The organism is Mesorhizobium sp. M2E.F.Ca.ET.219.01.1.1 (genome assembly GCF_004016445.2).
Classification (GTDB): Bacteria; Pseudomonadota; Alphaproteobacteria; order Rhizobiales; family Rhizobiaceae; genus Mesorhizobium.
In genome coordinates this window covers 168,935-398,730 of the sequence record NZ_SADT02000006.1, presented here as the reverse complement: position 1 = coordinate 398,730, position 229,796 = coordinate 168,935, and the positions used below count along the sequence as shown (strand labels likewise).

The window sequence follows — 229,796 nt, the reverse complement described above, 5'->3', positions numbered from 1 at the left end:
AGCCCGAGGTCGCCGGTGATGAAGAAGCCGTCATCCCGGAACTCGGCCTTGGTCTTCTCGGGCATGCGCCAATAGCCGGCAAACACGTTCGGGCCTTTGACCTCGATCATGCCGATCTCGCCCTGGACGAGTGGCCTGCCATCCTCGGGATCGGTGATGCGCAGCGAGACGCCGGGCAGGGGGTACCCGACCGTGCCGGCGCGCCGCTCGCCGTCATAGGGGTTGGATGTGTTCATATTGGTCTCGGTCATGCCGTAGCGCTCGAGGATGGCGTGGCCGGTCCGCTCGCGCCAGGCCTTGTGCGTCTCGGCGAGCAGCGGCGCGGAGCCGGAGATGAACACCCGGATCGTCTTCGTCGCCTCGCGCGTCAGGCCCTCCTGGTGCAACAGCCGCACATAGAAGGTCGGCACGCCCATCAAGGCCGTCGCGCGCGGCATCAGCGACAGGATGCGCGCGGGATCGAATTTCTGCTCGAAGAACATCTTGGCCCCGGCCATCAGGATGACGTTGGTGGCGACGAACAGGCCGTGCGTGTGGAAGATCGGCAGCGCGTGGATCAGCACATCGTCGGCGCCGAAGCGCCACTGCTCGACCAGCACGCTGGCATTGGATGCAAGGTTCTCGTGGCTGAGCATCGCGCCCTTGGAACGACCGGTCGTGCCTGAGGTGTAGAGGATGGCGGCAAGATCGTCCGGTCCCCGCGCGACATCGCTGAACTCCGTCGCCTGCCGTAAAGCCTGGCTGGCCAGCGTTCCCTGTCTGTCGCGGCCGAGCGTGAGCACCGTGGCGCCGATCGACGCGGCAAGCGGCTCGACGCCGGCAAGCCGGTCCGGATCGCACACGATCAGCTTCGGCTCGGCGTCGCGGAAGAAATAGTCGAGCTCGGGCAGCGTGTAGGCCGTGTTGAGCGGCAGGAAGACCGCGCCGGCGCGCAACGAGGCGAGATAGAGCAGGGCCGCCTCCGGGCTCTTCTCGACCTGGACCGCGACGCGGTCGCCTGGCTCGACGCCCGCCTGCGCCAGCGCATGCGCCAGTTGCGCCGACTTCGCCAACATGTCGCCATAGGTGATCGAACGGCCGTCATCCGTCTCCATCAGCAACCGGCCGGGCGCCGGCATGCGGGAACGGAACGCGTCGAAAAGATGATTGGTCATGCAATGTTCCTCAGGCGCGGACGCCGCATGGCACATGCGTTGCGCTCGCCTGAGCGAATACCAGATTTGGCGGCCGGAGCAAAAATTGCGGGATGGCTTTCAGCCGCTATCTGCGGCCTGCCTTGCGGACGCCAGCCCTCGGGTCATAGCCCTGGGCGAAGCGTTCCATGCACATCGCGGCAGTGAGGCGGTAGTGGTTGAGAAGCGCCTCGACCGCGCCGTCAGCGTCGCCATCCAGCGTGCGCTCGGCGATGATGCGGTGCTCGCCAAGATCGTCGCGCCCCATCCCCGGCCCTTCCTGCGAGATCAGCCGGTAGCGTGAGGCCTGGTCGGAAAGCTGGTCGCAAAAGCCGATCAGCCAATGCGACCTGCATGCCGCGATCAGCGCGCGATGAAAGGCGCGATGCAGCTTCTCCCATTCCGGGTTGTTGGTTGCCGGGTCGTCGGGCAGGCGACGCTCGGCGCGGGCCAGGCGGTGAAGGGCCAGCACCAGCTGTTCTTCCCATTCGGCTGTTCGGTGAGCAATGGATTCGCGCAGCGCCCGTTCCTCCAGCCAGCACCGAGTGCGCGTCAGTTCCTCCAGTTCCGCGGCGCTGACGGGCATGAGGAAGAAGCCGCGCTGGTCATGCCGCCCGAGCAGGCCTTCGGCGGCAAGGCGGTTGAGGGCCTCGCGCACCGGTGACGCGCCCGCGCCGTAGCGCGAAACGACCCACTCGACACGCAGCTTGCTCTCGGCCTCCAGCGCGCCGCGCAAAAGATCATCGCGGAGTTGTTGGTACACTGAACTGGCCAGCGTGCTCTTGGCGCCCTTGCCTTCGCCCGGATCAGCAGTCCCGTGTGTCAAATGAACTCCTATTGCTTGCCCAGTTTTTGTCAGGGCCCCTCGGTCAAGCAATTTCCCGTACATGTATCATACAGCCGGGCAAGGGGGGCTCAAGCGGAAGATGATGATATTCGACTTTAAGACAAGGCGGTTGGTTTGTTGAATGTGTGAAGTAGAATCTCGATAAAGAAACCGCTATTGCTGCACTGCATCATATACTGAACAGTCGTTCAATGAGCGCTGCGGCTTTGCAATTCGCGAGAGGCGGGACGGTTGTGTGTACTTAGCTGGAGGCCTTGTCGGCGGCCGCGCGGATTGCTTCGATATTTGCCCTATAGGCTTCGACGCTGCCGCCCTTGAAGACGGCGGCGCCCGCCACCAGCACATTGGCGCCGGCCGCGGTCACCAGGGGCGCCGTCTCGGCCGAGACGCCGCCGTCGATCTCGATATGGATCGGACGGCTGCCGATCAACGCCTTCACCCGCTTCACCTTGTCGACGATCGACGGGATGAAGGCCTGCCCGCCGAAACCCGGATTGACGGTCATGATGAGGATCAGGTCCAGCCGGTCGAGCACATATTCGATCGCCGTCTCCGGCGTCGCCGGGTTCAGCGAAACGCCGGCTTTCTTGCCAAGGCTCTTGATGGTCTGCAGCGAGCGGTCGAGATGCGGCCCGGCTTCGGCATGCACCGTCATGCCGTCGCAGCCAGCCTCGGCGAAGGCCGCCAGGTAGGGATCGGCCGGCGCGATCATCAGATGGCAGTCGAAGAAGGCCTTGGTGCGGTTGCGGATCGCCTTGATCACCGGCGGGCCGAAGGTGATGTTGGGCACGAAATGGCCGTCCATAACGTCGAGATGGATCCAGTCGGCGCCGGCCGCCACGACAGCCTCGACCTCATCACCCAGCTTCGAAAAATCCGATGCCAGCACCGAAGGCGCGATCAAGGTTTTTTTGCTCATGGGTCGGGCTCGCTTTTGTTGCAGACGCGAATGTCAGGACTGCCTAATGCATGTCGCCCAAAAGTGACCTCGGTTTTGGGAAGACGACATGCATAAAAACAAAGACCTAAAGCGCGTCGCATGAATCCGGTTCAACGCGACGCGCTTTAGAGCATTTTGCGGCCAAGTGGACAAGAAAAACCCGCCGGGTCGCTCCGGCGGGTTTCGTCTTCAGCCGACTGGAATCACGGCTTGAAGTTCTGGATGTTGGCGCCGCTCGGGTCCTGAATGATCCGCCGCGGCTGGCGCTGCGGTACCAGTTGCTGCAGCACGTTCGGATTGAGCAGGATGCCGGGGTTGATCTCGATGCCCGGCCGCCTGCGGATCGGCGTGCAGTCCGGGTACCGTCCGGTCGTGCCGACCGGGCAGCGCCGACGGGTGAAGACTGGCTGGCACTGTCCGTCGATGAACTCCGCGCCCGGCGCGCATTCCACCTGCGGCTTGCGGCACGCGCCATTGCGGATCTCGGTTCCGCGCGGGCAGACGCAGTCGCCCCGCTTGTTGTGGACCTGGCCGCGGATGGTGCACTGCTCCTGGCTCGACTTCGGCCGCTGGCAGGCCTTGCCGCGCACTTCCAGGCCGTCCGGGCAGGCGCAGTTGCCATTGGCGTCGCGTACCTGGCCGCGGATCGGGCACTGCTTCGACACGATCGGCCGGCAGGCGCCGTCACGCACCTCGGTGCCGCTCGGGCAGACACAATCGCCATCGGCGTTGCGGGACTGGCCGCGGATACGGCACTGGGCAGGCGGCTGCCTGTCAGGCACGCAAGCCTTGGCAATGCGGTCGAGATGCGTGCCGTCGGGGCAGGTGCAGCCGTTCGATGTCGGCACCGCGCCAGGGATCGTGCATTTCGGCGGGGCGACCTGGCACACGCCGTTCACCAGCTCGCCGCGGCGGCACACGCAATTGCCGTCCTGGTCGCGGTACTGGCCGGGACGCAGCGTGCATTGCGGCTCCTGGGGCTCTTCGGCCTGAACGCACTTTCCGTTTTTCAGCTCCGTGCCGCGCGGGCAGACACAGCGTCCATCCTCGGTTCGGATCTGGCCCTGCAGCAGGACGCAACGCGGCGGTGGCGGCAGCGGCAGGAGCTTGGTGCCTCCGCCGGACGTGCCCCCACCAGCCGAACATTGCCCGTTGCGGAAGGTGGTGCCCTCCGGGCAGACGCAGCGGCCGGCCGAGTTCATCACCATTCCATACAAGCACTGGTTCTTCACCTCACGCCGGATGGTGAAGGGATGGCACGCGTAAGCCTTGCCGCGATCGCCCTGGACGTTGGTCAGGTCGCGAGACAGCACGTCGCCACCGCCCTGCACCGGCGTGTTCGGAGGAAGCACGCCGACGCAGTTCTGTCCACTGACCGTGCCTTGCAGAGCGGCAAGACGCCCATCCTCCGGAAGGATCACGGTGACGTGGTGGCTGTGGCTTTCGCCGGCGCCCAGCGTTAGATCGGCGATGCAGGACGCGGGCAGCGTCGTTGGCTCCGGCGAGCAGCCAAAGGGCGGGTCGATCGAGGTGATCTGAACGCCTTCCAGCCGGCCGAGACCTTCCACGCCGATCGCATCGCCGATGCGGACCGGACCGGAGAAGGGGTTCGGCCCGTCATTCGTGATGGTGATCTCGAACGCGCAGGGTTGTCCCGGCTGGCACTCGGCATCGCCGGTCTTCTCGACACGGATGGTGGAGGCGCCGCCACCCTTTGCGCAGGCCTGTCCGATCGGATAGACGATGTCGTCGCCCGGCGCCGGCCCGAAGCTGCCGCGCGCGCAGTTCTCGAACGCGCCATTGCCGCTCACCGTCACGTCGAAGTGCCGGCTGGTCCCGGGCGCCATGACGGCGCCGGGAATCTGGCACGACAGCGAGTTTGCAGGCACCAGACCGCAGCTCCACTCCGCACCGTCAGGGGTGACGGTCTGGATCTGGACGGGCGCTCCGCCCGACACCAGCACGGCGGCATCGCTGACCCGAACCGGGCCAGTCGGGGCGGCAGTGCCGGCATTGCTGACGGTGATGCGGCAGGAAACAGCTGCGGCACCGGCCAGCGAACCGCCGCAGGTCTTGGTGATGCGCAAGCCGGGCTGGCCGCCATTCGGATGGCGGATGCGCTCGGTCGCGCAGGCCTTGTTGTTGGCGAGGTCGACCTCGCCGGGAACGCCTTTCACCTCTGCGCAGTTCTCCACCGTGTCCGGCCGGTAGTTTGCTGGCATCACCGCCTTGACGACGATCGGCGTCGAGGCGCCCGGAGGCAGCGTGATGCCGGCATTGTCGCAGCGGAACTGTCCAGGCCCATTCGGTCCGCAAACCCATGGCGGGCTCGGCCCGAAGGTCGATGAGGTCGGCGCGCCGCCCGGATAGGTGTCAATCACCGTCAGCGGCCCGTTATAGGTGCCGGTGCCGTTGTTGATGATGTCGATGACGAAGTAGCAGACGCCGTCCGGCGTGCAGACCGGGGCGCGGGCGCGCTTCTTCAGGATAAGATCGACCTTCTTCTCGACCGGCGGATTGCACTGCGGATCGCGATCGCCACGGCGGCAGATCGGGATCGAGGCGCAGCCGCGGTCGTTCTGCTGGCTGCCGAACAGCGGCTTGCCGCTGGCCTGGTAGTCGTAGGCGGCGCAGTTGCGCAGGGCGCCGCCCTGCCAGCCGCCCGCCGGCTTGAAGCCGAGCTTGAGGTTGACCGAGGCGCCCGGGTTGAGCGTCGTTGCCGGATAGGTGCAGGTCATCGGCGTCGTGCCCGGCACGCAGACCCACGGCGCATTCGGCCCGGAGGTCAGCACCGAGCCTGCCGGCAACGTCACCTCGTCGAGCACGATCTTGCCGTTATAGGGCGCGTCGCCGACATTGGTGACGGTGATGGTGAAGTCGCAGCCGCCGGCCATCGTGCAACGCGGCACGTCGGCATGTTTCTCGACCTTGAGGTCCGGCTCCTTGTCCTTCGGCGGGCATCTCAGATCACGCGGGATGACGATGTCGATGATCTGCGTGCAGCAGAGCCCCCAGCCCTCCTTCGGCCCGGCATAGGTCTCGATACCGGTGACGATGAGGTGGATGGCCTCGCCGGGCGAGGCGCCGATGATCTTCCAGTTCAGCACGCCGCCGCCGACCGGCACCTTCTGCATGTCGGGAACGATGCTGATGCCGGCAGTGGTCGTCGACACCTGCACCCATTTGCCGCCCATCTCGGGTCCGACCGGCATATGGTAGATGAAGGCGCCGCCGCCGGGCACGCAATCGACAGTGCCGTGCTCGACCTTGAAGCATTCCTTGCTTGGAGGCGGAGGCGGCGGGTTGCATTTGGTCAGGTCGATCTTGATCGAGGTTTTCACCCCGGTGAGGAAATCACCGTCGTCGGGCTTGTTCGGATCCTGCGAGGGGATGGTCGTTGCCGGTCCGCCCCGCAACGAGACCTTGATCTCTCCCTGGTTGTCGACCGTCGCCGCTACGGGAAAAGTCGCATGGTCTATCTTGGCGGCGATGCGGAAGGTGATGACGCGCTCGTTGGCAGCACCCGCGCCATCGAGGTTGGCAGCGCTGATGCGGAAGTTGGAAACGCTCGCCGTGTCGTTCGGGCCGGCCGACGTGCTGATTGAAGCAGTCGGTAGCGGTCCGCCGGAGGCGCTGGTGCCGTCGCCGGCGACATTGACGCTGACGATCTGCAGGCCGTGCGGCAACTGGTCCCTGAAATCGAGCCTTGTCGCTTTGAGCAAGGCCGCCACGCTCGGCCGGTCGAAGTCCTGCGGGTCGCCATGGATGCCGAAGCTCAGGACATATTCGACCGTATCGCAGCTTCTCTGGCCGCCTTTCTTGATGAAGAAGGGCACGATCCGCGCGAGTTCCGCGTTGATGCCGCGTGACGCTGGATTGGCGGCCTGATTGGTCGCGGCCGGCGCCTGGTCCTGGGCGAGCGCCGACAGAGCCGGCATCATGGCGACCGCGATACCGGCCGCCATCAGCCAGCGCGCGCCGCGCTTGGCATATGACAGGGGTTTCATGATCGTCTCCATGACGGTTTTGCGTGGGGCGAAGCGGGAATGGACGAGATCGCTCATCTTTCCCTCCTCGGCGCTTCGCAGTCGACGGCTGGCGTTCTGAGCGGCAGCGTCATCTTGCAGCAAGGGTAGTAGCCACCCTTGTCCTGGTCGGACTTGCGGTAGAAGCAGAGCCCGACATTGACGGTGTCGCCCGGATCATGGCCGGTGATGTCGATTGTGTAGGGTTTGCCCGGGACGTGCGACATGGGGGTAGTCACCCCGACGCCGGGCGTCCTGGACTGCGCCTTGATCGAATCGCCGCCAAAGCCGGCATGGTCATGGAGAGTGAGTTCGGCCCGCAGCCCGCGCGGCGTGCAGTAATAATGCACGTCCTCGACATCGACGCAGGGCGGCAGGTTGCCGGGCGGCGGGAAGTCGGGCGGGTAGAACGGAGGCAGATAGCCGCCGGGGATTTCCTCGTAGTAACCGGCGCGGCCCTCGCAGGGGCGCCAGACCCTGACGTCGCCGACATGGCCTTGCACATCCGGGTCCTCGAAATAGCCGTCGAAGTCGACGAACCATGAGCCGAAGGGCGGCACGTTGGCCGGCTTGACCAGCGCGCTCGGCGTCAGCTGCACGCCATGCACCGCAAGCGGTCCGCCGGCGGCAAGCCGCTCGGCGAGCTCCGGATTGTCGCGCAATTTGTCGCCGGTGTTGACGACGGTATCGGTGCAGACGGACGTGTCGAGATTGCCTTCGGCATCGTAGCGATATTGCAGGTCGACGCCGCCCGCCGACTGGCGGTTACCTTCTGGGAAGCCGACCGCATATTCCTCTGGAACCTCGACCCAGGCCGATTCCGTCGCCGGATCGTCCGGGTCCTCGCGCCAGTAGCGGATCAGCTCGCCTTTGCCGGAATCGGCGAAGCGGCTGTAATCGTAGCGGTTCTCGACCGGGCCGCGCTGGGCGAGATACATGAAGCCCTTGTTGTCAAAGGCGATATCGGTGACGGCATAGTCCTGGTCCGCCTCGACCGTGAGCTCCCAGCGCGGATCGCCGGCGAAGCTTCCGTCGCTCGCAATGCCGACCGACCAGATTTCGGCCTTCTCGCCGACGGAATAGTAGAGCCGGCCGCCATGATAGGCGACTGCCCAGACGCGGCGCGCATCCTGCGTGTAGCCCCACGTTTCGGAGTCTTCGCTATCGAAAGCGGCAGCCTGGATGTCCATCACGGCGCCGTCGTCGGGGACGGGGCTGAGCCCATGCGCCGGGCGTCCGGCAACGCCATGGTCGAAGCTGTCGATCAGATTGCCCTCGATATCGACGCGGTGAATGAGCCCCGTGTCGAGATCCGAAGCGAAGAACTCGCGATGGGCCGGATCGAAGGCGAGGTTGCCGATGCCCGGCCCGCTGTTGGTGTCGATGTCGGCGAATTTCGAGACAGCACCCGTGATGCCATCGATCTTCCAGATCGTGCCCGGGCCGCCGCCATTCTCGGTGCCGAACTGGCCGTCCATGAAGACCGCGCCGGCGGCGCCGCGGCGCTGCCGTTCCGGCCTGCCGTCATTGTCGGCGTCTGGCGTGACGATCTCGATGCCATGCAGCGAGGTCGCGGCCGCATAGAGGTTGGGAATGCCCGACGGCACGCCGTCGCGCACGCCGTCGTCATAGGTGAGGCCGAACACCTCACCGATCTGCCCGGCGCTCACCTCGAAGGGGGGCGGCGTGAAGACAAGCTGGCCGGAGGCAGGCCCGCCGAGATGCGTTACGTCGAAAACGCGCAAGGATGCGCGGGACGTGTCGATGAAGGTCTCGTCGACCGGGTCGACGCCGGGCGGCAGACCCTGATCGAAATCGGGAATGATGGTTCCCGGAAAGCCGGTGACCGCCATCGAGCCGGGATAGATGATCTGGGTTTCCTGTGCCTGCGCCGCGCCGCCGATCCACAGGCCGGCGGACAGCGCCAAAGCGAGAATTCCGCTGCTTGTCGCGATTGCGCGGCGCAAACGGCCGCCGTGAGAACGCAGGAACGAGCTGCGAACGCCAGACATTGAACTCCCCCCGAAGCCGCTGGGAGAAACGTCCATTCTTGCCGCGCCAACCAGGGCAAGGCGCGGCATTGCAGCACGTTCTTCCCCGATCGAATTGTCTGCCTTCCTCCTTGCGACGATACGACGGCTCTTCCGCAGGGTCAACGGAATCAGCCGGAAGCCCAGCGCGTCAACCCCATCCCGAAGGCGGTGATCGCGCTGGACTCCCGTTGTTCCCGGAGACCGCGAAGTCCCTGGCTTTCTGGTCATGGCGGCTTTCCTTTCCGGGCCGCGCCATCGCGGCGCCTGGACCATCAGTCGCGGGCCGGCGGGGAAAGGTTCATCGGAGGATAGCGGAGCGGAAAACGCCCTGTGGTGTCACCAGATCCAGTCGCCGTGGCCGAGCGCCGAAACCGCCTCGACGATGCGGGTGAAGCTGGTTCGCGCCTTGCCCACCGTGTGCCTGGCTCGGAGATAACCGTGCACAAGGCCGGGCTCCTCGAACCAGAAGGCGCGTCCGCCGGCCGCGACGATGCGGTCGCGATAGGCTTCGCCATCGGACGACAGCGGGTCGCATTGGGCGGTGATCAGCACCGTCGGCGGCAGGTTCGCGAAATCGGCGTCGGCGAGCGGGTAGAGCGTGATGTCGCCGGTCATGTCGACGCCGCCGGTGCGGACATGCTTGTAGAAGTCGAGGTCGCGCACGGTCAGCATCGGCGCCTCCGCATGCGTGACGTAGGAGCCCTTCGAATGGTCGCCGCCGAGGCCGGGATAGATCAGCATCTGGCCGGCCGGCTTCTTGTCATGGCCGCGCGTGGCGTGGGCGACGGCCGCGCAAAGATTGGCGCCGGCGCTGTCGCCGCAGAGCACGACCGGGCAGTCATAGGTCTTGGCGGCCCATTCGAAGGCGTCCATGGCGTCGTCGAAGGCCGCCGGGTGCAGATGCTCCGGCGCCAGCCGGTAATCGAGCGACACCACCTCGAAGCCGGTGCGGGCGCAAAGCTCGGCGCAGACATCGTCATGGCTGTCCAGCCCGCCAAGGATGAAGCCGCCGCCATGGATATAGAGCACCATCGCGGCTCCGTCCGGAACGGCGTTGCGGTAGATGCGGATCGAAATACTGTTGGTTGGTGCGGCAACGACAGTCGTCTCCGCCGTCACGCCTTGCGGATAGCCGGCAAAGAACTCGCGGCACATCCGGTCGTAGATCGCGCGCTGCTGGGTGATCGTGTGGTCGATCGTATCCGGCGGATAATAGGAGTTGGTCTTCTCGATGAAGGCCCAGGTCTCGGCGTCGATCAGGGTTTTGTAGTCGGTCATATCGGATGACCAACTTCAGATGATGGCGCCCAGGCCCCCCTCTCTGTCCTGCCGGACATCTCCCCCTCAAGGGGGTAGATTAGCAGCTTCGGCCGCATCGCCTTTTCTGCAACGTCGAAGATTGGCGAAAGCCTTCGCGACATCCAATCTCCCTCCATGAGGGGGAAATGCCCGGCAGGACAGAGAGGGGGGCCCGGGCGCCATCATCTCCGACGTTATCGTCCCTTCCACACCGGGTCGCGTTTTTCCGCGAAGGCCCGGAAGCCTTCCATATTGTCTTCCGACCCGTAGAGGATATCGACCGTCGGCAGCTGCCTCCTTGTCACCTTGTTCATCGCATCCTGGAAGGTCAGCGCCTCGGCCACCCGCGCCGTCTCCTTGATCGAAGCGAAGACCAGCGGCGGGCCGCTGGCCAAAAGCCTTGCGATCTCCCAGACGCGCTCCTCGAGCTTCTCCTTGGGCAGCACCTCGTTGACCAGGCCCCAGCGATGCGCCTCGGCGACATCCATCCAGCGGCCGGTGAACAGGAGGTCCATGGCGATATGGTAGGGGATGCGCTTCGGCAGCTTGATGGTGGCTGCATCGGCAAGCGTGCCGGCGCGGATCTCCGGCAGCGCGAAGGAGGAATGGTCCGAGGCGTAGATGAGGTCGCAGGACAGCGCCAGTTCGAAGCCGCCGCCCACCGCCATTCCGTTGACGCAGGCGATCACCGGCTTGTTGAGGTCGCGCAGCTCCTGCAGGCCGGCAAATCCGCCGACGCCATAGTCGCCGTCGACCGCATCGCCGGCGGCGGCTGCCTTCAGGTCCCAGCCGGCGCTGAAGAACTTGTCTCCGGCCGTCTTGACGATGGCGACGCGCAGCTCCGGATCGTCGCGGAACGCCTTGAAGGTTTCGCCCATCAGCCGCGATGTCTTGAGGTCGATGGCGTTGGCCTTCGGCCGGTCGAGCGTGACTTCGAGGATCGCGCCTTCGCGGCGGGTGGTGATGACGTCAGCCATTCTTCTTTTCTCCAAGCACCAGCAGGGCGTCCGCGATCCACGCGCCCTTGCCTTCGGCGCAGACGATCAGCGGGTTGATGTCGAGTTCCTCGATCTCGCCTTCGTTCTTCTGGACGAAGTCGGCAATACCGGCGATGGCGTCGATGGCGGCGTTGACGTCGGCCTTCGGCCGGCCGCGATAGCCTTCCAGGAGAGGATAGAGCCTCAGCCCACGCAATGCCGCCTCGATGTCGTCGCGCGTTGCCGGCAGCATGAGCGTCACGCTGTCGCGCAGCAGTTCGACCAGCACGCCGCCGGTGCCGAGCGTCATCACCACGCCGAACATCGGGTCGCGCGTGAAGCCGACGATCAGCTCAGCGACGCCGTCACGCACCATGCGCTCGGCATAGAGCCCCGTGCCGAGCGGCAAAAGGTCATGCGCGGCGGCGCTGACGGATTCGGCATCCTTGAGGTTCAGCCTGACCGCGCCGACTTCCGACTTGTGCGTCACGCCAAGCGCCTTGAGAGCGACCGGGAAGCCCAACGTCATGGAGGAGATCACCGCCTCGACCGCATTCGAGGCGCGCTCGCCTTTCGGCACCGGCAGTCCGGCCTTGATCAGCCTTTCCTTGGCATCGGCCTCGTCCGGCGTCACGCGCTTGGCTTCGGATGCTCCTGCCGCCGTGGTGTCCACTGGCTGCGCCTGCGGCTCGTGCCAGGCCCAGCCGATGAAGGCGGCGGCCTGGGCGGCGTCCATGGCTTCCGAGATGCCGAACAAAGGCACCATGCCGCGCGCCATCAGGCCGGCGGTGTATTCCTCCGGCAGGTTTTCCGGCAGCGAGGAGACGATCGCGCCTTGCGCCTTGTTGGTCTTCAACGCGGCCTCGAAGGCGCGCAGCGTCGTCCACCAGTCGATGTCCGAGCAACGGTCCGGGCGCGGGAAGTCGAGCACCAGCATGTTGAGGTCGAAACCGCCCGACACCATGGCGGTGAAGGTGGCCGTCATCGCCGGCTCGTTGTTCCAGATGAAGGTGTGGTAGTCGAGCGGGTTGGCGACCGCGACCAGCGGTCCGAGTGTCGATTTCACATGGGCGCGGTGTTCGGCCGTCAGGGCCGGGAAATGCACCCAGCGGCCCTCGGCGCTGTCAGCCATCACGGAGGCTTCGCCGCCCGAGCAGCTCATCGAGGACAGCTTATAGCCCGGCAGCGGACCGGTGATGTGCAAGAGCTTCAGCGCCTCGATGAAGGCGGGGATGGAATCGACGCGTGCAATGCCGAGCCGCTTCAGGAAAGCGCCGGAGGCGGCGTCTGACCCGGCGAGCGAGGCGGTGTGCGACACCGTCGCCTGCCTTGCCTGTTCGGAGCGGCCGACCTTCATGGCGATGATCGGCTTCTTCAATTCGCGCGCCCGTGCCGCCAGCCTCTCGAAGCCGGCTACCGAGTCGAAGGCTTCGATATGCATGCCGAGCGAGGTGACGCGCTCGTCCTCGATCAGGCCGAGCGCCATTTCGGAGAGCCCCGTCTGCGCCTGGTTGCCCGCCGTCATCAGGAAGGCGATCGGCAGGCCGCGCTTCTGCATCGTCATGTTGATGGCGATGTTGGACGATTGGGTGATGATGGCGACACCCTTGCCGCCCTCCGGCAGCCGGATGCCGCCATGCTGGTCGGGCCACAACAGCGCGCCGTCGGCATAGTTGATCAGGCCGTAGCAGTTCGGCCCGATGATCGGCATTTGGCCCGCGGCGGCGACGAGCTCCGCTTGCAGCCGCTCGCCGTCCTCGTCATAGGCCTCGGTTTCCAGGAAGCCGGCCGCGAAGCAGACGGCGCCGCCGGCGCCGCGCTCGGCCAGCGCCTTGATCACCTCGATGGTGAGATGCCGGTTGACGCCGACAAAGGCGGCGTCCGGCGCTCCAGGCAGGTCGGCGACGGAGCGGTACGCCTTGCGGCCGGCGACCTCGTCCTTGGTCGGATGCACCGGCCAGATTTCGCCGGCAAAGCCCATCTTGATCGATTGCGCCACGACGGCGGCGGCCTGCGCCCCGCCGAACACGGCGATCGATTTCGGGCGCAGGAGACGTTCGAGTTTATGCATGGTCATCTTTTCGTTTGAGCATGATCCCGTCCAAAGCCGGATCCCGGCTTTGGCGCATCATGCTCTAAGCTCCGAACGGACGCAGCAGCGCCCGCGAAATAATATGTCGCTGAATCTCCGACGTGCCTTCCCAGATGCGCTCGACACGCGCGTCCCGCCATATGCGCTCCAGCGGCAGGTCGTCCATCAGCCCCATGCCGCCATGGATCTGGATGGCTTCGTCGGCGACGAAGGCGAGCATTTCGGTGGCCTTAAGCTTGGCCATCGCCATGTCCTGGTCGGTGACCGTGCCCTGATCGTACTTCCAGCCGGCTTCGAACACCATCAAATCGGCGGCCTTCAGCTCCGTCGCCATGTCGGCGAGCTTGAAGGAAACGCCCTGGAACTTGCCGATCTGTTGGCCGAACTGCTGGCGCTGCGCGGCATATTCTATGGCGTGGCCGAGGGCCCGCTCAGCACGGCCGAGACAGGTTGCTCCGACCTGCAGCCGTGTGGCGCCGAGCCAGGAGTTCGCGACGTCAAAACCCTTGTGCACTTCGCCGAGCACCTGGGAAGCCGGCAGCCGGCAGTCGTCGAATTCCAGGATCGAATTGGTGTAGCCGCGATGTGAGACATTGCGGTAGCCGTCGCGCACCGTGAAACCCTTGGTGCCCTTGTCGACGAAGAAGGCGGTGATCTTCTTGCGCTTGCCGCGCGGCGAATCCTCCTCGCCCGAGGCCATGAACACGATCGCGAAGTCGGCAAGATCGGCGTGGGAGATAAAATGCTTGGTGCCGTTGAGCACCCAGTCCGAGCCGTCCTGCACCGCGGTCGCCTTCATGCCGCGCAGGTCGGAGCCGGCGCCCGGCTCGGTCATAGCCAGGCAGTCCCACTTCTCGCCGCGGATGCAGGGGAAGAGGTATTTTTCGCGCTGCTCCGGCGTGCCGGCGAGCAGGATGTTGGACGGGCGCGCCACGCAGGTCCAGTGCAGCGCGTAGTTGGCGCGGCCGAGCTCCTTCTCGTAGAGCAGCCAGCTCACCGTATCGAGCCCGGCGCCGCCGACATCGGCCGGCATGTTGGCGGCGTAGAGGCCGGCTTCGATCGCCTTCGCCTTCAACTCGTCGATCAGCTCGCGACGCAACTCGCCGGTGCGCTCCACCTCGCGCTCATGCGGATAAAGTTCGTTCTCGACGAAGGCCCGCGTCGTCTCGACGATGAGCTTCTGCTCTTCCGAAAGACCGAAATGCATCGCCTCAGCCCTTCTTCTTGCCGGTCTTCTTCTTCGGCTTCTCGACCTTCACCGCCTTGGCCGGTTTCGCAGCCTTTGCCGGCTTCGCGGCCTTCTTCGCCGGCTTGGCCGCTTCTGCTTTAGCCGTAACCTTGGCGGAAGCCTTCTTCGCCGCCAGTTTGGCGAGCTGCCTGGTATAGTCCTTGTGCAGCGCGCCGGCGCCCCAGCCCTTGCCCTTGTTCTGCTTCGACAGCGCTTCCATGATCGCTACCAGATTGTCGTCGCGGATCTTTTCCAGCTCGCGGATCGACAAGCCGTGCGCCTGCTCGTCCGACTGGGTGGCGATCAGGTCGACCAGCTCGTCGTTGAATTCCGGCACGTCCATCAGCTTGGTCCACGGCCATTTCAGGCAGGGCCCGAACTGCGCCATGAAGTGACGCATGCCCGCCTCGCCGCCGGCGACGCGGTAGACCTGGAACATGCCCATCTGCGCCCAGCGCAGGCCGAAGGAATAGCGCATGATGTCGTCGAGTTCCTCGACGGTGCAGATGCCGTCCTTGACCAGCCACAGCGCCTCGCGCCATGCGGCTTCGAGCAGGCGGTCGCCGACAAAAGCCTCGATCTCCTTGCGCACCACCACAGGCTTCATGCCGATCGAAGCGTAGAGCTCCTTGGCGACCTCGATCGCCTCGGGGAAAGTCTGCTCGCCACCGACGATCTCGACCAGCGGCAGAAGATAGACAGGATTGAACGGATGGCCGACGACCAGCCGCTCCGGATGCTTCTTCATCGCCACTTGCATGTCGGTGGGCTTGATGCCGGACGTTGAGGAGCCGACGATGGCGTTGGCCGGCGCATGCGCGTCGATCTCGGCCAGCACCCTGTGCTTGAGGTCGAGCCGCTCCGGTACGCTCTCCTGGATGAAATCGGCGTCGGCGACCGCTTCGGCGATGGTCTTGGCATACGTCAGCTTGCCTTCCTTGGGCAGGCCGCCGGGCAGCATCTGCTTATAGGCGCGGCGCGCGCCCTTCATCACTTCGCCGACCTTGCGCGAGGCTTCCGGATCCGGATCGAAGATCGAGACGTCGATGCCGTTGAGCAGAAGCCGCGCCACCCAGCCGGCGCCGATGACACCGCCGCCGATGGCGGCTGCCTTGTTGATGATGCTCATGGTCAGGCTCCGGTTCTTGTCTTGGCTGTATCGGGATCGGTAAGGGCGACGCGCTCGCCGGCGCGGATCACCGCCGGGTCGTAGGCCTTGCGGGCAAACACTTCGAGCACGAAGGGCCGGAAGAACTCGATCGGCAGCGTTTTGTAGTCGGGGTCGAAGCTCGACTGGTCCCAGCGCTCGCAGAACTGGTCGCAATCGTCGAAATAGGCATGCCCGGCGAAGCGGTCGCGCGCGTGGCGATTGCCACCCAGATGATGCGCGTAATAGAGGCGCTGGAAATCGCCGTGCTTTTCCACCACCCAGGTGCATTGCTCGCGCACGAACGGCTTCAGGATCGCAGCCGCATATTCGTCGTGGTTGTAGGGCGCGTAGATGTCGCCGATGTCGTGCAGTAGCGCCGAGACGATCCAGTCCGTATCGGCGCCGTCCTGCCAGGCGCGCGTCGCCGCCTGCAGCGAATGGCCGAGCCGGGTGATCTTGTAGCCGGAAAGTCCCTCGTCGAGCTGCACCAGCGCATCGAGCAGCCGGTCGCCGGTCTTGGCGGCATAGTCGATCTCGTGGGCGGTCAGGAATTCGTAGTCTTCCCTGTCGCCGTCCTTCATCGCTGTGAATTTGACGGTGGCCATTTTCAGCTCCCGCTCAAGCTGCGGCAGCTAAGGGTGCCCGTTTGGTGAGATTGAGCTTCTTGCGCACTTCCTCAGGCCCGAGGATACGGGCGCCGAGATTGGTGACGATGCTGGCGGCGCGCTCGACCAGCTGCGCGTTTGTGGCCAGCACGCCCTTGTCGAGCCAGAGATTGTCTTCCAGGCCGACGCGGACATTGCCGCCGGCAAGCACCGCTGCCGCCGCATAGGCCATCTGGTTGCGGCCGATCGAGAAGGCCGACCAGTTCCAGGTCGAGGGCACGTTGTTGACCATCGCCATGAAGGTGTTGAGGTCGTCCGGCGCGCCCCACGGCACGCCCATGCAGAGCTGCACCAGCGCGTCGGCGTTGAGCACCTTCTCCTCGACCAACTGCTTGGCGAACCACAGATGTCCAGTGTCGAAGGCCTCGATCTCGGGCTTCACGCCCAGCGCCGTCATCATGCCGCCCATGGCGCGCAGCATGCCGGGCGTGTTGGTCATGACATAGTCGGCCTCGGCGAAGTTCATCGTGCCGCAATCCAGCGTGCAGATCTCCGGCAGGCACTGGCGGACATGCTCCATGCGGTTGGTGGCGCCGCCCATGTCGGTGCCCTTCTCGTTGAGCGGCAGCGGCGCTTCCGGCGAGCCGAACACCATGTCGCCGCCCATGCCGGCGGTGAGGTTGAGCACCACGTCGACATTGGCCTCGCGGATGCGCTCGGTCACTTCGCGGTAGAGATGCACGTCGCGCCTGGGTTTGCCGGTCTCGGGGTCGCGCACATGGCAGTGGACGATCGCGGCGCCCGCCTTGGCCGCGTCGATCGCCGAATCGGCGATCTGCTTGGGCGAGCGCGGCACATGCGGAGAGCGGTCCTGCGTGCCGCCGGAGCCGGTCACGGCACAGGTAATGAAAACCTCACGGTTCATCGCAAGCGGCATCGTCTATCCTCCCAGGGTCGATCGGCCGTGCGTGCCGCCAAAAGCGGAAGCCTGTTGGGCTATGCACGGGATGGATACAGAATGACCGACTTGCCGGAAACTGTTTTGCGTTTTACGAAGCACTCATGATCAAAAGCGAAAAGCCGACGATCTTTCGGTCCGAGCGCGAGACGCTCAAGGTGACGTTCCTTGTGTTCTCGGGCTCGTCGATCATGTGCGTCGCCTCCGCCGTCGATCCGCTGCGCGCCGCCAACCGCATTTCCGGCGAGACTCTGTTCGATTTCAAGCTGGTCTCGGTCACCGGAGAGGCGCCGGTCACCACTTGCGGCCTGCCGGTTGCGGTCAGCGGCCGCTTTGACGCCGCCGAGCCGACCGACATGCTGGTCGTCGTCGCCGGCTTTGGCACGCAGAATTATGCCACCTCGGCGCTGCTCGCCGGTCTGCGCCGCGCCGCGCGTGCGGCTCGCGCCTGCGGCGGCGTTGAGGCTGGCACCTGGCTGGTGGCGCGCGCCGGCCTGCTCGAAGGCCGCAGCGCCACCACCCATTGGGAAGACATGGAGGATTTCTCCGCCGCCTTCCCGGGCGTCGACGTGCGGCCGGATCGCTATGTCATAGATGGTCCGGTCTTCACCTCCGGCGGCGCCTCGCCGACCTTCGACCTGATGCTGCATCTGGTTCGCACCAGGCTCGGCATGGCCGCGGCGCTCGATGTGGCGAGCGTCTTCATCTACGACCAGGCCCGCGCCGCGACCGACGCGCAGCCGCTGGTCTCGCTCGGCCGGCTCGACGGCTACGACGCAAGGCTCGCCCAAGCGATCCGGTTGATGGAAGCGCATGTCGACCAGCCGCTCACCATCGATGCCGTGGCCAAACGCGCCGGCGTGACGGCGCGGACGCTGGAAAGCATTTTTCGCAAATCGATCGGCGAGACGCCGGGCGCCTATTATCTGAGGCTGCGCCTCAGCGCCGCCCGCCGCCTGGTGGTCGACACGCGCATTGCCATGGCCGACATTGCCGGGCGGACGGGCTTTTCCTCGGCGGCGGCATTTTCCAGAGCATTTTCAAGGGCTTTCGGCGAAGCGCCGGTCAGGTTGAGGCGCGGCTGAATATCCACTCGGTTGCTGCCGCGAGATCGTCGACCAGCGCCGTGGGAGCCGGATCGAAGCGTGTTTCGTCGCCGGGACGATATTTGCCGGTGCGCACCAGAAGCGCCGCGCCAAGCCCGGCGCGCAGCGCGCCGGCGACATCGCCCTCGGCGTCGTCGCCGATCATGACCGCATCGGCCGCCGGGCAGTCCAGGTCCGCAAGCGCCGAGAGAAAGAAATCCGGCGACGGCTTGCCGAGCACCACGGGGCTTCGACCGCTCGCGAATTCGAGCGCCGTGACGAAGGCGCCGGTATCGAGACTGAGCTGGCCGTCGGCATCCTTGAACGTACGATTGACGGCAAGCGCCACAAAATCGGCGCCGGCAAGCAGTTCGCGGAATGCCCGGTTCAGGTTCGCATAGTTGAAGCCCTCGCCGGCATCGCCGACGACGACAGCACGCCTGTTCCCGCCCTGCAGGCCGGAAAACTCGGCTTCGAGGTCGGGATGGACGAGCAGATGCGGCTGGCGGTCGTGATTGCGCAGCCATTCGACCGCGGCGCGCGCCGGCGTCAGCAACTCTTCGTCCGCAACGTTAATGCCCATGGCCGCAAGCTGCGCAATGATCTTGCCGCGGGGCGAGCGAGTCGTGTTGCTGACGAAGCGGAGCGGCAGGCCGGCGTCGCGCAGACGCTGAATGGTGTCGGCGGCACCGGTTGTCGGGGTGTCGCCATCGTAGACGACACCCAGAAGATCGAGCAGCACCGCGCGTATCATCGATGCAGGATGGAGAAACAGTCTCCGTTCGTCAAACTGCGGAAGAATTTACGAGAGAATCAGGCCGCGTCGCGGCCTTCGCCGTCAATGCGTGAGCGCATGCTCTTGGCCAGCGCCGTTTCCAACCGCGCTGCGACCGCGCGATCCCATTCATTTGCCTGGCGGCCGCCGTCCTTCGAATGCGGCAGCGCCATCAGCCGGTCGATGATCGATGCGGCTTCGCTGGGCGAGAGCAGGGCGTCGATTTCGTGCTCGTGCTGCATGTGTTTCGCCTCCTTCGTTCCTTCCCGCCACATGTCCACAGTATAGGAAGTCCGTGACGGCTGTTTGAAGGCAAGAGCGGGGCGATTGAGGGGCAGCGGGGGGCAGAACCTTGTCCTTGTTCCCACCTCGCGCGCAAAGACGTTCCGGGCGGCGGTTTGGTTGTCCCGCCACCCGGAAACAATACGAATCGGCGTTTGTCCGCGGTCAGACGTAGCGGTTGACGATGTTTTCGAGCAGTTCCTGCCGGCCGGAGCGCGGCTGCGGCTCGATCTTCTTCTTCACCACGCGTTCGGCGATTTCTTCCAGCGTGCGCTTGCCCGAAAGCATGGCCTTGCCTTCGGCGCTGTTCCAGCCGGCATAGCGTTCGGCCAGCGGCCCGGACAGCGCCTTGTCCTCGATCATCTTCGCCGCCGCCTTCAGGCCGCGCGCGCAGGCATCCATGCCGCCGATATGGCCGATCAGGAGGTCATCCGGGTCGAGCGACTGGCGCCGGAGCTTGGCGTCGAAATTGGTGCCGCCGGTCTTGAAGCCGCCGCCCTGCAGCACCTGGTAATAGGCCAGCGCCATTTCCGGCACATTGTTGGGGAACTGGTCGGTATCCCAGCCGGACTGGTAGTCGTTGCGGTTCATGTCGATCGATCCGAAGACGCCCAGCGCATTGGCCAGAGCCAGCTCGTGCTCGAAGGAATGGCCGGCAAGGATCGCGTGGCCCTGCTCGATGTTGAGCTTGACCTCCTTCTCCAGCCCGAAGCGCTTGAGGAAGCCGTACACCGTGGCGACATCGTAGTCGTACTGGTGTTTTGTGGGCTCCTGCGGCTTCGGCTCGATCAGGATCGTGCCCTTGAAGCCTATTTTGTGCTTGTAATCGACGACGAGATTGAGGAAGCGGCCGGCCTGTTCCTGCTCGCGGGCGAGGTCGGTGTTGAGCAAGGTCTCATAGCCCTCGCGCCCGCCCCACAGCACGTAGTTCTCGCCCTTCAGCTTCTTGGTGACGTCGATGCATTTCTTCACCGTCGCCGCCGCATAGGCAAACACATCCGGATCGGGATTGGTGGCCGCGCCCGACATGAAGCGGCGATGCGAGAACAGGTTCGCCGTGCCCCAGAGCAGCTTGACGCCGGTCTTCTTCATTTTCTCGGCGAAATCGTCGGTGATCTCGTCGAGGCGCGCAGCGCTCTCGGAGAAATCCTTGCCTTCCGGGCGCACGTCCGCATCGTGGAAGCAGAAATAGGGCGCGCCGAGCAGCGAGAACATCTCGAAGGCGACGTCGGCCTTGAGCTTGGCCAGCTCCATCGTGTCGATGCCGCCCGGCTTGGCGAACCAGGGCCGGTCGAAGGTCTGGCCGCCGAACGGGTCGCCACCCGGCCATGCGAAGGAATGCCAATAGGCGACGGCGAAGCGCAGATGGTCTTCCAGCCGCTTGCCGGCGACCACCTCGTCCGGATTGTAGAACCGATAGGCCAGCGGATTGGTCGAATCCGGTCCCTCATATTTGATTTTCTTGATGTCGCCGAAAAATCCGCTGCTCATGGTTTCCTTCCTCTCCGGGTACATTCGCTCGATTACCTCAGGCGTAATTGGTTTCGGTCCTTTGCGGGGCCAAAAAGGTCATGTCGAAACGATCCAACGAAGGAGCATGACAATGACCGACCTCAACACGATCGCCCGCAACTACATCAGTGCCTGGAACGAGAGAGATGCGACCCGCCGCAAGGCGCTGCTCGAAGCGGCCTTCACCAGCGATGTCAGCTATCGCGACCCGGTCATGCAGGGCGACGGCCATGACGGCGTCGCGGCATTGATCGACGGTGTGCAGCAGCGCTTCGCCGGCTTCCGCTTCTCGCTGAAGGGTGAGCCGGACGGCTTTGGCGACCGCATACGTTTCTCGTGGAATCTCGGGCCGGAAGGCGCGGAGTCCGTCATCGAGGGCACCGATATCGGCGTCATCGAGAACGGCCGCCTGAAGAGCGTTACGGGATTTCTGGATAAGGTGCCGGCGCAGTGAGATTCTGCTGTCAGGTTGGGCGTGAGGCCCCCCTCTCTGGCCTGCCGGCCATCTCCCCCTCAAGGGGGGAGATTGATCGTCACGCGGACCTTCGCTAACCACCACCGCCGAAAGAAAAGAGCCAGCGCCCGAACTGCCAATCTCCCCCCTTGAGGGGGAGATGCCCGGCAGGGCAGAGAGGGGGGCCTCGCGCCTGCTCACGCAGTTACAGCCCTTATCGCCGGATAAAGTTCGCGATAGCGCTGATAAGCGTCTGCGAAGGCGCCGCCCAAGCCGATATCCGGCTCGATCGTCGCATCTGTCGCCGGCGCCGTGCACACACCCAGCGGATCAGCGTCCGTCGCGGCGATCAACCCCAGCCTTGCCGCACCAAACGCCGCGCCGAAATCGCCGTCGGCGGGAATATCGACCGGCACCTGCAGCGCGGTGGCGATCGCCTTCAGCCAGTAGCGCGAGCGCGAGCCGCCGCCGATCGCGGTGACCCGGCTCAATGTCGTGCCGGCCGTCTTCAGCGCTTCCAGGCTGTCTCGGAACGCAAAGGCAACGCCTTCGAGCACAGCCTGCGTCAGTACGGCCCGGCTCGACTCGTGTCCGAGCCCGGTGAAGGAGCCGCGAATGGCGGAATCATTATGCGGCGTCCGCTCCCCCGACAGATAGGGCAGGAAGGAGACGCCCGTCGGCGCCTTGAGCGCATCGCCGAGCTCGCGGGTGAGGTCGCCGGCGCCCTTTCCAGTGATCTCCGAAAGCCAGTTGAGCGAATCGGTGGCCGACAGGATGACGCCCATCTGGTGCCAGGTGGCGGGCAGCGCGTGGCAGAAGGTGTGCACCGCGCTTTCCGGATTGGGCAGATAGGAGGCGTTGGCCGCAAACAGCACGCCCGAGGTGCCAAGCGACACGAAAGCATGCCCGGCGCCGACCGTGCCCATGCCGCAGGCCGAGGCCGCATTGTCGCCGGCGCCGCCGGCAATCGGGATGCCCGCCGCGATGCCCCATTTAGACGCAAGCTCGCCGCGCAAGGCGCCGGCCTTGGCCGTGCCTTCGACCAGCGACGGCATATGCTTCTCGTCGAGCGATGTCGCCGCCAGCAGTTCGGGCGCCCAGCGCCGCTTGCCGACATCGAGCCAGGAGGTACCGGCCGAATCCGACATTTCCGAAATATGCTCGCCGGTCAGCCAGAGCCGCAGATAATCCTTGGGCAACAGCACCTTGGCTACCCTGGCAAAGATTGCCGGCTCGTTGTTCTTCACCCAGGCCAGCTTCGGCGCGGTGAAGCCAGGGAAAACGATGTTGCCTGTGAGCTTGCGGAAGCGCGGATCGGCATCGAGCGCCGCCGCCTCGACATGGCTGCGGGTGTCGTTCCACAGAATGCAGGGACGCAGCACTTTGTCCGAAGCATCGAGCAGGGTGGCGCCATGCATCTGGCCGGAAAGTCCGATGCCTTTGACCGCGGCGAGCTCCTTCGGGTGCGAGGCGTTGAGCTCGGCGATCGCCGCCTCGCAAGCCTCGATCCAATGCGCTGGATCCTGTTCCGACCAGCCGGGATGCGGCCGCGAGACCTCGAGCGAGCCATGGCCGGCGCCGATGACCTTCTGGCCGTCGTCGATCAGCAGCGCCTTGACGCCCGAAGTGCCCAGGTCGAGGCCGAGATACATGATTTCCTCCCAATGCCATTAATTTTTTCGGATCTCGAAAAAATCTGGCTTGGCCAGTTCTTAGGACAAGATCCGCCGCGGGTCAATTCTCAGACAAATCGGAAGCGCGCCGCGAGAACAGCGCCGACAACGGGCTGTCCGGCCGCGCCAGCTGCCGTTCGGCGGTCAACGCCCGCGCCAGTGCCGTATTGGCGGCGCGCAAAGAGGCTTCGATCAGCGTCAGGTCGATCACGTCGCGTTGCGCATGGCTGCCGCCGAAGCGGTGCGCGATCGAGCGGATCGGCCGGATCAGCCGCACGGCCTCATCGTAGCGGGCCTCGCCGACGGCCTTGATCGCAAGCGTCAGCGGGTGCCCGACATCGCGCGTGAACGCGGCATTGTCGTCGCTGCCCTGCATCGCCTCGCGCTGCGCCTCTAGCAGGCCTTCCGCCCGCGCTTCCTGTCCGGCGCCGACGAATGCCATCATCGCATGGGCGTCGTTGAAGGCATAATTGCCGCCGCCGGCCTTGTGCCAGTTGTCGGCCAGAGCCGTCCAGCGGCCGCCGACATCGACGCCGCCGAGATGCAGACGCCACAGGATTGCCGAAGCATCGACCATGTTGAGCGCCATCGTCGATGCCTCGCCATAAATCGGGCCGTCATAGAGCGCCAGCACCTCGGCGACCTCGCCGAGGTCGTAGTGGAACAGCGCCAGATGCCACCAATTGTGCACCTTGAGGAAGCTTTCCTTGGTCCAGGCGTCGGGATTGGCGCGCATCCAGGCAATGCCGTCTTTTTGCCGGCTCTGCATCTCCATGACGTGGGCGACGGCGTGCTGCGCCCAGCCGTCGCGCGGCTCGATCTCGACAGCCGTGCGGCCAAGCCGTTCGGCGCGGGCATAATCGCCCATCTCCTCGAGCCCGAAAGCCTGCATGCCGAGGACCGCATGATAGCCGGGCATGTCGCTTCGCCAGGCCGGCAGGGCGCGGCCGATGCGGTCGCGCAGCATGCGGGCATTGCCGGTGAAGAAATCAATCTGATGCCCGGTCAACAGCGCCACGAGATCGAGCGGATGGTCGATGGCGACATCCTCGAGGATGCGGGAGGCTTCATGCCAGCGCCCCCAGGCAAGATGGCCGAGGGCCGCGACATGCGCCCGCTCGCGCGCCGTGGCGGCGAGCGGCAAGGCCGCCTCGTGGCATGCCCTGGCCACGAGCGTTGCCTCGCGCTCGGTGGCGAGGCCGAAGAGGTAGCCCTTGAACACATGCGCCATGACGAAGCCGGGATCCTCGGCGATCGCGCGATCGGCGGATCCGACCGGATCGCCGATGAAGCATTGCAGCTCATGCACGGCGCGGGCGTAGGATGAAAACCCGGCTTCGGTCGCGCCCGAGTAAGTCAGGCCGAATGCATCCTTCAGCGCCATTCTGTGTCCTTCGACGATCGCGAATTTGCTGTTTGGAGCTCGATCCTAAAGCATCGCCATCCAAGCCGCCAACCCGTGGTCGATAGTGCCTCCGGCCTGCCGGGCTGTACGCCGCCTCAATTCCCCGAGCGCATCGCCGCCGTGGCGATGCCGGCACCGACCAGCAGCGTGCCGCCGGTGCGGTTGAAGATGCGGATCGCCTTCGGGTTGCGCACGATGGCGCGCGCCCTCGATGCGACCAGCGCGTAGCCGAAGGCATTGGCGAAGGCCAAGGTCAGGAAGGTCGTTTCGAAGATCAGCATCTGCGTCCAGAAGTCGGTATGCCGGTCGAGGAACTGCGGCAAGAAGGCGACGAAGAAGGTGATGCTCTTCGGGTTCAGCGCCGTCACCAGCCAGGCATGCGCCATCATCCGTGCCGCCGAGACCGCGTCTGTGCGCGGCTCGGCCTTCAGCGCGCCGCCGGCGCGGAACAGCTTTATGCCGAGATAGATCAGATAGCCGGCGCCGATCACTTTCAAGATGGTGAACACGGTGGCCGAAGCCGCGAGCAGCGCGCCGATGCCGAGCATCGACAGCGTCATGGCGGTGAAGTCGCCCAGCGCGACGCCCACCGCCATCGGCAGCGCGGTGCGCCAGCCCTGGCCTAGCGCATAGGAGACGACCAGCAGGATCGTCGGGCCTGGAATGACGAGAAGGATGGAAGAGGCGGCGGCGAAGGCAGCCCAGTTTTCGAAGGACATTTCCCTGCTCCTTGAGCGCAAAGAACAGGATAAATCCTGGGGTCGGCGGGAATGTAAAGAGGCTGCCGGAAAAATCTTCGGCGCCTGATCGGCGGGCCGATGAACCGCTGCAACCAGCCGTTAGGGTTAAGCCGGACTCCCGCGCTTTCACCCTTTTTCAACCATGAATGGTGAAAATGCCGTCATCCGGCCGGACCGTGCTTCCCGCCGGCAGCGTAGGGTTTGGTGTATGCGCGAGTTGCCGCAAAGTCTGACGCCGCCTTCCAACGGCGCAATCGATACCGAAATTCAGCTTTCCCGCCGCGCCCTGCTTTCGGGCGCCGGCGCCATGGCGCTGCTCGGCCTTGCCGGCTGCAGCACCACCGACACGCTCGACCTGCCGCAAATGCAGCTCGACAACACCGTCACCGGCTCCGTGCCGCCCATGCGCCCGGCGATCAGCGTCGACAAGAACATCACCGGGCCAGATGTGATGTATGCCTCGCTCACCGATGGCGGTTTCGAGGTGCCGGCGGTGCCGTGGCAGAAGGTCAAGCCGCAGTTCCGCCGCCAGATCGTCGTCGACAAGACAGGGGAGGCGCCCGGCACCATCGTCGTCCACCTGCAGGAACGCATGCTCTATCTTGTCCAGCCGGGCGGCGATGCCATCCGCTACGGCGTCGGCATCGGCAAGGACGGCTTCCGCTGGTCGGGCCGCGCCAACATTCAGTACGGCCGCGAATGGCCGGTCTGGACACCGCCGCCGGAAATGATCCAGCGCAAGCCGGAACTGGTGAAATGGCAGGGCGGACAGCCCGGCGGCCTCACCAATCCGTTGGGCGCCCGGGCGCTCTACATCTACCAGAACGGCAAGGACACCGGCTATCGCATCCACGGCTCGCCCGAATGGTGGAGCATCGGCCAGGCGATGTCCTCGGGTTGCGTGCGCCTGATCAACCAGGACATCATCGACCTCTACAGCCGCGTTTCCAAGAGGAACCCGGTCGTCGTCGTCTAATGTTTTTGAGGCGGCTATCCGGCCGCCGTTCCAACATACCGTTTCTTCCGTTGCGCGATGCCGCAAGACAGGCGAAGGTGCCCTGAAAACCTTCGCTTCGGGAGAGAACGAGCATGGCTGGAACCTTCGTCATCGCGCAGGGCGGCGGGCCCACCGCCGTCATCAACCAGACGGTCGTCGGCGCCACGCTGGAAATCCGCAAGCGCCATCCCGGCGCCAAGGTGCTTGGCTCGATCCATGGCGTGCGCGGCATCCGCGACGGCAATTATGTCGATCTCTCCGCCATCCCCGAGGACCGGCTGCGGCTGATTGCCGGCACGCCGAGCGCCGCCCTCGGCTCGACCCGCGACAAGCCGGACGCCGCCTATTGCGAAGTCATCCTTAACGGCCTGAAAAAGGCCGGCGCCGACGCCTTCATCTATATCGGCGGCAACGACACGTCGGGCACGCAGCAGATCCTGACCGATGCCGCCGGCGGCTCGATCGCCTTCGTGCATGCGCCGAAAACCATCGACAACGATCTCGAGGAGAACGACCACACGCCAGGCTTCATCTCGGCGGCCGAGTTCGTCGCCGGCGCCTTCCTCTCGGTTGATCTCGATTTTCGCGCGCTACCCGGCATCTATGTCGGCATCGTGATGGGCCGCCATGCCGGCTTCCTCACCGCCGCCGCGGCCGCCTGGCAGCTCGATCCCGACAGCGGTCCGCATCTGGTCTATGTGCCGGAGCGCGCCTTTTCGGCGAAGCGCTTCATTGATGAGGTGCGCGAAAAGCTGGATCGCCACAAGCGCTGCATCGTTGCCGTCTCGGAAGGCGTCAGCACCGCCGACGGCAAGGCGCTGGTCGAAAGCCTGGTGCCGCCGGAGAAACTCGAGCGCGACCAGCACGGCAACGTCAAATTGTCTGGCAGCGACCTGCCGGCGGCGCTGGAACGGGCTCTGGCCGAGGGCCTGCCGGGCAAGCGGGCGCGGGTCGATGCGCTGGGCTACATGCCGCGCGGCTATGTCGGTGCCATCAGCGCCGTCGACGCCAAGGAGGCCTTCGATGCCGGCGCCTTCGCGGTCGCTGTCGCCGGCGAAGGCGGCGGCTCGGTGGCGATCCAGTATGACGGGTCGAAGACAGTGTTGAAGAAGGTGCCGCTGAAGGCGGTGGCCGGCAAGACCCGCCATATGCCAGACGATTTCATGCAGCCGGACGCCAACCAGCTTTCGGAAGCCGGCATGGCCTATCTGAAGCGGCTGGTCCCGGAAAAATACAAGGTCGGGAAGCCGTTTGTCTGATGGGCGGTACGATGCCCGAGCTTGAGGTCGGCGACTGGTTCGGCAAGGCGAAAGTCGATGCCGCTACGACGATGCTGACCGAGCCCTTCGTGCATGATTTCGTGCGCGCCAACATCTGGCATTTGAAGGGCCGCGACGCGGACCTTCTGGTCGACACCGGCATGGGCATCCGCCCGCTGGCGCCTGAGATCGACACGCCGGCCGGCAAGCCGCTCATCGTCGTCGCCACGCACATCCATCTCGACCATGTCGGCTCGCTGCACGAATTCCCGCTGCGCATGGGGCCTAAGATGAGCGCGGGTGAGTTTGACGGCATGGATGATGCCGTCACTTACGCCTACATGTTCCACAATCTCGACGGCGCCGTCTCGAAACTGCCGGCGCCGGATTGGAAGGCGGCTGACTATCGCATTCCTTCCGCGCCGCTGACCCGCGCGCTCGATGAGGGCGACGAAGTCGATCTCGGCGACCGGAAATTCCGCGTGCTGCATCTGCCCGGACATTCGCCGGACTCCATCGGGCTCTTCGACGAGGCCGATGGCCTCTTCTTTGCCGGCGACGCCATCTATGACGGCATGCTTATCGACGATCTGCCGGATTCCGACCGCACGGCCTATTGCCGCACCATGCAGCGCCTGCTCGACCTGCCGATCCGCATCGGCCTGGGCGGTCACGGCCCGATCTTCGATGCCGCCCGCATGCGCGCAATGGCCTCGTCCTACCTGCGCCGGCGCGAGCGGTTCGTAAGCGGCCTCTGAATTAAATCTTTGTAAGGTCATCCAAAGGCCCTGAATCAGGCCATTCCGCATCCTAAATCTTGATTGTCGATCCGGCCGGCTGCCATGTGCGGCGAGGCAGGCATTGCCGGTCGCCGACACGTTGACGGGCGCTCCTCCTGAGGCGCCTGCGGCGCTGGATCAACCTCTCGCCCGGACAGAACGACCATGTCACCATCGAGCATTCTTCGCAGACATCGCGTCGCCGCCCTGCTGGGCGCCGCGCTGATCATTTCTCCCGTCGTCGTCTCCTTTGCCCAAAGCAATGCCGGCCTGAGCACCGTGGCCGCGACGACGCAGACGCCCGTCGCCGGCGTCACGGCCCCGAATGGCTCTTTCGCGCCGGTCATCGCCGTCACCAAGCCGGCGGTCGTCACCGTCACCTCGATCATGAAGGCGCAGCCACAGGCGGGTGATGACGGTTCGCCCCTTGGCGGCAATGTGCCATTCGACCAGTTCTTCCAGCAGTTCTTTGGCGACCAGGGCGGCATGCCGATGCCGCGGACGCCGCCGCAGCAGCAGGGGCAGCGCGCCGAGGCGCTCGGCTCCGGCTTCATCGTCGGCGCCGATGGCACCATCGTCACCAACAATCACGTCATCGACGGCGCAAGCTCGATCAAGGTGACGCTCGACGACGGCACCGAGCTTCCCGCCAAGCTGGTCGGCCACGACGCCAAGAACGATCTCGCGGTGCTCAAGATCAAGGCCGACAAGCCGCTGCCGACCGTCAAATGGGGCGATTCCAGCAGACTGATGACAGGCGACCAGGTGCTGGCGATCGGCAATCCGTTCGGCATTGGCACCACCGTCACCGCCGGCATCGTCTCGGCGCGCGGCCGCGACCTGCATAGCGGGCCGTTCGACGATTTCATCCAGATCGACGCGCCGATCAACCACGGCAATTCCGGCGGCCCGCTGGTCGACGTCAACGGCAATGTCATCGGCATCAATACCGCAATCTATTCGCCCAATGGCGGCAGCGTCGGCGTCGGCTTCGCTATCCCGTCGGACCAGGCGCAGAAGGTCGTGGCCAAGCTGATGAAGGGCGGCGACATCGAATACGGCTATCTCGGCGTGCAGATCCAGCCGGTCACACCGGATGTCGCCAGCGCCATCGGCCTCGACCATCCCGGCGGCGCGCTGGTTTCCCAGGTCACCGACGGGTCGCCGGCGGCCAAGGCCGGCATCGAGACCGGCGACGTCATCACCGGCTTCGGTGGCCAGGAGATCAAGGATCCCAAGGATCTGTCGCGCGCCGTGGCCGACGTGTCGCCCGGCGCCAAGGAAACCGTCAACATCTGGCGCAAGGGCAAGGCGATTCAGATCTCCGCCGATGTCGGCCGCAACGCCGAAGATCAGAAGACGGCGTCGAACGGCAATGACGGTCGCAGCCCGTCGGCCGAACAGGGCTTGCGCGTTCCCTCGCTCGGCCTCGGCCTGACCGACCTCACGCCCGATATCCGCGACCAGCTCAACCTTGCCGGCAACCAGCACGGGGCGGTGGTCGAGCGGGTCAATCCGGACAAGGCGGCTTCGGCGGCCGGCATCCAGCCGGGCGATGTCATCGTCGGTGTCGACCAGACGCCGGTAAGGACGGCCAGGCAGGCCAATCAGGCGATCGCCGAGGCCGGCAAATCCGGCAAGAAGTCGGTTCTCCTGCTGATCGATCGCGGCGACGCGCAGATCTTCGTCGCCGTGCCCTTCGCCGCCGGCTGAGAAAATCTCCGACGGAGCCTGCCGGCCTTGCCGGTGGGCTCCACCTCAAGATTTCTATTGCCCCGGAAGGCGTCTTCGAGAACACTCCCCGCATCGTTCCACCGGTGCAGGAAGGCGTCTCCATGGTCACGCGCGGTTTCTTTTCGGGACGGCGTCCTCCTTCCGACACCGACGCGCGCATTCCGCCGGGCCAGTATCTGGAGCAGGGTTTTCCCGTGCTCTCGGCCGGGCCGACACCGCGCGTGCGCACGGAGGATTGGTCTTTCACCCTCAAGCAGGGATCCAAGCCAATCAAGAAATGGAACTGGGCCGAGTTCAACGCCCTGCCGCAAAGCAAGATGACGCGCGACATCCATTGCGTGACGGCCTGGACAAAATTCAACACGCCGTGGCAGGGCGTCATGATCGACGACATCCTCGCCGACGCCGGTATCGAGCCGCCGACCGCCTACACGCTGGCGCTGTCCTTCGACGGCTATTCCACCAATGTGCCGACCAAGGATCTCGTCACCGGCAAGGCGATGGTGGCGCTGCTCTATGAAGGCAAGCCGATCACGCCGGATCATGGCGGGCCGGCGCGGCTATTGGTACCGCATCTCTATTTCTGGAAATCGGCCAAATGGGTGAACGGGCTGCAGTTCACCGAGCGCGATGAGCCGGGCTTCTGGGAGCTGCGCGGCTATCACATGTATGGCGACCCCTGGCGCGAGCAGCGCTATTCGAGCGATCCATGAGCTCGACCCGTGAGGGGCAATCCATGAGTGCCGAGCCGTCGCCGCAGTCGCCCTGGCAGGCAGCCACCATCACCCGCATCGAAAAGCGCACGCCGCGCGTCACCAGCTTCTGGTTCCAGCCGTCGCGGCCCTTCGCCCATCTGGCGGGCCAGCACGTCGACATCAGGCTGACGGCGCCGGACGGCTATCAGGCGCGCCGCTCATATTCCATCGCCTCGGCGCCGGAAGCCGGTGCCGCCGTCGAGCTGGCGATCGAGCGGCTCGACGACGGCGAGGTCTCGCCCTTCTTCCACGACGTGGCCGCCGTCGGCGACGAGATCGAGCTGCGCGGGCCGCTGGGTGGCCATTTCATCTGGGAGGACAGCGGGCCGATCCTTCTGGTCGGCGGCGGCTCCGGTGTCGTGCCGCTGATGGCGATGGTGCGCCATCGCACGCTGCGCAATATGGCGGTGCCGGTCGCGCTGGTGTTTTCGGCGCGGATCTGGGACGAGGTCATCTTCCGCGACGAACTGATCGGCTTGGACGACCGGCTTGACGGATTCAACCTTGTGCTGACGCTGACCCGTGAGCCGGCGAGGCGCCCCTCCGACTATTCCCGGCGCGTCGACGCCCGCATGATGGCGCAGGCCGTCGAGCGCCTCCCCAAGGCGCCGAGGCTCGCCTATGTCTGCGGCTCGAACGCGTTCGTCTCGGCCGCCGCCGACGCCTTGATCGGCGCCGGCGTTCCGGCGGAAATCATCCGCACCGAGCGCTACGGGGTTTAGAAGCATGATCCCTGCGAGGATGATCCCGCAGCGGTCCTCGCCTCGACCGGTAAGCCTTCAGGCCTCGACGTCCAGTGCCGACAGCGGCCTCGAACAGCAGGCCAGGATATAGCCGTCATCGATCTCGTGATCGAGAATGCCGCCATTGTGGCTCATCGAGACCTCGCCCGAGACCTTTTTCACCTTGCAGGTTCCGCAGAGACCGAATTCGCAGGCCGCCGGGATCCTGACGCCTGAAGCGCGCGCCGTCTGCAGCACGGTCTGTCCGGCGACGCATTCCGCATCGACATTTGAAAGCGAAAAACGGACCGGTGTCACCGCCTCGGCGGGCGGCTGGGCGTCCTCGCCGGCCGGCATCGCGAACGGCGCTGGGACTTCTTCCACGGCCGGCGCCGCGAAGCTCTCCTGATGGTAGCGGCTCATGTCGAAGCCGGCGGCCTCCAGCATCTGTCGGACGGCACGCATGAAAGGGTCGGGCCCGCAGCAGAAGATTTCCCGTTCGCGGAAATCAGGTGCCAGAAGCGGCAGCCGGATTGCGTCGATGCGGCCCATATGACCGAACCAGCCCTCGCGGCTCGACCGCTCCTCGATCATGAAGCCGAGCGACAGGCCGGGCATGCGGCTGCCGAGCAGTTCGAGCTCCTTGCGGAAGATGATCTCTTCCGGCCGGCGCGCGCAGTTGACGAAGCCGACATCGGTCCAGGGCGCGCAGTCGTTCAGCCAGCGCAGCATCGACATCATCGGCGTGACGCCGGATCCGGCCGAAATGAACAGATATTTGGCCGCCGGATGGCTGTGCAGCGAGAAATCGCCGGCCGGCCCGTAGGCCTTCACATGGACGCCGGGCTTCAGATTGTCGAACATCCAGCGCGTGCCGACGCTTCCGGCTTGCGCTTTCACCGTCACTGCGATCGAGAACGGCCGCGACGGCGAGGACGACAACGTGTAGGTGCGCATTAGCGGTCCGTCGGCCGTCGGCAATTCCAGCGTCACGAACTGCCCCGGCTTGTAGCGGAACCAGGTCTGATTGTCGGAGCGGAAGGTGAACGTCTTCACCTGCGGCGCCTCGTCGCTGACGCCGATCACTTCCAGCACTTGCAGCCTGTCGTTCCAGGGCGCCATCTCGTCGAGATGGCGATAGAGGCCGAGATCTGTCATCGCGTTCATCTCCTCGGCCTTTAGGCGACGCTGCGCAGTGCCGGGCGGCCGCCTTCGGCAAGGCGCGGACCGATGAAGGAGGCGTACCACTCGACGAACTGGATGACGCCGCCCTCATGCAGCTCGGAATAGGGACCGGGCTCGTAAGCCGGCGACAGGATGCCGAGCGCGTTTTCCTCGACGATGCGGCGGTCCTGATCGTTGGTCTCGGTCCAGACATGGGTGAGTTCGGCCAGATCGTAGTCGACGCCTTCCACCGCGTCCTTGTGGACCAGCCATTTCGTCGTCACCGCGGTCTCCGTGGCGCTGATCGGCAGCACACGGAAGGTGACGGCGTGATCGATGAGGATGTGATTCCATGTGGTCGGATAATGGTAATGCATCAAAGTGCCGATGCGGTCGGCGGCGACGCCGGCGGACAGGTTTTTCGTCACGGCGCGCTTGCCGCTCATCGTGTAGCTGACGGCGTCGCGCAGCAGCGGCGCGCGCGTGGCGCGGTATTGCCCGGCCGGATCGATCCGGAACCGGCTCGGCAGACCCGCCGCCTCGCATTTCGCCCAGTGCGCAAGCATTTCCGGGTCGCTGTCGGCGCCCTGCACACCTGTCACCGTTGGCGCTTCCGGAAAAGTCTTGCACAGTTCCGGATGGTTGCCGGCGCAGTGATAGCACTCGCGGTTGTTTTCCCAGACGAGCTTCCAGTTGCCCTTTTCGACGATCGTCGATTCGTACGCGACCTTTGCCTCGCTCAGCCGGTGCGGCAGGAGATAGGGTTCGATCATGGCGCGCATGGGCGCGAAGTCGGCAGGCTCCTTTGCCAGGCAGATGAAGATGTAGCCGCCGACGCTTTCGCAGGCCGCGGGCTTCAGGCCGAACTGGCCTTTGTCGAACCCTTCCGCCATCTGGCGCGCAAACAGCAACCGCCCGTCGAGCTCGTAAGTCCACTGATGGTAGGGACAAACCAGCTTGGCGGCGGTGCCCTTGTCGGTGTTGCACACGCGGCTGCCGCGATGCCGGCAGGAGTTGTGGAAAGCGTTGATCCTTCCCTTCTGGTCGCGGACCAGCACCACCGGATAGTCGCCGACCTGGACGGTGATATAGCTGCCTGGTTTCGGCAGTTCGCAATCATGGCCGATAAACAACCAGTCACGATACCAGATCAGCTCCATGTCGAGCTTGAAATAGTCGGGATCGGTGTAGAAGGGCTGCTCGAGCGAGTAGCCCGGCTTGCGGCTCTGTAGGAGCCTCAGCATGTCGTTGCGCGCATCCATGTCCTGTCCTCGCATCAAGGACTGAACTGGTGGTGATGGAGAAGAACGACTGCCACCGGCAGGGCCGGGCGCGCGCCGTCCGCCTCTTGACCGCCCACCGCGATCAGTCGAGTTAAAATGTCTCTGGCTGGTTTCCGGGCTTTGGAGTTGCCCTTGCGGGCGGTCGCAGCACCTTCCCAGGCCCATGGCCCAGTGGTCTCCCGTTGCGACTTCACTCCACCACCGTTGCGGGGGCAGCGCCGGATTTCGACCGGCTTCCCAATTCTCCGCCTCGTCGCGACAAAGCGGCACCTGAGATGCCCTGATCTAATCACGACCGCCGGTTTCCCGTCGGCATGAAAACGACATCGCATCCATGCGGCGCGACAATTGCGCCGTGTTCACCGTGCTGATTCCGTCCTTTTCTCCTTGCCCTCGGCTTTCGGGACGATGTTCGGGAGGGCCCTGAATGGTTAACAGTATCAAAAAGTGACTATTAGCAGATTCTAAAATCGAACCGAACGGTTCGTTTCTGTTGACGGTGCGTGCAGAACGCTGTGAACGTTGGCCGCCTGACACACTTGGTGAGCCAACTGCACAACTTATATAAACCGTTGATTCAATTAGATAAACATATGGTGATAGGCATGCTTATGAAAACTTCAAGATGCGCATTCATGGTCCAGGCGGAAAAACTTCGTGATTGGAATCCGGCGATCGACTTACCCAAATCAGCGCTGTCCGAACGACGCGATTTCATTCCCAAGACACGCCGCTAGACGGACGGAATAAAAATACTGGAGTAGCAAAAATGAAAAAGATTGTTCTCACTGCCGCCGCCCTTCTGGCCATTTCCGGCAGCGCCTTTGCTGGTAGCGATAATTACAACTCGCAGGCTGCCAATCCGCCGGCGGCGACAGTCGACTCTTCTTACACGGCCTCGGTCCGCAAGGCGGAGCCGGCCGAGCAGATTCAGGTCAAGACGGGCGCCGACCGCAACCTCTTCGGCAACAACTAACAGCCGACGTCGAACCGGCGGCCGCTTGCTCGTCGTCTCGTTCCGATCAAGAAATTCAGGAGTACCTAAGATGAAAAAGATCGTTCTTGCCACCGCCGCTCTCATGGCCGTTTCCACGGCCGCTTTTGCGGGCAGCGACAACTACAACAACAGCGGCGTCAACCAGCCGGCTCCCGCCGTGGATACGACCCGCACCTCGTCGATCGGCACCGATTCGCCGGTCTACAAGCTGCTGAACTCGGGCGACGCGCAGAAGTCGGCGCCGCAGGGCAGCGACCGCGACCGCTTCGGCAATCGTTAACAGCCGACCGCGATTTAAACAGGAGCGGCGGGCCAAGGTCCGCCGCTTTTTCTTTGCCGTGGCGGCTCCGCTCAGGCTGCCTTCGCTTCTTCGCGATGCAGCGTGAAGGAATGCCCGTCGGCGTCGAAGATATGCAGATCGCCGGCGCTGGCGTTGAGCCGCAGCGTCTCGCCGCGCTTAACCTCGACATTGCCCGGCAGCTTGGCGACCAGCGGCAGGTCCGCGCGGCCGATGTCGATATAGACGAGCTGAACCTCGCCGAGCTGCTCGATATAGTCGACCTTGCCCTCGAAGAGGTAATCGGAACCAGTGGCGATCAAGAGATCCTCCGGCCGCACGCCGAAGCTCACCGCCGCGCCATTGGCCGAGGCCGGCGTGGCGATCGGCACCGTCGCCTTGCGGCCGCCGACATGGCTCACCACGGTCGGATTGCCGGCCTTCTCGATCTTTGCCGGCAATATGTTCATGGCAGGCGAGCCGATAAACTGGGCGACGAACAGATTGCCCGGCCGCTTGTAGAGCTCCATCGGCGTGCCGACCTGCTCGACCCGGCCGTCCTTCAGCACCACGATGCGGTCCGCCAGCGTCATCGCCTCGACCTGGTCGTGGGTGACGTAGATCATCGTGGTGTTCGGCATCGATTCCTTCAGCTTGGCGATCTCGATGCGGGTGGCGACGCGCAGCGCGGCGTCAAGGTTCGAAAGCGGCTCGTCGAACAGGAACACTTTCGGGTTGCGCACGATGGCGCGGCCGATGGCGACGCGCTGGCGCTGGCCGCCCGACATCGCCTTGGGCAGGCGGTCGAGATATTTGGTCAGCTGCAGGATTTCCGCCGCCTGCCGCACCCGCTTGTCGATCTCGGCCTTGCTTTCCTTGCCGATCTTCATCGAGAAGGCCATGTTGTCGTAGACCGTCATATGCGGATAAAGCGCATAGGACTGGAACACCATGGCGATGCCGCGCTTCGACGGCGGCACGTCGTTCACCACCTCGCCATCGATCTTCAACTCGCCCCCGGTGATCTCCTCGAGCCCCGCGATCGACCGCAGCAAGGTGGATTTGCCGCAGCCCGATGGCCCGACGAAGACGATGAACTCTCCCGATTTGATGTCGAGGTCGATGCCGTGCAGAATGTTGAGGTTGCCGTATGACTTCTTTACCTGGTTCAGCGTGACATCGGCCATGTTTGTCTCCTCCCGTTGATTGCTGTCTTAGAAGTTCAGTCGATGCGCCCGAACCAGGCGCCGTATCCGCCGAGGCGGACCGGCCCGCTGCCAGTCTGTCCCGAAAAGCCATGTCCGGGCAAGGGCTGCAGCGCGCCTTGGCCGAGATCGATCTCGGCGGATTTGCTGCCGAGGTTGAAGGCGCAGACGATCCGCTCACTGCCCTCGCGGCGCGTGAAGGCGACGGTATCGCCGTCGCTTGCGATAAAGTCGATCTCGCCCTTGGCCAGCGCCGGGTGCTGGCGACGGAAGGCGAGGAAGCGGCGGTAGTGCTCGAGCAGCGAGCTGGCGTCGCCCTGTTGCACGTTGACGGCCTGCGACAGGTGCCTTCCCGGCACCGGCAGCCAGGGTTTCGCCGCCGAGAAGCCGCCATTCTTGGCGGCCGCTTCCCACACCATCGGCGTGCGGCAGCCGTCACGGCCCTTGAACTCCGGCCAGAAGCGGATGCCGTAGGGATCCTGCAGGTCCTCGAATTTCAGCTCCGCCTCGCCAAGGCCGAGCTCTTCGCCCTGATAGATGCAGACCGACCCGCGCAACGACATCAGAAGGGCCGAGATCACCTTGAGATAGGCGGTCGGGTCCGCCTCGTTGGCGGCCCAGCGCGAGGCGACCCGCATCACGTCATGGTTGGAGAAGGCCCAGCACGACCAGCCGTCGCTGGCCACCGTGCCGAACGCCTCCAGCACCGCGCGCACTTTCGCCGCGCTGATCTTTTCCGGCGCGAGGAAGTCGAAGGAATAGCACATATGCACGCGCTTGCCGTCGGCGGTGTAGGCGGCGACCACCTCGAGGCCGCGCTGCGAGTCGCCGACCTCGCCGACGGCGGCCTGCGCCGGATATTCGTCGAGAAGCGCGCGAAAGCGCTCGAGGAAGCTGAGATTCTCCGGGCGGCTCTTGTCGTAGATATGGTCCTGGTAGTTGTACGGATTGACCGCGGGCGCGGTCTGGTCGTTGCGCTGTTCCGGCGGCAGCGGCGGATTGTCCTCCAGCCCCTGGCTGTGGAAATAGAAATTGATCGTATCCAGCCGGAAGCCGTCGACGCCGCGCTCCAGCCAGAAGCGGGTGATGTCGAGCAGCGCGTCCTGAACTTCAGCATTGTGGAAGTTGAGATCGGGCTGCTCGGCCAGGAAATTGTGCATGTAATATTGCTGGCGGCTGGTGTCCCACTGCCAGGCCGAACCGCCGAAGATCGACAGCCAGTTGTTCGGCGGCGTGCCGTCGGGCTTGGCGTCCGCCCACACATACCAGTCGGCCTTGGGATTGCTGCGGCTGGAACGGCTTTCCTTGAACCAGGGGTGGATGTCGGCGGTGTGCGAAAGCACCTCGTCGATCATCACCTTGAGCCCCAGCCGGTGCGCCTCCGCCACCAGCGCGTCGAAATCGGCGAGCGTGCCGAACATCGGGTCGACGTCACAGTAATCCGAGACGTCATAGCCGAAATCCTTCATCGGCGATTTGAAGAAGGGCGAGATCCAGATGGCGTCGACGCCGAGCGAGGCGATGTAGGGCAGGCGCTGCACGATGCCTTTCAGGTCGCCGATGCCGTCGTCGTTGGAGTCCTGGTAGGAGCGCGGATAGATCTGGTAGATCACCGCGCCCCGCCACCAGTCGCGGTCGATGGCAGGGTCTGGGGCGGGGTCTGGTCTCGAAGTCGCCTTCAAAGCCGATTGCATGTCTTCAACCTCCTTTCACCGAGCCGGCAAGCAGCCCGCGGACGAAATAGCGCTGCAGCGAGAAGAACACGATCAGCGGCACGATAATGGTGATGAATGCCGAAGTCGTAAGGATCTCCCAATTGCCGCCGCGTGAGCCGAGCAGCGCGTTGAGCTTGGCCGTCAGCACGATCTGATCGGGCGCCGTGCCGAGGAAAACCATCGCCACCAGAAGATCGTTCCATACCCACAGGAACTGGAAGATGGCGAAGGAGGCAAGCACCGGGAACGACAACGGCAACACGATCTTGACGAAGATCTCGAAATCGCTGGCGCCGTCGATGCGCGCCGATTCCATGATCTCGCGCGGCAGGCCGGCGATGTAGCTCCTGAGCAGGTAGATGGCGAAGGGCAGGCCGAAGCCGGTATGCGCCAGCCAGATGCCGAGATAGGTCTTCGACGGCACGCCGAAGAAGGTGCCGACGCCGTTATAGAGCTTGAGCAGCGGGATGAGCGACATCTGCAGCGGCACGACCAGCAGGCCGATGATGACGGCGATCAGCAGCGCCCGGCCGGGAAAGCGCATCCAGGCGAGCGCATAGGCCGCGAAGGCCGCGATCAGGATGGGGATGATCGTTGCCGGAATGGTCACCGTCAGCGAGTTCATGAACGAGCGGCCGATGCCTTCGGAAAACAGCACCGCATCGTAGTTCGCGGTGGTGAATTTCGGCGGCGCCGAGGAGGCGTAGTAGACGCGCTGGCCGCGGTCGCCTTCGAATGCCTTCGGCGAGGCGAGCACGAAGCTGCCATCCGCGTTCACCTGCAAGGTGACGCCGTCGCCGAGATCGGCCGCCGTGCCGGCCTTGTATTGCGTCGGCGCCGCCGCCTTGACACCAAAGGCGCTGATGTCACGCTTGGCGCCATCGCCGAAGACGTTGCCCTCGATGACATATTTGCCGTCCTTCTGCGTCTGCGCCGAGGCGGCCGGCAGCCGTCCGGCCTCGGTCTGGCTGGAACTGGCGAAGGAATTCCACCAGCCCGAGGCGATGATCTGATCCTTGTCCCGCAATGACGAGACGAGGATGCCGAGCGTGGGGATCGTCCAGATGACGACGAAGACCAGCACGGCGATATGAACGCCGAAGCGGCTGACGAAGGACTTTCCAGTGGACGCGGCCATCTCAATGCCCTCCCGTCTCTTTGTTGGCCTGGCGGATGTTCCAGACCATGATCGGAATGACCGCGATCATGATGATGATGGCGATGGTCGCGCCGCGGCCGAAATCGCCGCCGCCGCGGAACATCCAGTCGAACATCAGATTGGCCAGCACCTGGCTGTTCCATTGGCCGTTGGTCATGGTCAGCACGATGTCGAACACTTTCAGCACGAGGATGGTGATGGTGGTCCACACAACCGCGATCGTGCCCCAGATCTGCGGCACCATGATCTTCCAGAAAATCTGGAACGGGTTGGCGCCGTCGATCACTGCGGCCTCCAGCGTCTCTTCAGGAATGCCGCGCAGCGCAGACGACAGGATGACCATCGCAAAACCGGTCTGGATCCAGATCAGGATCACCATGAGGAAGAAATTGTTCCAGAACGGCAGCGATATCCACACCTGCGGCTGGCCGCCGAAATACTGGATGATGGCGTTGAGCAGCCCGATCTGCACCTGGCCCTCGCCGCGATACTCGTAGATGAACTTCCATATCACGCTGGCGCCGACGAATGAGATGGCCAGCGGCAGGAAGATCAGGCTCTTGGCGATCGTGCTCCACCAGATCTTGTCGGTGAGCACCGCGATGATCAGTCCCAGGAAGGTGCAGGCCGCCGGCACCACCGCCAGCCACAGGATGTTGTTGAGGATCGAGTTGCGGAAATCGTGGTCGCCGAACGCCCACTCGTAATTGGCGAGGCCGACGAAGTTCGCGCCGCCGCGATCGAGGAAGGATAGCCGCAGCGTCTCGATCACCGGGTAGATCAGATAGATGGTGAGAATGATCATCGCCGGACCGACGAACAGCCAGGGCCGCACCAGTCCCTGCCGGCGCAGATTGTCGACGGCTGCCGTGCCTGACACGCCGCGCGACGGGAAAACGAGATCGAGCAGTTTGTTGGCGCCCCAGAAATAGGCGACACAGCCGCCGACGCCGATGATGATGACGAATATGGCCGAGAAAATCTGAGCCGCCATGGGTCCCTCTCCCTGCGCATGACCAGCCAGCCGGGGCTGGCGGTCGGATGCACCGACTTATGAGTTTTCGGAACAATCGAAACGCGAAGGCTTCCGGCGTGGATCGCCGGTCGGACCCGGGCCGTAGCCCGGATCCAGGTGGAGGATGAGGAAAATATCAGGCCGCGCGCGGCGGCCCGTTTGCCGGATGGCTACTTGATGGCATCCCAGCTTTTCTGGATGTCGGCGGCGACGTCCTGCGCGGACTTGCCGCCGACCAGGTCGATCATGCCGGTCCAGAACGAGCCCGCGCCGACCTTGCCGGGCATCAGGTCGGAGCCGTCGAACCGCACCGTGGTGGCCCCGACCAGGATCTCACCCTGCTTCTTCAGCGCGTCGCTGCCATAGGCGTCCTTGTTGGCGGCCTTGAACGGGGTGACGAAGCTCTTCTGCGCCATCCACAATTCATGCGCGAGCGGCATCTGCAGGAACTTGATGAACTCGCGCGAGGCCTTGGAGTCCTTGGTGATCATCACCAGCGTTCCGGCCACTTCCAGCGGCGTGCCCAGCTCCGGCTTGGAGGCGTAGGGCGGATAGGGGAAGAAGTCCGCATCCTGACCGAGCTTCACGTTCTCCGGGAAGAAGGAGGGGATGAACGACGCCTGATGGTGCATGTAGCATTTGGGCGGCACGGTGAAGAGGCCCTTCGGGCTGTCTCGGAAGTCGGTCGCCGCGACCGCCTTGGCGCCGCCGTCCACCATCTTGTCGTCGGTGGCGATCTTGCCGAAGATGTCGATGGCGTTGACCACGGCCGGGTCGGTGAACGGAATCTCGTTCTTCGTCCACTTGTCGTAGACTTCCGGTGGCTGCGTGCGCAGCATGATGTCCTCGACCCAGTCGGTCGCCGGCCAGCCGGTGGCGCCGCCCGAACCCAGCCCGATGCACCAGGGCTTGCCGCCGTCGGCGACGATCTTCTTCTCGAGGTCGGCCAGCTCTTCCTGGGTCTTCGGCACCTTGTAGCCGGCCTCCTCGAAATTGTCCGGCGAGTACCAGACCAGACCCTTCACGTCGATCTTGTAGGGGAAGGCGTAGAAGCCGGGCTTGCCGTCCTTGCCCGTATAGGTGCCGAGCTTGGCCCAGGAATCGCCGGCGGCGTAGTTTTCCTTGATCCAGGCGGCGACGTCGTCGCCCAGCGGGGTCAGCACGCCCTTGGAAGCAAGGTCCTGGATCAGGCCGGGCTGCGGCAGGACGGCGATGTTGGGCGGGCTGCCGGCCTGGGTGTCGATGACGATCTGCTGCTCATAATTCTCGGACGAGGAATATTTCACCTCCGCGCCGGTCGCTTCCTGGAAATAGTCGAGCACCGAACGCACAAGCGTTTCGTCCTCGCCGCGCCACGGCCCGAAGATCGTCAGTGTTTCGCCCTTGAGGTCGACCTTCTTGAGGTCGTCGTAATTCGCCCAGTGAAATTTTGAATCTTCGCCCGGCTTGAACTTCAGTTCGGCATGTGCCGGCAGGCCAAGGGTGAGCGCAGCGAACGCCGCACCCAAGAGAAGCATTTTCTTCATCGCAGTCCTCCCAGTGTTGAGACAGTTCGGACGAAACCTCCATTTCGTCCGCCGACGCCCACGGAACTGTGACTCAGCGAGAAGGCAACCGCAACCTTTCGAAGAGTGCTCCAAAGCGCTTTGGCTAACTCGATCTCGCCATTGATTCACCTTGAAGTCAAGAGGCTCATGTTGCTAATCGATTTAAAAAGCGCCGAATGCCCTAAGAAAGTGCAGTGCAGCAAGCATTTTTGGCGCTGCAGCAGCAATTTTGGCTTCAAACACGGTCGATGCAGCTCTAAGGTCATGTCGTCTGGCGATTGCGCCAGTCATCATCGGATCGATTAAAATTGAAAGCGCTTTGAGGCTGGAGGCCTCCGATGAACCTCAAGCAACTGTCGCATATGCTGTCGCTTTCGCAGACCACGGTCAGCCGGGCGCTGAACGGCTACCCCGAGGTTAGTGAAGAAACCCGGCGGCGGGTGATGGACGCCGCCAAGCGCCACGGCTACCGGCCGAACCCATCCGCACGCCGCCTCGCCACCGGCAAGTCGGGCATGATCGGCTATGTGCTCCCGACGGGTGCATCCGTCGATATCGATCCGCATTTTGTCGAATTCCTCTCCGGCCTCGGCGATTACGCCCGCTCGCACGAGCTTGATCTCGTGCTGTCGCCCGCCGATGCCGACGATGAGGAGACCACCTACCGTCGCATCGTCGCCAACCGGCAGGTGGATGCCGTCTACCTCTCCGCGCCGAGGCCGGCGGACAAGCGGCTGGCGCTGGTCAATACGCTGGGCATACCCTTCATCGTGCATGGCCGCAGCGAAGGCTTCGATTTCGATTATCCCTATCTCGACATTGACAATGAGGGCGCCTTCCACGAGGCGGGGCGGCTGCTCGTCCAACTCGGCCACAAGCGCCTGGCGCTGATCAACGGCAATGACCGCGAGACCTTCGCCATCCACCGCGAGCGCGGCATGCGCCGGGCGCTTGCCGCGAGCGGGCTGATGCTTGGCGAGCGCCATGTCTGCTCACTGACTATGACCGAGGAAAACGGCTATCGAGCCGCGCGCCGCCTGCTCGAGGACAGCGACCCGCCGACGGCGATCGCCTGCTCCAGCCTGATCATGGCGCTGGGCGTGGTGCGCGCCGTGCGCGATCTTGGCCTCACCATCCCCGGCGACCTGTCGCTGGTCGCCCATGACGACGTCTTCCCCTGGCTGCGGCCGGAGAATTTCCCGGTGCCGCTGTCGACCACGCGCTCCTCGATCCGCCTTGCCGGCGCCCGCGTCGCCGAGCGCCTTGCGGCGCGGATTTCCGGGCTGGAGGAGGTAGCGCGCGGCGAGGTCTGGCCGGTCGATCTGGTGGTGCGGGGATCGGTGGCAGGGGCCCCGGTCTAGGGTCAGATTCACCAGCCGAACCGTGGCGCGCTCAGCTGAAAAGACGAGCGCGCGATGGATCGATCGCAGACTAAGCCAATTTCCACCTGCCAGGCCCCACCTTATTGCAAGACGTTCAAATTTGAGCTTCCGCTCTCATGCTTTGTCGAGAGTATCTCCTGTAGTCTCTAGCCCTTCTGCGCCAAAAGTTGGCCGTTCAAAGCGCCACCGGCAACGATGACGACGAATAGGAGAACCCAATGACCCGCACTCACGTTGAACGTCTTGAAGAGTTCAGGGAAATCCTGGTCGCGACTCGACGCGAAGGCGTCCGAAATGTGCACCACACTCGCGACGCGATGCGGGCAAGTGGCTTTCAGATCGGAGATAGCGATGGCTCCAGCTACGGCGCGCAACTGAAGGCGCTTCAAGAGCAAATTGAGGCGGTCGATCGCGCCATCGAAGACGAGAAGCGGTTGGCCTTGGTTCTCGAGGGTGCGGTTCAATCCCGCCGGCCGACCAAGCCGAGGATCGTGAAGGGTGCATAGAGCCAACTACGGCCGCTGGTGAAGCTGGGCTTCCAACGGTAGCAAGGGCGCCGATATAGGGGGCAGGATCCAACGGCTTCACCTGCCGCCTCCTTCATGGGCTGTACTCCCGTGGGACAACGGTTTGCCTGCGTCTGCTCCTGATTTTGGAAGGTGGCAACGGGTAAGTCAGAGTCGTCAGCCAATCCTTCAGGTGCGCCTTTTGCACGCATTCCCGTTTACCGAAGCGGATCCGATCCAACATCCAGGCCCGCCGCCGAAGACGTCGGAGGTGGTGATCGTCGGTGGCGGTGTCATCGGCGTAACGACGGCCCTGTTCCTCGCCTCCCGAAACATCCCGGTGACGCTGCTGGAAAAAGGCCGCGTCGCCGCCGAGCAGTCCTCGCGAAACTGGGGCTGGATCAGAAAGCAGGGACGGGACGCGGATGAACTGCCGATCGTCATCGAGGCCATCCGCCTGTGGCGGCAGCTGGCTGAGGAAAGCGGCGAAGACATCGGGCTGAAGCAAACGGGCGTGACCTATCTGGCCAACGCCGAAAAGGACATGGCCGGCTTCGAGGCGTTCATGAAGATCGCCGCGAGCCATGACTTGGACACGCGTCTCCTAAATGCGGACGAGACCGCGAAACTCATCACCGGCACGTCGCGCAGGTTCAAGGGCGCGATGACGACGCCCTCCGACATGCGCGCGGAACCCTGGTTGGCAGTGCCTGCGCTGGCCAGGCTCGCCGTGCGAAAAGGCGCCAGGATCGTGGAGAACTGCGCGGCGCGAACCCTCGACATCGCGGCCGGTAGGATCAAGGGCGTGTGGACCGAGGCGGGATATATCGACGCCTCCACCGTGCTGGTCGCGGGCGGCGCCTGGTCCTCCCTGTTCCTGGCGCGGCACGGCGTGTCCATCCCCCAGCTCAGCGTCCGCGTCACCGTGGCCGCGACGGAGCCTCTGCCTGAGATCTATGCGGGCGCGGCCGCCGACAATCACATCGCCTTCAGGCGCAGGCAGGATGGCGGATACACGCTCGCCGGAGGCGGCAGCCACTTGCTCTACCTGGGGCCCGACGCATTCCGGCACGCCACCAAATACATTCCCGCCCTCAGGAACGATCCGCTCGGAGCGCGTTATTTTCCGTACGCTCCGTCAGGCTACCCGGATGGCTGGTCGACGCCGCGCGATTGGGCGCCGGATTCAGAGACTCCTTTCGAGAGAATGCGGGTTCTCGACCCAGCCCCCGAACCGGCCCGGCTGCGTGCGATCGAACGCAATTTCAAACAGCTGTTTCCCCAGTTCGAGAAAGCCTGCTTGAAGGTCGGCTGGGGCGGCATGATCGACGCCATGCCCGACGTCGTCCCCGTCGTGGATCGGGTCCAGGCGATCGCCGGTCTTTTGGTCGCGACGGGAATGAGCGGCCACGGCTTCGGCATCGGGCCCGGCATGGGCCGCGTCGTCTCCGACATGATCCAGGGAAACGACACCGGCCACGATCTCAGCCGCTTCCGGCTGCCGCGCTTCTACGATGGAAGCCCGGTACGGTTGGGTCCAGCCCTTTGAATCGGTCGCGCGAAATCCAGCCTGGAGTTCTCTTTAACTCCCGCCGCATTGCGCCACGCGTGAACGATCCGACGCATCTTCCGAATCCATGTAGAACTTCATGAATCCATCGATGACGCCGAGCGCTTCGGCCTCATTCGAGCAACTGTAGGCTGCTTCAAGGGATTTGTTGGCCTTCCGCAAACACATTTCCAGCTGACTGCCTTGCGGTTGCTGTACCTCTGACGACGAGAGGCGTTCCCGAAGCCTCGCATCATTCTCAGGTAAGCCATGGCCATAGGCCTTAAATTGCAACATCAAAGAACTACGTCGGTTCTGGTCGGCGTTGTCCACCCTCGCGGGGGGCCGTAGAACCCCCTTGTCCATGTAGGCTCCAAGCAGTGCCGTTGCCTCAGGTTCGCCTACTCGTACACTCGGCCAAATGATATCCCAGGCCTTCCCGCATTGGTGCTGAGATAGAAAGCTTTCAATCGTCGCCCTATTAAACTCGTCCGCGCTATGCCGCCTGTTTATGCCCAGCACATGCGCATTGAAAAAAGCGCCGCAGCCCATCAATGGAAGCAAAAGAACAAGGATCAAAACGCCCGCGCGGCGAAAGCCGCACAATGACCTCCTGGGGCAACCAACAAGCCGTGTGCCGCCGTCACCCTTGAGCATTGAAGTCCAGTGCCAGTCGTCCCCACTCAACCCGGTGACGGCTTTTGATCAAGCGCCTCATTCCCTCGCCGCTCCCGCCGCCTTCGTGTCGATCAGCCCATAGCCGAAATCATTGTCCCGACCCTTGGGCCCGAGATCCTTGGCCGTTGCCGCCAGCGCTTTCTCGATGTCGTCGGCCGAGCGGTCGGGCGCGGCGTGGATCAGGTTGGCGATGGCGCCGCTGACGATCGCGGCGGCGAAGGATGTGCCGGTCACCACGTCCGAGCCGGCGTCGCTCGGCGCCACCATCTCGACGCCCGGCGCCGAGATGAAGACATAGGCGCCGCGATTGGCCTGCGGCATCAGTCCGTCTTTGGCGTCGGTGGCCGTCACCGCGATCACGCCGTCGAAGGCGGCCGGGTAGCCGTAGGGCGCCTTCGGGCCGTTGTTGCCGGCGGCTGCCACCAGCACCATGCCCAGCGCGCGGGCATTGCGGCAGGCGGTGCCGAGCAGGTCGTTCTTCGGACCGACGAAGCTCATATTGATGATGCGCACATTCTGGTCGGCCGCCCAGTCGAGCGCCGACAGGATGACGTCCATGGTCGACTTGCCGCCTTCGAAGGCCCGCGCGTGATAGATTTTCGCGCCCGGCGCCATGCCTTCCAGCGGCCCGACGCCGGCGATCAGCCCGTCGACAGAGGTGCCGTGGTCGCGCTTCTCGATCGGCACGTTGGGCATGGCGTCATATTGTTCGGCGATGACGCCCTTCAGCGCGGGATTGGTATCGTCGATGCCGGTGTCGATGACGGCGACGCGCACATTCTCGCCGCTCGCCTGTTTTGAATCGAGCGCGATCCGGTCGAAGGCATAGTTCACGATGCCGGCCGCCTGCTGCAGCGAATAGATATGGTTCGGCTCGCGCCGCTTCGTGCGGCCATCGGCGGCGAGTTGCGCCAGCACCACGCCGACAGGCCGCCCGTCGGTGATGCCGAAACGCACCAGCGTCGAGCCAAGCAGCCGCGACTGGCGCTGGGAGCGCACCTGGAGGCCGAAGGAATTGGCGATCTGCTGCACCACGCCGGCATCGCCGTCGACCGTCACCAGCACTTCGTCGGGCACGAATTCGCCGGTAATGGCGCGCGGCGGCTCGGCCAGGTTGAGCCCTTGCGGCACCGTGACCGGCCCGCTCGGCGTCGGTGCGGGCGGTGGCGTGTTGGCGGAACCGTTCGAGGACGATGTTCCACCGGATGGCGCGGGCACTTGCGGGGCTGCACTCGCCGGCGGATTCGGGAACAGATCGACGATCAGCGCCGGCAGGAACACCGCGCCGCCCGCAGTGCCTGGCGTTCCTTCGCCATTCTTGGCACCGCCGTCCTTATCGCAGTCGCTGCCTGCCGTTGTCGTGCGGTTCAAGCAGTCCACCTGCTTCTGCGTCAGATTGGGATCATTGGTCTGCGCAAGCGCAGGCGCGGCGACAAACGTCGCCACGAGAAGCGCCGCATGCAGAATGACCGCCTTAGCCGCCATCGACCGGTTTCCTTCCCTGGATCACAGTATCCGCGAAAGGCTGGGCGGCAACAAGGCCGACGAGCCTGTCGTAATCGGCCGCCGTGCTGACCGGGATCGCCAGATGGAACACGCCGTCGGCGGTCGGGCCGCCGGCGATCTTCAGTCCGTTCTGGCCGAGGAAGGCGGCGATATCGGCCATCTTGGCATCCGGCTTGAACTTGACCAGCGCGAAAGGCAGCTTCGCCAGATCGTCCTGAGCGCCGGCCACCTCGAAGTCGTTGCCCTTGCCGCCCGGCCGTTCGAAGGACTGCACGATGACCAGCGCCAACAGTGCCGCGGCAGCTGCCCAGGCGACGCCGGCGGGCATCGCCGTGACGCGGCCGAAGACCTTGGCGAGCCAGGATTGGCCGGCGGGTGCGCGCACCGGGCCCGCCTCGGCGTCGAGCGCCCTGGCGAAGCGGGAGAGCGCATCGGCTGGCGGGCGGATCGCCTCGTTGGCGGCGGCGGTGCCGGAGAACTCGGCCTCCGCTTCGCCAAGCGCTGCCATCGCCGCCGGATCGGTCGCCAGCCATTCCTCGACGGCCTCCAGCTCGGCGCCTTCCAGCGAGCCGTTCAGGTAGAAAGGCAGCAGCGTTTCCATCTCGTCGCGGCGCGACATCTTTTCAGCGGCGCTCATGGCCACCCCCTGTCGTAACCGGCGGCCTTGAGGGCTTCGCCGAGTTTCTTGCGGGCGTAGAACATCCTGGTTTTCACGGTCGCGACCGGGATGTTGAGCACTTCGCCGATCTCGGTCACCGACTGGCCATGGTAATAGGCAAGGTCGATCACCGTGCGATGTTCTTCCGGCAAGGCATCGACGAAGCGGCGCAAGGCTGCCGCCTTGTCTTCCTTCATGGTGACGACTTCCGGCGTGTCGGCACTGTCGGGAACCTGCGCCGCGTCATCGTCGTCGATCCAGTCTTCCTTCTTCTTGCGCAGCATGGACAACGCCTTGAAGCGGGCGATGCCGAGCAGCCAGGTGGAAACCTCAGAGCGGCCCTCGAACCCGGGCGCCTGCTTCCACAGCTCCAGAAAAACCTCGTTTGCGATATCGTCGGCCATCATTTCCGATCCCGTCTGGCGCGCCACGAAGCGGTAGATCCGCGCGTGGTGACGCATGAACAGGAGCCGAACGGCGGCCCGGTCGCCCTTCGCGACCCGGTCTACAAGCGCGCGATCGGTTTCCGTCGCCGCGTTCATGGCCGGTCGAGCCGCCTGGCTCCTCGAAGCTCTGTCGCTGATCGGTCCAAAAAGGTTCACCCTCCGCCAAGGATTTTCGGAGGCTAACTGAAGAACGGGAGCGTTGCCAGTAGGCAGGGCGCCCCCTTCTCCCCTTGTGGGAGAAGGTGACCGCGAAGCGGCCGGATGAGGGGTGTTCCAGGGAAAGCCAGCCTCTCACTCCGCTGGAACACCCTCATCCGTCTCGGCGCTGCGCGCCGATCCACCTTCTCCCACAAGGGGAGAGGGAGAGGCCGCGCTTACCCCAAAAACACCTTCGCCTTCATCGTCTCGGGTATTTCCACCCCAAGCCGGCTCAGCACTGTCGGCGCGAGCTGCAGCTGGTCGAGCAGCGTGTCGGCCTCGGGGCCTTTCGCGGGCCCGAAATAATAGAGCGCGACATCCTGCATCTCGTCGTCATGGCCGCCGTGGTGGCCGCGATCCGTCTGGCCGTGGTCGGCCGTCACGATCACTTCATAGCCGGCTTCGCGCCATTTCGGCAGGAACGCCGCCAACATGCCGTCCATCGCGTAGCAGGCATGGTCCATCTCGATGCAGTCATGACCGAAGCGATGCCCCATCGAATCCAGCGTGCAGGTGTGCAGGATGCCGTAGTCGATGCCGTGGCGCTTCACCAGCATGGTCAGCGTCGCGAACAGGTCGACGTCACTCGGCGTCATCTGGTTCTTGAGATTGTAGCCGGTCATGGTGTGGAAGCGGCCATGCGTGATCGGGCCGCTTGGATCGTTGAACTCCATGTCCTCGACAAGGTCGAATGGATACGAGCGAAAGAATTCCGACCAATAGGAATGGGTCACCGCGCCCGTCTTGCCGCCGGCCTTGCTGACCTCCGAGAAGATATCCGGCTGCGTGACGCGAAAGCGGTTCTCGTTGGAAAGAATGCCATGCACCTGCGGCGTCACCCCGGTGTGGATCGAGGCGTAGCAGCAGGCCGAGGTCGACGGCAGCACCGAACGCATCTTCCACACCTGCGCCTCGCCCGACTGCGCCCAGCCCTCCAGATTGCCCATCAGCCGGCGCCAGTTCCGGTAGGGCACGCCGTCGAGGATGATGAGCAGCAGTTTGGATTTGAGCGCCACGGGGCGGGCTCCATGCGATTTTGCGGTAGGGATCTTTATCGAGGCCTGGCCGGTCAGGCCAAGCCTCAGAAGCGCAGAATAGGACGCCAGCTCAACCCATGTCGTCCAGCGTGACGCGCTTTAATTCCCGGCGCTCTCCATGCGCCGGCCCTTGATCGCCTTCTCCAGCCAGCCGATTTCCATCTCCGGCACGGAGGAGAGCAGCAGGTCCGTATAGGCGTCGAAAGGCGGCGTCAGCACCTTGCTCTTGGGGCCGTAACGCACCACCTCGCCGCGATACATCACAGCGATCGAATCGGCGATCGACTTCACCGTCGCCAGGTCATGGGTGATGAAGAGATATGCGACCTTCTCCACCTGCTGCAGATTGAGCAGGAGCTTGAGAATGCCGTTGGCGACCAGCGGGTCGAGCGCTGAGGTCACCTCGTCGCAGATGATCAGCTTCGGCTTGGCGGCGAGCGAGCGGGCGATGCAGACGCGCTGCTTCTGGCCGCCGGACAGCTCGGCCGGATAGCGGTCGACGAAACCCTTGCCCATCTCGATCTCGTCGAGCAGTTCGGCGACGCGCTTGTCGCGCTCGCGCCCCTTCATGCCGAAATAGAATTCCAGCGGCCGGCCGATGATGGTGCCCACCGTCTGGCGCGGGTTCATCGCCACGTCGGCCATCTGGTAGATCATCTGCAGCTGGCGCAGATCCTCCTTCGGGCGGTCGGCCAGCCTGTTGGCGAGCGGCCTGCCGTCGAAGGTGACGGTGCCCTCCTCGGGCGGCAGAAGGCCGGTGATGGCGCGCGCCAGCGTCGACTTGCCGGAACCGCTCTCGCCGACGACGGCCAGCGTCTGGCCGGGAAAAATGTCGACCGAGACGTTCTTCAGAACCTTCACATGGCCGCCGGCATAGGCGGCGGTCACATTCTTCACCGACAGGAACGGTGTCGTGCCCGGCTGCTGTTCCTGGTGCTCGATCTCATGCACCGAAACCAGCGCGTTGGTGTATTCCTGGCGCGGCTCCTTGATGATCTGGCGCGTGCCGCCCCATTCGACCAGCCGGCCGTGGCGCAGCACCATGATCTCGTCCGACACCTGGGCGACGACGGCAAGGTCATGCGTGATGTAGAGGGCTGCCACATGCGTGTCGCGGATGGCGTCCTTGATCGCCGCAAGCACGTCGATCTGCGTCGTCACGTCGAGCGCCGTGGTCGGCTCGTCGAAGACGATGAGGTCCGGCTCCGAGCAGAGCGCCATCGCCGTCATCACGCGCTGCAGCTGGCCGCCGGAGACCTGGTGCGGGTAGCGCTCGCCGATCGTTTCGGGATTGGGCAGGCTGAGCTTCTTGAACAGCGCGACGGCTCGCTTCTCGGCCTCGGCGCGCGTCGCGGTGCCGTGCAGCATGGCCGCCTCGACCACCTGGTCGATCAGCTTGTGCGCCGGGTTGAAGGCGGCTGCCGCCGATTGCGCGACATAGCACACCTCGCGCCCGCGCAGCGCCCGCACGCCCTTGGCGCCGGCTTTCAGGATGTCGCGGCCGTTGAGGATCACCTTGCCGCCGGTGATGCGCACGCCGCCGCGGCCATAGGCCATGGACGACAGGCCGATGGTCGATTTGCCGGCGCCGGATTCGCCTATCAGGCCGAGTACCTTGCCCTTTTCGAGCGTCAGCGAAACGTCGTGGACCAGCGTGATCGTCTTCGGCGCTTCGCCCGGCGGATAGACGGTCGCCTCGATGCGCAGGTTGCGGATATCGAGGAGCTTGCCTGAATTTGCCTTGGTGTCGGCCATCAGCCGCGCCCTCCCTTCAGGCTCGTCGTGCGGTTGAGCACCCAGTCGGCGACGAGGTTGACCGAGATTGCCAGCACAGCGATCGCCGCCGCCGGGATCAGCGCCGCCGGAATGCCGAACACGATGCCGTCCTTGTTTTCCTTGACCATCCCGCCCCAGTCCGAATCCGGCGGCTGCACGCCGAGGCCGAGGAAGGACAGCGCCGACAGGAAGAGCACCGCGAAGATGAAGCGCACGCCGAGCTCCGCCACCAGCGGCGACAGCGCGTTGGGCAGGATCTCGCGGAAGATGATCCACGCCTTGCCTTCGCCGCGCAGCTTCGCCGCCTCGACGAAATCCATGACGTTGATGTCGACGGCGACCGCGCGCGACAGGCGGTAGACGCGGGTGGAATCGAGGATGCCCATGACCAGGATCAGCGTCAGCGCATTCGTCGGCAGCACCGAGAGCACGACGAGGCCGAAGATCAGCGTCGGGATCGACATCAGAAGGTCGACGAAGCGCGACATCAGCGTGTCGAACCAGCCGCCGAACACCGCGGCCGAGAAACCGAGGATCGAGCCCAGCGAGAAGGACAGCGCCGTCGCCGCCACCGCGATCTCCATGGTGATGCGCGCGCCGTAGATCATGCGCGAGATAAGATCGCGGCCGAGATTGTCGGTGCCTAGCCAATGCGCCGCCGACATCGGCTCCCACACGTCGCCGACGATCTCGCCATTGCCGTGCGGCGCGACCCAGGGCGCGAAGATGGCGCAGAAGGCGAAAGCGCCGGTCAGGATCAGCCCGACCCAGGCGGTGAACGGAATTTGTCGTAGCGTCATTCGCTTCAGTTCCCCCTCAGGTCGTCCCGCATCCGACTCGTCATTTCGGATGCCCCCGTCATTTCGGATGCCTAAGCCGTGGATTGGCCAGGATGGCGGCGATGTCCGCGACGATGTTGAGCGTGATGTAGACCGCGGCGAAGATCAGGCCGACCGCCTGCACCACCGGCACGTCGCGCTTGGCGACATGGTCGACCAGATATTGCCCCATGCCCGGATAGACGAAGATCACCTCGACCACCACGACACCGACGATCAGATAGGCGAGGTTGAGCATGACGACGTTGACGACCGGCGCGATCGCGTTCGGGAAAGCATGCTTGCGGATGATGTCAAAGGGTTTCAGCCCCTTGAGCTCGGCCGTCTCGATATAGGCCGACTGCATGACATTGAGGATCGCCGCGCGCGTCATGCGCATCATGTGGGCGAGCACGACCAGGGTGAGCGCCGTGGCCGGCAGGACAACGGCCTGCAGCCTTTCGAGGAATGGCGTGGAATCATCCACGGTCGAGATGCTCGGGAAGATCTGCCAGTGCACGGCAAACACGAAGATCAGCACATAGCCGATGAAGAATTCCGGGAACGATGTCGAGGCCAGCGCCAGGCCGGAGATCAGCTTGTCGACGAAGCCGTTGCGATAGCGCACGGCAATGAGACCGAGGATGATAGCCAGCGGCACCGCGACGATTGCCGCGCAGGCGGCCAGGAACAGCGTGTTCGTCAGCCGCGTGCTGATCGAGCTTGCAATGTCCAGCCCGCTCGACTGCGCCGTGCCGAAGTTGCCGTGCAGGATGCCCCACAGCCAGTGCACGTAGCGTAGCCAGGCCGGGTCATTGAGCCCGAGCTGTTCGCGCAGGTTCGCCAGCGCTTCCGGCGTCGCCGACTGGCCGAGGATCGCCTGGGCGACGTCGCCCGGCAGGATCTGCGTGCCGGCGAAGATCAGCACCGAAACGGCGAACAGAAGAACAATGCCCAGCAAGATACGCTGAGCGACCAGTCTCAGGATCGGAGACGACATCGGCTACCTGCAATGGTGAAGAAGGGACGGTGCCCGCCTTTCAGGCAGGCCATGAATGCCAGGAAGGGCCGGCTGGCGCCGGCCCCTCCTTATCCTTCGTCACGCCTGCAGCCAGCACTGGATCAGGGCGTGGCCGTTGCTCAGTTCCTGCGCCGGGTTGTCGACCCAGCCTTCGACGCCCTTGCCGGTCGCGTCGACGAACTGGTTGAAGAACGGCACGATCAGGCCGCCTTCGTCGCGCATGATCTCGCCCATGTCGCGGTAGATCTTCTTGCGCTTGGCTTCGTCGAGCTCGCCGCGCGCCGCGAGCACCATCTTGTCGAAATCGGGGCGCTTGAAGCGGGTGTCGTTCCAGTCGGCGGTCGAGAGATACGCCGTCGAGTACATCTGGTCCTGCGTCGGTCGCCCGCCCCAGTAGGAGAGCGAGAAGGGCTGCTTGTTCCAGACCTCGGTCCAATAGCCGTCGCCCGGTTCGCGTTTGATCTCGATCTTGATGCCGGCCTTGGCGCAGCTCTGCTGATAGAGCTGCGCGGCGTCCACCGCGCCGGGGAAGGCGACGTCGGAGGTGCGGAGCAGGATCGAGCCGCTATGGCCGGACTTCTTGTACGCCGCGGCCGCCTTTTCCGGATCGAACTTGCGCTGCTCGAAATCGTCCGAGAACAACGGGTAGGCCTTGTTGACCGGCATGTCGTTGCCGACCGAGCCGTAGCCGCGCAGGATCTTGCTCAGCATCTCCTCGCGGTCCATGGCGAGCTTCAACGCCATGCGGAGGTCGTTGTTATCGAAGGGCGCGGTGTCGCAGAACATGTTGAAGGGATAGAAGCCGCGGCCCGAGGCGGCGCGAATGGTGACGCCGGGCAGCCGCTTGACCAGATCGACGATCTTCGGCTCGACGCGGTTGATCATGTTGACCTGGCCGCCCTGGAGCGCGGCAGTGCGCGCCGTCGCATCGTTGATGATGATGATCTCGACCTGGTCGGCATGGCCATATTTGTCGGGCTGCCAGTAATTGGCGAAACGCTCGCCGCCATACTTCACGCCAGGCTTGTTGACTGCCACCTTGTACGGTCCGGTGCCGATGCCGGCATCGGGCTTGTCCACGCCGCCGTTCGGCTGGATGATCAGGTGGTAGTCGGCCATCAGATACGGCAGGTCCGCGTTCGGATCCTTCAGCGTGACCACCACATTGCCGCCATCGGCTTTGATGGTGTCGATGCCCTTAAGCACGCCGAGCGCGCCAGACTTCGACTTCTCGTCGCTGTGGCGCTTCAGCGTCGCCACCACGTCGTCCGGTGTCACTTCCTTGCCGTTGTGGAACTGGACGCCCTTGCGGATCTTCATTGTCCAGGTCTTGGCGTCGTCCGACGCGCCGATCTCCTCGGCGATGAGATATTCGACGCCGCCGCCCGGCGCGAGTTCGACCAAGGTCTCGCCCCAGACTTTGCCGAAGGCAAACGGAACCTGGCTGGCGTCGAGCGCCGGGTCGAGGCTGTCGGTGGATGCACCGCCAACCATGCCGGCCTTCAGCGTGCCGCCCTTGACAGGGCCGGCAGCGCGCACGGCGCTGGAGAGCAGCGAGTTGGCGAAAGTGGCGGTGACGCCGAGCGCGGCGGCGCGACCGAGAAAGTCGCGACGGCTGAGTTTTCCGGCAGCGACTCGCCGGCTGAGATAGTCAAGTTCGTTGGACATTATGGTTCCTCACTCTGGGTATGCGACCTTATGGTCGTTTCTTGCTATTGGAGGAGATAATGACCGTAAGGGAAAGCGGCAGGCAAGACCGAATGCGACATGCGGTGGCGTAAATCGCACGTCGCATTTGGACCAATCTTGCCTCGGCTCAAACCAGGGAGCGGGGAATCGTCTGCTCGAAATCGCGTTCGAAAACCAGCTTTTCGCCCTCATAGGCTTCGATTCTGGCGCTGACGATGAAGTTCTGGGCGTCCGATCGCATCGCGGCGAAGGTTTCGGTCCGCACCGACCATTCATTGCGCGACAATGTCTGCGTCCAATGCGTGGCTCCTGTGGCCGACAGCGGATCGTCGGGATGGATCGCCCATGTCTCGCGCACGATACTGCCATTGACCAGCCGGTGGTCGAGATCGCGCACCTCGCCGAAATCGTCGGTTATGGAAAGCGTGACCAGGCCGGTCTTCTCGTCGCGGTCGACATGGCGCTCTGACCTCGCCGGCCGGATGGTCTCGGCCGCCCAGGGCGTCGCGCCTTCCGGCTCGGGAAACGAAACCTCATCACCTTTCGCCAGCGGACGCAGCGGCAGCTTCAGCGTCGCCTGCGCCAGATCGAGCCGCACTGGCTCCGGCGAGGGCCAGATCATCGGCCAGTAGGCGGTCGAAACGGCAACGCGCAATTTGTGGCCGGCCGGCACCCGGTAGGAGCATTGGTCGAGCACGACGCGCGCCGAAACGGTCTCGCCGGGGACCAGCGCTTGCGGGAACTCATGCGAGTCGCGGTGGGTCAGATTGAGCACGCCATAGGAGATCAGCTCCGCGGCGCCGTCGGGATGCACGTCGCAGAGACGCACCGCGATGTTGGCCTGCGGCCGATCGGAGGCAACCTGGACCGCGAGTTCCGGCGCCCCGACAATGTCGATCGCCTCGGTGAGTTCCGGCTGGTCGAAAAAAACCGACAGCGCGTCGTCGGATCGCTGGTCGCCCGGCAATTCCGGCCCGAAGGTGAAGGGAAAATATTCGCCGCCGGCAAGTCCGCAGGTCTGCGGCGAGGCGACGATCGAGGGTTTGGCGCTTGCGGCAATGAGCTCGATCGCCTCGATTTTGATGTTCGAGGACGGCCATTCCTGCTCCGCCACCCAGCGCCCTGGCCGCTCCGGATGCCAGCGCGCCGGCCGCACGCTGTCCATGACATAGGCTCTGTAGGCCGGATCGGCCTCGACGCCGGTCTCGGCGCCCTTCAGCCAGTGGTCCCACCAGCGCAGCGCTTCCTGCAGGAAGCCGATGGCCGGCTGAGGCCCGGCGTAATGCGGGTATTTGTGGATCCAGGGGCCGACGATGCCCTTCACCGGCGCCTGGATGTTGGTGACGAGATGCGAGATCGTGTTGCGATAGCCGTCATGCCAGCCGCCGATCGACAGCACGGCGGCTTTGACCGCTGAAAAATCCTCGCAGATCGAGCCGCGCTTCCAATAGGCGTCGCGGTGCTGATGGCTGAGCCACAGCGGGGCGAGGAATGGCTGGTTCTCCAGCCGGCTGAGCCACAGGTCGCGCCAGCGGTTGCCGCCGGCAATCAGTGGGTCCGGCGGCCGCGACGAATAGGAGAGCATCGTCGAGGCCCAGCCGAAATTTTCGAGCAGCAGGCAGCCGCCCTTGTAATGGATGTCGTCGGCATAGCGGTCGACGGTCGAGCACAGGCTGATCACCGCCTTCAGCGCCGGCGGCTGTTTCGCCGCCACCTGCAGGCAGTTGAAGCCGCCCCAGGAAATGCCCATCATGCCGACATTGCCGTTGCACCAGGGCTGCGCCACTGCCCAGGCGATGACGTCGCAGGCGTCCTGCAATTCCTGTTCGGAATATTCGTCGTCCATCAGCCCTTCGGAATCGCCATTGCCGCGCATGTCGACGCGGATCGAGGCGTAGCCGTGCCCGGCGAAGTAGGGATGGGTCAGCTGATCGCGAAAAATGGTGCCGTCGCGCTTGCGGTAAGGCAGATGCTCGAGGATCGCCGGCACCGGATTGTGGGCGGCATCCTCCGGCATCCAGATGCGCGCAGACAGCCGGCAGCCATCCGGCATGACGATGCCCATATCGGGAAATTCGACGACTTTGCGGGGGAATTCGGTGACGGTTTTCATGGAGGGCACATGATGAAGCCCGCGCCGCTGCGTCGTGGGCCAGCCGGCGAAATCGGCTGGTCAATCCGCGTCAGTTCAACGGAATGTCGTTCTCCGCCTTGCTTGCCTGGTAAGCGTTCGAGAGCTCGTCATAGCGCACGGAGATTTGCCCGATCCTTGCTTCCAGCCGCTTGCGCTCGGCCTCGGGTAGCTCACGCACCAGTCGGCGGATCGAAAAACTCTTCCAGTAGGCGTTCTCGGCATTGTAGCCGCCGGGGTCGAGGGTGAATACCTCTTTCAGGATTTTCAGGTCGTGCGGGATGGCAAAACTGTCGCGCGAATCCTCGTGGCTGAAGAGATAGTAGAAATTGTCGAAGCCGGTCCAGGTGATCGCCGACAGGCAGAGCGAGCAGGGCTCGTGCGTGGCGATGAACAGCGCGTCCTTGGTGTCGACGCGCTCGGCTTTCGGCATTTCGTAAAAACGCTTCAGGCAGTGCACCTCGCCATGCCAAAGCGGGTTTTCCATCTCATTGTTGGTTTCCGCCAGCACCAGCGAGCGGTCGTCCTTCCTGAGGATCGCGGCGCCGAACAGCTTGTTGCCATGGGCAACGCCTTCAGCGGTCTTCGGCACGATGTCGTGCTCGATCACGTCGAGCAGGCGGTCGATCAGCGAAACGTCGGTCATGGGAAGGCTTTCAGGGAAGGTGGATCTCGTATGGATGCGAGAAATAAAATTCTTCGAGATTGGAGCCGTCGCCGCCCCGGTCGACGATCAGGAAATCCTGTTCCTCGCTGATCGGCGTCAGCACGCCGTGCCACAGGTTGCGGCGGTAGTTGATGCCTTGTCCGGGGCCGGCGACGAAGGCGTGCGGTACGCCGGGGCCGTGCTTTGTGTCATCGCACACGATGACCAGGAACGGACGCGGCGACAGCGGGATGAAAGCCTGGCTGCCGAGCGGATGGCGTTCGACCATGGTGAGCTTCAACGGCATCTCGTAGGGCGTGCCGCGCACCATCGAGATCAGCACGCGCGCGTTGGGTCCGGTGGCTTCCGCGGTGGCCAGGTCGTGATAGCGCATCGCCTTGCCGCCATTGATCGGGTAGCGGTTGTCGCCGCCCATGTCGATGACGTCGCCGAACGGCGCGAAGTCTTCACGCGTCAGCGGCCGGGCGACGATACGGGTCACCGCGCCAGACCCCCAAATGCGCCGCCAAGCCTCGCGTGACGATTGACGTCCTTGTAGAGCAAATAGCGGAAATTGCCCGGGCCGCCGGCATAGCAGGCCTGCGGGCAGAAGGCGCGCAGCCACATGAAATCGCCGGCCTCGACCTCGACCCAGTCCTGGTTCAGCCGGTAGACGGCCTTGCCTTCCAGCACATAGAGCCCGTGCTCCATGACATGGGTCTCGGCGAAGGGAATGACCGCGCCGGGCTTCAGCGTGACGATGGTGACATGCATGTCGTGGCGCATGTCGGCGGGGTCGACGAAGCGGGTCGTTGCCCAGCGCCCTTCCGTGCCCGGCATCGGGCTCGGCGCCACGTCCTGGTCGCTCGAGATGAAAGCTTCCGGCACGTCGAGGCCATCGACCGCCTCATAGGCCTTGCGGATCCAGTGGAAGCGGACGGCGGCGCTGCTTTCGTTGCGCACCGTCCAGCCGCTGGAAGGCGGCAGAAAGGCGAAGCCACCGGGGGCAAGCACATGCTTTTTGCCGGCAAGCGAAACGGTAAGCGTCCCCTCGACGACGAACAGCACGCCCTCGGCGCCGGCATCGAGTTCGGGCCGGTCGCTGCCGCCGCCCGGCAGGACCTCGACGATATATTGCGAGAACGTCTCGGCGAAGCCCGAAAGCGGCCTTGCGATGATCCAAGCCCTGGTCTTGTCCCAGAACGGCAGGGGGCTGGTGACAATGTCCTGCATCACGCCCTTGGGGATGACCGCATAGGCCTCGGTGAAGACGGCCCGTCCAGTCAAAAGCTCGTTCTGGCCGGGATGGCCGCCCTGCGGCGCATAATAGGTTCGCTCGGCAGTCTTGATCATATCCATGGGGTCCTGGCCTCAGAGCAATTCCAGGAAAAGTGTGAAGCGGTTAGGTTCGGCGACTTCGCCGTAAATTTCCGTCCGGAATTGCGTAAAACAAACATCAGAGTGGGAGCAGGTCTTTCAGCCGAAGCAGCGCGATGCGTTCGACCTGACGGCATGCGGTTTCGAACTCGGTGCCGCGGCTGTTGCCGATCCGCGCCTCGAACTCCGCCAGGATCTCCTCCTTGGTCTTGCCCTTGACCGCGATGATGAAGGGGAAGCCGAAGGTGGTGACATAGGCGGCGTTGAGTTTCGAGAACAGCTCGCGCTCCTCATCGGTCAGCGCGTCGAGCCCGGCGGAGGCCTGCTCCTTGGCCGACTCCGGCGTCAGCCGCTTGGCCGCCGCCAGCTTGCCGGCAAGGTCCGGATGGGCGTTGAGCACGGAAAGCCGCTCCGCCTCCGTCGCCGCGCGGAAGACCCGGCAGAGCGCGTTGTGCAGGCCGCCCGCGCTGTCATGCGCCGGTCCGAGCTCCAATTCGTAGGCGCGCTCGGCGATCCAGGGCGAATGCTCGAACACGCCCCCAAAAGCATGCACGAATTCCTCGAATTCCATCCGCGAGGGACGCAGCGCCGGCGCCTCGTAGGGATGCGTCTCGCGCCAGTGTTTTGCGATGTCGATGCGCCGCGTCAGCCACACCTTGTCGTGCGACTTTACGTAGTCGACGAAGCGCTTCAGCGCCGCCACGCGGCCCGGACGGCCGACCAGCCGGCAATGCAGGCCGATATTCATCATGCGCGGCCGGCCTGCCTTACCCTCGGCATAGAGCGTGTCGAAGCTGTCCTTCAGATAGGCGAAGAACTGGTCGCCCGAATTGAACCCTTGCGGCGTCGCGAAGCGCATGTCGTTGGCGTCGAGCGTATAGGGGATGACGAGCTGCGGCTTCTCCAGCCCGTCGCGGTCGAACCAGTAGGGCAATTCGTCGTCATAAGTGTCGGAGACATAGTCGAAACCGCCTTCCTCGGCGACCAGCCGTACCGTGTTGACCGAGGTGCGGCCGGTGTACCAGCCGGTCGGCCGCGCGCCGGTCACTTCGTAATGCAGCCGGATGGCCTCATCGAGGTCGCGCTTCTCATCCTCGGCCGCATGGTCGCGATAGTCGATCCATTTCAGCCCGTGCGATGCGATTTCCCAGCCGGCCTCCTGCATGGCGACGACCTGATCGGGCGAGCGTGCGAGCGCGGTGGCGACGCCGTAGCAGGTCACCGGCACCTCAGCTTCGGTGAACAGCCGGTAGAGCCGCCAGAAGCCGGCGCGGGCGCCGTACTCATAGATCGATTCCATATTCCAGTGGCGCTGGCCGACCCAGGGCGCCGCGCCGACGATTTCGGACAGGAAGGCTTCGGATGCCTTGTCGCCATGCAGCACGCAGTTCTCGCCGCCTTCCTCGTAGTTGACGACGAACTGCACCGCGACATGCGCGCCCCCAGGCCATTTCGGGTCCGGCGGATTGGCCCCGTAACCGCGCATGTCCCTATCGTAACGCATTGTCGCTCCTGCCCGATGGTTGAGATGAAGATATCGAAAGGAGTGCGCATGCATTCCCCCGAAAATTTTTGAAAGTGCTTTTTGCCCCGCTCCGCTCGACCGGGGCTTATGCATCGCCTTTAATTGGCGCACAATTGACCTGAAACTGTACCGGATGGGAGACCGCCAGTGGCAGAAACGTCGAAAGCCGATGGCGGGCGCCTGACCACCCACGTGCTGGACACCGCGACCGGCCGGCCGGCGAAGGGCCTGGCGATCGAGCTTTTCCGCATCGAGGGACAGAGCCGCACGCATCTCAAGACGGTCGCCACCAATGACGACGGCCGCTGCGACGCGCCGTTGCTGGCCGGCGCCGAGTTCCGCACCGGCGAATATGAGCTGGTTTTTGCCGCAGGCGACTATCTGCGCGGCCAGGGCATCAAGCTGCCTGAGCCCGCTTTCCTCGACATCGTGCCGATCCGCTTCGGCATGGCGGAAGAACGGCATTACCACGTACCGCTCTTGATTTCGCCTTATGGCTACTCGACCTATCGGGGAAGTTGAGACATGGCAGGAACCCGTAACGAGATACGCTTCATCCTGAACGGCGCCGACGTGGCCCTGAAAGACGTCGCGCCCGATGCGACCCTGCTCGACTGGCTGCGGCTCAACCGCTCGCTGCGCGGCACCAAGGAAGGCTGCGCCGAAGGCGATTGCGGCGCCTGCACGGTGCTGGTCGGCAAGCTTGGAGGCGACGGCCTGGTCTATGAAAGCGTCAACGCCTGCATCCGCTTCATGGGCTCGCTCGACGGCACCCATGTCGTGACGGTGGAACATCTGCGCGGCAATGGCGAAAAGCTGCATCCGGTGCAGCAGGCGATGGTCGATTTCCATGGCTCGCAATGCGGCTTCTGCACGCCGGGTTTCGTCATGTCGCTCTACGCGCTCTGGATGAAGACGCCCGATCCGTCCAACGCGGCGATCGAAAAGGCGCTGCAGGGCAATCTCTGCCGCTGCACCGGTTATGAGGCGATCATCCGCGCCGCGCACGCCGTTTCGAGCTACGGCAAGGCGGCCAAGGATCCGCTGGCCCTGGAGCGCAAGGACATCACCGCCAGGCTGAAAGCATTGCGCGATGGCGCCAGGGTCGAAGTAGGCTCCGGTAAGGCGCGCCTGGTCGTGCCGGCCGATGTCGACGATTTCGCGGCCGTGCTCGAGAAGGAGCCGGGCGCCACCATCGTTGCCGGCTCGACCGATGTCGGCCTTTGGGTCACCAAGCACATGCGCGACATCTCGCCGGCGGTCTTCATCGGCGGTCTCGAAGGCTTGCGCACGATGTTGGAGAAAGACGGCGTGATCACCATCGGCGCCGGCGTCACCTACACCGAAGCCTTCGAGACGCTGTCGAAACACATCCCGGCCCTGGGGCCGCTGGTCGACCGCATCGGTGGTGAGCAGGTGCGCAACATGGGAACGATCGGCGGCAACATCGCCAACGGCTCGCCGATCGGCGACACGCCGCCGCCGCTGATCGCGCTGGGCGCGCAGCTCACCTTGCGCAAGGGCAAGAAGCGCCGCACGATCCCGCTCGAAACCTTCTTCATCGCCTATGGCAAGCAGGATCGTCAGCCCGGCGAGTTTGTCGAGGCAGTCCACGTGCCCGTGCCGGCACGGGGCGCAAAGTTTGCCGTCTACAAAGTCACCAAGCGCCGCGACGAGGACATCACCGCGACGCTGGGGGCTTTCTATCTGACTCTGGCAAAAGACGGCACGGTTGCCGACATCCGCATCGCCTATGGCGGCATGGCGGCGACGCCGAAACGCGCTGTTGCCGTCGAGAAGGCACTGATCGGCAAGGCCTGGAACGAAGCGACGGTGGAGGCCGCGATGGCCGAATACGCCAAGGATTTCACGCCGCTCACCGACATGCGGGCAAGCGCCGAATACCGGGCGTTGGCGGCGAAGAACCTTCTGCTGCGCTTTTATGTCGAGACGACGGGAACGAAAGCGCCGCTCCAGGTTTCGCGCAGCGAGGCGGCCTGATGACCAAGCACGTCCCCAACCTCAAGGCCCAGAAGATCTCGGGCGGTGTCGCCAGCGACCAGCGCCATGATTCAGCGCACAAGCATGTCAGCGGCACGGCGGTCTATATCGACGACATGCCTGAGCCGGCCGGCACGCTGCATGGCTGTCTTGGCCTGTCGACCGCAACGCATGCGACGATCACGAAGTTGGACCTCTCGGCGGTGCGCGCCGCGCCCGGCGTCGTCGACGTGCTGACGGCCAAGGACGTGCCGGGCGAAAACGACATTTCACCCACCGGCCGCCATGACGAGCCGGTGCTCGCCGACGGCAAGGTCGAGTTCTACGGCCAGCCGATCTTCTGCGTCATCGCCGAGACACGCGAGCAGGCCCGCCGCGCCACCGGGCTGGCCAAAATCGAATACGAGCAACTGCCCTTCGTCACCGATATCGGGCTGCTCGACCCGCGCAAGGACAAGCTTGTCACGCCGCCCTTGACGCTGAGGCGCGGCGATGCGGCAGCGGCGATCAAGGCGGCGCCCCACAGGCTCAAGGGCAAGATGCGCCTCGGCGGCCAGGAACACTTCTATCTGGAAGGCCATATCGCCATGGCCGTGCCCGGCGAGGACCACGACGTCACCATCTATTCCTCGACCCAGCATCCGAGCGAAGTCCAGCATATGGTGAGCCATGCGCTGGGTATCCCGAGCAACGCCGTCACGGTGGAGATCCGCCGCATGGGCGGCGGCTTCGGCGGCAAGGAAACGCAGGGCAACCAGTTCGCGGCACTTGCCGCGATCGCGGCCAAGCGGCACCATCGTGCGGTCAAGATCCGGCCCGACCGCGACGACGACATGACCGCCACCGGCAAGCGGCACGATTTCCTGATCGACTACGAGGTCGGCTTCGACGACGACGGCAACATCCTCGGTGTCGACTTCATGTTCGCTGCCCGCTGCGGCTTTTCGTCGGACCTTTCCGGCCCGGTCACCGACCGCGCGCTGTTCCACTGCGACAACACCTATTTCTGGCCGGCGGTGCACGCCCAGTCGGCGCCGCTCTACACCAATACGGTCTCGAACACCGCCTTTCGCGGCTTCGGCGGTCCGCAAGGCATGGTCGGCGCCGAGCGCGTCATCGACGAGGTGGCCTTTGCCCTCGGCAAGGACCCGCTCGAGATCCGCAAGAAGAATTTCTACGGCACCAGCGACCGCAACATCACGCCCTATCACCAGACGGTCGAGGACAATGTCATCCAGCGCATCATCGCCGAACTGGAGGCGAGCTCGAACTATGCACGACGCCGGCGTGAGATCAGCGCCTTCAACAACAACAGCCGCTTCATCAAGCGCGGGCTGGCGCTGACGCCGGTCAAATTCGGCATCTCCTTCACCGCCACGCATTACAATCAGGCTGGCGCGCTGGTGCATGTCTACACCGACGGTTCGGTTCATCTGAACCACGGCGGCACCGAGATGGGGCAGGGCCTCTATCTCAAGGTGGCCCAGGTCGTGGCCGAGGAATTCCAGTTCGACCTCGATCAGGTCAAGATCACCGCGACCACCACCGGCAAGGTGCCGAACACCTCGGCCACCGCTGCGTCCTCGGGTTCCGATCTCAACGGCATGGCCGCGCAGAACGCCGCCCGCCAGATCAAGGACCGGCTGGCCAACTTCGCCTCGGAAAAATACCAGGTCCCGCGCGACCAGGTGCTGTTCCTGCCCAACCGCGTCCGCATCGGCAACCAGGAAATACCCTTCGGCGATCTGGTCAAGCAGGCCTATATGGCCCGCATCCAGCTTTCGGCGGCCGGCTTCTACAAGACGCCGAAGATCCACTGGAACCGTGACAAGGGCGAGGGCCGCCCCTTCTACTATTTCGCCTATGGTGCGTCCTGCTCCGAAGTTTCGGTCGACACGCTGACCGGCGAATATGTGGTCGAGCGCACCGATATCCTGCACGAAACCGGCCGCTCGCTGAACCGCGCCATCGATCTCGGCCAGGTCGAGGGCGGCTTCATCCAGGGCATGGGCTGGCTGACCACCGAGGAATTGTGGTGGGACGACAAGGGCCGCCTGCGCACCCATGCGCCGTCGACCTACAAGATCCCGCTCGCCTCCGACAGGCCGAAGATCTTCAACGTAACGCTGGCCGACTGGTCCGAGGCGAACGAGCCGACCGTGCATCGCTCCAAGGCCGTCGGCGAGCCGCCTTTCCCGCTCGGCATGTCGGTTCTGCATGCATTGTCGGACGCGGTCGCGAGCGTCGTGGATCACAGGATCTGTCCGCGCCTCGATGCGCCGGCGACACCAGAGCGGGTGCTGATGGCGATCGAGCGATTGAAGCGGGAAGCCGCAAAGCCGGCTTAAACGTGCAATTCGGGCCGAAAAACCCTATATTTCGGCGACAGGAATGCAGACGATGAACTCGAAAGTGCAAAGTCTGAAGGCGTTTCTCGGCCAGGCCGGCCGCGTCGCGCTCGTCGAGGTCGCGGCCACGAAGGGCTCGACGCCGCGCGAGGCCGGCGCCTTCATGCTTGTCTCGGCATCGGCCATTTTCGGCACGATCGGCGGCGGCCAGCTCGAATATATGGCGATCGACAAGGCGCGGCAGATGCTCCGCTCCTTACCCTCCCCCTTGTGGGGAGGGTCGGACGACGAAGTCGGCCGGGGAGGGGGGCGCGGCGTCTCCATGCCCCCACCCCGCAGAGCAAACACCAGTTCGCGCCGTCTGCTTTCCGATCCTCCCCACGAGGGGGAGGGTAACGAAACGCGCATTGCGGTCGATGAAGTCTGCGCCACGCTCGACGTTCCGCTCGGGCCGGAGATCGGCCAATGCTGCGGCGGGCGTGTCGAGGTGTCGATCCGGATCGTTGATGGCTCGCTGGAGCAGCAGCTGATCGCCAGGGCTCAATCGGAAGAGGCGCATCTTCCGCATGTCTATCTCTTCGGCGGCGGCCATGTCGGCCAGGCGCTTGCCGCGTCGCTGGCGCTGCTGCCGATCCACGTCGTCGTCGTCGAGACCCGATCCGAGGCATTGGAAGGCATGCCGGAAACGGTGGAGGCTCGGTTGACGCCGATGCCCGAAGCCGTGGTGCGCGAGGCGCCGGCGGGATCTGCCTTCGCCATCCTGACCCACGATCATGCGCTGGATTTCCTGATCGTCGCCGAGGCCCTGAAGCGCGACGACGCCGCCTATGTCGGCATGATCGGCTCGAAGACGAAGAAGGCGACCTTCAGGAACTGGTTCCTGAAGTCTGCCGAGGGCAGCGAAGCGCAGTTCGACCGGCTCGTCTCGCCGATCGGCGGCAATGCGGTGAAGGATAAGCGCCCTCCGGTTATCGCAGCACTTGCCGCCGCCGAGATCATGACGGCGCTGGCCTCGCATGCAACGGATGCGCTAAGCGCGGCCGGCGCTGAAAAGGCGATGGCCGGTTAGTCCAGCCGGCCATATAGGCAGGAAACCCAGCTACTGGCCGTCGCGATCTTGGAAAGCTTGGGTTCCTCGCCCCACAAAGTGGGCTACGGCGCAGCTTGGCGCATGTATTGTCCAATGCAGCGCTGGTCGACCCCCACTCCGTCTCGGCTTCGCCGAGCCACCTCTCCCCCGATCGACGGGGTAGAGGAAAGGCTCCAGCTTTTTGCCATCAACGCTCGTCCAGCAAGGCTCCCTTCCTTTCCCTCCGGAGGGGGGAAAGGTGGCGCTGCGAAGCAGCGACGGATTGGGGGAACCAAGTCGCAATCAAGCCTTGGCCCCGATCAGTCACGCCAGTCACAGCGCGCGACTCCGACTGCAGGTGTGACTGAAGCTCACCGCTGCTCGCCGGTTTCGTCATTTCCCAAAGCAGCTCGAAACGTGTTTGTTGCGCCTCATGCAAACGAGGCCAGGACCATGGACGTATTGAAGATCGCAGCCTTTTCGGACGGCAACACCGGCGGCAATCCGGCCGGCGTGGTGATCGGCGAGGCCTTGCCGGACGCGGCCGAGATGCAGCGCGTCGCAGCCGAGGTGGGCTTCTCGGAAACCGCCTTCGCGGCACCCGAAGGCGGCGGCTGGCGCGTGCGCTACTTTTCGCCGGAGTCGGAAGTGCCCTTCTGCGGCCACGCCACCATCGCGCTGGGCGCCGCGCTGGTCAGGAAGTTCGGCAATGGCGTCTTCTCGCTGATCCTCAACCAGGCGAACATCACCGTCGAAGGTTTTTGCGACGGCGCCAACGTCGCTGCTGCCCTCCAGTCGCCGCCGACGCGCAGCCGGCCGGCTTCGTCGGAACTGGCCGGCGAGGCATCGGCGCTGTTCGGTTATCAGCCGGGCGATCTCGATCCGGCCATTCCGCCAGCCCTGATCCATGGCGGCGCCGATCATCTTGTGCTGGCGCTGAAGTCGCGCGCGGCGCTGGCCGGCATGGCCTATGACCTGAAGCAGGGCCAGTCTTTCATGCGGCGCGAAGGCCTGGTCACCATCCTGCTCGCTTACGCCGAGACGCCGCGCTTGTTCCACACCCGTAATCCATTCGCCTCCGGCGGCGTCTATGAGGATCCGGCGACAGGCGCGGCGACCGCTGCCTTTGCCGGCTATCTGCGCGATCTCGGCTGGCCGCATGGCGGCGCGATCGACGTCGTCCAGGGCGAGGACATGGGCATGCGCTCGCGGCTCCATGCCGATATTCCGCCGACGCTGGGCAGTTCGATCCGGGTTTCGGGAACGGCGCGGCTTATGGATTGAATGCCTGGATCGGCCGCTTGAGGCCGAGATGGTCCCGCAGCGTGCGGCCTTCATAGTCCTTGCGGAACAGGCCGCGCCGCTGCAGTTCCGGCACCACCAGCGTCGCGAAAGCGTCGAGCTCGCCCGGGAACCAGGATGGCATGACGTTGAATCCATCGGCGGCGCCGCCTTCGAAGCGCGCCTGCAACTCGCCGGCGATCTCTCCGGCCGTGCCGACGACCCGCCAATGACCGCGCGCGCCGGCAAAGTAACGCGCCAGCTCGCGGATCGAGAGGCCGTCGCGCCGCGCCTGCTCGATGACCAGCGCCTGCCGGCTCTTCATGCCTTCGCTCTCCGGCAGCTCGGGCAGCGGCCCGTCGATCGGGTAGCGACCAAGATCGGAGATGCTGAGGTAGCTGGAGAGCAGCGCCACGCCCACATCGTCGGGGATCAATTCCTGCAGCGAGTCGTATTTCGCCTGCGCTTCAGCTTTCGTGGCGGCGACGATCGGCGCCACACCGGGCATGATCTTCACATCGTCCGGCTGGCGGCCATGGGCGGCGAGCCGCCCCTTGAGATCGTCGTAAAAGGCCTTGGCCTCCTCGAAAGTCTGCGCCGCCGAGAACACGACATCGGCGGTGCGCGCGGCCAGATCCTTGCCGTCGTCCGAGGCTCCGGCTTGCACCATCACCGGCGCGCCCTGCGGCGAGGGCGGGATGTCGAGCGGATCGCGCACCGAGAAGCTCTCGCCGTCATAGCCGGCAGGCTTGCGATGCCAGAGCCCGGTGATCACCGTGGCGAACTCGCGTGCCCGCGCATAGCGGTCGGCATGCGGGCGCAGCCCCGTCGCGCCGAAATTCGCGGCCTCGATCGGGCTCGCCGACGTGACGAGATTCCAGCCGGCGCGCCCGCCGCTCAGATTGTCGAGCGAGGCGAACATGCGCGCCAGTCCGTAGGGCTCGTTGTAGCTGGTCGATGCCGTCGAAACCAAGCCGATGCGTTCGGTCTGCGCGGCAAGGGCTGAAAGCAGGCTGATCGGCTCGAAGCCGATCGAGCGTGAGGTCTGGCTGGCAATGTTGACGTTGGCTTCACGCAGGCCGGCGGCATCCTCGCAGAACACCATGTCGAACTTCGCCGCCTCGGCCATGCGCGCCAGCGCGATGTAATGGTCGATATCGATGCCGGCCGTGACATGCGCGTCCGGATGCCGCCAGGCGGCGATATGATGGCCGGTCGCCCACAGGAACAGGCCGAGCTTCATCTGGCGCGCGCTCATTTTGCGCCTCCTGTACCGAGGCCAAGATGTGCGCGCAGCGTCGTGCCTTGCTGGCCCTGGCCGGCGAGGCCGTGGCGCTGGAGCTCCGGCAAAACGCGGTCGGTAAAATTCTGAAGTGCCGCGACATCAGCCGGCAAAACAAAATTGAAGCCGTCACAGCCGCTCGAGCCCAGCAAGCTTCGAAGCCCGTCGATAGGCGGCTCGGATTCAATGGCGACCGTCAGCAGCACCTTCTGGGCTTCCGGTTTGCGGTCGGCGGCAAGCGCCCGGCGTCTCAAATCGGCGCTAGCAACCTTGGCAGCCTCGGCCGACTGTTCCGCGATCAGGATGACGTCGGCGACACGGCTCGCGAAGTCGCGATCGGTCTCGTTTAAGCCGGACATGACCAGCACAGGCGTGTCCTGCGGCGAGCGCGCGACATTGAGCGGCCCGCGCACCGCGAAGAACTCGCCCCTATGGTCGAGGAAATGCATCCCGTCGGGATCGTGAAACCGGCCGCCCGCCTTGTCCAACAGCAAGGCGTCCCGGTCCCAGCCCTGCCACAGCCCCTGGACTATGCCGATATATTCTTCCGCGCGGCGGCGAAAGTCGTCGTCCGAAAACCCTTCTGGGCGGCTGAAATTCGCCGCCTCGCGCGGGTTCTGCCTCAGCGTTGCGTTCCAGCCGATGCGGCCGTGGCTGATGACCTCGAGCGAGGCAAACCGGCGCGCCAGATTGTAGGGCTGGTGCGCCAGCGTCGAGGCGCTGGCCACGAGGCCGATCCTCTCCGTCACTGTGGCCAGCGCGGCCAGCAGCGTGGTTGCTTCGAACGGGCTGGTCGAAGGCTCGTCGGCGACGTCGGAAATGATGACCATATCCACACCGGCCGCTTCCGCCTGCCGTATGAACGCGCTGATCTGGCCGAATTCCAGGACGTCTTGCCCTGTGGCTGCGATGTTGAGCGAAACGGCGAAATGCATGTGGCGGCCCTTCGCCTGCCCTGAAATCGGGCAGACGTCTGGCCACCAACCTAGGCCCCTCTTCGCGCATGGCAACGGGACGGAGTAGGCCACCAGCCTGTCACTTGCCGGCCAGCATTCTTCTGCGTCGAGGCAGAGGCCTTGGCCCGAATGTCATGTTGGCGGCCACATGTTTCGGCGATTAGCCGTGAACGCCTCTCGCGGCCGTCATTCTATGGCGGAGCAAGGAGCGAAGCGACGCGGCGCAAATCATAGAATCCATTCCGTGACGTCGAGGCGCCGCCCAACGAAGCAGAATTCTGCTCCGCTGCACCATACGATTAAGGTCACGGAATGGATCCTCGGGTCTGCGCGCCGCTACGCGTCGCTCCGCCCGTGGATGACGACGTCACGGAGGCTTCGGCCAATCCCGAGGCAAAGCCACCGCTACTTCCCCGCAAGAATATCCTTGATCAGCCGCTGGCAGCGCTCGGCCATGAAGTCGAGCAGCAGCCGCACCTTCGGGTCCTGCAGCTTCTTGTGCGGATAGACGGCGGCGAACTGCACCGGCGTCGGCGGCGTCTGGGGCAGGATCACCTTCAGCCGGCGGTCGCGGATGAAGGGTTCCACCTCGAAACGCGGCTTGTTGATGATGCCGCGGCCCGACAGCGCCCAGCCGGTCAACACGTCGCCGTCGTCTGTGTCGTAAGGGCCGTGCACCTCGAACTTCTGCTGGCCGCTCGGCGTCTGCAGCGTCCAGACATATTCGCGCGCGCCGGCATAGCGCAGCATCAGGCAGTCGTGCTTCCTGCCGACCAGTTCCTGCGGCTCGGCCGGTTCGCCGCGCGCCTCCAGATATTTCGGCGAGGCCACCAGCACGCGCTCGCATTCCATGATACCGCGCATCCTGAGGCTGGAATCCTCGATGATGCCGAGGCGGAAGGCGACGTCGATGCCTTCCTTCATGATGTCGACATTGTGGTCGGAGAGCCTGAGACGCACCTCGATGTCTGGATATTTGTCGTGGAAATCCGGGATGCCCGAGGCGATCAGCCGCCGTCCAAGGCCGAGCGGCGCCGTCACCCGGATCGTGCCGCGCGGCTGGCCGGAAAGTGCTGCGACCGCGGCTTCCGCCTCGGTGATGGCGTCCAGCACCTGCTTGGCGCCGGTGTAGAACACCGTGCCGTGCTCGGTCGGCATCAACTGCCTTGTCGTGCGGTTGAACAGCCGGACGCCGAGATGTTTCTCCAACTCCTTGATGCGGTTTGACGCGACGGCCGGCGAAATGCGCATGTCACGCCCCGCCGCCGACAGATTGCCAAGCTCGACGACGCGGACGAAGACGGCGATGTTGTCGAGATAGGCCATGCGTGGCTTTCAGACGGCTGCGAGGGACAGCCTAGTATTTTCCATTTTTTTTTGAAAGTCATCGCGCGCCTCGCCTCTTTTCGTTTGCGCTGCACACCGTAAAGTCGCTCTCATCGGCAGGGACGATTTCCCAGGGGCGACACAATGATGGATTTTGCGATTTTCTGGGATTGGCTGAGCTTCGCCGTCCGCTGGCTGCATGTCATCACCGGCATCGCCTGGATCGGCTCTTCCTTCTATTTCGTCGCCCTCGACCTCGGGCTGCGCCAGCGTCCCGGCCTGCCTGCCGGCGCCTTCGGCGAGGAATGGCAGGTGCATGGCGGCGGCTTCTACCACATCCAGAAATACCTGGTGGCGCCGGCCGAGATGCCGGAACACCTCACCTGGTTCAAATGGGAGTCCTATGCCACCTGGCTGTCGGGCTTCGCCATGCTCTGCGTGGTCTACTATGCCGGCGCCGATCTCTTCCTGATCGATCCCAACGTGCTCAACATCTCGGCGCCGGTCGGCATTCTTCTGTCGCTGGCCACCATCGGCGTCGGCTGGATCGTCTACGATCTCCTCTGCCGCTCGCCGCTCGGCAAAAGCGATACCGGGCTGATGCTGGTGCTTTACGGCGTGCTAGTCTTCATCGCCTGGGGGCTCACCCATCTCTTCTCCGGCCGCGCCGCCTTCCTGCATCTCGGCGCCATCACCGCCACGATCATGTCGGCCAATGTCTTCATGGTCATCATCCCCAACCAGAAGATCGTCGTCGCCGACCTGATCGCCGGCCGCAAGCCTGATCCGAAATACGGCAAGATCGCCAAGCAGCGCTCGCTGCACAACAACTATCTGACCTTGCCGGTCCTGTTCCTGATGCTGTCGAACCACTACCCGCTGGCCTTCGGCACGCAGTTCAACTGGGTTATCGCCTCGCTGGTCTTCATCATCGGCGTGCTGATCCGGCACTATTTCAACACGGTGCACGCGCGCAAAGGCAACCCGACCTGGACCTGGCTGGGCGCCGCCGTGCTGTTCATGATCATCATCTGGCTGTCGACCGTGCCGAAGGTGCTGACCGGCGAGCCGAAGACCTCCGCCGCCTCCGCCGCCGCTCAGGTCTACATCGCCTCGGCCCATTTCCCGGCGGTGCGCGACACCGTGCTCGGCCGCTGCTCCATGTGCCATACGGAAGAGCCGGTCTATGAAGGCATTTACCATGCGCCGAAGGGCGTGCTGCTCGACACCGACGAGCGCATCGCCGAGCATGCACGCGAGATCTACATCCAGGCCGGCCGGGCGCATGCCATGCCGCCCGCCAACGTCACCCAGATCACCGACCAGGAACGGGCCCTTCTGGTCGCCTGGTTCGAAGGCGCCGGAAAGTGAGCATGACAGCGAAAATTCTGCGCGGCCGCACGCTGTCCTTCCTGCGTTGGCCTGAAACGGTCGACGACCATTCCGCCTGGCGCTACGAGGAGGATGGCGCCCTGCTGATCGACAATGGCAGGATCGTCGCCGCCGGCTCCTATACCGATGTCCTGAAGGAAGCCGCGACGGACGTCGAGACGATCGACCATCGCCCGCATCTCATCCTGCCGGGCTTCATCGACGCGCATGTCCATGTGCCGCAGATGCAGATCATCGCCTCCTACGGCGCCGAGCTGCTCGACTGGCTGAACAAGTACACCTTTCCGGAAGAGTCGAAATTCCAGAACGCGCAGCACGGCCGCCGCATCGCGCGGCTCTTCCTCGAAGAGATGCTGCGCCACGGCACGACGACGGTCGCCGCCTATTGCTCGGTTCACAAATCGTCCGCCGAAGCCTTCTTCGCCGAGTCGCATGAGCGCAACATGCTCAACATCGCCGGCAAGGTGATGATGGACCGCAACGCGCCGGACGGCGTGCTCGACACGCCCCAGACCGGCTACGACGACAGCAAGGCGCTGATCGCTGAATGGCACGGGAGGGGCCGCCAGCTCTATGCCGTCACGCCGCGCTTCGCCATCACCTCGACGCCCGAGCAGATGGAGATGGCCGGCGCACTCTGCCGCGAATATCCCGACCTCCACATGCAGACGCATCTGTCGGAGAACCACGCCGAGGTCGCCTTCACCCAGGAACTCTATCCCTGGTCGCGCGACTACACCGACGTCTATGAGCATTACGGCCTGCTCGGCAAAAAGAGCCTGTTCGGCCACTGCATCCATTTGTCGGAGCGCGAGGCGGATGCGCTGTCGCACTCTGGCTCGGTCGCGGTGTTCTGCCCGACCTCCAATCTTTTCCTCGGATCCGGCCTGTTCGACTACCAGCGCTATCGTCGGCGCGAGAAGCCTCTTCGGATCGCGGCCGCGACCGATGTCGGTGGCGGCACCAACTATTCGATGCTGCGCACCATGGACGAGGGCTACAAGGTGATCGCGCTGAACGGCGAGAAGCTGAACCCGTTCCAGTCCTTCTGGCAATTGACGCGCGGCAACGCCGAGGCGCTGTCGGTGGCCGACAAGGTCGGCACGCTGGAGGAGGGCACCGATGCCGACATCGTCGTGCTCGATGCCCACGCCACGCCGGGCATGCGGCTCAGGATGGAGACCGTGGAGACGCTGGCCGAGGAACTGTTCCTGCTGCAGACGCTGGGCGACGATCGGGTCGTGCGCGAGGTCTATGTGGCGGGCCGGCCCGCGAAGAGCGCGATTGCGGCTGGCTGACCCCCTCACCCGGATTGCCAACCGAATTGTGAAGGACAATTCGGGGCAATCCGACCTCTCCCCGAGGGAGAGGAGGTCGTGGAGGTCGGCGCCAGCCTCTTCTCCGCGCCGGGGAGAAGGTGGCCGCGAAGCGGCCGGATGAGGGGGCCTCCGCGACGAATGCTTGACCAGACAGAGCTTGTCGTACAAACGACGGTGGAATTTCGGAGAAAGAGACATGGCCACCGCCGACGACATCGCTCTGATCAAGAAACAGGAAGCCACGCTGGTCTTCCCGGCCTTTGACGAGGCCGTCGCCTTCAAGATCGGCTCCGCCATCCGGGACCGGGCGCTGAAGGAAGATCTGCCGATCATCGTCGACATCAGGACCTTCGACCGGCCGCTCTTCTATGCCGCCATGCCGGGCTCCAACGCCTCCAATCCCGATTGGGCGCGGCGCAAGATCAATGTCGTGAAGCGCTATTTGGGAAGCACCTACCGTCTTGTGCTGGAGCAGCAGCGGCCCGACCGCACCTTCAAGGTCGGCGAGGGACTGGATATCGCCGACTATGTGCTGGCGGGCGGCGGTTTCCCGGTCACCGTCAAGGGGGCCGGCGTCATCGGCGTCATCGCCGTTTCCGGTTTGCCGGAGCGCGAGGATCATGGCGTCGTGGTCGATGCGCTGTGCGCGCATCTGGGCATCGATGCGAGCGGGCTCGCGCTGCCGCCGGAAGAAAAATGACCGACCCGAAAAGCTTCCTCACTTCAATCTTCAACGCCGCCGTCGCCGCCGCTGATCCGGAAAAGACGATCCGCAATCATTTGCCGGCGAAGCCCAGGGGCCGCACCATCGTCATCGGCGCCGGCAAGGGCTCGGCCCAGATGGCGGCGGCCTTCGAGAAGGTCTGGGATGGTCCGATCGACGGCCTTGTCGTCACGCGTTACGGCTATGGCGCCAGATGCGAGCGCATCGAGATCATCGAGGCGGCGCACCCGGTGCCGGATGCCGCAGGCCTGGAGGCCTCGCGCCGGCTGCTCGAGAAGGTGCGAGGCCTGACTTCGGACGACCTGGTCGTGGCGCTGATTTCCGGCGGCGGCTCGGCCCTGCTGCCGTCTCCCGCTCCGGGCCTCACCTTGGCCGACGAGATCGCCGTCAACGAGGCGCTGCTTGCCTCCGGCGCGCCGATCGCGGCGATGAACACCATCCGCAAGCATGTCTCGACCATCAAGGGCGGGCGCCTGGCTGCAGCCGCGCATCCGGCGCGGGTCGTATCGCTGGTCGTCTCCGACATCCCCGGCGACAACCCGGCGTTGGTCGCCTCGGGGCCGACCGTTCCCGACACCGGCAGCCGCGCGGACGCGCTGGCCTCGATCGCCGCTTATGGCATGAAGCTGCCGGCCTCGGTCATGGCGCATATCCAGTCGCCCGCCGCCGATGCGCCGCGTCCCGATGATCCGCGCTTTGCCGGCAACGAAGTGCATCTGACCGCCTCCGCGGGCGTGTCGCTGGAAGCCGCCGCCACCGAGGCCAAGCGGCAAGGCATCGAGGCCGTCATCCTGTCGGATGCCATCGAGGGCGAGGCCCGCGAGGTCGGCGGCGTCCACGCGGCGATCGCGCGCGAAGTGGCGACCCGCAACCGTCCCTTCAAGAAGCCCGTGCTGATCCTGTCCGGAGGCGAGACGACGGTGACGCTGCGGGCCAAGGGCAAGGGCGGCCGCAATTCCGAATTCCTGCTTGCCTTTGCCATCGGCATCGATGGCATCGACGGCATTCACGCACTTGCTGCCGATACCGACGGCATCGATGGTTCCGAGAACAATGCCGGCGCCTTCGCCGATGGCTCGACCGTGGCCCGCATGCGGGCGGCAGGTGTCGATGCCAAGGCGATGCTGGCCGGCAACAATGCCTGGACGGCTTTCAATGCGGTCGGGGACTTGTTCGTCCCGGGACCAACGGGCACGAATGTGAATGATCTAAGGGCGATTCTGGTCCGCTAGAGGCGAGGCCTCCAACTTCGTCATTCCAGGGCGAAGCAGGAGCGAAGCTCCGTCGCGAAGACCCTGGAATCCATTCCGTGACGTCGGGCGTGGAATGCAGCGGAGCAGAATTCTGCACCCGTTGCGGCGCGTTTAAGTCACGGCATGGGTCCTCGGGTCTGCGCGCGTCGCTTCGCTCCTTGCTCCGCCCGTGGATGACGAAGTGATGGAGGTTTCGGCTAATGTCAAAGGTCGCACGACCGTGCGACAGCATCCGCGTGTGCGAGTTCCCATAAGCGGCCTAAATCGATCACGCCTTGATTAACTCTTATGGTCCGTGAGCACCGGAAGCGCAGGAAACCGCCATTTGCAGGCCAGCTTCACCTGAACATCAATACTGCCTAAGCAGCCATCAGCTGTTTGACCTTCCGCATATCCTGCAAGAACCGCTCCCGCTCGGCTTCCTTGTCCTCCTGCTCCCGGATGCGCAGGATGAAGGACGGATGGATGGTCAGGAACACGCGCAAGCCATCCTCGCGCTCGACCACGTCGCCGCGCATCTTGGTGATCGGCACCGCCTTGCCGAGCAGCGACTGCGCCGCCGTCGCGCCGAGTGCCACCACGAGGTTGGGCTTGATCAGGTCAAGCTCCTTGTCCAGCCACCAGCGGCAGGCCTGGATCTCGCCGGCATTGGGCTTGGAATGGATGCGCCTTTTGCCGCGCGGCTCGAATTTGAAGTGCTTCACCGCATTGGTCACATAGACCTTGCGGCGATCGATTGCGGCGTCGTCCAGGATGCTGTCGAACACCTTGCCCGCCGGCCCGACGAACGGCTTGCCGGCCAGATCCTCCTGGTCGCCGGGCTGCTCGCCGACGAAGATCACATCGGCGTTCTCCGGTCCCTCGCCGAAGACGGTCTGCGTCGCGTCGCGCCAGAGCGGGCAGCGGCGGCAGCCTTTCGCCTCCGCGCGCAGCTCCGGAATATCGTCGGCCTCGGGCGCCACAACATCGGACGGCTCCGGCGTAGGCCAGTGCTTGGCCTTCACCTTGGCATGGTGCGGTGCTGGGCTGGTTGGCATCCGGGCGATCATGTCTGACGCGGCTTTATCCGCTCCTGCTATCAAATCTGGAATGAGCGAGGCCTCGGGAAGGTTCCGCCAATATTTCTTCGGCATCTCCTTCTGCATCGCCTTCACCTTGAGGCGGGCCGGGTTGAAGATGTTTTCGAAATAGGTCCGCCACAGCGTCTCGGCATCGTCTTCCGCCGGCGCGTCGCGTTTGGCCGCACCCGGCCCGATCGCCAGTCGCTCGCCGTCCCAGTCGGCCGAGGCATGCGGGGTCAGGATCGTCCAGCGCATGGCGGTGAAGCGCCGCACGAAGAAATCGGCGTTGCGCTCGACGATGTAATGGTCGGGCTCGAACCACGCGACATAGCGCTCCTCCGCGCCCTCGCCGATCTTCCGGAAACGCACGAAAGCGCGCATCTTATGGATGTCGCGGTGCACCGCCTTCTCCATAGTCTCCAGCCGCCGGATGTCGGGATCGGTCGCGATCGAAAGCAGCCTCGGCTCGGAACGCAACCGCCAGAGCAGCCGGTAGAGAAAGCCGAAGCGCTCGCGGTCGCAATGGCAGATCACGGTCTCGGCGCGCTCGATGAAGTCGCGCGGCACCACCAGCCGCGCATCGGCTTGCGCAGCCGGCAAATCGCTGGCGCGATCTTCGCGATCCGGCTCGACCTGCCACGCGACATCTTCCGGCGGAATATCGTTCGTCGCCAGCCGGCGCGCCGCATCGCGCCAGCCGGCAAAATCGGTCTGGCTTTCGAGCCGGACGACATGAGCGGTGAGGTTGAGCTGGGTTCTTGCCATGGTCAGAACAAGGAAAGCTGCTCGCAGGAGCGGGTGATCGCCTGGCGCAAGCCGGCCTTGTCGGTCAGCGCGCCCGGCGACCAGCCTTCCGCGACGATGAAGGGCCGCACCTTGGCGACCGAATGGCAGAGCCGGCCGATATCCTCGAGCCGCAGCCGGCGATAGCGCCGTGTCTCGATGATCCGGTCGATGACCTTGGTGCCGAGCCCGGGAACGCGCAGCAGCGCCTCTCGCTCGGCGCGGTTGACGTCGACCGGGAATCGGCCCCGGTTGTGCAGCGCCCAGGCGAGCTTGGGATCGATGGCAAGGTCGAGCATCCCGTCATTGCTGCCGGCCAGGATTTCCGGCTGCGAGAAACCGTAGAAACGCATCAGCCAGTCCGCTTGGTAGAGCCGGTGCTCGCGCATCAGCGGCGGCTTCTGCAAGGGCAGCGAAGATGATGAATCGGGGATCGGGCTGAAGGCAGAGTAATAAACGCGGCGCAGGTGGTAGCTGCCATAGAGCCGGGCGCTGGCGCGCAATATGCCATCGTCGGAGGTCTTGTCGGCGCCGACGATCATCTGCGTCGTCTGGCCGCCTGGCGCGAAGCGCTCGCGCCTGCGGCTCTGCATTGTCGGCTCGGCCTTCTCCTCGATCTTGCGGCGCAGCTTGGCCATCGAAAGCCGGATCGTTTCCGGTTTCTTCTCCGGCGCCAGTTTCTTGACCCCTTCGTCCGTCGGCAGCTCGACATTGATCGACAAGCGGTCGGCATAAAGCCCTGCCTTCTCGATCAGTTCGGCAGATGCTTCGGGGATGGTCTTGAGGTGTATGTAGCCGCCGAACTTTTCCTCGATCCTGAGTCTGCGCGCCACCTCGACCATCTCGCCCATCGTCTCGTCGGGCGAGCGAATGACGCCAGAGGACAGGAACAGCCCCTCGATATAGTTGCGGCGATAGAAATCCATGGTGAGCTTCACCACCTCATCGACGCTGAAGCGGGCACGCCGCACATTCGAGGACGAGCGGTTGATGCAATAGCTGCAGTCGTAGATGCAGAAATTGGTGAGCAGGATTTTCAGGAGCGAGATGCAGCGCCCGTCCGGCGCGTAGGAATGGCAGATGCCGGAGCCCTCGGTCGAGCCGATGCCGCCCGATCTTAGTGAGTGGCGTTTCGCCGACCCGGAAGACGCGCAGGAAGCATCGTATTTGGCGGCGTCGGACAGGATCGCCAGTTTCTCGCGGACGGAAAGCACAGCCATTTGTTCATGATATGTTCCAGAAATGCAATTGGCTATAACTTTTGATTGCCGTCGGCAAAACGTGATCGCCGCGCGCGTGTCGGTCCGCCTTACACCTCGTGCAGATAAAGGTGATAGTCCAATTCGCTGACCGTGCGCGCGACGCGCAGATATTCAGCCTGCTTGATCGCCACGAAGGTCCGGTGCAGGTCTGGGCCGAGCGCCGATTTCAGGAAATCGGATCCCCTGGCCGCCTCGATCGCGGCGCGCCAGTCGGCCGGCATGGTAGATCTTTCGCTCGCCTGCTCGTAACCGTTCCCGGTGGTCTCTGGCCCCGGATCCAGCCCTTCGTCGAGCCCTTTGACGATGCCGGCCAGCACCGTCGCCGCCACCAGATAGGGATTGGCGTCGACGCCCGACGGCCGGTGCTCGATGCGGCGGTTCTTGGCATCGCCCGCCGGCACGCGCAGCGCTACCGAGCGGTTGTTGACGCCCCATGTCGGCGCCACCGGCGCGTAGGATTGCGAGACGAAGCGCCGCCATGAATTGGCGTGCGGCGCGAACACCAGCATCGATTCCGCCATGGTGTGGATCAGGCCGCCAAGCGCGTTGAGCAGCTTCGGTGACCATTTCTCGCCGGTGGCCTCGGTGAACACGTTGCGGCCGGCATCGTCCTGCAGCGAGACGTGGAAATGCATGCCGGAGCCGGCATAGGCCTCGATGGGCTTGGCCATGAAGCAGGCGGTGACGCCGTGCCGCCGCGCCTGCGCCCTGACCAGCCGCTTCAGCATGACGAGGTCGTCAGCCGCGCGCATCACGTCCTTGCGGTAGTTCAGCGTCAGCTCGTACTGGCCGGGCGCGTATTCGGAAATGACGGTCTCGGCCGGAATGCCTTGCGCCTTGGCAGCGGCGTAGATGTCGGAAAACAGCGGTTCCATGCCGTGCAGATGGTCGACCGAATAGACTTCGGTCTTCGCGGAACGGCGGCCGTCGAGCACCGCGCGGGCGGGCTGCACCTTGCCATCCGCGTCGCGGTCATTGGACAGCAGGAAAAATTCCAGCTCGAAGGCGCCGGCCGGATGCAGGCCGCGCGCCGCCAGCAATTCCACATGCCTTGCCAGCACCAGCCGTGGGTCGGAGGTCATCGGTTGGCCGTCGAGATGGTACATCGACATCAGCACCTGGCCGCGCGCCGGATTGGTGCCGTAGAGCGGCGCCAGCGTGCCCGGGATCGGCCACGCCCTGAGGTCGCCGTCGCCTGTATCCCACACCAGCCCGGTCTCGTGCACATCCTCGCCGGTGATGTCGAGGCCGAGGATCGAGATCGGCAGATGCCTTCCGTTCTCGAAAATGCCCATCAGCTCATGCCGGCGCACGATCTTGCCGCGGCCGATGCCGTTGGCGTCGGTAAGCACGATGTCGAATGCCTCGATCTCGGGATTCGCGTCGAGAAAGGCCTTCGCCTCGGCGGGCGTTGAGGCGGAAGGGGACGTGGCAACGGCGTTCGGATTGTCCATGGCCGCTTTTCTCACGCCGTAAGCCTGGCCGCAACCGCGGCAAAGGCCGCGATCAGCCGGCTCACTTGCGCTGAAGTCGTCACCGGCGAGATCAGCATCATGTTGTGGAACGGCGCGATCAGCACGCCGCGATTGACCAGCGCGACATGGATGGCGGCTTCGAGCTCAGGCGCGTGCGCCTTCTCGGCCTCGCCGCCATTGTGAAGCGGCCCGGGCGCGCAGATGAACTCCACGCGCGCGCCGACTCGCGCGACATGCCAGGGCAGCTTGTTGCGCTGGATGACGGCGGTCAGCCCCGCATCGAGCCGGCGCGCCAGCCGGTCCATATGGGCATAGGCCTCCTCGGTCATCACCTCTTCCAGCGTCGCGCGCATTGCCGCGAACTGCAGCGGATTGGCCGACAGCGTCGTGCCCATGCCGGAATATCCGGGTTCCTTGGTGCGGTTGTAGGCGGCGTAACGCGTGGCCACCTCCTCGCTCATCCCCCAGATGCTCGCTGGCACGCCGCCGGCCACCGGCTTGCCGAGCACGAACAGGTCTGGCTCCAGCCCGTGCTTCTTCGTATAGCCGCCCGGGCCGGTGGAGATCGTGTGGGTCTCGTCGATCAGGAGCAGCGTGTCGGCCGCGCGGGTCAGCCGCCGCAGCGCGTCATGGAAGCCGGCATCCGGCAGCACCATGCAGGAATTGGTCAGCACCGGCTCGGTGATGACGCAGGCGACGTCGCGGTGCGCAAGCGCTGCTTCCAAGGCTGGGATGTCGTTGAACTCGACGACCTTGGTCGCCCGCGTGAGATCCCGGAATTCGCCTGCCAATCCAGGCCGATTCACCGGCTTGCCATCGATCAGCCGCACCATCGTCTCGTCTACCGAGCCGTGATAGCAACCGTTGAAGACCAGAATCTTCTCGCGTCCGGTCACGGCGCGGGCGACGCGCAGCGCGAAGCGGTTGGCGTCGGTGGCGGTGGTGGCGATCTGCCAGTAGGGGAGGCCGAAGCGCTGCTGCAGAAGCTGGCCGATCGCCAGCGCATCCTCGCTGGGCAGCATGTAGGTCAGGCCGCGCGCCGCCTGCCGGCGGATGGCGCGTGCGACCGCCGGCGGCGAATGGCCGAGCATCGAGCCGGTGTCGCCCAGGCAGAAATCGTCGAGCCTGTTGCCGTCGATGTCGGTGATGGTGGCGCCCTTGGCGCCGTCGACGAGGATCGGGAACGGTGTCGGCCAGTCGATCATCCAGTGCATCGGCACGCCGCCGAGGAAACCGGCGATGCCGTTGCCGAGCTTCGCCTCGGACTTCGGCCGCGCCTTGCGGAAGGCCGCCGCCTCCGCCTCTCGCAACTCGGCAATGCGGGCGATGTCGATGCCGCCGATGGAAGTCCGTGAATCCGATGCCTGCATGAAAACCCCTGTGTTTCGCGCGGCACTCTGCCCATGGCTTGGCAAAACTGCAATTGGCCGCGCCGGGGGCTCGCATTGGATCAGCGCTCTTGACCCGGCGCGGTCGTCGGGGCCTCATTGTGGGCAGGCATGGAGGACGGGGAAATGCGGACAGTTCTTTGCGCGGCAGTGCTTCTTGCATCGATGAATGGCGGTTTCGCCTCCGGCGCGCTCTGGTGCTCGGTGGATGACCCCAAGGTTGCTTTCCAGCTCGACGCTGGCGTCACCCGTGGCCTGGGTGGGCCGACCTTCAATTTCCGCGGTGATTTAGAGATCAAGGACCGTCCCGCCGCCGACAGTCTGCGCAAGACGGTGTTCGAGGACCAGAACCTTGCGCAGTACTGGCTCGACGGCGAGGATTTGCGGCTGCTCGTTTATCGCGAGCACGAAGCCAAGGACACCTACCGCTCTGTGGAGCTGACGATCGTGACCAAGGCCAAGGACGAAGGCACTTATGACGGGAGCTACACCCTCGCGATCTATGACGGCACGGCCGGCGCGAGCAGCGATCCCGTCGAGTTTAAGGGCGATGTGTCCTGCGGCGCGGAATGATCAAACCGCGATGGCATAGGCAGGAGGTAGGTGTCGTCGCCCTACTGCCTACGCAGTGATGTCAATCACGCCGCAGTCGCCGGCCGCGCTGCCGAACACGATGCGGCCCTCTTCCTTGTCCCACATCATCGCGGTGATGGCACCCTTGCCGGGGCGGCGCAGCAGCACTTCCTTGGCATCGGCAAAGCGCGCCGCGATCACCATGCCATCCTCATAGCCGATGGCCACCACGTCCTGGCTCGGATGGCAGGCGACGCAGGTCACCATCGTGTTGCCGCGCGTGCCGAGCTCCAGCGGCGCCTTGCCCATGGGTCCGTCTTTGCTGGCGAACGGCCACACAATCGCAGCCGGCGCGCCGGAACTCGCCAGCCATTTGCCCTTCACGCTCCACGACAGGCTCTTCACCTTGCCGGGATAGCCGCTCATGCGCATGTGCTTGCCGTCGGCCAGCTTCCAGCCATGCAGCGCGTTTTCCTGCATGGTGGTGACCAGGAACGCCCCATCCGGCGAGAAAGTGAGACCCGTATGGGCGCCGGCCCATTCAAGCTCCACCGGCTTGCCCTCGGCTGCCGGAAAATGCAGCGTCGCGCCATTGTAACGGGCGACGCCGAAACGCATGCCCTTGGGCGAGAAGGCGAGCCCTTCCACCGAGCGCGGATGGGCGAATTCCTTGATCTTGCCGTCGCCGAACCGCACGAAGGCGGTCTTGCCGGAGGCATAGGCGACCGCACCCTGCGGCCCCCCGGCGACGCTGGTGATCCATTTTTTTCCAGCGCTTGCGAGTTCGCTCACCTCGCCGCCGGCCTTCACGGCAAACACCTTGCCGTCCTCGCCACCGGTGATCAGCCGGTCGTTGGCCGCGTCGTGAAAGGCGGCAAGCAGGCCGTCATTGGCCTGCACCGTCTTTTGCCCGTTGTCCAGGCGATGGACCGCGCCATCGGCCAAAGCGAAATGCGGCACGTCGTTGAGGAAGACGGCGGCGACGCAATGGCCTTCAAGATCAAGCGGGGCAACTGTGGGCATGGTTTCCTGGATGAACGAGATTTTTGATTTGTCTGGCGGCTTACTCGACGATCTACGCTCCGGCAAGCCTACGTCGTAAGCATTGCAATCAGCCGAACGCGCCGCTCACAGTCGATCTACGTGTCGCTGGCAAAAACTACAGGATGTCCGGCAAAGCCGCTATCGCTGCCCTTAGTTTGGCGTTTGGCCCAGGCGGATCCTTCAGTAGTTTGTGGATGAGAGCGAAATCACAATAGGATACCTTCAAAAGCTCAGTCGTATCGATCGTGACCGGGCTCTCTCTCTCAGTCTTACTATCGCCAGGGTCGGCCATAAATGCTTCCGATCATTCCTACGCCTGGCAGGCCTCAAAACTCTTGCGCAGTCGCTCGGCGTCGAGATCGCGGCCGATGAAGACCAGCCGGCTCTCGTGCTTCTCGTCGTCCTTCCAGGCGCGCTGGTGGTCACCCTCGAGGATCATGTGCACGCCCTGCAGCACGTAGCGGTCCTCGTCGCCTTTGAGCGCGATGATGCCCTTCAGCCGCAGGATGTTTGGCCCTTCCATCTGGGTCACCTTCTCGATCCAGGGGAAGAACTTCTTCGGGTCCATCTCGCCGCCGCGCAGCGACACCGACTTCACCGTCACGTCATGGATGTCGGAAGCATGGTCATGATGGTGATGATGATCGTGCCCATCATGATCGTGATGGTCGTGGTCGTGATGATCGTGATCGTAGTCATGCGCATCGAGGAAATGCGGATCGTTCTCCAGCGCGCGCGACAGGTCGAAGGCGCCACGGTCGAGCACTTCCTCGAGCGCCACGCCGGACCGCTGCGTGCGATGGATTTTTGCCGCCGGGTTAATGGCGCGGATCGTCGCTTCGACCTTTTCGAGCTCTTCCGGCGTGACGAGATCGGTCTTGTTCAGCACCACGACATCGGCGAAGGCGATCTGGTCCTCGGCTTCCTTGGAATCCTTCAAGCGCAGCGGCAGGTGCTTGGCGTCGACCAGCGCCACCACCGCGTCGAGCTTGGTCTTGGTGCGCACGTCGTCGTCCATGAAGAAGGTCTGCGCCACCGGCACCGGGTCGGCGAGGCCGGTCGTCTCTACGACGATGGCGTCGAAGCGGCCGGGCCGTTTCATCAGGCCTTCGACGACGCGGATCAGGTCGCCGCGCACCGTGCAGCACACGCAGCCATTGTTCATCTCGTAGATTTCCTCGTCGGATTCCACGATCAGGTCGTTGTCGATGCCGATCTCGCCGAACTCGTTGACGATGACGGCGTAGCGCTTGCCGTGGTTCTCCGACAGGATGCGGTTGAGCAGCGTCGTCTTGCCCGCGCCGAGATAGCCGGTGAGAACGGTTACGGGGATTTGCGTCTGTGCATCGCTCATGGCTTGCCTCGAAATCTTGGTCTCGAAATCTGGATTGTCGGCCTCATATAGGATGGGTGTCGCGCTTTTGCACGCGCCAAACCGATGGGCCAGGCGGACCCTCCGGGCGGGATGGCGGCGAGGAGGGATTGGCGGCGGTCGAGGCCGCCAAACGAGGGAGCCATGGCAGCGCCAAATAGCCCTGGCCGGCTTCCGCTATGAATCCTGCCTGCTCAAAAGTCGTTTGTCATCTAACTGAAATAAACATCTGGCATCACCTGCGCGGGCACCGCAATGCTTGCCGGCAAAGCGTTCCGCAAGCCGGTTTCTAACAGATCGTCATTTGCCAACCGTCGGGCAGCCTCTATGCTGGCCGCGCCGGTTGGGCCGAAGAGGGAATGGCCATGGCCAAGGCGGACAAGACAGCGACAATGAGCCGGCTGCATTCGGCGGCGAGGCTGGCGCGCACGGCGCTCGCGGCGCGGCTTCTGGCGCATGGTTTCTACGCCGGCCAGGACCAGATCATGCTGGCGCTCGACCGTGAGGACGGCCAGACCCCCGGCAATCTCGCCGGCAAGCTCGGCGTGCGCCCGCCGACGATCACCAAGACCATCAACCGGCTGCAGGCGCAGGGTTTTCTGGAAAAGCGCGCCTCCAATGCCGATGCCCGCCAGGCCCATATCTTCCTCACCGAGTCCGGCCGCGAAACCATCCGCGCCATCGAGAAGTCGGTCAAGAAGACCGAGAAGCAGGCGCTGAAGGGTCTCGACAAGAAGGACCAGAAGGCGCTGTTCAAGCTGCTCGCCCGTATCGAGGCGAATCTGTCGAACGAAGACCTGGTCCTGATGGACGACGACGCGGAGATGGATGAAGCGTGAAAGCGCGACGCGCAGCGTCGTCGCTCAACCGCGAGACGTTCCCGTTAACGAGCGACGCGGCAAGCGATGCCAAGCATCGTCGCGCAACTGTGGACCTGCATCGTGGGTTTAGAGGGAAAGGGCGACGACGCTACGCGTCGCGCCTAGGCGGCCATCATCGGGCGTCTCGCGGTTAGCGACGATGGCTGCGCATCGCGCCTACGCGTCGCGCCTCACCAGCGCCGCCCAGCGACCCGGCGTCATGCCGAACGCCTTCTTGAAATGCCGGTTGAAATGGCTCTGGTCGCTGAAGCCGGCGCCGGCGGCGATTTCCGCCAGCGGTTCTCCCCCGGCGATCATGCGCCGCGCCCTTTGCAGCCGGCGCATCAACAGGAAGCGATGCGGGCTGGTCGAATAGGTCGCGCGAAAATGCCGTGACAACTGATAGCGGTCGAGGCCGGTAACGGCCTCGAGCTCATCGGAGCGCACCGGCCGTTCGGCGTTCTCCGCAAGATAGTCGCGGGCAAGCGCGGCGGCTCGCCATGCGGTCTTGCCGGTCGACTTTGCCGGCTTTCCGGCATGGCGCCTCAGCTGCTGCGCCAGCTGCGCGACGAAATCCGCAACGAACAGGTCGCCGAGTTCTTCGTCCAGCGGCGCCAGCGCCGACAGCAGCGTGTCTCGCAATGCCGGATCGCTGACCACGGCGTTGCGCACGAAAGGCAGCGGCTCGCCGTCGAGGCAGTCGAGCAGCAGGGACGGCTCTAGATAAAGGATCCTGTAGCGCAACCCGTCTTCCGTCCCGGCGCCGCCGTCATGCAATTCGTCGGGGTGCAGCACGATCGCCTGGCCGGGCAGGCTGTGTTGCAGCGCGCCGCGATAGTGGAAGCGCTGCACGCCCTGCAACGTTACGCCGATCGCATAGGTGTCGTGCCGGTGCGGCTCGAAAGCGTTGCCGTGGAAACGCGCCTCGATGCGTTCGAGGCCCAGCCCGCCAGGCGCCGAAACGATGCGACCGCCGTTGGCCGCATCCGCGCACGAACGTTCAAGACCTTGCTTCGCCTCTGCGCCTAGAGCCTGCGCCATAGCCCTGTTCCGCCCGTCACGGGTCATCTCGGAGTCTCAATCTTGGTGTTCGATACGAAAATTGCAATTGTCCTGAGGGACGCTCTGCCCGTTTGGCAGAAGCTCAACGTCACCGCCTTCCTCACCAGCGGCATCGTCGCGCAGTTCCCCGAGATCATCGGCGAGCCCTATCGCGACCGTGCCGGCAACCTTTACAACCCAATGTCGATCCAGCCGGTCATCGTCCTGTCGGCCGACGCGGCGACGCTGGGCACGATCCATCTCCGGGCGCTGGAGCGCGGCGTGACGGCGTCCGCCTATGTCGAGGAGATGTTTTCGACCGGCCATGATGCCGCCAATCGCGCTGTCTTCGCCGAATTCGCGCCGGACGACGCCAAGATCGTCGGCATCGCTCTGCGTGGCGAGAAGAAGCTCGTCGACAAGATCACCAAGGGCGCCCGCATGCATGGCTAAAAAGGGTGGCATGCCCCTTCTCCCAAGGGACCATTGCGGACGTTTGGGGTTGGCCTGAACGCCCATCACGTCGTCATTCTATGGCGGAGCAAGGAACGCAGCGACGCGGCGCAGACCAGAATCCATTCCGTGACTTAGGCGTTGCCACGATGCAGAATTCCGCTCCGTTGCGCCCTTCGGCGAAGGTAACGGAATGGATCCTCGGGTCTGCGCGCCGCTTCGCGTCGCTCCGCCCGTGGATGACGACGTCGCGGAGGCTTCGGCCAATCCCTCGACGATCAGGCTGAATGCCTATCCCGTCGAGGACCGTTCAAGCCAATCGCCTTCCTCAACGCGCTCTAAGCCTGTCCAAAGCGCTTATTAGGCCAGTCGCTTTTGGCTTGCCGGCCAGCGGCGATTGCCGCAGAAGGGGACGTCTATCCTTCCTTCGGCCCGACCTTGACCATTTCCAAAACCAACGACGACAGCGCAACGCCGCCCGTGGCGATGCTTCTGATGCTTTGCGTCTATGTCTGCTTCACCTTTCTCGATACCTCCAGCAAATACCTGGTGCTGGCCGGCGTCTCGGCGCTGATCGTCGCCTGGGCCCGTTTCACCGTCCATGTCCTGCTGGTCGGGCTTTTCCTGCGCGGCTGGCGCGAACCGGCGCGTTTTCGCGCCAAAAACCTGCCGGCGCATATATTGCGCGGCTGCCTGCTGTTCGGCTCGACCATGTTCAACATCCTGGCGCTGAAGACGCTGCAGCTGGCGGAGACCACGTCGATCTATTTCTTCGGCCCGATGGTCATCACCGCGCTTGCCGGTCCGCTGCTCGGCGAATGGGCCGGCTGGCGGCGCTGGCTGGCAATCCTCACCGGCTTTGTCGGCGTCCTGATCATCACCCGGCCGGGCGTCGGCGTGTTCGGCATCGGTCATCTCTTCGCGCTGGGCTCGATGCTGTCTAACAGCTTTTATGTCATCATGACCCGGCGCATGTCGTCCACCGAGACGTCCGAGAGCCTGATCCTGTTCTCGGCTTTGGCGCCGGCGGCGCTGCTCTTGCCCACGCTGCCCTTCTCGCATGCGCTGCCGCAGGACGGCTGGCACTGGATCATTCTTTTGATGCTGGGCGTTTTCGGCGCCGGTGGCCACTATCTGCTGGTGCAGGCCTATCGCCTCGCCACCACCACGGCACTTGCGCCTTATCCCTATTCGCAAATGGTGTGGATGATCATTTCCGGGTGGGTGATCTTCCACCAGTTCCCCGATCGCTGGACGCTGCTCGGCGCGGCCATCATTGTTGCCAGCGGTCTTTACATCATCCACCGCGAGCACCGGCTGCGCCTGCGCGACCTCGCGACGGTGGATACAGAAGCCGAGAGTCTGGCGAAAAAACTTTGAATTGCTCCTTGATCGGTGGCATAAGGCCGCATTTAAAAAATTTAAAGACGTGGTTCCGAGGACCCTGGGGAGCGAAGGGCACTGGCACAGAAGATCAAGCTTTCGACAATCGCGGATGCGCTCGGCGTCTCCACGGCAACGGTATCGCTGGCGCTGCGCGACAGCCCGCTGGTGGCCGGCGCCACGCGGGAACGCATCAAGGAGCACGCGCGCGCCATCGGCTATATCTACAACCGCCGCGCCGCCTCGCTGCGCACCTCGCGCTCCGGCATCGTCGGCGTCGTCGTGCATGACATCATGAACCCGTTTTTCGCCGAGATCCTGCGCTCGATCGAAAGCGAGCTCGACCGCAGCCGCCAGACCTTCATCCTGTCCAACCACTATGACCAGCTCGAAAAGCAGCGCACCTTCATCGACACGCTGCTGCAGCTCGGCGCCGACGGTGTCATCATGTCGCCGGCCATCGGCACGCCGGCCGAGGACATCATCATGGCTGAGGAAAACGGCCTGCCGGCGGTGCTGATCGCGCGCAGCGTCGCCGGTGCCGACGTGCCGGTGTTCCGCGGCGACGATGCCTATGGCACCGCGCTGGCCACCAATCATCTGATCTCGCTCGGCCATAAGCGCATCGCCATGGTCGGCGGCACCGACCAGACCTCGACCGGCCGCGACCGTTACCAGGGCTACCTCAACGCCATGGAGGCGGCCGGCCTTGAGGTGAAGCCGTCCTGGCGCATTCCCGGGCCCCGCACCAAGCAAGCGGGTTTCGAAGCCGCGGGGCAGTTTCTGGCGCTGAAGGACAAGCCCACGGCTGCCTGCTGCTGGAACGATCTGGTCGCGATCGGGCTGATGAATGGCATCGCGCGGGCGGGCCTCGTGCCCGGCGTCGATATCTCGGTCACCGGTTATGACGATCTCGAGGAGGCGGCGATCGCGACGCCGGCCCTGACCACGGTCTGGAATGGCCAGCGCGAGGTCGGCCGCCGCGCCGCAAGCGCCTTGCTCGACAAGCTGAACGGGCAGGCGGTGCGGCCCTCGCAAGAGCTGATCAAGCCGGAACTGCATGTGCGGCAGTCGACCGGCAAGCCGGTGGAGCGTGCATGACCAGTGCAGAAGGAAAATTGCCGGTCGCCATCCTGGTGCCGGGCGATTTCAACGACCATGCCGTCGGCCGCATCGACAAGGCGTTCAAGCTTGTGCGCATCGAACGCGCCGACCCTGGGCTGGTCACGGAAGAGATGCGCGCCACCGTGCGCGGCATCGCCTCCTATGCGGGCATCAACGCGGCGATGATCGACGCGCTGCCCAACCTTGAGATCATCGCCAGTTTCGGCGTCGGCTACGATTCGGTCGACGCCAATCACGCGGCGAGGTGCGGCGTCATGGTCACCAACACGCCCGACGTCCTGACCGAGGAGGTCGCCGACACCGCCATCGGCCTTTTGATCAACACCGTGCGCGAACTCTACGCCGCCGAGAAATGGCTGCGCGACGGCGACTGGGTGAAGAAGGGTAATTATCCCCTGAGCCGGCTTACCTTGCGCGGCCGCAGCGTCGGCATTTTCGGCATGGGCCGTATCGGCCGCGCCGTCGCCCGCCGCCTTGAAGCCTTCGGACTGCCGATCGCTTACCACAATCGCCGCAAGGTCGAAGGCCTGCCTTACCAATATCATGCCACGTTGAAAGGCCTTGCCGAGGCCGTCGATACGCTGATTTGCATTGCCCCGGGCGGCGCCTCCACGGAGAAAGCGATCAACGCCGAAATCCTGTCGGCGCTGGGTTCGAACGGCGTCTTCGTCAACATCGGCCGCGGCTCGGCGGTGGACGAGACAGCACTGGCCGCCGCCCTCGAGAGCGGCACAATTGCCGCTGCCGGGCTCGACGTCTTTGCCGATGAACCGAACGTGCCGCGGGCCCTGCTCGACGCTGCCAATGCCTCGCTTCTGCCGCATGTCGGCTCGGCGTCGGTCCACACCCGCCGCGCCATGGCTGATCTCTGCGTCGACAATCTCGTTGCCTGGTTCACCGAGCGCCGGCCGCTGACGCCCGTGCCGGAGACCATCAACGTCAAGGCGCGCGGCTAGAGCAGTCCCAGGGAAGGTCTGAAAGGGCTTTCGGTAGCCTATGGGGGCATTGAACCGTTCCGGGGCGCTTCGCCACATCTGTTAATGCCTTGGCAGATCCATTAACTCCTGCTTAACTCTTTGAAATCATTTTCCATACTTGATCGAGTGTGGAGAAGCGGCGTGAAGCTGGTAGCCGGGTTGGTTGTGTCGGTTGCGCTGTTCGGGGGCGCGCATGTCCTGTCTGACGGCCAGGGTCCGAGCACGGCTGTCGAGACCGTCTCCTCCAGCACCTATCGATTGACGGCCAATGGCGACGAAGCCGCCTGCGCCGTACAGCGGGGTGCCGCCGTCTCGGATGGCCTGTCGCGGCTCAAGATCGCCCCGGATTGCCGCCAGCTGATGCCCGGCATCGAGCGGGCAAGATTCTGGCGCGAGCAGGCGGACGGCTCGGTTGCCTTCAGCGAGAACGGCATTGATCCGATCGTCACCTTCGGCGTTGCCGATGGCGACGGCTACGAATCCTACGCGCCGTCCGCGCCGCTTCTGGCTTTGAACAACGACAGCAGCAACTGAACTCAAGCCGCTCCAGGGAGCAGCGGATTATTCCGCCGCGGCGCGCACGCCTGCTTTTGCCGCCGCGTGCAGCCGCACGGCATCGCCGAAAGCGCGAAAAATCTTGGCGGAATTGCTGTCCGACTTCACCCAGTATTCGGGGTGCCACTGCACGCCGACCGCGAAGGCGCGGGCGTCCTTGACGGAAACCGCTTCGATCGTTCCGTCGGTGGCCAAAGCCTCGATTAGCAGTTCCGAGCCGAGCCGGTCGATCCCCTGCCGGTGCAGCGAGTTGACCTTGATGTCGCCGGCGCCGAACACGCCTGCAAGGCAACTGCCCGGCTTGATCGAGATCGTCTGGTGGATGGCGAAGCGCTCGTCCTGATTGTCGCTCACCGGCGCGCGATGGTCGAGCGAGCCTTCGCGCTCCTGGATCTCGGTGCCCAGCGTGCCGCCCAGCGCCACGTTCAGCTCCTGGATGCCGCGGCAGATGGCGAGCAACGGCACACCGCGCTCAAGCGCCTTGCGGATCAGCGGCAGCGTCGTGGAATCGCGCGCCTGATCGTAAGGACCGTTGGCCTCGCTCGGGTCGCCGTCATAAAGCGAGGGATGCACGTTCGATTTCGAACCCGTCAGCATGACGCCGTCGACGGACGACAGCAATTCGTCGAGGTCGAGTCGGTCGCCGAAGGACGGCACCAGCAGCGGGAACACGCCGGCGCCGGTCACCGCCGCTTCCAGATATTGCTGGGGCGCGGCGTGCCAGGTGTAGTTGTCGAACTGGCGGACGTCGGTTGAGACGGCGACGAGCGGCTGCTGCATTTTGGGTTTGGTTTCCATCAGGCCAAGGAATTGTTCTGCCTATAAAATAAGCGATCCGTCGCGGCTTTTCCATGGCAAGTTTGGCCGCCTCGCATGGGCCAGGAAAGAGAGCGTTAGACTATAGTTGCAGATGGCGCCTGAATGGCGTCAAGCTGAGCCGCAGCGCTGGACTCGACCTCTTGCCCGTGTATGGTTCTCCACAACCGAGCCGGCACCGAGAATGTCCTGGCATCGGTCAGCTGATCCGCAAGGGAGGAAACTGCATGGATCGTCGTTCATTCATCCGCAAGGCCGGTGCATCCGGCGTCGGTGCTGCGGCAGCGGCCGCCGCACTTGCCACGCCGGCGATAGCCCAGTCCAATCCGAAGGTGACTTGGCGGCTGGCATCGTCCTTCCCGAAATCGCTCGACACGATCTATGGCGGCGCCGAGGTCTTCTCCAAGATGCTGTCGGAAGCGACCGACGGCAATTTCCAGGTCCAGGTTTTCGCCTCCGGCGAACTGGTGCCCGGTCTGCAGGCGGCGGACGCCACCGCGGCCGGCACCGTCGAAGCCTGTCATACGGTGGCATACTATTACTGGGGCAAGGATCCTACCTGGGCGCTGGGCGCGGCCGTGCCGTTCTCTCTCAATGCGCGCGGCATGAATGCCTGGCACTACCATGGCGGCGGCATCGACCTGTTCAACGAGTTCCTGGCCACGCAGGGGCTTTTCGGTCTGCCGGGCGGCAATACCGGAGTGCAGATGGGCGGCTGGTTCCGCAAGCAGATCAACACGGTCGCCGATCTGTCCGGCCTGAAGATGCGCATCGGCGGTTTTGCCGGCAAAGTCGTGCAGAAGCTCGGCGTCGTGCCGCAGCAGATCGCCGGCGGCGACATCTACCCGGCGCTGGAAAAGGGCACGATCGACGCCGCCGAATGGGTCGGCCCCTATGACGACGAGAAGCTCGGCTTCTACAAGGTCGCGCCCTATTACTACTATCCCGGCTGGTGGGAAGGCGGCCCGACCGTGCACCTGCTTTTCAATAAGGCCAAGTACGAAGAGCTGTCGCCGGCTTACAAGTCGCTGGTGCACACCGCCGCCCAGGCGGCGGACGCCAACATGCTGCAGAAATACGACTTCCTCAATCCGGCCGCGGTGAAGCGGCTGGTGGCCGGCGGCGCCAAGCTGGCGCCCTTCAGCCAGGAGATCATGGCGGCCTGCTTCGACAAGGCGAACGAGGTCTATGCCGAGATGGAAGCCTCGAACGCGCCATTCAAGAAGATCTGGGAATCGATCAAGGGCTTCCGCAAGGAGCACTATCTCTGGGCCCAGGTCGCCGAATACAACTACGACACCTTCATGATGGTGCAGCAGCGCAACGGCAAGCTGTAGGCTGGCTTACCTTCTCCCCTTGTGGGGTCCGAAGGACGGGTGAGACGCGTGGCTCGCCCCCGGGCGGTGGATCGGCGCGCAGCGCCGAGACGGATGAGGGTGTTAGACGGATCGCCGTCCGCGCCAAGCTGGAACACCCCTCATCCGTCGCATTCGGCGACACCTTCTCCCACAAGGGGAGAAGGCAGAACCGCGTCTCTACCTCAACCCGGCACCACGAGCACCTTGACCTCGCCCGGAGCCGGCGGATTGGCGATTACGTCGGGCGCCTCCTCCAGGCTGACCTTTCTCGAGATCAGCCGGTCGACCTCGATCGCGCCGGAGGCGATCAGCTGCGCCGCCCTGCCATGTGTGAACGGGTTGAGGAAGGAGCCCAGCACCTTCAATTCGCGAAACAAGAGATCGAACGGCTCGATCTCCACCTTCATGCCTTGCGGCACGACGCCGACGATGACGACGGTGCCGCCGGCCCGAGCCATCCGCATCGACTGCTCGACGGTATCGCGCACGCCGGCGCATTCCAGCACCACGTCGACCCCGCCGGGAACCAGACCATTCGGCCCGGCGATGGCTGCGATCGGGTCGCCGGCGCTGGGATCGATCGTCGCGGTCGCGCCGAGCTCCTCGGCAAGCGCGCGGCGTGAGGCCTGCCTTGTCGACAGGGTGATGGTCGCCGCACCCGCGAGCTTTGCCAGCTGCACGACCAGCAGGCCGATGACGCCGCCGCCAAGCACCACGACCGACGCGCCCGGCCGTATCGCGGCAAGGTCCACGCCGTGCAGACAGCAGGCCAGCGGCTCGCAGAAGGCGCCATGCGCCGGCTTGAGGTTTGCGGGCAGCCGGAAGGCCTGCCTGTGCGGCATCAGAACATAGTCGGCAAAGCCGCCGTCGCGGTGGATGCCGATGGCGCTGAGATTGCTGCACAGGTTGACGCGGCCGGCATGGCAGTGGGCGCAGCGTCCGCAGGCGATATTGGGATCGCCGGTGACGCGGTCGCCGACGGCAATGCCTGACACTGCCGCGCCGACGGCCTCGACGATGCCGGAAAACTCGTGGCCGAGCGTCACCGGCGGCGTGCAAGGGAATTCGCCGTGGAACAGATGCCGGTCGGTGCCGCAGACGCCGCAGGCCTCGATGCGCACGAGAACGTCCTCGGGCCCGGGAACGGGCTTGGGAACCTTGCGCAGCGCGATTTTGCCTACCGCCTCCAAACGCACGGCTCTCATGGTCCACCTCCGAGCAATTTCAGAAAAGTGTGAAGCGGTTTTCCGTCCGAAATTGCATCAAAACAAAGAGCTAGGACATTTCACCGTTTCTGTGAAACGGTGAAATGTCCTAGTTGAATTTTGGCGGCTGCGAGAGATCGGGGGCCGGTGCCGCCGGCTTGGCCGGCGCATCACCGAAGCTCGGCGGCTGCGACAGGTCGGGCGTGCCGGGCGCCGCCGGCGCGCCGCCATTGCCCGGGGCCGCGCCGTTATTCGCCGGCGGCGTGCCGAGCGGCGACAGCGAAGGCATGTCGGGCAGCTTGAGGTCGATGGTGCTGGGCTCCACCGCCGCTCCCTTGTAGCGCATGACCATTTGCGGGAAGGCGATGGTGAGCCCGATCATGATCACCTGGATGCAGACGAACGGCACCGCACCCCAATAGATCTGCCCGGTGGTGACGGGCGCGATCTGCTTGCCGGTGATCCTGTCCAGGTAAGGCACGCGGGCCGCGACCGAGCGCAGGTAGAACAGCGCGAAGCCGAAGGGCGGATGCATGAAGCTGGTCTGCATGTTGACGCCCAGCAGCACGCCGAACCAGATCAGGTCGATGCCGAGCTTGTCGGCGGCGGGCGCCAGCAGCGGCACGATGATGAAGGCGAGCTCGAAGAAATCGAGGAAGAAGGCAAGCAGGAAGACCAGGATATTGACGCCGATCAGGAAGCCGGTCTCGCCGCCGGGCAGCGAGGTCAGGAGATGCTCGACCCAGATGTGGCCGTTGACGCCGTAGAAGGTGAGCGAGAAGACGCGCGCGCCGATCAGGATGAACAGCACGAAGGAGGAAAGCCTGGTCGTCGAGGCAAGCGCCTGTTTGACGACGTCGAGCGACAGCCGTCCCTTGGCCGCCGCCATGATCAATGCTCCGACCGAGCCCATGGCCCCGCCCTCGGTCGGCGTGGCAATGCCGAGGAAGATTGTGCCCAGCACCAGGAAGATCAGCGCCAGCGGCGGGATCAGCACGATCACCACCTGCTGCGCCAGCTTCGACATCAGGTTGAGCCTCAGCCGCTGGTCGACTATGGCGGCGACATAGATGACGATGACGCCGACGGCGAAGCCGAGGATGTCGGCATTGTCGCCCTGCGTCGGCGCAAGATAGCGATAGGCGCCGTAGGAGATCGCGCCGGTTACCAGCAGCGCCACGATCAGCGAGATCACGCCGCGGCCGAGCGTGCGGGCTTCGAGAGGCAGCGCCGGCATCGAGTTTGGCCGGACGATCGACACGATCAGGATGTAGAGCATGTAGATGCCGGTCAGCACGATACCCGGGATCAACGCGCCGGCATACATGTCGCCGACCGACCGTCCGAGCTGGTCGGCAAGCACGATCAGCACCAGCGAGGGCGGGATGATCTGGGCAAGCGTGCCGGAGGCCGCGATGACGCCGGAGGCGAGCCTTCGGTCATAGCCGTAGCGCAGCATGATCGGCAGCGAGATCAGCCCCATGGCGATGACCGAGGCCGCCACCACGCCGGTCGTTGCGGCAAGCAGCGCGCCGACGAAGATGACCGCATAGGCAAGGCCGCCACGGATCGGCCCGAACAGCTGGCCGATCGTGTCGAGGAGATCCTCGGCCATGCCGGATCGTTCGAGCACGATACCCATGAAGGTGAAGAACGGTATCGCCAGCAGCGTGTCGTTGGACATCACCCTGGTGCCGTAGAAATTGTCGGGCAGCGCGTGCAGCAGCGGCCAGGCGAGGTTGATCGACCCGCCGGAATAGGGCGAGACCAGCACGCCGATGAAGAAGAACAGAAGTCCGTTGGCGGCGAGCGAGAAGGCGACGGGGTAGCCGATCAAAAGGAAAATGATCAGCGAGGCGAACATGATCGGCGCCATGTTCTGCGCGATGAACTCGATCATGGGCGGACCTCGCCCGCGATGGCTTTGGCTTCCTCGGCCAGCGCCTCCGCCTCGAGCCTGGCCTGCTCATGCGCCGATATGAAGGGATTGGGATCGTCCATGTCGCCGCGCATGATGGCGATCTTCTTGATGATCTCGGAAACGCCTTGGAGCGCCAGCAGGAAGAAGCCGACGAGCAGGATGGCCTTGGCCGGCCAGACGATCAGGCCGCCAGCATTGGTCGACATCTCGCCGCTGTGGAAGGACAGCGACACATAGGGCACGAAATAGATCACCATCAGCACGACGAAAGGCATCAGGAACAACAGGTGGCCGAGCAGGTCGATCCAGTGCTGCACGCGCCGCGAGAACATGCCGTACACGATGTCGATGCGGATATGGTCGTTCTGCTTCAGCGTGTAGGCCGCAGCCAGCATGAAGGCGGCGCCGAACAGATACCACTGCAGTTCGAGCCAGGCATTGGAGGAGGTGTCGAACACCTTGCGGATGACGGCATTGCCCGCGCTCACGAGGATCGCGAACAGGATCAGCCATGACACCCAGCGGCCGATGAACTCGTTGATGCGGTCGATCGTTCTGGAAAGAGCGAGAAGCCCTGCCATGCATATCCTCCCTGACAATGCGGCGCGCCCGATTCCCCCTCCGGTGTCGCGTCGCCTGGCCCAACGGTATGCAGTGCGTGGTCCGGCAGGTCAACATGGCAAAGCTGCGGCTAACAGATCGGCGCACCGGACAATGCCGGAACGCCGCCACTTGACGGCACGTCATGCAACCAAAGTCTGGGATGCTTAAAGCATGTCTCCTGAAAGTGGGACCCGGTTTCAGGATAAAGACATGCGTAAACCAAAAACCTAAAGCGCATGGAGCGAATCTGAAAGATCGCGACGCGTTTTAGGCGATCTTGGCCTGGTCGCGCCCGGCGCCGATCAGCACCAGCATGACGACGAGGAACAGGTATATCCAGGCGTCGCGCCATTCGAGCGGGAAGTAGCCGGCCCACAGCGATTCCGCCATGCCGAAGGCCGCGGCGCCAAGGGCCGCCTTGAGCGGCGACAGATAGCCGCCGACCGCCGTCACGAACAGGATCTTGAGGCCGTAGATCAGCCCGGTGCCGAAGCTGACATTGCCGTAATAGAGACCGGCAAGCACGCCGGCCAGGGCCGCGCAGAAGCCGCCGAACAGCACGGCGCGGCGGAACACGGCGGTGACGTCGACGCCGCACATCGCCGCCGCCTTCGGATCGTCGGAGACGGCCCGCCAGGCGCGGCCGAAGCTGGAGTGGGAAAATAGCCAGGCCGCCAGCGCCACCAGTGCGACGACGCCCGCGCAGTCCAGCAGCTGGATGACGGTGAGCGTGACCTTGAAGCCGCCGCCCTCGGCGAAAATGACGGGAGTGGCGAGCATCGGCGGCAGCCACAGGTCGTGCGTGTCGGCGGCGATGCGGCTGGCCTCCGACAGGAAGATCAGGATGCCGAGCGTCGTCACCACGATGGCGTTGGGCGAGCGGTCGGCGAGCCTCTCGAACACGCTGCGCGACAGAATGTGGCTGATCAGCGCGGCGTAGAGCAGGGCCGCGGCCACGCCGAGCGCCACCGCGGCAGCCAGCGTCAGCCACAGCGCCTGATAGCCGAAGGCGGCGGTCAGGATCATCGTCTGGCCGCAGAAGGCGAACAGCGCGCCGTAAGCCAGGTTGGTGCGGTGCAGGATGCCGTTGGTCAGCACATAGCCGAAGGCGAGCAGCGCATAGAGCGCGCCCGAATGCAGCCCGTTCAGCACCTGCTGGAAGAAATAGAGCATGCGGCGTCCTTGGGGCCGCATGGCGCGACCCTGCACGGAGCGTTACATTCGGAATCTAACTTGTCAAATGCGTTTTATCGGTTAGATTTCCCTTATGACGGTTTCCTGGACCCCGCACCGTTTCACCGGTGGCATCCTTGCGCTCGACACGGCGAACACCGTGGTGCTGCGCAACGATCCGCAAAAGTCCTTCGACCGCTTTGACGATCCGGCCGAGATCGCCCGTTTCGCCGAGGCGGCAAGCGGCTTTCGCGCCGCCGAGCTCGGCGGCCGGCGGCTGCGGGCGCCGGAGCCGGGCGAGATCAAGCCAACCGTCATCTCGATCCGCGAGGCGACCGACCGCCTGTTTCGCCATGCCGTATCGAACGGCGCGGTGGCGACCAGCCACCTGCCGGATTTCCTGATGGCCTGCGCCAGCGGGCTGTCGGGCAGCGCGACCGAGATCGGAACGCCGGGCCAGCCTTTCGGCGACCCGCAAACGCCGATCGCCTTCGAGGCGGCTTTGGCCGTTTCGGCGCTGTCGCTGCTGCGCGACGAAACCGTGGCGAGGCTCAGGATCTGTCCCAACTGCAGCTGGCTGTTCGTCGACCGCAGCCGCAACGCCAGCCGCTTGTGGTGCGATATGGCTGTCTGCGGCAATCGCCAGAAGGCAAACCGCTATTACCGCCGCCGTACAGCGGCGAGGGAGGTTCCCAATGCTTAGAAAATTTTCGCGTTCGGCCCTGGTCGCCGCCGCCCTGGTCGCCACAATCGCGCTCGGCGCCTGCCGCGACACCGGCAAGGACCAGCTCTTTGCCATCTCGGGAAAACTGTTCGAGTTCAACTATCGGCTGGCCATCGCCACCTATGTCATCACGCTGAAGCCGCTGCGGCCGATGGTCGACGGCCAGGTCGCGGTCGTCAGCTTCCAGAACCCGGCCGGCGGCGACCCGCTCGTCGTCAACCAGAAGATCTGGCCGAAGCTGCCGCATATCACGCTGACCAGCCCGCCGCTCACCTGCGTGGTCAAGGACAAGCCCTACAGCGTCTCGATCCGCATCGAGGATTCCAACGGCACCTTGCTGCAGAGCATCGACACCACAATGACCTCGTCCGAGGACCAGACGATGCTGCCGGACCGGCCACTGGTGATCGGACCGAAATACGAGCTCAACCCTGACCTTGCCGGCCACCCTGACGGCAAGCTGCCCGATGCTCAGAAGCCGGATTGCTCGAAAGCGACCTGAAACGCGCAGCGTTAAAGCAATTCCAGGAAAAGTGTGGAGCGGTTGGGCTCGGCGTCTTCGCCGGAGCCTTCCGTCCGGAATTGCGTCAAAAACAAAAAGATAGGGCGGTTCGCCGTTTCAGTGAAATGGCGAACCGCCCTGTCACGAAATTTTTGTTCTTCACAAAGCGGTTAGCATGATCTTGCGTGCGCCACCTGCCGTTCGCCAGACCGTTTGTTGCGTGTTATCTGGCCTCTGCGATTTTGTTTGACCTCACCGCCAAGGGACGAAAGACTGCGGCGTCCCACTCCGACGTTGGCTGCCTGATTTGAGGTGCCTCCGCAGAGGAAATAGCCGATGACGCTGCACGACGTCGCGCTCGACGACAAGTTCGACCTTGGCAAGGAGCGCGTCTTCCTGTCCGGCGCGCAGGCCGTTGTGCGCATGCTTCTGATGCAGCGCGAGCGCGATCGCCGCGCCGGCCTCAACACCGCGGGATTCGTTTCCGGCTACCGCGGCTCGCCCTTGGGCGGCCTCGACATGCAGCTGTGGCGGGCGAAGAAGCAGCTTGCGCAAGCCGACATCGTCTTCCAGCCGGGCCTCAACGAGGAGCTCGCAGCCACCGCCTGCTGGGGTTCGCAGCAGACCGAATTGCTGGGCGAAGGCACGCATGACGGCGTCTTCTCGGTCTGGTACGGCAAAGGGCCGGGGGTCGACCGGTCCGGCGACGTCTTCCGCCACGCCAATCTTGCCGGTTCCTCGAAACATGGCGGCGTGCTTGCCCTGATGGGCGACGACCACATGGCCGAATCCTCGACCAACGCGCATGCCACCGAGTTCCTGTTCGTCGACACCATGGTGCCGATCCTCAATCCGGCCGGCGTGCAGGAGATCATCGACTACGGCCTTTACGGCTTTGCCATGTCGCGCTTCGCCGGCACCTGGGCGGCGATCAAATGCGTCAAGGACAACATCGAATCGACGGCTTCGGTCGACGCCTCGATCGAGCGTCTGGGCATCGTCATTCCCGAATTCGACATGCCGCCGGGCGGCCTGAACATCCGCCACGAGATCGACATGCTCGGCCAGGAAGAGCGGCTGCATGAACATAAGCGCGCCGCCGCTTCCGCCTTCATCCACGCCAACGGGCTGAACCGCATCATCTATTCCGGCGGCCGCAATCCCAGGCTCGGCGTCATCACCATCGGCAAGAGCTATCTCGACGTCCGCCAGGCGCTGGAGGATATCGGTATCGACGAACAGGCGGCGAACCACATCGGCATCCGCCTGTTCAAGGTCGGCTGCCCGTGGCCGTTGGATTTCCAGCACATCGCCGATTTCGCGCGCGGCCTCGACACCATCGTCGTCGTCGAGGAGAAGCGCTCGCTGATCGAGGTGCAGCTGCGCGAGAACCTCTACGGCACCGCCACGCAGCCGGTGATCGTCGGCAAGAAGGACGAACGCGGCGACTGGCTGTTTCCGGCCAAGGGCGCGCTCGACCCGAACGAGATAGCGATTGCGCTGGGCGAACGTATCCTGCGCACCATCGGCCCGTCGGAAGAGATTGCCGCGCGGGTAGCGAAGTTGCGCCAGTTCCAGGCGATGCTCGCCGACACGCTCGACATCGGCTCGCGCACGCCCTTTTTCTGCTCGGGCTGCCCGCACAATTCCTCGACCAAGGTGCCGGACGGCTCGCTGGCCGCCGCCGGCATCGGCTGCCATTTCATGGCGCTGTGGATGGACAGGAACACCGTCGGCTTCACCGCCATGGGCGGCGAGGGCGCGCAATGGGTCGGCCAGGCGCCGTTCTCCAGGCGCGACCATATCTTCCAGAATCTCGGTGACGGCACCTACAACCATTCCGGCGTGCTGGCGATCCGCTTCGCGCTGTCGTCCGACGCCAACATCACCTACAAGATCCTCTATAACGATGCCGTGGCGATGACCGGCGGCCAGCCGCATGAGGGTGGCCTGACCGTCGACATGATCGCCAGGCAAGTGCGCGCCGAGGGCGTCGAGCGCATCGCCGTCGTCACCGACGAGCCCGGCAAATATGCCGGCAAGGCCGATTTCCCGGCCGGCATAACCATCCACCACCGCGACGATCTCGATCTCGTCCAGCGCGAATTGCGCGAGGTGAAAGGCGTTTCGGTGCTGCTCTACGATCAGACCTGCGCCGCCGAAAAGCGCCGCCGCCGCAAGCGCGGCACCTTCCCCGATCCGGACAAGCGCGTCTTCATCAACGAGCTGGTCTGTGAAGGCTGTGGCGATTGCGGCGTGCAGTCGAACTGCGTCTCGATCCAGCCGGTCGAGACCGAATTCGGACGCAAGCGCCGGATCGACCAGTCGAGCTGCAACAAGGATTTTTCCTGCCTCAACGGTTTCTGCCCGTCTTTCGTCACCGTGCATGGCGGCAAGATCAGGAAGGCCGAAGGCATTGCCGGCAGAGCCGATCCGCTGGACGGCGTGCCGGCGCCGGCTGAATTCCGCATGGGCAACCAGGGCTGGGCGGCGATCATCGACGGCGTCGGCGGCACCGGCGTCGTCACCATCGGCGCAGTGCTCGGCATGGCCGCCCATATCGAGGGCAAGGGCTGCGGCATGATCGACATGGCGGGCCTTGCCCAGAAGGGCGGCTCGGTCTTCACCCATGTCCGCATCGCCCCGACACCCGAGGACATCCACGCCATCCGCGTCTCGGCCGGCAAGGCCGACCTCGTGCTCGGTTGCGACCTCGTCGTCTCCGGCGCCAAGAAGGTGCTGGGCGCGGTGCGCGAGGGCCACACGATCTTCCTCGCCAACACTGCCGAGATCATGCCCGGCGAATTCACCCGCTCCGCCGACTTCTCGCTGCCGGTCGAGCGGCTGAAGAAGGCGATCCGGGCGGCTGCCGGCGACGACAAGGCGCATTTCTTCGACGCCACCCGCACGGCGACCGCTTTGTTCGGCAATTCGCTCGGCGCCAACATGTTCATGCTTGGCTTCGCCTTCCAGCATGGCGGCTTGCCGCTTTCGGCCGAAGCCGTTGAAAAGGCGATAGAATTGAACGGCGAAGCGGTCGCCATGAACGTCGCAGCCTTTCGTTGGGGCCGCCGCGCCGCGCACCAGCCCGATTTCGTGCGTGGCCTGGTCGCCCAGACCGGCAAGCCGGCGTCGAAACCGGCCGAGACGCTGGATGAGGTCATCGCCCGCCGCGTCGCCTTCCTCACCGCCTACCAGAACGCCGCCTATGGCAGGCGCTACGCCGACCGCGTGGCGGCCTTGCGCGCCGCCGAAGCCAAGGCCGTGCCGGGCTCGACCGCGGTGACCGAGGCCGTCGCCAGGAATCTCTTCAAGCTGATGGCGATCAAGGATGAGTATGAGGTGGCGCGGCTCTACACCGACGGCACTTTCGCCGCCGACCTCGCCAAGCAGTTCCAGAGCTACGAGAAGCTCGAATTCCATCTCGCGCCGCCGATCCTCGGCCGGCGCGGCAAGGACGGTAGCCCAAGGAAATCGAGCTTCGGCCCGTGGATGATGAAGGGCTTTCGGCTGCTGGCGGCGATGAAGGGCCTGCGCGGAACCGCGTTGGACCTTTTCGGCTACACGGCCGAGCGGCGCATGGAGCGGCAAGCGTTGAGAGAGTATGAGGGGGATCTAGACCTCATCGCCGGCGCCTTGGCGCCGGGACGGATCGAGGCCGCCACGGCCCTTGCCTCAGTGCCCGCTCTCATCCGCGGCTACGGCCATGTCCGGCAGGCCAGCGCCATGAAAGCGGCGGGCGAGCGCTCGCGGCTGATCGAGCGTTTGAATCAAGCCCCCGCGGAGCCATCGCTTCGGGCGGCGGAGTGATCGCGCCGGCGCGTAGATAGCGCCTGGAACCCCCGGAATTTCCTGATCTGTCCCGCGGGTCTCAACGCTCTGCAACCGGCATGAAGCGCGGTTCTAAGCCTTTCTTAAGGCGGGTGTGGGATGACAAGGCTTAGCGTTGGGCCAACGATATGGGCAGAGCAAAGACCGAAGACATCCCGGCGGATGTTTATATCCAGTTTGTGCGGGCGTTGTCCGACAACGCCTACATGCTGGTGGTCGGCGGCCTATGCTACTGGATCCTCGGATTGATGATCTACCTGCGGACGCAGGATCCGCTGTATCTTGGCTTCGCCTTCCTTCTGTTGGCGGTCAACCTCTGGCGCTATTTCAGCATCCGCAGCTTCCAAAGGAGTGGCAGCACTTTACCCACTGTCGAAAAGGCAGAGGCGTGGGAACGCGGTTACATTCTGAAAGGCAGTGCGCAGGGCCTCGCATTGGGGTCATTGTGTTTCGTGTCGATCTACCTGCGTCCCGATGGCTTCGCCGAACTGGCGTCCGTGTCGTTGGCATTGACCACCCTGCTCACGGTTGTCGGCCGAAGCTACGGCTCCAGGCGCATGGTGCAGATTTTTTCCGTGACCCTCATTGGGCTGCCAGCACTTGCGCTCTTCCTGCGCATGGACGTCCCCGACTTCGTGCTCGGGCTGATGATCATTCCGACGACAATCGTCACCATCAGCAGCGCCGATCATGTCCGCAACGTTCTGTTCTCGGCGGTCATCGGTCACCGGCAGGCGAAGGAGTTGGCGCAAAGGTTCGACCGGGCGCTGAATACGATGTCGCACGGTCTTGTCATGCTCGACTCGAACGGAAAGGTGGTCGTCGCCAACGCCGAGGCAGCACATTTGATGTCATTGAAATCGCCGGGCGCGCTGCTGGGGCGGTCGATCCACGGCCTCCTGATGCGTGGCGTCGCCGGCGGTATGCTGGCCCCGAAAGACTGCCGCTACATCGAGGCGCAACTGACGCGCGCCTTGCGCGAAGGTCGCGACCGCAAGGTACTGGTCTCGCTCGCAAACGGCCAGCACTACGAATTCTCCGCTCGTGAAGGGAGCCAGGAACTGGGCGTCGTCACCTTCGAGGACGTGACGGCGCGCGTCGAGGCGGAGGAAAAGATACGCTTCATGGCGCGCTACGACAATCTGACCGGTTTGCCTAACCGCGCCTATTTCCACGAACTTGTCCGTGAGGCCATGGCCTCCGGCGAGCAGGAGCGGCTCTGCGGTCTGGCGGTGCTCGATCTCGACGACTTCAAGAGCGTCAACGACACGCTCGGTCATCCTGTCGGCGACGGGTTGATTTACGCCGTGGCCGAGCGACTCGCGGCGATTGCCGGGCCGGGCATCACGGTCAGCCGCTTCGGCGGCGATGAGTTCATGGTCTTCTTCGACCGTGTCGAGGACGAGAGCCATCTCAGCACCTTGCTCGACCAGATATTCGCGGATCTGCAGGGTGAGGTGGACGTCGCCGGCCACGGCTTGCGCATCCAGGCCAGCGGCGGCGCGGTGCTGTCCAAGGTCAAGGACACCGAGGTTGATGCAATGATCGTCAAGGCCGATCTTGCCCTCTACAAGGCCAAGGAACTTGGCAAGAACAGCTGGCGGCTGTTCGAGGCGGCCATGGACGCCGCTTTCCGCAATCGCCAGCTGATGAAGGCGGATTTGCGCAATGCCGTGCAGGCCAAGGATTTGCGCGTGGTCTATCAGCCGATCGTCTCCGTCAGCACCATGCGCATCGCCAGTTGCGAGGCGCTCTGCCGCTGGGACCATCCCGACCTCGGCCCAATCTCGCCCAGCGTCTTCATCCCTTTGGCGGAAGAGATGGGCATCGTTTCCGACATCAGCACCTTCGTGCTGGAGGCCGCATGCGCCGAATGCGCCAAATGGCCGGCCCAGACCAGTGTGTCGGTGAACTTGTCGGCCAAGGATTTCCGCAGCCGCGATATCGTCCAGAAGGTCAGGGACGCCTTGGCCAAGTCGGGCCTGGCGACGCACCGGCTCGAGATCGAGGTCACCGAGACCGCATTGCTCGACGACAAGTCGCTGACGCGTGAGTCGATCGAGGACTTGAAGGCGCTTGGCGTGCGCATTGCGCTTGACGATTTCGGGACCGGCTATTCCAGCCTGAGCTATCTGCACAAGTTGCCGCTCGACAAGATCAAGATCGATCGCTCGTTCCTGGTCGATCTGAACCAGAACCGGCAGTCGCTCGACCTTCTCAAGGGCATTGTCGGCCTGTCCCGGACGCTGGGCCTTTCCGTCACCATCGAAGGGGTCGAGACCTTCGAGCAGCTGAAGACGCTGATCCATCTGGTCAAGCCGGACTTCGTGCAGGGTTTTCTCTTCGGCGCCGCGCTCAGCGCGTCAGGCATCGAGACGATGTCGAGCGTCACATGGCCATTTGCGGCGGAGTTGCATATCGCCGGCAAAAGGACAGCCAGCTGAACCAAACTCCAACACTGCTCTCGGAGTGGTGTCATTCGGGCTGCGATTTCGCTGAGATCACCGCCCGCCTTCACGCAAACCTAAGCTTGCTGCGCCTCGGCGTCTTCAGACCTTGAACTTAGGATGGTCCAGCGGATCGCCGGCAGGTGGTCTTGGACGGCCCGTCGGCGTCGAGTTTGCTTTTTGCTTAGAGAATCTGCGAAAATTGGCCCGGCCGTTAAGGTTAACAAGCGGTAAATCAGCAATATCGAATTTTCAGCTTGTGTCCCATTTCAACTCGAATAGCCTTAGTTGCAGGCGGAATTCGAGGAATGACAATGGATGCTGCGAGGAAGAGTGCTTCGGCTGGCGCCGGCGCGAGGATGGACTCCGCGCTTAACCAATCGATGATGCAATTACTGGACCATGTCGAGTATCGTCTCATCACCGGGGGCGAAGATCTGGAGGCGATCTATCGGCTCCGCTACAACTCCTATCGGCGCTCAGGTATGTGTGGTCCGATCGCCGGCGGGATGTTCGAGGACCGCTGGGACAATCTGCCGAATTCCTACAGGTTCGGCGTCTATTTCGACGGCCACCTGGTAAGCACATTGCGGCTGCACTACATCACCCGCGAGCATCCCTACTCGCCCTCCGTCGACGCCTATCCGGAAATATTGGCCGAGCGGCTTGCCCGCGGAGAGACTTTCATCGACGGAACCCGGTTCGCAACCGACCCGGACCTCGCCCCGGCGCCGGGAGTCCTGCCTTTCCTGACCCTCAGGATTTGCATGGTGGCTTACTGCTATTTCCGCCAGACCGCGATGTTCATCCCGATCAAGCTGGAGCATTCCGCTTTTTATGCCCGCTTCTTCAGCGCAAAGCAGATGACCGAGGGCAAGGCGTTTCCGGGCGTTATTCCTCCGCTCGCATTGTTCGAAATTTCCGGCAATGAAGCGAATTTTCACCGAATACTCGACCGGTTGCCGTTCTTCAGATCGACGCCGATGGAACAGCGGCTCATGTTCGGTAATCCGGCCATCAACCGGCTGACGCCTCTGTCGATCGTGCCGACGGCAAAATTCTTTCGCGCGGCTGCCTGAACGCAGGTTGTGAACCTTTCGCCGGCTGCGCCGTTATTCGAGCAATTCCAGGAAAGGTCTGAGCGGTTGTCCGTCCGGAAATTCCGTCAAACACCGAGGTTCATCGTTTCCGTGAAACGGTGAACCTCGCTATCTCCGCAGCCTTGTCTGACGGGCGTTCGCGCCCGTCGAAGGAAAGGATCCCCAGATGACCATCCACTCGCTCGCGCTGACGCCGCTGATTTCGCTGATCGCCGGCGTGCTGATCCTGGTGATGCCGCGGCTCCTCAACTACATCGTCGCGCTCTATCTGATCGTCGTCGGCCTGCTTGGCCTGTTCCCGCATCTCGCCAGCTGAATGAACCGCTCAGCCGGCGAAGAAGCGCAGGGCTGCGGCGACAATGGCTTCGGGCGCGTCTTCCTGCATGAGGTGCCCGGAGCCTGGAATGAGCGTCAAGCTGCAATCCGGCAGCATGGTCGCTAGCTTCGTGCCGCTCTGCGGCGGGATCCAGCGGTCTTCTTCTCCCCACAGCAAGGCCACCGGGCAGCGGAAATCACGATAGAGCGGTTCGACTTCGTCGGTGAAACGCTGGTCCATTTGCGCGATCTGCCGATAGAAGGCGGGCTGGCCGACCGGGCCGGTCCATGGCGTGATATAGGGCTGCAGGGCGGCGTCCGACAAAGGCTTGGCGGCCGCGCCGGCAATATAGGCCTTTAGGATCGCCGTCTGAATGTAATCCGGTACGCCGGCGAAAGCGGATTCATGACGCCCGACATGCTGGACAAAGGGTGAGCCCCAGGGCCGAACCGCCACGGGATCGATCAACAACAGCCTTTCATAATTGCAGCCGTCGATCAGATGCGCGCGCAGGGCTGTGGCGCCGCCGAAATCGTGGGCGATGACATTCGGCCGGTCCAGCTTCCAGAACCCCAGCATCGCCGCTAAGGCTCTGTTCTGGATGGCCAGCGAGACGTCCTGGCCTTCCCGTTTCTCGGACTGGCCATATCCCGGCAGATCGTAAAAATAGAGCGTGTGGTCACGCGCCAGTTCAGGGACAACGCGGTGCCAGACATGCGAGGAAAAGGGCGTTCCATGGACGAGCACGATGGCGGGGCCGGAGCCGACCGAGCCCCAGGCGATCATGGTGCCGTTCCAGTCAAATCTCTGCGTCGGCAAAATCATGGCGGTTCCTCGTCGGGCCCTGCGGGCAGGCAACGATAATCTCCTCCCGTCGCGCGGGAAAACGCGAAATAGTCAAAGCATATTGAGAAGGGCTGACAGGCTCGCCGGGCGCTGGCCGCTGTCCGCAGCGAAACCGGTTTCAACTTTCATTTGAGGCTGTTGTCGCGGGCTGTGCGGCAATAGCGCCATTGCTCTTGGTTCGGCTTTTCGCTATGTGCCTCAAAGGCTTTTTCGAAGGGGTACTTTCATGGCTGATCACACGCCCGCCGGTCCTGTCGAGCTAGGCGCGCAGATGGACTATGCCGAGCACGACCGCACCTACAAGGCCTTCCTCGGCCTTGCCAAATACGGCTCGCTGGTCTGCGCCGCCATCCTCATCGCCATGGCCTTCGGCTTCTTCGTCGGCGGCTTCTTCTCGGGCCTCATCGTGTTCATCCTGATCACGGCCATCGGCACGCTCATTCTGCGGTAGACTTCCCAAGCCCATCGCCCTCGACGTCGCCGGGCGTCCGGCCGACGCCTTGCGTAATCAAGGTTCCAGCCGAAAGGATCGCCCGGTGGGACAAATAGTGTTCATCCCTCGTGAGCTTGACCCGAGCGAGCCGCGCGTCGCGGCCTCGCCGGAAACGGTCAAGCGCCTAGCTGGTCTCGGCTTCGACGTGATCGTCGAGAAGGGCGCCGGCCTCGGCTCCCGCATCCCCGACCAGGATTTCACCGCCGTGGGTGCCGCGATCGGCAAGACTGCCGACGCGTCGAAGGCCGACGTCGTGCTGAAAGTGCGCCGGCCGACCGATGCCGAGCTGAAGGGCTACAAGTCCGGCGCCGCCGTCATCGCCATCATGGACCCCTATGGCAACGATGCCGCCGTGGCCGCCATGGCCAAGGCCGGCATCACCGCTTTCTCCATGGAGTTCATGCCGCGCATCACCCGTGCGCAGGTGATGGACGTTTTGTCCTCGCAGGCCAACCTCGCCGGCTACCAGGCGGTGATCGACGCCGCTGCCGAATATGACCGCGCGCTGCCGATGATGATGACGGCGGCGGGCACCGTGCCTGCGGCCAAGACCTTCATCATGGGCGTCGGCGTCGCCGGCCTGCAGGCGATCGCCACCGCGCGCCGCCTTGGCGCCGTCGTCACCGCCACCGACGTGCGCCCGGCGGTGAAGGAGCAGGTGCAGTCGCTCGGCGCCAAGTTCCTGGCGGTCGAGGACGAGGAGTTCAAGGCGGCCGAGACGGCAGGCGGCTACGCCAAGGAAATGTCGAAGGAATACCAGGCCAAGCAGGCGGCGCTGACCGCGGAGCACATCGCCAAGCAGGACATCGTCATCACCACGGCGCTGATCCCGGGACGTCCGGCGCCGAAGCTGGTCTCAGCCGCCATGGTCGCCTCGATGAGGCCGGGTTCGGTGATCGTCGACCTCGCGGTCGAGCGCGGCGGCAATGTCGAGGGCGCGGTGCCGGGCAAGGTCGTGACGACCGAAAACGGCGTCAAGATCGTCGGCCATCTCAACGTGCCTGGTCGTGTCGCCGCATCCGCCTCGCTGCTCTACGCCAAGAACCTCTACGCCTTCCTCGAGACGATGGTCGACAAGGCGACGAAGCAGCTCGCCATTAAGCGCGACGACGAGCTGGTCAAGGCGACGATGCTGACCGACGGCGGCAAGGTCGTGCATCCGAACTTCGCCAAGGCGGCGGAGGAGCCGCGCACCGAGCCGGCGGCCATTCCGGCGACGACCATGGTTGCCGAAGCCGCCGCCCCGAAGCCGGCGCCGAAGAAGAGGGCCGCCGCAGCCAAGTCGCCCACCTCTAAGACTAAAGGGACCGCGTGATGGAACAGCTGCAGAAAGCCCTGGACCAGCTCGACCAGGCGACCGCCGCCGTGCGGCTGGCGGTGCAGGATCTTGCCAACGCGCCTGCGGGCGCCGAGGCCGCCGGCAACGCTGCGCATGCGCTCTCGGGCGGCGCCATCGATCCCTTCGTCTTCCGCTTCGCCATCTTCGTGCTGGCGATCTTCGTCGGCTATTATGTCGTGTGGTCGGTGACGCCGGCGCTGCACACGCCGCTGATGGCCGTCACCAACGCCATCTCTTCCGTGATCGTCGTCGGCGCGCTGCTTGCCGTCGGCATTGCCGCTTCCGGCCTCGCCGCGGGCTTCGGTTTCGTCGCCCTGGTGCTGGTCTCGGTCAACATCTTCGGCGGCTTCCTGGTCACCCAGCGCATGCTCGCCATGTACAAGAAGAAGGAAAAGTGACGTGACCGTCAATCTCGCTTCCTTCCTCTATCTCGTCTCCGGCATCCTGTTCATCCTGGCGCTGCGCGGGCTCTCGCATCCGACCACCAGCCGGCAGGGCAATCTCTACGGCATGATCGGCATGGGCATCGCCATCGCCACCACGCTGGCGCTGGCAACCCCATCGGCCAGCCGCTTCGGCCTGATCGTGCTCGGCCTCGCCATCGGCGGCGGCATCGGCGCTGTCACCGCGCGCCGCATCGCCATGACCTCGATGCCGCAGCTGGTCGCCGCCTTCCACTCACTCGTCGGCTTCGCCGCTGTCATGGTGGCCGCTGCCGCCATCTACGCGCCGGAAAGCTTCGGCATCGGCACGGCGGGCGACATCCACGCCCAGGCGCTGGTCGAGATGAGCCTCGGTGTGGCCATCGGCGCCATCACCTTCACCGGCTCGGTCATCGCCTTCCTCAAGCTCGACGGCCGCATGTCCGGCAAGCCGATCATGATCGGCGGCCGCCACCTCATCAACATCGCGCTCGGCGTCGCCCTGGTGGTGCTGATCGTGCTTCTGGTCACCACCGAATCGAAGCTGGTCTTCTGGCTGATCGTCGCCGCCTCGCTGGTGCTCGGTGTGCTGCTGATCATCCCGATCGGCGGCGCCGACATGCCGGTCGTGGTGTCGATGCTGAACTCCTATTCCGGTTGGGCGGCGGCAGCGCTTGGCTTCACCCTCGGCAACCTTGCGCTGATCATCACCGGCGCGCTGGTCGGCTCGTCCGGCGCCATCCTGTCCTACATCATGTGCAAGGGCATGAACCGCTCCTTCATCTCCGTCATTCTCGGCGGCTTCGGCGGCGAGACGGCCGCGGTTGCCGACGACGGCATCGAGCGCACCGTCAAGCAGGGCTCGGCCGACGACGCGGCCTATCTGATGATGAACGCCCAGAAGGTCATCATCGTGCCCGGCTACGGCATGGCGGTCGCCCAGGCGCAGCACGCATTGCGCGAAATGGCTGACAAGCTCAAGGCCAACGGCGTCGAGGTGAAATACGCCATCCATCCGGTCGCCGGCCGCATGCCCGGCCACATGAACGTCCTTTTGGCGGAGGCGAACGTCCCTTACGATGAAGTGTTCGAACTGGAGGACATCAACTCCGAATTCGCGCAGGCCGACGTCGCCTATGTCATCGGCGCCAACGACGTCACCAACCCCTCCGCGCGCGACGACAAGTCCTCGCCGATCTACGGCATGCCGATCCTCGACGTTGACAAGGCGCGCACCTGCCTCTTCGTCAAGCGCTCGCTCGGCTCCGGCTATGCCGGCATCGACAACACGCTGTTCTACAAGGATGGCACCATGATGCTGCTCGGCGACGCCAAGAAGATGACGGAAGAGATCGTCAAGGCGATGGATCACTAGGCGAGTCTAGTTCCTCAGGATATGGAAAAGCCTGGCTTCGCGCCGGGCTTTTCTGTTTATGGGCATGACCTGACGCGATGCCAAGGAGCCCTGCCTGTGCTAGTTGGCGAGAGTACACGGTCGGCCCGCGCTGGGGCGACGTCTAGGCGCCTGGTGGATCAGGTTCGTCCGCAATGGCGGGCGAGTTGAATCCTACCGTGAGATAGACGGTAAGGCCTGCTGCGGTATTGTGCCTTAAATCATCTACGTTAAGGCCTTTTTCAGCGGCAATGTTGGTGGCCATTTCGAGAAAATTCTCTTCGAAGCTGTCGTTAATTTTTGCCATATAGGCCAACATGTCCGCGATTGCGCTTTCAAGCCCTAATACTAAGCCAAACGCTTCTAGCTGAAACAAGCCAGCGCGGCCAGAAATGAGCATTCCCGCCGGGTTGACGACAGCTATGCTCGATTTCGGAACTAACCGACCGGACGAGAAAACGACTATCCCCGCGCCGCTTATCGTGGGTTTGCCGTCGACTTCCTTTATTTCGCTCTCTGGAACGTAAACGTAGCTGAGGCTGCCGTGGAGAGGGTTTCGTTTGGAGGCCTTTGAGATGTTGAACGCGTTTGCGGCGAGGTGATCCATTTTGTTCCGCATGAGCGTTGCCGTCTCATACTTTGCAAGGAATTCATCGGTCCGTGCCCCGGCCACATCCATCGACTTGATCACCTGTCGGATGACATGGAGATTGTCGACTATGTTTCATGCGTGGATGAAAACTCGCGTCCGGACGCTGCTCGGCGCATCGGGAATCTTCTCGCCAAAGATGAGAGCGATTTTCTTGATCTCGTTGAAGCTGAATTCCACAGCATCAGCGGAGAAAACCATGCCCTCAAGCTTAATGGCTTGAGCCTCGTCAATTGTGTTGGGTAGTTTTCTTAGAAATGCATCTTCCGGCAACATGCTAGCGCGCCTTTCGCAGCCGGACACCTTGGGCCTCGCTGTTCTCGTCGCCGAAGATCACGCCATCTATCGCCCTACGTCGGCGGCATCATCTTTGTCGGTGCCGACCCTCAGCGGCGAAACCGCCGGGTCTCTCGGTCCGAAAGTGATGTCGATCCAGTCATCGTCTTGCGGGTGCCCATCCACAAGCTCGATTTTCTTGATGGTCCTACCTTCCCTATGGAATCTCGCGAACAGGTCCGAAGCCCGAATGGGAGAGTTTACCGCTCCGTCCAAAACCTCTGCCGCAGATCCCCCTGCGAGAATTTCGCCCAGCGATCGAGCCGGTATCCGAATCGTGTTTTCGCCGTAGGTTGCCATACCGTTACGAAATCCGATGCTACTGCCCACTCTCATCCGATTGGCATATGCCGATCCTATGTTTTGCACTGGTGGATCGAGAGGCGATAGCGCCTCACGGACAAGGCCTTCAATCTGATCGCGGATTGAAGCGGTCTTTGCAATCACATCGAAGCTGACGATGTACCTCTTCTTCTGTCCAGCCAGCAGCGATGCAGGGAGCAGAACGAACTGCGAGTCCGAACGGTCAGGGGCTTCATAGCTTTCTTGTACCGTGAAGAGAACGATGAAATCCAGGTTGCTGCTCTTCGACAGATAATCTCGGGCGATGTCATGGATGAGGGAGGTTCTATTGGACGTTCCCTTGGTCCACAGGTCGGTACCTCCGTCGCACAGGTAAACCCCCTTCAGCGATCCCTCGGGCGCTGACGCCAACTGGTCGCTGCCTTCATCAAGGGCTCGCGTGGCGACGGAGCGCTCGCCGCTCCTGAGTGTTGTGAAGGAAGTGTAGTTTGACCCGATCAGCGGGAAGTCTGGCTGGGATGGCTTAAATGATACCCTGGTTGTCACCCCATCGAACTGAACTTCGTGCGCAAACGGGGCCGAGAAGTCGCCGCCAAGGCGGCGCAACTCGATCACGATATCCTTAGTGATGCGCGAAATTTCGTTCTTGTCTGGCAATGCTGGAACATAGGTCGACTGGCCATCCACCATTTCCAGCTTCGACCCGAAATCTATTTGGAAATCGCCAAGGACGGGAAGGCGACGTGCAACTTGGTCCATGAACGTATTCACGAAGAAGTTGACCGGATAAACGTTATGCGCGTTGTCGTCTGAGATTGTTTTGACGTCGATGTATACCTGATGCCGCGGCAAAAGGATGTCGGGCTTCTTCCCATCTTTAAGCGGTCGCTCGTGTTCGGCCCCATGGGCCAAGATATGACCGACTAGCAAATAGATTTCCCAGACGTCCGGAATGCCGCTTTTTTTGTGCCTGTCAACGTTCGTGGCCAGCCTCTCAAGATGTGTCTTGGCCACACGTGATCCGGCGGTGTCGATCAGCCTCTGTATCGTACGCCTTGAAAAAATCAGCATTCTTTCGAATCTCGTCGGCGCTCTAAGCGTCAGGCTTGCCGATCAGTGATTTAGCAATTTCCAGGTGTTCCCTGTAGCCGGGCACTACGGCATTACCGCCACGGGACGGGCATACACTTTGAATCCGACTGGCCGCACGTTTTCACTGTCCATGACATGCAGGTGACGCGCTGGCGCGAGTTCACCGACATCGCGGCCTTCGCGGCCACCTTACGCCATTGAGACGTACTGTCGCCGGGCGTGCTTATATAGCCAAAAGGCCGGCGGCCGCCGGGCTTTCCATCGCGAAGTGGGTAGGTTGGCGACCCCGCTCAGATATCTAGATTGGCCACTGACAGCGCGTTGTCCTGGATGAACTCGCGCCGCGGCTCCACCTCGTCGCCCATCAGCCGCGAGAACAGCGAGTCGGCGTCGGTCGCGTCGTTGACCTTGACCTGCAGCAGCGAGCGCACATTCGGGTCCAGCGTGGTTTCCCAAAGCTGCTCGGCATTCATCTCGCCAAGGCCCTTGTAGCGCTGCATGGTGAGGCCCTTGCGGCCGGAAGCGAACACCGCGTTGAGCAGCGCCAGTGGCCCCGAGAGCAGCTCCGAGGTTTCCTTCCGGCGCAGCGCCGGCTGCTCGCCATAGACTTCCGAAAGCCGCGGCGCGTAGCGGTCGAGCTGGCGCGCATCGGCCGAAGCGATCAGCCCGGCATCGAGCTGCACTACATCCTTCACGCCGCGCACCGTGCGTTCGAAGACATAGCCGCCCGAACCGTCATTGGAGGTCGACAGCCGGCCGGTCCAGCCGCGCTCGGTTTCCTCGGCGATCATGTCCAGCCGCTGCGCGACGCGCTCGGCCATCGCGTTGGCGCGGCCGAGATCGGCGAGCACGTCGGCATTGAGCGCACCGGCGATCGCCGCCTGCTCGACGACGCTGCGGTTGTAGCGCGTGTGCAGCCCGTTGATCAGCTGGCGCACGGCCAGGGCGTCGTCGACGGAGGCGCGCAGGTCCTGCCCGGTGCGGACCTCGCCGGAGGCGAGCACCAGCGAGGCCTCGTCCAGCCCGGACCCGATCAGATATTCCTCATAGGCGCTCTCGTCCTTGAGATATTGCGAGCTCTTGCCTCGCGTCACTTTGTAGAGGGGCGGCTGGGCGATGTAGAGGTGGCCGCGCTCGATAAGCTCCGGCATCTGCCGGAAGAAGAAGGTGAGCAAGAGCGTGCGGATGTGGGCGCCGTCAACGTCGGCGTCCGTCATCAGGATGATCTTGTGGTAGCGCAGCTTGTCGGCGTTGAACTCGTCCTTGCCGATCGAGGTGCCGAGCGCGGTGATGAGCGTGCCGATCATCTCGGAAGAAAGCATGCGGTCGAAGCGCGCGCGCTCCACGTTCAGGATCTTGCCGCGCAGCGGCAGGATCGCCTGGTTCTGGCGCGAGCGGCCGCCCTTGGCCGAGCCGCCCGCGGAGTCACCCTCGACAATGAAGATTTCCGACTTGGCCGGATCGCGCTCCTGGCAGTCGGCGAGCTTGCCGGGCAGCGAGGTGACGCCGAGCGTGCTCTTGCGAGTGATGTCGCGCGCCTTGCGCGCGGCTTCGCGCGCCGCGGCCGCCTGGATCACCTTCTCGACCACGACCCTGCCTTCGCTCGGATGCTCTTCCAGCCAGGTGCCCAGCGCCTCGTTGACCAGGCCCTCCACCACCGGGCGAACCTCGGACGAGACCAGCTTGTCCTTGGTCTGCGAGGAGAATTTCGGGTCCGGCACCTTGACTGACAGAACAGCGGTCAGGCCTTCGCGGCAGTCGTCGCCGGTGAGCGAGACCTTTTCCTTCTTGGTCTGGCCGGAGGCTTCGCCGTAACCGGTGATCTGCCTGGTCAGCGCCGCGCGGAAGCCGGCCAGATGCGTGCCGCCGTCGCGCTGCGGGATGTTGTTGGTGAAAGCCAGCACATTCTCGTGGTAGCTGTCGTTCCACCACATCGCCACTTCGACGGTGATGCCGTCGCGCTCGGCGCGGATGGCGATCGGCGCCTCGATCAGCGGCTTCTTCACCCGGTCGAGATATTTGACGAACTCTTCCAGGCCGCCGTCATAGTGCAGCTCATGGCGCACGAGGTCGGCATGGCGCGCGTCGGTGAGCACGATGCGCACGCCGGAATTGAGGAAGGCGAGCTCGCGCAGCCGGTGCTCCAGCGTGTTGTAGTCGAACTCGACCATGGTGAAGGTCTCGGCCGACGGGAAGAAGGTGATCTCGCTGCCGCTGCGGCCTTCATAGGTGCCGGGCTGCTTGTCCTGCACGTAGCTGCCGGTCACCTTCAGCGGCGCGTCGGCATTGCCATGCGTGAAGCTCATCTCGAAGATCTCGCCGTTGCGGCGGATCTTGAGCTTGAGCCAGGCGGAAAGCGCGTTGACCACCGAGACGCCGACGCCATGCAGACCGCCGGAAACCTTGTAGGAGTTCTGGTCGAATTTGCCGCCGGCATGCAGCTGCGTCATGATCACTTCGGCCGCCGAAACACCCTCCGAGGGGTGGATATCGGTCGGAATCCCGCGGCCATTGTCGATCACGGTGACGGAACCGTCGGGGTTGAGCGTCACCGAAACGAGGTCGGCGTGGCCGGCCAGCGCCTCGTCGATGGCGTTGTCCACCACCTCATAGACCATGTGATGCAGGCCCGAGCCGTCATCGGTATCGCCGATATACATGCCCGGCCGCTTGCGCACGGCATCCAACCCCTTCAAAACCTTGATGGAATCGGCGCCGTACTCGGCTTCCGCGCCGTTGGCGCTTTCGGTCTGATCGCTCATGAAAACCTGTCTGATTGATGTCGCTGGTCCGGCGCGGAAAAATGGCCGCGAATCGCGCCGTTTTGATGTCCTAGATATAGGCGCAAATGGCGGATTTTCCAAGGTTTGCGGGCATTTTGCCGGCTTGGCGGAAAGGCGTTTCCACGCCTCGCGCTGATACGGTCGCGGCGTTCGGCTGGAAAGGGTCGATGAGACGCAAAAGGCCGCGCCTAAGCGCAGCCTGATATTTGCCTTGCTGGGAAGCTCTCGTGCCTATTCGGCCGCACGCAGCGTCTTCAGCGCCTCGCTCCAGCGGAACAGCTCGTCCAGCATCGCCTTAGCGCCGCCCAGCACCTGCTCGCTCGGATGGTAGGCGCGCTTCTCATCGAGCAGGCTCGCATAGGCGGGCAGCGCCACGCCTTCCGGGATCGGCATGACGCCGACCGAGGTGAGCAGCGGCTTCAGCGACTGCGCGGCGCGCAATCCGCCGGAGACGCCGCCATAGCTGAAGATCGCCGCCGGCTTGTAGCGCCATTCATGAAGCAGGTAGTCGATGGCGTTCACGATCGCGGGCGCCACGAAGTAGTTGTACTCCGGCGCCACGAACACGAAGGCGTCGGCGGCGTCGATCGCCTCCGACCACGCCTTGGTGTGGTCGTTCTCGTACTTGCGCAGGCGCGGATGGTGCGGCTCGTCGAGCATCGGCAGGCTGAACGCGGCGATGTCGGTCAGCGCCGGCTCGAACTTGCCGTGCTCGCGCGCGAATCCTTCCAGCCATTCGCCGAAGATCGGGCCGGCGCGTCCCGGCCGTGTGCTGCCGATGATGATGTTCAACCGATGCTTCACGGGAGGGCTCCTTGCTTGCCGGTATCCATTGGTGACTAACGCAGCTTGCCACCGGCAGCAAGCAGCTATCGGCTGATGCTGCTCACATTCCGGCGATGTGGCAGATCGTGCGTTGCCGTCCGGTCACATGGACGCCGGCCCTGTCGGGCACTACATTCACCGCTGTCAGCGGAGCATGCTTCATGGACACCAAGCCCGCCCCTTTCGTGCCGCCGGCGCCCAAGCCGCGCACTGAGCCGCCTTCGACGCTGGAGATGATGCGCATCGTCTACCGCAACCCGCTCGAATTGTGGGGCGAGCACACCTACAACGAGCCCTGGGTTTCGGCGAATGGTGTCGGCGGACACCTGATCGTCGCCAACGATCCCGGCCTCATCCGCCACGTGCTGATCGACAACGCCAGGAACTACAAGATGGCGACCGTGCGCCAGCTGATCCTGCGGCCGATCCTGCGCGACGGGCTGCTGACCGCCGAGGGCGAGGTCTGGAAGCGTTCGCGCAAGGCGATGGCGCCGGTTTTCACACCGCGCCACATCTTCGGTTTCGCCCCGCCAATGCTGAAGCGCACGCTGGAATTCGTCACCCGCTATGAAGCGGGCGGTACGACCGATGTCGCGCATGACATGACGCTGCTCACCTATGACATCCTGGCCGAGACGCTGTTTTCCGGCGAGATCGCCGGCGAGCCGGGCAGCTTCGCCAAGGAGATCGACCGCCTGTTCGAGACCATGGGCCGCGTCGACCCGCTTGACCTGTTGCGCGCGCCTGAATGGCTGCCGCGCCTGACCCGCATCCGCGGCCGCAAGACCATGGCCTATTTCCGCAACATCGTCGCCGGCACGGTGAGGATGCGCGAAGAGCGTATGAAGCGCGATCCGGGTGGCGTGCCGCAGGATTTCCTCACCCTTCTGCTGCGCGCCGAGGGGCCGGACGGGCTGACCCGCGCTGAGGTCGAGGACAACATCATCACCTTCATCGGCGCCGGCCACGAGACAACCGCGAGGGCGCTGGGCTGGACGATCTATTGCCTGGCCGAAGCGCCATGGGAGCGCGAGAAGGTCGAGCAGGAGATCGACGCGGTGCTGGCGCGCGAGCCCGATCCGACGAAATGGCTTGACGCCATGCCGTTCACCCGCGCCGCTTTCGAGGAGGCGCTCAGGCTCTATCCGCCGGCGCCTTCGATCAACCGCGAGCCGATCGAGCCGGAGACCTGGAACGGCCTCTACATTCCGAAATATGCCGCTGTGCTGGTGATGCCCTGGGTCGTGCATCGCCACCGCAAGCTGTGGGACAGGCCGGACGCCTTCCTGCCCGAGCGCTTCCATCCGGAAAACCGCGACCGGATCGACCGCTTCCAATACCTGCCCTTCGGCGCCGGCCCGCGCGTCTGCATCGGCGCCAGCTTCGCCATGCAGGAGGCGATCATCGCGCTGGCGATCCTATTGTCGCGCTTCCGCTTCGACGCGACCTCCGACACCAAGCCATGGCCGGTGCAGAAGCTCACCACGCAGCCGCAGGGCGGCCTGCCGATGCAGGTCTCGCGCCGGGGCTGATCAGAGCAATTCCAGGAAAAGTGTGAAGCGGTTTTCCGTCCGGAATTGCGTAAAACAAAGAGACAGGATTACCGGTCGGCGATCGGCCGGCGCTGCTGGAACTGGCCGGCGGCGCGGAAGCGCCATAGATAGCTGGGCAGGATGGTGGCGATCGCCTGCGGCTGGATGCCCAGGCCGGTCAGCGTCCTGGCAGCCTTGGCGGCTTCGTCCGAAACGACATTGTGCTCGCGCAGCTGCAGCACCTGGTCCTTGGTCAGGAGCGGATTGGGCAGCAGCTGCAGGATCGACGCCTGGATGTTCGCCACCCACCACGGCACCGGCACCAGCAGCCGCCGGCGCTCGATGACCGTCAGCAGCTCTTCCATGCATTCCTTGAAGGTCAGCACCTGCGGGCCGCCGAGCTCATAGACCTGGCCGCCCTTGACCTTGCCGTCGACCGAGCGCGCCACCGCTTCGGCGACGTCGCCGACATAGACCGGCTGGAACTTGTTCTGTCCGCCGCCGATCAGCGGCAGCACCGGAGAGTAGCGCGCCATGTTGGCGAAGCGGTTGAAGAAGGAGTCCTCCGGCCCGAAATTGATCGACGGGCGGAAGATGACGGCGTCGGCGATCGTATCGAACACCGCCCTTTCGCCGAGCGCCTTGGTGCGGGCATAGTCGGATGGCGAATTGAGATCGGCGCCGAGCGCCGAGATGTGGGTGAGACCGGCGCCGACCGAGCGTGCGGCCTCGGCGACGGCGCGCGCACCGAAATCGTGCACGGCGCCGAATTTCTGGCGGCCGGTCTGATGCAGGATGGCGACCAGGTTGACGACATGGTCGGCGCCCTGCACGGCGCGGTCGACCGACCAGCGCACGCGTACATTGGCCTGCACCGGCTGGATCTGGCCGACATTGCCGAGCGGCTGCACGTGGCCGGCAAGGTCGGGCCGCCGGCAGGCGACCCGGATGCGGTAGCCGCGCTTGGCCAGCGCCCGCACGACGTGGCGACCGACGAAGCCCGAGCCGCCGAAGACGACGACGAGCTTGGGGGTCTGCAGAATTTCGGTCATGACTAGCTCCGCGCGAATGCTTGGCTGAAGCCGTTTCTTAATCCGTTTCTCGCCAAAGGCAAAGAGCGACCGGAAGTCGCCATTGTCCTGTTTTTGAACTTGCCCGGAATGCCGCTCCGCCGCGTTTGAAAGAAAACAGAAAACCCCGCCGAAGCGGGGTTTTCCGGGCAGTTCCACGCCGAAACAGGGTCCAACGAGGCAGCCTGACCTGAGACGGTATCAAGGTGGCGTGAAGCAAGCACGCCCGCCCCCGCCCTGAACGCCCGGCGCGGCGCCGCCAACCGCGAGCCGGACGAGGCCAACCAAGGCGGCTCGCGGCGAGGGGTGCCGGATATGGGTCGCGTCAGGTCGGGAAAAGGTTCAATAGCGTTGGAAAAATCAGGCCGAGTAACGCTCGGCGAATTCCGAAATGCGCTGCACGACCGCCCTGGACGTGGTGATGCCGCGCGCCTTTGCCTTCTCCGCGGCTTCGGCGCGAGAGCGTCCGGGAATATGCACGCCATAGCGCCGCCGCAGCCGCTCGAGCTGGTCCTTCATGCGCTGCTCGAAATCCGGATCGAGCAGCTTGGGCTCGATGGCCAGAACGAAAAGGCCGGTGCCAGGGCTGTCCGGTCCGCCGGTGAACCAGGGCGCGTCGAGCGACCAGTTGGCGCCGGAAATGCCGGCGGCCAGCACCTCGACCATCAAAGCGATGTTGGCGCCGCGCTGGCCGCCGAAGGCGAGCATCGCGCCCTTCATTGCCGCTGCCGGATCGGTGGTCGGATTGCCGCTGGCATCGAGCGCCCAGCCTTCGGGGATTTTCTTGCCGTCCTCGGCCGCCTTGCGGATGTTGACGAAGGCTGTCGCGCTCGACGACTGGTCGATGACCAGCGGCGGCCCGTCGGCGGCGGGCGAGGCGAAGGACATCGGGTTGGTGCAATAGACCGGCTTGACCGAGCCTGAGCCGGCCAGCACCGCCGGTCCGTTGGTGGCGGCGAAGGACACCAGCCCCTGTTCGGCCAGCCGCCCGGTGAAATAGCCGAGCGCGCCGCATGTATAAGCGTTCTTCTGCGAGAAGATCGACACGCCGAACAGTTTTGCTGCCTTGACCAGGTCGTCGATGGTGCGGTCGAAGCCGGTATGGGCAAGCCCGCCGCGTGCATCGGAAAGATAGACGGCGAGCGCCGGCCTTGTGATCACCGGATCGGCATTGCCGTCGATGCGGCCGGCTTCGAGTGCTTCAAGATAGTCGATGAAATGCGACAGGCCGACGGTCGACAGGCCCTCGGCTTCGGCTGCGATGATCGAAGCGGTCAGCGACTGCGCCGCCTCCTCATTGGCGCCCGCGCCGAGCGCCGCCATCCGGCATAGGCCTGTTGCCTGATCGAGAGTGAGTTGCATCGGATTTGCCCTGTAGCGAGTAGCGAATAGGGAATAGCGAGTAGGGGGGATAAAGAAACTACTCGCTTTTCGCTACTCACTATTCGCTAACCGATCTTGACCGGAATCCGCGCCTCGATCCGGCTGAACACGAAGACCAGGATGCCGGTGATCGTCATATAGATCAGCGCCAGGAGCAGCAAAGGCTCGTAGGTCAGGTAGGTGTCCTGCCGCACCTTGGAGGAGACGGCGAAGATGTCGATGACGCTGATCGTCGCCACCAGCGGCGTCGACTTCAACTGCAGCACCGTTTCGCCGGTCAAGGTCGGCAGCGCCCGGTAGAAGGCCTGCGGCAGCCAGATGCGGCGGAAGATCTTCCAGCGGCTCATGCCGAAGGCACGGGCGGCTTCCAGCTGTCCGCGCGGCACGCCGGCGAAGGCGCCGCGCATCACTTCGCCCTCATAGCCGGCGAAGGAGAAGGTCAGCGCCACCACGGCATAGGGCCAGGCCTGTCTGAGATACGGCCAGAGCCAGGATTCGCGGATCCATGGATATTGCGGAAAGATCGAGCCGAGGCCGTAATAGAGCAGCCAGAGCTGCAGGAGCAGTGGCGTTCCGCGGATGACGGTGCAGAAGACCTTGGCCGGCGCCGAGAACCAGATCGGTCCGCCGGCCTGGGCGAGCCCGAGCGGCACGGCGAGCGCAAAGCCCAGCGCGCAGGTGACGGCGAGGATCCAGAGCGCCCGCCAGATGCCCATCAGGCCCATTTCCCAATATTGCGGCAGCCAGTCCCAGCGCATGAAGAAGGCCGCGCAGAGCACCAGCGCCAAGGCGATCAGGATGAGCACGATGCGATGCGGCTTGAGCCAGATCGAGGCGCGTGCCGCCATGTTGATCGCGGTGGCTTCGGCCGACATCAGCGCGCCTCCTTGACGGAGGGCATACCGCGCCGCGACCAGGCCTCGACGCGGCCGATGACCAGGTTGGAGAAGAGCGTCACCGCCAGGTAAAGCACGCCGGCCGCGAGATAGAAGATCAGATAGGCTTTGGTGACGCCCGCGGCCTGGCGGGTCGCCAGCGTCAGTTCGAAGAAGCCGACGACGGCGAGCAGCGCGGTGTCCTTGGTGGCGATAAGCCACAGATTGGCAAGGCCGGGAATGGCGAAGGGCAGCATCGCCGGGATCGTGATGCGCCTCAGCATCAGCCCGGGCGGCATGCCATAGGCGCGGGCGGCCTCGATCTGGCCCTGCGGGATGGCGAGGATGGCGCCGCGGATGACTTCGGTCGAATAGGCGCCCTGGACGAAACCCAGCACGAAAATGCCGGCCGCCAGCCCGCTGATGTCGACACGGCTGTAGCCCATCGCCGCCAGCACCTGGTTGATGAGGTCAGTGCCGGCATAATAGAGCAGCAGGATCAGCACCAGCTCCGGCACCGCGCGGACCACCGTGGTGTAGACGGCGAGCAGATCGCGCGTCACCGGCCCGCCGTAGAGCTTGCCGAACGCGCCGGCGGTGCCGATCAGCAGGCCAAGGCAGGTGGCGCCGATGGCGATCTCGAGCGAATGCAGCAACCCGACCAGCAGCGTGGCGCCCCAGCCGGGCGCCACGGGTGACAGGAGTTCGAAAATGCCGGCCGCGGAGGCCGGAAGAAAGGCGTCGATCAGCTTCGCCCCCGGATTGCTGTCTAGAGTGGTTCGCCGTTTCACGGAAACGGCGAACCACTCTATTTCTTTGTTTCACGCAATTCCGGACGGAAAACCGCTCACACTTTTCCTGGAATTGCTCTAGCCGCTGGCGTCGAGGCGGCGGCAGGCATGCGTGGCAAGGATCGGGCATGGCGCGTACGCCATGCCCTCACTCATTTGCGAGAGGGTTCAGTTCGACTGCGGCGCGCCGCCATAGATGTCGAAGTCGAAATACTTCTTCGAGATCTCGTCATATTTGCCGTTGGAGCGGATCGCCTTGATGCCGGCATTGATCTTTTCCTTGAGCGCGGTGTCTTCCTTGCGCACGCCGGCGCCGACGCCCGGTCCAAGCACTTCGTCGTCCGGGGCGACCATGCCCTTCAGGTCGCAGCAGGCCTTGCCCTGGTCGGATTTCAGGAATTCGCCGAGCGCGATGGAATCGGCCTGCACGGCATCGAGACGGCCGGCGGCCAGATCGTTGTTGGCCTCGTCCTGCGTCTGGTATTCCTTGATCTCCTGCGCGCCGGTGAAGTGCTTCTTGGCGTAGACGGCATGCACCGTCGACACCTGCACGCCGATCACCTTGCCCTTGAGGTCGTCGGGCGTTGCGCCAAATTTCTGGTCCTTCGGCCCGATGATGGCGGTTGGAGTGTTATAGTACTTGTCCGAGAAGTCGATCGTCTTCTCGCGTTCGGCGGTGATCGACATCGAGGAGACGATAAGGTCGATCTTCTTGGTGGTCAGCGCCGGAATGATGCCGTCCCAGGCGACCGGCGTGATGACGCAGTCGAGCTTCTCTTCGGCGCAGACGGCGTCGATGAAGTCGATCTCCCATCCGACCCATTTGCCGCTGGCGTCGGGCGAGGTGAAGGGCGGGTAAGGCTCAGCGGCGACGCCGATCTTGACTTGCTCGGCCTTGGCCACGCCGCCCATCGCCGCGACGCCGAGAAGCAGCGCTGCCGCGATTGTTTTGAGAACAGTCTTCATGTCAGGACTCCCAGTTTGTTGTTGTTCCCGGTTTTCGCCCCGCTTGATGCCGGCCCCTAGCCGACATTGCGGAGGAATTGTTTGAGCCTTTCGGATTTGGGCGCGCCGAACAGCTGCTCCGGCGGACCTTCCTCCTCGACCAGCCCGTTGTAGAGGTAGACGACATGCGTCGCGACCTCGCGGGCGAACTTCATTTCATGCGTCACCAGCACCATGGTGCGCCCCTCGCGCGCCAGGTCGCCGATCACCTTCAGCACCTCGCCGACCAGCTCCGGATCGAGCGCGGACGTTGGCTCGTCGAACAGCATGACGCGCGGATTGATCGCCAACGCCCGGGCGATCGCGGCGCGTTGCTGCTGGCCGCCGGACAGGAAGGCCGGATAAACGTCGCGCTTCTCCGCCAGCCCGACGCGGGCGAGCAGCTTCTCGGCCTGGGCGATCGCTTCGTCGCGCTTGACCCCCAGCACATGCACCGGAACCTCAATGACGTTCTCGATCAGCGTCATATGGCTCCACAGGTTGAAATTCTGGAACACCATGCCGAGCCGCGAGCGGATCCGCTCGATCTGCCGGCGGTCGGCCGGAACGGTATGGCCGTGGCTGTCGGCTTTGAGTTTGATCTGCTCGCCATTGACGCGGATGATGCCGCTGGTCGGATTCTCAAGGCAGTTGATGCAGCGCAACAGCGTCGATTTGCCGGAGCCGGAGCCGCCGATGATGGCGACCACCTCGCCGTCGCGCGCCGACAGCGAAACGCCCTTCAGCACATGCAACTGGCCGAATTTCTTGTGCAGGTTCTCGACATGGATGGCTTCGGCGGCGGCGCTTTGCGCCTTGCCGGATTGGACTGGGGCAGCGTCTGCCACGCTCACCGGGCGACCTCTCTATGGTCGAAGGCAGGTCGTCGAACGTCCATCCGGCTAATCAACATACGCTGTACTGCCGCTCCAGATTTCAGCATGGACCCGACAGCGCGAGCCCGTCAATCCCGCTCATTACGGCACTTGCGGCGTTGTTGTGCAAGTGTATAAATAGCCTTTCATGAAATTTTTCCGCTTTTTTTCATCTTAGAAGGGCATCGATGAGCGCTTTCGGATCACAGTCCATGGCGGCGCCGTTGCGGCGCGTGCTGATGCGTTCGGCGGCCAACGCCATGCGCGGCGCCGACAGGGCCGCCTGGCACTATGGCCCGGGTTTCGACCCGGCGAAAGCGGCAATGCAGCATGCGCTCCTTGCCGAGCTGGTGTCGGCTTCCGGCGCCGAAATCGAATGGATCGAGGACAAGGCCGACGGTCTCGCGGATTCGGTTTTCACGCATGACCCGTCGCTGATGACCGATCGCGGCGCGCTGATCCTGTCGATGGGCAAGCCGTTGCGCGCCAAAGAGCCTTCGCTGCATGAGGAAACCTATAGAAGGCTGGGCATTCCGGTCCTTGGCCGCGTCGAGGCGCCCGGCCAGGTCGAAGGCGGTGACTGTGTATGGGTCGATGCCCGCACGCTGGCGATCGGGCGCGGCGTGCGCACCAACCAGCAAGGCATCCAGCAGGTTGCCAACCTGCTGACGCCGCTCGGCATTTCCGTCTACGGCTTCGATCTGCCGCTGTGGCAGGGCGAAGAGGCCTGCCTGCATCTGATGTCGGTGATCAGCCCGCTGGCCGACGACCTCGCGCTGGTCTATTCGCCGCTTCTGCCGGCCCCGTTCTACCAGATGCTGAAAGCGCGCGGCATCCGCCTGGTCGAAGGCGATGCGCAAGAGTTCGCCGCCTCTGGCGGTCTCAGCCTGAATGTGCTGCCGACCAGTCCATTGAAGGTCATTGCCGTGGCCGGCTTTCCCAAGACCAAAGCCGCAATGGAAGCCGCCGGCTGCACGGTCGAAATCTTCGAGGCGGATGCGCTCTGCATCGCCTGCGAGGGCGGCCCGACATGCCTGACGCGGCCGATCCTGCGCCAATGAACGCGCGCCGCAAGTTCCGTCGCGAGGGCGAGGAGCGGCGGCGGCAGGACCTGATCGACGCGACCCTGGAGAGCGTTGCCGAACATGGCCTCGAGGGCGCCACCGTGCGCACCATCGCCTTGCGCGCCGGCGTCACCGCCGGGCTGATCCGCCACTATTTCCCCGGCAAGGAAGATTTGCTGCAGGAGGCCTATGCGGCGTTGATGGGCCGCATGACAGAGCAGGCGAAAGCGGCATTGCTCATGGAAGACGCCTCGCCGCGCCAGCGACTTGCCGCCTTCGTCACCGCCAATCTCAACGCGCCGATCATCGACCAGCGGGTGTTTTCGCTCTGGGCGACCTTCATCGGCCGTGCCGGCGCCGATCCGACGCTCGCCCGCGCCCACCGCGAAGGCTATCTCGGTTTTCGCAACGAGGTGGAAGCAGTCGTGGCCGAAGTGCTGGCCGCCGAACGGCGCAAGCCGGACGCAAGCGAACTGCGCCACCATGCCATCGCCATCAACGCGATCATCGACGGGCTCTGGATCGAAGGCTGCCTGGCCGGCGAGATGTTCTCGCCTGGCGAATTGGCGGCGATCGGCATCAAAGCCATAGAGGCCGAGCTCGGCCTTGCGCCGGAAAAGGGAGGAAATTGATGACCACCATCGGCGAAGCGCTGATCACCTTGCTCGAAGCGCATGGCGTCGACACCGTCTTCGGCATTCCGGGCGTACATACGGTCGAGATCTATCGCGGGCTGGCGCGTTCGAAGATCCGCCATGTCACGCCGCGCCACGAGCAGGGCGCCGGCTTCATGGCCGACGGCTATGCGCGCGCCGGCGGCCGGCCTGGCGTCGCCTTCGTCATCACCGGACCGGGGTTGACCAACACCATCACCGCCATGGGCCAGGCGCGCGCCGATTCGGTGCCGATGCTGGTCATCTCCGGCGTCAACGCCACCGATACGCTGGGCAAGGGTTTGGGCTTCCTGCATGAGCTGCCCGACCAGCGCGGCATGATGGAGAAGGTCGCGCTGTTCTCAGAGCGCGTCACCGAGGCCGGACAATTGCCGGCCGCGCTCGCCCGTGCCTTCGCGCTGTTTTCGTCGGCGCGGCCGGGGCCGGTGCATATCGAGATCCCCACCGACGTCATGGTCAAGCCCGCCGACGGCATCGCGGCGGCGCTGAGCAACGCCGCGCCGCCCGCTCCGGCCCCAGCGGCGATTGCGGAAGCGGCAAAGCTCATCAAGGCTGCACGCCGGCCGCTGATCCTTTCGGGCGGCGGCGCCAGGAAGGCCGACGCGGCGCTGCGACGGCTGGCCGAAACGCTCGGCGCTCCGGTTGTCGAGACTGCCAATGCGCGCGGCCTTTTGCATGGCCATCCGCTTTGCGTGCCGGCCAGCCCCAGCCTCAAGGCGGTGCGCGCGCTGATGGCGGACGCCGATCTGGTGGTCGCGGCCGGCACCGAGTTCGGCCCGACCGACTATGACGGCTATGGCGACGGCGGCTTCGTCCTGCCGAACAAGCTGATCCGCATCGACATCGGCGCCGACCAGATCGCGCGCCGGCCGGTGATGGTCGGCATCCAGGCTGATTGCGCCGAAGGGATCGAGGCTTTGCTTGCGGCAATCGGGCCGGGCCATCCCGCGGCCAAGGACGGCGAAGCCCGCGCGGCCGCCGCACGGAAAGCAGCGCTGGCCGAGCTGAGGCCCGAATACCTGGCGCAGGTGCGCGCCGTGGAGACGATCCGCGACGCGCTGCCGGGCGCCATTATCGTCGGCGATTCGACCCAGCCGATCTATGCCGCCAACCTCTATTATGACCACGACCGTCCCGGTGGCTGGTTCAATGCGGCGACGGGCTTTGGCGCGCTGGGCTACGGCCCGCCGGCGGCGATCGGCGCCGCACTTGCCATTCCGCAAGCGCCCGTGGTGTGCCTCACCGGCGATGGCGGATTCCAGTTCACCTTGCCGGAGATCGGCGCCGCGCTCGATGCCGAGACGCCGGTGATCTTCGTCGTGTGGAACAATCGCGGTTATCGCGAGATCGAGACCTCGATGCTCGATGTCGGTGTCGAGCCCGTCGGCGTGTCGCCGGCGCCGCCGGATTTCTGCAAGCTCGCCGAGGCCTATGGCATCGCGGCCGAGCGGTTGACCGGGACCGCTGATCTGGCCGGGGCGCTGAAGCGCGCGCGGGCGGCCGGCAAGCCGCGCCTTATCGAGGTTTCGGTGGATTGATCGCTATGGCACCATCGGGGGACGACGGCCCGGATAGCGCCTTTTTCACCGAACCGCCATTCGACGATCCGCTCAGGCGCCGTCACCTGGCGCCCTTGCGCTGGGCGGCGTCTTCGCCGGACTTGCCGTGGTGGGTGCGCAAGCGCGCCGCCAAAACCCACATGAACCTGGCCCGGCGCCGGGACCAGCGCGCCCGGAACGTCGCTGTCGATCACTCGCAATGGTGCTCGACCAGCATGCCGGAAGGCGGGTTGGGTCCGATCTGGCAATATTGGGCGCAAGGCCCCGACAACGCGCCGCCCTTGGTGAAGGCCTGCATGCGCTCGGTGCAGCGGCACAAGGGCGACCGCGATCTCATCGTCCTCGATGACACCACCGTGGCAGACTATGTCGATCTGCCGGACCATATCTGGGACAAGCGCCGGCGTCAGCTGATGAAGAGCCAGCACTTCTCCAACTTCATCCGGCTTAGCCTGCTCCTGCGGCACGGCGGCACCTGGCTCGACGCCACCATTCTGCTCAGGCAGCCCGTGCCGCGACAGATCGAGCGCGAGGATTTCTATATCCTTCGCGAAACCAACCGCGTGCCTCGGCTGGTGGAGACCTGGTTCATCCATGCGCGCAAGGGACATCCTCTGGTCGAGACGGTGCTTCATGGCCTCGCCGACTACTGGCGCGAATATGATCGGCTTCTCCAGTATTTCATGTTCCCGCATCACATCGAGGCTTCTCTGCTGCTGCATGGGAAGCTGAGGGAGGACTTCTTGAAGATGCCGCAGGTCGGCGCCGACAGGCCGCATGAGTTGCAATGGCAGCTCTTGAAGCCTTTCGACGAAGCGAGGCATCGCGCCATGTATGACGGCTTCTGGCTGCACAAGCTCAACTACAAGGTACGGCGTCCGCAGACGGACGAGCGTCTGCTTTGGGACGCCATACTGGATGGCTGGCCGCTGGTCTGACGAAAATTGTCCGGAGCGCAGGACACATGCAAAGACGCTGCGCCAGCCATGTCGATATTTCAATTGAGTGACAGCGCGAAAGGCGCGACGTTCGAGCCTGGGGCGGCATAACCCAAGATATAATCATAAGAAAATGACAGGAGCGGTCAAAGTATGACGGAAACGCTTAACGGCAGGCATATCGTGATCACGGGCGGCACTGGGGCGCTCGGCGGCGCGGTTGTCGGCAGATTGCTGGAGCGGGGCGCGATCTGCCACGTGCCCAATGCCCACGCGGCGGCCCCGCCGCATTTTCCTTACGCAGCCCACGCCAGCGTGCATCTGGCGCATAATGTCGACCTTTCGGATTCGGCCAAGGTCGAAGCCTTCTACCATCAGGTCCCCGACCTCTGGGCCTCGATCCACCTCGCTGGCGGCTTCACCATGGCGCCGGTCGAAAAGATCGAGTCGGCTTCCTTCGCCGAAATGATGGACACCAACGCCCGCACGACCTTCCTGTGCAGCCGCGCCGCGGTGCGCTCGATGCTGGCGTCCAACACGGCTGGCCGCATCGTCAATGTCACCGCGCGCGCCGGCCTCGATCCGAGGCGCGGCTCCGGCATGGTCGCATACACCGCGAGCAAGGCGGCGGTCGCGGCAATGACGGTCGCCATGGCCGAGGAGCTGAAGCACAAGGGCATCCTGGTCAATGCGGTGGCGCCCTCGACGCTCGACACGCAGGCCAATCGCGACAGTATGCCGGACGCCGATTTCAGCAAATGGGTCAGCCTCGAGGCCGCGGCCGAAGCGATCGCCTATCTCGCCTCGCCAGCCAACCAGGCCATGAGCGGCACGCTGGTTCCGCTCTACGGCCGGGCCTGAACTCTATCTCTTGTTTTACGCAATTCCGGACGGAAAACCGCTGACTCTTTTCCTGGAATTGCTCTGATATCCCGACAAAGAAAAACCCCGCCGGATCGCTCCGGCGGGGTTTTTCTTTTGGTGTGAAGCGAGCTTAGTTGCCCTGCTTCTTCAGCGCCGCGCCCAGGATGTCGCCAAGCGAGGCGCCGGAGTCGGTCGAGCCGTACTGGGCGACCGCTTCCTTCTCCTCGGCGATTTCCAGCGCCTTGATCGAGACCTGCAGCTTGCGGGTCTTCTTGTCGAAGGCGATGACGCGGGCATCGACCTTCTGGCCGACGGTGAAGCGCTCGGGGCGCTGCTCGTCGCGGTCGCGCGAAAGGTCGGAGCGCTTGATGAAGGTCTCGATGCCGCTGTCGACCAGCCGCACGTCCAGACCGCCATCCTTCACGCCGATGACCTCGCAGGTGACGACGGCGTTCTTGCGCAGCTCGCCGCTGCTGGCCGCTTCGCCGACCGTGTCACGGGCCAGCTGCTTGATGCCGAGCGAGATGCGCTCCTTCTCGATGTCGACGTCGAGCACCTGCGCCTTGACCATGTCGCCGCGATTGTACTCTTCGATGACCTGCTCGCCCGGACGGGTCCAGTCGAGGTCGGACAGGTGCACCATGCCGTCCACGTCGCCTTCCAGGCCGATGAACAGGCCGAACTCGGTCTTGTTCTTGACCTCGCCCTCGACCTGGCTGCCGACTGGATGGCTGCGCGCGAAGGCTTCCCACGGGTTCTCCAGCGTCTGCTTGAGACCGAGCGAGATGCGGCGCTTGGCCGGATCGACCTCGAGCACCACCACGTCGACTTCCTGTGTCGTCGACAGGATCTTGCCGGGGTGCACGTTCTTCTTCGTCCACGACATTTCCGAAACGTGGATGAGGCCTTCGATGCCCGGCTCCAGCTCGACGAACGCGCCGTAGTCGGTGATGTTGGTGACGGTGCCCTTGATCTTCTTGCCGATCGGGAACTTGGTGCCGATATCCGACCACGGATCCGACTCGAGCTGCTTCATGCCGAGCGAGATGCGGTGGGTTTCCTGGTTGATGCGGATGATCTGCACCTTGACCGTCTGGCCGATGTTAAGGATCTCGGTCGGATGGTTGACGCGGCGCCATGCCATGTCGGTGACATGCAGGAGGCCGTCGATGCCGCCGAGGTCGACGAACGCACCGTAGTCGGTGATGTTCTTGACCACGCCTTCGACCACCTGGCCTTCCTCGAGGTTCTGCACGATTTCCGAACGCTGTTCGGCGCGGCTCTCCTCGAGCACGGTGCGGCGCGACACCACGATGTTGCCGCGGCGGCGATCCATCTTGAGGATCTCGAAGGGCTGCGGGTTGTGCATCAGCGGGGTGACGTCGCGGATCGGGCGGATATCAACCTGGCTGCGCGGCAGGAACGCCACGGCGCCGTCGAGGTCGACGGTGAAGCCGCCCTTGACCTGGTTGAAGATGACGCCTTCGACGCGCTCACCCTTGGTGAACTTCTCTTCGAGACGCACCCAGCTCTCCTCGCGGCGAGCCTTCTCGCGCGACAGCATGGCTTCGCCAAGCGCGTTCTCGATGCGCTCGACATAGACCTCGACGGTGTCGCCGACCTTGAGGGAAGAGTCCTTGCCCTTGGCGCCGAATTCCTTCAGCGGCACGCGGCCTTCGACCTTGAGGCCGACATCGATGATGGCCATGTCCTTTTCGATCGCGGTGATCGTGCCCCGGACAACCTGGCCCTCGCCGGAATGGCCGGCGGTGAATGATTCTTCGAGCATGCTCGCGAAATCGTCGCGAGACGGATTAGCAGCTGACATTGTTTCTCCTGGAATGCTCCGCGCGCTGGCGGAGCGGGCGCCGTGGGTTAGCGTTGCGTGAGCCTGCCGGCGTTCCGGGCTGAAGAGCCCTTGGCCGCCTAAGCGGCAAGTCCGGCGCATGAAGAATGCTGGCAGGCTGGTTCGTGCCCGATATGGGTATTTTCGCCGCTCAAGGCAACCGAAAAAGCCCGATCAGGCCTTGTTTCTCTTGGCAAGGACCTCGTCAACGATTGCCATCGCCGCCAGAAACGCGGCCTCTATAGCCATTTCGCTGGTATCAAGCAAGTGCGCGTCCGCCGCCGGCTTCAGCGGCGAGGAGGCTCTGCCCATGTCGCGCTCGTCGCGGCGCTCGATGTCGGCGAGGATGGTGGCGAAATCGCCGCTGCCGCCCATGCTCTCGATCTCGGCCAGCCGGCGCCTGGCGCGCACCTCTGCGCTTGCCGTGACATAGAGCTTGATGTCGGCGTCGGGACACACCACCGTGCCGATGTCGCGGCCGTCGAGCACCGCGCCCGGCGGCGCCTTGGCGAAGGCCCGCTGCTTCTCGACCAGGATACGCCGCACCGTGGGGATGACTGCGACTTTCGATGCCGCTTCGCCCACCGCATGCGCCGAAAGCACTGTACGGTCGAGGTTGGAGAGGTCCACCTGCCGCGCCGCGGTTTCGGCCGCCGAGACATTGTCGAGCGGCAGACCGAGCTCGAGCAGCTTATGCGCCACCGCGCGATAGGTGAGGCCGGTGTCGAGCAGGTTCAGCCGGTAGTGATCGGCGAGCCGGCGGGCGAGTGTGCCTTTGCCCGCGCCTGCGGGGCCGTCGATGGCTATGGTGAAGGTGTGGGTCATGGATGGAGCGTCGCGGTTGGAGGGGGCGACAAATACAATAAGCGCCGCGATCCTTCGCGCTGTCCCGCCAACATCTCAGTTCGGCTCCAACCCATCGCCGTCACTCGATCTCCGCGCCCAGTCCCTTCATCAGCCCCATGAACTCCGGAAAGCTCGTCGCGATCATGTTGGCATCGTCGATGGTCACCGGCTTTTCCGTCGCCAGCCCCATCACCAGGAAGCTCATGGCGATGCGGTGGTCGAGATGGGTCTTCACCACCGTATCCTGGCCGTTGGGGTGGGCGCCGAGCCCCTTGCCGCCCGGTCTGCCGCGCACGGCAAGCGATGCCTCGCCCTCGGTGCAGTCGACGCCATTGAGCTTCAGCCCGTTGGCGACCGCCGACAGCCGGTCGGATTCCTTGACACGCAATTCCTCCAGGCCCTGCATCAGCGTCTCGCCCTCGGCGAAGCTCGCCGCGACCGCCAGCACCGGATATTCGTCGATCATCGACGGCGCTCGCTCCGGCGGCACCACGACGCCCTTGAGGTCGGAGGAACGCACCCGCAAATCCGCCACGTCCTCGCCACCGGCATTGCGCGGGTTGAGGATGTCGATGCGGCCGCCCATTTCCTGCAGCGTCAACAGAAGCCCCGTGCGCGTCGGGTTCATCAGCACGTTCTCGATCACGATATCCGAGCCCGGCACGATGAGCGCGGCCACCAGCGGGAAGCCGGCGGAAGAGGGGTCGCCGGGCACGGCGATCGTCTGTCCGGTGAGCTTGCCCTGGCCCTCGATGAAGATGTGGCGCACGCCGCGTTCGTCGGTCTCGACCGTCAGATTGGCGCCAAACCCTTTCAGCATCTTTTCGGTATGGTCGCGGGTCATCACCGGCTCGATCACCGTGGTGATGCCGGGCGTGTTCAGGCCGGCAAGCAGCACCGCCGACTTCACCTGGGCCGACGCCATCGGCACGCGATAGGTGATCGGCGCGGCGTGTTTCGGGCCGCGCAATGTGATCGGCATGCGGTCGCCCGGTGCCGCCTTCAGCACCTGCACGCCCATTTGGCGCAGCGGGTCGAGCACGCGGCCCATCGGCCGGCCGGACAGCGAGGCGTCGCCGATGAAGGTCGTCTCCATGTCATAGGTGCCGACAAGGCCCATGGTGAGCCGCGAGCCGGTGCCGGCATTGCCGAAATCGAGCGGCCCTTCCGGCTGCAGCAGCGCGCCGTTGCCGGTGCCGCGGATCACCCATTCGGCGCCGTTCTTCTCGATATGCGCGCCCATCGCCTTCATGGCCGCGCCCGTGCGCATCACGTCCTCTCCTTCGAGCAGGCCGGTGATGCGCGTCTCGCCGGAGGCAAGGCCGCCGAACATGAAGGAACGGTGCGAGATCGACTTGTCGCCCGGCACGCGCGCAGTGCCGGCAAGGGCAGGGGATTTGCGGGCCGTGGCTGGTTTAGCGGCGGCGGAATGAGACATTTTGTCTTCCAAATGAAAGGCCGGCTGGCCGGCCCGGTTCGTCATGATGCGGCGGTCTCGTATCACGGCGCGGGGCAATGGTCATCCCCTTGGCGCAAGCCTTTGAAAAGCGGGTTTCGGGCGCATGTCTTTTGGCTTTGACAGCGCGGAAAACTGCGGTTAAGGGGACCATTCTTTTTTTGACGAGGCCTGACGTGGCAAAAGCTGAACTTGGCACCAAGCGTGTCGACCCCGAAACGGGTCGGAAATTCTACGACCTGAACAAAGACCCGATCGTCTCGCCCTATACCGGCAAGAGCTATCCGCGCTCCTATTTCGAGGAAGGCAAGATCTCCGCCCTCGAGGAGGATGAGGAGGTCGCCGACAAGGAACTGGACGGCGACGAGGAGGAAGGCGCCGAAGTCGTCTCGCTCGAGGAAGCCGATGACGAGGCCAAGGGCGGCGGCGACGATCTTCCCGATCTCGGCGACGACGAGGACGATGTCGATCTCGGCGATGATGAAGACGACACCTTCCTTGCCGACGAAGAGGAAGAGGACGACGACGTCTCCGATATGATCGGCGTCGGCGACGACGAGGACGAGGTCTGATTCTGATCGTTTGCCGGCGATTTTCGCCTGTGACGAAAAAGCGGTCTTTCGAGGCTTGATCTTGACCGAAGGCGGCGCTAGAAGCCGCCAGCACTAAACGACGGCGCGGTTCCCAACCGCGCCGGATCTCTTCGCCGGAAACGGCGCCGGCTGACTGCCGGGAGTGGGGCCATAGCTCAGTTGGGAGAGCGCTTGAATGGCATTCAAGAGGTCGTCGGTTCGATTCCGATTGGCTCCACCAAACAGTCCTTCCTGAGCAGATTTCTTAGCGGCAGAAATCGTCACCGCTGCTCACGCGCGCGGCGCCCGAGCCCGTAGGAGCGGCCTGGACGCAAAGCCATTTTCCGGCTGGTATAGGCTCGACGCAGAATCCTACCTACAGATCTGCTACCCATCCTGCGGCTGCGGCTGACCGCGCTCCGCACGGGTTCTGGCTGCCTTGCGCGCCGCCGCTGATCGTCCGGCGGCGCCTTTGGTCTGCGCCGCTTTCCTTGCCGCCGCCGACCGCTCTGCGGCCGTGCGGCCGGATGCGGCGCTCTCGGCCTGCCGCGACAGGGCCTTGCGGGAGGCGGTGCTTTTCGGCTCGCCCTCGAGCACCTTCGATACCGCCTTCGCGACCTTCGGCCGTCGCTTCGGCTTCCGTTCGCCCTGGCCTGCCTCGTAAGCGTATTTGGCGCTCTTGCGCGTGCTCTCCTTCACGTCGCCTTTTTTGGGCGGCGGCAGATCGACGCCCGCGCGGCGCGCCTCCGAAAGGCCGATGGCGATCGCCTGCTTGGTGGAGCGGGCGCCATGTTCGCCCTGGCGGACCTTGTCGATTTCCGCGTGAACGAACTCGCCGGCCTGTGTGCTTGCCGACTTGCCTTCGCGCTTGTCCTTGCGCGCCTTTTCGATGGTTTTCTTGTCCGGCATTGTCTTTCTCCTTGTTCGAACGGAGGGCATGATCGAACGCCGACAAGCCGCTTCGGATCGCGCGTCAGCGGCTTTCATATGTGCCGACAAGGTCGGCGGTGGCGATCATGTGCGGTCCCGCATGGGCCAGAAGGTCGGCGATTGCCGTTTCTCCGCCGGATTCCAGCGTCTCCACGTCGAGCGCTGAAAGGCGGAAGTGATAGTGATGGACGCCACCTTTTGGCGGCTGGGGACCGTCATAATGGGCATTGCCGAAGTCGTTCACGCCTTGGCGGAAACTTTCCGGTCCGGCGGCGCCTTCCGGCAGGCTGTCCCGGCCGGCGGGGATGTCATAGACCGCCCAATGGCGAAACATGCCGCGTGGCGCATCGGGATCCTCGACGACAAGCAGGAAGCTTCTGGTCCCGGCCGGAGCGTTCTTCCATTGCAGGGGAGGAGACAAGTTGCCTCCGTTGCGCACATAGCGCTCGGGAATGGCCTGCCCGGTTTCAAAGGCTGGACTCTCAAGCGTGAAAGCCATGGCTGGAACTCCGTGCTCTTATTCTTCTCGAAGGAAATCGACGAACGATCTTTGCTCGAATCGGTGAAGCGCAGTCGCTGCTGGTTTCTTGGGAACGCGGGGCATCGGCGGGAGTTCCGGCATCACGCCACCGACAGCGCCCGATGGATGCGAGCAAGTGGAGCTGTCGTCCCTGGAAAAGCTGCCCGGACGGAAGCGACACAGGTCGTATCCGGCGAAGAGAGCTAGCAGGTCGGCATAAGAGCCGTCGACGCGGAACCGCAGGTCTCGAAGATTTTACCGGCCGCATTTTCGGTATATGAATCGGGAACATGCCGGCGCAACAGGTGACAACGTGATGCGCGTTCTGGTCCGGATTGCGGTGATCGTCGCGATATTGTTGGCGTTGCTGTATCTGGGATTGTGGTATTCGACCGGCGAACAGGGCTTTCTGCTGATCCCGGCGGCGCGCCGGCTCAATAGACGGAGTGTCCGTCTCGCTGGCGCCTTCGATCGCTTCGCGCCACGGCGTCTCGGCGACGATTTGCTGGCCAGGTGGTTCGCGCTGAGCGGAGAGGACCGCGCTCGAGGAAATCCCTATGCCGGCGGCGGCAACTAGGCTAAGGGGCTTCCTGTCAGAGGGATGCTTATGAGAATTCCGGTTTGGGGTGGGAAACTGGCGCAGGGACGGGTTCGATCCGGACTGCTTGCACGATCAAGCAGTCTCTTGCCGATGCTGGGCGTTGTGGCCATGCTTGCCGCCTGCCAGTCGACTCCAGACACGCAACCTGTTGCTGGTTCGCAACCTGTTGCTGGTGCGCAACCTGTTGCTGGTGCGCAACCTATTGCTGACCCGCAACCCGCTCCGGCCGGCGCTCCCGCTCCGGCCTTGCCGAATTCGGCTGAACTCGATCAGACGGTCGCGGTCGTTCCGCCCGCCAAGGGCGTTCCGGCGAGATACGCCGCCTTCTCCGGTATATGGGCGGGGCAGCTCAACGGCATGTATGACGGCAAGCTCGCGGTGCTGACGGTGTCGTCGGCCGGACAGGTGACGGTCAGCTACGCATGGGGCGATCTCGCCGACAACAAGCCGGGCGTCGCCGATGGCTCCGGCAGGATCGTCGGCAGCACCTTGAAGCTCGGGCGCCTGCCGAATGGTGCCGACATCACCGCCACGATGCCGTCGCCGGGAACGCTCAACGTCACCTACGTGCTTGCCGGCCAGACCTATACCGGCTCGTTCGTGCGGGTCAGCCACTAAGCAACGCCAGCTTCCACACGGCAAGTGTCGCCTCGTCCAAGGCATAGACGCCGAGGCCGACGCCGCGCGCGCCTGTGGAAATAGGGCGCCTCGCGCTTGAGGCTGCCGACAGAGACAACACAGGCCCTTTCTGTCGGTTTCCTCCGCTGCCGGCGGCTCCTCCGCCCGTACCGGCTTTCCAAAAATTTCGCCGATCGTCGCTTGCAAGGCAATCCCATATGTGAAAATATTATTCACAAAAGAAAATTGACGGGAGGAAAGCGATCATGCGTCTCGCCATCCGGCATCGCGCCTGGAACCGCCTTGCAGGGCGCGCCGGAAGCTCCCGGAGCACGGCATGAGCGCGTTCTCGCCGACCGTCGGTATCGCCTCGACGCATCCTGCCGACATGCCTGAGGCGCATGCCGACATCCCCGTCTGGAATTCGGAAAACTGGTTCTACGAGGACTGGCAGCCCGGCCACAAAATCCGCTCGCTCCGCCGCACGATAGCCGAGGGCGAAAGCCATATGTTCAATGCGCTGGTGCTGGATATCCATCCTTACGTCCAGGACCAGATGTTCGCCGAGAAGGAACGCATTTTCGGCAAGCGGCTGGTGGCCGGCGCCTTCGTCTTTTCGGCCGGGCTCGGCCTGGTCGCCACCAACTGCGTCAACGCCTTTTCCTATGGCTATGACAAGCTTCGCTTCATCAAGCCGGTCTTCATCGGCGACACCATCTATTCGATCCGCACCAACCTCGACAAAAAGCCGCGCTACCAGGACATGGGCCTGATCCGCGCCAGCTATGAAGTCTTCAAGGGTGAAGGAGAGCTCGTACTTTACTGCGAGCATTTGCAGACGGTGAAGTACAAGAACCCGGCCGATTTCGTCGGCAAGACCGAGAAGTGACCCGTGGCTGCTGATACCGAACTTCCGCTGACCGGCCTCATCGTCATCGACATGAGTCAGTTCCTGTCGGGGCCCTACTGTTCGCTTCGCCTGCTCGACCTTGGCGCGCGCGTCATCAAGATCGAGCGGCCGGACGGCGGGGATCTGTCGCGCAGGCTCTATCTCAGCGACACCGAGATCGGCGGCGATTCCACCATTTTCCATGCCATCAACCGCGGCAAGGAGAGCCTCGCCATCGACCTCAAGAACGAGGCCGACCTCGCCGCGCTGCGCGGCCTGATCGCCAAGGCCGACGTGCTGATCCAGAACTTCCGGCCGGGCGTCATCGAGCGGCTCGGCCTCGACTATGAGCATGTGAGGGCGATCAACCCGCGGCTCGTCTATGCTTCGATCAGCGGCTATGGCGAGGACGGCCCGTGGGTGAAGCGCCCGGGGCAGGACCTGCTTGCACAGGCGCGTTCCGGCGTGATGTGGCTGAACGGCGACGAGGAGCAGGGGCCGGTGCCGTTCGGCCTGGCGATCGCCGACATGCTGGCGGGCGCTGCCTGCGCGCAAGGCATCCTCGCCAAGCTGGTGCGGCGCGGCACCACCGGCGAGGGCGGCCATGTCGAGACCAGCCTGCTCGAGGCGCTGGTCGATTTCCAGTTCGAGGTGCTGACCACGCATCTCAATGACGGCCGCCGCCAGCCGAAGCGCTCGTCCTTCCGCAGCGCCCATGCCTATCTCTCGGCACCTTACGGCGTCTATCCGGCCAAGGACGGCTACCTGGCGATCGCCATGACGCCGATCCCGAAGATTGCCGATCTGCTCGAATTGCCCGAGCTCGACTCCTTCCGCGACAGGCCCGCGACCTGGTTCACCGCCCGCGACGAGATCAAGGCGATCATCGCAAAACGCATCGGGGAAAAAACCATCGACGAATGGCTGGCCATTCTCGAGCCCGCCGACATCTGGTGCGCCAAGGTGCTGACCTGGCCGGAACTGATGGAGAACGACGGCTTCAAGGCGCTCGACATGCTGCAGACGGTGACGCGCGAGGACAATGTCTCGATCCTCACCACGCGTTCGCCTCTGCGCGTCGACGGCGCGCGCGCCAAGGGCGATCGGGCCGCTCCCCGCATCGGCGAGCACAGCGAAAAGATCCGCGCGGAGTTCGGCCTGTGATCCGGCTGAAAGGGATGACCTGGAGCCACCCGCGCGGCTACGACCCGATGGTGGCGTGTTCGGCGCTGTGGAAGGACAAGACCGGCGTTTCGGTCGAATGGGAAAAGCGATCGCTGCAGGATTTCGAGTCCTTCCCGGTGGAAGAGCTCGCCCGCGCCTATGATTTGATCGTCATCGACCATCCGCATGTCGGCCAGATCACTGCCGAGAAATGCCTGGCGCCGCTCGATGTGCCGGGACGCGAGGCGGAGCGCGCAGCGCTCGCGAGGGGAAGCGTCGGCAAGTCCTATCCGAGCTACACCTGGCAGGGCCAGCAATGGGCTTTCCCGATCGATGCGGCGACGCAGGTTCAGGCCTGGCGGCCCGATCTGATCGAGGCCGCGCCAAGAATCTGGACCGAAGTGCTGGCGTTTGCCGAGCAGGGCCGCGTGCTCCTGCCGCTCAGGCCGCCGCATTCGCTGATGTGCTTCTACACGCTTGCCGCCGAGCTCGACCGGCCCTGCGCGGTTGACGGTTCGGCCGACCTTGTCGATGGCGAGACCGGCGAAACCGCCTTCGAGATGCTGCGCGAGATCGCGGCGTTGGTGGATCCGCAATGCCTGGCTATGGATCCGATCGCCGTGTTCGAGAAAATGGCCGAGCCCGGCTCGCGCATCGCCTGCGCGCCGCTGATCTACGGCTATGTCCCCTATGCGGTCGCCGGCTTCCGGCCGCATCGGCTCGCCTTTGCCGACATGCCGGTCGTTGGCGGCAACGGCCCGGTCGGTTCGGCGCTCGGCGGAACCGGCATCGCCGTCTCCGCCTTTTCGACCGAACGCGAGGCGGCCATCGACTTCGCCTACTGGATCGCCAGCGGCGACGTGCAGCGTGGCCCTTACGCCGCTGCGGGCGGCCAGCCAGGCCATGCCGCCGCCTGGGAGGACGATGCCATCAACGCCGCGACTGGTAATTTCTATCGCGACACAAGGGCGACGCTCGAAGGCGCCTGGGTCCGCCCGCGCCACGACGGTTACATGACGTTCCAGCAGCAGGCCTCCGACCGCATCAACGAAGGCCTTGCCGGCAGGCAGGACGCCGCCCAAGTCGTCGCAGACATCAATCGCCTGTTCCGGGAGAGTTTCGCGCCGGCCGCCGCCGGTTAGACGTGCTGATTGCCACCGCGACGCCCGGCGAGCGTGACGTCTATATTCGCCAGAGCCGGCGCGCATTGCCCGAAAGCAGGCGGCTCCGCTCCGACTCGCTCGCGCCGGCCAGCAGCGCGTGCGTGGCGGCAATCCAGGTCGTCAGTCCGCCGCCCAGCGTGCAGACCGGCCAGTCGCTGCCCCAGATCACCCGGTCCCAGCCGAAGCAGCGTATCGTGTGCTCGACATAGGGTTTGAGCGTCTCGGCCGTCCAGGTTGCCGGATCGGCATAGGCGACGACGCCGGATATCTTGGCCGTGACGTTGGGCCGCTTGGCGATCGCTTCCATATGCTCGCGCCACGGATGCTCGGCATTGCCCTTGATATCGGGCACGCCGCAATGGTCGAGGACGAACTGCACGTCGGGCGCGAGATCGGCGAGCGCCATCGCTTTCGGGATCTGATGCGGCAGCACAACGAGGTCGAAGGTCAGGCCGGTGCCGGCCAGCCGCTTGATGTTCTGGCGAAACAGCGCCCCTTCCGAGACATCGTCGGGCACGACATGCAGCACGCGGCGGAAACCCTTGACGAAGGGCTCGGCCTTGACCGTTTCCAGATAGGCCTCGAAACCGGCCTCTTCAGGCCGGCAAGACGCGATCGCTCCACGAAGCAGGCTCCCGGCCTGGCCGGCGAGCGACTTCACATGGGCGGTCTCGGCGGCGATGTCGGCGGGATCGACGTCGACCTCCATATGCAGCACGGCCTCGATGCCGGAACGCAGCGCGTCGGTGGCATATTCCTGGTAGGAGAAATCGCGGTTCAGCGCCGGCACGCCGGCCAGCCACGGGTAGCGCAGCGCGGCCTGGTCGATGAGGTGCAGATGCGTGTCGACGATCATGGCGGCGTCTCCTCCCATTTGTGCCAGACAATATCCCGCCTAAAAATCCATTATTCAAATAAGAAATTACGACGATTGCGGCACATCCGAGCCTGCAAGCTGCGACAACCTCGCGGCGGCGTCCTGCAAATGCCGAATCGTCAGCGTGATGTCCGGCGCCGTGGGGGCGTTGACAAGGGTGATATAGGGGATGGTCAGCGCCGCGATTGCCCTGCCGTCGGGGCCGAGCACCGGCGTCGAAAGATTGTAGACGCCGGCGGTCTGCAGCGACGCCATCATCTCGTAGCCGCGGTCGCGCACCTGATCGAGGCGGGCGAAGAACTCCGGCGTCAAATTGAGCTGTTCGGTGCTTTGCAGATGCTCGGCGATCATCATCTTGCGTTCCTCGGGCGAGCGGAAGGCAAGCAGCACATGGCCGGAGCCGGTGTCGAACAGGCTGATATGCGAGCCGACGCGGATCGAGATGCCCCAGTAACGCGGCGCCTCCTGCTGCGCGATGACAACGGCGGCGCCGCGGTCGAATACCACCAGTTGATTGGCCTGCCATGAGGTTTCGGCGAGATCGCGCATGATCGGCGTCGCGTAGGACACCAGCCGCCGCACCGGCGCGTGCAATTGCGCCAGCCCGAAAAGCTTGAGCGTCAGCGAATAGCGGTCGCCGTCGATCTTGGTGACATAGCCGCGCCGCACCAGGCGGTCGAGCATGCGGTAGAACTCGTTCGGGCTGCGGTCGAGCCGCTTGGCGATCTCCGCCTGGGTCAGCCCGCCGTCGACGCTCGCCAGCAACTCCAGAATGTCCAGCCCCTTGTCCAGCGCCGGCGCGCGGTAGCGGTCCCCGTCGTCTTCCTCTGCCACCTGCCCCTCCAGTAAATTTCGATCTGCATATATGCATGAACTTCGTGCCGCTGGAAGCACAATCGCCTTGACCCGGGAATGAAAATGCTATTTGCATATGAATGAAGCTTAAGCGATCGGCTGCGCATCCGGCCGGCCATCGCCGCGAGCTCGTGGGAGGAGAAGACATGACGAGACTGCTTCTAGGCATTTCCGCCGGCCTGACCGGTTTGCTGCTGAGCGGCACGGCATTTTCAGCCGATCTGCCCGGCAAATTTCCGGGTGTGACGATCGACGCCAAGCTGATCGGCGGCCAGCAATATGAGAAGCTCTACGAGCGCATTCCCGAATGGGAGAAGCTGACCGGCGCCAAGGTCAACATCCTGTCGAAGAAGAACCACTTCGACCTCGACAAGGAGATCAAGTCGGACATTGCCTCCAACTCGATCACCTGGTGCGTCGGCTCCAACCACACATCGTTCGCGCCGCAATATCCGGGCATCTACACCGATCTCGCCAAGCTGCTGCCGAAGGAAGAGATCGACGCCTTCGTCCCGGCCAACATCGCCGCCGGCACACTGGACGGCAAATTGGTCATGCTGCCGCGCGCCCAGTTCGACGTCTCGGCGCTCTACTACCAGAAGAGCCTCTACCAGGACGAAGCCAAGAAGAAGGCCTACAAGGACAAATACGGTAAGGAGCTCGCTCCGCCGGACACGTTCGACGAGATGGCGCAGCAGGCCGAATTCTTCGCCAGCCCGCCGGACTTCTACGGCACGCAATATGCCGGCAAGGAAGAGGCGATCAACGGCCGCTTCTACGAGATGGTGATCGCCGACGGTGGCGAGTATCTCGACAAGGACGGCAAGCCCGCCTTCAACTCCGAGGCCGGCGTCAAGGCGCTCGACTGGTTCGTCAACCTCTACAAGGCCAAGGCGGTTCCGGCCGGCACTACCAACTATCTGTGGGACGATCTTGGACAGGGCTTTGCTTCCGGCACCGTGGCGATCAACCTCGACTGGCCGGGCTGGGCCGGTTTCTTCAACGACCCCAAGTCGTCCAAGGTCGCCGGCAATGTCGGCGTCAAGGTCCAGCCCAAGGGCTCGTCCGGCAAGCGTTCCGGCTGGTCCGGCGCGCATGGCTTCTCGGTGACCGAGAACTGCGCCAACAAGGAAGCCGCCGCTTCGCTTGTCTGGTGGCTTACCAATGAGGACAGCCAGAAGCTGGAAGCCGCGGCCGGCCCGCTGCCCACCCGAACCAAGGTTTGGGAATGGGATCTCGAGCAGGCGAAGTCCGATCCGTACAAGACCGAAGTGCTGCAGGCCTTCCAGGAAGCCGCCAAGAACGCCTTCCCGGTGCCGCAGACGCCGGAATGGATCGAGATCTCCAACGCCGTCTATCCCGAGCTGCAGGCCGCCATCCTCGGCGACAAGACGTCGAAGCAGGCGCTCGACGACGCTGCCGCCAAGGCAACGCAGATCCTCCAGGACGCGGGCAAGCTCTAGGCTGCGCGCCCCGCAACCGCCTCCCTGTCAACCGGGGAGGCGGCCGCGTAGCCTCGCAAAATATGCCATCCTCGGTATCGACCGGGGCTGGATCACTTCACCTCGCTGACAGGATCCCGATGAAGGGCTTCAAGCCATCCGCGCCGATTCTCCTGTTGCTGCCGGCCTTCGTCGTGCTGGCGGCGGTGGTGCTCGTGCCGCTGCTGCTCTCACTCTATTCCAGCTTTACGCCCTTCCGCCTGACCCGGCCCGAGACCTTCTTCGTGCTGATCGGCTTCCGGAATTACATGTCGATTCTGAGCAATCCGGACTTCTGGTGGGCCTTCGGCCGCACCGTTCTGTTGCTCACCATCGCGCTCAATCTCGAAATGCTGCTCGGCCTCGGCCTGGCCATGCTGGTCGAGAAGGCGACGCGCGGCCAGCGTATCCTGCGCACACTGATGATGTTCCCGATGATGTTCTCGCCGATCCTGGTCGGCTTCCAGTTCAAATTCATGTTCAACGACAATATCGGCCTGGTGAACAACGCGCTGCAGTCGCTGGGTATCACTGAGGATGCCATCCCGTGGCTGATTGTAAGCCACCTCGCCTTCACCGCCATCACCATAGCGGAAGTCTGGTCGTCGACCTCGATCTTCGCCATCCTGATCCTGGCCGGCCTGCTGGCCATGCCCAAGGAGCCGATCGAGGCGGCGCGCGTCGACGGCTGCACGCCCTGGCAGACCTTCCGCTATGTCACCTGGCCCTTCGTCATGCCCTTCGCGTATATCGCCATGACGATCCGCTCGCTCGACGTCGCGCGCGCCTATGACATCGTCAAGATCATGACCGATGGCGGCCCAGCCGGCCGCACCGAGCTTTTGTGGACGCTGGTCGGGCGCACTGCCTACAGTGACGCGCGCATGGGCCTCGCCAACGCCATGGCCTATTTCTCGATCCTGCTGTCGATCGCCTTCACGGTGTATTTCTACAACAAGCTCGCCGCGGCGCGCGCGCAGATCGGCGCGGAGTGGTGATGATGGACGAGAACGCCTCCGCCCGCCTGATCCGCCGCACGCTGACCGTCGCGCATCGCATCGGCCTGTTCCTCGCCATGCTCCTGATCTGCCTGCCGGGCATCTGGATCGTGCTGTCGTCGCTCAGGCCAACCGTCGAGATCATGGCCAAGCCGCCGGTCTGGATCCCGCAAGAGCTGTCCTTCGATGCCTATGTCGCCATGTTCTCCGGCATCGGCAAAGGCGGCATTCCGGTGCTCGATTATTTCCGCAACTCGCTGATCATCTCGGTCACCTCGACGGTGATAGCAGTGGCCATCGGCATGGCCGGCGGCTACGCCTTCGCCCGCTACAGGTTTCGCGGCAAGTCGGGCATGTTCCTCGGCCTGATGCTGACCCGTACCGTGCCAGGCATCGCCATGTCGCTGCCGCTCTTCTTCGTCTATGCGCGGCTCGGCATCATCGACACGCATTTCGGCATGATCCTCGCCTATGTGGCGCTGAACATCCCCTTCACCATCTGGCTGATCGATGGCTTTTTCCGCCAGGTGCCGAAGGATTTGGCCGAAGCAGCGCAGATCGACGGCTGCACGCGCTGGCAGGCCTTCTGGCAGGTCGAATTCCCGCTGGCGCGTCCGGGCATCGCCTCGGCCGCGATCTTTGCCTTCCTCACCTGCTGGAACGAGTTCGCGCTCGCCTCGCAGTTGACCCGTTCCGTCAACTCCAAGACGCTGCCCGTCGGGCTGCTCGACTACACGGCCGAGTTCACCATCGACTGGCGCGGCATGTGCGCTTTAGCCGTTGTGATGATCATCCCGGCGCTGACCCTCACCTACATCGTCCAGAAACACCTCGTCGGCGGCCTCACCTCCGGCGCGGTGAAAGGTTGAACTTCATGGCAACGGTTTCGCTGAAAAAGCTCACCAAGCGCTACGGCAATATGGAGATCGTGCACGGCATCGATCTCGACATCGCCGACCGCGAGTTCATCGCGCTGGTCGGCCCATCGGGCTGCGGCAAGTCGACGACGTTGCGCATGATCGCCGGCCTCGAGGATATCAGCGGCGGCAACATCGACATCGACGGCCGCGTGGTCAACGACCTGCCGCCGCGCTCGCGCAACATCTCGATGGTGTTCCAGTCCTACGCGCTCTATCCGCATATGACGGTGCGCGAGAATCTCGGCTTCTCGCTGAAGATCGCGGGTGCCGCCAAGGACGACATGGACCGGCGGGTCGCCGAAGCCTCCGCCATCCTCGGCCTCGACGAACTGCTCGAGCGCCGGCCCTCGCAGCTCTCCGGCGGTCAGCGCCAGCGCGTTGCCATGGGCCGCGCCATCGTGCGCGATCCCGATGTTTTCCTGTTCGACGAGCCGCTCTCCAACCTCGACGCCAAGCTCAGGACGCAGATGCGCACCGAGATCAAGAAGCTGCATGCCAAGGTGAAGTCGACCGTCATCTATGTCACCCACGACCAGGTCGAGGCGATGACGCTTGCCGACCGCATCGTCATCATGCGCTCCGGTTACATCGAGCAGGTCGGCACGCCGGACGAGGTGTTCAGCCGACCCGCCACCCGCTTCGTCGCCGGGTTCATCGGCTCGCCACCGATGAATTTGCACGAGGCGACCGTGAGCGACGGCAGGCTGGTTTTCAGCGGCGGCGACAGCCTGCCGCTGCCCGGGCAGTTCAAGTCTAAGACAGCGGCCGGCGACAAGGTCGTGTTCGGCATCCGCCCCGACGACTTCTACCCCACCGGTCACGGCCTGAGCTCCGGCGGCGAAACCGAAGTCCACCGCGTCGATCTGCCGGTCAGCATCACCGAGCCGCTCGGCAACGAAACGCTGGTCTTCGCCGAGTTCAACGGCGTCGACTGGGTCTCGCGCATGCTCAATCCCAAGCCGCTGAAAGCCGGCGACAGGATCGGCATGAGTTTTGACTTGAGCCGCGCGCATCTGTTTTCCGCCGAAACCGGCAAGTCGCTGAGGAACTGACATGGCGAAGATCGAGAAAATCGAACTGCGCATGGTCGACCTGGTGCCGAAGGTGAAGCGCACGGACGCCATCCAGAGCTTCGTTAGCCAGGAAACGCCGATCGTCACCATCACTGACTCCGACGGTGCAACAGGCACCGGCTACAGCTACACGATCGGCACCGGCGGCTCGTCGGTGATGCGGCTTCTGGCCGACCATCTCGCGCCGCGCCTGATTGGCCGCGACGCCGACCAGATCGAGGCGATCTGGCACGAGCTCGAATTCGCCACCCACGCCACCACCATCGGCGCCATCACGGCGATCGCGTTGGCCGCGATCGACACAGCGCTTTGGGATCTGCGCGCTAGGAAGCAGAACCTGCCGCTCTGGAAGCTTGCCGGCGGCGCCAAGGACCGCTGTCCGCTCTACACCACCGAAGGCGGATGGCTGCATATCGAGACGGCCGCACTTGTCGACGATGCGCTGGAAGCGAAGGCCAAGGGTTTCACCGGCTCGAAGGTCAAGATCGGTAAGCCGCACGGCTCCGAGGATTTTTCACGGCTATCGGCCGTGCGCAAGGCGGTCGGCGACGGCTACGAGATCATGACCGACTGCAACCAGGGCTTTTCCGTTGACGAGGCGATCCGCCGCGCCGAGCGGCTGCGCGAGCTCGATCTCGCGTGGATCGAGGAGCCGCTGCCGGCCGACGACATCGACGGCCATGTGCGGCTGTCGAATTCGACGGCGACGCCAATCGCCGTCGGCGAATCGCTTTATTCGATCAGGCACTTCCGCGAGTACATGCAGAAAGGCGGCGCCAATATCATCCAGGTCGATGTCGGCCGTATCGGCGGCATCACGCCATGGCTGAAGGTGGCGCATGCGGCGGAGGCTTTCGACATGCCGGTCTGCCCGCATTTCCTGATGGAGTTGCATGTCAGCCTGGTCTGCGCCATCCAGAACGGCAAATATGTCGAGTATATTCCGCAGCTGGACGAGTTGACGGGCGCCAAGATGCGCATCGAGGATGGCCATGCGCTGGCGCCCGGCGAGCCGGGAATCGGCATCGACTGGGACTGGGAAGCCGTGAAGGCAAGAAGCATCGCCGAATTCACCACGGCGATCGTGAAATAGGGAGGCGGTTATGCAGCGTATGGGCATGGTGCTCGGATTGAAACCAGAGAAGGTCGAGGAATATGTCCGGCTCCATGCCGCCGTCTGGCCGGATGTGCTGACCATGATCTCGGCCTGCAACATCAAGAACTATTCGATCTACCTGAAGCGGCCGGAGAACCTGCTTTTCTCCTATTTCGAATATCACGGCACCGACTACGCCGCCGACATGGCCAAGATGGCAGCCGATCCCAAGACCCAGGAATGGTGGTCGGTATGCATGCCCTGCCAGGAGCCGCTGGAAACGCGCAAGGCAGGCGAGTGGTGGGCGTCGATGGACGAGGTTTTTCATCATGACTGATGCCTTCGATCCGGCATCGCTGACGCAGTCCTGGCCGAAGCCTTCGAAACCGCGCCCGATCGTCACCTTCGGCGCCGGCTCGATCGTCGGCGACGCGCATTTTCCCGCCTATCGCAAGGGCGGCTTCCCGATTTCCGGCCTCTACGATCCGGATCAGGCCAAGGCGCGGAAGCTTGCCGAGACATGGGGCGTGACGGCGTTCGGCTCGATCGAGGAGGCAGCAGCGGTGAAGGACGCGATCTTCGATCTCGCCACGCCGCCGGGCCGGCATGCCGAGGTGCTGAAAGCTCTGCCCGGCGGCGCCGTGGCGCTGATCCAGAAGCCTATGGGCAATTATCTCGGCGAGGCAACGGAAATCCTAGAAATCTGCCGCGCCAAAAAGCTCAAAGCCGCGGTAAATTTCCAGCTCCGCTTCGCGCCGATGATGCTGGCGCTGAAGGACGCCATCGCCAAGGGCTGGCTGGGCGAGGTCGTCGATTTCGATGCGCTGCTCGCCCTCGACACGCCCTGGCAGCTATGGGAATTCCTGCTCAAGGCGCCGCGCGTCGAGATCGCCATGCATTCGATCCACTATCTCGACCTGATCCGCCAGCTTCTCGGCAATCCGCTCGGCGTGCATGCCAAAACGCTCGGCCATCCCAACCACAAGGTCGCGCAGACCCGCACCAGCGCCATCCTCGATTATGGCGACACGGTGCGCTGCGGGCTCTCGATCAACCACGACCACAAATTCGGCCGCCGCTACCAGGCTTGCGAGTTCCGCATCTGCGGCACCGAGGGCGCGGCCTATGTCAAGCTCGGCCTCAACCTCGACTATCCGCGCGGCGAGCCGGACATTCTGGAAATCCATCCCAAGGGCGGCTCGGAGTGGGTCACCGTCCCGCTTGCCGGCGAATGGTTCCCCGATGCCTTTGTCGGCCGCATGGCCAATGTCCAGCGCTTCGCGTCCGGCGAGGACGCCGAGCTGGTCAGCTCGGTCGAGGACGCCTGGCACACCATGGCGCTGGTCGAAGCCGCCTATAAATCGAGCGCCGCGCCGGCGACGCCGCTGGCCGCAAAGCCGTAAGGCCGGACATGGAACAGACCACCTATTTCGAGGATTACGAGATCGGCTCGTCGCGCCTCACCAGCGGCCGCACCATCACCGAGACCGACTTCGTCATCCATGCCGGCCACACCGGCGATTTCTTCCCGCACCACATGGATGCCGAGTTCATGAAGACGACGCCGTTCGGCCAGCGCATCGCGCATGGCACGCTGGTCTTCTCGGTCGGCGTCGGCCTGACGGCGAGTGTCATCAACCCCGTCGCCTTCTCCTATGGTTACGACCGGCTGCGTTTCATCAAGCCAGTCTTCATCGGCGACACCATCCGCACGCGCACCACCATCGCGGCCAAGGAAGACGATCCGAAACGGCCAAACGCCGGACGCGTCATCGAACGCGTCGAGGTTTTGAACCAGCGCGACGAGGTCGTGCTGGCCGCGGACCACATCTACATCGTCGAGCGACGGCCTGGCTGAAAGACGGAGACAGAAGAATGGCTGACATCACAGGCAAGGTCGTGGTCGTCACGGCGGCCGCGCAGGGCATCGGACGGGCAAGCGCGCTGGCCTTCGCCAAGGCCGGCGCCATCGTCCACGCCACCGACATCAACGAGGCGGCCCTGGCCGAACTCGCGAAGACGTCCGGGGTCAGGACGCGAAAACTCGATGTGCTGAATGACGAGGCGGTAAAGGCCGCCTTCGCCGAGATCGGCCGCGTCGACGTGCTGTTCAACTGCGCCGGCTTCGTCCATGCCGGTTCGATCCTCGAGATGAAGGACGAGGATCTCGACTTCGCCTTCAACCTCAATGTGCGCGCCATGATCCGCACCATCCGCGCCGTGCTGCCCGGCATGCTGGAGCGCGGCGACGGAGCGATCATCAACATGTCCTCGGTTGCCGGCGCGCCCAAGGGCGTGCCGAACCGCTTTGCTTACGGCGTCACCAAGGCCGCCGTTATCGGCCTGACCAAGTCGATTGCCGCCGACTATGTCGCCAAGGGCGTCCGCTGCAACGCCATCTGCCCGGGCACGGTGGAGAGCCCCTCGCTTCAGGGCCGCATGCAGGCGCAGGGCGACTATGAGGCGGCGCGCGCGGCCTTCATCGCCCGCCAGCCGATGGGTAGGATCGGCACGCCGGAAGAGATCGCCGATCTCGCTGTCTATCTCGCCGGCGCGACTTATACGACCGGACAGGCCTACAACATCGACGGCGGCTGGTCGATCTGAGGCCTGTCCGGCGATCCAATGACGAGGCAGGCCAGCACGAGGCAGCAATGACGAAAATCACAAACCTCAGAACCTTCGACCTGCGCTTCCCGACGTCGCAAAGCCTCGACGGCTCGGACGCGATGAATCCGGACCCGGATTACTCGGCCGCCTATGTCATCCTCGACACCGATGTGCCGTCGCTGAAAGGCCATGGCCTCACCTTCACCATCGGCCGTGGCAACGAGATCTGCTGTGCGGCGATCGAGGCGCTGCGCCATCTCGTCGTCGGGCTCGACCTCGACTGGGTGAAGCAGGATCCCGGCCGTTTCTGGCATCACGTGACCGGCGACAGCCAGTTGCGCTGGATCGGGCCCGATAAGGGCGCCATGCATCTGGCGGTCGGCGCGGTGGTCAACGCGGTCTGGGACCTGTGGGCCAAGGAGGCCGGCAAGCCGGTCTGGCGCCTCGTCGGCGAGATGAGCCCGGAGGAGATCCTGCGCATCGTCGACTTCCGCTATCTCACCGACGCCATCACGCCGGCTGGAGCGCTTGAGATTTTGAAGAAGGCCGAGGCCGGCAAGGCTGGCCGCATCGCCACGCTCGAGCGCGAAGGCTATGCCTGCTACACCACTTCGGCCGGCTGGCTGGGCTACCCCGACGACAAGCTCAGGCGCCTCTGCCAGGAAGCGGTCGACGATGGCTTCAACCACATCAAGCTGAAGGTCGGCCGCGACCGTGCCGACGACATCCGGCGCTTGCGGATCGCCCGCGAGGTGATCGGTCCGGACCGGTACCTGATGATCGACGCCAACCAGGTGTGGGAGGTCGATCAGGCGATCGACTGGCTGAAGGACCTCGCCTTCGCCAAGCCCTTCTTCATCGAGGAGCCGACCAGTCCCGACGATGTCGCTGGCCATGCCAAGATCCGCAAGGCTGTCGCGCCGATCAAGGTCGCGACCGGCGAGATGTGCCAGAACCGCATCATGTTCAAGCAGTTCATCGCCGGCGGCGCGATCGACGTCGTGCAGATCGATTCCTGCCGCATGGGCGGACTGAACGAAGTGCTGGCCGTGCTTCTGATCGCCGCCAAGTTCGGCCTGCCGGTCTGGCCGCATGCCGGCGGCGTCGGCCTATGCGAATATGTTCAGCACCTGTCGATGATCGACTATGTTGCGGTGTCAGGCAGCAAGGACGGGCGGGTCATCGAATATGTCGACCACCTGCACGAGCATTTCCTGGAGCCCTGCGTCATCCGCGATGCCGCCTATATGCCGCCCCAGGCGCCCGGTTTCTCGATCGAGATGAAGGCCAAGTCGATTGAGGATTATCTGCATCGCGCCTGACATCTGTCCCCGTGACGCCAATGGTGCCGCTGGGCCGACCAGCCGCGAATCGGCTATGCCTGTCGCATGCAGGAGACTTCCCTCTACGAGCCGGTGAAGCGGTTCCTCGAGAGCATGGATTTCGCCGTCAAGGGCGAGGTCGGCGGCTGCGACGTGGTCGGCGTGCGCGATGGCGAGCCGCCGGTTGTCGTCATCTGCGAGCTCAAGCTGCAATTCAACCTCGAGCTGGTCCTGCAAGCCGTCGACCGTGCAGCGGCCTGTGACGAAGTGTGGCTCGCCGCCTTGATGTCGGCCCGCGGCAAGGGCCGGGAACACGACCGACGCTTCCGCGCGCTTTGTCGTCGCCTCGGCTTCGGCCTGCTCGGCGTCAGCGCCGAGGGTGAGGTGGAGCTGCTGCTCAGCCCCGCCGCCTTGCCGCCGCGCCGCGACCCGCGGCGGCGCTCGCGCCTGGTCGAGGAGCATCACCGCCGCAAGGGCGATCCGTCGATCGGCGGCAGCACGCGCAAGAAGCCGATCATGACCGCCTACCGGCAGGAGGCGCTCGCCTGCGCCGCCGCCATGGCCGACGGCCCGAAACGGCCGCGCGACCTGAAGACGCTTTCGCCACGTGCGGCCAGCATCCTTCTACACAATTACTATGGCTGGTTCGCCAGGGCCGAGCGCGGCGTCTACGCGCTGACGGAAGCCGGCCTTGCGGCGATTGGGCCTTTGCCGGCGGCGCTGTAAGATCACGCCCGGAGGCCACGGAAGTCCTTTCGCGCAGGCCGAGATCACATAGGGCCCTGCAAGCTCCGTTGCAGATTCTCGCGTATCAGGTCGATCAGCCCGCCCTTCGCTATGCTCGTATCTATCTCCAGACGAAATCGAATTTCAACCGCGAGTTCCGGCGCGTCACATCGCTGAGCCCAGCTTCATGGCGCGAGCGATCGCGCTCAGAAGCGCTCGCGGTAGTCGCGCGGGTTGGTGCCGAGGACGCGTAGAAAGCCGCGCCGCATCGTTTCCTCGGAACCGAAGCCGCAGCGACGGGCCGTCTGGCCGACGGTCTGTCCCCGCTCCAGCATCCGCCGCGCTGCTTCGATCCGGATCTCCTCGACGGCGCGCGCGGGTGTCCGCCCGGTCGCCTCCTGGTAGTGCCGCGAGAAACTGCGCCGGCTCATATTGGCGCGGTCGGCCAATTGCTCCAGCGAGAGATCGGTGCTGAGATTGTCCAGGATCCAGCCATGCAGCCGGTCGAAGCGCCCGTCGCCTTCCTGCAGTTTGAGGGTCTGGCTGAACTGCGCCTGGCCGCCTGGGCGTTTCAGGAAGACGACCAGCTCGCGCGCCACCGCCAGCGCCATGCGCCGGCCAAGGTCGGCCTCGACGAAGGAAAGCGCGAGATCAATGCCCGACGTCACGCCGGCCGATGTCCACACATTGCCGTCGCGGATGAAGATCGGGTCTGGGTCGAGCCGAACCCTTGGAAAGCGCTTGGAGAACTCCGCGCAGCGGCCCCAATGGGTGACCGCGCGGCGGCCGTCGAGCAGGCCGGCCTCGGCCAGCAGCATGGCGCCGCTGCAGACGGAGGCGGTTCGCGTCGCATCGCGCGAGCGGCCGATGATCCACTGCACCAGCTCAGCCTCCTCGCAGGCCGCGTTGACGCCCCAACCGCCAGGCACGATCACCGTGTCGATCTCGGTCCCGTGCGCCGGCAGCGCTGCTGCTTCCAATACCAGGCCGGACGATGTCCTGATTCGCGGCGAAGCGCCGACGACGACGGCGTCGTAGGCGGCCGCTTCGCCGGCCTGCGTCCTGAAGTCGTTGGCGCTGGCGAAAACCTGAAGCGGTCCGCTGACGTCGAGAAGCTGGATATCGGGATAGGCGAGGATTTCGATGCGGCGCATGGCTTTGGCCTGAAACGAGGGATGATTGGCGATCGGGCCAAAGCATGATGCCGTAGATTGCCCGAAGTCAACCTGCCCCCAAAGTCAACCTGCTCAAGTCAAACTGTGGAGATTTCCATGAGCCTTCGTTTCGGCATTCTCGTCTTCCCCAATGTCCAGCAGCTCGACCTCACTGGGCCTTACGAAGTCCTGGCAACGGCCAAGGGCGCCGAGGTGGAACTGATCTGGAAGGATCGCAATCCGGTGATGTCGTCGACGCGGCTTTCCCTGACTCCCACAGCGACCTTCGACGATTGCCCGCCTCTCGACGTGCTGTGCATTCCGGGCGGTGGCGGCGTCAACGCGCTGCTCGAGGATAAGGCTGTTCTCGATTTCGTCTGGGAGCGCGCCGCGCAGGCGCGCTACATCACCTCGGTGTGCAGCGGCGCCCTGGTGCTCGGCGCGGCCGGATTGCTCAAGGGCAAGCGCGCCACCACGCACTGGTATGCCCATGATTTCCTTGAAGAGTTCGGCGCGATCCCCGTCGATGCGCGGATCGTCGAGGACGGCAAGCTGATCACCGCCGGTGGCGTCACCTCGGGGATCGATTTCGGCTTGGCGCTGGTCGCAAGACTGCTCGGACAGGCGGAAGCGGAAATCGTGCAGCTCTCGCTTGAATACGCGCCGGCGCCACCCTTCAGCTCCGGCACGCCGGCCGAGGCCTCGCCTTCTGTCCTGGCGGAAGCCAAGGAGCGGCTTTTGGGTTCGCGGCGGGTCCGCGAGGAAATGTTCGCGCGCTGGCGCCAGGAGCGCAGGGCTGCCGAGCCAAAGCGTATCCCCGCCTGATATGACGGGGTGGATGGCGCGTATCCGCGCTGTCCAGCCCCTGCCCATTTCGACTGTTGACTCATCTTTCCGCCTGTGCAGAAATTGGTTGGACCATTGAACCACTTTAGGCGCAGCCGGCTTGACCGATCTTTTGCCCCCGATCCAGACGACGGCCCGCGATGACGCGGTGCTGAAGGCATTGGCGGGATTCGTGCGGCAGGAGGCTCTGGGGCCGGGCGAAAAACTGCCGACCGAGCGCATTCTGGCCGAACGCCTCAAGGTCAGCCGCAACACCGTGCGCGAGGCCCTCACCCGCTGGGAAGGGCTGGGCCTCGTCGAGCGGCGCCAGGGCTCTGGCACCTATCTCAAGGCCGCCGTCTCGCCCGATATGCTGCATATGCCGCTGACGCTCGCCGGCGGCAACGACTTCGCTGGCCTGATGGCGACGCTGGAGATCCGCCGCGCGCTGGAGGCGGAGGCGGCCGCGCTTTGCGCCATTCGTGCCGGCAAGGCCGAGCTCGCCGAGATCGAGCGCAAGCTCGACCTCATGGAGGAGGCCTTCCAGACTCGCGACGGCATGTCCTCGGAGGAGGATTGGGAATTCCACCAGGCGGTCTTCCGCGCCTCCGGCAACCCGCTCTTCGAGCAGATCATCGCCGCCATGTACGAGATGTTCCACCGCTTCTGGGAACATCCGCTCGGCGTGCGCGATTTCGGCCATGCCAGCTTTCCTTATCACCGCACCATCTTCAATTGCATCGCCGCGCATGACCCCGAAGGCGCCCGCGCCGAAGCGCTGAAGCTTATCGCCACCGTCGAGGACGATCTGAAGCGCGGCGCAGCCAACCTCAAACTTTCGGACCGCAGATGAACGAGCAGCCCAACACTTTCGACCCGGCCTCCCTGGCCAGCGACTATCTCGGCGAGGCGGCGACGCTGCTCGCGCATGACGATCCGTTTCCCGGCGGCGCGGTGGTGCCGCCGATCTACCAGACCTCGCTCTTCACCTTCGCCAATTACGCCGACATGGCCGACACCTTCGCCGGCAGGAGGAAGCAGCCGATCTATTCGCGCGGCGACAATCCCACGGTGATGGAGTTCGAGGCGCGCGTGGCGGCGCTCGAAGGGGCCGAAGCCGCGCGCGGCTTCTCCAGCGGCATGGCGGCGATCAGCGCGACCGTGCTCGCCTTCGTCGGCGCCGGCGAGCGCATGGTTGTGGTGCGCAATTGCTATGGCGATGCCTACCGGCTGTTCGAGCGGCTGTTCCCGCGCCTTCACATCAAGGTCGACTATGTCGACGGTTCCGATCCCGATGCGGTCGCCGCGGCACTTCCCGGCGCCAAGCTGCTCTACCTCGAAAGCCCGACCTCGATGATGTTCGAGCTGCAGGATATCGGGCATCTTGCCCGGCTGGCGAAGGAACAGGGCATCGTCACCACCATCGACAATTCCTGGGCCTCGCCAGTATTCCAGAAGCCGATCACGCATGGCGTCGATCTCGTGCTGCATTCGGCCTCGAAATATCTGAGCGGCCACAGCGACACCGTCGCCGGCGTGGTGGCGGGCTCGGCCGCCCACATCAAGCACATCAACGAGCAGACCTATTCCCAGCTCGGCGGCAAGCTGTCGCCCTTCGAAGGCTGGCTCTTGCTGCGCGGCCTGCGCACGCTGCCGCTGCGCCTGCCGCATCACATGAAGAGCGGGCTCATCCTCGCCGAGCGGCTGAAGGCGTACGGCAAGGTCGAGCGCGTCAACCACCCCGCCTACTCCAACCATCCCGGCAAGAAGACATTAGCCGGCTACGCTGGCCTGTTCTCTTTCGAGGTCACCGAGGACGTCGACATCCCGGCTTTCGTCGATGCGCTGAAATTCTTCCGCATCGGCGTCAGCTGGGGCGGCCATGAAAGCCTGGTCGTGCCGGCAAAGGCTTCGCTCGAGCAGACACCGGGCATCAATTCGATGGCGCGCTTCGGCGTCAGCCCCCGAACCATCCGCTTCAATGTCGGATTGGAAAATGTCGAGGATCTCTGGGCCGACATCGTCCAGGCCTTCGACAAGTCAAAAAAATAACGAGTGTTCAAAATGGGAGTCCTGAACATGAAAAGACTGACCTTCATGCTTGCCGCCGTCGCCGGCCTGGCGATTTCCGCCAGCGGCGCGCTGGCCGACACCACCATCAAGCTGGTCGAGGTCATCACCAGCCCGCCGCGCACCGAATTCCTGAAGAAGCAGATCGCCGAATTCGAGAGCGCCAATCCGGGCATCAAGGTGGAGGTGGTCTCGCTGCCCTGGGGCCAGGCCTTCGAAAAATTCCTCACCATGGTGCAGGCCGGCGACACGCCGGACGTCGTCGAAATGCCGGAACGCTGGATGGGTCTCTATGCCAATAACGGCCAGCTCGAGGACCTCGGCCCCTATATGGCCAAATGGGACGACGCCAAGACGCTGGGCGACCGCGCCAAGCAGTTCGGCTCGACCGTCAACAACACCCAGTTCATGATCCCCTATGGCTACTATGTGAACGCTTTGTTCTGGAACAAGAAGCTGTTCAAGGAAGCCGGCCTCGACCGTCCGCCGGCAACGCTGGATGAGTTCGTCGACTTCTCCAAGAAGATCTCGGCCATCCCCGGTAAATATGGCTACTGCCTGCGAGGCGGCCCCGGCGCCTTCAACGGCATGCACATGTTCATGAACATCGCCGACGGCAAGGGCGGCTACTTCACCGACGACGGTGTGTCGACCATCAATGACGAGGGTTCGGTCAAGGGCCTGCAGATGCTGGCCGACATGTACAAGAACGGCCTGGCGCCGAAGGACGCCGTGAGCTGGGGCTTCAACGAAACGGTGACAGGCTTCTATTCCGGCACCTGCGCCATGCTCAACCAGGATCCCGACGCGCTGCTCGGCATCGCCGACAAGATGAGCGCCGACGACTTCGCCGTGGCGCCGCTCCCCGTGGGCCCGAGCGGCAAATCCTATCCGACGCTGGGCTATGCCGGCTGGGCGATGTTCGCCAACTCGCAGCACAAGGACGAGACCTGGAAGCTGATGGCGACGCTGCTTTCGCCGAAGGATAATCTGGAATGGGCCAAGGAAGTCGGCGTCATCCCGATCCACAACGGCGCCGACCAGGACGCGCATTTCAAGACCGAGCAGTTCAAGGGCTGGTTCACCGAGCTCAGCGACAGCTCCAAATATGAGATGGTGACGCCGCCGACGCATCTGGAAAACCTCGGCAACTTCGTCGACCAGGTGGCCATCAAGAACTTCCAGGAAGTGCTGCTCGGCCAGAAGCCGGCCAAGGACGTGGCCGACGAATGGGCCAAGTTCCTGACCAAGGAACAGCAGGACTGGCTGGCCAAGAACAAGAAGTAAGCGCTGGCCTCTTCCTTCTCCCCGTTTCACGGGGAGAAGGTGTCACGAAGTGACGGATGAGGGGCAGCGCCAGCATTTCGCAGGTTTGCGCCTCTTTTTCCTTCTCCCCGTTTCACGGGGAGAAGGTGGTCCGAAGGACCGGATGAGGGGCAGCGCCAAGCTCTGAGAAGTTCGCGCCGCCCCTCATCTGCCTGCCGGCATCTTCTCCCCGTGAACGGGGAGAAGGGCGCTGTCGCCAACGCCGGCACCACCCCACCCACCACCGCGAGCACCGTATGACCTACGCAGTGTCCGAAATCCGATCCGCCGCGCTGCCGCGCAAACGGCGGCCGAGCAAGGCCGCGATCGAGCCGTGGCTCTACCTTTCGCCGGCTATCGTGCTCTTGGTCCTGGTGCTTCTGGTGCCGCTGATCATCGGCATCAGCTATTCCTTCCGCAAATTCTCGGCCTTCAAGTCGCAATATGTCGGCCTTGCGCAATACCAGGCGATGCTCTCCGACCAGGTGCTCGGACAGGCGCTGATCAACACGCTGTGGTGGACGGTCGCCAGCCTGTTCTTCCAGTTCTTCCTGGGGCTGGGCCTTGCGCTGCTGCTCGACAAGCCGTTCTACGGCCGCAAGGTCGTGCAGGCCGTGGTCTTCCTGCCCTGGGCGGTGCCGTCCTTCCTTTCGGGCCTCACCTGGGCCTGGCTGTTCAACCCGATCATCGGGCCGCTGCCGCACTGGCTGTTCGCGCTGGGCTTAAAAGCCGAGCCAACCAATGTGCTGTCCGATCCGGCCACCGCCATGTGGGGGCCGATCGTCGCCAACATCTGGTTCGGCATCCCGTTCTTCGCCATCACGCTCTTGGCGGCGTTGAAGTCGATCCCGTCCGAACTGCATGAGGCCGCGGCCATTGACGGCGCCTCGCCCTGGCAGCGCTTCACCAAGGTGACGCTGCCCTTCCTGGCGCCGACCATCGTCATCACTGTCATGCTGCGCACCATCTGGATCGCCACCTTTGCCGACCTGATCTTCGTCATGACCGAGGGCGGGCCGGCGGGCTCCACCAGCACGGTGCCGGTCTACATCTATGTCAGCGCCTTCAAGTCGCTCGACAAAGGCTATGCCTCGGCCGTCGCGGTGCTGCTTCTGGTGCTGCTGATCGCCTATGCGATCGGACTGATCGCTATCCGCCGCACGCTGGTGAGGCACGTCTGATGATCGCCGGTCGCTCCACCTCCTCGCGCATCTTCGGCGGCATCGGCCTCTATGCCGCCATCACGACTTATGTGATCTTCGCGCTGTTTCCGATCTTCTGGACGCTGAAGATCTCGGTGACGCCCGAGCGTCTGCTCTATTCCGAGGGCATCACCTTCTGGCCGTCTGAGACGACGCTCAAGAACTTCGCCACCGTGCTCGAAGCCTCCGACTTCCCGCGCTATTTCCTCAACAGCGTCATCGTCTCGGTGTCGACGGCCGCGTTTGTCACGGTCATCGCCACGCTTGCCGGCTACGCTATGTCGCGCTTCACATTCCGCGGCAAGGCGACGCTGGCGATCCTGTTGCTTCTCACCCAGACCTTCCCGCTGGTCATGGTCATCCCGCCGATCTATCGCATCATGGGCGATCTCGGCCTGACCAACAGCCTGATCGGTCTGATCATCATCTACACCGCCTTCAACACCGCCTTCGCCACCTTCCTGATGCAGTCCTTCTTCGACGGCATCCCGAAGGACCTGGAGGAGGCCGCGATGATCGACGGCTGCACCCGAGCTCAAGCGATGCGGCGAGTCATCGTGCCGCTGACCTTGCCTGGCATGGGGGCGACGCTGGGCTTCGTCTTCACCGCCGCCTGGAGCGAATTGCTGTTTGCGCTGATGCTGATCTCCAGCGACGAGCAGAAGACCTTCGCCGTCGGCCTGCTCACCTTCATCGGCAAGTTCGCCGTCGACTGGGGGCAGATGATGGCGGCCTCAATCCTGGCGCTGATCCCGGTCTGTGTCTTCTTCGCCTTCCTGCAACGCTATCTCGTCACCGGCCTCACCGCCGGCGCGGTCAAAGGATAAAAGATGGCTTCCGTCACGCTGCAAAACGTCGAGAAGGATTACGGCTCGTTGCGCATCCTGCACGGCGTCGATCTCGACATCGCCGATGGCGAGTTCGTCGTGCTGGTCGGCCCGTCCGGCTGCGGCAAGTCCACGCTTCTGCGCATGATCGCCGGGCTGGAGGAAGTCACCGGCGGCGAGATCCGCATCGGCGAGCGTCTGGTCAACGATGTCGCGCCCAAGGACCGCGATATCGCCATGGTGTTCCAATCCTACGCGCTCTATCCGCACATGGACGTTTCCTCGAACATGGGCTTCAGCCTGATGCTCAAGAAGGCCGAGAAGACGACCATCGACGGCCGCGTGGGCGCCGCCGCCAAACGCCTCGGTCTCGACGCCTATCTCGGCCGCCTGCCGCGCCAGCTTTCCGGCGGCCAACGCCAGCGCGTCGCCATGGGCCGCGCCATCGTGCGCGACCCGAAGGTGTTCCTGTTCGACGAGCCGCTTTCCAACCTCGACGCCAAATTGCGCGTCCATATGCGCGCCGAGATCAAGGCGCTGCATCAGCAGCTCAAGACCACTTCGGTCTATGTCACCCACGATCAGGTCGAGGCGATGACCATGGCCGACCGCATCGTCGTCATGCATGACGGCTATGTCCAGCAGGTCGGCCGTCCGCTCGAGCTTTACGATCGTCCGGCCAACACTTTCGTCGCCGGCTTCATCGGCTCGCCGGGCATGAATTTTTTGCCGGCAAAGGTCGCCAAGGACGGCAAGGTCGATGCCGTGCTCGGCGACGGCCAGAAGCTGCGGCTGCCGGATGGCCTGCCACTTAAGGACGGCGATGCGCTCACCATTGGCCTGCGGCCGGAACACATCAAGCTGGTCGACGACGGCGCGCTGAAGGCCGAGGTCGAGGTGGTCGAGCCGCTCGGTCTGTCGACGCAATTCTATGTCAGGCTCGCCAACCAGCAGATCTGCGTCTTCGTCATGGGTCGCAGCGACGTGAGACCGGGCGACATCATCCGGCTCGCGGCCGATCCGGCGGCTCTGCATCTCTTCGATCCGGCGAGCGGAAACAGGATCGGCTAGCCGGCCAGCAGCGCATCCGTTCGCCAGCAGGCGATCAGATGGCCGTCGCCCGCATCGGTAGCGGGTGGCTCCGCTTCCCGGCAATCGGGCTGCGTCAACGGACAACGTCCGGCGAATGCGCACCCGCTGTTCGAAATTATCTCGGCCGCGATCTCCGCCTGGACGGAGACCATAGGCGACTCATCTGAAGACGCCGCCAAAAGCAGCTTGGTGTAGGGGTGGTTGGGTCCGCGGAAGACCTGTTCCGACGTGCCGGTCTCGACCAGCCGGCCGCGATAGAGCACGCCGATCCTGTCGGCCATGTAGCGCACGACCCTGAGGTCGTGGCTGATGAACAGATAGGTCGTGTCCCTGTCGCGCTGCAGATCGTTGAGCAGGTTGAGCACCGTTGCCTGCACCGAAACGTCGAGCGCCGAGGTCGGCTCGTCCAGCACCACCACTTTCGGCGCGCCGGCGAAGGCCCGCGCGATCGCCGCCCTCTGCCGCTGGCCGCCGGAAAGCGAGCGCGGCTTCTGCTCGGCGGTCGTGTCGGCTAGCCGGACGGAGCGGAGAAGCTCGGCGACACGGTTCCTTGCATCGCTGCGGTCAAGCCCGGCAAGCCGCCGCAATGGCCGGCTGATGATCCGCCCGATCCGGTGACGCGGATTGAGCGTGCGGTCCGGCGACTGGAAAACCATCTGCACGTCGCGCCGCTCGCCTGGCGCCCGCCTCTCGGCGCGGGGCGCCACCGTCCTGCCGAACAGCTCCACCGATCCCTCAGTGGGCGTCTGCAGCCCGGTGACGATCCGCGCCAGTGTCGATTTGCCGGAGCCGGATTCGCCGATCAGGCCGAAGGTCTCGCCCTGGCCGATGCTGAGGTCGACATTGTGCAGCACCGCCTGGTCGCCGAAGGAATGACTGATCCCCTTGCAGGCGATGGCGACCTGTCTGTCACTTTGATCGGAATCTCTTTGGGCGGCAGGAGCGCCTATCGCCTCGGGGCGATCGCGAACAGTCGTGCCTATTTCGGCCAGCCGGCCGTGGCGCTTGGTGAAATTGAGCGCCGGGATCGAGGCGATCAACGCCTTGGTGTAGGCATGGGCCGGGTTTTCGAAGACCTCACGCGCATCGCCGCACTCGACCACGGCGCCCGACTGCATGACAGCGACGCAGTCGCAGGAACGGCGGATCAGGTTGATGTCGTGGCTGATCAGAAGAATGCTGGTTTTGTGCTCGCGGCGCAGGTCGTCGAGGATCGCGATGACTTCCGACTGCACGCTGGCGTCGAGCGCCGTCGTCGGCTCGTCCAGCACCAGCAGCGCGGGGTCGAGCGCGATGGCGATGGCGATGTTGGCGCGCTGCTGCATGCCGCCGGAGAGTTCATGCGGATAGAGGTCGAGCACGCGCTCCGGGTTGGCGACGCGTACGCGCTTTAGCAACTCGGCCGAGCGCCAGCGCGCCTCCTCGTGGCGCACCGGGCGATGGCGCATGATCGTCTCGCCGATCTGCCTGCCGATCGTCATGGCCGGGCTGAGCGCGGCGCCCGGATGCTGATAGACGGCGGCGATGCGATTGCCCCGCAGGCCGCGCAACTCTTCGCCGGCAAGCTCGCGCAACTCGCGCCCCTGGAATTCCAGCGCCGACGCCGCCACGCGCGCATTGCCCGGCAGATAGCGCAAAATGGCCAATGCTACGGAGCTCTTGCCCGAGCCTGACTCGCCGACCAGCCCCAACGCTTCGCCTTGGCCCACGCTGAGCGAAACGCCGTCGACGGCGGATTGCCATCCTCTTTTCCCGCCATAGGCGATGGAAAGTTTCTCCACATTCAGTACCGAACGGGACATCAAGACCTCGAAATCGCTTTCTGCCGGTGCCCTAATCAAGGGCAATCGCTTCCGCTTGAATAGTATATTATCTCTATAAAATTACTCGAATTATAGCAGAGCGCAATCTAGCCTTTTGCAAATTGGAGATCTCGGGACGCCGGACAACGCGGCGGCCCGTCTCCCAAGTGGACTTGCACGGAGGCTGGCATGGCGCGAAATCAACTGATCCTCAGCGCGTTCTTCTTCAACCCGCAGGGCGACCATCGCATGTCGTGGCGCCATCCGCGCGCGCCTGGCCGGGAAGTGCTCGGCTTCGATTACTACCGCGAGCTGGTCCAGGCGGCCGAACGCGCCAGGATCGACACCATCTTCGTCGCCGACCATGTGTCGATCTGGGATTCGGTGAAGAGCGGCGTCGCGCATTACGCCAATGCCCGCCTCGAGCCGCTGACGTTGCTGTCGGCGCTGGCCGGCGTGACGAAGCATATCGGCCTCATCACCACCGCCTCGAGCTCCTACAGCGAGCCCTACAACGTGGCGCGCCTGTTCGCCTCGCTCGACCATATCAGCCAGGGCAGGGCTTCCTGGAACGTGGTCACCTCGGCCATGGACGAGGAGGCGCGCAATTTCGGCCGCGACGGCAATATCGAGCATGCCTTCCGCTATCAGCGCGCCGCCGAGTTCCTCGATATCGTCAAGGGGTTGTGGGACAGCTGGGAGGACGAAGCCCTGCTGTTCGACAAGGAAACCGGCTATTTCGCCGATCCCGACAAGGTCCATGTGCTCGACCATCGCGGCGCGCATTTCAAGGTGCGCGGGCCGCTCAACGTCTCGCGGCCGCCGCAAGGCCATCCGCTGATCGTCCAGGCCGGGTCCTCGGAAGACGGCAAGGATTTCGCCACCGCCCATGCCGACGCCCATTTCGCCATCTACAGCACCAGGGAAGACGGCATCCGGTACCGCGAGGACATCAACGAGCGCCTCGCCCGCTACGGCCGGCGGCCGGAAAGCTTCAAGATCCTGCCGGGCATCCTGCCGATCGTCGCCGCTTCCGAGGCCGAGGCGCGCGACAGGCAGGATTACCTGCAGACGCTGCTGCCGGATCGCGTCGGCATCGATCTCCTGTCGAGCTGGAGCGGTATCGACCTTTCGGCTTATCCGCCGGACGGCCCGCTGCCGCAGCTTCCAGACGAAAGCACCTTCAATGGCGGCCGCACCTCGCTCAATCGCGTCAGGCAGTGGGCGACGCAGAACCTGACGCTGCGCGAGATCGCCCGAAAGCTCGCCAACAGCGGCTCGGTGCCGACCGTCGCCGGCACGCCGAAGCAGATCGCCGACCAGCTGCAGGACTGGTTCGAGGCGGGCGCCGCCGACGGCTTCAACCTGATGTTCCCGCTGTTGCCGGAAGACTGGATCAATTTCGCCGAGCAGGTCGTGCCCGAGCTGCAGCGCCGTGGCGTCTTCCCGACCGAATACGCACCCGGAACGCTGCGCGACCGCTTCGGCCTCGCCCGCCCTGCCAACCGCTTCGCCGAGCAGCGCGCCAATCAGCGCGCCGTGTCCTGAGGGAGACCGTCATGACCGCTCAACCCAAACTGCAGCCGCGTGAAGCGACCGCACCGCAGCTGATCAATGTCCTGCACAGCCCCAAGCGCATCCGCGTCAAGTTCGGCGGCCGCGTCATCGCCGACAGCCGCAACGTTCTGGTGCTGCGCTCCAACCATTTCCTGCCGATCTATTTCTTCCCGCTGGCTGCGGTCGACCAGTCGGTGCTGAAGCCGTCGAAGCACGGGCAACAGCATGCCGTCGGCGGCGAGACCAAATACTGGGATATCGAAGCGGGTGACCGGCGCGCCGCCGATGCCGCCTGGTCGTTCACCGCTCCGCCGGACGAGAATCTGGCGCCGCTCGCCGGCCGCGTCGCCTTCACCTGGAACCTCGTCGACCAGTGGTTCGAGGAAGACGAAGAGGTCTTCGTCCATGCCCGCGATCCCTATGCGCGCATCGACGTGCTGCAGAGCTCCAGCCATGTCGAGATATGGTTCGACGGCGAGCCGATCGCCGACAGCCGTCGTCCTGTGCTCCTGTTCGAAACGCATCTGCCGACGCGTTTCTATCTGCCGCCGGAAGATGTCCGGCTCGACCGGCTGAGGGTCTCGCTGACCAGGACCCGATGTCCCTACAAGGGCATCGCCTCCTACTGGTCGGGCGTGCTCAAGGATGGCTCGCTGCGCGACGACATCGCCTGGGCCTACCGCGATCCGATCGCCGAGATGCCGAAGATCAAGGGGCTGATCGCCTTCTATCCGCAAGCAGTCGACCGCATCCATCTCGACGGCCAGCCGGTCTGACCCGGTCCCGTCGTCTCCACTTCATTTCAAACCACGATTTTTCACAGAGGCAAAAATGACCAAACGCAACGAAATCGACGCCCTTCGCAATCTCTCCGGCGACATCTGGAACGTCGCCGTCGACGAATACGCCAAGGGCTATCTCAAGCGCCGCGACCTGTTGAAATATGCAACCCTCATCGGCCTGACCGGCTTTGCCGCTTCGCAAGGCCTCGGTTTCTCCCGGGCCCGCGCGGCTGCCGCCGGCGGCACGGTTCGCGTCGGGCTCGGCCAGCCGACCAAGGCGATCGATCCTGTCACCGTCACCGATCCGGCGAGCATCGGCGTTCTCAGCCAGGTTGGCGAATATCTGATCCTCGACGATCCCAAGGACGGACTGCAGCCGAAGCTCGCTCTGTCCTGGGAAGCCGACGAGACGGCCAAGCGCTGGACCTTCAAGCTGCGGCCCGGCGTGAAGTTCCATGACGGCCGCACCGTCACCGCCAAGGACGTGGTGGCGAGCTTCGAGCGCCTGGTCGATCCGAACAGCGGCTCCTCGGCGCTCTCGGCTTACAAGGGCATCCTCTCCAAGGGCGGCGCCAAGATCGTCGACGATGAAACCGTCGCCTTCGATCTCGACCAGTCGAACTCGAATTTCCCCTTCTATGTCTCGTCCGACGTCTACAACGCCGTGATCCTGCCGGCCGACTATGCCGGCGACTTCGAGAAGAATTTCAACGGCACCGGTCCGTTCAAGCTCGAATCCTTCCGCCCCAAGCAGGGCGCCAGCTTCGTGCGCAATCCCGATTATTGGGGCGACAAGGCGCTGCCCGATCGGATCGAAATAAAATTCTTCGACGACGAGCAGGCGCAGGTCGTGGCGCTGCAGGCCGGCCAGCTCGACGTCATCCCGAGCACCACGCGCCTGGAACTCGCGATCGAGGGCAATCCCAACTTCAAGCTTTTGAGCGTCCAGGCGAGCTCGCATGACGTCGTGCATCTCAGGACCTACCAGGCGCCGTTCACCGACAAGCGCATCCGCCGCGCCCTGGCGCTCACCCTCGACCGCGAAGCCATCGTCAAGGGCCTGCTCAAGGGTCGCGCCATCGTCGGCAACGACACGCCCTTCGCGCCGATCTTCCCCTCGGCCGACCCGTCGGTGCCGCAGCGCAAGCAGGATATCGCCGAGGCCAAGCGGCTGCTCGCCGAGGCCGGCGTGCCCAACGGCTTCGAGGTGACGCTCACCACCGAACGCGCCTACGACATTCCCGACTACGCCGTGATCATCCAGAACTTCGCCAAGAAGGCCGGCATCGACATCAAGCTCAACGTCCTGCCGCAGGATGCCTATTACGGTTCCGCCACCTTCGGCAGCTCGCCCTGGCTCGATTCCAATCTCGGCATCACCGATTTCGGCCATCGCGGCACGCCTGACATCTTCCTCAACGCGACGCTGAAGAGCGACGGCGCGTGGAACGCCGCGCATTTCAAGAATGCGGACTATGACGCATTGCTGGTCGAATACGGCAGGGCCCGCGACCTGCAGACGCAGCGCATCGCGGCCGGCAAGATCCAGACCCTGCTGCTCGACGAGACGCCGGAGATCATCTCCTACTTCTCGCAATACAGCCGGATCGCCAGCGCGAAGGTCGAGGGCGTGCGCTTCACCGCGATCTCGCACCTCCTGCTCGATCGCGTTTCCTTCGTCCAGGCATGACGCGGAAACGTCAAACCGGCCGGGGCAACGGATGTTGACCGGCCGCACCTTGTCGGCGCGCGTTGCTTCGCTGCTCCTCACTCTGTGGCTGGTCAGCGCGCTGGTCTTCCTCGCCGGGCAGGTCCTGCCCGGCGATGTCGCGCGCGTCATGCTCGGTCCCTTCGCCGATGCGCAGGCCGTCGCGGCGCTGAACAGACAGCTCGGCGCCGACCAGCCCGTGCTCGTCCAATACTGGCGCTGGTTCAGCGCGGCGCTTACCGGCGACTTCGGCACGTCGCTGTCGATGCGCGCGCCGGTCGCGCCTTTCGTGCTGGCAAGCCTCGGCCGCTCGGCCGCACTTGCCGGCATCATCCTCTTGTTTCTTGTGCCGCTGGGTGTCGGCGCGGGCATCGTCGCCGGCCTGAACCGGGGCCGCCCGGTCGACCGGCTGATCGTGCTCGCCGGCGTCTCCTTCGGCATCGTCCCGGATTTCGTGTCCGGCCTGCTCCTGCTCCTGGTCTTCGGCCTGTGGCTGAACTGGCTGCCGATCACGGGTGCTGCGCCAGATGGCGCGGGCTTCTGGACGAGCGGCTACTATCTCATCCTGCCGGCGCTGCCGCTCGTGCTCAACCTTGCCGGCTATCTGGCGCGCATGACGCGGGCCGGCGTCATCGAGGCCCTTGCAGCCGACTATACGCGCACCGCCACGCTGAAAGGGCTTGATCGCTGGCAGGTCATTGTCCGCCACGTGCTGCCCAACGCGCTGACGCCGACGATCGCAGTGCTGGCGACGCAGAGCGGCTACATGCTCGGCGGGCTGGTGGTGATCGAGGCGCTGTTCGGCATCCAGGGCCTCGGCAATCTGGTTCTGAACGCAGCCAAGTCGCGCGATTTCCCAATGCTCGAGGCAGGCGTTCTTGTCATGGCGACGATCTTCGTGCTGTCGGCCGCACTGGGCGATCTCGCGCAGACGCTGCTCGACCCGCGGCAGCGGCGGCGGGCGTCGCTATGATGGATCTCCTGGAGTTCCCGGCACCGTCGCACGCGCCTATTCTCCTGCGGGTCGCCGGCAGGCTGGGCCGCGCCGTTCGCGGCCTTCCTCTCTCCGTCATCATTGGATCGCTCATCCTCGCCTTCTGGATCGCCTGCGCCTTGTTCGGCGACCGGCTGGTTCCCTACGATCCCTATGCCGAGGATTTCATCGCCACGCTGACGCCGCCGGATGCCGCGCACTGGTTCGGCACCGATCATCTCGGCCGCGACGTGCTGTCCCGCATCATCGTCGGATCGCGCGATATCCTGCTGGTGGCGCCGCTCGCCACGCTTGGCGGCGTCGCCGCCGGCACCATCATCGGCCTGGTGCTCGGCTATTTCGACGGGCTGGTCGACGCGGTCGGCGCGCGGCTGCTCGACACGCTGATGGCCTTCCCGTTCATCGTGCTGGTCACCATGACGCTGGTGGCGCTCGGGCCCTCGAACCTTACCGTTATCCTGGTGATCGCCATCGCCTATGCGCCGCTGGTGGCAAGGACCGTGCGCGCCGCGGTGCGCGAGCAGAAGGAACGCGAATATGTCAGCGCCGCCCGTCTCGGCGGCGAGAATGCCTTCGCCATCATGGTGTTGGAAATCCTGCCCAACATTCGTGAGACGATCCTCATCGAGCTCGTCACGAGGCTGGGTTACGCCTTTTTCTCGATCGCGACGCTGAGCTTTCTCGGCCTCGGCATCCAGCCGCCTTCAGCCGACTGGGGTCTGGCGGTCGCCGAAGGCTATGGTTTCCTGACCGGCGGCAAATGGTGGGTCGTGGTCTTCAACTCAGGCGCGATCGTCTCGCTGGTCATGGCGACCAACCTGATCGCTCAAGGGATCGGCGCCTTCGAGAATATCGAGAGGTGAATTGGGGCTTTGATTGCTAGACTCCTGTTGATTCGTCTCGACAGGGAACGGCATGAGCAAGGCCCTCGGCACATTCGCACTGGTAACGGTTCTGAGCGCCTTGCTGATGGCGCTCTCTTTGGCGGTTGCCAGGCACGGCTATCCTTACGGCGCGTTCGGCGTGAAGCGTCTCGACGGCATTGCCGATGCCGGCTCGTTCCTGGCGATTGCCGCCGTCTATTTCTTCGGCGCCATGCTGATGATGGTCCTGCCGATACGCGCCGCCGGCATCGTGCTGACCCATGCCGCCGACGCGATCTTCTGGGCGACGATCATGCTGTTCGCGACCCTCGTCGGCGCGCTGATCGCCAGATGGGCCTTCGGCCAGCACGAGGTGCTTTGGGCGCTCTTCAACTGGCGCTTCCTGTTCGTCGCAGCTATCGTGGCGGCGCACCTCACCATGAACGAGCTTCGCCGCAACGTCCTGCTCAGAAGCCTTTTCTTCGTCATCTTCGGCGCGGTCACGCTCGCCTGCCTGTTCTGGTCGTTCTCGACCTGACGCGAACCAGCTCTAGGTTTAAGATCGCGGGTAGACCTCCTCCCGGACAATCACTATATCATTTGTCTGACAATTGACCCGGCCAAAGGTCGCCGCGACCAAAACCCAAGGAAAAACAAGATGACCCTGCACCGCAAGAACCTGATCGACGGCGAGTGGCTTGGCGAGGCCGGCTCGCGCAACATCAACCCGTCGAACACCAACGACGTTGTCGGCGAATACGCTTCGGCTGGGCCGGAGGAGGCAAAGCAGGCCATCGCCGCCGCCAAGACAGCCTTTCCGGCCTGGTCGCGCTCCGGCCCGCTGGCCCGCCACGCCGTGCTGAAGAAGACCTCCGACGAGATCATGGCGCGCAAGGATGAGATCGGCCGCTCGCTCGCGCGCGAGGAAGGCAAGACATTGGCCGAGGGTGTCGGCGAGACGATCCGCGCCGCGCAGATCTTCGACTTCTTTGCCGGCGAGACGCTGCGCCTGTCGGGCGAGATGGTGCCGAGCGTGCGGCCCGGCGTCGGCGTCGAGATGACCCGCGAGGGCGTCGGCGTGGTCGGCATCATCACGCCGTGGAATTTCCCCATCGCCATTCCCGCCTGGAAGATCGCCCCGGCGCTGGCCTACGGCAACACCATCGTCTTCAAGCCGGCTGAGCTGGTGCCTGAGAGCGCCTGGACCATCGTCGACATCCTGCATCGCGCCGGCCTGCCCAAGGGCGTGCTCAACCTCGTCATGGGCAAGGGCTCGGTGGTCGGCCAGGCGATGCTCGACAGTCCCGACGTCAACGCCATCTCCTTCACCGGCTCGGTCGGTACGGGCAAGCGCGTCGCCGCGGCAAGCGTCGAGCACATGCGCAAGTTCCAGCTCGAAATGGGCGGCAAGAACCCGCTCGTCGTGCTCGACGATGCCGACCTCGCGGTCGCCGTCGACTGCGCCGTCAACGGCGCCTATTTCTCGACCGGGCAGCGCTGCACCGCATCGTCACGCCTGGTCGTTACCGACGGCATCCACGACCGTTTCGTAGACGCCGTGAAGGAGCGGCTGGACAAGCTCGTCATCGGCGATGCGCTGGACGCCAAGACCCAGATCGGCCCGGTCGTCGACCAGACGCAGCTGAAGCAGGACGAAGATTATATCGCCATCGGTGTCAGGGAAGGCGCAACGCTCGCCTTCGGCGGCGAGCGGCTGGAGCGCGGCACGCCGGGCTTCTATCTGAAGCCGGCGCTGTTTGTCGGCTCCAACAATGCCATGCGCATCTCGCGCGAGGAGATCTTTGGCCCGGTCGCCAATGTCATCCGCGTCAAGGATTATGACGAGGCGCTGGCTGTCGCCAACGACACGCCGTTCGGCCTGACCTCCGGCATCTGCACGACCAGCCTGAAGCATGCGACGCATTTCAAGCGCAATTCCGAAGCCGGCATGGTGATGGTCAACCTGCCGACGGCGGGCGTCGACTTCCATGTGCCGTTCGGCGGCCGCAAGGGCTCGAGCTACGGCCCGCGCGAGCAGGGCCGCTACGCGATGGAGTTCTACACCACGGTGAAGACCGCCTATACATTCGCCGGCTGATCCGATTCGGGAGATCGATGAGCGTGGCCGACATGACATGGCTCAACCCGCCGCCGCACCAAGTGTTCGGCGACGGCACGCTCACCATCCGCACCGGCAAGGATACGGATTTCTGGCGCGAGACTTTTTACGCCTTCTGGCGCGACAACGGCCATTTCCTCTACCGCCCGGTCGAGGGTGACTTCGCCGCCGAGGTCACCGTCAAGGGCGACTACAAGGTGGTCTATGATCAGGCGGGGCTGATGCTGCGCCTCAGCGAAACGCCGGCATGGACGGCGTCAGAATCCGCCTGACGCGTCACGCCGAGGCGATCCGCATCCAATATCTGGATGCCGCCGACGACCGTTGGAAGCCGGTGCGGCTGGCCTATTTCCCGGTCTCGAAATCGGTCGATGTCGGCATGATGTGCTGCTCGCCGCGGCGCGAAGGATTCGAGGTGACGTTTTCCGATTTCGCCATCGGGCCGGCGATTTCGCGGGACCTGCACGACTGAGCCCCCGGCAAAGGCAGCTGTGCTTTCCCAACAGTCGGGAAAGTCGTAAGACGGTGCGTCATCTGACCCGAAGAGCCTGATGCCGTCAAATGCCCCGCTGATCCTCTTCTGGACGCGCTACTTCAACAAACCCGTCGACGTCGCGGCCATACCGCGATGCTCCGTGCCCGTCGAATGGACCAACGACCGGCGGCGGCTTGCTGAGGCCGACGCCGTGGTCTTCCATCTGCCGAATTTTCGCGAAGCCGGCGATGCCTACAAATATCCTGGCCAGCTCTGGGTTGCATGGTCGATGGAGAGCGTCGTCAATTATCCCGTCATGGCCGATGCGGCCGTCACGCGGCACTTCGATGTCGCCATGACCTATGAAACCGGCGCGGACGTCTGGAGGCCTTATCTGCCGCAAGCAAGCTGGTGGGAAGCCGCCCGCCACGTGCCGATACCGCCTAAGACCGAATGCGCCCCGGCGGTGCATTTCCAGTCATCGAGCTTCAACAAGAGCGGGCGTGATACATTCATCGCCGAGCTGTCCCGGCACATCGCGGTCGATTGCTACGGTCGCTACCGGCCCAACCGCGAGATCATAGGCCCTGATCTCGGCCGGCAGACCAAGCTCGAGACCATTGGCCGCTATCGCTTCTGCCTGGCGCTGGAGAATTCGATCGCGCCGGACTACGTCACCGAGAAGATGTTCGATCCGTTGGAGGCCGGCACGGTGCCGGTCTATCTCGGCGCGCCCAATGCCGCCGACTTCGCCCCCGACAATTCCTTTATCGATGCCGCCTCCTTCAGCACACCGGCGGAACTCGCGGCCTATCTCCGCCATCTCATCGAGACACCCCAGGCCTATGCAGCCTATCTTGCCTGGCGATCGAACCCGCTGCCCGAGAAACTGGCAGCCCAGATTGCCAGCCTTGACACGCCTCCGCTCTGTCGGCTCGCTCGGCTCGTCACTCAGCGCCTGACGCAGCACGGCGCGCCCCAGCCGCCTGGCAAACCCTCGCTGCCGTTTGGTCGCAAGGCGTTTCTGCGTAACAGGTGGCGCCGTTGGCTGGCTGCCCGCCGCGGCAGGCCGATGTAACATGGGCGTTCACCACGGCACGTGCAGGATTTCGAGCTTGGGCAGACCCACCGGCCGGATACCAAGGTCGTTGGCCAGCACGCCAAAGGCCTCCGTCTCGATCAGGTCGCGATAGGGGATTTCCGGAAAGCGAAGCCCGCCGCGATGCAAGGCCGCGTCGACCAAAAGCATCGTCCCGCCGACCCCGTCGAGGCCGATGCTGTCGAGATGTCTGACGTCGCTGAGATGCAGGCGGGAATAGGAGTGCACGGCGGGCTGGTAGATGCCGCCGCGTATCTGGCGATAGTAGCGATAATCCTTCTCTTTGCGCACGCTGACGAAGCTGTTGAGGTCGAAACTGTCGCCGCCGGCTATCTTGACGCAGTTTGGGACCACGATGCGATTCCCGCTTTCGATAAGCCGGCTCAAGATATCGCGGGGAAATCGCCACACGTCGATATCGACCCACAACGCCCAGTCGTCGCTCGTGTCGAGGCCGCGGTCGATCAGGTGGTTTCGCACCTTCGCGATGGCGCCGCGCCTCACGCGCTGCAGGCCTCGCTTGGCGCGCTCCGTCCGGTCGAGCCGGACGCCTGTCTGCTTCTGCAGCAGAATCACGTCCCGATAGGCGCCGGCCAGCGGCGCCACGGCCTGCTGCAACCGCTCCCAGCTTCCGTCCACGCTGTCGCCCTCGCAAAAGACCAGCTTGATCCTGTCCTTCGGGTAGTCGAGCGCGGCGACGGCATCGAGGAAGGGCTGGATATGATCGGCCGCGTCGCGCAACGGCACCAGGATGGCGACATTGCCACCCGACGGGATCGGCGCCGCGAGGGCCGCCTGGCTCACGCCCTGCCTGGCGGCTGCTTCGCTTAGATGAGCGCCGCGTGTCAGATGGTGCCAGGATCGGTAGGCATGCGTGCGGAGATTGTCTCGCCAGCCCGGCGCCGGAGCGCGTGTCCACCATGTGCCGGCCCAATGGTGGATGGAAAGGGTCGGCGTCCCATCGTCGCCCCTGCGCCCAGCCGAGTCGACCGGCGCGAACAGCGCCGAAGGATGGATGGCGAAGGCGGATTGATCGCCATAGCTGAGCTGCGCCGAAGTCATCACGCAGGGGCCCGTCGCGTCGATGGCTTCCTTGGCCTGGGCGAGCCCCGGCAGGAAGGACAGGAGGTGAAGCCAGAAGGGATGGCCGGGCGGGCTGGCGATCGTGCCGTTGAACAGAAGATAGGGCAGCCGGCGGAAATCGGCCTGCACACGTGCATGCGTATCCGGCTCCTTGCAGAAAACGATCCGGTCCTCGCTGGCCAGCGGATCGAACGGCGCCACGCATTCGCAATCGATATCGGCGTAGACCCCGCCGAAATGATGCAGAAGCAGGTACCGTCCGGCATCCGCCCTCAGCACGCCGCTCTCGTAACTGCAAAAGGTCGGCAGGAAGTCAGGATAATGCCGCGCGACGAACTCGAGCAGCTGACGATCGTTCCAGAACATCATCGTCCAGTCCGGATGGTGCCGCTTCCAGCTCTCGATATAAGCCTGGAATCGGGTCGGGATCTGGTCGGTCTTCCAGGTCTGGTGCAGGATCTTGGGGATCATGTAAGGCTCGTTGTGCGGCGGTTCATCGGCTGGTTCCGTCCAGTCCCAGGCCGTGGCGAACGGCTTCGCGGATTGCCTGAGGTCCGAAGCGGGACCATGCGGTATCATGGGCGCGGGCACGCAATCTGGCCATGCGGGCCGGGTCGGAACAGAGTGCGACCGCGAGGTCGGCCAGTCCTTCGTCGGTGTCGGACAGAAGCAGGTCTTCACCGCCGGCGAGGTCGAGCCCTTCGGCCGCCAGCGGCGTCGCGATCACCGGAACACCCGCGGCCATCGCTTCCAGGATCTTGATGCGCGTGCCGCCCCCGCTCCTGAGCGGGACGATGCAAAGATGCGCTGCCGACAGCAGGGGACCGACATCGTCGGGGTTTTCGATCAGGACGACGCCATCGAGTTGGGCCAGGATACGGACGGCCGGATCGGGCGAACGACCGGCTAGGATGAGCCGCGCGGCCGGCAAGGCCTGTCGGATCCGCGGCAGGATGATGCGGGCCAGGCGTTCAGCGGCATCGATGTTGGGATGATAGCCGAGATGGCCAACAAAGAGGATAATCGGAAATCCGTCGGACGTCCCGGGCGATGGAGGCAGCAGCTCGGACGTCCCTTTGGCGCGCGGAATCCCGTTCGGCACGATATCGACCGGCGTTTCATGCGCGGTTATCGCCTTGAGCCGCTCGCGGTCCAGCTTCGAACAGACCCAGATGCGGTCGACGATCGCCGCCGCCCTTCGCTCCAGCTGCCTTATCCCGGGCGACACGGCCGACGGGGCATTGCCGGGCGTCTGGGCGGCGAGATCGGACTCGACATTGTGCATGTCGAGAATGAGCCGCCTGGTCAGCGGCCGCAGAGGCTGCAGCAGCTTGAACAGCGGTACGCTTTCGACGACGATCGTGTCCGGACGGAACTCGCGCGCCAGGGCTTTGAGCCGGGCGAGCGCCGGACGCGGAATCCGGTTCTCGCCCTTGATCCGTCGCCAGCCGAGCGAATGCGATCGCTTGTCGGCTTCCGTGGTCAATGAGACCACGCGGATGTCGAGGCCGGATGGCTGCAGCAAGCCGGCAGGTCTCACCGAGGCAAGGCGCACGGGCCCGATTTCGGCGGCCGCGACGGCATTGCCGAAGGTCCTGAGATCGGCGCCGGAGGCGGGCGGGTAGGCAGGATCGAAGCTGACGAACAGCGTGCGTCGGGGCGCCGCCGGAACGACAGATATATGCGGCCTGTTCCCGGCCAGCCGCCCGAACCGGATCCTCGCCACATATTGAGCCGCCTTCCAGCTCCGGCCAAATTCCCGATGCGCCTTGACCGCGCGCATCATGCCGGCGGCGTCCGCGAACATCCTGTGCTTGATGAGCTGGCGGGCGATGCGCTGCGCTATCCAGGCCTTTCGCCATTGCAACGCGTCCCGCCCGACGCCGGCGGCTTCGAGGCTGTCGAGTTCGCGCGCTATGGCGAGGAACGTCTTGCGCGGCGCGGTTATGAAGCGGCGCGCCATCCGCTCCTCATTGTGGTGATAGAGGAGCACCGGCGTCTCGATCGCGACGACTTCGGCGAGCGCCAGCAGCGCCGCCCAGTAGCAGGTGTCCTCGTCGAGGCCGATGGCTTCCGGAAAGCGGATGCCGGCTGTGGCCCAACCGGCAACCAGCGCGCTTCCCATCGCGATCGGCCATAATTCGTTGCGCAGGTATCGGCGCGTGTTCTGCCGCCTGTCGGGACCATAGCCATGTGGCGTCTTGAGCTTGTCCGGCCGGCCCTGCGCGCGCCGTACGCTGGCCCCGACGGCAAGGCCGGCGCGAGGCTGGCCTGCCAGCGCCGAGCCCAGCAGCGACAGGCCGCCGGGCATCACCTCGTCGTCGGCGTCGAGGAAGAAGATGGATGTGCCGCCTGCCCGCTCGATGCCGACATTGCGCGCGGCGCCCGCGCTGCCCAGGCGAACGCTCACCACATCCAGCGGCAGGCCAAGGCGGCGTGCGCTTTCCATCGCCACCTCGGCCGTGCGGTCATCCGAGCCGTCGTCTATCACCAGGATCTGGCGGATAACCGGCTTGTCGGACAGAAGGCTGCTCAGAGCCGCCTCGATCGTTGCGGCCGCGTTTCTTGCCGGAATAACGACGCTGATCTCAGCCGTCATGCGCTGGGCCGTTCATTGCCGTTCGAAGAAGCCGCGCTTGAGCAGGCGGTCATAATGGTGCTTGAGCATCGATACCGGGCGCAGCGAAAGACTGCCAAGACCATCGACGACCTGCGGCTCGATATCGAATGGCGACTGGCCTTTCACCCAGCTGTAGCAGGAACCGTCCCTGAGCACAGAAGGGGGCCCGACCACATAGCCGCCGAGCGCCTTGACGTGACCGACCCGGCGCAAGCCGAAATGCAGGCTGGAGGAGACCGTCGGCTCGCGCGTCCTCAGATAGACATGAAACCCGCCCGGCGATCTTGCCATCGGCGTAGCGCTCACGATCGCCTTGTGATCAGCCAGCCAGGCTCGGTAGCCGGCGTCGTCGTCGAAATCGAGGATCATCAGGTTGGAAAACCCTCCCAGGATGCCGACATTGCCGGCAAAGCCGCGAAACCAGCGCGCGATGTCGCCGCTGCCTGGCGGCCGCTGTGCCAGTTGGAAGGTAGTGGAGGTGAAGGCCAGTTCCTTCAAATCCTTGCGCAACGTCCGCAGATGCAGCGGATCATACTCCATGGCCGCGAGGTCGAGATGCTTGCCGCCGGCACGCAGCGGCAGGCATATATAGCCGCGCTCCCGCAGCCTTGCGGCGTATTCGCTCAACTCCCCGGGCTGCATTCACCTGTATCTCCCATGGAATTTTCGGCTCGATCTTTTTTAGCCTGCGGCATCCTCGTCAAGCACCGGATGAGGAGCCGTGCCGGTTCTTCATCACGTTGCTGCGATCCATGCACGCAGAAACAGCGCCCCGATTACATAATCGAAACACCACTGCCGGCTACACCTCCATCCGGTGCTGGAAGAACTGCAGGAACAATTCGCGCTCCGTCGTGATGTCGAGCTTTTCATAGATGCGGCGGCGGTGGTTCTTCACCGTGCCGACGGTGATGCCGAGCCGCTCGGCGATGTTGGCGGTCGGATGGCCGGCCAGGATCAGCTGCACCAGTTCGCGCTCGCGCAGCGACAGCTCGGGCCACAGGCTGCCCGGAATGCTCGGCGTCTGCTGCGGCGAGGCGCCTGGGCCGCTCGGCGCCGAGGTGCGTGAAAAGTCTGAACCGCGCGCCTTGATGTCCAGCGCATGCAGCGCCTCGAACACCGGCAGCCGCTCCGTGAGCAGCGCGATCTCTGCGTCCTTGAACGACACGGTCGAGCGGTCGAGGAAGATGCCGAGGCACCAGTCGCCGCCGTCGGCCAGCATGATGCCGACCTCGTCGCAGATCTCCGACTGCGCCAGGAAGCCGGCTATGTACTGGCCGCGCTTGGCTTCCTCGTCGGCCAGTCCCTTGAGCGGCATGATGCCGAGCCGGCGGTGGCTGCGCCACGAAGCGTAGAAGGGGTCGAAGACGTAGTAGTTGTCGAGATAGCGCCGCACCATCTCGTCCGAGAAGCGCCTGTGCTTGACGAATTCCGGCGTTCTGGTCGCCGAATAGCGCGTCACCGTCACCAGGTCATGCGCGATGTCGGCGCCGATCAGGTCGATCAGGCAGTCGACATGCCGGTCGGTGCCGGTGGCGGCGATCGCCCTGGCCAGCGGCGCCCAGATAGTGCCCATGCGCATGCCCTTTTCTCGGCGAACCGCGCCGCCCGGTCATTGTGTCTTTAGGCATATGGCGCTATCGGGCCAGACGAATCTAGCCTGCGGTCACTCTCGGCAAGGGAAAGCGACCCGTGGACCAGATCACCACCAACCCAATCGTCATCGGTATCGACGCCGGCGGCACCATGACCGATACGATCCTTGTCGATCAGGACGGTCACTTCAAGATCGGCAAGTCGGCGACGACGCCGAAGAACGAGGCCGAGGGCTTCCTGGCTTCGGCGGAGGACGCGGCGGACGCCTGGGGCATCTCGCTGCAGGACCTGTTCTCCGGCGTCAACGTCGTGCTCTATTCCGGCACCGGCATGCTCAACACGTTGCTGTCGCGCACCGGCCGCAAGCTCGGGCTGATCACCACCAAGGGCCTCGAGGACATGATCCTGATGGGCCGCGGCCTGCAGGCCTGGGCCGATTATTCCTATGCCGACCGCCTGCATGCCGTCACCCATCACCATCCCGATCCGCTGGTGCCGCGCCGCCGCACCCACGGCGTCACCGAGCGTATCGACCAGTTCGGCGACATCATCCTGCCGCTCTACGAGCACGAGGTGCATGCGGCAGCCAGGAAGCTGATCGCCGACAAGGTCGAGGCGATCTGTATCATGACCGTTTTCTCCCACGTCAATCCGGTGCATGAGAAGCGCATCGCCGAGATCTGCCGCGAGCAGATCGCCGCAGCCGGCGCCGACATCCTCGTCTACACCAGCCATGAGGTGCGTCCGGTTATCCGCGAGCAGTCGCGGCTGAACTCGGTGCTGATCGAGGCCTACGCCACCTCGCGCGGCCGCAAGCAGCTCAAAGGCATCGAGGATGTCTCGAAGAAATACGGCTTCAAATACGGCGTGCAGACGCTGCTCTCCTTCGGCGGCCTGACCTCGATCAACCATCCGCGCCTGCACGAGACGATGATCTCCGGGCCGATCGGCGGCATCCTGGGCGCGGCCTATGTCGGCAAGCTGATCGGCAACGATTCGCTGATCTGCTCGGACATGGGTGGCACGTCCTTCGACATGGGCGTCATCACGCGCGGCCAGACGCGGATCGAGAACGAGCCGCTGATGGACCGCTTCAAGCTCAACGTGCCGACGCTGCATCTCGACACGATCGGTGCCGGCGCCGGCATGATCCTCAAGGTCGACCCGCTGACCCGGAAAGTGTCGCTCGGGCCGGAAAGCGCCGGTTCCGATCCCGGCCCGATCTGCTTCGCCAAAGGCGGAACGGAGCCGACCATCGCCGACTGCGATGCCATCCTCGGCCGGCTGAACCCGCATTACTTCCTTGGCGGCAAGGTCGTGCTGCAGGTCGAGAAAGCGCGCAAAGCCTTCGAGGAGAAATGCGCCCGCGTGCTCGGCGTCGGCGTCGAGGAAGCCGCCGAAGGCATGATCGACATGCTCGAGGCCGACGCCAACAACGCGTTGCGCCGCGTCATCTCCGGACAAGGAATCCACCCGTCGGAATTCACGCTTTTGTCCTATGGCGGCTCGGGGCCGCTGCATCTGGCCGGCTGTTCCAGGGGCATCGGCTTCAAGGACATCATCACCTTCCAGTTCGCCGCCGCCTTCTCGGCCTTCGGCTGCACCACCGCCGATTTCATGCGCCGCCATTCGGTGTCGACGCAGATCGACATCGGCGCGCGGGCCAGCAACGACGAGCTGCAGGCTTTCGGTGCGAAAGTCACGAGCGTCTGGGATGACCTGACCAAGGCCGCGGTCGATGAGATGATCGCCGACGGCCACGCGCTCTCCAGGATCAAGACCGTGCCGTTCCTGATGATGCGCTACACCGGCCAGCTCGAGGACGTCGAGGTCATGGCTCCGCTCTCTGCGGTTCGTTCGGCCGACGACATGCGCAAGGTCATCGCCGAGTTCGAGGCGGTCTATGCCAAGGTCAATCATCGTGTCTCGCGCTACGGCGAGGCCGGCTTCTCGATCACCGAGCTGGGCCTGATCGCCACCGCCGACAAGGTCAAGCCGATGCTGATCAAGCGTCCGCTCGGCAAATCCGATCCGGCATCGGCCCATAAGGGCGTGCGCGAGGCCTATATCGGCAGCCGCTGGCACAAGGCCAATCTCTACGAGATGGATTTGCTGCAGCCTGGCCACGAGGTCATCGGCCCGGCGATTATCGAACACCCGGCGACCACGCTCGTCGTCCACCCGCAGGATCGCGTCCATGTCGATGAATGGACGCTGCTCCACTACACCCACGCTTGAGAAGGGCGAACGCCATGCTGGACAAACCCGCCTCTGCGCTCCGCATCCGCGAAAGGCTGCTCGAATCCGAGCGGCTGATGGACGAGACCGGCTGCTATGACGGCATCACCGAGCTTCACCTGCGCAACCAGGATCCGCTGAAATTCGAGACGCTGCACACCAAATTGCGAGCCTATTGCGTGTCGGCGCGCGAGATGGCGCGCCGCATCTCCGCCTCGCCCGGCGTGCGCGAGGTCGGCGAGATGGTCGTCGCCATCTACACGCCGGAAGGCGATGCTATCGCGCTCTCCAACGGCATCATGGTGCATGTGCACACGATGAGCCGCTTCATCAAATGGATGATCCGCAACGGCTACGAGGAAAACCCGCAGATCCGCGACGGCGACATTTTTGCCAACAACGACGCCTTCATCGGCACCGTCCAGGTGCCGGATGTGATGGACGTGGTGCCGATCTTCCATTCCCGCAAGCTGGTCGGCTGGGCGGGCGCCGTCTGCCACGAGTTGGAGGCCGGTGGCATCACGCCCGGCGGCGACGTGGCGCTGGCCCAGGAGCGCTTCACCGAAGGCCTGTTCGTCTGCGCCGAGAAGGTCGGCGAGAATGACGAGCTTCGGCGCGACTATGTCATCCGCTGCGAGCGTAATCTACGCATGCCGATCTACTGGGTGCTGGACGAGAAGGCAAAGGTGGCGTCGTGCATCGACATGCGCGAGAGCGTTAAGGCGCTGATCGACGAGATCGGCCTCGATTACTGGATGCAGGTATCGAAGGAATTTATCGAGGAAGGCCGCCGCGCCCAGCTTGCGCGGACGCGCCAGCTCACCGTGCCCGGCATCTATCGCGGCCATGCCTTCTACGGCCATGTCACCGCCGGCAAGCCGGGCTACCAGCCGCTCGGCGATCCCGACTGGCTCTACAACATCCCGATCGAGATGGAGATCACCTCGGATGGCAAGATCATCATGGACTTCGAGGGCACGCAGCCCTGGGGCTACCATTCGATGAACTGCACGCCGGCCGGCATGGATGGCGGCATGTTCGTGACGCTGACCCAGCACATGAATTTCGAGGGCCTGGTCAACGACGGTGCCTGGATGGCCACCGAGCTGAAGCTGCCGCACGGCACCTGGACCAACCCGGACAACGAGATGGTGGCGACGGCCACCTCCTGGGCGCTGCTACTTCCGGCCTACGGCGTCTTCCAGCGGCTCTTGTCGCGCTCCTTCATCGCGCGCGGCTTCGTCGAGGAAGCCTTTGTCGGCCAGGTCAACAGCCCGATGATCGAGATGGGGGGCACCAGCCAGTACGGCACGCCCTTCGGCATGGCGCATTTCGAATGCGCCGCCGCCGGCTCCGGCGCCCTGGCCATCAAGGATGGTTTGGACACCGCCTATGTCGGCTGGAACCCGGAATCCGACATGGGCAATATCGAGATCTGGGAGCAGAACATGCCGATGCTCTATATCGGCAGGTCGATCGTTCCCAACTCCGGCGGCGCCGGCAAATATCGCGGCGGCTGCTCCTTCCTGTCGACCTGGCTGGTTTCCAAGACCCATCATCTCAGGCTGGTCACGTCCGAGCACTCCTCGCGCGTCTTCGACAATGGCGGGCTGTGCGGCGGCTATCCGGCGCCGACCTGCCAGAAGCATCGCGCCGTGCGCGATTCGAACATCTTCGAACTGGCCGAGAACGGTGCGCCGCTGGCCCACCACACGGGCACCAACCCGTATCGTTCGGAACTGGAAGTGCGCCTCGAAGGCGAGCATGTGACGATGGAAGGGCCCTATATCACCGCGCCGCATAAGACCGGCGATGTCTTCACCCATTCCTACAATGGTGGCGGCGGCTACGGCGACGTGCTGGAGCGTGATCCGGTCAAGACCGCTTGGGATGTCGAGAACGGTTTTCTGACCAAGGAAGCCGCCGAAGGCATCTTCGGCATCGTCCTCGACGAGGATGAGCAGGGTTTTCCGGTCGCCAACCTGGAAGCCACCAAACGCCATCGCGCCGAAATGCGTGCAAAGCGCCTGGCGCGCGCGAAACCGGTTTCGGAGTGGATCGCCAAGGAGCGTGAACGGGTGAAGGCGGCCGATTTCGCGCCCGAGGTGAAGAAGATGTATGCCAGCGCGATCAAGCTTTCGCCGCGCTTCGCAAAAGACTTTTCGACCTTCTGGGATGTCGACGCCAAATCGACCTTCGGCGCGGAGTAAGACCATGGCCTCATACAGCAAGGAAGTCATTGCCGATCTGGTCGCCGGCACGCTGCCCTGGCCGCAGACGCGCCGCATCATGAGCGCCTACAAGGACGATGATCGCTTCTTCAAATATGTCGCGGTGCTGCAGGACCGCGTCGGCTGGAAGGATCCGATCCTGCTGCCAGTTGGCGACCACCTCTTCATCTGCCAGAGCGGCAACGAGCGCGTGACGAAATGCGAATGCGGCCACTCCTTCGGCGACTATCGCAAGAACTGGAAACTGAAGGCCGCGATCATCGTGCGCGACAGCGAGGAGACGCTGCGCGAAATCTATCCCAACAGCGACCTGCCGGATCCGGACTGGATGGAAATCCGCGAATTCATCTGCCCCGAATGCGGCACGCTGCACGAGGTCGAAGCGGCGGCGCCTGGTTATCCGATCGTGCATGATTTCGAGCCCGATCTGGAAGGGTTCTACCGCGATTGGCTTGGCAAGCCGCTGGAGCCGTTGAACAAGGGAGACTGATGCCGCAATGGGCCGCGTCGCAGGCAAGGTGGCGCTCGTTACCGGGGCCGGTCTCGGCCTCGGACGGGCGTCGTCGCTCTTGCTGGCATCGGAAGGCGCCAGGCTGGTCGTCAGCGACATCGACGAGAGCCGCGCCGGCAATACGGCGGCGGAGATCGTCAAGGCGGGCGGCGAGGCATTGGCGCTACGCCACGATGTCTCGAAGCCCGAGGATTGGTCGTCCGTCATGGCGGCGATCGAGCAGCGCTTCGGGCGGCTCGATGTGCTGGTCAACAATGCCGGCATTGCGATTGCCAAAAACGTCGAGGACACGACTTTAGCCGAATGGCGGCGCACCATGGCGGTCAATCTCGACGGCGTCTTCCTCGGCTGCCAGGCAGGCATCAAATTGATGAAGAAATCCGGCGGCGGATCGATCATCAATCTCTCCTCCATAGACGGCATCATCGGCGAGGCGGAGCTTGCCGCCTACTGCGCCTCCAAGGGCGGCGTGCGCACCTTGACCAAGGCGGTCGCGGTGCATTGCGCCGAGCAGCGCTACGGCATCCGCTGCAATTCCATCCATCCAGGCTATATCTGGACGCCGCAGACCGAGAATTATCTGCGCGACCTCGGCGCGCTGGAGCAGGAGAAGGCCAAGGCGCTGTCGCGTCATCCGATCGGCTTACTCGGCGAGCCGAACGACATCGCCTACATGGTCCTCTATCTGGCCTCGGATGAATCGAAATTCGTTACCGGCTCCGAAATGGTGGTCGATGGAGGCTATCTTGCAGTGTGAACACGGAGCGCGTTTGCGATGACCAATCTCACCGGCCGCAGCGCTATCGTCACCGGCGGCTTTTCCGGCATGGGCTTTGCGATAGCAACGGCGCTCGCCAAGGCTGGCGCCAATGTCGCCGTCGGCTCCTATGTGGCGCCGCCGCAGACGGGCAGGGTGGACGCCGCCTATTATCCCGGCGCCGACGAGATCGAGCGTGTTAAGTCGTCGCTCGCCGCGCACGGCACCAGGGTGCATGCCGCGCATCTCGACGTACGTGATAGTGACCTCACCGACCTCTTCTTCGCCGAAGCCCAGGCGGCGATCGGCCCGGCAGGCATCCTGGTCAACGCCGCGGGCACCACCGCCGAACAGCCGGTCTGCGGCCATTCCGACGAGCTCTGGGCCAAGATCGTCGATACCAACCTCACCGGGGCGTTCCGTACGACCCGCGCGGTCCTGCCCGGCATGATCGGGCGCGGCTGGGGCCGCATCGTCAACATCGGCTCGACGGCGGCTTCCGTCGGCTGGAAGGACAATCCCGCCTATTGCGCCTCAAAAGCCGGCCTGCTCGGCCTGACACGCTGCGTCGCGCTCGAAGGCGCGGCACACGGCGTCACCTGCGTCATGATCAGCCCGACCTGGGTAGAGACCGAGCTGATGCGCCGCAATGTGGCGCAAGTGGTCGAGCGCGAGGGCAAAGGCCGCAGCGCCGAGGAATTGATGGACGAGTTCAGGAAGGGCAATCCGCAAGGCCGCATGATGCAGCCTGAGGAGATTGCAGCGCTCGCGGTCTTCCTCTGCTCGGATATTGCCAAGGGGATCACCATGGAAAATATCCAGATCACCGGCGGAGCTTTATGGTGAAACCCGCGCCGGCAAGGAGCGCCTGCAACCGCTCGCTGCCGGCGATGCCTTCCAAAACGTCACGCCGCCTGCAGCTGAAGCCTTTTCAGCTTCGACACCATGCCCGGGCCAAGCATCTTTTCCGAATATTCGACAAGCAGCGCCCGCGCCTCCAGATGCGAAATGGCGTCGTCGGAATGGCCGCGCCGCAGCCAGAAACCGTCGAGCATCGCGGCGAAGCCGCGCACGAAATGGTCGATTTCCTCTCTCGACCACAGCGGCGAAAGCGCCGAGCCGATATTCGACCGCAGGCGTTTATAGAACAGCTCCTGCAGCCCCGCGTAACGCGGGTTGTGCGCGGCTTCCGCATAGAACGACACCCAGGCATTGGCCGTGTTGCGCTCGAACTTTTGTTCCGGGAAATTGCCGTCGACGATCGCCGTCAGGCGATCCCATCGGGTCTCGGCCTGGCGCAGATTGACCACCACCGCGTCCATCAGGACACGGTTGGCGTAGCGCACCATCTCGAACAGCACCTGGTCCTTATCCTTGAAATAATAGGTCAGGATGCCCTGCGACATGCCGGCCTCATGGCAGATACGGGTCGTCGTCAGGCCCTTCAGCCCGTCACGCAGGAAGATGCGATGCGCCGCCTCGATCAGCTCGACCCGCCTGATGTCCTCGATGCGGGTGCGTTGTTTCTTCGTCCTGGTCGCCATGGGTTTCGTATATCCGACGAAAATTTTGTACGCTCTAACAAATTTTTGTATTGTCATATGATTTTGGCAGGCCTACGCTGCGAAGGCAAGCAGATGCCGAACGGACTATTGATGACGTCGCACACACAAATGATGCGGGCCGCGGTCCTGGGCAGATACGGCGAGCCGCTCGACGTCACCACCGTGCCGCGTCCCGTCGCCGGCCCCGGTCAGATATTGGTGCGGCTGCAGGCTTGCGGCGTCTGCCATACCGACGTGCATATCTGGCGTGGCGAAAGCGTTCCGCCGCACGCGCCTTCACCCTTCGTCATAGGTCATGAGGGCATCGGTCGCGTCGAGGCGATCGGCGAGGGCGTCGGCGGCTGGTCGCTCGGCGACCGGGCCGGCGTGCCTTGGATCCACGACACCTGCCGCCGGTGCGACGAATGCCTGGATGGCTACGAATCCTTTTGCCAGCACCATCGCGCGCATGGCTTGAACGTACCCGGCGCCTTTGCCGAATATGTCGTCTGCGACGCGGGCTTCGCGGTGGCGCTTCCCGAAGCCATCGATCCGGTGACCACCGCGCCGGTGATGTGCGCCGGCATCACCGCCTATGGCGCGGTGAAGCGGGCCGGCTTGAAAGCCGGCGAAAAATGCATCGTCTTCGGCTGCGGCGGCCTCGGCCTTTATGCGGTGCAGATCGCCAGCCGGCTCGGCGTCAGCGTGCTCGCGGTCGATCGCGATCCGGCGAAGCTGGAGATCGCCCGCCGCTACGGTGCGGCGGAAACCGAAATCGCCGACTCGGACGTGCCCTCGCGGCTGGCGGCGACGGGCGAAAAATACCACGCCTGCATCAATTTCGCCCCGACCACCGCCACCTGGGACGCGATGGTCGCGGGCATCCGGCCGCGCGGCAGGATCATCGCCGCGGCCATGGTCTTCCAGCCGGTGCCGCTCGTCCAGGAATGGCTGACGGCCACCGGCGTCGTCATCACCGGCACCAGCGTCGGCACAAGGCAGGAGATGCGCGAGCTGGTCGCCATGCACGCGGATAAGCCGCTTGAAACGACGGTCGAGGTCATCTGGCTGGAAGACGTGTCGGCAGCACTTGTCGCTCTCGAACGGGGCCAGTCGAAAGGGAGGTACGTCATCAGCTTTGGGCGGTAATGGAATTTTCCGGCGGCCAGGGGAGTGGCGCGCGGAACGCAGGAGAGGCTAGCGGCAGCCTCGCCATCACGGATGAAACCTGAACCATAACATCCAGACAGGGGAACCATCATGCCGAAGACGATCAACAGAGTAAGAAATGCAGGCATTGGCCTGGCGTTGATGTTTGCCGCCAGCGCGCCGGTCGCCGCCGCCGATCTCGGCGCCAAGGACGAGCCGATCAAGCTTGCGATGCTGGAATGGACCGGCGCGCATGTCTCCACCCACATCGCCGGACAGCTTCTCGAAAAGCTCGGCTACAAGGTCGAGTATGTGACGGCGGGCAACTTCCCGCAGTTCTCTGGTCTCGCCGACGGCTCGCTCAGCGCCTCGGTCGAGGTTTGGATGAACAATGTCGGCGACATCTATCCGAAGACGCTCGCCGCCAAGCAGATCGAGGATATCGGCAAGCTCGACCTGAAGACGCGTGAGGGCTGGATCTACCCGAAATTTATGGAGACGGTCTGTCCCGGCCTGCCCGACTGGACGGCGCTCAACAAGCCGGACTGTATCAAGGCGCTGTCGACGCCAGAAACCGCGCCCAACGCGCGCTTCCTCGACTATCCGGCCGACTGGGGCTCGCGGGCCGCCACGATCCTTGCCGACAACAACATGCAGTACACCGCCGTTCCCTCCGGTTCCGAGGGTGCGCTCGTGGCCGAGCTCGAAGCCGCCGAGGCGGCCAAGACGCCGCTGGTGATGATGTTCTGGGGCCCGCACTATGCGCTTGCCGAAAACGACGTCGGCTGGGTCACCATGCCGCCCTGCAAGGAGCAGACCAACGAGCACTGCATCACCCCGCCGGATGTCGACAAGATCGTCTGGTCGGGCTTCGGCGCCAAATGGCCGGCGGCCTACGCCTTCCTCAAGGCCTTCAAGATGGACGCCGGCGAGCAGGAGAAGATGATGCTTGCCGTCGACAAGAAGGGCGAGGACCTCGACGCCGTGGTCAAGGCCTGGATCGACAAGAACGAGGCGGTGTGGAAGCCCTGGGTCGACGGCGCCAAGGGCTGATCGACCCGATGCCTCGAAAAGGCTGAAAGGCAATCGATGCCCGGCTTCCGCGGCGCGCGAAGCCGGGCAAGCAAGTCGCATGGATGGCTCCGATGACCGCCGCCTCACGCCCGATAAAGCTTGCGTGCCGCAATGTCTGGAAGGTCTACGGCCGGCGCCCCTCCTATTATTTCGACTCGCGCGGCTATGTGATCGACCCCGATGCGCTGGCAGAGCGTCTGCGTGCGGAAGCGCATCTGCCGGCGGTGGTCGATGCCAGCTTCGAGGTGGCGACCGGCGAGATCTTCGTCATCATGGGCCTGTCGGGCTCCGGCAAGTCGACCCTGGTGCGCTGCCTGTCGCGCCTGGTCGAGCCGAGCGCCGGCGAAATCCTGCTCGACGGCAGGAATCTGCTCACCGCCAGCGGCAAGGAGCTCATCGAGCTGCGCCGCCACGCCATGGGCATGGTGTTCCAGAATTTCGGCCTGCTGCCGCATCTGAGCGTATTGGACAATGTCGCCTTCCCGCTGAAGATCCAGGGCAAGCCGGCGAAGGAGCGCGAGGCCCGCGCCCGCGAGATGATCGCGCTGGTCGGGCTCGAAGGCCGCGAGGCGTCCTTCCCGCACCAGCTCTCCGGCGGGCAGCAGCAGCGCGTCGGCATCGCACGTTCGCTGGCGGTGGGCCCGGAGCTCTGGTTCCTCGACGAGCCGTTCTCCGCGCTCGATCCGCTGATCCGCAAGCAGATGCAGGACGAGTTCCTGCGCCTGCAGCGCATGCTGAAGAAGACCATCATCTTCATCACCCACGATATCGCCGAGGCCTTCCGCCTGGCCGACCGGCTGGCGATCATGCGGGGCGGCAAGATCGTGCAGATCGGCCGCCCCGCCGACATCGTGCTCAACCCGGCCGACGACTATGTCGCGCAGTTCACCGAGGACATGCCTCTGCTGCGCGTGATCACCGCCGGCGACATCGCCACGCCGGCCAATGGCGCGGCGCTGCCGGAGCGCAGCGTCGCCGCCGACACCAGCCTCGAAGCGTTGATCCCGCAGCTCGCCTCCGGTGTCGGCGCGTTCGCCGTTACCGGCGACGGCGACAATCCGCCGGCGGTGCTCAGCGCCGGCGCGGTGCTTGCGGTGCTGGAGCGCGAACAGGCGAGGCGAAAAAGCTCATGACGGCGCCGGCCGCGATCGCACCATCCGCGCAAAGGTTCGCCATCGCGCCGGCCCTTGTTCCCTGGTGCGCGCTGGCCGTGCTGACGGCGCTTTGCCTGCTTCTGAAAACCGAGCTTCCCTGGCTGGTCAATTTCCCCAAGGAATGGACGCTGCCGCTGGCTTCCTACATCAACGCCGTGGCCGACGTGGTCGTCGCCGTCATCCAGCCGGGGTTCCGGGCGCTCTCCGCCTTGCTCGATGCGCCGATGCGCGGCGCGCGGCTGGCGCTCGCCTGGCTGCCCTGGCCGGCCGTGATGCTGGCGGTCGCCGCCCTTGCGCTGAAGTCGAGCGGCGAGCGGCTGGCGATCTTCGCGCTGGCCACGCTCGCCTATATCCTGCTCGCCGGCTACTGGCCGCAGAGCATGAACACGCTTGCGCTGGTGCTCCTGGCGGTGCCGATCTCGATCGTGCTCGGCTTCCTGCTTGGCGTTCTGGGTTACGCTCGCCCGCGCTGGCGTCCGGTGCTCAACGGCGCGCTCGACCTGATGCAGACGGTGCCGGCCTTCGCCTATCTCATCCCGCTGCTCCTGCTGTTCGGCTTCGGTCCTGTGGTCGGGCTGATTGCCTCGGCGATCTATGCGACGCCGCCGATGGTCCGAAACACCATGCTCGGCTTGGAGCGTGTGCCGGCGGCGATCAGCGAGGCCGGCTTGATGAGCGGCTGCACGCGCCGCCAGCAATTCTGGCAGGTCGAGGTGCCGACGGCGCTGCCGCAGCTTCTCGTCGGTTTCAACCAGACGACGATGGCGGCGCTGTCGATGGTGATTGTCGCCGCCATCATCGGCGGCTTCGAGGATATCGGCTGGGAAGTTCTGTCCTCGATGCGCAAGGCCGAGTTCGGCCAGAGCATCCTCTCCGGCCTGGTGATCGCGCTGCTCGCCATCCTCATCGACCGCCTCACCATCGGCTTCGCCAAGGCGCCCAAGACCGGACCGACGCGCGCCATGCGGTGGATGACGCCGCGCCGGCTGGCCCTGTCGCTGGCGATCGCGCTGGCTCTCGCCGTCGTCATCCGGCTCGCCGCGCCCGATGCAACGCTTCTGCCGGAGACCGGGCTGCGCATGCAGATGGGCGCCGTCAACCAATGGCTGCTGGGGCTGGTGCGTGACTATGCCTGGTTCTTCAACGGCGTGCGCAACGCGGTGCTCTACTGCCTGCTTCTGCCGATGCGCGTCGGCATTTCCGGCTCGGCGACACCGGCAATGTGGGGTTTCTCGCTCCCGCCATCGGCGCTGGCCGTCTATGTCGTCCTGGTGTTGGCCTTGGCCGTTCTGGCTGCGCGCCGACTTGGCTGGCGGGCGGCGGTCGCCGTGCTGGCCGCCGGCCTTGTTCTCTACACCGGCTTTCTGGATCTGCCCTGGCCTGTCTTCATCCTTGCCGTCGCCTTGCTTGCCGGCCAGGTGGGCGGGCCGCGGCTCGGCCTCTTCGCGGTTGCGGGCTTCGGGCTGATCCTGGTCAACGGCCTTTGGCCGCAGCTGGTGCAGTCGCTCTATCTCTGCACGCTGGCCGTCCTGCTTTGCCTTCTGGTCGGCGGCGCGCTTGGTGTTTGGGCCGCGCATAGTGAGCGGGTCTCTCGTCTTCTGAAGCCGATCTGCGACGCGCTGCAGACCATGCCGCAATTCGTCTTCCTCATCCCGGCGCTGATGTTCTTCAAGGTCGGCGAGTTCACGGCGCTGATCGCCATCACGCTCTACGCCATCGTGCCGCCGATTCGTTATGTCGAGCATGGGCTCAGGCATGTTCGCGCCGACGTCGTCGAGGCGGTCGAGCAGATGGGCGCGACGCCGCTGCAGACGCTGCTGCAGGCCAAGCTGCCGCTCGCTTTGCCGGTCGTGATGCTCGGCCTCAACCAGACCATCATGGCGGCGCTCTCGATGCTGGCCATCGCCGCCCTTGTCGGCACGCGCGATCTTGGCCAGGCGGTCTATGTCGCGCTCGGCAAGGCCGATGCCGGCATGGGCCTGATCGCCGGCCTGTCGATCGCCTTCCTGGCGATCCTGGCCGACCGGCTCATCCAGGCCGCCGTCGCGCGCTCCGCGGCTGCCTCCCGGTGATCAGACCGGCGCTGGGACGCGGCCATTGGCAGGCCTCTCGTCCTCGGCCGGAACGGCCACCCTGCGGCGCCGGTAAGCCGGGGTCAGCCTGAACAGGCCGTAATAGACGATGAAGGACGCCATGAAGTAAGGGCCGAGCATCTCGACCTCGAAGAAGGAGCGGATCAGCATCAGTCCGATCGCGCCGGCAAGCACCACCGAATCGGCGCTCCAGTCGCCGAACACCACTTTCGACACATGGCCGTAGAAAGCGCGCAGGATGACAAGCGCCAGCAGGGTGACACCGATGAAGCCGATTTCGACCAGGGTCTCGATATAGGTGTTGTGGAAGTGGAAGCCCGAGCGGGTCGAGATATAGAATTCCGCCCACAGCCGCTCCGGATCGGCAAAACCCTGCACCCAGTAGGCGGCGTAGCCATAGCCGAGCAGCGGATGCTGCTGCGCCGCCTCCCAGCCCTGCTCCCACAGATAGGTGCGGCCGGTGAGTGTCGAATCCTTGCCGAAGATGCCGAGCACGACATCCAGCAGGCCCAGGTTGAGCGCTGCCACGACGGACATCACCAGCGCGCCGGCGCCGATAACGAACAGCACGCGGCGATACCGCAGCGCCAGCACCTTGCTCATGGTTAGCAGCGACACGACGCCGATCACGGCTGGCAGCGAAGCCACGGACGTCGCCGAATGGGCGATTGCCAGCATGTAGACCGACAAAAGCATGATTGGCGCGGTCCAGGCGAAGCCAAGCCAATTGCGCCGATAGAAGGCCAGGAAGGCAAGGCAAAGGAAGATGCCCAGCGAGGCGAAAAAGCCGACCTGGTTCTTGGAACCAAAGGCGCCGACGAAATTGACTGTGCCGTCCATGATGTCGAGCGCATAACCGCCGACTTTCATTGAATAGAGCAGAACGACGAAGATACCGATCAGCGAGCCCACCACCAGCGTGCGCACGCTGACGGTGCGCGCCGCGACATAGGCGCAGGCGATATGCGAGGAATATTGCACCGCCGCGCGCGCGCTGGTGCCCGCCGCCTGGGACCAGAACACCGAGAGGCAGACATAGACCGCAAGCGTGATGGGCAGCCAGGCGGTGGAAAGCCTCCAGGTGAAGCGCCGGTAGTCGACGAACAGCAGCGGCAGCCAGACGGCATAGTAGGCGAGGATCAGGATCTGGCCGAAATTGGGCGAATAGGCGAAGGCGATCACGGAAACCACGACCGCGAAGGCGCCGTAGGTCTCGTTGCGATCGGGATCGATCAGAATGGATTTCGGAATCTTCATACCGGATTTTGTCCGTTGAGTCCTTCTTGAGTGAGCCGCGCTAAGCCACGGCTCGCGCGCGCTGCATCTGCCGCTGCAGGAAGCGCCGCACCGGCTCGTCATAAACGCGCGTGGCAATGTCCGCGATGACGACGACGGAGACCGCCATAACGATACCGAACCAGGGATGATGCGCGAACGGATCGATCGAGAAGGCCTTGCCGGCTCCGGCGATGATCATCAGCATCGGCGTGTGGATGATGTAGATCGGGTAGGAGATCCGCCCGAGCCAGCCATAGAAGCCGGACAGAAGCGGCGCGGTCGGTGCCACCGCGCCGGTCGCCACCATGATCGGAAAGACGATGACGATTGCGGCAAGATCGTAGACGACGCGCGCGCCGCCGGCTGGTGCGATGGCGAAGACGGCAAGTGTGAGCAGGATCGCGCCCTCGACCCACAAGCCGCGCCGCAGGAAGCCGAGGCTGCCTTGCCAGCGCGCCATGGAGCGGCAAAGCAGCACGCCGAGGAAGAACGAGAGGGTGACACGCGGCAGCCCGCTGACGATGGTCTTGCCGGTCATACCGAAATCCAGCGTGCCGGCGAAAACCGAGGCGACAACCAGCAAGACGAGGCTGACGACAACGATTCCCGTCAGCACGCGCCGCGACAAAAGGACGAACACCGCGACATAGGCGATGTTGACGATCAGCTCGAAGAACAGCGACCACGAAGCGGGGTTGAGCGGGAAGATCGTGTGATAGGCGTCGCTCACCAGCGGGATGAAGAACATGCCTGTCGTCAGTTGCAGGCCGATCTCGGACAGCGGCATGTACTCGGCCGGCATCAGCCTGTTCTTGACCAGCAGGTAGAAGAAGCCGAGCAGCGTGCCGGCGAGGTAAAGCGGATAAAGCCGGATCAGGCGGATCGCCACGAACGAGCCGAAGCCCATGCCGTTCTCGATCTTGCGGTCATAGGCATGCGCGATGACGAAGCCGCTGAGCAGGAAGAACAGATCGACCGCGAGATAGCTCGACGGCAGCACCTTGCCGTCGGCCAGGAACGGCGAGAAGTGGTAGAGCATGACGCTGATCGCCGCCACGCCGCGGATGGCGTCGAGGTTCAGATACACGTGACGCGGGGCTGCGGGCTGCATGTTATGCCTTCAAGCGGTCCAAAACAGATCGCCCGCTCGCGTTCGTGCGCGAACGAGCCTGACGTGTTCCTCCCGCCTCCGTTCCTCGATTCGCTTCGCGCAAGCCCGGGCCGGCGACGCTACTGGCTGGCCGTCGGCGCGAGCTTCACCTTGATCACGTCGCCCGGCAGCACAGGCGTGTCTTCCTTGGCTTCGATCTCGCTCGTCTTGCCGTCTGCAACCCGCACCAGCGAATAGAGCAGGGGCGGTTCTTGATTGCCGGTGAGGGCGGCAGTCGTTGCCGGATCCGACGCCTGGGCGATCAAGCCCTTCTGCATGCCGACCCTCAAGCCTGCCTCGTTCAGGTTTGCCTCCGTTTGCTGCCGGTCGGCAGTGAGGCTCGAACTCAGTGTGTTACGGGCATCGATGGCGTCCTGCTCTGCCTTGCTGATTGACTGCTTGGCGGTGAGGATGGCCGTCTCATAGTCCAGGATCTTGCCTTGCAGGTCGGTGACCGTCTGCTGCGAGGAAAGCAATCGCGCATTGGCAATCAGGCCTTTCTGTGCCAGCGGGCCGATGCTGTTTGCCTGCTGCTCCGCCAGGTCGACCTGCTTCTGCTGGTTGGCGATCTTCTTTTGCAGCGATTCGATTTCCGACTGCAGAACACCCTTCAACTGGTCGAGCGCATCGAGCTTCAGCTTCAGCGACTTCTGGTCGGAAACCAGGATCGCCGTTTCGTCCGCGACGATGGTCGGCAATCTCGAATCACCCTGGATTTCCTGAGGCACCTCGAACGTCGTTTTCCCGGCCAGGTCGGCGTCGATGCGGGCTCGCTTGACCATCAGCCGCAAGCGCTGGTCATCATAGATGTCATAGCTGCCCTTGGCGGTGATCAGATCCTTTTCGATCTGAGGACCATAGTCGGCATTGTGCCTTATGCCACCGGCGATGCTGACTGCCTTGAGCACCGTCAGATCGGGCACGAAGGGAAACTGGCCGGGATTCTGGACTTCGCCTGAAATGTAGAATGGCCGGAACTGCGCCATCTCGACCGAGGCTTCCGGCTTGTCGGGCAGCGCTAGCTTACGCTGCAGCGCAAGCCCGATCGCCGAAGCGATCTCCGCCGTCGTTTTGCCGGCGGCCTGCATGTCGCCGACGAACGGCACCGAGAGCGTTCCCGCCGGGCCGACCGAATACTCGCCATTGATGGCCGACCAGTCGCGGAACGTGCCGTCAACCGTCTGCCATTCGGCGACGCGGATGTTGAGCTTGTCCTGCGGGCCGAGCTGATAGTCGCCGGCGGCAGCCAGTTGCGGCATGGCAAGCGAGGCTGCAAGCAAAACGCCCGCGAAGCGGGCTGATGTCCTTGGCATGAGACTGCAGGCGAAAGACAGTCCGAAGAGGTCTTTTGTCAAATGAACGTTTCCGATCCGCTTTGGCCCCATCCGCCCGAATGAGATCACTGCCGGATGCCTGCCCCAGTTGCCGCGGGCCAGGCCTGTTGGTCGATAGTTCCGGTCAATAGCTGCCGCGCGACATCCACACGGCCGGAACTGTCTTGAAGATGATGCGAATGTCCTCGAACAACGACCAGTTCTCGACATAGTGGCGATCGAAGGCGACCCGCGTGTCATAGGATACGTCGTTGCGGCCGCTCACCTGCCACAGCCCGGTGAGACCCGGACGTGACTTGAGGTAATAGACGGCTGCGCTGCCATAGATTTCCAGCTCGTCGCGCACGACCGGGCGCGGGCCGACAAGGCTCATGTCGCCTTGCAGGATGTTGAGGATCTGCGGCAGCTCGTCGAGGCTGAGCTTGCGAAGCACCGCGCCGACGCGGGTGACGCGTGGATCGTTCTTCAGCTTGCGCGTCGCGATCCATTCGGCGTTGGCTTCCGGATTGGCCGCCAGATAGGCGGCAAGCACCCGCTCGCCGTCCGGCACCATGGTGCGGAATTTGAGGCAGGAGAAAATCCTGCCGCCACGCCCGATTCGCTTGTGGCCATAGAAGATCGGACCGTTGTCCGAAAGCTTGACCAGCAAGGCGACCATCAGGAAAAGCGGGCTGAGCAGAACCAGCCCGGATAGGGAACCGACGATATCGAAGCTGCGTTTGAGCAGACCGCCGATGGGGGGTGGAAAATCAACGCCGACCTGCGCAAAACCCGCATTAGCCGACTTGGCGACATCCCTCATGCAGAAGCTCCATACGTTGAACGGATGGTTTACGCCAAGATATCAAAAAAATGCTGCAGCGCAACACACAATTTCCCATCGCGCTGAAATGTTCACGTCATGAATTGACTAAATAATAAACCTTCCCTGCCCAAATTTTCGCCTTTGTGGCACGTTTGTGACAAGGTGAGAGAAAACCAGGAAAATGTAGTCCGCCTTTTGGGCCTTTTTTGGACAGTGCGTTCTTTGCTGCAGCAGAAACGCGGTTGCGTGCCGCCGGAAGCACTCGCGATGGTAAGTTATTCGGGTAAAATACTATTCAAAGGCCTGAGTTTTACTGCAACGAAAAGAGCGGCATTGAATAGCCGGCCAAGCCGCAGTGTGCGACGCAGCATGGCAGAGTCGATCTCGTAAAATCCTTGGAAACCATACCTGCCGGGCCTTGCTCCGGTCAGCCCGCCTTAATAGAGTCGCAAATTGTTCCTGTCATAGTCTGCATGGGTAAGGAAGGCCGGAAGCAACCGGTCGGATTGGGCAGCCAGAAAGAGCTCTTTGGCGCAACGGGGAGTTACGCGGGTGGGTAAGTCGCAGCTTCTGCATGCTCGTCTCGGTTGAGTGGCCGCCGAACATGTCTCTGCCAAAATTCATCATAGGCATGATGTTCGCGCTGGCGATCGTCATCGGCTGGTCTTATGTCGACGGCGCATCGCCGGGCACCATCGTCCTTCGCGCCGTCATCTGTGCCGTCATTATCCAGGCGGGTTATTTCCTTCTGGTATTTGCCATGATCGGCAAGGCAACGCCGACTTCGGCCGACAAGATCCGCGAAGCCGACCGCGGGGCAATCCTGAACAAGGTCGCCGACGGCGAAAAGCTAAGCGCCAGACGCAGCCTCCACTGACTGTTCGACCGACGCCGGGACCAGTCCGGCCTCGACCGGGGGCACGGTGTCGCGCTCGGCCTGCTCGCCGGACAGCATCCTGGCAAGACGGCTGCCGGCGTTTGCCTTCAGCCGCCGATATTGCCCGACCTCGACGATGCGCCCGTTCTCGATGGCCACGACCCAGTCGGCGAAGGCGATCATCGACGGCCGGTGCGCGATGGTCAAAATCGTCATCCGGCCGCGCAGCGCCTCGATCGATTGCGCGATCAGCGACTGGTTCTGCCAGTCAAGCGCGCTGGTAGCTTCGTCGAGGATGAGCAGCGACGGCTTGCGCAGCAGCGCCCGCGCCAAAGCGATGCGCTGCCGCTCGCCGCCGGAAAGCCGGACACCGCGGTCGCCCACCACCGTATCGAGCCGCGATGCGAGCCGTTCCACGAAATCGGCCGCATGGGCGTTGCGCAACGCCGCCCATAGCTCCTCGTCGCTGGCCCCAGCCGCGGCAAGACGAAGATTGGCGGCGATCGTGTCGTGCAGCAGAAACACGTCCTGCGGCACATAGGCGACCTGATCGCGCCACGCCCTGCGATTCTGCACGGTGATCTCCACGCCGTCGGCCAGGATCCGGCCGCTTGTGGGTTCGAGCAGGCCGAGCATCATGTCGGCGATCGTGCTCTTGCCGGAACCGGAAGGGCCGATCAGCGCCGTCACCTTGCCGGCCCGCAGGCTGAAGGTGATATCGCTGACCACCGGTCTTGCGTCACCCTCGCCATAGGCGAACGATACCTCGCTGATGTTGAGGCCGGTCTCGAGCGACAGTCTCGCGCCTCGTTCGGCCATGCTTTGGGTCGGCTCGCGCTCGGCGTCGAAGCGGGCCTGAAGGGCTTGCATCGAAGCGTAGGCCGGCAGGTTGATCAGCACCTGCTGGGTTTGAAGCTGCATGTCCATGAAGCGCGGCGCGACCCGCATGAAGACCAGGAGCAGCACGACGATCTCCGCCAGCGACAGGTGGAAGCGGACCAGCGCGATGTAGATGAAGAGGCTGAGCCCAATCACGCTCGCCATCTGGAACAGGGCGGTGCCGAGCGAAGAGTTGCGGACGAAGGCGATGTTGTCGGCCTTCATCCTGTCCAGCGTCGCGCCGAGCTCGGCAAAATAGCTCGCCTCGACATTGAGGCTCTTGGCGACCTTGATGCCGCCGAGGAACTCGGAGACCGTGCGATACTGGTCCTGGCGATTGCCGGTCAGCGTGCGGCCATAGGCGCTGGCGCGTGCTCGGAACGGCTGCAGCGCAACCAGCAGCACCAGGCCGATGAGGATGGCAAAGGACGTCATCACCGGCGAGATGAACAGCGAGACCACGAGATAGCCGGTGAGAAGCAATGTGGCCTGGGTGAGCATCAGCAGCGAGAAGGCAGCCACCTGCACCCGGTCGACGTCGCCGTTCAGCGCGTGGTCGAGGTCGGAGCTGCGGATGCGGGTGAAAACGCCCCAGCGCGCCCGGCCGATGCTTTCGAACAGGTTCATGCGCACGCGGTTGACGAAATCGTAGAGCAGCCGCGCCATATAGACTGACTTGAAGCGGTTGAAAATCGCCTGCAGCGCCACCAGCGCGACAAGCATTGAGAGCACCGTCGCCAGCGACAGCGTTCCGCCGGGCACCAGCCAATGCAAGGCTTCCGGCACCCGCACCGCATAATCCTGATCGGCCTTGCCGATCAGGCGCAGCAGTGGCACGAGCAGCAGGATCGAAATGCCTTCGGTGAGGCTTCCCAGGATCAGGAAGACAAGCGCCGTCGCCGTGCGCCGCCCGCCGACATGCGCCATCATGGCGCCAAAGCTGGCGACATCTCGGAAAAGCGACAGGCGAAGCTTCGAGGACCAGCCCATGTCCCGGCTCACCTTGTCCCGTACGCCAGGTCGGCTTCGATCGCGGCGACCGCTTCGTCGATCTGGTCTAGTCCGGCCGGCACTTCCAGCCGGCTTACGCCGATCCGCCCGGCGATCTGCGCGCTTTGGCGCAGGTGCAGGGCGGCGAAATCGCCCGGCAGCGCCTGCCGGCCAAACCGCGTGATATAGGAGAATTTGATGATCGCCGGCAGCGCGGCCGCGCCGGACATCGGGGAGGTCGCCGCCCGCACGCCCCGCTCGAGCACATAGATGCGCGATACCGGAACCGCTTCGGGCGCAAATCCGTCACGCAGCCGATGCTGCGCCTTGTCGATCTGCGGATGCACCTGCGGGCGCACCTCCGCCCGTTCGAGGCGAATGGCGCCGGCCGCGTCCGCCGCAAGCTTGAGCTGCGGGAACCCGGGCAGGATGATCGGCCGGCCGGGGTCGGACAAATCCAGCGCCACGACATCGTCGGTGAGCAGTCGATGGCCGGCGCGGATCATCGCCCCCGCCGTCGTCGATTTGCCGGCGCCCTTGTCGCCCATGAAGATCACGCTTTTGCCGTCGACTTCAATGGCGCTGGCATGCAGGACGAGCAGCCCGCGCTGATGCAGGGCGAGCGCCATCACCGGCCCGAGCAGCGGAAAGGCGAGCAGCGGATCGTCGACCCCTGGCGCCGGATCGACATCGATGCGGTTGGCGCTGCTGATCATGAACGTGCCGACCGCCTGCCAGGAAAGATACTGGCGCGTCGGTTCGAAACGGAAGGCGGTGGCGTCCCGGGATGCCGCGCCGGGAAAATCAACCGGCCCGACCGCGATCTCCAGATCCGGCGTCGCCGGAGCCGTCGGCTCCAGCTCCGCAAGGCCACTTCGGAACCGATCACCAGCCCGTAGGCCTTGTAGAAACGGCGGACTCGCTTGCTCGCCGCCGCCGTTTGCGGCTCGGATCGCGCAAGGGAAGCGACCGGAAGGTTCATGCGGGGCTTCCCTGAACTTGCCGCAGCCACAGCGACAGCGAAACCGCGCGCCAGACGTGCTGGACGTCCGGCAGGGTCGCCTGCTCGGGCTGGCGCAGCATCCGGTCATAGACCGCGGCCACTGCAGGCAGGTTGACATAGGGCGCGATCCGCTCGCTGTCCGATATCAGCAGCCTGTCCAGAAGCTCGCGGTGGTTGCCGAGCATGCCATTGACCAGGTTGGCGGTGAAATTGATCTTGTCGCGCCGCCATTGCACCACCGGCGGCAGAATGCCTTGCATGGCCCGGCGCAGCACATGGCGGCCAAAACCATCCTTGAGCTTTTCCTCGCCGGGCAGCGCCAGGCAGAATTCGACGAGGGGCTTGTCCCAGAACGGATAGCGCGGCTCGACGCCGAAATTGGCGGCGGCCTTGTCGAGCACTTCGAAAGCGTGCGGCACCAGCCCTGTCGAAAGAAGCCAGCGATGCGTCAGCGCTTCGCTGGCGCTGACGGCGGCAGGCATGTAGCCGCTGCGATGAAAGCGTTCGGCAAGATCGGTGCGCCCGGCAAGATCCGGATTGACCAGACCCGCCCAGGCGGCGCGTGGCGCCTGCGCCGGCGCGCGCCGCACCTTGCGGACAAGGCGTTTGGCTGCCGCCCTCATCCTGGCGATCCGCCAGGCCGGCCCATAGATGGTCAGGAATTTGAAATAGAGGGGAAGCATGCCCTCGCCATAGGTGTTGGCCGCGCTGCGCAACTCGCGCCAAAGCTCCAGCCACCTGCCGGCATTGGCGAGCTCGTGAAGGTGTCCGTGGCCCTGCGAGACGACCTCGTCGCCGCCATGCCCGTCGAGAAGCACCTTGACGCCCTTTGCGCCCGCCGTCCGGTAAAGGTCGCGCGTCAAGGACAGGCCGGGCGCCAGGAACGTGCCTTCCTGCTCCTCAAGGATGCGCTCGAATTCGGCGAAGGGCGCGTAATTGCCGACGGCAATCAGCGTGGCGTCGACCGGATTGCCGTCGAGCACCGCATCGATGAACGGCTTCTCGTTCATGGACGAGCCCTTGTCGAAGACCAATGAGAAGGTCTTGAGCTTCGGGTTGCGTGTCCCCGCTGCCCTGAGGCTTGCAAGGCAGGTGATCGAGGATGAATCGAGGCCGCCGCTCAGCATGGCGCCGACAGCCGGCGTGCCACGCATCCGGTTCTCCACCGATTGCGCGAAGAGATGCCTGAATTCCTCGGCCGCGTCAGGGCGCGGCGGCCGCTGTGACGGCTCGATCTGCCAGTAACGCCGCAACACGATCCCGTGGCCCGCCACCATCATGCTGTGCCGCGCCGGCAAGCGGAAGATCTCGACGTAAGGCGTGGCCTGCGGATCATCCGGCAGGCCGGCGAGAAAACCGGAAATCTGGTGCTCGCTGAGGCGCCTGCCGACGCCGTCCAGCGCCAGGATCGGCCCGATCTCCGAGGCGAAAGCAAAGCGCCTTCCGGTCGAATGATAGTAGAAGGGTTTGACGCCGAAGTGATCGCGCGCGCAAAACAGCGCCTGACGCTCGCGGTCCCATATCGCGAAGGCGAAGTCGCCTTGCAGGTAGGTTGGGCAGGCCTCGCCCCATTTCAGGTAAGCGTGCATGATGAGCATCGCGTCGGCAATTGACCGGTCGCGCAGGCCCAGTCGCGCCAGAAGCTCGTCGCGGTTGTCCAGCCGGCAATCGGCGGTGATGGCGAGCTTGCCGCCGGCCATCGCCAGCGGACCGGGCCCGTCCTCGCCGGTCGTGTCGAGCCAGGCGTGGCCGAGCGCCACTCTGCCCTCCGTCCGCCATGAGCTGCCGTCGCGGGCACGATGGCGCATGCGCGAAAGCATCTGCTGGATATCGCTGGCCGCGGCGGGCCTGCCGTTGTCCATATGCATGATGCCGGCGACGCCGCTCATTTCTCACGACCCATGGTCGACAAGGTGAGTAAATCCGTTGATAGAGCCGCCAAGCACGATGTGGTTGCCGCTCATCAACCAGGCATGCGCCCTGAGCTCGCTGCCTGTCCCCTTTTCGATGCCGATGCTGATCTTCGAGGCATTGCCCTGGCGTGCGAGCAGATATTGCCCGGCCAACGCCTGGGTGAGGCAGCTGGCGCCCGGCACCAGCCGCGCGGCGGCGGCAACGCCCCAGGCGACGCGCCGCAGGTCGGCGATGCCGGCGTCGCGCCTCGCATCAAGCCGCGTGACCAGGCTGCGGACGCGGTTGTAGGAGGAAAGCGCCAGCGCGAGCCGCACCACGCTCACCACCGCCAGGCAGCGCGCCAGAAACAGCATCTCCCGGCCGCTCAGCGAGCGGAACCTAGACCAGTTCCTCACTGTGGAGCCTCGCAAGCCCTGCTTCGGTCAGCCCCTTCAGCAAGCCCTCGACATCGGCCTTGCAGCGCTCGGCATCGACATTGTAGCGCGCAAGCACGGCGCCGCGGATATCGAGGACCGATCGCGGCTCCTGGATCTGCTCCCAGATGAAGGCGCCGACGCTGTTCAGGCTGTAATAGACATTGGATTTGAGGTGGAGCAGCGCCAATCCGGCACCGAATTCACAAGCCACCGCTTCGCCGGTCGCGACCACGCGGTCATGGTCCGAAGGGTTCCAGTGCATGCTAAAACCTCGTTGCTGGCCCGCCGCGCCCGTTGGACCTTGGCCAGGGATCGGTTGCCTGCGATCCTCGGCGGGAAGCCGGGGGACAAAAGCCCCCCGGCTCACCTATTGTATCCGGAGCCCCAACTAGACGCCCGGATGCCTGCAGGCTTATGAGAAAGTCAGCTCGCCGACCGGCGTGTGTGCGGGAAAACTCACGTCGAGCGCCGTCGTGCCAGCGCCACCCTGCGTGATGGTTTCAATCGAACCATGGACCGTCAAACTGGGGGTTTCGTACTCATGCTTCTCAACATTCTGTTCCATTTTACTCTCCAATTAAGGACTGGAAGCGGCCGCAGAACGCCGCCAGCATATCGCTATGCTGCAATGCGATTGCTGCATGGCAACATTCATGAGTCAAGCGTAATTCACCAAGCATTAATCAATTCTTGGTTGCGCTTGCCTTCCTTGATGATTAATCCATGAGCGTCGTTATCGTAATCCTCAATCGCTCAGGAATTCAACCGAGCGTCCTCATCGATCGAATAAGTAATTGATTTATTTGTTATAATTTTTTGAGCAGCAAATCCGTTTCACGGATGTGAAGAAATTGCTGCAAAAGCCGCTGCCTTTCGGCTCGCAGCGTTCGTCCCGGCGGCATGTCTTCAAAAGTGATTGAATGTGTGGGATTTTAAACGCTTAGGTTGCGGAGTTGAAGCGGCTTTGGCCGCCTCTTGGGCGGTCGTGTTAATTTTCCCGGTGTTTTTCTTCGCAAGTGCGGTATAGATCGCTCGGGCGGCTTTTTTGCGGAGAGCGACATCGGGCATGACAATGCAGGATGGCTCGTATGAAAGGCTGCGTGCCGCCGGCTGTGCCGATGAAGTCGCCTATGTGCAGGCCTGTCTGAGGCTGTTTTTCGCACCCGGCGCCGGCGTCGGCGACGGCCAGGCCGATATGCCCGCGCCGGCAATCTCGGCGGCTCACGTCGCCGACATCGCAAGACTGAACAAGGTCGCCGTATTCATGCTCAAGGCGCTCGCGCGTGCCCCCGCCGGCGCGGCGCCTCCCGGTTTGTCTGGCTGGCTCGACGGCTATCGGCGGCGCACCATGTCGATGAACGCCGCCTGCATCGGCGATTCGCTGGCCATCGATCGCGTGCTTCGCGACCGGCGGGTCGATTTCGTCTTCCTCAAGGGGCCGCTCCAGCAGCACAGGCTCTATGGCGATCACTTCATGAAGCCTTCCGGCGATGTCGACATACTGGTTTCCCCGGCGAGCTTTGCCGAGGCGCGCGCGGCGCTGCGGACCATCGGCTACGAGGTTGCCGGCAAGTCGCGCTCGGTCTGGTGGGTGCGCTTCCTCGGCGAGCAGCACATGGTTCGCGAGGACGGCACGAGAGCGTCGACGGTCGACCTCCACCATCGGCTGCAGCAGCCGGGGTCGCCAAGCCCTCGCGACATAGACGGCTTCCTGCGCCGCAAGCGTGTAGTCGAGGTGGCCGGCGCGGCCATGCCGATCATCTCGGCGGCAGACACCTTGCTTTTGTCGTCGATCAGCGTCGCCAAGGCCTTTTTCAACCGCGAGCCTTGCGCCGGCTATGTCTGCGATGTCCGGGCCAGCGCCAGCCGGCTGAGCGAGGCCGAGCAGCAGACGGTGCTCGATCATGCCGCCGAGCAGGGTCTTGCGGACACGCTGCTTCTGGGGTTGCGCGCCGCCGACGTGCTGCTTGGCGCCACCGGCACGCTGCTTTCGGATCGCGCCGCCCGCATCCTGGCGCGTATCGGCAACGCCGACCTCTTCCACATGGTGATCGCGCCCTGGCTCGCGTCGCTGCGCTGGCCGCAGCGTCGCCATGTGCTGTGGGAACTGTGCGGCCACGAGCCCGTCCGCTACCTGGCGGAGGCCGGCTGGGCGGCCTCCGCCGACCTCAGCCGGCGCATCTTCGAGCGACCGGCCGCCGTCGCGCCGGCGCCGGACGGCGCGATCAAGATCGCGGGCGGGACAGCCACTCATGCAAGCGAAAGGTGAACCCATGCCCATGACGACGCCTGTGACGAGCCCGGCGGTTTGCGTCATCATTGCCGCACGCAATGCGGCGCGGACGATTCCCGTCGCCATCGCCTCGGCGCTGCGCGAGACGGAAGTCGCCGAAGTCGTCGTGGTCGACGACGCTTCCACCGACAACACCCGCGATGTGGCTTTGGCCGCCGACGACGGCAGCGGCCGGCTTGCCGTCATCCGTCTCGACGTCAATCGCGGTCCTTCCTCCGCGCGCAACGTCGCCATCCAGGCCTCCAGATCGCCCTTCATCAGCATCCTTGACGCCGACGATTTCTTCCTCGAAGGCCGCTTTCGCCGGCTTTTCGCCGCCGCCGATTGGGATTTCGCCGCCGACAACATCATGCTGATCCGCGACGATGCCGCGACCGACCTCGCCAGGGTCGCCGCACCGCCTTTCGCCGCCGATCCGGAATTTCTCGATTTAGAGCGCTTCATCGAGGGCAACATCTCGCGCCGCCGCGTCCTGCGCGGCGAGCTCGGCTTCCTCAAGCCAGTGATCAGCCGGGCTTTCCTCGAACGGCATGGGCTGACTTACGATGAAAACCTGCGTCTTGGCGAAGACTACGAGCTCTATGCGCGCGCTGTCGCCAGCGGGGCGCGGTTCAAGATCATCAAGTCCTGCGGCTATGGCGCTATCGTGCGCGCCGATTCGCTGAGCGGCCGCCACAGGACTCAAGATCTGAAGCGCCTTGCCGATGCCGATCTGGCGTTGCTTCAGATCGACAACCTTCCCGAACGCTCGAAAGCGGCGTTGCGGCGCCACGAGCGTCATGTCCGCGACAAATACCGGCTGCGCAACTTCCTCGACGTGAAGGCCGAGCGCGGCCTGGCGTCGGCCGCGGCTTACGCCTTCGCCAGCCAGTCGAATCTGATCCCGATCGTTCGCGGCGTCGCCAACGACAAGCTCGACGCGCTGTTCCGCCGCACCGGCATTGCCGCAAGGCAGCAAGTGCCGCCGATGCGCTTCCTGATGGCGGCAAGCAGCGCCGCAAACGAGTGATCCCGTATCGTCCCGGAAGCCGCCGGCCCTCAAAAAATCCGCATTCTGAAAACTATGATGTTGCCTAGCCGCCGCAGGGGTGGCAGTCTATGCTGCAATGCAGCAATTTCGAAAGGCCGGCAGGATGGCTTCGATTTTTGGCTTCAGATCCCGGGATCCGGCTCGCGACCGGCAGACCGATCTCCAGCGTTTCGACCGGTTGGCGAAGCTGTTCGACCAGATCGCGGCCGAGATCGAGACGGAGAAAACGGGACTGGAGAATCGCTACAGGTCGACGGCAGCCAACGCGGCCTTTCTGGTCGAGGCGATGGAGAATGGTTCGGCATCGGCCAGCAAGGGATCGGATGTCAGCGTGATGACCAACTCGATCCTGAACTGCGAGCGGCGCATTGCGGAGCTCGCTCGGCAGAAAGGCTTGGTGAAGGAACTGCGCCGTTCGCTCGACGCGATTGTAGAGGATGGCGCCGATCGGTCTGCTTCGCAGTCCACGGCAAGAGGCTGACGGCGCCCACGGGCGCCGTCATCGGTACGAGGCACTGAAGCAATTCCAGGAAAAGTGTGAGCGGTTTTCCGTTCGGAATTGCGAAAAAACAAGGAATGAGAGGAGTTCAAAAGGGCGCAGGATCAGAGGCGGCTCGCTCGCTCGAGCCAAGAATGACTTTGGGTTGGGGCGGAACAACACAAGGTGAGTTTGTTATGAATGTAGATCCCGACAACACCTCCACCGTGGCGGCTTGCGCGATGTCGCATGCGCCGGGGAGTGGATTAGCCAGCCTGCGGCTCGGCGCGGCCGCCGTCCTGTTTGCAATCGCCGCGACCCTGCATCCCGCGCATGCGCAAGGGACCCAACCAGAGCTGAAAAGCGCGCCGTCCTTCGTCGACAATTTCTCCAATTTCAACCAGTCCCGCTGGTTCGTCTCGGACGGTTGGACCAATGGCGCCCATCAGAATTGCACCTGGTCGAAGGATCTCGTGCGGCTTTCCGATGGTGTGCTGTCGCTAAGCTTCGAAAAGCGCAAGCTCAAGGACCGGGAGTTCGCCTGCGCCGAGATCCAGACCAAGCAGCGTTACGGCTACGGCATCTATGAGGCGCGGATGAAGACCGGCACCGGCTCCGGCCTCAACGCCGCTTTCTTCTCCTATATCGGCCCGCAGGACAAACAGCCCTGGGATGAGATCGACTTCGAGGTCCTCACCAAGGACCCCTCGAAAGTCCAGGTCAACAGCTACATCCAGGGCAAGCCGAAGAACGGCAAGCTGGTCGACGTCGAGGGCGGCGCCGACAAAGGCTTCAACGATTACGGCTTCGTCTGGGAGAAGGACCGGCTGCGCTGGTACGTCAACGGCAAGCTTGTCCATGAGGTGACCAACCCCGACGAATTGCCGACGCATTCGCAGAAAATCTTCTTCAGCCTCTGGGGCAGCGACAAGCTGACCAACTGGATGGGCGCCTTCACAGATCCCGGCAGCAAGGTCACCATGCAGGTCAAGCGCGTCGCTTTCACCGCTTTGGGCCAGCCGTGCCAGTTTCCGGAATCGCTGGCATGCAGCATAAGTAACAGCAACTGAGCATGATCCCCGAAAGCGGGACCCGGTTTCGGGATAAGATCATGCGGAACTAACGAGGCATGATCCCCAAAAGTGGGAACCGGTTTTGGGGTAAGATCATGCCGAACCAGCCAGGCCGTTGGGCCTGGGGACATCTGAACCGGCCGGGCCGCTTTGTGACCCGGCCTTTGACAGGAATAGAACCAAATGAATTTGACGGTGTTTGGGATTGGCTATGTCGGTCTCGTCCAGGCCGCTGTGCTGGCCGAGGTCGGCCACGAGGTGGTGTGCGTCGATGTCGACGAGAAGAAGGTGGAGCGCCTGAACCAGGGCTTGATCCCGATTTTCGAACCGGGCCTCGAAAGCCTCGTCAAGGAAAACCACGCGGCCGGTCGCATCCGCTTCACCACCGATGCGGCAGCGGCGGTCAGGCATGGCCAGATCCAGATGATCGCGGTCGGCACGCCGCCCGGCGAGGATGGCTCGGCCGATCTGAAATATGTGCTTGCCGTCGCCGAGACCATCGGTCGTGAGATGGATGCCCCCAAGATTGTCGTCGGCAAGTCGACCGTGCCGGTCGGCACGTGCGAAAAGGTGAAGGCCAGGATCGCCGAAACGCTGAAGAAGCGCGGCCGCGAGGACCTCGCCTTCGACGTCGCCTCTAACCCCGAATTCCTCAAGGAGGGCTCGGCGGTCGCCGATTGCATGAAGCCGGACCGCATTATCGTCGGCACCTCCAGCGAGGACACCGAGATGGTGATGCGCGAGCTCTACGCGCCGTTCAACCGCAACCACGAGAAGATGATCGTGATGGATGTGCGCAGCGCCGAATTCACCAAATACGCCGCCAACTGCATGCTGGCGACCAAGATCAGCTTCATGAACGAGATGGCCAATCTCGCCGAACAGTTGGGGGCCGACATCGAGGAAGTGCGCAAGGGCATCGGCTCCGACCCGCGCATCGGCTACCATTTCATTTATCCCGGCCTCGGTTATGGCGGCTCGTGCTTCCCGAAGGACGTGCGCGCGCTGATCAAGACCGCCGAGGGCGTCAAGTTCGACGCCAAGCTGCTGCGCGCCGTCGAGGAGCGCAACAATGCGCAAAAGTCGGTGCTGTTCGACAAGGTCAACCACTATTTCAAGGGCGCGCTCAGGGGCAAGACGTTCGCCGTCTGGGGGCTGGCCTTCAAGCCCAACACCGACGACATGCGCGAGGCGCCGTCACGCACGCTGATGGAAGCGCTCTGGGCGGCCGGTGCCAAGGTGCAGGCCTATGATCCCGAGGCGATGCAGGAATGCCAGGCCATCTATGGCCTGCGCGACGATCTGCTCTTGTGCGGCACCAAGGAGGCGGCGCTCCGCGGCGCCGACGCGCTTTTGATCTGCACCGAATGGAAGAGCTTCCGCGCGCCGTCCTTCGACGCGCTCAAGGATGCGCTGACGACGCCGGTCATCTTCGACGGCCGCAACCTCTACGATCCCAAGGTGATCGCGCGCTACGGCATCGAATATTTCTCGATCGGCAGGATGGCGGCATGACGGCTGATCGCATCAAGGGCAATGGCCGCCGCCATGGCTGCGGAACCGCGCCGGCGAACGGCGCATCGGCAACAGTATGAGGTCACCAATGGCTGCCCGGCAGAAACCGACGGTCACCGTCATCGTCCCCACCTTCAATCGCGAAAAATTCCTGCCCGAAGCCATCGACAGCCTGCTCCGGCAGACCGTGGCTCCGGACCAGATCCTGATCGTGGACGACGGCTCGACGGACGGCACCAGCAAGGTGGCGAGCTCCTTTCCAGCGCCGGTGGAATATTACCGCAAGGAGAATGGCGGCAAGTCTACCGCGCTGAACTTCGCCCTCAAGCACTGCACGGGGGATTTCGTCTGGATATTCGACGACGACGATGTCGCGCATCCGACGGCGCTTGAGCGGTTTCTCGCTGCCTTCGAGCGGGAGCCGGAGGCCGATTTCGCTTTCGGCGAATATGCGCGTTTCCAGCAGTCAGCCCAGATCGAAGAGCAGAACTACGAGATCGTCGCCTTCGGCCATGTCAGCCAGGACAATTTCTTCCCGTCCCATCTCGAATATTGCCACGTCCATCAGCCGGGTCTCCTGGTGCGCCGCCAATGCTACGAGCAGGTGGGAGGCTTCAATGAAACTCTGGTCCGGTCGCAGGATTACGAGATGATGCTCAGGCTGGCGCGCCGGTTCAAGGGCATCAGGGTCGACGGCCTCATGTTCTTCCAGCGCCAGCACGACATGGTCCGCGGCAGCACCAAGGTCGTCATTTCCTATGCCAACAGGATAAAGGCATGGGGCTCGTACGACCAGGCGATCATGGAGGAGATCTACAGGTCGGTCGATCTGCACGAGTATCTCGATCGCTCGGAACAGGCCTTGCCGAAGACGGCCGATCTCGAGATGCAGGCACTGCTGCAGCGTTCGAGCATCATGGCCAGGAAAGGGTTGTGGCATCACGCGGCCGCGGACATCCGCCGCTACGCCCTGCTTGCCGAACGGGCCGGAAAGACCTCGCTCAGCGACAAGGAACGCGCCATCGTACGACGTACGTTCGAAGCCTACGATACGGGGCTGTCATCCGCCCCGGCCGACGAATTCGTCTCGGCGGTGAAGGCATGGAAGTCGGGACCGCTGAAGGCCGACGTCGTCCGGGAGTACATGCATTCATTCCCCCACTATCTGGCGCGGGACCTGAAGGCGGGAAAGGTGATCCCGGCATCGAAGTTGTTGCGGGAGTATTCGACATTGTCGTTCTCGGCCTTGGTCAGCCGCTTGTGCCAGGCAATGACGTCGAAACTTCCATCGGCGCGTAGCGCAAGCTGACGAGCCCTGGGTTGCGCATGCTCGCTCGCCGGGCCGGATTAGGAGCCGAATGATGAAAGTGCTTTTTGCAAGCGGCAACGGATATATTCCCGAGTTCACCGGCGGCGTGCAGTCCAACACCCACCATCTGGTCGAACAGCTGATCGAGCACGGCCACCAGGCTTCGGTCCTCGCCTCGCTGTTCGGCGACGGCATGTTCGGCCTCAAGGCGCGTGCCAAGATGAAGCTGTTGCGGCAGCCCGCGGTGGTCGACAATTTTCCCGGCTACCCGGTGATGCGTGCCTGGTTCCCCTGGGAGGCTGCCGGCTTCGCGGTCGAAAAAACCAAGCCTGACGTCGCCGTCGTGCAGTGCCACAAATCCGTCCCGCTCGGAAAGGCGCTTCTCGCCGAAGGGGTGCCGCTGGTCGTCTACCTTCACAACGTCGAATTCCACGAGCTCGCCGGCGATCCGCGCGACCTCAATTCGGCGCTCTACATCGCCAATTCGGAATTCACCGCGCGCACCTACAAGGAAAAGTTCGGCATCGATTCCATCGTGCTGCCGCCGACCATCAACGACGCCCTCTACTGCACCCACACGACCGGCGAATTCGTCACCATGATCAACCCCTATGAGGAGAAGGGTTTCGATCTTGCGGTGAAGATTGCGGCCGCCTGCCCGGAGATCCCCTTCCTGTTCGTGGAAAGCTGGAAGCTCGATGACGACCATCGCGCCCGCGTCGAGAAGACCATCGCGCCGTTTTCGAACATCAAGCTGGAAAACCGCACCAACGACATGAAGACGGTCTATGGCCGCACCAGGATCCTGCTTGCGCCGAGCAAATGGGAGGAGGCGTGGGGCCGCGTCGCGTCCGAGGCGCATTGCAGCGGCATCCCGGTCGTCGGATCGAGGCGTGGCGGTCTGCCCGAAGCCATCGGTCCCGGCGGCGTGGTGCTCGACTATGATGCCCCGGTCGAAGAATGGGCCGCGGCGGTGAGGCGCCTGTGGAACGATCGCCCGGAATACGACCGGCTTTCGGCCGCCGCTCTCGCCTTCTCCAAACGCCCGGAGCTCGACCCCGCGCGGCAATTGGTGGTGTTTCTCCAACTGCTCGAAAGAGCGGCCCGGCAGGGCGTTCGCCGCGCTGCGTAGCTTTGCCGAGCTGGGAGGACGGGGTTGCAGTACACCTAAAATGCTGCGATGCAGCAATTCCTAGCTAGTGCTGGGTTACGCCGACAGGAGTCAAAATTCATGCCGCATGTGTCAGGCCTTGCCGACGTTTCCAGCCTGAACCGGGCGAGAACATCCTGCCGATGAGGATTTGTTTCGTCGTCGACAAATTTCCCACTCTGTCCGAGACGTTCGTGCTCGATCAGATTGCCGGATGCCTCGAAAGAGGGATGGCAGTCAGTGTCGTCTGCAACGAGATGGCCTTTGGCAAGGACAGCAATGTCGACGATGCACGTTGGCGGTCATTGCCTGGGCCGGTCGTTTCCTGGTGGGGCGGCCTCAGTCGCTACCGTTCGCTGCTGATGAAATGGTCGGGCCGATTTTGGGACAAGCTCTCGACCGCTATCGACCTGGCCAACGCGCACAAGCTGCGGAACGCCGACGTGATCGTGGCGCATTTTGGCCATAACGGGCTGCGCGTCGCCCGCATCATGAAGCGGCGCCGGATTTCCGCGCCTTTGGTGACCATATTCCACGGTACCGATGTCGGCAGGCCGATGCACGACAACACACTCGGCTACTACAGGCCCGTTTTCGAGAAAGGGGCTCTCCAGCTGCCTGTGAATGCGTTCTTCCGTCAGGCCCTGATCGATGCCGGCGCCGAGCCGGCGCGGGTCGCGGTCCACCACATGGGCATTCGCCCTGGCGAGATCGAATATCGCTGGCGCTCCTGGCAGGGACGTGCGCTGTCTTTCATCTCGGTGTGCCGGCTGACCGAGAAGAAGGGCACCGAATATGCGCTTCGCGCGCTCGCCGGCCTGCCGCATCGCGACTGGATCTATTCGGTGATCGGTGGCGGAGAATTGTTGGAGCAGTTGAAGCGCACCGCCATCGACCTCGGTATTGCCGACAGGGTGAGTTTCCTCGGACCGCGTCCGCACGGCGAGGTCAAGCAGCGCCTGCGTGGCGCCGATGTCTTTCTTCTGCCAAGCGTCGCCGGGCGGGACGGCGATCTGGAAGGAATCCCGGTTGCGCTCATGGAAGCGATGGCCGGCGGCCTGATCTCTGTGAGCACCTATCATTCGGGGATTCCCGAGCTGATCGAGGATCACAAGACCGGCTTCCTCGTACCCGAACGGGACGTCGCCGCGCTTGCCGGCAAGCTCGCCTGGATCGCCGAGAATCCAGGCCTGTGCGAGCCCATAGCGCTTGCCGCCCGAAGCAAGGTCGAGGCGGATTTCAACGCCGATATCTTGAATGAACGCTTTGCGCGGATCGTCGCGCGGCTGGGCGAGACAGGATCCGTCACATGAACGCCAATCCGCCGCCCCCTCAATTCGGTCGCGTTGCCTTGCGCGGCGGGCTGGTCACCGCTGGCGCCCAAGGCTTCAAGATAGCGATCCAGTTCCTCTCGGTCGTGATCCTTGCCCGGCTGCTTGTTCCGGAGGATTTCGGCCTGGTGGCTTCCGTGGGACCGATCGTGGCCTTTGTCGGCCTGCTCCAGGATCTCGGCCTCCAGCAGGCGGTCATCCAGCGCAAGGAGATCGATCAGCGGCAGCTCAACCAGGTCTTCTGGCTGAGCGCGGTTGTCGGCCTTTGCGCCGGAGCGGTCGTGGCTTGCCTGGCACCTGCCATTGCCGCCTTTTACGGCGACCAGCGAATGTGGGGAATAACACTTGCTTCCGCCGTGCCGCTGCTTTTTGGCAGTCTGGCCGCCGTGCCGCTTGCCTTGATGAACCGCCATCTGCAATTCGGCCAGCTTGCGCTCAACGACACAATCACCGCGGCCGTCGGCCTGCTCGCCACCGCAACCGCGGCGTATTGGGGGCTTGGCTATTGGTCGCTGGTTCTGGGCCCGGCTGTTTCAGCCGTCGTGGCGCTGGTTGCCGGCTGGTTGGTGACGCGCTGGACGCCGTCCTGGCCGAATCTCAAGATCGACGGCGACATATTCAGGTTCGGCGCCAACCTCACGGGCTTCAACCTTGTCAACTTTCTCTCTCGCAACCTCGACAACATCCTCATCGGAAAATATTCCGGCGCGGTCGAGCTGGGCTACTATGATCGCGCCTACAAGCTGCTGCTCTTTCCGCTGCAGAACATCAACCAGCCGCTGACGCGCATCATGGTGCCGCTGCTCAGCCGCATCCATGAGGACAAGCAGCGCTTTCGGGACATCTATGTCCGGACGAACTGGCTGCTGGCCGTCATCACCATGCCCGGCATTGCGACGCTGACACTGACTTCGGAGCAGGTGGTCAGGCTTCTCTTCGGCGAGCGTTGGATGGCTGTGGCGCCGATTTTCGCCTGGCTGGGCATCGCCGGCCTGATGCAGTCCGTGTCGAGCACCACGGGATGGATATTCATCTGCCAGGGCAAGACGAAGACGATGTTCCATTGGGGCATCTATTCGTCGCTGACGACCGTCGCCTCCTTCATCGTCGGCCTGCATTGGGGCGCCATCGGCGTCGCGGCTGCCTATGCCATTAGCGGCTATGCGCTGCGCGTCCCGGTGCTTGCGGCCCTGATCCATCGCGTCGGCCCGGTGACCGCCGGCGATTTCCTGGGCATACAGGGGCTCTTCATCGTCTCGTCCCTGCTCGCCTGGCTCTCATACCTGTCGCTGCCGGCGTTGCTGACCAGCCAGTCGGATCTGCTCACGATCCTTGTGGCGATTGCCCTAAATTACGGGTTCGCCCTGGCTCTCATGCTTGCTGTTCCGCAGTCGCGCAGAGCGTTGCTCGCCACTCTTGCCAACGTCGCCGGCAACATTGGGTGAGTGGCGGCTGCCTATCAAGGACGACAACGGCCCGGTTGCCGACATTGCCGACGCATGCTCTTCCAGCACGGCCTCGAGGCTTGCCCGGCGATAGTGGTCAAGGCTGCCGATGAATCTGCCGAGTTTTTCGGCCGCTTCCGACGGCGTCACGGTGTCGATGTCGAGCAGAAGATCGGCGACGCCGATATGCTTGGCGACTTCCTTGGTCTTGAATTCATAGGCGATCGGCAGCACCGGCGTGCCGACGCAAAGCGACATGATCATCATATGCATTCGCGTCGCGACGACGAAGTCGCAATCCTTCACCAGCGCCATCAGCTGGTCGGGCGTATGAAATGTGGCGTCGACATCGACGTGTTGGGCGATTTCCGGGTCGAGTTCGACCACGATCGCCCGAGCGGTCTTGGCGTCGTCATGGGCATATTCCGGCACGCCCTGGCAGGTTGAAACGAAGGTCACCTTCTTGGCATGGTCCCTGACAAGAATTGTGGCGATCTCCCGGATCGAATCGAGATAGCGACGCATGCCATCCTCACCGTCGCTGACGAAACTCCAGTGACGGACGGAAATAGCGACGCGGCCCGTCGGCGCCGGTGCGGTGCCGAGATGTTTCTTGATCCTGTCGGTATCGGCCAGGGCGAAGACGGAATCGGCGACCACATGGCATTTGCCTGGGTCCTTCACCAGATCCAGTATGTGGTTTCTGGATCGCTCGTCGCGCAGCAGGATGAGCGGAGCCCGATCGAAGATCGGACCGAGCTCCTGGCGATTGTAGCTTTTCTTGAACGGGCCGAGCGATTGCGTGAAGAAGATCGGGTCCTTGCCCAGGGTCGCATCGATACGGAATTGATTGAGCCGCTTTTCGAGATCGTAATTCTCGACGAGATAGGTTCCGCCTGTCGTCACCACCAGGTCGGCGCTCGCATAGGCTTCAAGGCCGCGGCGGTCGTCCAGGTTGAAGAAAAAGCTGCTGGCGGCGCCGTTTTGCGCGAAGTGACGCAAGGCGCGCCAGACCGCCCGGTTGTAGAGCGACTTGAGCCGGCCCTTTATCCCGCCGCCGCGCCGATCCTTGAACAGGGATTCCGACAAGAGCTTGTGGAATTCGAGATCCGGGTAATCTTTCTTCGGGTAAAGCCTGGCGGCGACGTCTGGCTGACTGTCGAAAACCAGGAACCGCACATCGCTGCCGACGACCGATCTGAGAATATGGCGGATGGCCAAAAGGATCGCGGCATCGCCCGTGTTCAGACACACTGTGTTTTCGATCACGACTTTCATGGGGAAACCTCGTTTCGCGTCCGTGGCCAGGCCAGCGGCGGTTAAAACGGCATGTTTTGCCGAAATGCTGCCACGCGATCCGCGTCGCGATCCTGGCGTGCTGCAACACGCTGGTAACCAACGTCGAACCCAGATCGACCCCAAGCAGCATTGAAAGTAGCGTATCATTTTTGCAGTGCAACAAAAAATGTGCGGGCGTCTGCTACGCCGCACCAAAATTGTTGCGATGCAGCAAAAGCTGTACTAGCATCCCCGATGGGTGGGCCGAACATCGGTCGAGTTTCATGCTGCATGTCTTGTACCTTGTGCATGACGTATCCGACCCGGCTGTGCGCCGGAGGGTCCAGATGCTCAAGGCAGGCGGCGCCAGGGTCACCCTGGCGGGTTTCCGCCGCACCACCAGTCCGGTCGCCGAGATCGAGGGTATCAAGCCTGTCGACCTTGGCGCGACGCGCGACGGCCGATTCGCGCAGCGTCTCGGGGCGGTCGCCAAGGCGGCCATGTCGATCGGCGCGAAGCTGGGCGACATGCCCAGGCCCGATCTCATCATCGCGCGCAACCTCGAAATGCTGGCGCTTGCCCGCCGCGCCAATGCAGCCCTGGGGGCGAACGTGCCCATCGTCTATGAATGCCTCGATATCCATCGCCTGGTGCTGCGCGACGATTTTGTCGGCCGGACACTGCGCGGCGCCGAGCGTCATCTCGCCCGCGACGTGAAGCTTCTGGTGACCAGCTCGCCGGCCTTCATCGCCAATTATTTCGAGCCCTTCGGACAGATCGGCGCGCCTGTCGAGCTGATCGAGAACAAATATTTCGAGGCGGCATCCGTTGTCGCGGCGCATTCTTTCGAGGACGACAGCCCGGCGACGCCGCCCTGGCGGATCGGCTGGTTCGGCGCGCTGCGCTGCCGCCGCTCGCTGGAACTGCTGGCCGATTTCACCCGCCGGCAGGCGGGGCGTTTCGAGGTCGTGCTCAGAGGCCGTCCTGCACTGTCCGAATTTCCGGATTTTCATGGTTTCGTCGAGGCCGAGCCATGGCTTTCGTTCGAGGGGCCTTACCGCAATCCGGAGGATATGGCGGCCATCTACGGGCAAGTGCATTTTTCCTGGGCGATCGATTTCTTCGAAGCCGGCCAGAATTCTGAATGGCTGCTTCCCAACCGCCTCTACGAGGGCTGCCGCTTCGGCGCCGTGCCGATCTCGATGGCCGGCACCGAAACCGGCCGGTTCCTCAAAGGGCAGGACATTGGCGTGCTTCTGTCCGAGGCGACGCCCGAAGGTCTTGAGGCGATGCTCGGCCGAATGGATCAGGACAGATACCGCGCCCTGAAGTCGCGGGTGTTGGCCCGCAATCCTCGGACCTGGAGCTACGATCGCAGCGACTGTGCGGCCTTCGTCGAAAAGCTGCGCGGCCTCACCGCCATGCCTTCGGCTTTTGCGGCGGCGGCATGATGGCAAAGGACGCGCAAAGACCGATGAAGCAGGCAAATCCATCGATCCTGATCGTCATTCCCTGCCTCAACGAGGCGGCCCATATCGGCGGCCTGCTCGACCAGTTACGGCCCGCGGCGGCACGGCTCGGCGGCCGCATCGTCGTCGCGGACGGCGGCAGCACCGACGGCACGCAGGCCATCGTCGAAAAGATCGTGGCGAAGGATTCCCGGGTCGTCCTGCTCGCCAATCCGAAGCGCCTGCAGAGCGCTGCCATCAATCTGGCGGTGGCGACCCTCGGTGAAGGCGCCGACTATCTCATCCGCATCGACGCGCATGGCGGTTATCCGGACGATTACTGCGACCGGCTGGTCGAGGAAGCTTTGGCCACCGGCGCCGATTCGGTCGTCGTTTCGATGCTGACCGCCGGCACCGGGGCCGTGCAGAAGGCAGTCGCGGCGGCGCAGAATTCCAAGCTTGGCACCGGCGGCTCGAAGCACCGGCACATGTCCGAGGGCGAATGGGTCGACCACGGACACCACGCGCTGATGCGCGTCGCTGCCTTCAGCCATGTCGGCGGCTATGATGAGAGCTTCAGCCACAATGAGGATGCCGAGCTTGACTACCGCCTGCGCCAGGCCGGCTACCGCATCTGGATGAGCGGCAGGACGCAGATGGTCTACTATCCGCGCTCGACGCTGAAGAGCCTCTATTTCCAGTATCTCGGCTATGGCCGCGGCCGCGCCAGGAATGTGCTCAAGCACCGCATGGTGCCGAAGGTCCGGCAGATGATCCCGCTGCTGGTGGCGCCCGTGGTGGTGCTGGCCCTGTTCTCCTTCGTCCACTGGCTGGCGGCGGTGCCGTTCCTTTTGTGGGCGGCGGTGTGCCTCGGCTACGGCCTGGCGACGGCGATGCGCCAGCGCAACGCCAGCATCGCGCTGGCCGGAGTCTCGGCCATGGTCATGCATTTCGGCTGGTCCGTCGGCTTCTGGCAGCAGCTTTTGACGCCGCGCTCGCAGCGCAAGGTGGCGTGATGGCCGGCCGCTCGATCGACATCTGCGTCTGCACCTTCCGCCGGCCGGAACTGGCCGACACGCTGCGCTCCGTCGCCGCCCTGGAGAAGCCTGAAGGTTTGGAGGTCGGCATCGTCATTGCCGACAATGACGACGAACCAAGCGCCCAGAAGCTGGTGGAGGCGCTGGCCGAGGAATTGAAGCTGCCGATCCGCTATCGCCACGCGCCGGCGCGCAACATCTCGATTGCCCGCAATGCATGCCTGGACGCCAGCGTGTCAAACTTCGCCGCCTTCATCGACGATGACGAGACGGCGTCGCCCGGCTGGCTGGTCGAGTTGATGGCGACGGCCGATGCCACCGGCGCCGCGGCGGTGCTTGGGCCGGTGCGGGCGCATTATCGCCAGGATGCGCCGGACTGGATGCAAAAGGGCGATTTCCACTCGACCTTGCCGGTCTGGGTGCGCGGCGAGATCCGCACGGGTTACACCTGCAACGTCCTGCTCAGAACGACCGACGCAAGCCTGCGCGGCCGGCGCTTCAGCCTGGCGCGTGGCCAGACCGGCGGTGAGGACACAGAGTTCTTCGATGCCATGGTCAAGGCTGGCGGCCGCATCGCCTTCGCGCCGCAAGCCTTCGTCGACGAGGTCGTCCCCCGCGCCAGGGCCGCGTTCGACTGGCTGCGCCGCCGCCGCTTCCGCTTCGGCCAGACGCATGGCCACCTTATCGGCCGCGGCGCTGGCGGCATCCGCCGCGCGGGCCAGGTCGGGCTGGCTTCGGCCAAGGCCGCTTACTGCTTCGGCATGGCGATTTTGACCGCGATCAGCCCGGTGAGACGGAACCGCAGCGTGCTGCGCGGCATTATGCACGTTGGTGTCGTCTCCGGTTTGGTCGGCGTCCGTGAAATCCGCCAGTACGGCCTCACTTCGCCAGAACAAGGGAACAAGCGTGCAGCCTGACGTCAGCTTCGTCATCGCCGCCTATAATACGGAGGCCACTCTCGACCGCGCCATCGCCGGCGCGATCGCGCAACTCGGCGTCACCGTCGAGGTTATCGTCGTCGACGACCAGTCGCGCGACGGCACGCTTGATGTGGCGCGCGCTTACCCGGAAGACATCGTGAAGGTGGTTGCGCTGCCGGAGAATCGCGGCCCAGGCGGCGCCAGGAATGCCGGCCTCGACCTCGCGCGCGGCCGCTGGGTGGCCGTGCTGGATTCCGACGACGCCGTTCTCCCTGGCCGTATGGCGGCGATGATCGCGCGGGCGGAAGCGGTCGGCGCCGAAATTGCCGTCGACAATGTCCAGGTGGTGCGCGAGGACGGCACGCCCGACGACACCATGTTCCCGGCTGACTATCTGGAAACGCTTCGCGAAATCTCGCTGGCCGACTACATCGCCGGCAATCTGGTCTTCGAATCGCGCTTCAATCTCGGCTATCTCAAGCCGGTCTTCCAGCGCCGCTTCCTCAACGACAACAGGTTGCGTTACGACGAGAAGCTCCGCATCGGCGAGGACTACATTCTGCTGGCAAGCGCGCTGGCCAGCGGCGGCCGCTGCGCGGTCGAGCCGACCGTCGGTTATGTCTACCATATCCGCACCGGATCGATCTCGCGCGTGCTCGAATTGCACCACGTCGAGGCGATGACGCGCGCCGATGCCGCGTTTGCGGCGGCATTCCCCATGGACAGCGGCGCCCAGGCGGCCTTCGCGAGACGCGGCCGCAGCCTGCGAAAGGCCGCGTCGTTCCTGTCCCTGGTCCAGCACATCAAGGCGCGCGCGCCGCTCAAGGCGATAGGCGCGGCGCTCAGGGATCCGGCCGCGATCGGGCATATGTCAATGCCGATCGCGGTGCGGCTGAGAAGGGTTGCGGCACAGGTTCGCCGTGGGGGCGGGGAGATGAAGCATGCGGGCGATTTGATAGCCGGCGACAGATAGAAATCTTTTTCTCTCAGAAGGAAGACCAGATGCAGAAAGTCAGGAAGGCAGTTATCCCGGTGGCGGGGCTCGGAACGCGGTTTCTGCCGGCAACCAAGTCGATGCCGAAGGAAATGCTTCCCGTCGTCGACAAGCCCGTCGTGCAATATGCCGTCGACGAGGCGTTCGAGGCCGGCATCGAGCACATCGTCTTCGTCACCGGCCGCAACAAGGCGGTTATCGAGGACTATTTCGACCTGCATCCTGAACTGATCGGCACGCTGGAGCAGACCGGCAAGAAGGCGCAGCTCGAATCGCTGGAGAGCCTGCTGCCGGTGGCCGGCGCCACCTCCTTCATCCGCCAGCAGTCGCCGCAGGGCCTCGGCCATGCCGTATGGTGCGCGCGCGACGTGATCGGCAACGAGCCCTTCGCGCTGCTGCTTCCCGACATGGTGTCCTTCGGCGCGCGCGGCTGCCTTGCCGAGACCGTCGATCTTTATCAGCGGACTGGCGGCAATGTGATCGCCGTCGAGCGCTGCGACCCCGCCGAAACCAGCAAATACGGCATTGTCGGCCGCGGCGACGAGGTCGGCTCCGGCTTCCAGGTCACTGAGATGGTCGAAAAGCCGGCGCCCGCCAAGGCGCCGTCGAATTTCTACATCAATGGCCGCTACGTGCTGCAGCCGGAGATCTTTGCCCTGCTCGGCAATCAGCAGCGCGGCGCCGGCAACGAGATCCAGCTCACCGATGCCATGGTGCGCCTCGCCCAGAGCCAGCCCTTCTATGCCCAGCCTTTCGATGGCCGCATGTTCGACTGCGGTTCCAAGGAAGGCTTCATCGAGGCCACCATCGCCTTCGCCCTGGCACGCGACGACATGAAAGGCCCTGTCTTCGAAATGCTGCAGCAATTTGTCCGGTCGCATGAGCGCCGGGAAGTAGCCGCATAATGCCCATCTTTTGGGTGCATATGCGAACTCGCGATGGCGCGACAGCCACTCAAGCGCCCGGGCCTTCAGGCCCGGCGCATCCTGCAACAACGTTGCGCGGTCTTTTCTGGTCACGACGCCGATCTACCAAGGCCGATAGCGCCTGCAACCTGGAATTGGACCGAACATGAACTATGCCAACTTCCCTCTCGACAAGAGGATGCCGTTGCCCAGTGCCGATCAGGAGAAGGGTGAAGACTTCATCGATGTCGAGCGTCTGCTTGGCATGGCCGCCCGTCAGGCCAAGGTGGTGGCGATCTGCGCCGCCATCGGCCTGTTCCTGGGCGTGATCTATCTGCAGACCACGCCCAAGCAGTACATGTCCGTGGCGAGCGTTCTGATCGACGAGGGCATGAACAAGGTCATGGACGACATTTCGGCTGCCAGCGCCACGCAGCAGACCGACGCGACGATCCTCAGCCAGATCGAGATCCTCAACTCGGCGCGGCTGGCGTCGGAGGTGGTCGACAAGTTGAAGCTCGATCAGAACCAGGACTTCATGAGCCCGCCCCAATCGGCTTTGGCCAAGGGCATCGGGTTCCTGCGCGGCATCGTCGCCTATTTCCGCGGCAACGCCGCCGATCAAATCCCCGGCATCCAGAATGTCGATGCCGCCACGCGTGAAGCCATGATCAAGACCGCGACCCACGACTACGCGGTTTATATGCTGCAGACAGGATTGTTGGCCGATCGCGTCAGCCGCTCCAACGTCATCAGCATCGGCTACCAGGCGACAAACCCTGCACTCGCCACAGCCATCACCAAGGCCTATGCGGACGCCTATCTCGCCGACCAGCTCAACGCCAGCTTTGACGCCACCGAGCGCGCGGCCGTATGGCTGCAGGGCCGGTTGACCGAGTTGCGCGAAAGCTCGCAGGCCGCTTCGCTGGCGGTCGAGAAGTTCAGGGCCGAGCACGGCCTTTCCGCCAACAGCGACGGCCAGTTGCTGAGTGACAAGCAACTTGCCGACCTTAACGCCCAGCTCATCGTCGCGCAGGCCGATACGGCTCGCGCCAGCGCCCGCTACCAGCAGTACAAGGCGATCGTCGACAGCGGCTCGGAAAGCGCTTTCAACGATTCGGCCATAGCGGCCGACCAGCCGAGCAGCTCGGTCATCATCGGGCTCAAGACCCGCTATCTGGCCATTGCCAAGCGCCTGCAGGACGTCGAGACCAATTTCGGCAAGGATCACCCGCAGGCGGTCGCGCTGGCCAAGGAAAAGGCCGATGTCGCGGCGCAGATTTTCGGGCAGCTGAAGCAGATCACCGAAAGCTATCGCAACGACTTCGAAGTGGCGCAGACGCGCGAGACCGCGCTTCGCGACAAGATTTCCACAGCCGCCGGCAAGAGCTCGATCGACAACCAGTCGCAGGTGAAGCTGAAGGAACTCGACCAGCAGGCGCAGGCGCTGACCACGCTCTACCAGACCTTCCTCAGCCGCTACGAGGAAGCCTCGCAGCAGCAGTCCTTCCCGGTCGGCAAGGTCCGCATCATTTCCGACGCCACGATGCCGCTCGCGGCCTCGGGCCCTCGCACCATGCGTGTGCTGGCGCTGTCGCTGGTGCTCGGCCTGATGCTCGGCGCCGGCTTCGGCGGTCTCAACGAGTTCAACGAGCGCTTCTTCAGGACGGGCGAGGATATTCGCGATCGCGCCGGCCTGAAATTCCTCGGCTATCTGCCGACGATCGGCGGCGGCAGGGCCAAGGATTCCAAGGCCGAAGACCTGCCGGCCGACGGCAAGGTGGCCAGCCTCTCCTCGGCCGAGAGGCGGGCGCGCATGCGCGTCAGCATCGATGCTCCGGCTTCGATGTTCGCCGAGACGCTGCGCAACGCCAAGATCGCCTTCGACGTCGTGATGGAGGATCGCGGCAGCCGGGTGATCGGCGTCATTTCGGTGCTGCCGGGCGAAGGCAAATCGACAGTGGCCGCGAATCTCGCCGGCCTGCTTGCCGCAAACGGCGCCAAGACCTTGCTCGTCGACGGCGACCTGCGCAATCCAGGCTTGAGCCGCAGCCTCGGCATGGAGGCCGAACAGGGCCTGATGGAAGCGGTGGTCAATGGCCAGACCTGGCAGTCGGTCGGCAAGGTCGATCGTCAGACCAAGCTCGCGATCATTCCAGCCGTGCTGCGTGGCCAGTTCTCGCACACCAGCGAGCTGTTGGGCTCGGCCGGCATGCGGCGCTTCATCGAGAACGCCAAGGAGACGTTCGAGTACATCATCGTCGACTTGCCGCCGCTCGGACCCGTGGTCGACGCCAAGGCCTTCGCACCGCTGGTCGACGGCTTCGTGCTGGTCACCGAATGGGGCCGCACGCCGCGCAACATGGTGCGCTCGATGCTGGAGTCGGAGCCCTATATCGCCAACAAGGTGATTGGGGCGGTTCTCAATAAGGTCGACCTGAAGAAGCTCGCGAGATACGGCTCGCTCGGCGGCTCGGAACGGTTCTTCGACCGCTACTCGAGCTATTATCTGGAGAAATCGGAAGCGCGCGCCAAGCGGGCTGCCTAGCTGGGATTGTTGCGCGCCCGAGACGAGGATCGATGCGCGGCAAGCGAGACGATGGCCTCACGGATCCAGCGCTGGCCGCTGTGTCCGTGACCGCGCTCATGCCACACCATTCCCACCGCAAAGCCTTCGACGGGAAATGGGCAGTCCATCACTTCGAGCTTGTTTGCGGAGCCGCGCACCAGCCGTTCCGGGACGAGCGCGACGAAGTCCGAATTGGACACGATCTCGGGGACGAACAGGAACGATGCCGCGGAGAGCACCACGTTACGCTTGTATCCGAGAGCGGCCAAGGCACTGTCCACGGGCGTTGCGAACCCGCCGCCGTCCGGGGATACCACCACCTGCTCTAACGCGGCAAACTCGGTGACCGTGATCCCTTCCCGCAGCCGCGGATGCGCCTTGCGGCCGATAAGCACGTAGCGCTCATCGAACAAGTGTCGAGCGCGAAGACCTGGCGGGGCCTCCTGCGGCGTCATCAGTGCCAGATCCACATCGCCGCGCGCCATCTGCGCTTCCAATTGCGGCAGGTCCAGATTGCGTATCGCAACGCGAACGCCCGGTGCCCGCGTCCTGAGCTCCACGACTAGCGGCTTGATTACCGCGGCTTGCAGATAGTCTGTGCAAGCAATCGCGAAGGTCAGCTTGGCCTTAGCCGGATTGAAGTTCCGATGCGACGTGAGCGTGGCTCGAACCTGGTCGAGGGCTTGGCGCAACGGATCGAGCAACTCCATTGCCTTGACCGTCGGCGTCATCCCTCGCTGGGCAGGGATTAGAAGTTGGTCGTCGAACTCCTGCCTGAGACGATTCAGTTGGGCGCTTACGGCCGGCTGGCTGAGATGCAGTCGGGCAGCCGCCTTCGTGACGTTGCGCTCGATCAGCAGCGTTTCGAGGGTAACCAACAGGTTGAGATCCAGGCGCTTGGTATCCATGAAATGGATAGTACCTGAACATTTTTAGAATTTCAAAAATACCGCGAAAGACCCGAAATACTTCTCGATGAAGCGGGAACCGCTCTCGGCACGCCCGCTGTGCTCGTCAGCCGGACACCGACCGGTTTCAATCTGAGAGACAGGAGAACCAACATGAGCCAGAAAGATACTGCCAAACCTCTGATCACCGTTGTTGGCGCCTCGAGCAAGCAGGGCCGTAGCGTCGCCAACGCGTTGCTCGACAGTGGGCGTTACCGAGTACGCGCGCTGACACGGCGCCTTGACAGCCAACCCGCGCAGGCCTTGGCGCGGAAGGGCGCCGACGTCGTGGTCGCGCCCCTTGAACTCGGCAGGCGGGCCGAACTGACCGAAGCACTGAAAGGTTCGGCCGGGGCGTTCTTGATGACGCCGCCGATCGTCAAGGTGCCGCCTGCGGAACCCGAACTCAACCTCGGCAAGGAGTTGGCCGATGCAGCAGTGGCCGCGGGCGTCGAACACGTCGTGTTCAGTGGGCTCGAAAATGTCGAGGCGATCACCGGAGATACCAAGTGGGCGCCACATTTCACGGACAAGGCAAAGATAGAGGATTACATTCGCGGCCTGCCCGTACGCAGCTCGTTCGTGTACCTGGCGTTTTACTACACCAACTTCCTGGAATACTACGTTCCGCAAGGCGGCGAGGACGGTATAGATTTTGCCATATACCTGCCGCCCGATACCCCCATGCCCTTCTGCGACCCGCTCACTGGGGCGGGTCCAGCAGTGCGCGAGATCTTCGATCACCCCACGCGATACGGCGGCGAGGTTCTGCCGGTAATAGGCGAGTTTATCTCGGCGCAGCAAATGGTGGAAACGTTCGCACGCGTCACCGGCAGGCGCGCACGCTACGTCTCGGCGTACTCGCGCGAAGACTTGTTGCGCCATTTTCCGGGTTTCGCCGGCAACGAGTATCTCGTGCGCGAATTGGTGGGCATGGTCGAATACGCTGTCGAATACGGCTACTATGCCCCCGGGCGCGATCTGACGTGGAGTCGGAAAATCGATCCGAATGCCCTGACCTGGGAACAGTTCCTCAAGCGCAGCAAATGGCAGGGCGACCTGCTGTCCTACGGTGTCGCCGAGACTGAGCTCGCGCCGACCTGAGGAGCAAAGCTGCGCTCTCTTCAATCCCGTGAGGACAGCAGCCGGCCGTATTTGCCGACGATCCTGAGCGCGGTAAGCCGCCCCGTCTCGAAGGCGCCGGTGTCGATGTCGAGCCGGCGCCCCTCGAGCGTCGGGACGTCGACGATCGTGTGCCCGTGCACCACCCAGCGGTCGAGCCGGTGTGCCGCCTCGAAGAACTCCTCGCGGATGTTGAGGAGGTCGTCCTCGTCCTGCGCCTCCAGCGCTATGCCGGGCCGGATGCCGGCATGCACGAAGACGAATTGGTCGGAGCAGACCATCGCCGGCAGCACGCGCAGGAAGTCGACATGGCTGGCGGGAATGGCCTCGCGTATGCGCGCGTCCGCCTCGGCGCTCGACCCGTAGAGGCTTATCAGCCGGTCGGGGTCGACGCCGTAGGAGAACAGGGTCTCGCGGCCGCCATAGCCGAGCCAGGTTTCACGTGACAGATGACCGTCCAGATAGAGGAGCAGCGCGACTTCATGGTTTCCCACCAGGCAGACGCGCTGGAAGCCCCTCGGCGGCGGCGCCATCAGATGATCGACCACGCGCCGCGAATGCGGCCCACGATCGATATAGTCGCCCAGCATGATGATGATCTTGCGGCCGCGGAACCGCTGTGCGTCGAGCTCGATTTTCTGTTCCAGCGCGCGCAGTTCTTCATGACAGCCATGCACGTCGCCGATCGCATAGACGATCGTGTCGCGCATATCCATGACAAGGCGCTCACGCGGCGCGGGTCGAGGACGTCTCGATCGTTGGAACAGGCTCACGGATTGAGGCTCGGATACTTGCACTGATTTGCGCCTCGATATCATGCCGAATGCAAACAATTCCACACCGGCGCGATCGGCAGTCGTGTCAGGCGGCCTTCGATCGATAACGGAACAGGGTGTGGTCGAGCTGCAGCCGGATAGGGGGCTCGGCCGCGATCAGGAACACCTGCACGCCGACCCAGCCGGAGCGAACAAAGGCCATTTTCGGAATGGGGCGGGATGCCGCCGGTCGCGCGTGCCGAAATGCTGTCGGGGAAAGCCCAGACCCAGAAGCCATAGTGATGGAACATCACCATGACGGCAGCCAGGAATCGCAGAATGTCGACGCCGCCAAATGTCGTTTTGAGCTGAGCCATGCCGTGCTTTCGGTATGGCCCCCCGAACGAACTTTAAAGTCCGCTGCTGCGCTGCACAACAAGCGATTGCATCGCAAGACATATTGGTTAATTCGTCGTTAACGCGGCCCGTCTGCTGGGCAGCTACACTCCGATGCCGCGTCCCTTCAAGGCCGCCTTGATCTCGTCGAGGATCACGGGATCGTCGATGGTTGCCGGCATCGTCCATTCCTCCTTGTCGGCGATCTTCTGCATCGTGCCGCGTAGGATCTTGCCGGAGCGTGTCTTGGGCAGCCGCTTGATCGTCACCACGGTCTTGAAGGCGGCAACCGGTCCGATCCGCTCGCGCACCAGCCCCACGACCTCGCTTTCGATCGCGCCGGTGTCGCGCGCCACGCCCGCATTGAGCACGACGAAGCCCAGCGGCACCTGGCCCTTCATGGCATCGGCAATGCCGATGACGGCGCATTCGGCGACATCGGGATGCGCCGCCAGCACCTCTTCCATGGCGCCGGTCGAGAGCCGGTGGCCGGCGACATTGATGATGTCGTCGGTGCGGGCCATCACATAGAGATAGCCGTCCTCGTCCATCATGCCGGCATCGGCCGTCTTGTAATAGCCGGGGAATTCCTCGAGGTAGGCCTGGCGGAAGCGGCCATCGGCATTCCACAGCGTCGGCAGGCAGCCGGCGGGCAGCGGCAGCTTGACCACGACATTGCCGAGCGTGCCGCGCGGCACCTCGTGCCCGGCATCGTCGAGGATGCGGATATCGTAGCCTGGCATCGGCACGCCGGGCGATCCGTATTTCACCGGCAGCAGCCCGAGACCGGCCGGATTGATCGTCATCGGCGAGCCGGTCTCGGTCTGCCACCAATGGTCGATCACCGGCCGGTCGAGCTTCTGCTCGGCCCACTTGATCGTCTCGGGGTCGGCGCGCTCGCCGGCGAGGAACAGCGTGCGAAAGCGCGACAGGTCGTATTTCGGCACGAACTCGCCCTTGGGGTCCTGCCCCTTGATGGCGCGGAACGCCGTCGGCGCCGTGAACAGGGCCACCACGCCATGCTCGGAGATCACCCGCCAGTAGGTGCCGGCGTCCGGCGTGCCGATCGGCTTGCCCTCGAACAGGACGCTGGTGCAGCCATGCAGAAGCGGCCCGTAGACGATGTAGGAATGGCCGACCACCCAGCCGACATCGGAAGCCGCCCAGAACACTTCGCCCGGCTTGACGCCGAACTCGTTGTCCATCGTCCATTTCAGCGCGACCATATGGCCGCCATTGTCGCGCACGATGCCCTTCGGCTGACCGGTCGTGCCGGAGGTGTAGATGATGTAGAGCGGGTCGGTGGCTAAAACCGGCACGCAGTCCACATTGGCGCCGGCAGCGCGCTCGCGGGCGACCGCGTCGGCATAGTCGATGTCGTAATTATCCTTCATGTCGCAGCGCAGCTGCTCGCGCTGCAGGATGAGGCAGGCGTCGGGCTTGTGCTTCGACATCTCGATCGCCTTGTCGAGCAGCGGCTTGTAGGCGACGATGCGACCGGGCTCCAGGCCGCAGGAAGCGCTGATGATCAGCTTCGGCTTGGCGTCGTCGATGCGGGTGGCGAGCTCATGCGAGGCGAAGCCGCCGAACACCACCGAATGCACGGCGCCCAGTCTTGCGCAGGCGAGCATGGCGATGGCCGCTTCCGCCACCATCGGCATGTAGATGATGACGCGGTCGCCCTTGCCGACGCCGCGATGCCTGATCACCGAGGCCAGCGCGACCACCTCGCGCTTCAGTTCGGCATAGGTGAATTTCCGGGTCGTGCCGGTGATCGCGCTGTCATGGATCAGCGCCAGTTGGTCGGCGCGGCCGCCGGCGACATGGCGATCGATCGCATTGTGGCAGGTGTTGCAGGAAGCGCCGACGAACCAGCGGCCATAGACGCCTTCCGTCGGGTCGAAGACCCTTTCGGCGGGCGTATACCAGTCGATCGCCTTTGCCGCTTCGGCCCAGAACCCTACGGGGTCGCGTTTCCAGCCCTCATAGACTTCACGGTAGCGTGAGGCCATCGACATTCCCTCCCAGGACATTTTGTCGTCTGCGAATAGCCTAAGTCGCTTTTATAGGCCATGTCTTCCTGACTTTCGTCGATATCGCCGGCAAGCGTCCGTGTCCGGCGCCGCCATTGGTGTCGCCGCTCTTGCTGTCCGCGATATAAGCCGGCTTAAAGCGGCAGCGCCGCCAGCATCAGCCCGACACCGCCCGCGATCAGGATAGCCGCCGCCAGCGCTTTCCGATGGCGCTCGAACGCCGTCGGAGCCCGTTCCCAATTGTAACGCATACAATATCACTCCCCAAAGCCCGGCGGACTCATAGCTTACGCAAGGGCAGGAAGGCAATAACCTCGCTAATATTCGCCTCACGCCGGGGGCGCCCAGCACGGTCGGTCGTCCACTCCGCCGGTCCATGGCGATGGACAGCCTCGCGGTGCCGCGCTATTTGCTCCCGGGCGAAGGGGAGCGGGTGCATGGCTGAGATTGGTTCTGAAACGGTGCTTCGGATGGCGGACGACGCGTCGGTGCAGCATGTCGGCGATGGCGCCGTCGTGCTGTTGGCGCGCAGCGGCCAGCTCTACACCTGCAATGACACGACCGAGGCCTTTCTCGGCAAGGTCGATGGCGCGCACAGCCTCGACCAGATCATCGACCTGTTGTCGGACGAATTCGAAGTCGACAAGGCGACGCTCGATCGGGATATGGCCGAATTGGCCGCCGAGCTGGTGGCTGAAGGCATCCTCGCCGACCCGGGCTTGTGATGACCGACGGACCGGTCCTGCGCGTCCTGTTCCGAGCCCATTTGTGGCTCAGCGCCCGGCTGCTGCCGGTGCTGGTCGGCCGGCGCGATTTCGAAAGCGTGTTGAAGCTGGCGCCGCTGCAGTCACCCGCGCTCTATCGCGACCTGCCCTGGACCTACATCGTGCAGCGCGTCAACCGAACGGTGCGGCGGCCCTGGTTCATGCGCGACCGCAGATGCCTCCGCGAGGGTCTGCTCGGCTTCCGCTTTCTGCGCATGGCCGGTCTCGATCCGGAGCTGCGTTTCGGTGTCGACGCCAAATCGATGCACGAACCCCGACTGTCGGCGCATTGCTGGGTCTGCCTCGACGGCAAGCCGGTGGTCAGCGACAGCCAGCCCGGCATGGTGGAGATCTACCGCCACCCGCCCAGCGTGAAGGCGTCCGCTGCTTGAGCGACCAGACTTTCTGCTACGACCTCAAAGGGCAGGTCATAAGCGTCACCGCCGCCCGCGCCGACCTCTGGCCGAGCTTCGACCTGATGCTCGGCGCCCTGCGCGTGAGCGATCCTATCCAGCCCGGCTTTCGCGTCGACATCGTCGAAACGCCGCAATTGTCCGAGAATCCCGAGGGAAAATTGGCGTTCGATGGCGAAGTGCCCTTCGATGGCCATTGCCGGATGATCGACGCCGGAGACGTCTTCCACCTCGTCTTTCCAGGCCAGCAGACGCTGTCGATCCGCGACGCGGAGGGCTGCGCCGAAATCCGCGTTCATCCTGACAGCAAGATCAAATGGACGCTGCTGATGATGGCGCTGGATGCCGCGCTCGATGCCGGAGGGCAGCACATGCTGCACACGGCCGGCCTGACGCTGCCGGGCAGCGAAGCGCTCGTGCTGATCCATGCGCCGAGCGGCACCGGCAAGTCGACGACGTCGCTGGCGCTCGCCTCGCAGGGCTTCGGCCTCTGTTCCGACGACGTCATGATTCTCAGGGCGACACAGGACGGCGTCACGGCCTGGGGCATGCCGCGCAAAGTGAAGATCCATCGCCACACCGCAGCGATGCTGCCTTTCGTGTTGCCCTGCCTTGGCGAGACATGGGATGCGGAGGGCGAGCAGGCCGTGTCGCTCGATCGCCTTGGCGAGATCATCCGCGTCGAGGATGTTCGCGCCAGGCCAGTCGCGGCGCTTCTGCATCTCGCCCGCTCGGCGGACGGCGAGACAAGGCTCGTGCCCATGCCGAGGACCGATGCCATGGTGGCTTTAGCCTCCGACAATGTGAGGACCGGCATGACCGGCCTTTTGCCGCTGCAGAAAAGGCGAATGGCGACGATCGCGGCATTGGTCAAGACGGTGCCGACCTTCACGCTGGAAGTGGGCGCGAGGCCAGTCGAAGCGGCGCAGCTGGTCCGCGCAGCGCTGCGTCAGGCCGGATAGGGCCGCGCCCGCGCCAGCCTCTGCACCCAGCGGAAGGCGTCTCGGCTGAGGCGCGAGCGCAGCTTCTCGCGCGAGTTGACACGCAGCAGCATGTTGCCGGTGATCAGCCACTTCGCCAGCCTTATCGAAAGGTCCGGCTTGATGCGATCGGCGAGCTCGATCGCGCGCGGCGCGTCGAACAGGCGTCCGGTGACGTTGAGGACCGTCGCCAGCTCGAGCTCGATGCCGGTCATACGGGCGGCCTCGAGCAGCCGCGCTTCCTCTTCCGGCGATCTCAGCGCCCGCACGCCTTGCAGCACGTCGA

At 64.2% G+C, this 229,796-nt stretch carries 204 protein-coding genes, 1 tRNA gene, 1 pseudogene and 1 riboswitch (2 of these 207 running past the window's edge); of the genes and pseudogenes, 110 read left to right on the top strand and 96 right to left on the bottom strand.

What is annotated here, in order from left to right; translation table 11 throughout:
• The 12 genes from EN862_RS27785 to EN862_RS27730 all read right to left on the bottom strand — a co-directional run.
• Window positions 1-1,154, bottom strand: the 5' portion of a protein-coding gene (locus EN862_RS27785) for a malonyl-CoA synthase (RefSeq protein ID WP_127866674.1). It extends 367 nt beyond the left edge of the window; 1,154 of the gene's 1,521 nt are visible here — the first part of the coding sequence; it begins with the start codon at window positions 1,152-1,154; its stop codon lies off the left edge, out of view.
• Between the two features lie 106 nt (window positions 1,155-1,260).
• Window positions 1,261-1,998, bottom strand: coding sequence for a GntR family transcriptional regulator (locus EN862_RS27780; RefSeq protein WP_193771580.1), 738 nt, complete (start codon window positions 1,996-1,998; stop codon window positions 1,261-1,263).
• 262 nt (window positions 1,999-2,260) lie between these two features.
• Window positions 2,261-2,938 (bottom strand): ribulose-phosphate 3-epimerase, encoded by a 678-nt coding sequence (rpe, locus tag EN862_RS27775; protein WP_127866672.1) that lies wholly within the window; start codon window positions 2,936-2,938, stop codon window positions 2,261-2,263.
• Window positions 2,939-3,162: 224 nt separating this feature from the next.
• Window positions 3,163-7,023, bottom strand: a complete 3,861-nt coding sequence (locus EN862_RS27770; protein WP_127866671.1) for a DUF11 domain-containing protein — start codon at window positions 7,021-7,023, stop codon at window positions 3,163-3,165.
• Complete coding sequence (locus tag EN862_RS27765; protein ID WP_127866670.1) at window positions 7,020-8,996, bottom strand: hypothetical protein; 1,977 nt, start codon at window positions 8,994-8,996, stop codon at window positions 7,020-7,022. Before EN862_RS27765 ends, EN862_RS27770 begins: the two co-directional genes overlap by 4 nt.
• Before the next feature lie 357 nt (window positions 8,997-9,353).
• Complete coding sequence (locus EN862_RS27760; protein WP_127866669.1) at window positions 9,354-10,295, bottom strand: alpha/beta hydrolase; 942 nt, start codon at window positions 10,293-10,295, stop codon at window positions 9,354-9,356.
• 215 nt (window positions 10,296-10,510) lie between these two features.
• Window positions 10,511-11,293 carry a carnitinyl-CoA dehydratase gene (locus EN862_RS27755; RefSeq protein ID WP_041007546.1) on the bottom strand — a complete coding sequence of 261 codons (783 nt, stop codon included), beginning with the start codon at window positions 11,291-11,293 and terminating at the stop codon, window positions 10,511-10,513.
• Window positions 11,286-13,364, bottom strand: a complete 2,079-nt coding sequence (locus EN862_RS27750; protein WP_127866836.1) for an acetate--CoA ligase family protein — start codon at window positions 13,362-13,364, stop codon at window positions 11,286-11,288. The genes EN862_RS27755 and EN862_RS27750 overlap by 8 nt, the downstream gene beginning before the upstream one ends.
• 64 nt (window positions 13,365-13,428) lie before the next feature.
• Window positions 13,429-14,592, bottom strand: a complete 1,164-nt coding sequence (locus tag EN862_RS27745) for an acyl-CoA dehydrogenase (protein WP_127866668.1) — start codon at window positions 14,590-14,592, stop codon at window positions 13,429-13,431.
• A 4-nt stretch (window positions 14,593-14,596) separates the two neighbouring features.
• Window positions 14,597-15,742, bottom strand: coding sequence for a carnitine 3-dehydrogenase (locus EN862_RS27740; protein WP_127866667.1), 1,146 nt, complete (start codon window positions 15,740-15,742; stop codon window positions 14,597-14,599).
• 2 nt (window positions 15,743-15,744) lie between these two features.
• A complete protein-coding gene (locus tag EN862_RS27735; RefSeq protein ID WP_127866666.1) occupies window positions 15,745-16,368 on the bottom strand; it encodes an HD domain-containing protein in 624 nt (207 codons plus the stop codon).
• 13 nt (window positions 16,369-16,381) lie between these two features.
• Window positions 16,382-17,305 (bottom strand): 3-keto-5-aminohexanoate cleavage protein, encoded by a 924-nt coding sequence (locus EN862_RS27730; protein WP_126079941.1) that lies wholly within the window; start codon window positions 17,303-17,305, stop codon window positions 16,382-16,384.
• 125 nt (window positions 17,306-17,430) lie between these two features.
• Here EN862_RS27730 and EN862_RS27725 point away from each other — a divergent pair, with 125 nt between their 5' ends.
• Window positions 17,431-18,411: a GlxA family transcriptional regulator gene (locus tag EN862_RS27725; RefSeq protein ID WP_127866665.1), complete on the top strand. Its 981-nt coding sequence runs from the start codon at window positions 17,431-17,433 to the stop codon at window positions 18,409-18,411.
• Here the strand turns inward: EN862_RS27725 and EN862_RS27720 are convergent.
• The 3 genes from EN862_RS27720 to xylA form a co-directional block, all read right to left on the bottom strand.
• Window positions 18,392-19,153 carry a TIGR01458 family HAD-type hydrolase gene (locus EN862_RS27720; protein ID WP_348632091.1) on the bottom strand — a complete coding sequence of 254 codons (762 nt, stop codon included), beginning with the start codon at window positions 19,151-19,153 and terminating at the stop codon, window positions 18,392-18,394. The genes EN862_RS27725 and EN862_RS27720 overlap by 20 nt on opposite strands.
• A 71-nt stretch (window positions 19,154-19,224) precedes the next feature.
• Window positions 19,225-19,428 (bottom strand): hypothetical protein, encoded by a 204-nt coding sequence (locus EN862_RS27715; protein ID WP_127866663.1) that lies wholly within the window; start codon window positions 19,426-19,428, stop codon window positions 19,225-19,227.
• A 205-nt stretch (window positions 19,429-19,633) separates the two neighbouring features.
• A complete protein-coding gene (gene xylA, locus EN862_RS27710) occupies window positions 19,634-20,959 on the bottom strand; it encodes a xylose isomerase (protein WP_127866662.1) in 1,326 nt (441 codons plus the stop codon).
• Window positions 20,960-21,071: 112 nt separating this feature from the next.
• Between xylA and EN862_RS27705 the strand changes: the two genes are divergently transcribed.
• Entirely contained in the window at window positions 21,072-21,434 is a 363-nt protein-coding gene (locus EN862_RS27705; protein ID WP_127866661.1) for a nuclear transport factor 2 family protein, read from the top strand.
• 197 nt (window positions 21,435-21,631) lie between these two features.
• Here EN862_RS27705 and xylB read toward each other — a convergent pair whose 3' ends face one another.
• From xylB to EN862_RS27690, 3 genes are all read right to left on the bottom strand, one after another.
• Entirely contained in the window at window positions 21,632-23,086 is a 1,455-nt protein-coding gene (xylB, locus tag EN862_RS27700; protein ID WP_127866660.1) for a xylulokinase, read from the bottom strand.
• 82 nt (window positions 23,087-23,168) lie between these two features.
• Entirely contained in the window at window positions 23,169-24,491 is a 1,323-nt protein-coding gene (locus EN862_RS27695) for a tetratricopeptide repeat protein (RefSeq protein WP_127866659.1), read from the bottom strand.
• Window positions 24,492-24,607: 116 nt separating this feature from the next.
• Window positions 24,608-25,231: a LysE family translocator gene (locus EN862_RS27690; protein ID WP_127866658.1), complete on the bottom strand. Its 624-nt coding sequence runs from the start codon at window positions 25,229-25,231 to the stop codon at window positions 24,608-24,610.
• A 328-nt stretch (window positions 25,232-25,559) separates the two neighbouring features.
• On the opposite strand from EN862_RS27690, the gene EN862_RS27685 reads away from it, so the two are divergent.
• The 6 genes from EN862_RS27685 to EN862_RS27660 all read left to right on the top strand — a co-directional run bounded on the left by EN862_RS27685 (window position 25,560) and on the right by EN862_RS27660 (window position 31,498).
• Window positions 25,560-26,228, top strand: a complete 669-nt coding sequence (locus EN862_RS27685) for a L,D-transpeptidase (protein WP_245519714.1) — start codon at window positions 25,560-25,562, stop codon at window positions 26,226-26,228.
• Window positions 26,229-26,341: 113 nt separating this feature from the next.
• Window positions 26,342-27,508 (top strand): diphosphate--fructose-6-phosphate 1-phosphotransferase, encoded by a 1,167-nt coding sequence (locus EN862_RS27680; RefSeq protein ID WP_127866656.1) that lies wholly within the window; start codon window positions 26,342-26,344, stop codon window positions 27,506-27,508.
• Window positions 27,508-28,266, top strand: a complete 759-nt coding sequence (locus EN862_RS27675; RefSeq protein ID WP_193771579.1) for an MBL fold metallo-hydrolase — start codon at window positions 27,508-27,510, stop codon at window positions 28,264-28,266. The genes EN862_RS27680 and EN862_RS27675 overlap by 1 nt, the downstream gene beginning before the upstream one ends.
• A 186-nt stretch (window positions 28,267-28,452) precedes the next feature.
• Window positions 28,453-30,000, top strand: coding sequence for a DegQ family serine endoprotease (locus EN862_RS27670; RefSeq protein ID WP_127866655.1), 1,548 nt, complete (start codon window positions 28,453-28,455; stop codon window positions 29,998-30,000).
• 122 nt (window positions 30,001-30,122) lie between these two features.
• Window positions 30,123-30,734: a sulfite oxidase-like oxidoreductase gene (locus tag EN862_RS27665; protein WP_127866654.1), complete on the top strand. Its 612-nt coding sequence runs from the start codon at window positions 30,123-30,125 to the stop codon at window positions 30,732-30,734.
• Entirely contained in the window at window positions 30,731-31,498 is a 768-nt protein-coding gene (locus EN862_RS27660) for a ferredoxin reductase (protein WP_281035864.1), read from the top strand. The genes EN862_RS27665 and EN862_RS27660 overlap by 4 nt, the downstream gene beginning before the upstream one ends.
• A 57-nt stretch (window positions 31,499-31,555) precedes the next feature.
• Here EN862_RS27660 and EN862_RS27655 read toward each other — a convergent pair whose 3' ends face one another.
• Window positions 31,556-32,656 (bottom strand): hybrid-cluster NAD(P)-dependent oxidoreductase, encoded by a 1,101-nt coding sequence (locus tag EN862_RS27655; protein ID WP_127866653.1) that lies wholly within the window; start codon window positions 32,654-32,656, stop codon window positions 31,556-31,558.
• Window positions 32,657-32,676: 20 nt separating this feature from the next.
• Window positions 32,677-33,924 carry an aromatic ring-hydroxylating dioxygenase subunit alpha gene (locus tag EN862_RS27650; RefSeq protein ID WP_127866652.1) on the bottom strand — a complete coding sequence of 416 codons (1,248 nt, stop codon included), beginning with the start codon at window positions 33,922-33,924 and terminating at the stop codon, window positions 32,677-32,679.
• Window positions 33,925-34,031: 107 nt separating this feature from the next.
• Window positions 34,032-34,234: riboswitch (cobalamin riboswitch) on the bottom strand.
• 480 nt (window positions 34,235-34,714) lie between these two features.
• Here EN862_RS27650 and EN862_RS27645 point away from each other — a divergent pair.
• A complete protein-coding gene (locus EN862_RS27645; protein WP_127866651.1) occupies window positions 34,715-34,921 on the top strand; it encodes a DUF680 domain-containing protein in 207 nt (68 codons plus the stop codon).
• A gap of 70 nt (window positions 34,922-34,991) precedes the next feature.
• The gene (locus EN862_RS27640) at window positions 34,992-35,222 is read left to right on the top strand and encodes a DUF680 domain-containing protein (RefSeq protein ID WP_127866650.1); all 231 of its coding nucleotides are present in this window, start codon (window positions 34,992-34,994) and stop codon (window positions 35,220-35,222) included.
• 71 nt (window positions 35,223-35,293) lie between these two features.
• Here the strand turns inward: EN862_RS27640 and ugpC (EN862_RS27635) are convergent, their stop codons facing one another.
• The 5 genes from ugpC (EN862_RS27635) to EN862_RS27615 all read right to left on the bottom strand — a co-directional run bounded on the left by ugpC (EN862_RS27635) (window position 35,294) and on the right by EN862_RS27615 (window position 41,839).
• Entirely contained in the window at window positions 35,294-36,406 is a 1,113-nt protein-coding gene (gene ugpC / locus EN862_RS27635; RefSeq protein ID WP_127866649.1) for a sn-glycerol-3-phosphate ABC transporter ATP-binding protein UgpC, read from the bottom strand.
• Between the two features lie 35 nt (window positions 36,407-36,441).
• Window positions 36,442-38,118, bottom strand: a complete 1,677-nt coding sequence (locus EN862_RS27630) for an alpha-glucosidase (protein ID WP_127866648.1) — start codon at window positions 38,116-38,118, stop codon at window positions 36,442-36,444.
• A 4-nt stretch (window positions 38,119-38,122) separates the two neighbouring features.
• Window positions 38,123-39,277: a carbohydrate ABC transporter permease gene (locus tag EN862_RS27625; RefSeq protein WP_127866647.1), complete on the bottom strand. Its 1,155-nt coding sequence runs from the start codon at window positions 39,275-39,277 to the stop codon at window positions 38,123-38,125.
• Between the two features lies 1 nt (window position 39,278).
• Window positions 39,279-40,292, bottom strand: coding sequence for a sugar ABC transporter permease (locus tag EN862_RS27620; RefSeq protein ID WP_127866646.1), 1,014 nt, complete (start codon window positions 40,290-40,292; stop codon window positions 39,279-39,281).
• Between the two features lie 191 nt (window positions 40,293-40,483).
• Window positions 40,484-41,839, bottom strand: a complete 1,356-nt coding sequence (locus EN862_RS27615; protein ID WP_127866645.1) for an ABC transporter substrate-binding protein — start codon at window positions 41,837-41,839, stop codon at window positions 40,484-40,486.
• 359 nt (window positions 41,840-42,198) lie between these two features.
• Between EN862_RS27615 and EN862_RS27610 the strand changes: the two genes are divergently transcribed.
• From EN862_RS27610 to EN862_RS27600, 3 genes are all read left to right on the top strand, one after another.
• The gene (locus EN862_RS27610) at window positions 42,199-43,221 is read left to right on the top strand and encodes a substrate-binding domain-containing protein (RefSeq protein ID WP_127866644.1); all 1,023 of its coding nucleotides are present in this window, start codon (window positions 42,199-42,201) and stop codon (window positions 43,219-43,221) included.
• Between the two features lie 239 nt (window positions 43,222-43,460).
• Window positions 43,461-43,748, top strand: coding sequence for a hypothetical protein (locus tag EN862_RS27605; RefSeq protein ID WP_112128348.1), 288 nt, complete (start codon window positions 43,461-43,463; stop codon window positions 43,746-43,748).
• A 202-nt stretch (window positions 43,749-43,950) separates the two neighbouring features.
• Window positions 43,951-45,297, top strand: a complete 1,347-nt coding sequence (locus tag EN862_RS27600; RefSeq protein WP_127866643.1) for an FAD-binding oxidoreductase — start codon at window positions 43,951-43,953, stop codon at window positions 45,295-45,297.
• Between the two features lie 33 nt (window positions 45,298-45,330).
• Here the strand turns inward: EN862_RS27600 and EN862_RS27595 are convergent, their stop codons facing one another.
• From EN862_RS27595 to puuE, 14 genes are all read right to left on the bottom strand, one after another.
• A complete protein-coding gene (locus tag EN862_RS27595; protein WP_127866642.1) occupies window positions 45,331-45,903 on the bottom strand; it encodes a hypothetical protein in 573 nt (190 codons plus the stop codon).
• A 108-nt stretch (window positions 45,904-46,011) separates the two neighbouring features.
• The gene (locus EN862_RS27590; RefSeq protein ID WP_127866641.1) at window positions 46,012-47,460 is read right to left on the bottom strand and encodes a S8 family serine peptidase; all 1,449 of its coding nucleotides are present in this window, start codon (window positions 47,458-47,460) and stop codon (window positions 46,012-46,014) included.
• Complete coding sequence (locus EN862_RS27585) at window positions 47,450-48,118, bottom strand: anti-sigma factor (RefSeq protein ID WP_127866640.1); 669 nt, start codon at window positions 48,116-48,118, stop codon at window positions 47,450-47,452. Before EN862_RS27585 ends, EN862_RS27590 begins: the two co-directional genes overlap by 11 nt.
• Entirely contained in the window at window positions 48,115-48,681 is a 567-nt protein-coding gene (locus EN862_RS27580; protein WP_127866639.1) for a sigma-70 family RNA polymerase sigma factor, read from the bottom strand. The genes EN862_RS27585 and EN862_RS27580 overlap by 4 nt, the downstream gene beginning before the upstream one ends.
• 278 nt (window positions 48,682-48,959) lie before the next feature.
• Window positions 48,960-49,799, bottom strand: a complete 840-nt coding sequence (locus tag EN862_RS27575) for an alkaline phosphatase family protein (RefSeq protein WP_127866638.1) — start codon at window positions 49,797-49,799, stop codon at window positions 48,960-48,962.
• Window positions 49,800-49,919: 120 nt separating this feature from the next.
• Window positions 49,920-51,575, bottom strand: a complete 1,656-nt coding sequence (locus tag EN862_RS27570) for an ABC transporter ATP-binding protein (RefSeq protein ID WP_127866637.1) — start codon at window positions 51,573-51,575, stop codon at window positions 49,920-49,922.
• Complete coding sequence (locus EN862_RS27565; protein WP_127866636.1) at window positions 51,575-52,396, bottom strand: ABC transporter permease; 822 nt, start codon at window positions 52,394-52,396, stop codon at window positions 51,575-51,577. Before EN862_RS27565 ends, EN862_RS27570 begins: the two co-directional genes overlap by 1 nt.
• Window positions 52,397-52,454: 58 nt before the next feature.
• A complete protein-coding gene (locus EN862_RS27560; RefSeq protein WP_127866635.1) occupies window positions 52,455-53,414 on the bottom strand; it encodes an ABC transporter permease in 960 nt (319 codons plus the stop codon).
• 99 nt (window positions 53,415-53,513) lie between these two features.
• Window positions 53,514-55,103: an ABC transporter substrate-binding protein gene (locus EN862_RS27555; protein WP_127866634.1), complete on the bottom strand. Its 1,590-nt coding sequence runs from the start codon at window positions 55,101-55,103 to the stop codon at window positions 53,514-53,516.
• Between the two features lie 148 nt (window positions 55,104-55,251).
• Entirely contained in the window at window positions 55,252-57,237 is a 1,986-nt protein-coding gene (locus tag EN862_RS27550; RefSeq protein ID WP_127866633.1) for a CocE/NonD family hydrolase, read from the bottom strand.
• Between the two features lie 70 nt (window positions 57,238-57,307).
• Window positions 57,308-57,901 (bottom strand): nucleoside deaminase, encoded by a 594-nt coding sequence (locus EN862_RS27545; RefSeq protein WP_127866632.1) that lies wholly within the window; start codon window positions 57,899-57,901, stop codon window positions 57,308-57,310.
• A 10-nt stretch (window positions 57,902-57,911) separates the two neighbouring features.
• The gene (locus tag EN862_RS27540) at window positions 57,912-58,403 is read right to left on the bottom strand and encodes an ureidoglycolate lyase (protein WP_127866631.1); all 492 of its coding nucleotides are present in this window, start codon (window positions 58,401-58,403) and stop codon (window positions 57,912-57,914) included.
• The gene (locus EN862_RS27535; RefSeq protein ID WP_127866630.1) at window positions 58,400-59,260 is read right to left on the bottom strand and encodes a bifunctional allantoicase/(S)-ureidoglycine aminohydrolase; all 861 of its coding nucleotides are present in this window, start codon (window positions 59,258-59,260) and stop codon (window positions 58,400-58,402) included. Before EN862_RS27535 ends, EN862_RS27540 begins: the two co-directional genes overlap by 4 nt.
• Window positions 59,261-59,357: 97 nt before the next feature.
• On the bottom strand, window positions 59,358-60,782 hold the full coding sequence (gene puuE / locus EN862_RS27530) for an allantoinase PuuE (RefSeq protein WP_127866629.1): 1,425 nt from the start codon (window positions 60,780-60,782) through the stop codon (window positions 59,358-59,360).
• A 168-nt stretch (window positions 60,783-60,950) separates the two neighbouring features.
• Between puuE and uraH the strand changes: the two genes are divergently transcribed.
• The 5 genes from uraH to EN862_RS27505 all read left to right on the top strand — a co-directional run bounded on the left by uraH (window position 60,951) and on the right by EN862_RS27505 (window position 67,505).
• Entirely contained in the window at window positions 60,951-61,325 is a 375-nt protein-coding gene (gene uraH / locus EN862_RS27525; RefSeq protein WP_127866628.1) for a hydroxyisourate hydrolase, read from the top strand.
• 3 nt (window positions 61,326-61,328) lie between these two features.
• A complete protein-coding gene (gene xdhA / locus EN862_RS27520) occupies window positions 61,329-62,804 on the top strand; it encodes a xanthine dehydrogenase small subunit (protein ID WP_127866627.1) in 1,476 nt (491 codons plus the stop codon).
• Window positions 62,804-65,152 (top strand): xanthine dehydrogenase molybdopterin binding subunit, encoded by a 2,349-nt coding sequence (gene xdhB / locus EN862_RS27515; RefSeq protein ID WP_127866626.1) that lies wholly within the window; start codon window positions 62,804-62,806, stop codon window positions 65,150-65,152. Before xdhA ends, xdhB begins: the two co-directional genes overlap by 1 nt.
• A 52-nt stretch (window positions 65,153-65,204) precedes the next feature.
• Window positions 65,205-66,221 (top strand): xanthine dehydrogenase accessory protein XdhC, encoded by a 1,017-nt coding sequence (xdhC, locus tag EN862_RS27510; protein WP_127866625.1) that lies wholly within the window; start codon window positions 65,205-65,207, stop codon window positions 66,219-66,221.
• 453 nt (window positions 66,222-66,674) lie between these two features.
• Window positions 66,675-67,505 (top strand): PhzF family phenazine biosynthesis protein, encoded by an 831-nt coding sequence (locus EN862_RS27505; RefSeq protein ID WP_127866624.1) that lies wholly within the window; start codon window positions 66,675-66,677, stop codon window positions 67,503-67,505.
• Here the strand turns inward: EN862_RS27505 and EN862_RS27500 are convergent.
• From EN862_RS27500 to EN862_RS27490, 3 genes are all read right to left on the bottom strand, one after another.
• Entirely contained in the window at window positions 67,495-68,760 is a 1,266-nt protein-coding gene (locus EN862_RS27500; RefSeq protein ID WP_127866623.1) for an LLM class flavin-dependent oxidoreductase, read from the bottom strand. The genes EN862_RS27505 and EN862_RS27500 overlap by 11 nt on opposite strands.
• The gene (locus tag EN862_RS27495) at window positions 68,757-69,719 is read right to left on the bottom strand and encodes an LLM class flavin-dependent oxidoreductase (protein WP_127866622.1); all 963 of its coding nucleotides are present in this window, start codon (window positions 69,717-69,719) and stop codon (window positions 68,757-68,759) included. Before EN862_RS27495 ends, EN862_RS27500 begins: the two co-directional genes overlap by 4 nt.
• A 426-nt stretch (window positions 69,720-70,145) precedes the next feature.
• Entirely contained in the window at window positions 70,146-71,066 is a 921-nt protein-coding gene (locus EN862_RS27490) for a LysR family transcriptional regulator (protein ID WP_127866621.1), read from the bottom strand.
• 144 nt (window positions 71,067-71,210) lie between these two features.
• Here EN862_RS27490 and EN862_RS27485 point away from each other — a divergent pair, with 144 nt between their 5' ends.
• The 4 genes from EN862_RS27485 (at window position 71,211) to EN862_RS27470 (ending at window position 75,733) form a co-directional block, all read left to right on the top strand.
• Window positions 71,211-72,437: a urate hydroxylase PuuD gene (locus EN862_RS27485; protein WP_127866620.1), complete on the top strand. Its 1,227-nt coding sequence runs from the start codon at window positions 71,211-71,213 to the stop codon at window positions 72,435-72,437.
• 2 nt (window positions 72,438-72,439) lie between these two features.
• Window positions 72,440-73,756, top strand: a complete 1,317-nt coding sequence (gene guaD, locus EN862_RS27480; protein ID WP_127866619.1) for a guanine deaminase — start codon at window positions 72,440-72,442, stop codon at window positions 73,754-73,756.
• 217 nt (window positions 73,757-73,973) lie between these two features.
• Window positions 73,974-74,477, top strand: coding sequence for a heme-degrading domain-containing protein (locus EN862_RS27475; RefSeq protein ID WP_127866618.1), 504 nt, complete (start codon window positions 73,974-73,976; stop codon window positions 74,475-74,477).
• Entirely contained in the window at window positions 74,474-75,733 is a 1,260-nt protein-coding gene (locus EN862_RS27470; RefSeq protein WP_127866617.1) for a glycerate kinase, read from the top strand. The genes EN862_RS27475 and EN862_RS27470 overlap by 4 nt, the downstream gene beginning before the upstream one ends.
• Window positions 75,734-76,113: 380 nt before the next feature.
• Here the strand turns inward: EN862_RS27470 and EN862_RS27465 are convergent, their stop codons facing one another.
• The 4 genes from EN862_RS27465 to EN862_RS27450 form a co-directional block, all read right to left on the bottom strand.
• Window positions 76,114-77,580: a UdgX family uracil-DNA binding protein gene (locus EN862_RS27465; protein ID WP_127866616.1), complete on the bottom strand. Its 1,467-nt coding sequence runs from the start codon at window positions 77,578-77,580 to the stop codon at window positions 76,114-76,116.
• Window positions 77,581-77,582: 2 nt separating this feature from the next.
• Window positions 77,583-78,818, bottom strand: coding sequence for a putative DNA modification/repair radical SAM protein (locus EN862_RS27460; protein ID WP_127866615.1), 1,236 nt, complete (start codon window positions 78,816-78,818; stop codon window positions 77,583-77,585).
• Window positions 78,819-78,907: 89 nt separating this feature from the next.
• Window positions 78,908-80,314, bottom strand: coding sequence for a glutamine synthetase family protein (locus EN862_RS27455; RefSeq protein ID WP_127866614.1), 1,407 nt, complete (start codon window positions 80,312-80,314; stop codon window positions 78,908-78,910).
• A gap of 11 nt (window positions 80,315-80,325) precedes the next feature.
• The gene (locus tag EN862_RS27450) at window positions 80,326-81,705 is read right to left on the bottom strand and encodes an aspartate aminotransferase family protein (protein WP_127866613.1); all 1,380 of its coding nucleotides are present in this window, start codon (window positions 81,703-81,705) and stop codon (window positions 80,326-80,328) included.
• A gap of 144 nt (window positions 81,706-81,849) precedes the next feature.
• Between EN862_RS27450 and EN862_RS27445 the strand changes: the two genes are divergently transcribed.
• Window positions 81,850-82,296, top strand: coding sequence for a hypothetical protein (locus EN862_RS27445; RefSeq protein ID WP_127866612.1), 447 nt, complete (start codon window positions 81,850-81,852; stop codon window positions 82,294-82,296).
• A 48-nt stretch (window positions 82,297-82,344) separates the two neighbouring features.
• Here the strand turns inward: EN862_RS27445 and EN862_RS27440 are convergent, their stop codons facing one another.
• On the bottom strand, window positions 82,345-83,319 hold the full coding sequence (locus EN862_RS27440) for a WD40 repeat domain-containing protein (protein ID WP_127866611.1): 975 nt from the start codon (window positions 83,317-83,319) through the stop codon (window positions 82,345-82,347).
• Between the two features lie 331 nt (window positions 83,320-83,650).
• A complete protein-coding gene (locus EN862_RS27430; protein ID WP_127866609.1) occupies window positions 83,651-84,694 on the bottom strand; it encodes a GTP-binding protein in 1,044 nt (347 codons plus the stop codon).
• 383 nt (window positions 84,695-85,077) lie between these two features.
• Here EN862_RS27430 and EN862_RS27425 point away from each other — a divergent pair, with 383 nt between their 5' ends.
• Window positions 85,078-85,551: a MarR family transcriptional regulator gene (locus EN862_RS27425; RefSeq protein WP_112128317.1), complete on the top strand. Its 474-nt coding sequence runs from the start codon at window positions 85,078-85,080 to the stop codon at window positions 85,549-85,551.
• Between the two features lie 198 nt (window positions 85,552-85,749).
• Here the strand turns inward: EN862_RS27425 and EN862_RS27420 are convergent, their stop codons facing one another.
• Window positions 85,750-86,613, bottom strand: a complete 864-nt coding sequence (locus EN862_RS27420; RefSeq protein WP_127866608.1) for an AraC family transcriptional regulator — start codon at window positions 86,611-86,613, stop codon at window positions 85,750-85,752.
• 45 nt (window positions 86,614-86,658) lie between these two features.
• On the opposite strand from EN862_RS27420, the gene EN862_RS27415 reads away from it, so the two are divergent.
• From EN862_RS27415 to EN862_RS27395, 5 genes are all read left to right on the top strand, one after another.
• The gene (locus EN862_RS27415; RefSeq protein WP_127866607.1) at window positions 86,659-87,066 is read left to right on the top strand and encodes a DUF2000 family protein; all 408 of its coding nucleotides are present in this window, start codon (window positions 86,659-86,661) and stop codon (window positions 87,064-87,066) included.
• Window positions 87,067-87,561: 495 nt separating this feature from the next.
• Window positions 87,562-88,446 (top strand): DMT family transporter, encoded by an 885-nt coding sequence (locus tag EN862_RS27410; RefSeq protein ID WP_193771590.1) that lies wholly within the window; start codon window positions 87,562-87,564, stop codon window positions 88,444-88,446.
• Between the two features lie 81 nt (window positions 88,447-88,527).
• On the top strand, window positions 88,528-89,550 hold the full coding sequence (locus EN862_RS27405; protein WP_042645188.1) for a LacI family DNA-binding transcriptional regulator: 1,023 nt from the start codon (window positions 88,528-88,530) through the stop codon (window positions 89,548-89,550).
• A complete protein-coding gene (locus tag EN862_RS27400) occupies window positions 89,547-90,530 on the top strand; it encodes a 2-hydroxyacid dehydrogenase (protein WP_127866605.1) in 984 nt (327 codons plus the stop codon). Before EN862_RS27405 ends, EN862_RS27400 begins: the two co-directional genes overlap by 4 nt.
• Window positions 90,531-90,692: 162 nt before the next feature.
• Window positions 90,693-91,085, top strand: a complete 393-nt coding sequence (locus EN862_RS27395; RefSeq protein WP_127866604.1) for a hypothetical protein — start codon at window positions 90,693-90,695, stop codon at window positions 91,083-91,085.
• 27 nt (window positions 91,086-91,112) lie between these two features.
• Here EN862_RS27395 and EN862_RS27390 read toward each other — a convergent pair whose 3' ends face one another.
• Complete coding sequence (locus EN862_RS27390; RefSeq protein WP_127866603.1) at window positions 91,113-91,886, bottom strand: gamma-glutamyl-gamma-aminobutyrate hydrolase family protein; 774 nt, start codon at window positions 91,884-91,886, stop codon at window positions 91,113-91,115.
• A gap of 263 nt (window positions 91,887-92,149) precedes the next feature.
• Here EN862_RS27390 and EN862_RS27385 point away from each other — a divergent pair, with 263 nt between their 5' ends.
• The gene (locus tag EN862_RS27385) at window positions 92,150-93,259 is read left to right on the top strand and encodes a TRAP transporter substrate-binding protein (RefSeq protein WP_127866602.1); all 1,110 of its coding nucleotides are present in this window, start codon (window positions 92,150-92,152) and stop codon (window positions 93,257-93,259) included.
• A 203-nt stretch (window positions 93,260-93,462) separates the two neighbouring features.
• Here EN862_RS27385 and EN862_RS27380 read toward each other — a convergent pair whose 3' ends face one another.
• From EN862_RS27380 to EN862_RS27365, 4 genes are all read right to left on the bottom strand, one after another.
• A complete protein-coding gene (locus tag EN862_RS27380) occupies window positions 93,463-94,485 on the bottom strand; it encodes a zinc-dependent alcohol dehydrogenase family protein (protein ID WP_127866601.1) in 1,023 nt (340 codons plus the stop codon).
• 109 nt (window positions 94,486-94,594) lie between these two features.
• On the bottom strand, window positions 94,595-96,385 hold the full coding sequence (locus tag EN862_RS27375) for a TRAP transporter large permease subunit (RefSeq protein WP_193771578.1): 1,791 nt from the start codon (window positions 96,383-96,385) through the stop codon (window positions 94,595-94,597).
• Window positions 96,382-96,987 (bottom strand): TRAP transporter small permease subunit, encoded by a 606-nt coding sequence (locus tag EN862_RS27370; protein WP_127866600.1) that lies wholly within the window; start codon window positions 96,985-96,987, stop codon window positions 96,382-96,384. Before EN862_RS27370 ends, EN862_RS27375 begins: the two co-directional genes overlap by 4 nt.
• 289 nt (window positions 96,988-97,276) lie before the next feature.
• Entirely contained in the window at window positions 97,277-98,182 is a 906-nt protein-coding gene (locus EN862_RS27365; protein ID WP_127866832.1) for a branched-chain amino acid ABC transporter permease, read from the bottom strand.
• Window positions 98,183-98,276: 94 nt separating this feature from the next.
• On the opposite strand from EN862_RS27365, the gene EN862_RS27360 reads away from it, so the two are divergent.
• From EN862_RS27360 to EN862_RS27330, 7 genes are all read left to right on the top strand, one after another.
• A complete protein-coding gene (locus EN862_RS27360) occupies window positions 98,277-98,885 on the top strand; it encodes a CGNR zinc finger domain-containing protein (protein WP_127866599.1) in 609 nt (202 codons plus the stop codon).
• Window positions 98,878-99,408 carry a hypothetical protein gene (locus EN862_RS27355; RefSeq protein ID WP_127866598.1) on the top strand — a complete coding sequence of 177 codons (531 nt, stop codon included), beginning with the start codon at window positions 98,878-98,880 and terminating at the stop codon, window positions 99,406-99,408. The genes EN862_RS27360 and EN862_RS27355 overlap by 8 nt, the downstream gene beginning before the upstream one ends.
• Complete coding sequence (locus EN862_RS36600) at window positions 99,390-99,587, top strand: hypothetical protein (protein ID WP_128192809.1); 198 nt, start codon at window positions 99,390-99,392, stop codon at window positions 99,585-99,587. Before EN862_RS27355 ends, EN862_RS36600 begins: the two co-directional genes overlap by 19 nt.
• Window positions 99,588-99,744: 157 nt before the next feature.
• Window positions 99,745-103,218, top strand: a complete 3,474-nt coding sequence (locus EN862_RS27345; protein WP_127866597.1) for an indolepyruvate ferredoxin oxidoreductase family protein — start codon at window positions 99,745-99,747, stop codon at window positions 103,216-103,218.
• Window positions 103,219-103,367: 149 nt separating this feature from the next.
• Entirely contained in the window at window positions 103,368-105,683 is a 2,316-nt protein-coding gene (locus EN862_RS27340) for an EAL domain-containing protein (RefSeq protein WP_127866596.1), read from the top strand.
• A gap of 362 nt (window positions 105,684-106,045) precedes the next feature.
• Window positions 106,046-106,765, top strand: a complete 720-nt coding sequence (locus EN862_RS27335) for an acyl-homoserine-lactone synthase (protein WP_245519705.1) — start codon at window positions 106,046-106,048, stop codon at window positions 106,763-106,765.
• 187 nt (window positions 106,766-106,952) lie between these two features.
• The gene (locus EN862_RS27330; RefSeq protein ID WP_127866594.1) at window positions 106,953-107,102 is read left to right on the top strand and encodes a DUF3096 domain-containing protein; all 150 of its coding nucleotides are present in this window, start codon (window positions 106,953-106,955) and stop codon (window positions 107,100-107,102) included.
• Between the two features lie 9 nt (window positions 107,103-107,111).
• Here the strand turns inward: EN862_RS27330 and EN862_RS27325 are convergent, their stop codons facing one another.
• Window positions 107,112-107,927, bottom strand: a complete 816-nt coding sequence (locus EN862_RS27325) for an alpha/beta hydrolase (RefSeq protein WP_127866593.1) — start codon at window positions 107,925-107,927, stop codon at window positions 107,112-107,114.
• A 247-nt stretch (window positions 107,928-108,174) separates the two neighbouring features.
• On the opposite strand from EN862_RS27325, the gene EN862_RS27320 reads away from it, so the two are divergent.
• From EN862_RS27320 to EN862_RS27305, 4 genes are all read left to right on the top strand, one after another.
• Window positions 108,175-108,399, top strand: coding sequence for an aa3-type cytochrome c oxidase subunit IV (locus EN862_RS27320; RefSeq protein ID WP_042645175.1), 225 nt, complete (start codon window positions 108,175-108,177; stop codon window positions 108,397-108,399).
• A gap of 85 nt (window positions 108,400-108,484) precedes the next feature.
• Entirely contained in the window at window positions 108,485-109,756 is a 1,272-nt protein-coding gene (locus EN862_RS27315; protein WP_127866592.1) for a Re/Si-specific NAD(P)(+) transhydrogenase subunit alpha, read from the top strand.
• Window positions 109,756-110,178, top strand: a complete 423-nt coding sequence (locus tag EN862_RS27310; RefSeq protein WP_040974911.1) for an NAD(P) transhydrogenase subunit alpha — start codon at window positions 109,756-109,758, stop codon at window positions 110,176-110,178. Before EN862_RS27315 ends, EN862_RS27310 begins: the two co-directional genes overlap by 1 nt.
• Before the next feature lies 1 nt (window position 110,179).
• A complete protein-coding gene (locus EN862_RS27305) occupies window positions 110,180-111,577 on the top strand; it encodes an NAD(P)(+) transhydrogenase (Re/Si-specific) subunit beta (protein WP_127866591.1) in 1,398 nt (465 codons plus the stop codon).
• A gap of 142 nt (window positions 111,578-111,719) precedes the next feature.
• Here the strand turns inward: EN862_RS27305 and EN862_RS27300 are convergent, their stop codons facing one another.
• From EN862_RS27300 to EN862_RS27280, 5 genes are all read right to left on the bottom strand, one after another.
• Window positions 111,720-112,274: a hypothetical protein gene (locus EN862_RS27300; RefSeq protein ID WP_127866590.1), complete on the bottom strand. Its 555-nt coding sequence runs from the start codon at window positions 112,272-112,274 to the stop codon at window positions 111,720-111,722.
• Between the two features lie 45 nt (window positions 112,275-112,319).
• Window positions 112,320-112,520 carry a hypothetical protein gene (locus tag EN862_RS27295; protein WP_127866589.1) on the bottom strand — a complete coding sequence of 67 codons (201 nt, stop codon included), beginning with the start codon at window positions 112,518-112,520 and terminating at the stop codon, window positions 112,320-112,322.
• A gap of 66 nt (window positions 112,521-112,586) precedes the next feature.
• A complete protein-coding gene (locus EN862_RS27290) occupies window positions 112,587-113,954 on the bottom strand; it encodes a hypothetical protein (protein ID WP_127866588.1) in 1,368 nt (455 codons plus the stop codon).
• 311 nt (window positions 113,955-114,265) lie between these two features.
• Window positions 114,266-116,737, bottom strand: coding sequence for a DNA topoisomerase (ATP-hydrolyzing) subunit B (gene gyrB, locus EN862_RS27285; RefSeq protein ID WP_127866587.1), 2,472 nt, complete (start codon window positions 116,735-116,737; stop codon window positions 114,266-114,268).
• Between the two features lie 252 nt (window positions 116,738-116,989).
• Window positions 116,990-117,562: an NADPH-dependent FMN reductase gene (locus EN862_RS27280; protein ID WP_095817608.1), complete on the bottom strand. Its 573-nt coding sequence runs from the start codon at window positions 117,560-117,562 to the stop codon at window positions 116,990-116,992.
• A 182-nt stretch (window positions 117,563-117,744) separates the two neighbouring features.
• Here EN862_RS27280 and EN862_RS27275 point away from each other — a divergent pair, with 182 nt between their 5' ends.
• Window positions 117,745-119,115 (top strand): cytochrome P450, encoded by a 1,371-nt coding sequence (locus tag EN862_RS27275; protein WP_127866586.1) that lies wholly within the window; start codon window positions 117,745-117,747, stop codon window positions 119,113-119,115.
• A 68-nt stretch (window positions 119,116-119,183) separates the two neighbouring features.
• On the opposite strand, the gene EN862_RS27270 is transcribed toward EN862_RS27275, so the two are convergent.
• From EN862_RS27270 to EN862_RS27245, 6 genes are all read right to left on the bottom strand, one after another.
• Complete coding sequence (locus EN862_RS27270; protein WP_127866585.1) at window positions 119,184-120,167, bottom strand: complex I NDUFA9 subunit family protein; 984 nt, start codon at window positions 120,165-120,167, stop codon at window positions 119,184-119,186.
• Window positions 120,168-120,545: 378 nt separating this feature from the next.
• Window positions 120,546-121,547 carry an Ldh family oxidoreductase gene (locus tag EN862_RS27265; RefSeq protein ID WP_127866584.1) on the bottom strand — a complete coding sequence of 334 codons (1,002 nt, stop codon included), beginning with the start codon at window positions 121,545-121,547 and terminating at the stop codon, window positions 120,546-120,548.
• Window positions 121,548-121,633: 86 nt separating this feature from the next.
• Window positions 121,634-122,443, bottom strand: a complete 810-nt coding sequence (locus EN862_RS27260; protein ID WP_127866583.1) for an ABC transporter permease — start codon at window positions 122,441-122,443, stop codon at window positions 121,634-121,636.
• The gene (locus EN862_RS27255; RefSeq protein ID WP_193771589.1) at window positions 122,443-123,108 is read right to left on the bottom strand and encodes an ABC transporter permease; all 666 of its coding nucleotides are present in this window, start codon (window positions 123,106-123,108) and stop codon (window positions 122,443-122,445) included. The genes EN862_RS27260 and EN862_RS27255 overlap by 1 nt, the downstream gene beginning before the upstream one ends.
• 294 nt (window positions 123,109-123,402) lie before the next feature.
• Window positions 123,403-124,200 carry a transporter substrate-binding domain-containing protein gene (locus EN862_RS27250; RefSeq protein WP_127866581.1) on the bottom strand — a complete coding sequence of 266 codons (798 nt, stop codon included), beginning with the start codon at window positions 124,198-124,200 and terminating at the stop codon, window positions 123,403-123,405.
• Window positions 124,201-124,256: 56 nt separating this feature from the next.
• Window positions 124,257-125,072 (bottom strand): ABC transporter ATP-binding protein, encoded by an 816-nt coding sequence (locus EN862_RS27245; RefSeq protein ID WP_127866580.1) that lies wholly within the window; start codon window positions 125,070-125,072, stop codon window positions 124,257-124,259.
• 209 nt (window positions 125,073-125,281) lie between these two features.
• Here EN862_RS27245 and EN862_RS27240 point away from each other — a divergent pair, with 209 nt between their 5' ends.
• From EN862_RS27240 to EN862_RS27220, 5 genes are all read left to right on the top strand, one after another.
• A complete protein-coding gene (locus EN862_RS27240) occupies window positions 125,282-126,154 on the top strand; it encodes a dimethylarginine dimethylaminohydrolase family protein (RefSeq protein ID WP_127866579.1) in 873 nt (290 codons plus the stop codon).
• Window positions 126,124-126,789: a TetR family transcriptional regulator C-terminal domain-containing protein gene (locus tag EN862_RS27235; RefSeq protein WP_127866578.1), complete on the top strand. Its 666-nt coding sequence runs from the start codon at window positions 126,124-126,126 to the stop codon at window positions 126,787-126,789. The genes EN862_RS27240 and EN862_RS27235 overlap by 31 nt, the downstream gene beginning before the upstream one ends.
• Window positions 126,789-128,369 (top strand): 5-guanidino-2-oxopentanoate decarboxylase, encoded by a 1,581-nt coding sequence (locus tag EN862_RS27230; protein ID WP_127866577.1) that lies wholly within the window; start codon window positions 126,789-126,791, stop codon window positions 128,367-128,369. Before EN862_RS27235 ends, EN862_RS27230 begins: the two co-directional genes overlap by 1 nt.
• 5 nt (window positions 128,370-128,374) lie before the next feature.
• Window positions 128,375-129,328 carry a capsular polysaccharide synthesis protein gene (locus tag EN862_RS27225; protein ID WP_127866576.1) on the top strand — a complete coding sequence of 318 codons (954 nt, stop codon included), beginning with the start codon at window positions 128,375-128,377 and terminating at the stop codon, window positions 129,326-129,328.
• Window positions 129,329-129,481: 153 nt separating this feature from the next.
• A complete protein-coding gene (locus EN862_RS27220) occupies window positions 129,482-130,189 on the top strand; it encodes an SDR family NAD(P)-dependent oxidoreductase (protein WP_127866575.1) in 708 nt (235 codons plus the stop codon).
• A 133-nt stretch (window positions 130,190-130,322) separates the two neighbouring features.
• Here EN862_RS27220 and rpsA read toward each other — a convergent pair whose 3' ends face one another.
• The 3 genes from rpsA to aroA form a co-directional block, all read right to left on the bottom strand.
• Window positions 130,323-132,020 carry a 30S ribosomal protein S1 gene (gene rpsA, locus EN862_RS27215; protein WP_127866574.1) on the bottom strand — a complete coding sequence of 566 codons (1,698 nt, stop codon included), beginning with the start codon at window positions 132,018-132,020 and terminating at the stop codon, window positions 130,323-130,325.
• A gap of 192 nt (window positions 132,021-132,212) precedes the next feature.
• Window positions 132,213-132,863 (bottom strand): (d)CMP kinase, encoded by a 651-nt coding sequence (gene cmk / locus EN862_RS27210; RefSeq protein WP_127866573.1) that lies wholly within the window; start codon window positions 132,861-132,863, stop codon window positions 132,213-132,215.
• Between the two features lie 100 nt (window positions 132,864-132,963).
• Window positions 132,964-134,322: a 3-phosphoshikimate 1-carboxyvinyltransferase gene (aroA, locus tag EN862_RS27205; RefSeq protein WP_127866572.1), complete on the bottom strand. Its 1,359-nt coding sequence runs from the start codon at window positions 134,320-134,322 to the stop codon at window positions 132,964-132,966.
• Window positions 134,323-134,516: 194 nt separating this feature from the next.
• Between aroA and EN862_RS27200 the strand changes: the two genes are divergently transcribed.
• The gene (locus tag EN862_RS27200) at window positions 134,517-134,912 is read left to right on the top strand and encodes a TIGR02300 family protein (RefSeq protein ID WP_127866571.1); all 396 of its coding nucleotides are present in this window, start codon (window positions 134,517-134,519) and stop codon (window positions 134,910-134,912) included.
• A gap of 165 nt (window positions 134,913-135,077) precedes the next feature.
• A tRNA-Ala gene (locus EN862_RS27195) sits at window positions 135,078-135,153 on the top strand.
• A gap of 146 nt (window positions 135,154-135,299) precedes the next feature.
• Here the strand turns inward: EN862_RS27195 and EN862_RS27190 are convergent.
• Window positions 135,300-135,821, bottom strand: coding sequence for a DUF6496 domain-containing protein (locus tag EN862_RS27190; protein WP_127866570.1), 522 nt, complete (start codon window positions 135,819-135,821; stop codon window positions 135,300-135,302).
• A 64-nt stretch (window positions 135,822-135,885) separates the two neighbouring features.
• The gene (locus tag EN862_RS27185; protein ID WP_127866569.1) at window positions 135,886-136,341 is read right to left on the bottom strand and encodes a YbhB/YbcL family Raf kinase inhibitor-like protein; all 456 of its coding nucleotides are present in this window, start codon (window positions 136,339-136,341) and stop codon (window positions 135,886-135,888) included.
• 337 nt (window positions 136,342-136,678) lie between these two features.
• On the opposite strand from EN862_RS27185, the gene EN862_RS27180 reads away from it, so the two are divergent.
• The 5 genes from EN862_RS27180 (at window position 136,679) to EN862_RS27160 (ending at window position 140,776) form a co-directional block, all read left to right on the top strand.
• Entirely contained in the window at window positions 136,679-136,939 is a 261-nt protein-coding gene (locus EN862_RS27180) for a hypothetical protein (protein ID WP_127866568.1), read from the top strand.
• A gap of 270 nt (window positions 136,940-137,209) precedes the next feature.
• Window positions 137,210-137,581, top strand: coding sequence for a hypothetical protein (locus EN862_RS27175; RefSeq protein WP_245519704.1), 372 nt, complete (start codon window positions 137,210-137,212; stop codon window positions 137,579-137,581).
• A gap of 337 nt (window positions 137,582-137,918) precedes the next feature.
• Window positions 137,919-138,470: a MaoC family dehydratase gene (locus tag EN862_RS27170; RefSeq protein WP_127866567.1), complete on the top strand. Its 552-nt coding sequence runs from the start codon at window positions 137,919-137,921 to the stop codon at window positions 138,468-138,470.
• A 3-nt stretch (window positions 138,471-138,473) separates the two neighbouring features.
• Window positions 138,474-139,634: a CaiB/BaiF CoA-transferase family protein gene (locus EN862_RS27165; RefSeq protein ID WP_127866566.1), complete on the top strand. Its 1,161-nt coding sequence runs from the start codon at window positions 138,474-138,476 to the stop codon at window positions 139,632-139,634.
• A 14-nt stretch (window positions 139,635-139,648) separates the two neighbouring features.
• A complete protein-coding gene (locus EN862_RS27160) occupies window positions 139,649-140,776 on the top strand; it encodes an extracellular solute-binding protein (protein WP_127866565.1) in 1,128 nt (375 codons plus the stop codon).
• Window positions 140,777-140,816: 40 nt separating this feature from the next.
• On the opposite strand, the gene EN862_RS27155 is transcribed toward EN862_RS27160, so the two are convergent.
• Together EN862_RS27155 and EN862_RS27150 are read right to left on the bottom strand one after the other, a co-directional pair.
• Window positions 140,817-141,653, bottom strand: a complete 837-nt coding sequence (locus tag EN862_RS27155) for an amidohydrolase (RefSeq protein ID WP_127866564.1) — start codon at window positions 141,651-141,653, stop codon at window positions 140,817-140,819.
• A 66-nt stretch (window positions 141,654-141,719) separates the two neighbouring features.
• Complete coding sequence (locus EN862_RS27150) at window positions 141,720-142,508, bottom strand: IclR family transcriptional regulator (protein ID WP_127866563.1); 789 nt, start codon at window positions 142,506-142,508, stop codon at window positions 141,720-141,722.
• A gap of 167 nt (window positions 142,509-142,675) precedes the next feature.
• Between EN862_RS27150 and EN862_RS27145 the strand changes: the two genes are divergently transcribed.
• The 11 genes from EN862_RS27145 to EN862_RS27095 all read left to right on the top strand — a co-directional run bounded on the left by EN862_RS27145 (window position 142,676) and on the right by EN862_RS27095 (window position 152,755).
• Window positions 142,676-143,992: an extracellular solute-binding protein gene (locus EN862_RS27145; RefSeq protein ID WP_127866562.1), complete on the top strand. Its 1,317-nt coding sequence runs from the start codon at window positions 142,676-142,678 to the stop codon at window positions 143,990-143,992.
• A 119-nt stretch (window positions 143,993-144,111) separates the two neighbouring features.
• Window positions 144,112-145,008: a sugar ABC transporter permease gene (locus EN862_RS27140; protein ID WP_127866561.1), complete on the top strand. Its 897-nt coding sequence runs from the start codon at window positions 144,112-144,114 to the stop codon at window positions 145,006-145,008.
• A 2-nt stretch (window positions 145,009-145,010) separates the two neighbouring features.
• On the top strand, window positions 145,011-145,877 hold the full coding sequence (locus EN862_RS27135) for a carbohydrate ABC transporter permease (RefSeq protein ID WP_127866830.1): 867 nt from the start codon (window positions 145,011-145,013) through the stop codon (window positions 145,875-145,877).
• A gap of 5 nt (window positions 145,878-145,882) precedes the next feature.
• Window positions 145,883-146,980: a sn-glycerol-3-phosphate ABC transporter ATP-binding protein UgpC gene (gene ugpC / locus EN862_RS27130; RefSeq protein ID WP_127866560.1), complete on the top strand. Its 1,098-nt coding sequence runs from the start codon at window positions 145,883-145,885 to the stop codon at window positions 146,978-146,980.
• Between the two features lies 1 nt (window position 146,981).
• Complete coding sequence (locus tag EN862_RS27125) at window positions 146,982-148,094, top strand: mandelate racemase/muconate lactonizing enzyme family protein (RefSeq protein WP_127866559.1); 1,113 nt, start codon at window positions 146,982-146,984, stop codon at window positions 148,092-148,094.
• A 10-nt stretch (window positions 148,095-148,104) separates the two neighbouring features.
• Window positions 148,105-148,434: an L-rhamnose mutarotase gene (locus EN862_RS27120; RefSeq protein ID WP_127866558.1), complete on the top strand. Its 330-nt coding sequence runs from the start codon at window positions 148,105-148,107 to the stop codon at window positions 148,432-148,434.
• A complete protein-coding gene (locus EN862_RS27115) occupies window positions 148,427-149,500 on the top strand; it encodes a Gfo/Idh/MocA family oxidoreductase (protein ID WP_127866557.1) in 1,074 nt (357 codons plus the stop codon). The genes EN862_RS27120 and EN862_RS27115 overlap by 8 nt, the downstream gene beginning before the upstream one ends.
• 8 nt (window positions 149,501-149,508) lie before the next feature.
• A complete protein-coding gene (locus EN862_RS27110) occupies window positions 149,509-149,955 on the top strand; it encodes a MaoC/PaaZ C-terminal domain-containing protein (protein ID WP_127866556.1) in 447 nt (148 codons plus the stop codon).
• A 17-nt stretch (window positions 149,956-149,972) separates the two neighbouring features.
• A complete protein-coding gene (locus EN862_RS27105; protein ID WP_127866555.1) occupies window positions 149,973-150,704 on the top strand; it encodes an SDR family oxidoreductase in 732 nt (243 codons plus the stop codon).
• Window positions 150,705-150,751: 47 nt separating this feature from the next.
• Window positions 150,752-152,029: an L-fuconate dehydratase gene (locus EN862_RS27100; RefSeq protein ID WP_127866554.1), complete on the top strand. Its 1,278-nt coding sequence runs from the start codon at window positions 150,752-150,754 to the stop codon at window positions 152,027-152,029.
• 66 nt (window positions 152,030-152,095) lie between these two features.
• The gene (locus EN862_RS27095) at window positions 152,096-152,755 is read left to right on the top strand and encodes a DUF2161 family putative PD-(D/E)XK-type phosphodiesterase (RefSeq protein ID WP_127866553.1); all 660 of its coding nucleotides are present in this window, start codon (window positions 152,096-152,098) and stop codon (window positions 152,753-152,755) included.
• A 206-nt stretch (window positions 152,756-152,961) separates the two neighbouring features.
• On the opposite strand, the gene EN862_RS27085 is transcribed toward EN862_RS27095, so the two are convergent.
• Window positions 152,962-153,909: a GlxA family transcriptional regulator gene (locus EN862_RS27085; RefSeq protein ID WP_127866551.1), complete on the bottom strand. Its 948-nt coding sequence runs from the start codon at window positions 153,907-153,909 to the stop codon at window positions 152,962-152,964.
• A gap of 117 nt (window positions 153,910-154,026) precedes the next feature.
• On the opposite strand from EN862_RS27085, the gene EN862_RS27080 reads away from it, so the two are divergent.
• From EN862_RS27080 to ugpC (EN862_RS27045), 7 genes are all read left to right on the top strand, one after another.
• A complete protein-coding gene (locus tag EN862_RS27080; protein ID WP_127866550.1) occupies window positions 154,027-154,734 on the top strand; it encodes a DJ-1/PfpI family protein in 708 nt (235 codons plus the stop codon).
• A 121-nt stretch (window positions 154,735-154,855) separates the two neighbouring features.
• On the top strand, window positions 154,856-155,587 hold the full coding sequence (locus EN862_RS27075) for a FadR/GntR family transcriptional regulator (RefSeq protein ID WP_112128255.1): 732 nt from the start codon (window positions 154,856-154,858) through the stop codon (window positions 155,585-155,587).
• Window positions 155,584-156,786 (top strand): PLP-dependent transferase, encoded by a 1,203-nt coding sequence (locus EN862_RS27070; protein WP_127866549.1) that lies wholly within the window; start codon window positions 155,584-155,586, stop codon window positions 156,784-156,786. The genes EN862_RS27075 and EN862_RS27070 overlap by 4 nt, the downstream gene beginning before the upstream one ends.
• Before the next feature lie 27 nt (window positions 156,787-156,813).
• On the top strand, window positions 156,814-158,091 hold the full coding sequence (locus EN862_RS27065) for a sugar ABC transporter substrate-binding protein (protein WP_127866548.1): 1,278 nt from the start codon (window positions 156,814-156,816) through the stop codon (window positions 158,089-158,091).
• A 275-nt stretch (window positions 158,092-158,366) separates the two neighbouring features.
• A complete protein-coding gene (locus EN862_RS27055) occupies window positions 158,367-159,290 on the top strand; it encodes a sugar ABC transporter permease (protein WP_127866546.1) in 924 nt (307 codons plus the stop codon).
• Window positions 159,290-160,138, top strand: coding sequence for a carbohydrate ABC transporter permease (locus EN862_RS27050; RefSeq protein WP_127866545.1), 849 nt, complete (start codon window positions 159,290-159,292; stop codon window positions 160,136-160,138). The genes EN862_RS27055 and EN862_RS27050 overlap by 1 nt, the downstream gene beginning before the upstream one ends.
• A 3-nt stretch (window positions 160,139-160,141) precedes the next feature.
• Window positions 160,142-161,209, top strand: coding sequence for a sn-glycerol-3-phosphate ABC transporter ATP-binding protein UgpC (gene ugpC / locus EN862_RS27045; RefSeq protein ID WP_127866544.1), 1,068 nt, complete (start codon window positions 160,142-160,144; stop codon window positions 161,207-161,209).
• Here ugpC (EN862_RS27045) and EN862_RS27040 read toward each other — a convergent pair.
• Window positions 161,206-163,032 (bottom strand): ABC transporter ATP-binding protein, encoded by a 1,827-nt coding sequence (locus EN862_RS27040; RefSeq protein ID WP_127866543.1) that lies wholly within the window; start codon window positions 163,030-163,032, stop codon window positions 161,206-161,208. The genes ugpC (EN862_RS27045) and EN862_RS27040 overlap by 4 nt on opposite strands.
• A 189-nt stretch (window positions 163,033-163,221) precedes the next feature.
• Here EN862_RS27040 and EN862_RS27035 point away from each other — a divergent pair, with 189 nt between their 5' ends.
• The 9 genes and pseudogenes from EN862_RS27035 to EN862_RS26995 all read left to right on the top strand — a co-directional run bounded on the left by EN862_RS27035 (window position 163,222) and on the right by EN862_RS26995 (window position 172,608).
• A complete protein-coding gene (locus EN862_RS27035; RefSeq protein WP_127866542.1) occupies window positions 163,222-164,580 on the top strand; it encodes an LLM class flavin-dependent oxidoreductase in 1,359 nt (452 codons plus the stop codon).
• An 11-nt stretch (window positions 164,581-164,591) separates the two neighbouring features.
• Window positions 164,592-165,365 (top strand): DUF427 domain-containing protein, encoded by a 774-nt coding sequence (locus EN862_RS27030; protein WP_127866541.1) that lies wholly within the window; start codon window positions 164,592-164,594, stop codon window positions 165,363-165,365.
• 55 nt (window positions 165,366-165,420) lie between these two features.
• Window positions 165,421-167,061, top strand: coding sequence for an ABC transporter substrate-binding protein (locus tag EN862_RS27025; protein ID WP_127866540.1), 1,641 nt, complete (start codon window positions 165,421-165,423; stop codon window positions 167,059-167,061).
• Window positions 167,062-167,092: 31 nt separating this feature from the next.
• Window positions 167,093-168,052, top strand: a complete 960-nt coding sequence (locus EN862_RS27020) for an ABC transporter permease (protein WP_127866539.1) — start codon at window positions 167,093-167,095, stop codon at window positions 168,050-168,052.
• Entirely contained in the window at window positions 168,049-168,936 is an 888-nt protein-coding gene (locus EN862_RS27015) for an ABC transporter permease (RefSeq protein WP_127866538.1), read from the top strand. Before EN862_RS27020 ends, EN862_RS27015 begins: the two co-directional genes overlap by 4 nt.
• 52 nt (window positions 168,937-168,988) lie before the next feature.
• A complete protein-coding gene (locus tag EN862_RS27010) occupies window positions 168,989-169,474 on the top strand; it encodes a hypothetical protein (RefSeq protein ID WP_127866537.1) in 486 nt (161 codons plus the stop codon).
• A gap of 120 nt (window positions 169,475-169,594) precedes the next feature.
• The gene (locus tag EN862_RS27005) at window positions 169,595-171,034 is read left to right on the top strand and encodes an aldehyde dehydrogenase family protein (RefSeq protein ID WP_127866536.1); all 1,440 of its coding nucleotides are present in this window, start codon (window positions 169,595-169,597) and stop codon (window positions 171,032-171,034) included.
• A gap of 17 nt (window positions 171,035-171,051) precedes the next feature.
• Window positions 171,052-171,527: pseudogene (locus EN862_RS27000) on the top strand (DUF1349 domain-containing protein).
• A gap of 79 nt (window positions 171,528-171,606) precedes the next feature.
• Window positions 171,607-172,608 (top strand): glycosyltransferase family 10 fucosyltransferase, encoded by a 1,002-nt coding sequence (locus EN862_RS26995; protein ID WP_127866535.1) that lies wholly within the window; start codon window positions 171,607-171,609, stop codon window positions 172,606-172,608.
• 9 nt (window positions 172,609-172,617) lie between these two features.
• On the opposite strand, the gene EN862_RS26990 is transcribed toward EN862_RS26995, so the two are convergent.
• The 4 genes from EN862_RS26990 to EN862_RS26975 all read right to left on the bottom strand — a co-directional run bounded on the left by EN862_RS26990 (window position 172,618) and on the right by EN862_RS26975 (window position 177,914).
• Window positions 172,618-174,183 (bottom strand): glycosyltransferase, encoded by a 1,566-nt coding sequence (locus tag EN862_RS26990; RefSeq protein WP_127866534.1) that lies wholly within the window; start codon window positions 174,181-174,183, stop codon window positions 172,618-172,620.
• Between the two features lie 22 nt (window positions 174,184-174,205).
• A complete protein-coding gene (locus EN862_RS26985) occupies window positions 174,206-176,311 on the bottom strand; it encodes a glycosyltransferase (RefSeq protein WP_127866533.1) in 2,106 nt (701 codons plus the stop codon).
• A gap of 12 nt (window positions 176,312-176,323) precedes the next feature.
• Window positions 176,324-176,974: a bifunctional DNA primase/polymerase gene (locus EN862_RS26980; protein WP_127866532.1), complete on the bottom strand. Its 651-nt coding sequence runs from the start codon at window positions 176,972-176,974 to the stop codon at window positions 176,324-176,326.
• A gap of 160 nt (window positions 176,975-177,134) precedes the next feature.
• Window positions 177,135-177,914: a helix-turn-helix transcriptional regulator gene (locus EN862_RS26975; RefSeq protein WP_127866531.1), complete on the bottom strand. Its 780-nt coding sequence runs from the start codon at window positions 177,912-177,914 to the stop codon at window positions 177,135-177,137.
• 110 nt (window positions 177,915-178,024) lie between these two features.
• On the opposite strand from EN862_RS26975, the gene EN862_RS26970 reads away from it, so the two are divergent.
• The 5 genes from EN862_RS26970 to EN862_RS26950 are packed head-to-tail and all read left to right on the top strand — an operon-like array spanning window position 178,025 to window position 184,511.
• On the top strand, window positions 178,025-180,166 hold the full coding sequence (locus EN862_RS26970) for a hydantoinase/oxoprolinase family protein (RefSeq protein ID WP_127866530.1): 2,142 nt from the start codon (window positions 178,025-178,027) through the stop codon (window positions 180,164-180,166).
• 14 nt (window positions 180,167-180,180) lie between these two features.
• Window positions 180,181-182,376, top strand: a complete 2,196-nt coding sequence (locus tag EN862_RS26965) for a hydantoinase B/oxoprolinase family protein (protein WP_127866529.1) — start codon at window positions 180,181-180,183, stop codon at window positions 182,374-182,376.
• Window positions 182,377-182,380: 4 nt separating this feature from the next.
• Entirely contained in the window at window positions 182,381-182,887 is a 507-nt protein-coding gene (locus EN862_RS26960; protein ID WP_127866528.1) for an acetone carboxylase subunit gamma, read from the top strand.
• Between the two features lie 7 nt (window positions 182,888-182,894).
• Window positions 182,895-183,665 (top strand): glucose 1-dehydrogenase, encoded by a 771-nt coding sequence (locus tag EN862_RS26955; RefSeq protein ID WP_127866527.1) that lies wholly within the window; start codon window positions 182,895-182,897, stop codon window positions 183,663-183,665.
• Window positions 183,666-183,683: 18 nt separating this feature from the next.
• Window positions 183,684-184,511 carry an SDR family oxidoreductase gene (locus tag EN862_RS26950; protein WP_127866526.1) on the top strand — a complete coding sequence of 276 codons (828 nt, stop codon included), beginning with the start codon at window positions 183,684-183,686 and terminating at the stop codon, window positions 184,509-184,511.
• Window positions 184,512-184,570: 59 nt separating this feature from the next.
• On the opposite strand, the gene betI is transcribed toward EN862_RS26950, so the two are convergent.
• The gene (betI, locus tag EN862_RS26945; protein ID WP_193771577.1) at window positions 184,571-185,209 is read right to left on the bottom strand and encodes a transcriptional regulator BetI; all 639 of its coding nucleotides are present in this window, start codon (window positions 185,207-185,209) and stop codon (window positions 184,571-184,573) included.
• Between the two features lie 111 nt (window positions 185,210-185,320).
• Between betI and EN862_RS26940 the strand changes: the two genes are divergently transcribed.
• The 4 genes from EN862_RS26940 (at window position 185,321) to EN862_RS26925 (ending at window position 190,658) form a co-directional block, all read left to right on the top strand.
• Window positions 185,321-186,358, top strand: a complete 1,038-nt coding sequence (locus tag EN862_RS26940) for an alcohol dehydrogenase catalytic domain-containing protein (RefSeq protein WP_127866524.1) — start codon at window positions 185,321-185,323, stop codon at window positions 186,356-186,358.
• A 111-nt stretch (window positions 186,359-186,469) separates the two neighbouring features.
• Window positions 186,470-187,411 (top strand): ABC transporter substrate-binding protein, encoded by a 942-nt coding sequence (locus tag EN862_RS26935; RefSeq protein WP_127866523.1) that lies wholly within the window; start codon window positions 186,470-186,472, stop codon window positions 187,409-187,411.
• A 92-nt stretch (window positions 187,412-187,503) separates the two neighbouring features.
• Window positions 187,504-188,565, top strand: a complete 1,062-nt coding sequence (locus EN862_RS26930; protein WP_127866522.1) for a betaine/proline/choline family ABC transporter ATP-binding protein — start codon at window positions 187,504-187,506, stop codon at window positions 188,563-188,565.
• On the top strand, window positions 188,562-190,658 hold the full coding sequence (locus tag EN862_RS26925) for an ABC transporter permease subunit (protein ID WP_127866521.1): 2,097 nt from the start codon (window positions 188,562-188,564) through the stop codon (window positions 190,656-190,658). Before EN862_RS26930 ends, EN862_RS26925 begins: the two co-directional genes overlap by 4 nt.
• Here EN862_RS26925 and EN862_RS26920 read toward each other — a convergent pair whose 3' ends face one another.
• The 4 genes from EN862_RS26920 to EN862_RS26905 form a co-directional block, all read right to left on the bottom strand.
• On the bottom strand, window positions 190,659-191,936 hold the full coding sequence (locus EN862_RS26920; protein ID WP_127866520.1) for an O-antigen ligase: 1,278 nt from the start codon (window positions 191,934-191,936) through the stop codon (window positions 190,659-190,661).
• 40 nt (window positions 191,937-191,976) lie between these two features.
• Window positions 191,977-193,068: an acyltransferase gene (locus EN862_RS26915; RefSeq protein ID WP_127866519.1), complete on the bottom strand. Its 1,092-nt coding sequence runs from the start codon at window positions 193,066-193,068 to the stop codon at window positions 191,977-191,979.
• 119 nt (window positions 193,069-193,187) lie between these two features.
• The gene (locus tag EN862_RS26910) at window positions 193,188-194,420 is read right to left on the bottom strand and encodes a polysaccharide biosynthesis/export family protein (RefSeq protein WP_127866518.1); all 1,233 of its coding nucleotides are present in this window, start codon (window positions 194,418-194,420) and stop codon (window positions 193,188-193,190) included.
• A gap of 145 nt (window positions 194,421-194,565) precedes the next feature.
• Entirely contained in the window at window positions 194,566-195,243 is a 678-nt protein-coding gene (locus tag EN862_RS26905; RefSeq protein ID WP_042645112.1) for a sugar transferase, read from the bottom strand.
• Window positions 195,244-195,850: 607 nt separating this feature from the next.
• Here EN862_RS26905 and EN862_RS26900 point away from each other — a divergent pair.
• Window positions 195,851-196,123: an exopolysaccharide production repressor exox gene (locus tag EN862_RS26900; protein ID WP_127866517.1), complete on the top strand. Its 273-nt coding sequence runs from the start codon at window positions 195,851-195,853 to the stop codon at window positions 196,121-196,123.
• Here the strand turns inward: EN862_RS26900 and EN862_RS26895 are convergent.
• The 6 genes from EN862_RS26895 to EN862_RS26870 form a co-directional block, all read right to left on the bottom strand.
• Window positions 196,097-197,992 (bottom strand): ABC transporter ATP-binding protein, encoded by a 1,896-nt coding sequence (locus EN862_RS26895; protein WP_127866516.1) that lies wholly within the window; start codon window positions 197,990-197,992, stop codon window positions 196,097-196,099. The genes EN862_RS26900 and EN862_RS26895 overlap by 27 nt on opposite strands.
• A gap of 8 nt (window positions 197,993-198,000) precedes the next feature.
• Window positions 198,001-198,708, bottom strand: a complete 708-nt coding sequence (locus tag EN862_RS26890; protein ID WP_245519703.1) for a serine kinase — start codon at window positions 198,706-198,708, stop codon at window positions 198,001-198,003.
• A gap of 262 nt (window positions 198,709-198,970) precedes the next feature.
• Window positions 198,971-200,884, bottom strand: a complete 1,914-nt coding sequence (locus EN862_RS26885) for a lasso peptide isopeptide bond-forming cyclase (RefSeq protein WP_127866515.1) — start codon at window positions 200,882-200,884, stop codon at window positions 198,971-198,973.
• Between the two features lie 3 nt (window positions 200,885-200,887).
• Window positions 200,888-201,304 (bottom strand): lasso peptide biosynthesis B2 protein, encoded by a 417-nt coding sequence (locus tag EN862_RS26880; protein ID WP_245519702.1) that lies wholly within the window; start codon window positions 201,302-201,304, stop codon window positions 200,888-200,890.
• Window positions 201,288-201,587 (bottom strand): PqqD family protein, encoded by a 300-nt coding sequence (locus EN862_RS26875; protein ID WP_095817672.1) that lies wholly within the window; start codon window positions 201,585-201,587, stop codon window positions 201,288-201,290. The genes EN862_RS26880 and EN862_RS26875 overlap by 17 nt, the downstream gene beginning before the upstream one ends.
• Window positions 201,588-201,737: 150 nt before the next feature.
• Entirely contained in the window at window positions 201,738-201,890 is a 153-nt protein-coding gene (locus EN862_RS26870) for a lasso RiPP family leader peptide-containing protein (RefSeq protein WP_127866514.1), read from the bottom strand.
• A 501-nt stretch (window positions 201,891-202,391) separates the two neighbouring features.
• On the opposite strand from EN862_RS26870, the gene EN862_RS26865 reads away from it, so the two are divergent.
• The 9 genes from EN862_RS26865 (at window position 202,392) to EN862_RS26825 (ending at window position 212,949) form a co-directional block, all read left to right on the top strand.
• Window positions 202,392-203,594 carry a nucleotidyltransferase family protein gene (locus EN862_RS26865; RefSeq protein WP_127866513.1) on the top strand — a complete coding sequence of 401 codons (1,203 nt, stop codon included), beginning with the start codon at window positions 202,392-202,394 and terminating at the stop codon, window positions 203,592-203,594.
• 10 nt (window positions 203,595-203,604) lie between these two features.
• Window positions 203,605-204,627, top strand: a complete 1,023-nt coding sequence (locus EN862_RS26860) for a glycosyltransferase family 2 protein (RefSeq protein WP_127866512.1) — start codon at window positions 203,605-203,607, stop codon at window positions 204,625-204,627.
• Window positions 204,628-204,751: 124 nt separating this feature from the next.
• Window positions 204,752-205,129, top strand: a complete 378-nt coding sequence (locus EN862_RS26855) for a hypothetical protein (RefSeq protein ID WP_127866511.1) — start codon at window positions 204,752-204,754, stop codon at window positions 205,127-205,129.
• 194 nt (window positions 205,130-205,323) lie between these two features.
• Complete coding sequence (locus tag EN862_RS26850) at window positions 205,324-206,196, top strand: glycoside hydrolase family 16 protein (RefSeq protein WP_127866510.1); 873 nt, start codon at window positions 205,324-205,326, stop codon at window positions 206,194-206,196.
• A gap of 186 nt (window positions 206,197-206,382) precedes the next feature.
• Window positions 206,383-207,714 carry a UDP-glucose/GDP-mannose dehydrogenase family protein gene (locus EN862_RS26845; protein ID WP_127866509.1) on the top strand — a complete coding sequence of 444 codons (1,332 nt, stop codon included), beginning with the start codon at window positions 206,383-206,385 and terminating at the stop codon, window positions 207,712-207,714.
• A gap of 88 nt (window positions 207,715-207,802) precedes the next feature.
• Window positions 207,803-209,023: a glycosyltransferase family A protein gene (locus EN862_RS26840; protein ID WP_193771576.1), complete on the top strand. Its 1,221-nt coding sequence runs from the start codon at window positions 207,803-207,805 to the stop codon at window positions 209,021-209,023.
• Between the two features lie 52 nt (window positions 209,024-209,075).
• Window positions 209,076-210,155 (top strand): glycosyltransferase, encoded by a 1,080-nt coding sequence (locus EN862_RS26835; protein ID WP_127866828.1) that lies wholly within the window; start codon window positions 209,076-209,078, stop codon window positions 210,153-210,155.
• 161 nt (window positions 210,156-210,316) lie between these two features.
• Window positions 210,317-211,486, top strand: coding sequence for a glycosyltransferase (locus tag EN862_RS26830; RefSeq protein ID WP_127866507.1), 1,170 nt, complete (start codon window positions 210,317-210,319; stop codon window positions 211,484-211,486).
• Window positions 211,483-212,949: a lipopolysaccharide biosynthesis protein gene (locus EN862_RS26825; RefSeq protein WP_127866506.1), complete on the top strand. Its 1,467-nt coding sequence runs from the start codon at window positions 211,483-211,485 to the stop codon at window positions 212,947-212,949. Before EN862_RS26830 ends, EN862_RS26825 begins: the two co-directional genes overlap by 4 nt.
• Here EN862_RS26825 and EN862_RS26820 read toward each other — a convergent pair.
• Window positions 212,851-214,227: a polysaccharide pyruvyl transferase family protein gene (locus EN862_RS26820; protein WP_127866505.1), complete on the bottom strand. Its 1,377-nt coding sequence runs from the start codon at window positions 214,225-214,227 to the stop codon at window positions 212,851-212,853. The genes EN862_RS26825 and EN862_RS26820 overlap by 99 nt on opposite strands.
• A gap of 284 nt (window positions 214,228-214,511) precedes the next feature.
• Here EN862_RS26820 and EN862_RS26815 point away from each other — a divergent pair, with 284 nt between their 5' ends.
• The 6 genes from EN862_RS26815 to EN862_RS26790 all read left to right on the top strand — a co-directional run bounded on the left by EN862_RS26815 (window position 214,512) and on the right by EN862_RS26790 (window position 222,079).
• Complete coding sequence (locus EN862_RS26815; protein WP_127866504.1) at window positions 214,512-215,678, top strand: glycosyltransferase; 1,167 nt, start codon at window positions 214,512-214,514, stop codon at window positions 215,676-215,678.
• A 23-nt stretch (window positions 215,679-215,701) separates the two neighbouring features.
• Window positions 215,702-216,691, top strand: coding sequence for a glycosyltransferase family 2 protein (locus tag EN862_RS26810; protein WP_127866827.1), 990 nt, complete (start codon window positions 215,702-215,704; stop codon window positions 216,689-216,691).
• Window positions 216,691-217,629: a glycosyltransferase gene (locus tag EN862_RS26805; protein WP_127866503.1), complete on the top strand. Its 939-nt coding sequence runs from the start codon at window positions 216,691-216,693 to the stop codon at window positions 217,627-217,629. Before EN862_RS26810 ends, EN862_RS26805 begins: the two co-directional genes overlap by 1 nt.
• Window positions 217,619-218,605: a glycosyltransferase family 2 protein gene (locus EN862_RS26800; protein WP_127866502.1), complete on the top strand. Its 987-nt coding sequence runs from the start codon at window positions 217,619-217,621 to the stop codon at window positions 218,603-218,605. The genes EN862_RS26805 and EN862_RS26800 overlap by 11 nt, the downstream gene beginning before the upstream one ends.
• Before the next feature lie 29 nt (window positions 218,606-218,634).
• Window positions 218,635-219,531 carry a UTP--glucose-1-phosphate uridylyltransferase GalU gene (gene galU, locus EN862_RS26795; RefSeq protein ID WP_126063026.1) on the top strand — a complete coding sequence of 299 codons (897 nt, stop codon included), beginning with the start codon at window positions 218,635-218,637 and terminating at the stop codon, window positions 219,529-219,531.
• 166 nt (window positions 219,532-219,697) lie between these two features.
• The gene (locus EN862_RS26790) at window positions 219,698-222,079 is read left to right on the top strand and encodes a polysaccharide biosynthesis tyrosine autokinase (RefSeq protein WP_127866501.1); all 2,382 of its coding nucleotides are present in this window, start codon (window positions 219,698-219,700) and stop codon (window positions 222,077-222,079) included.
• Here the strand turns inward: EN862_RS26790 and EN862_RS26785 are convergent.
• Window positions 222,076-223,008, bottom strand: coding sequence for a LysR family transcriptional regulator (locus EN862_RS26785; RefSeq protein ID WP_127866500.1), 933 nt, complete (start codon window positions 223,006-223,008; stop codon window positions 222,076-222,078). The genes EN862_RS26790 and EN862_RS26785 overlap by 4 nt on opposite strands.
• A gap of 153 nt (window positions 223,009-223,161) precedes the next feature.
• Here EN862_RS26785 and EN862_RS26780 point away from each other — a divergent pair, with 153 nt between their 5' ends.
• Window positions 223,162-224,151 (top strand): NmrA/HSCARG family protein, encoded by a 990-nt coding sequence (locus EN862_RS26780; RefSeq protein WP_127866499.1) that lies wholly within the window; start codon window positions 223,162-223,164, stop codon window positions 224,149-224,151.
• A 20-nt stretch (window positions 224,152-224,171) separates the two neighbouring features.
• On the opposite strand, the gene EN862_RS26775 is transcribed toward EN862_RS26780, so the two are convergent.
• The 3 genes from EN862_RS26775 to EN862_RS26765 form a co-directional block, all read right to left on the bottom strand.
• Complete coding sequence (locus tag EN862_RS26775; RefSeq protein WP_245519700.1) at window positions 224,172-224,885, bottom strand: metallophosphoesterase family protein; 714 nt, start codon at window positions 224,883-224,885, stop codon at window positions 224,172-224,174.
• 98 nt (window positions 224,886-224,983) lie between these two features.
• A complete protein-coding gene (locus EN862_RS26770) occupies window positions 224,984-225,301 on the bottom strand; it encodes a hypothetical protein (RefSeq protein ID WP_245519699.1) in 318 nt (105 codons plus the stop codon).
• A gap of 123 nt (window positions 225,302-225,424) precedes the next feature.
• A complete protein-coding gene (locus EN862_RS26765) occupies window positions 225,425-227,332 on the bottom strand; it encodes a propionyl-CoA synthetase (RefSeq protein WP_127866497.1) in 1,908 nt (635 codons plus the stop codon).
• Between the two features lie 458 nt (window positions 227,333-227,790).
• Between EN862_RS26765 and EN862_RS26760 the strand changes: the two genes are divergently transcribed.
• Genes EN862_RS26760 through EN862_RS26750 form a run of 3 tightly spaced genes read left to right on the top strand, consistent with a single transcriptional unit; the run spans window position 227,791 to window position 229,492 of the window.
• Complete coding sequence (locus EN862_RS26760; RefSeq protein ID WP_127866496.1) at window positions 227,791-228,078, top strand: PqqD family protein; 288 nt, start codon at window positions 227,791-227,793, stop codon at window positions 228,076-228,078.
• On the top strand, window positions 228,078-228,509 hold the full coding sequence (locus EN862_RS26755) for a lasso peptide biosynthesis B2 protein (protein ID WP_127866495.1): 432 nt from the start codon (window positions 228,078-228,080) through the stop codon (window positions 228,507-228,509). The genes EN862_RS26760 and EN862_RS26755 overlap by 1 nt, the downstream gene beginning before the upstream one ends.
• The gene (locus tag EN862_RS26750; protein ID WP_127866494.1) at window positions 228,506-229,492 is read left to right on the top strand and encodes a serine kinase; all 987 of its coding nucleotides are present in this window, start codon (window positions 228,506-228,508) and stop codon (window positions 229,490-229,492) included. The genes EN862_RS26755 and EN862_RS26750 overlap by 4 nt, the downstream gene beginning before the upstream one ends.
• Here the strand turns inward: EN862_RS26750 and EN862_RS26745 are convergent.
• A protein-coding gene (locus EN862_RS26745; RefSeq protein ID WP_127866493.1) for a nucleotidyltransferase family protein crosses the window boundary here: on the bottom strand, window positions 229,480-229,796 show its 3' portion. 709 nt of this gene lie beyond the right edge of the window; 317 of the gene's 1,026 nt are visible here — the last part of the coding sequence; the start codon falls outside the window, past its right edge — the gene reads right to left on this strand; the stop codon is at window positions 229,480-229,482. The two genes, EN862_RS26750 and EN862_RS26745, sit on opposite strands and share 13 nt — an antisense overlap.

Excerpts from the sequence above, each read along its gene's own strand:
- rpe (WP_127866672.1), bottom strand. The coding sequence starts at position 2,938 with ATGAGCAAAAAAACCTTGATCGCGCCTTCGGTGCTGGCATCGGATTTT.
- EN862_RS27770 (WP_127866671.1), bottom strand. The coding sequence starts at position 7,023 with ATGAGCGATCTCGTCCATTCCCGCTTCGCCCCACGCAAAACCGTCATG.
- EN862_RS27765 (WP_127866670.1), bottom strand. The coding sequence starts at position 8,996 with ATGTCTGGCGTTCGCAGCTCGTTCCTGCGTTCTCACGGCGGCCGTTTG.
- EN862_RS27760 (WP_127866669.1), bottom strand. The coding sequence starts at position 10,295 with ATGACCGACTACAAAACCCTGATCGACGCCGAGACCTGGGCCTTCATC.
- EN862_RS27755 (WP_041007546.1), bottom strand. The coding sequence starts at position 11,293 with ATGGCTGACGTCATCACCACCCGCCGCGAAGGCGCGATCCTCGAAGTC.
- EN862_RS27750 (WP_127866836.1), bottom strand. The coding sequence starts at position 13,364 with ATGCATAAACTCGAACGTCTCCTGCGCCCGAAATCGATCGCCGTGTTC.
- EN862_RS27745 (WP_127866668.1), bottom strand. The coding sequence starts at position 14,592 with ATGCATTTCGGTCTTTCGGAAGAGCAGAAGCTCATCGTCGAGACGACG.
- EN862_RS27740 (WP_127866667.1), bottom strand. The coding sequence starts at position 15,742 with ATGAGCATCATCAACAAGGCAGCCGCCATCGGCGGCGGTGTCATCGGC.
- EN862_RS27735 (WP_127866666.1), bottom strand. The coding sequence starts at position 16,368 with ATGGCCACCGTCAAATTCACAGCGATGAAGGACGGCGACAGGGAAGAC.
- EN862_RS27730 (WP_126079941.1), bottom strand. The coding sequence starts at position 17,305 with ATGCCGCTTGCGATGAACCGTGAGGTTTTCATTACCTGTGCCGTGACC.
- EN862_RS27725 (WP_127866665.1), top strand. The coding sequence starts at position 17,431 with ATGATCAAAAGCGAAAAGCCGACGATCTTTCGGTCCGAGCGCGAGACG.
- EN862_RS27715 (WP_127866663.1), bottom strand. The coding sequence starts at position 19,428 with ATGCAGCACGAGCACGAAATCGACGCCCTGCTCTCGCCCAGCGAAGCC.
- xylA (WP_127866662.1), bottom strand. The coding sequence starts at position 20,959 with ATGAGCAGCGGATTTTTCGGCGACATCAAGAAAATCAAATATGAGGGA.
- EN862_RS27705 (WP_127866661.1), top strand. The coding sequence starts at position 21,072 with ATGACCGACCTCAACACGATCGCCCGCAACTACATCAGTGCCTGGAAC.
- xylB (WP_127866660.1), bottom strand. The coding sequence starts at position 23,086 with ATGTATCTCGGCCTCGACCTGGGCACTTCGGGCGTCAAGGCGCTGCTG.
- EN862_RS27695 (WP_127866659.1), bottom strand. The coding sequence starts at position 24,491 with ATGGCGCTGAAGGATGCATTCGGCCTGACTTACTCGGGCGCGACCGAA.
- EN862_RS27690 (WP_127866658.1), bottom strand. The coding sequence starts at position 25,231 with ATGTCCTTCGAAAACTGGGCTGCCTTCGCCGCCGCCTCTTCCATCCTT.
- EN862_RS27685 (WP_245519714.1), top strand. The coding sequence starts at position 25,560 with ATGGCGCTGCTCGGCCTTGCCGGCTGCAGCACCACCGACACGCTCGAC.
- EN862_RS27680 (WP_127866656.1), top strand. The coding sequence starts at position 26,342 with ATGGCTGGAACCTTCGTCATCGCGCAGGGCGGCGGGCCCACCGCCGTC.
- EN862_RS27675 (WP_193771579.1), top strand. The coding sequence starts at position 27,508 with ATGGGCGGTACGATGCCCGAGCTTGAGGTCGGCGACTGGTTCGGCAAG.
- EN862_RS27670 (WP_127866655.1), top strand. The coding sequence starts at position 28,453 with ATGTCACCATCGAGCATTCTTCGCAGACATCGCGTCGCCGCCCTGCTG.
- EN862_RS27665 (WP_127866654.1), top strand. The coding sequence starts at position 30,123 with ATGGTCACGCGCGGTTTCTTTTCGGGACGGCGTCCTCCTTCCGACACC.
- EN862_RS27660 (WP_281035864.1), top strand. The coding sequence starts at position 30,731 with ATGAGCTCGACCCGTGAGGGGCAATCCATGAGTGCCGAGCCGTCGCCG.
- EN862_RS27655 (WP_127866653.1), bottom strand. The coding sequence starts at position 32,656 with ATGACAGATCTCGGCCTCTATCGCCATCTCGACGAGATGGCGCCCTGG.
- EN862_RS27650 (WP_127866652.1), bottom strand. The coding sequence starts at position 33,924 with ATGGATGCGCGCAACGACATGCTGAGGCTCCTACAGAGCCGCAAGCCG.
- EN862_RS27645 (WP_127866651.1), top strand. The coding sequence starts at position 34,715 with ATGAAAAAGATTGTTCTCACTGCCGCCGCCCTTCTGGCCATTTCCGGC.
- EN862_RS27640 (WP_127866650.1), top strand. The coding sequence starts at position 34,992 with ATGAAAAAGATCGTTCTTGCCACCGCCGCTCTCATGGCCGTTTCCACG.
- ugpC (WP_127866649.1), bottom strand. The coding sequence starts at position 36,406 with ATGGCCGATGTCACGCTGAACCAGGTAAAGAAGTCATACGGCAACCTC.
- EN862_RS27630 (WP_127866648.1), bottom strand. The coding sequence starts at position 38,118 with ATGCAATCGGCTTTGAAGGCGACTTCGAGACCAGACCCCGCCCCAGAC.
- EN862_RS27625 (WP_127866647.1), bottom strand. The coding sequence starts at position 39,277 with ATGGCCGCGTCCACTGGAAAGTCCTTCGTCAGCCGCTTCGGCGTTCAT.
- EN862_RS27620 (WP_127866646.1), bottom strand. The coding sequence starts at position 40,292 with ATGGCGGCTCAGATTTTCTCGGCCATATTCGTCATCATCATCGGCGTC.
- EN862_RS27615 (WP_127866645.1), bottom strand. The coding sequence starts at position 41,839 with ATGAAGAAAATGCTTCTCTTGGGTGCGGCGTTCGCTGCGCTCACCCTT.
- EN862_RS27610 (WP_127866644.1), top strand. The coding sequence starts at position 42,199 with ATGAACCTCAAGCAACTGTCGCATATGCTGTCGCTTTCGCAGACCACG.
- EN862_RS27605 (WP_112128348.1), top strand. The coding sequence starts at position 43,461 with ATGACCCGCACTCACGTTGAACGTCTTGAAGAGTTCAGGGAAATCCTG.
- EN862_RS27590 (WP_127866641.1), bottom strand. The coding sequence starts at position 47,460 with ATGGCGGCTAAGGCGGTCATTCTGCATGCGGCGCTTCTCGTGGCGACG.
- EN862_RS27585 (WP_127866640.1), bottom strand. The coding sequence starts at position 48,118 with ATGAGCGCCGCTGAAAAGATGTCGCGCCGCGACGAGATGGAAACGCTG.
- EN862_RS27580 (WP_127866639.1), bottom strand. The coding sequence starts at position 48,681 with ATGAACGCGGCGACGGAAACCGATCGCGCGCTTGTAGACCGGGTCGCG.
- EN862_RS27570 (WP_127866637.1), bottom strand. The coding sequence starts at position 51,575 with ATGGCCGACACCAAGGCAAATTCAGGCAAGCTCCTCGATATCCGCAAC.
- EN862_RS27565 (WP_127866636.1), bottom strand. The coding sequence starts at position 52,396 with ATGACGCTACGACAAATTCCGTTCACCGCCTGGGTCGGGCTGATCCTG.
- EN862_RS27560 (WP_127866635.1), bottom strand. The coding sequence starts at position 53,414 with ATGTCGTCTCCGATCCTGAGACTGGTCGCTCAGCGTATCTTGCTGGGC.
- EN862_RS27555 (WP_127866634.1), bottom strand. The coding sequence starts at position 55,103 with ATGTCCAACGAACTTGACTATCTCAGCCGGCGAGTCGCTGCCGGAAAA.
- EN862_RS27550 (WP_127866633.1), bottom strand. The coding sequence starts at position 57,237 with ATGAAAACCGTCACCGAATTCCCCCGCAAAGTCGTCGAATTTCCCGAT.
- EN862_RS27545 (WP_127866632.1), bottom strand. The coding sequence starts at position 57,901 with ATGACCGACGTTTCGCTGATCGACCGCCTGCTCGACGTGATCGAGCAC.
- EN862_RS27535 (WP_127866630.1), bottom strand. The coding sequence starts at position 59,260 with ATGGATATGATCAAGACTGCCGAGCGAACCTATTATGCGCCGCAGGGC.
- puuE (WP_127866629.1), bottom strand. The coding sequence starts at position 60,782 with ATGCGTTACGATAGGGACATGCGCGGTTACGGGGCCAATCCGCCGGAC.
- xdhA (WP_127866627.1), top strand. The coding sequence starts at position 61,329 with ATGGCAGGAACCCGTAACGAGATACGCTTCATCCTGAACGGCGCCGAC.
- xdhB (WP_127866626.1), top strand. The coding sequence starts at position 62,804 with ATGACCAAGCACGTCCCCAACCTCAAGGCCCAGAAGATCTCGGGCGGT.
- xdhC (WP_127866625.1), top strand. The coding sequence starts at position 65,205 with ATGAACTCGAAAGTGCAAAGTCTGAAGGCGTTTCTCGGCCAGGCCGGC.
- EN862_RS27505 (WP_127866624.1), top strand. The coding sequence starts at position 66,675 with ATGGACGTATTGAAGATCGCAGCCTTTTCGGACGGCAACACCGGCGGC.
- EN862_RS27500 (WP_127866623.1), bottom strand. The coding sequence starts at position 68,760 with ATGAGCGCGCGCCAGATGAAGCTCGGCCTGTTCCTGTGGGCGACCGGC.
- EN862_RS27495 (WP_127866622.1), bottom strand. The coding sequence starts at position 69,719 with ATGCATTTCGCCGTTTCGCTCAACATCGCAGCCACAGGGCAAGACGTC.
- EN862_RS27490 (WP_127866621.1), bottom strand. The coding sequence starts at position 71,066 with ATGGCCTATCTCGACAACATCGCCGTCTTCGTCCGCGTCGTCGAGCTT.
- EN862_RS27485 (WP_127866620.1), top strand. The coding sequence starts at position 71,211 with ATGATGGATTTTGCGATTTTCTGGGATTGGCTGAGCTTCGCCGTCCGC.
- guaD (WP_127866619.1), top strand. The coding sequence starts at position 72,440 with ATGACAGCGAAAATTCTGCGCGGCCGCACGCTGTCCTTCCTGCGTTGG.
- EN862_RS27475 (WP_127866618.1), top strand. The coding sequence starts at position 73,974 with ATGGCCACCGCCGACGACATCGCTCTGATCAAGAAACAGGAAGCCACG.
- EN862_RS27470 (WP_127866617.1), top strand. The coding sequence starts at position 74,474 with ATGACCGACCCGAAAAGCTTCCTCACTTCAATCTTCAACGCCGCCGTC.
- EN862_RS27465 (WP_127866616.1), bottom strand. The coding sequence starts at position 77,580 with ATGGCAAGAACCCAGCTCAACCTCACCGCTCATGTCGTCCGGCTCGAA.
- EN862_RS27460 (WP_127866615.1), bottom strand. The coding sequence starts at position 78,818 with ATGGCTGTGCTTTCCGTCCGCGAGAAACTGGCGATCCTGTCCGACGCC.
- EN862_RS27455 (WP_127866614.1), bottom strand. The coding sequence starts at position 80,314 with ATGGACAATCCGAACGCCGTTGCCACGTCCCCTTCCGCCTCAACGCCC.
- EN862_RS27450 (WP_127866613.1), bottom strand. The coding sequence starts at position 81,705 with ATGCAGGCATCGGATTCACGGACTTCCATCGGCGGCATCGACATCGCC.
- EN862_RS27445 (WP_127866612.1), top strand. The coding sequence starts at position 81,850 with ATGCGGACAGTTCTTTGCGCGGCAGTGCTTCTTGCATCGATGAATGGC.
- EN862_RS27440 (WP_127866611.1), bottom strand. The coding sequence starts at position 83,319 with ATGCCCACAGTTGCCCCGCTTGATCTTGAAGGCCATTGCGTCGCCGCC.
- EN862_RS27430 (WP_127866609.1), bottom strand. The coding sequence starts at position 84,694 with ATGAGCGATGCACAGACGCAAATCCCCGTAACCGTTCTCACCGGCTAT.
- EN862_RS27425 (WP_112128317.1), top strand. The coding sequence starts at position 85,078 with ATGGCCAAGGCGGACAAGACAGCGACAATGAGCCGGCTGCATTCGGCG.
- EN862_RS27420 (WP_127866608.1), bottom strand. The coding sequence starts at position 86,613 with ATGGCGCAGGCTCTAGGCGCAGAGGCGAAGCAAGGTCTTGAACGTTCG.
- EN862_RS27410 (WP_193771590.1), top strand. The coding sequence starts at position 87,562 with ATGCTTTGCGTCTATGTCTGCTTCACCTTTCTCGATACCTCCAGCAAA.
- EN862_RS27400 (WP_127866605.1), top strand. The coding sequence starts at position 89,547 with ATGACCAGTGCAGAAGGAAAATTGCCGGTCGCCATCCTGGTGCCGGGC.
- EN862_RS27390 (WP_127866603.1), bottom strand. The coding sequence starts at position 91,886 with ATGCAGCAGCCGCTCGTCGCCGTCTCAACCGACGTCCGCCAGTTCGAC.
- EN862_RS27385 (WP_127866602.1), top strand. The coding sequence starts at position 92,150 with ATGGATCGTCGTTCATTCATCCGCAAGGCCGGTGCATCCGGCGTCGGT.
- EN862_RS27380 (WP_127866601.1), bottom strand. The coding sequence starts at position 94,485 with ATGAGAGCCGTGCGTTTGGAGGCGGTAGGCAAAATCGCGCTGCGCAAG.
- EN862_RS27375 (WP_193771578.1), bottom strand. The coding sequence starts at position 96,385 with ATGATCGAGTTCATCGCGCAGAACATGGCGCCGATCATGTTCGCCTCG.
- EN862_RS27370 (WP_127866600.1), bottom strand. The coding sequence starts at position 96,987 with ATGGCAGGGCTTCTCGCTCTTTCCAGAACGATCGACCGCATCAACGAG.
- EN862_RS27365 (WP_127866832.1), bottom strand. The coding sequence starts at position 98,182 with ATGCTCTATTTCTTCCAGCAGGTGCTGAACGGGCTGCATTCGGGCGCG.
- EN862_RS27360 (WP_127866599.1), top strand. The coding sequence starts at position 98,277 with ATGACGGTTTCCTGGACCCCGCACCGTTTCACCGGTGGCATCCTTGCG.
- EN862_RS27355 (WP_127866598.1), top strand. The coding sequence starts at position 98,878 with ATGCTTAGAAAATTTTCGCGTTCGGCCCTGGTCGCCGCCGCCCTGGTC.
- EN862_RS27345 (WP_127866597.1), top strand. The coding sequence starts at position 99,745 with ATGACGCTGCACGACGTCGCGCTCGACGACAAGTTCGACCTTGGCAAG.
- EN862_RS27340 (WP_127866596.1), top strand. The coding sequence starts at position 103,368 with ATGGGCAGAGCAAAGACCGAAGACATCCCGGCGGATGTTTATATCCAG.
- EN862_RS27335 (WP_245519705.1), top strand. The coding sequence starts at position 106,046 with ATGGACTCCGCGCTTAACCAATCGATGATGCAATTACTGGACCATGTC.
- EN862_RS27330 (WP_127866594.1), top strand. The coding sequence starts at position 106,953 with ATGACCATCCACTCGCTCGCGCTGACGCCGCTGATTTCGCTGATCGCC.
- EN862_RS27325 (WP_127866593.1), bottom strand. The coding sequence starts at position 107,927 with ATGATTTTGCCGACGCAGAGATTTGACTGGAACGGCACCATGATCGCC.
- EN862_RS27320 (WP_042645175.1), top strand. The coding sequence starts at position 108,175 with ATGGCTGATCACACGCCCGCCGGTCCTGTCGAGCTAGGCGCGCAGATG.
- EN862_RS27310 (WP_040974911.1), top strand. The coding sequence starts at position 109,756 with ATGGAACAGCTGCAGAAAGCCCTGGACCAGCTCGACCAGGCGACCGCC.
- EN862_RS27300 (WP_127866590.1), bottom strand. The coding sequence starts at position 112,274 with ATGGATGTGGCCGGGGCACGGACCGATGAATTCCTTGCAAAGTATGAG.
- EN862_RS27295 (WP_127866589.1), bottom strand. The coding sequence starts at position 112,520 with ATGTTGCCGGAAGATGCATTTCTAAGAAAACTACCCAACACAATTGAC.
- EN862_RS27290 (WP_127866588.1), bottom strand. The coding sequence starts at position 113,954 with ATGCTGATTTTTTCAAGGCGTACGATACAGAGGCTGATCGACACCGCC.
- gyrB (WP_127866587.1), bottom strand. The coding sequence starts at position 116,737 with ATGAGCGATCAGACCGAAAGCGCCAACGGCGCGGAAGCCGAGTACGGC.
- EN862_RS27275 (WP_127866586.1), top strand. The coding sequence starts at position 117,745 with ATGGACACCAAGCCCGCCCCTTTCGTGCCGCCGGCGCCCAAGCCGCGC.
- EN862_RS27270 (WP_127866585.1), bottom strand. The coding sequence starts at position 120,167 with ATGACCGAAATTCTGCAGACCCCCAAGCTCGTCGTCGTCTTCGGCGGC.
- EN862_RS27265 (WP_127866584.1), bottom strand. The coding sequence starts at position 121,547 with ATGCAACTCACTCTCGATCAGGCAACAGGCCTATGCCGGATGGCGGCG.
- EN862_RS27260 (WP_127866583.1), bottom strand. The coding sequence starts at position 122,443 with ATGTCGGCCGAAGCCACCGCGATCAACATGGCGGCACGCGCCTCGATC.
- EN862_RS27250 (WP_127866581.1), bottom strand. The coding sequence starts at position 124,200 with ATGAAGACTGTTCTCAAAACAATCGCGGCAGCGCTGCTTCTCGGCGTC.
- EN862_RS27240 (WP_127866579.1), top strand. The coding sequence starts at position 125,282 with ATGAGCGCTTTCGGATCACAGTCCATGGCGGCGCCGTTGCGGCGCGTG.
- EN862_RS27235 (WP_127866578.1), top strand. The coding sequence starts at position 126,124 with ATGCCTGACGCGGCCGATCCTGCGCCAATGAACGCGCGCCGCAAGTTC.
- EN862_RS27230 (WP_127866577.1), top strand. The coding sequence starts at position 126,789 with ATGACCACCATCGGCGAAGCGCTGATCACCTTGCTCGAAGCGCATGGC.
- EN862_RS27225 (WP_127866576.1), top strand. The coding sequence starts at position 128,375 with ATGGCACCATCGGGGGACGACGGCCCGGATAGCGCCTTTTTCACCGAA.
- EN862_RS27220 (WP_127866575.1), top strand. The coding sequence starts at position 129,482 with ATGACGGAAACGCTTAACGGCAGGCATATCGTGATCACGGGCGGCACT.
- rpsA (WP_127866574.1), bottom strand. The coding sequence starts at position 132,020 with ATGTCAGCTGCTAATCCGTCTCGCGACGATTTCGCGAGCATGCTCGAA.
- cmk (WP_127866573.1), bottom strand. The coding sequence starts at position 132,863 with ATGACCCACACCTTCACCATAGCCATCGACGGCCCCGCAGGCGCGGGC.
- aroA (WP_127866572.1), bottom strand. The coding sequence starts at position 134,322 with ATGTCTCATTCCGCCGCCGCTAAACCAGCCACGGCCCGCAAATCCCCT.
- EN862_RS27190 (WP_127866570.1), bottom strand. The coding sequence starts at position 135,821 with ATGCCGGACAAGAAAACCATCGAAAAGGCGCGCAAGGACAAGCGCGAA.
- EN862_RS27185 (WP_127866569.1), bottom strand. The coding sequence starts at position 136,341 with ATGGCTTTCACGCTTGAGAGTCCAGCCTTTGAAACCGGGCAGGCCATT.
- EN862_RS27180 (WP_127866568.1), top strand. The coding sequence starts at position 136,679 with ATGCGCGTTCTGGTCCGGATTGCGGTGATCGTCGCGATATTGTTGGCG.
- EN862_RS27170 (WP_127866567.1), top strand. The coding sequence starts at position 137,919 with ATGAGCGCGTTCTCGCCGACCGTCGGTATCGCCTCGACGCATCCTGCC.
- EN862_RS27160 (WP_127866565.1), top strand. The coding sequence starts at position 139,649 with ATGACCTGGAGCCACCCGCGCGGCTACGACCCGATGGTGGCGTGTTCG.
- EN862_RS27155 (WP_127866564.1), bottom strand. The coding sequence starts at position 141,653 with ATGATCGTCGACACGCATCTGCACCTCATCGACCAGGCCGCGCTGCGC.
- EN862_RS27145 (WP_127866562.1), top strand. The coding sequence starts at position 142,676 with ATGACGAGACTGCTTCTAGGCATTTCCGCCGGCCTGACCGGTTTGCTG.
- EN862_RS27140 (WP_127866561.1), top strand. The coding sequence starts at position 144,112 with ATGAAGGGCTTCAAGCCATCCGCGCCGATTCTCCTGTTGCTGCCGGCC.
- EN862_RS27135 (WP_127866830.1), top strand. The coding sequence starts at position 145,011 with ATGGACGAGAACGCCTCCGCCCGCCTGATCCGCCGCACGCTGACCGTC.
- ugpC (WP_127866560.1), top strand. The coding sequence starts at position 145,883 with ATGGCAACGGTTTCGCTGAAAAAGCTCACCAAGCGCTACGGCAATATG.
- EN862_RS27125 (WP_127866559.1), top strand. The coding sequence starts at position 146,982 with ATGGCGAAGATCGAGAAAATCGAACTGCGCATGGTCGACCTGGTGCCG.
- EN862_RS27120 (WP_127866558.1), top strand. The coding sequence starts at position 148,105 with ATGCAGCGTATGGGCATGGTGCTCGGATTGAAACCAGAGAAGGTCGAG.
- EN862_RS27115 (WP_127866557.1), top strand. The coding sequence starts at position 148,427 with ATGACTGATGCCTTCGATCCGGCATCGCTGACGCAGTCCTGGCCGAAG.
- EN862_RS27110 (WP_127866556.1), top strand. The coding sequence starts at position 149,509 with ATGGAACAGACCACCTATTTCGAGGATTACGAGATCGGCTCGTCGCGC.
- EN862_RS27105 (WP_127866555.1), top strand. The coding sequence starts at position 149,973 with ATGGCTGACATCACAGGCAAGGTCGTGGTCGTCACGGCGGCCGCGCAG.
- EN862_RS27100 (WP_127866554.1), top strand. The coding sequence starts at position 150,752 with ATGACGAAAATCACAAACCTCAGAACCTTCGACCTGCGCTTCCCGACG.
- EN862_RS27095 (WP_127866553.1), top strand. The coding sequence starts at position 152,096 with ATGCAGGAGACTTCCCTCTACGAGCCGGTGAAGCGGTTCCTCGAGAGC.
- EN862_RS27085 (WP_127866551.1), bottom strand. The coding sequence starts at position 153,909 with ATGCGCCGCATCGAAATCCTCGCCTATCCCGATATCCAGCTTCTCGAC.
- EN862_RS27080 (WP_127866550.1), top strand. The coding sequence starts at position 154,027 with ATGAGCCTTCGTTTCGGCATTCTCGTCTTCCCCAATGTCCAGCAGCTC.
- EN862_RS27070 (WP_127866549.1), top strand. The coding sequence starts at position 155,584 with ATGAACGAGCAGCCCAACACTTTCGACCCGGCCTCCCTGGCCAGCGAC.
- EN862_RS27065 (WP_127866548.1), top strand. The coding sequence starts at position 156,814 with ATGAAAAGACTGACCTTCATGCTTGCCGCCGTCGCCGGCCTGGCGATT.
- EN862_RS27055 (WP_127866546.1), top strand. The coding sequence starts at position 158,367 with ATGACCTACGCAGTGTCCGAAATCCGATCCGCCGCGCTGCCGCGCAAA.
- EN862_RS27050 (WP_127866545.1), top strand. The coding sequence starts at position 159,290 with ATGATCGCCGGTCGCTCCACCTCCTCGCGCATCTTCGGCGGCATCGGC.
- ugpC (WP_127866544.1), top strand. The coding sequence starts at position 160,142 with ATGGCTTCCGTCACGCTGCAAAACGTCGAGAAGGATTACGGCTCGTTG.
- EN862_RS27040 (WP_127866543.1), bottom strand. The coding sequence starts at position 163,032 with ATGTCCCGTTCGGTACTGAATGTGGAGAAACTTTCCATCGCCTATGGC.
- EN862_RS27035 (WP_127866542.1), top strand. The coding sequence starts at position 163,222 with ATGGCGCGAAATCAACTGATCCTCAGCGCGTTCTTCTTCAACCCGCAG.
- EN862_RS27030 (WP_127866541.1), top strand. The coding sequence starts at position 164,592 with ATGACCGCTCAACCCAAACTGCAGCCGCGTGAAGCGACCGCACCGCAG.
- EN862_RS27025 (WP_127866540.1), top strand. The coding sequence starts at position 165,421 with ATGACCAAACGCAACGAAATCGACGCCCTTCGCAATCTCTCCGGCGAC.
- EN862_RS27020 (WP_127866539.1), top strand. The coding sequence starts at position 167,093 with ATGTTGACCGGCCGCACCTTGTCGGCGCGCGTTGCTTCGCTGCTCCTC.
- EN862_RS27015 (WP_127866538.1), top strand. The coding sequence starts at position 168,049 with ATGATGGATCTCCTGGAGTTCCCGGCACCGTCGCACGCGCCTATTCTC.
- EN862_RS27010 (WP_127866537.1), top strand. The coding sequence starts at position 168,989 with ATGAGCAAGGCCCTCGGCACATTCGCACTGGTAACGGTTCTGAGCGCC.
- EN862_RS27005 (WP_127866536.1), top strand. The coding sequence starts at position 169,595 with ATGACCCTGCACCGCAAGAACCTGATCGACGGCGAGTGGCTTGGCGAG.
- EN862_RS26995 (WP_127866535.1), top strand. The coding sequence starts at position 171,607 with ATGCCGTCAAATGCCCCGCTGATCCTCTTCTGGACGCGCTACTTCAAC.
- EN862_RS26990 (WP_127866534.1), bottom strand. The coding sequence starts at position 174,183 with ATGATCCCCAAGATCCTGCACCAGACCTGGAAGACCGACCAGATCCCG.
- EN862_RS26985 (WP_127866533.1), bottom strand. The coding sequence starts at position 176,311 with ATGACGGCTGAGATCAGCGTCGTTATTCCGGCAAGAAACGCGGCCGCA.
- EN862_RS26980 (WP_127866532.1), bottom strand. The coding sequence starts at position 176,974 with ATGCAGCCCGGGGAGTTGAGCGAATACGCCGCAAGGCTGCGGGAGCGC.
- EN862_RS26975 (WP_127866531.1), bottom strand. The coding sequence starts at position 177,914 with ATGCGCATGGGCACTATCTGGGCGCCGCTGGCCAGGGCGATCGCCGCC.
- EN862_RS26965 (WP_127866529.1), top strand. The coding sequence starts at position 180,181 with ATGCTGGACAAACCCGCCTCTGCGCTCCGCATCCGCGAAAGGCTGCTC.
- EN862_RS26960 (WP_127866528.1), top strand. The coding sequence starts at position 182,381 with ATGGCCTCATACAGCAAGGAAGTCATTGCCGATCTGGTCGCCGGCACG.
- EN862_RS26955 (WP_127866527.1), top strand. The coding sequence starts at position 182,895 with ATGGGCCGCGTCGCAGGCAAGGTGGCGCTCGTTACCGGGGCCGGTCTC.
- EN862_RS26950 (WP_127866526.1), top strand. The coding sequence starts at position 183,684 with ATGACCAATCTCACCGGCCGCAGCGCTATCGTCACCGGCGGCTTTTCC.
- betI (WP_193771577.1), bottom strand. The coding sequence starts at position 185,209 with ATGGCGACCAGGACGAAGAAACAACGCACCCGCATCGAGGACATCAGG.
- EN862_RS26940 (WP_127866524.1), top strand. The coding sequence starts at position 185,321 with ATGACGTCGCACACACAAATGATGCGGGCCGCGGTCCTGGGCAGATAC.
- EN862_RS26935 (WP_127866523.1), top strand. The coding sequence starts at position 186,470 with ATGCCGAAGACGATCAACAGAGTAAGAAATGCAGGCATTGGCCTGGCG.
- EN862_RS26930 (WP_127866522.1), top strand. The coding sequence starts at position 187,504 with ATGACCGCCGCCTCACGCCCGATAAAGCTTGCGTGCCGCAATGTCTGG.
- EN862_RS26925 (WP_127866521.1), top strand. The coding sequence starts at position 188,562 with ATGACGGCGCCGGCCGCGATCGCACCATCCGCGCAAAGGTTCGCCATC.
- EN862_RS26920 (WP_127866520.1), bottom strand. The coding sequence starts at position 191,936 with ATGAAGATTCCGAAATCCATTCTGATCGATCCCGATCGCAACGAGACC.
- EN862_RS26915 (WP_127866519.1), bottom strand. The coding sequence starts at position 193,068 with ATGCAGCCCGCAGCCCCGCGTCACGTGTATCTGAACCTCGACGCCATC.
- EN862_RS26910 (WP_127866518.1), bottom strand. The coding sequence starts at position 194,420 with ATGCCAAGGACATCAGCCCGCTTCGCGGGCGTTTTGCTTGCAGCCTCG.
- EN862_RS26905 (WP_042645112.1), bottom strand. The coding sequence starts at position 195,243 with ATGAGGGATGTCGCCAAGTCGGCTAATGCGGGTTTTGCGCAGGTCGGC.
- EN862_RS26900 (WP_127866517.1), top strand. The coding sequence starts at position 195,851 with ATGTCTCTGCCAAAATTCATCATAGGCATGATGTTCGCGCTGGCGATC.
- EN862_RS26895 (WP_127866516.1), bottom strand. The coding sequence starts at position 197,992 with ATGGGCTGGTCCTCGAAGCTTCGCCTGTCGCTTTTCCGAGATGTCGCC.
- EN862_RS26890 (WP_245519703.1), bottom strand. The coding sequence starts at position 198,708 with ATGATCAGCAGCGCCAACCGCATCGATGTCGATCCGGCGCCAGGGGTC.
- EN862_RS26885 (WP_127866515.1), bottom strand. The coding sequence starts at position 200,884 with ATGAGCGGCGTCGCCGGCATCATGCATATGGACAACGGCAGGCCCGCC.
- EN862_RS26875 (WP_095817672.1), bottom strand. The coding sequence starts at position 201,587 with ATGCACTGGAACCCTTCGGACCATGACCGCGTGGTCGCGACCGGCGAA.
- EN862_RS26870 (WP_127866514.1), bottom strand. The coding sequence starts at position 201,890 with ATGGAACAGAATGTTGAGAAGCATGAGTACGAAACCCCCAGTTTGACG.
- EN862_RS26865 (WP_127866513.1), top strand. The coding sequence starts at position 202,392 with ATGACAATGCAGGATGGCTCGTATGAAAGGCTGCGTGCCGCCGGCTGT.
- EN862_RS26860 (WP_127866512.1), top strand. The coding sequence starts at position 203,605 with ATGACGACGCCTGTGACGAGCCCGGCGGTTTGCGTCATCATTGCCGCA.
- EN862_RS26855 (WP_127866511.1), top strand. The coding sequence starts at position 204,752 with ATGGCTTCGATTTTTGGCTTCAGATCCCGGGATCCGGCTCGCGACCGG.
- EN862_RS26850 (WP_127866510.1), top strand. The coding sequence starts at position 205,324 with ATGAATGTAGATCCCGACAACACCTCCACCGTGGCGGCTTGCGCGATG.
- EN862_RS26845 (WP_127866509.1), top strand. The coding sequence starts at position 206,383 with ATGAATTTGACGGTGTTTGGGATTGGCTATGTCGGTCTCGTCCAGGCC.
- EN862_RS26840 (WP_193771576.1), top strand. The coding sequence starts at position 207,803 with ATGGCTGCCCGGCAGAAACCGACGGTCACCGTCATCGTCCCCACCTTC.
- EN862_RS26835 (WP_127866828.1), top strand. The coding sequence starts at position 209,076 with ATGAAAGTGCTTTTTGCAAGCGGCAACGGATATATTCCCGAGTTCACC.
- EN862_RS26830 (WP_127866507.1), top strand. The coding sequence starts at position 210,317 with ATGAGGATTTGTTTCGTCGTCGACAAATTTCCCACTCTGTCCGAGACG.
- EN862_RS26825 (WP_127866506.1), top strand. The coding sequence starts at position 211,483 with ATGAACGCCAATCCGCCGCCCCCTCAATTCGGTCGCGTTGCCTTGCGC.
- EN862_RS26820 (WP_127866505.1), bottom strand. The coding sequence starts at position 214,227 with ATGAAAGTCGTGATCGAAAACACAGTGTGTCTGAACACGGGCGATGCC.
- EN862_RS26815 (WP_127866504.1), top strand. The coding sequence starts at position 214,512 with ATGCTGCATGTCTTGTACCTTGTGCATGACGTATCCGACCCGGCTGTG.
- EN862_RS26810 (WP_127866827.1), top strand. The coding sequence starts at position 215,702 with ATGAAGCAGGCAAATCCATCGATCCTGATCGTCATTCCCTGCCTCAAC.
- EN862_RS26805 (WP_127866503.1), top strand. The coding sequence starts at position 216,691 with ATGGCCGGCCGCTCGATCGACATCTGCGTCTGCACCTTCCGCCGGCCG.
- galU (WP_126063026.1), top strand. The coding sequence starts at position 218,635 with ATGCAGAAAGTCAGGAAGGCAGTTATCCCGGTGGCGGGGCTCGGAACG.
- EN862_RS26790 (WP_127866501.1), top strand. The coding sequence starts at position 219,698 with ATGAACTATGCCAACTTCCCTCTCGACAAGAGGATGCCGTTGCCCAGT.
- EN862_RS26785 (WP_127866500.1), bottom strand. The coding sequence starts at position 223,008 with ATGGATACCAAGCGCCTGGATCTCAACCTGTTGGTTACCCTCGAAACG.
- EN862_RS26780 (WP_127866499.1), top strand. The coding sequence starts at position 223,162 with ATGAGCCAGAAAGATACTGCCAAACCTCTGATCACCGTTGTTGGCGCC.
- EN862_RS26775 (WP_245519700.1), bottom strand. The coding sequence starts at position 224,885 with ATGGATATGCGCGACACGATCGTCTATGCGATCGGCGACGTGCATGGC.
- EN862_RS26770 (WP_245519699.1), bottom strand. The coding sequence starts at position 225,301 with ATGGCTCAGCTCAAAACGACATTTGGCGGCGTCGACATTCTGCGATTC.
- EN862_RS26765 (WP_127866497.1), bottom strand. The coding sequence starts at position 227,332 with ATGGCCTCACGCTACCGTGAAGTCTATGAGGGCTGGAAACGCGACCCC.
- EN862_RS26760 (WP_127866496.1), top strand. The coding sequence starts at position 227,791 with ATGGCTGAGATTGGTTCTGAAACGGTGCTTCGGATGGCGGACGACGCG.
- EN862_RS26755 (WP_127866495.1), top strand. The coding sequence starts at position 228,078 with ATGACCGACGGACCGGTCCTGCGCGTCCTGTTCCGAGCCCATTTGTGG.